General features: G+C 71.4%; 214 protein-coding genes, 3 tRNA genes, 2 pseudogenes and 1 riboswitch (2 of these 220 running past the window's edge). Of the genes and pseudogenes, 94 read left to right on the top strand and 125 right to left on the bottom strand.

Annotated elements, in window-relative coordinates:
• A protein-coding gene (locus IFT88_RS04120; protein WP_342212063.1) for a class F sortase crosses the window boundary here: on the top strand, nucleotides 1–55 show its end. Its footprint begins 593 nt before the window's first position; 55 of the gene's 648 nt are visible here — the last part of the coding sequence; its start codon lies off the left edge, out of view; it ends in the stop codon at nucleotides 53–55.
• 68 nt (nucleotides 56–123) lie between these two features.
• Here IFT88_RS04120 and IFT88_RS04115 read toward each other — a convergent pair whose 3' ends face one another.
• The 8 genes from IFT88_RS04115 to IFT88_RS04080 form a co-directional block, all read right to left on the bottom strand.
• Complete coding sequence (locus IFT88_RS04115) at nucleotides 124–1317, bottom strand: M28 family metallopeptidase (RefSeq protein ID WP_192119014.1); 1194 nt, start codon at nucleotides 1315–1317, stop codon at nucleotides 124–126.
• Nucleotides 1314–2624, bottom strand: a complete 1311-nt coding sequence (locus IFT88_RS04110) for a hypothetical protein (protein ID WP_192119012.1) — start codon at nucleotides 2622–2624, stop codon at nucleotides 1314–1316. The genes IFT88_RS04115 and IFT88_RS04110 overlap by 4 nt, the downstream gene beginning before the upstream one ends.
• Complete coding sequence (locus IFT88_RS04105; RefSeq protein ID WP_192119010.1) at nucleotides 2621–3319, bottom strand: TenA family protein; 699 nt, start codon at nucleotides 3317–3319, stop codon at nucleotides 2621–2623. Before IFT88_RS04105 ends, IFT88_RS04110 begins: the two co-directional genes overlap by 4 nt.
• The gene (locus tag IFT88_RS04100) at nucleotides 3301–4050 is read right to left on the bottom strand and encodes a glutamine amidotransferase (RefSeq protein ID WP_043593262.1); all 750 of its coding nucleotides are present in this window, start codon (nucleotides 4048–4050) and stop codon (nucleotides 3301–3303) included. Before IFT88_RS04100 ends, IFT88_RS04105 begins: the two co-directional genes overlap by 19 nt.
• Nucleotides 4051–4125: 75 nt before the next feature.
• Complete coding sequence (locus IFT88_RS04095; protein ID WP_192119008.1) at nucleotides 4126–5214, bottom strand: phosphotriesterase family protein; 1089 nt, start codon at nucleotides 5212–5214, stop codon at nucleotides 4126–4128.
• Nucleotides 5211–6266, bottom strand: a complete 1056-nt coding sequence (locus tag IFT88_RS04090) for an ABC transporter permease (RefSeq protein WP_052505095.1) — start codon at nucleotides 6264–6266, stop codon at nucleotides 5211–5213. The genes IFT88_RS04095 and IFT88_RS04090 overlap by 4 nt, the downstream gene beginning before the upstream one ends.
• On the bottom strand, nucleotides 6263–7018 hold the full coding sequence (locus tag IFT88_RS04085) for an ATP-binding cassette domain-containing protein (RefSeq protein WP_056043006.1): 756 nt from the start codon (nucleotides 7016–7018) through the stop codon (nucleotides 6263–6265). The genes IFT88_RS04090 and IFT88_RS04085 overlap by 4 nt, the downstream gene beginning before the upstream one ends.
• On the bottom strand, nucleotides 7018–8049 hold the full coding sequence (locus IFT88_RS04080) for a substrate-binding domain-containing protein (protein WP_056228933.1): 1032 nt from the start codon (nucleotides 8047–8049) through the stop codon (nucleotides 7018–7020). The genes IFT88_RS04085 and IFT88_RS04080 overlap by 1 nt, the downstream gene beginning before the upstream one ends.
• A gap of 255 nt (nucleotides 8050–8304) precedes the next feature.
• Between IFT88_RS04080 and IFT88_RS04075 the strand changes: the two genes are divergently transcribed.
• Nucleotides 8305–9330 (top strand): LacI family DNA-binding transcriptional regulator, encoded by a 1026-nt coding sequence (locus IFT88_RS04075; protein ID WP_056228930.1) that lies wholly within the window; start codon nucleotides 8305–8307, stop codon nucleotides 9328–9330.
• Nucleotides 9331–9420: 90 nt separating this feature from the next.
• Here the strand turns inward: IFT88_RS04075 and IFT88_RS04070 are convergent, their stop codons facing one another.
• The 4 genes from IFT88_RS04070 to IFT88_RS04055 are packed head-to-tail and all read right to left on the bottom strand — an operon-like array spanning nucleotide 9421 to nucleotide 16504.
• On the bottom strand, nucleotides 9421–10533 hold the full coding sequence (locus IFT88_RS04070; RefSeq protein ID WP_192119007.1) for a M20 family metallopeptidase: 1113 nt from the start codon (nucleotides 10531–10533) through the stop codon (nucleotides 9421–9423).
• A gap of 9 nt (nucleotides 10534–10542) precedes the next feature.
• Complete coding sequence (locus tag IFT88_RS04065; protein WP_192119005.1) at nucleotides 10543–11853, bottom strand: M1 family metallopeptidase; 1311 nt, start codon at nucleotides 11851–11853, stop codon at nucleotides 10543–10545.
• Nucleotides 11850–15842 carry a Pls/PosA family non-ribosomal peptide synthetase gene (locus tag IFT88_RS04060; RefSeq protein ID WP_192119003.1) on the bottom strand — a complete coding sequence of 1331 codons (3993 nt, stop codon included), beginning with the start codon at nucleotides 15840–15842 and terminating at the stop codon, nucleotides 11850–11852. Before IFT88_RS04060 ends, IFT88_RS04065 begins: the two co-directional genes overlap by 4 nt.
• Nucleotides 15839–16504, bottom strand: coding sequence for a 4'-phosphopantetheinyl transferase family protein (locus IFT88_RS04055; RefSeq protein WP_137848035.1), 666 nt, complete (start codon nucleotides 16502–16504; stop codon nucleotides 15839–15841). The genes IFT88_RS04060 and IFT88_RS04055 overlap by 4 nt, the downstream gene beginning before the upstream one ends.
• Nucleotides 16505–16656: 152 nt before the next feature.
• Between IFT88_RS04055 and IFT88_RS04050 the strand changes: the two genes are divergently transcribed.
• From IFT88_RS04050 to IFT88_RS04040, 3 genes are all read left to right on the top strand, one after another.
• Nucleotides 16657–16926 carry a hypothetical protein gene (locus IFT88_RS04050; RefSeq protein ID WP_056228919.1) on the top strand — a complete coding sequence of 90 codons (270 nt, stop codon included), beginning with the start codon at nucleotides 16657–16659 and terminating at the stop codon, nucleotides 16924–16926.
• Nucleotides 16927–16996: 70 nt separating this feature from the next.
• Nucleotides 16997–17458: a Rho termination factor N-terminal domain-containing protein gene (locus tag IFT88_RS17585; protein WP_056228916.1), complete on the top strand. Its 462-nt coding sequence runs from the start codon at nucleotides 16997–16999 to the stop codon at nucleotides 17456–17458.
• Between the two features lie 213 nt (nucleotides 17459–17671).
• Nucleotides 17672–18304, top strand: coding sequence for a Pr6Pr family membrane protein (locus IFT88_RS04040; protein WP_043593278.1), 633 nt, complete (start codon nucleotides 17672–17674; stop codon nucleotides 18302–18304).
• Between the two features lie 26 nt (nucleotides 18305–18330).
• On the opposite strand, the gene IFT88_RS04035 is transcribed toward IFT88_RS04040, so the two are convergent.
• Nucleotides 18331–18903, bottom strand: a complete 573-nt coding sequence (locus tag IFT88_RS04035; protein ID WP_043595401.1) for a YdeI/OmpD-associated family protein — start codon at nucleotides 18901–18903, stop codon at nucleotides 18331–18333.
• 128 nt (nucleotides 18904–19031) lie between these two features.
• Here IFT88_RS04035 and IFT88_RS04030 point away from each other — a divergent pair, with 128 nt between their 5' ends.
• A complete protein-coding gene (locus IFT88_RS04030; RefSeq protein ID WP_192119001.1) occupies nucleotides 19032–20495 on the top strand; it encodes a CDP-alcohol phosphatidyltransferase family protein in 1464 nt (487 codons plus the stop codon).
• Nucleotides 20496–20541: 46 nt separating this feature from the next.
• Here IFT88_RS04030 and IFT88_RS04025 read toward each other — a convergent pair whose 3' ends face one another.
• On the bottom strand, nucleotides 20542–21276 hold the full coding sequence (locus tag IFT88_RS04025; RefSeq protein WP_192118999.1) for a LysE/ArgO family amino acid transporter: 735 nt from the start codon (nucleotides 21274–21276) through the stop codon (nucleotides 20542–20544).
• Between the two features lie 68 nt (nucleotides 21277–21344).
• On the opposite strand from IFT88_RS04025, the gene IFT88_RS04020 reads away from it, so the two are divergent.
• Nucleotides 21345–22346, top strand: a complete 1002-nt coding sequence (locus IFT88_RS04020; protein ID WP_192118997.1) for a LysR family transcriptional regulator ArgP — start codon at nucleotides 21345–21347, stop codon at nucleotides 22344–22346.
• 210 nt (nucleotides 22347–22556) lie between these two features.
• Here IFT88_RS04020 and IFT88_RS04015 read toward each other — a convergent pair whose 3' ends face one another.
• Complete coding sequence (locus tag IFT88_RS04015) at nucleotides 22557–24767, bottom strand: NADP-dependent isocitrate dehydrogenase (RefSeq protein ID WP_192118995.1); 2211 nt, start codon at nucleotides 24765–24767, stop codon at nucleotides 22557–22559.
• A gap of 619 nt (nucleotides 24768–25386) precedes the next feature.
• Here IFT88_RS04015 and IFT88_RS04010 point away from each other — a divergent pair.
• Genes IFT88_RS04010 through IFT88_RS04000 form a run of 3 tightly spaced genes read left to right on the top strand, consistent with a single transcriptional unit; the run spans nucleotide 25387 to nucleotide 27382 of the window.
• Complete coding sequence (locus IFT88_RS04010) at nucleotides 25387–25647, top strand: hypothetical protein (RefSeq protein WP_137846708.1); 261 nt, start codon at nucleotides 25387–25389, stop codon at nucleotides 25645–25647.
• 5 nt (nucleotides 25648–25652) lie between these two features.
• Nucleotides 25653–26648, top strand: coding sequence for an ATP-binding cassette domain-containing protein (locus IFT88_RS04005; protein ID WP_192118993.1), 996 nt, complete (start codon nucleotides 25653–25655; stop codon nucleotides 26646–26648).
• The gene (locus IFT88_RS04000; protein WP_192118991.1) at nucleotides 26645–27382 is read left to right on the top strand and encodes a hypothetical protein; all 738 of its coding nucleotides are present in this window, start codon (nucleotides 26645–26647) and stop codon (nucleotides 27380–27382) included. Before IFT88_RS04005 ends, IFT88_RS04000 begins: the two co-directional genes overlap by 4 nt.
• Before the next feature lie 246 nt (nucleotides 27383–27628).
• Here IFT88_RS04000 and IFT88_RS03995 read toward each other — a convergent pair whose 3' ends face one another.
• A complete protein-coding gene (locus IFT88_RS03995; RefSeq protein ID WP_342212062.1) occupies nucleotides 27629–28318 on the bottom strand; it encodes a GNAT family N-acetyltransferase in 690 nt (229 codons plus the stop codon).
• 91 nt (nucleotides 28319–28409) lie between these two features.
• Here IFT88_RS03995 and IFT88_RS03990 point away from each other — a divergent pair, with 91 nt between their 5' ends.
• Together IFT88_RS03990 and IFT88_RS03985 are read left to right on the top strand one after the other, a co-directional pair.
• Nucleotides 28410–29072: a TetR family transcriptional regulator gene (locus IFT88_RS03990; protein WP_192118987.1), complete on the top strand. Its 663-nt coding sequence runs from the start codon at nucleotides 28410–28412 to the stop codon at nucleotides 29070–29072.
• A 61-nt stretch (nucleotides 29073–29133) separates the two neighbouring features.
• Nucleotides 29134–29631 carry a GNAT family N-acetyltransferase gene (locus IFT88_RS03985; protein ID WP_199858876.1) on the top strand — a complete coding sequence of 166 codons (498 nt, stop codon included), beginning with the start codon at nucleotides 29134–29136 and terminating at the stop codon, nucleotides 29629–29631.
• A 72-nt stretch (nucleotides 29632–29703) separates the two neighbouring features.
• On the opposite strand, the gene IFT88_RS03980 is transcribed toward IFT88_RS03985, so the two are convergent.
• The 3 genes from IFT88_RS03980 to IFT88_RS03970 all read right to left on the bottom strand — a co-directional run bounded on the left by IFT88_RS03980 (nucleotide 29704) and on the right by IFT88_RS03970 (nucleotide 33034).
• The gene (locus IFT88_RS03980) at nucleotides 29704–31032 is read right to left on the bottom strand and encodes an ABC transporter substrate-binding protein (RefSeq protein WP_192118985.1); all 1329 of its coding nucleotides are present in this window, start codon (nucleotides 31030–31032) and stop codon (nucleotides 29704–29706) included.
• A gap of 146 nt (nucleotides 31033–31178) precedes the next feature.
• Nucleotides 31179–32012, bottom strand: a complete 834-nt coding sequence (locus IFT88_RS03975; RefSeq protein WP_043596471.1) for a carbohydrate ABC transporter permease — start codon at nucleotides 32010–32012, stop codon at nucleotides 31179–31181.
• An 89-nt stretch (nucleotides 32013–32101) separates the two neighbouring features.
• Nucleotides 32102–33034 carry an ABC transporter permease subunit gene (locus IFT88_RS03970; RefSeq protein WP_192118983.1) on the bottom strand — a complete coding sequence of 311 codons (933 nt, stop codon included), beginning with the start codon at nucleotides 33032–33034 and terminating at the stop codon, nucleotides 32102–32104.
• Between the two features lie 272 nt (nucleotides 33035–33306).
• Between IFT88_RS03970 and IFT88_RS03965 the strand changes: the two genes are divergently transcribed.
• A complete protein-coding gene (locus IFT88_RS03965) occupies nucleotides 33307–34329 on the top strand; it encodes a LacI family DNA-binding transcriptional regulator (protein ID WP_043593549.1) in 1023 nt (340 codons plus the stop codon).
• A gap of 55 nt (nucleotides 34330–34384) precedes the next feature.
• Here IFT88_RS03965 and IFT88_RS03960 read toward each other — a convergent pair whose 3' ends face one another.
• On the bottom strand, nucleotides 34385–34825 hold the full coding sequence (locus IFT88_RS03960) for a MarR family winged helix-turn-helix transcriptional regulator (protein ID WP_192118981.1): 441 nt from the start codon (nucleotides 34823–34825) through the stop codon (nucleotides 34385–34387).
• Nucleotides 34826–34896: 71 nt separating this feature from the next.
• Here IFT88_RS03960 and IFT88_RS03955 point away from each other — a divergent pair, with 71 nt between their 5' ends.
• Together IFT88_RS03955 and IFT88_RS03950 are read left to right on the top strand one after the other, a co-directional pair.
• A complete protein-coding gene (locus tag IFT88_RS03955; RefSeq protein ID WP_192118979.1) occupies nucleotides 34897–35259 on the top strand; it encodes a VOC family protein in 363 nt (120 codons plus the stop codon).
• Between the two features lie 207 nt (nucleotides 35260–35466).
• Complete coding sequence (locus IFT88_RS03950) at nucleotides 35467–36012, top strand: heme-binding protein (protein ID WP_137846717.1); 546 nt, start codon at nucleotides 35467–35469, stop codon at nucleotides 36010–36012.
• 15 nt (nucleotides 36013–36027) lie between these two features.
• Here IFT88_RS03950 and IFT88_RS17580 read toward each other — a convergent pair whose 3' ends face one another.
• From IFT88_RS17580 to IFT88_RS03935, 3 genes are all read right to left on the bottom strand, one after another.
• A complete protein-coding gene (locus IFT88_RS17580; protein ID WP_192118977.1) occupies nucleotides 36028–36642 on the bottom strand; it encodes a response regulator in 615 nt (204 codons plus the stop codon).
• The gene (locus IFT88_RS17005; protein ID WP_192118975.1) at nucleotides 36639–37865 is read right to left on the bottom strand and encodes a sensor histidine kinase; all 1227 of its coding nucleotides are present in this window, start codon (nucleotides 37863–37865) and stop codon (nucleotides 36639–36641) included. The genes IFT88_RS17580 and IFT88_RS17005 overlap by 4 nt, the downstream gene beginning before the upstream one ends.
• Before the next feature lie 111 nt (nucleotides 37866–37976).
• On the bottom strand, nucleotides 37977–38783 hold the full coding sequence (locus IFT88_RS03935; protein ID WP_192118972.1) for a phosphatase PAP2 family protein: 807 nt from the start codon (nucleotides 38781–38783) through the stop codon (nucleotides 37977–37979).
• 148 nt (nucleotides 38784–38931) lie between these two features.
• On the opposite strand from IFT88_RS03935, the gene IFT88_RS03930 reads away from it, so the two are divergent.
• Nucleotides 38932–39108, top strand: coding sequence for a hypothetical protein (locus IFT88_RS03930; protein WP_156155457.1), 177 nt, complete (start codon nucleotides 38932–38934; stop codon nucleotides 39106–39108).
• Between the two features lie 265 nt (nucleotides 39109–39373).
• Here the strand turns inward: IFT88_RS03930 and IFT88_RS03925 are convergent.
• The 4 genes from IFT88_RS03925 to IFT88_RS03910 all read right to left on the bottom strand — a co-directional run bounded on the left by IFT88_RS03925 (nucleotide 39374) and on the right by IFT88_RS03910 (nucleotide 42253).
• Nucleotides 39374–39445 (bottom strand) — tRNA-Arg (locus tag IFT88_RS03925).
• Nucleotides 39446–39594: 149 nt separating this feature from the next.
• Complete coding sequence (locus IFT88_RS03920) at nucleotides 39595–40089, bottom strand: HNH endonuclease (RefSeq protein ID WP_192118970.1); 495 nt, start codon at nucleotides 40087–40089, stop codon at nucleotides 39595–39597.
• A 304-nt stretch (nucleotides 40090–40393) separates the two neighbouring features.
• On the bottom strand, nucleotides 40394–41224 hold the full coding sequence (locus tag IFT88_RS17345) for an NlpC/P60 family protein (RefSeq protein ID WP_199858875.1): 831 nt from the start codon (nucleotides 41222–41224) through the stop codon (nucleotides 40394–40396).
• Nucleotides 41225–41560: 336 nt separating this feature from the next.
• A complete protein-coding gene (locus IFT88_RS03910) occupies nucleotides 41561–42253 on the bottom strand; it encodes a metal-dependent transcriptional regulator (RefSeq protein WP_192118968.1) in 693 nt (230 codons plus the stop codon).
• A gap of 88 nt (nucleotides 42254–42341) precedes the next feature.
• Between IFT88_RS03910 and serC the strand changes: the two genes are divergently transcribed.
• A complete protein-coding gene (serC, locus tag IFT88_RS03905) occupies nucleotides 42342–43454 on the top strand; it encodes a phosphoserine transaminase (RefSeq protein WP_192118966.1) in 1113 nt (370 codons plus the stop codon).
• Nucleotides 43455–43550: 96 nt separating this feature from the next.
• On the opposite strand, the gene IFT88_RS03900 is transcribed toward serC, so the two are convergent.
• Nucleotides 43551–44159: a DUF3027 domain-containing protein gene (locus tag IFT88_RS03900; RefSeq protein ID WP_192118964.1), complete on the bottom strand. Its 609-nt coding sequence runs from the start codon at nucleotides 44157–44159 to the stop codon at nucleotides 43551–43553.
• Nucleotides 44152–44529, bottom strand: coding sequence for a cold-shock protein (locus IFT88_RS03895; protein ID WP_043593516.1), 378 nt, complete (start codon nucleotides 44527–44529; stop codon nucleotides 44152–44154). The genes IFT88_RS03900 and IFT88_RS03895 overlap by 8 nt, the downstream gene beginning before the upstream one ends.
• Before the next feature lie 91 nt (nucleotides 44530–44620).
• Here IFT88_RS03895 and IFT88_RS03890 point away from each other — a divergent pair, with 91 nt between their 5' ends.
• The 6 genes from IFT88_RS03890 (at nucleotide 44621) to IFT88_RS03865 (ending at nucleotide 51768) form a co-directional block, all read left to right on the top strand.
• A complete protein-coding gene (locus IFT88_RS03890) occupies nucleotides 44621–44899 on the top strand; it encodes a multidrug ABC transporter ATPase (protein ID WP_192118962.1) in 279 nt (92 codons plus the stop codon).
• 39 nt (nucleotides 44900–44938) lie between these two features.
• Nucleotides 44939–46798: a helicase-associated domain-containing protein gene (locus IFT88_RS03885; protein ID WP_192118960.1), complete on the top strand. Its 1860-nt coding sequence runs from the start codon at nucleotides 44939–44941 to the stop codon at nucleotides 46796–46798.
• A gap of 99 nt (nucleotides 46799–46897) precedes the next feature.
• A complete protein-coding gene (locus tag IFT88_RS03880; RefSeq protein WP_043593519.1) occupies nucleotides 46898–48532 on the top strand; it encodes a DNA repair helicase XPB in 1635 nt (544 codons plus the stop codon).
• Nucleotides 48529–49092 carry a hypothetical protein gene (locus IFT88_RS03875; RefSeq protein ID WP_192118958.1) on the top strand — a complete coding sequence of 188 codons (564 nt, stop codon included), beginning with the start codon at nucleotides 48529–48531 and terminating at the stop codon, nucleotides 49090–49092. The genes IFT88_RS03880 and IFT88_RS03875 overlap by 4 nt, the downstream gene beginning before the upstream one ends.
• 106 nt (nucleotides 49093–49198) lie before the next feature.
• The gene (locus IFT88_RS03870) at nucleotides 49199–49891 is read left to right on the top strand and encodes a response regulator transcription factor (RefSeq protein WP_043593521.1); all 693 of its coding nucleotides are present in this window, start codon (nucleotides 49199–49201) and stop codon (nucleotides 49889–49891) included.
• Nucleotides 49892–50007: 116 nt separating this feature from the next.
• Entirely contained in the window at nucleotides 50008–51768 is a 1761-nt protein-coding gene (locus tag IFT88_RS03865) for a sensor histidine kinase (RefSeq protein WP_056228856.1), read from the top strand.
• Nucleotides 51769–52058: 290 nt separating this feature from the next.
• Here the strand turns inward: IFT88_RS03865 and groL are convergent, their stop codons facing one another.
• From groL to IFT88_RS03840, 5 genes are all read right to left on the bottom strand, one after another.
• On the bottom strand, nucleotides 52059–53678 hold the full coding sequence (groL, locus tag IFT88_RS03860) for a chaperonin GroEL (RefSeq protein WP_043593524.1): 1620 nt from the start codon (nucleotides 53676–53678) through the stop codon (nucleotides 52059–52061).
• Nucleotides 53679–53876: 198 nt separating this feature from the next.
• Nucleotides 53877–54080: a cold-shock protein gene (locus IFT88_RS03855; RefSeq protein WP_043593527.1), complete on the bottom strand. Its 204-nt coding sequence runs from the start codon at nucleotides 54078–54080 to the stop codon at nucleotides 53877–53879.
• Nucleotides 54081–54386: 306 nt separating this feature from the next.
• Entirely contained in the window at nucleotides 54387–54959 is a 573-nt protein-coding gene (locus IFT88_RS03850) for a LytR C-terminal domain-containing protein (protein ID WP_056228853.1), read from the bottom strand.
• A gap of 17 nt (nucleotides 54960–54976) precedes the next feature.
• Nucleotides 54977–55264 (bottom strand): DUF3263 domain-containing protein, encoded by a 288-nt coding sequence (locus IFT88_RS03845; protein WP_043593530.1) that lies wholly within the window; start codon nucleotides 55262–55264, stop codon nucleotides 54977–54979.
• 142 nt (nucleotides 55265–55406) lie between these two features.
• Complete coding sequence (locus tag IFT88_RS03840) at nucleotides 55407–56378, bottom strand: DUF2332 family protein (protein ID WP_192118956.1); 972 nt, start codon at nucleotides 56376–56378, stop codon at nucleotides 55407–55409.
• Nucleotides 56379–56469: 91 nt separating this feature from the next.
• On the opposite strand from IFT88_RS03840, the gene msrB reads away from it, so the two are divergent.
• The gene (msrB, locus tag IFT88_RS03835; RefSeq protein ID WP_043593533.1) at nucleotides 56470–56871 is read left to right on the top strand and encodes a peptide-methionine (R)-S-oxide reductase MsrB; all 402 of its coding nucleotides are present in this window, start codon (nucleotides 56470–56472) and stop codon (nucleotides 56869–56871) included.
• The gene (locus tag IFT88_RS03830; protein ID WP_192118954.1) at nucleotides 56871–57416 is read left to right on the top strand and encodes a nitroreductase family protein; all 546 of its coding nucleotides are present in this window, start codon (nucleotides 56871–56873) and stop codon (nucleotides 57414–57416) included. Before msrB ends, IFT88_RS03830 begins: the two co-directional genes overlap by 1 nt.
• A 31-nt stretch (nucleotides 57417–57447) precedes the next feature.
• On the opposite strand, the gene IFT88_RS03825 is transcribed toward IFT88_RS03830, so the two are convergent.
• The gene (locus IFT88_RS03825) at nucleotides 57448–57630 is read right to left on the bottom strand and encodes a hypothetical protein (protein WP_043593536.1); all 183 of its coding nucleotides are present in this window, start codon (nucleotides 57628–57630) and stop codon (nucleotides 57448–57450) included.
• Nucleotides 57631–57775: 145 nt separating this feature from the next.
• Here IFT88_RS03825 and IFT88_RS03820 point away from each other — a divergent pair.
• Nucleotides 57776–57848 (top strand) — tRNA-Thr (locus tag IFT88_RS03820).
• A gap of 35 nt (nucleotides 57849–57883) precedes the next feature.
• On the opposite strand, the gene IFT88_RS03815 is transcribed toward IFT88_RS03820, so the two are convergent.
• A complete protein-coding gene (locus IFT88_RS03815; protein WP_192118952.1) occupies nucleotides 57884–58381 on the bottom strand; it encodes a MarR family winged helix-turn-helix transcriptional regulator in 498 nt (165 codons plus the stop codon).
• A gap of 203 nt (nucleotides 58382–58584) precedes the next feature.
• Between IFT88_RS03815 and IFT88_RS17340 the strand changes: the two genes are divergently transcribed.
• Nucleotides 58585–59562 carry an FUSC family protein gene (locus IFT88_RS17340; protein ID WP_192118950.1) on the top strand — a complete coding sequence of 326 codons (978 nt, stop codon included), beginning with the start codon at nucleotides 58585–58587 and terminating at the stop codon, nucleotides 59560–59562.
• A 24-nt stretch (nucleotides 59563–59586) separates the two neighbouring features.
• Here the strand turns inward: IFT88_RS17340 and IFT88_RS03805 are convergent, their stop codons facing one another.
• Nucleotides 59587–59832 (bottom strand): hypothetical protein, encoded by a 246-nt coding sequence (locus IFT88_RS03805; protein WP_043593542.1) that lies wholly within the window; start codon nucleotides 59830–59832, stop codon nucleotides 59587–59589.
• Nucleotides 59833–59896: 64 nt separating this feature from the next.
• Between IFT88_RS03805 and IFT88_RS03800 the strand changes: the two genes are divergently transcribed.
• From IFT88_RS03800 to IFT88_RS03780, 5 genes are all read left to right on the top strand, one after another.
• Entirely contained in the window at nucleotides 59897–60178 is a 282-nt protein-coding gene (locus IFT88_RS03800; protein WP_043593543.1) for a hypothetical protein, read from the top strand.
• A 183-nt stretch (nucleotides 60179–60361) separates the two neighbouring features.
• The gene (locus IFT88_RS03795) at nucleotides 60362–61384 is read left to right on the top strand and encodes a 3-oxoacyl-ACP synthase III (RefSeq protein ID WP_043593545.1); all 1023 of its coding nucleotides are present in this window, start codon (nucleotides 60362–60364) and stop codon (nucleotides 61382–61384) included.
• Nucleotides 61381–64125: an alpha/beta fold hydrolase gene (locus IFT88_RS03790; RefSeq protein ID WP_342212061.1), complete on the top strand. Its 2745-nt coding sequence runs from the start codon at nucleotides 61381–61383 to the stop codon at nucleotides 64123–64125. Before IFT88_RS03795 ends, IFT88_RS03790 begins: the two co-directional genes overlap by 4 nt.
• A gap of 109 nt (nucleotides 64126–64234) precedes the next feature.
• A complete protein-coding gene (locus tag IFT88_RS03785) occupies nucleotides 64235–65218 on the top strand; it encodes an NAD-dependent epimerase/dehydratase family protein (protein ID WP_192118948.1) in 984 nt (327 codons plus the stop codon).
• A gap of 232 nt (nucleotides 65219–65450) precedes the next feature.
• Complete coding sequence (locus IFT88_RS03780) at nucleotides 65451–66659, top strand: alcohol dehydrogenase catalytic domain-containing protein (protein ID WP_192118946.1); 1209 nt, start codon at nucleotides 65451–65453, stop codon at nucleotides 66657–66659.
• 120 nt (nucleotides 66660–66779) lie between these two features.
• Here IFT88_RS03780 and IFT88_RS03775 read toward each other — a convergent pair whose 3' ends face one another.
• Nucleotides 66780–70280, bottom strand: coding sequence for a proline dehydrogenase family protein (locus IFT88_RS03775; protein WP_192118944.1), 3501 nt, complete (start codon nucleotides 70278–70280; stop codon nucleotides 66780–66782).
• A gap of 205 nt (nucleotides 70281–70485) precedes the next feature.
• Here IFT88_RS03775 and IFT88_RS03770 point away from each other — a divergent pair, with 205 nt between their 5' ends.
• The gene (locus IFT88_RS03770) at nucleotides 70486–71535 is read left to right on the top strand and encodes a daunorubicin resistance protein DrrA family ABC transporter ATP-binding protein (RefSeq protein WP_043597174.1); all 1050 of its coding nucleotides are present in this window, start codon (nucleotides 70486–70488) and stop codon (nucleotides 71533–71535) included.
• On the top strand, nucleotides 71532–72386 hold the full coding sequence (locus tag IFT88_RS03765) for an ABC transporter permease (protein ID WP_043597176.1): 855 nt from the start codon (nucleotides 71532–71534) through the stop codon (nucleotides 72384–72386). The genes IFT88_RS03770 and IFT88_RS03765 overlap by 4 nt, the downstream gene beginning before the upstream one ends.
• An 83-nt stretch (nucleotides 72387–72469) precedes the next feature.
• On the opposite strand, the gene IFT88_RS03760 is transcribed toward IFT88_RS03765, so the two are convergent.
• Nucleotides 72470–73162: a TetR/AcrR family transcriptional regulator gene (locus IFT88_RS03760; RefSeq protein WP_052505440.1), complete on the bottom strand. Its 693-nt coding sequence runs from the start codon at nucleotides 73160–73162 to the stop codon at nucleotides 72470–72472.
• Nucleotides 73163–73249: 87 nt separating this feature from the next.
• Here IFT88_RS03760 and IFT88_RS03755 point away from each other — a divergent pair, with 87 nt between their 5' ends.
• Nucleotides 73250–74497 carry an MFS transporter gene (locus tag IFT88_RS03755; RefSeq protein WP_192118942.1) on the top strand — a complete coding sequence of 416 codons (1248 nt, stop codon included), beginning with the start codon at nucleotides 73250–73252 and terminating at the stop codon, nucleotides 74495–74497.
• On the opposite strand, the gene IFT88_RS03750 is transcribed toward IFT88_RS03755, so the two are convergent.
• The 5 genes from IFT88_RS03750 to IFT88_RS03730 form a co-directional block, all read right to left on the bottom strand.
• On the bottom strand, nucleotides 74490–74726 hold the full coding sequence (locus IFT88_RS03750) for a hypothetical protein (protein ID WP_192118940.1): 237 nt from the start codon (nucleotides 74724–74726) through the stop codon (nucleotides 74490–74492). The genes IFT88_RS03755 and IFT88_RS03750 overlap by 8 nt on opposite strands.
• A 49-nt stretch (nucleotides 74727–74775) precedes the next feature.
• Entirely contained in the window at nucleotides 74776–74985 is a 210-nt protein-coding gene (locus tag IFT88_RS03745) for a DUF2945 domain-containing protein (RefSeq protein WP_054146846.1), read from the bottom strand.
• 133 nt (nucleotides 74986–75118) lie between these two features.
• Entirely contained in the window at nucleotides 75119–75568 is a 450-nt protein-coding gene (locus IFT88_RS03740) for a YdeI/OmpD-associated family protein (RefSeq protein WP_043597183.1), read from the bottom strand.
• 48 nt (nucleotides 75569–75616) lie between these two features.
• A complete protein-coding gene (locus IFT88_RS03735) occupies nucleotides 75617–76399 on the bottom strand; it encodes an SDR family oxidoreductase (protein ID WP_249408740.1) in 783 nt (260 codons plus the stop codon).
• A 51-nt stretch (nucleotides 76400–76450) separates the two neighbouring features.
• A complete protein-coding gene (locus IFT88_RS03730; RefSeq protein ID WP_137846737.1) occupies nucleotides 76451–77176 on the bottom strand; it encodes a LysR substrate-binding domain-containing protein in 726 nt (241 codons plus the stop codon).
• 33 nt (nucleotides 77177–77209) lie between these two features.
• Here IFT88_RS03730 and IFT88_RS03725 point away from each other — a divergent pair, with 33 nt between their 5' ends.
• The 3 genes from IFT88_RS03725 to IFT88_RS03715 all read left to right on the top strand — a co-directional run bounded on the left by IFT88_RS03725 (nucleotide 77210) and on the right by IFT88_RS03715 (nucleotide 79753).
• Nucleotides 77210–77647: a DUF5997 family protein gene (locus IFT88_RS03725; RefSeq protein WP_043597192.1), complete on the top strand. Its 438-nt coding sequence runs from the start codon at nucleotides 77210–77212 to the stop codon at nucleotides 77645–77647.
• A gap of 27 nt (nucleotides 77648–77674) precedes the next feature.
• Nucleotides 77675–78577 (top strand): KPN_02809 family neutral zinc metallopeptidase, encoded by a 903-nt coding sequence (gene ypfJ / locus IFT88_RS03720; RefSeq protein ID WP_192118939.1) that lies wholly within the window; start codon nucleotides 77675–77677, stop codon nucleotides 78575–78577.
• Between the two features lie 168 nt (nucleotides 78578–78745).
• A complete protein-coding gene (locus IFT88_RS03715) occupies nucleotides 78746–79753 on the top strand; it encodes an NADP-dependent oxidoreductase (RefSeq protein ID WP_056043162.1) in 1008 nt (335 codons plus the stop codon).
• 51 nt (nucleotides 79754–79804) lie between these two features.
• Here the strand turns inward: IFT88_RS03715 and IFT88_RS03710 are convergent, their stop codons facing one another.
• A complete protein-coding gene (locus IFT88_RS03710; protein WP_192118937.1) occupies nucleotides 79805–80728 on the bottom strand; it encodes a PfkB family carbohydrate kinase in 924 nt (307 codons plus the stop codon).
• Between the two features lie 82 nt (nucleotides 80729–80810).
• Between IFT88_RS03710 and IFT88_RS03705 the strand changes: the two genes are divergently transcribed.
• Both IFT88_RS03705 and IFT88_RS03700 read left to right on the top strand, forming a co-directional pair.
• Nucleotides 80811–81752: an ROK family protein gene (locus IFT88_RS03705; RefSeq protein ID WP_043597201.1), complete on the top strand. Its 942-nt coding sequence runs from the start codon at nucleotides 80811–80813 to the stop codon at nucleotides 81750–81752.
• Between the two features lie 171 nt (nucleotides 81753–81923).
• A complete protein-coding gene (locus tag IFT88_RS03700) occupies nucleotides 81924–82967 on the top strand; it encodes an NAD(P)-dependent alcohol dehydrogenase (protein WP_192118933.1) in 1044 nt (347 codons plus the stop codon).
• A 175-nt stretch (nucleotides 82968–83142) separates the two neighbouring features.
• Here the strand turns inward: IFT88_RS03700 and IFT88_RS03695 are convergent, their stop codons facing one another.
• From IFT88_RS03695 to IFT88_RS03685, 3 genes are all read right to left on the bottom strand, one after another.
• On the bottom strand, nucleotides 83143–83691 hold the full coding sequence (locus IFT88_RS03695; protein ID WP_052505442.1) for a MarR family winged helix-turn-helix transcriptional regulator: 549 nt from the start codon (nucleotides 83689–83691) through the stop codon (nucleotides 83143–83145).
• Nucleotides 83672–85606, bottom strand: coding sequence for a DHA2 family efflux MFS transporter permease subunit (locus IFT88_RS03690; RefSeq protein WP_192118931.1), 1935 nt, complete (start codon nucleotides 85604–85606; stop codon nucleotides 83672–83674). The genes IFT88_RS03695 and IFT88_RS03690 overlap by 20 nt, the downstream gene beginning before the upstream one ends.
• Before the next feature lie 283 nt (nucleotides 85607–85889).
• Nucleotides 85890–87023 carry an AI-2E family transporter gene (locus tag IFT88_RS03685; protein WP_192118929.1) on the bottom strand — a complete coding sequence of 378 codons (1134 nt, stop codon included), beginning with the start codon at nucleotides 87021–87023 and terminating at the stop codon, nucleotides 85890–85892.
• A 191-nt stretch (nucleotides 87024–87214) separates the two neighbouring features.
• On the opposite strand from IFT88_RS03685, the gene IFT88_RS03680 reads away from it, so the two are divergent.
• A complete protein-coding gene (locus tag IFT88_RS03680; protein ID WP_192118927.1) occupies nucleotides 87215–87766 on the top strand; it encodes a metallophosphoesterase family protein in 552 nt (183 codons plus the stop codon).
• Here IFT88_RS03680 and IFT88_RS03675 read toward each other — a convergent pair.
• Nucleotides 87763–88710, bottom strand: a complete 948-nt coding sequence (locus IFT88_RS03675) for a DsbA family protein (RefSeq protein ID WP_043597205.1) — start codon at nucleotides 88708–88710, stop codon at nucleotides 87763–87765. The genes IFT88_RS03680 and IFT88_RS03675 overlap by 4 nt on opposite strands.
• A gap of 273 nt (nucleotides 88711–88983) precedes the next feature.
• Between IFT88_RS03675 and IFT88_RS03670 the strand changes: the two genes are divergently transcribed.
• Both IFT88_RS03670 and IFT88_RS03665 read left to right on the top strand, forming a co-directional pair.
• Nucleotides 88984–90084, top strand: a complete 1101-nt coding sequence (locus tag IFT88_RS03670; RefSeq protein ID WP_043597318.1) for an ABC transporter ATP-binding protein — start codon at nucleotides 88984–88986, stop codon at nucleotides 90082–90084.
• 142 nt (nucleotides 90085–90226) lie between these two features.
• Nucleotides 90227–91543 carry a DUF4032 domain-containing protein gene (locus IFT88_RS03665; protein WP_192118925.1) on the top strand — a complete coding sequence of 439 codons (1317 nt, stop codon included), beginning with the start codon at nucleotides 90227–90229 and terminating at the stop codon, nucleotides 91541–91543.
• Between the two features lie 73 nt (nucleotides 91544–91616).
• On the opposite strand, the gene rlmB is transcribed toward IFT88_RS03665, so the two are convergent.
• From rlmB to IFT88_RS03645, 4 genes are read right to left on the bottom strand one after another with little or no spacing between them, the layout of a single operon-like run.
• Nucleotides 91617–92663: a 23S rRNA (guanosine(2251)-2'-O)-methyltransferase RlmB gene (gene rlmB / locus IFT88_RS03660; protein WP_137846744.1), complete on the bottom strand. Its 1047-nt coding sequence runs from the start codon at nucleotides 92661–92663 to the stop codon at nucleotides 91617–91619.
• The gene (gene cysS / locus IFT88_RS03655) at nucleotides 92660–94078 is read right to left on the bottom strand and encodes a cysteine--tRNA ligase (RefSeq protein ID WP_137846745.1); all 1419 of its coding nucleotides are present in this window, start codon (nucleotides 94076–94078) and stop codon (nucleotides 92660–92662) included. The genes rlmB and cysS overlap by 4 nt, the downstream gene beginning before the upstream one ends.
• Nucleotides 94075–95385, bottom strand: coding sequence for a 2-C-methyl-D-erythritol 4-phosphate cytidylyltransferase (gene ispD / locus IFT88_RS03650; RefSeq protein WP_192118923.1), 1311 nt, complete (start codon nucleotides 95383–95385; stop codon nucleotides 94075–94077). Before ispD ends, cysS begins: the two co-directional genes overlap by 4 nt.
• Nucleotides 95375–95857, bottom strand: coding sequence for a CarD family transcriptional regulator (locus IFT88_RS03645; protein WP_043597211.1), 483 nt, complete (start codon nucleotides 95855–95857; stop codon nucleotides 95375–95377). Before IFT88_RS03645 ends, ispD begins: the two co-directional genes overlap by 11 nt.
• Nucleotides 95858–95993: 136 nt before the next feature.
• Here IFT88_RS03645 and IFT88_RS03640 point away from each other — a divergent pair, with 136 nt between their 5' ends.
• Entirely contained in the window at nucleotides 95994–96590 is a 597-nt protein-coding gene (locus tag IFT88_RS03640; RefSeq protein ID WP_192118921.1) for a hypothetical protein, read from the top strand.
• A gap of 128 nt (nucleotides 96591–96718) precedes the next feature.
• Here IFT88_RS03640 and IFT88_RS03635 read toward each other — a convergent pair whose 3' ends face one another.
• Both IFT88_RS03635 and IFT88_RS03630 read right to left on the bottom strand, forming a co-directional pair.
• The gene (locus IFT88_RS03635) at nucleotides 96719–97399 is read right to left on the bottom strand and encodes a response regulator transcription factor (protein WP_043597216.1); all 681 of its coding nucleotides are present in this window, start codon (nucleotides 97397–97399) and stop codon (nucleotides 96719–96721) included.
• Between the two features lie 13 nt (nucleotides 97400–97412).
• Nucleotides 97413–98606 (bottom strand): sensor histidine kinase, encoded by a 1194-nt coding sequence (locus IFT88_RS03630; protein WP_056229599.1) that lies wholly within the window; start codon nucleotides 98604–98606, stop codon nucleotides 97413–97415.
• A gap of 239 nt (nucleotides 98607–98845) precedes the next feature.
• Here IFT88_RS03630 and phoU point away from each other — a divergent pair, with 239 nt between their 5' ends.
• Together phoU and IFT88_RS03620 are read left to right on the top strand one after the other, a co-directional pair.
• Complete coding sequence (gene phoU / locus IFT88_RS03625; RefSeq protein ID WP_043597221.1) at nucleotides 98846–99499, top strand: phosphate signaling complex protein PhoU; 654 nt, start codon at nucleotides 98846–98848, stop codon at nucleotides 99497–99499.
• Between the two features lie 94 nt (nucleotides 99500–99593).
• Nucleotides 99594–100127 (top strand): AAA family ATPase, encoded by a 534-nt coding sequence (locus IFT88_RS03620; protein ID WP_052505444.1) that lies wholly within the window; start codon nucleotides 99594–99596, stop codon nucleotides 100125–100127.
• 95 nt (nucleotides 100128–100222) lie between these two features.
• Here IFT88_RS03620 and IFT88_RS03615 read toward each other — a convergent pair whose 3' ends face one another.
• Nucleotides 100223–100966 carry a phosphoglyceromutase gene (locus IFT88_RS03615; RefSeq protein ID WP_043597224.1) on the bottom strand — a complete coding sequence of 248 codons (744 nt, stop codon included), beginning with the start codon at nucleotides 100964–100966 and terminating at the stop codon, nucleotides 100223–100225.
• Between the two features lie 41 nt (nucleotides 100967–101007).
• Between IFT88_RS03615 and IFT88_RS03610 the strand changes: the two genes are divergently transcribed.
• Nucleotides 101008–101784: a methylase gene (locus IFT88_RS03610; protein ID WP_043597225.1), complete on the top strand. Its 777-nt coding sequence runs from the start codon at nucleotides 101008–101010 to the stop codon at nucleotides 101782–101784.
• 16 nt (nucleotides 101785–101800) lie between these two features.
• Here IFT88_RS03610 and IFT88_RS03605 read toward each other — a convergent pair whose 3' ends face one another.
• The 4 genes from IFT88_RS03605 to IFT88_RS03590 form a co-directional block, all read right to left on the bottom strand.
• Entirely contained in the window at nucleotides 101801–102916 is a 1116-nt protein-coding gene (locus IFT88_RS03605) for an FUSC family protein (protein ID WP_192118919.1), read from the bottom strand.
• A gap of 33 nt (nucleotides 102917–102949) precedes the next feature.
• Entirely contained in the window at nucleotides 102950–104194 is a 1245-nt protein-coding gene (ygfZ, locus tag IFT88_RS03600; RefSeq protein WP_199858873.1) for a CAF17-like 4Fe-4S cluster assembly/insertion protein YgfZ, read from the bottom strand.
• On the bottom strand, nucleotides 104187–104810 hold the full coding sequence (locus IFT88_RS03595; RefSeq protein ID WP_192118917.1) for an FABP family protein: 624 nt from the start codon (nucleotides 104808–104810) through the stop codon (nucleotides 104187–104189). Before IFT88_RS03595 ends, ygfZ begins: the two co-directional genes overlap by 8 nt.
• 202 nt (nucleotides 104811–105012) lie before the next feature.
• The gene (locus IFT88_RS03590) at nucleotides 105013–105303 is read right to left on the bottom strand and encodes a hypothetical protein (RefSeq protein WP_056228774.1); all 291 of its coding nucleotides are present in this window, start codon (nucleotides 105301–105303) and stop codon (nucleotides 105013–105015) included.
• Between the two features lie 113 nt (nucleotides 105304–105416).
• Between IFT88_RS03590 and IFT88_RS03585 the strand changes: the two genes are divergently transcribed.
• The 4 genes from IFT88_RS03585 to IFT88_RS03570 all read left to right on the top strand — a co-directional run bounded on the left by IFT88_RS03585 (nucleotide 105417) and on the right by IFT88_RS03570 (nucleotide 108881).
• Complete coding sequence (locus IFT88_RS03585; RefSeq protein ID WP_043597237.1) at nucleotides 105417–106097, top strand: winged helix-turn-helix domain-containing protein; 681 nt, start codon at nucleotides 105417–105419, stop codon at nucleotides 106095–106097.
• A gap of 13 nt (nucleotides 106098–106110) precedes the next feature.
• Nucleotides 106111–106941: a mycothiol synthase gene (gene mshD / locus IFT88_RS03580; RefSeq protein ID WP_192118915.1), complete on the top strand. Its 831-nt coding sequence runs from the start codon at nucleotides 106111–106113 to the stop codon at nucleotides 106939–106941.
• A gap of 97 nt (nucleotides 106942–107038) precedes the next feature.
• On the top strand, nucleotides 107039–108520 hold the full coding sequence (locus tag IFT88_RS03575) for a hypothetical protein (protein ID WP_192118913.1): 1482 nt from the start codon (nucleotides 107039–107041) through the stop codon (nucleotides 108518–108520).
• 142 nt (nucleotides 108521–108662) lie between these two features.
• Nucleotides 108663–108881, top strand: coding sequence for a hypothetical protein (locus IFT88_RS03570; RefSeq protein WP_043597243.1), 219 nt, complete (start codon nucleotides 108663–108665; stop codon nucleotides 108879–108881).
• Between the two features lie 89 nt (nucleotides 108882–108970).
• Here IFT88_RS03570 and IFT88_RS03565 read toward each other — a convergent pair whose 3' ends face one another.
• Nucleotides 108971–109720 (bottom strand): aspartate/glutamate racemase family protein, encoded by a 750-nt coding sequence (locus tag IFT88_RS03565; RefSeq protein ID WP_043597246.1) that lies wholly within the window; start codon nucleotides 109718–109720, stop codon nucleotides 108971–108973.
• Nucleotides 109717–111327, bottom strand: coding sequence for a cytosine permease (locus IFT88_RS03560; RefSeq protein ID WP_192118911.1), 1611 nt, complete (start codon nucleotides 111325–111327; stop codon nucleotides 109717–109719). Before IFT88_RS03560 ends, IFT88_RS03565 begins: the two co-directional genes overlap by 4 nt.
• Nucleotides 111328–111494: 167 nt before the next feature.
• Here IFT88_RS03560 and IFT88_RS03555 point away from each other — a divergent pair, with 167 nt between their 5' ends.
• The 7 genes from IFT88_RS03555 (at nucleotide 111495) to pstB (ending at nucleotide 119739) form a co-directional block, all read left to right on the top strand.
• Nucleotides 111495–112130 carry a helix-turn-helix domain-containing protein gene (locus IFT88_RS03555; protein ID WP_043597248.1) on the top strand — a complete coding sequence of 212 codons (636 nt, stop codon included), beginning with the start codon at nucleotides 111495–111497 and terminating at the stop codon, nucleotides 112128–112130.
• A gap of 115 nt (nucleotides 112131–112245) precedes the next feature.
• Entirely contained in the window at nucleotides 112246–114417 is a 2172-nt protein-coding gene (locus tag IFT88_RS03550) for an RNA degradosome polyphosphate kinase (RefSeq protein ID WP_056228765.1), read from the top strand.
• Nucleotides 114414–115355, top strand: a complete 942-nt coding sequence (locus IFT88_RS03545) for an NUDIX hydrolase (RefSeq protein WP_192118909.1) — start codon at nucleotides 114414–114416, stop codon at nucleotides 115353–115355. Before IFT88_RS03550 ends, IFT88_RS03545 begins: the two co-directional genes overlap by 4 nt.
• A 227-nt stretch (nucleotides 115356–115582) precedes the next feature.
• The gene (locus tag IFT88_RS03540) at nucleotides 115583–116683 is read left to right on the top strand and encodes a phosphate ABC transporter substrate-binding protein PstS (protein ID WP_446718815.1); all 1101 of its coding nucleotides are present in this window, start codon (nucleotides 115583–115585) and stop codon (nucleotides 116681–116683) included.
• Nucleotides 116684–116838: 155 nt separating this feature from the next.
• Nucleotides 116839–117801, top strand: a complete 963-nt coding sequence (gene pstC / locus IFT88_RS03535; protein WP_043597255.1) for a phosphate ABC transporter permease subunit PstC — start codon at nucleotides 116839–116841, stop codon at nucleotides 117799–117801.
• A complete protein-coding gene (gene pstA / locus IFT88_RS03530; protein WP_043597258.1) occupies nucleotides 117801–118895 on the top strand; it encodes a phosphate ABC transporter permease PstA in 1095 nt (364 codons plus the stop codon). The genes pstC and pstA overlap by 1 nt, the downstream gene beginning before the upstream one ends.
• A 64-nt stretch (nucleotides 118896–118959) precedes the next feature.
• Nucleotides 118960–119739: a phosphate ABC transporter ATP-binding protein PstB gene (pstB, locus tag IFT88_RS03525; RefSeq protein WP_043597259.1), complete on the top strand. Its 780-nt coding sequence runs from the start codon at nucleotides 118960–118962 to the stop codon at nucleotides 119737–119739.
• Nucleotides 119740–119896: 157 nt separating this feature from the next.
• On the opposite strand, the gene IFT88_RS03520 is transcribed toward pstB, so the two are convergent.
• The 3 genes from IFT88_RS03520 to IFT88_RS03510 form a co-directional block, all read right to left on the bottom strand.
• Nucleotides 119897–120838: an anti-sigma factor gene (locus tag IFT88_RS03520; RefSeq protein WP_052505446.1), complete on the bottom strand. Its 942-nt coding sequence runs from the start codon at nucleotides 120836–120838 to the stop codon at nucleotides 119897–119899.
• A complete protein-coding gene (locus IFT88_RS03515) occupies nucleotides 120835–121431 on the bottom strand; it encodes a sigma-70 family RNA polymerase sigma factor (protein WP_043597262.1) in 597 nt (198 codons plus the stop codon). Before IFT88_RS03515 ends, IFT88_RS03520 begins: the two co-directional genes overlap by 4 nt.
• Before the next feature lie 797 nt (nucleotides 121432–122228).
• Nucleotides 122229–122858: a DNA-directed RNA polymerase subunit beta gene (locus IFT88_RS03510; RefSeq protein ID WP_192118907.1), complete on the bottom strand. Its 630-nt coding sequence runs from the start codon at nucleotides 122856–122858 to the stop codon at nucleotides 122229–122231.
• Nucleotides 122859–123007: 149 nt separating this feature from the next.
• On the opposite strand from IFT88_RS03510, the gene IFT88_RS03505 reads away from it, so the two are divergent.
• Nucleotides 123008–123080: transfer RNA gene (locus tag IFT88_RS03505), tRNA-Lys, on the top strand.
• 482 nt (nucleotides 123081–123562) lie between these two features.
• Here the strand turns inward: IFT88_RS03505 and IFT88_RS03500 are convergent.
• A complete protein-coding gene (locus IFT88_RS03500) occupies nucleotides 123563–124504 on the bottom strand; it encodes an aldose 1-epimerase family protein (protein WP_043597265.1) in 942 nt (313 codons plus the stop codon).
• Nucleotides 124505–124575: 71 nt separating this feature from the next.
• A complete protein-coding gene (locus tag IFT88_RS03495) occupies nucleotides 124576–125442 on the bottom strand; it encodes a DeoR/GlpR family DNA-binding transcription regulator (RefSeq protein ID WP_231567185.1) in 867 nt (288 codons plus the stop codon).
• A gap of 79 nt (nucleotides 125443–125521) precedes the next feature.
• Between IFT88_RS03495 and galT the strand changes: the two genes are divergently transcribed.
• A complete protein-coding gene (gene galT, locus IFT88_RS03490; protein ID WP_137847485.1) occupies nucleotides 125522–126625 on the top strand; it encodes a galactose-1-phosphate uridylyltransferase in 1104 nt (367 codons plus the stop codon).
• Nucleotides 126622–127827: a galactokinase gene (gene galK / locus IFT88_RS03485; RefSeq protein WP_056228742.1), complete on the top strand. Its 1206-nt coding sequence runs from the start codon at nucleotides 126622–126624 to the stop codon at nucleotides 127825–127827. The genes galT and galK overlap by 4 nt, the downstream gene beginning before the upstream one ends.
• A gap of 666 nt (nucleotides 127828–128493) precedes the next feature.
• Here galK and IFT88_RS03480 read toward each other — a convergent pair.
• Nucleotides 128494–129411, bottom strand: a complete 918-nt coding sequence (locus IFT88_RS03480; RefSeq protein ID WP_192119436.1) for a bifunctional methylenetetrahydrofolate dehydrogenase/methenyltetrahydrofolate cyclohydrolase — start codon at nucleotides 129409–129411, stop codon at nucleotides 128494–128496.
• Nucleotides 129412–129473: 62 nt separating this feature from the next.
• On the bottom strand, nucleotides 129474–130790 hold the full coding sequence (glyA, locus tag IFT88_RS03475; RefSeq protein ID WP_082060207.1) for a serine hydroxymethyltransferase: 1317 nt from the start codon (nucleotides 130788–130790) through the stop codon (nucleotides 129474–129476).
• 44 nt (nucleotides 130791–130834) lie between these two features.
• Nucleotides 130835–130918: riboswitch (ZMP/ZTP riboswitch) on the bottom strand.
• A gap of 60 nt (nucleotides 130919–130978) precedes the next feature.
• Here glyA and clpS point away from each other — a divergent pair.
• Entirely contained in the window at nucleotides 130979–131284 is a 306-nt protein-coding gene (clpS, locus tag IFT88_RS03470) for an ATP-dependent Clp protease adapter ClpS (RefSeq protein ID WP_082060201.1), read from the top strand.
• Complete coding sequence (locus IFT88_RS03465) at nucleotides 131281–131757, top strand: DUF2017 domain-containing protein (protein WP_052505447.1); 477 nt, start codon at nucleotides 131281–131283, stop codon at nucleotides 131755–131757. Before clpS ends, IFT88_RS03465 begins: the two co-directional genes overlap by 4 nt.
• A gap of 51 nt (nucleotides 131758–131808) precedes the next feature.
• Here IFT88_RS03465 and IFT88_RS03460 read toward each other — a convergent pair whose 3' ends face one another.
• A complete protein-coding gene (locus IFT88_RS03460; protein WP_056229584.1) occupies nucleotides 131809–131994 on the bottom strand; it encodes a PspC domain-containing protein in 186 nt (61 codons plus the stop codon).
• A gap of 79 nt (nucleotides 131995–132073) precedes the next feature.
• Here IFT88_RS03460 and IFT88_RS03455 point away from each other — a divergent pair, with 79 nt between their 5' ends.
• On the top strand, nucleotides 132074–133765 hold the full coding sequence (locus IFT88_RS03455; protein ID WP_192118905.1) for an ABC-F family ATP-binding cassette domain-containing protein: 1692 nt from the start codon (nucleotides 132074–132076) through the stop codon (nucleotides 133763–133765).
• A 58-nt stretch (nucleotides 133766–133823) separates the two neighbouring features.
• Entirely contained in the window at nucleotides 133824–134993 is a 1170-nt protein-coding gene (locus IFT88_RS03450; RefSeq protein WP_192118903.1) for an SGNH/GDSL hydrolase family protein, read from the top strand.
• 132 nt (nucleotides 134994–135125) lie between these two features.
• Here IFT88_RS03450 and IFT88_RS03445 read toward each other — a convergent pair whose 3' ends face one another.
• Together IFT88_RS03445 and IFT88_RS03440 are read right to left on the bottom strand one after the other, a co-directional pair.
• Complete coding sequence (locus tag IFT88_RS03445) at nucleotides 135126–135746, bottom strand: hypothetical protein (protein WP_192118901.1); 621 nt, start codon at nucleotides 135744–135746, stop codon at nucleotides 135126–135128.
• A 252-nt stretch (nucleotides 135747–135998) separates the two neighbouring features.
• On the bottom strand, nucleotides 135999–137567 hold the full coding sequence (locus IFT88_RS03440) for a cryptochrome/photolyase family protein (RefSeq protein ID WP_192118899.1): 1569 nt from the start codon (nucleotides 137565–137567) through the stop codon (nucleotides 135999–136001).
• Nucleotides 137568–137732: 165 nt separating this feature from the next.
• Between IFT88_RS03440 and IFT88_RS03435 the strand changes: the two genes are divergently transcribed.
• Complete coding sequence (locus IFT88_RS03435; protein WP_052505448.1) at nucleotides 137733–138212, top strand: Asp23/Gls24 family envelope stress response protein; 480 nt, start codon at nucleotides 137733–137735, stop codon at nucleotides 138210–138212.
• 130 nt (nucleotides 138213–138342) lie between these two features.
• On the top strand, nucleotides 138343–138468 hold the full coding sequence (locus IFT88_RS17335) for a hypothetical protein (RefSeq protein ID WP_255349713.1): 126 nt from the start codon (nucleotides 138343–138345) through the stop codon (nucleotides 138466–138468).
• A 28-nt stretch (nucleotides 138469–138496) separates the two neighbouring features.
• Here IFT88_RS17335 and IFT88_RS03430 read toward each other — a convergent pair whose 3' ends face one another.
• Entirely contained in the window at nucleotides 138497–139792 is a 1296-nt protein-coding gene (locus IFT88_RS03430) for an MFS transporter (RefSeq protein ID WP_192118897.1), read from the bottom strand.
• A 520-nt stretch (nucleotides 139793–140312) separates the two neighbouring features.
• Between IFT88_RS03430 and IFT88_RS03425 the strand changes: the two genes are divergently transcribed.
• A complete protein-coding gene (locus IFT88_RS03425; RefSeq protein ID WP_192118895.1) occupies nucleotides 140313–140702 on the top strand; it encodes a DUF2256 and DUF3253 domain-containing protein in 390 nt (129 codons plus the stop codon).
• A gap of 62 nt (nucleotides 140703–140764) precedes the next feature.
• Here the strand turns inward: IFT88_RS03425 and IFT88_RS03420 are convergent, their stop codons facing one another.
• From IFT88_RS03420 to IFT88_RS03405, 4 genes are all read right to left on the bottom strand, one after another.
• Nucleotides 140765–141310, bottom strand: coding sequence for an MOSC domain-containing protein (locus tag IFT88_RS03420; protein ID WP_192118893.1), 546 nt, complete (start codon nucleotides 141308–141310; stop codon nucleotides 140765–140767).
• 186 nt (nucleotides 141311–141496) lie between these two features.
• Nucleotides 141497–142000 (bottom strand): hypothetical protein, encoded by a 504-nt coding sequence (locus IFT88_RS03415; protein WP_192118892.1) that lies wholly within the window; start codon nucleotides 141998–142000, stop codon nucleotides 141497–141499.
• A 65-nt stretch (nucleotides 142001–142065) separates the two neighbouring features.
• Nucleotides 142066–142209 carry a hypothetical protein gene (locus tag IFT88_RS03410; protein ID WP_199858872.1) on the bottom strand — a complete coding sequence of 48 codons (144 nt, stop codon included), beginning with the start codon at nucleotides 142207–142209 and terminating at the stop codon, nucleotides 142066–142068.
• Nucleotides 142210–142392: 183 nt separating this feature from the next.
• Nucleotides 142393–143202: a hypothetical protein gene (locus tag IFT88_RS03405; protein WP_192118890.1), complete on the bottom strand. Its 810-nt coding sequence runs from the start codon at nucleotides 143200–143202 to the stop codon at nucleotides 142393–142395.
• Between the two features lie 771 nt (nucleotides 143203–143973).
• On the opposite strand from IFT88_RS03405, the gene IFT88_RS03400 reads away from it, so the two are divergent.
• The 3 genes from IFT88_RS03400 to IFT88_RS03390 are packed head-to-tail and all read left to right on the top strand — an operon-like array spanning nucleotide 143974 to nucleotide 147746.
• Nucleotides 143974–145968, top strand: a complete 1995-nt coding sequence (locus IFT88_RS03400) for an AAA family ATPase (protein WP_192118888.1) — start codon at nucleotides 143974–143976, stop codon at nucleotides 145966–145968.
• Entirely contained in the window at nucleotides 145961–146710 is a 750-nt protein-coding gene (locus IFT88_RS03395) for a hypothetical protein (protein ID WP_192118886.1), read from the top strand. The genes IFT88_RS03400 and IFT88_RS03395 overlap by 8 nt, the downstream gene beginning before the upstream one ends.
• A gap of 10 nt (nucleotides 146711–146720) precedes the next feature.
• Entirely contained in the window at nucleotides 146721–147746 is a 1026-nt protein-coding gene (locus IFT88_RS03390) for a hypothetical protein (protein ID WP_192118885.1), read from the top strand.
• Between the two features lie 15 nt (nucleotides 147747–147761).
• Here IFT88_RS03390 and IFT88_RS03385 read toward each other — a convergent pair whose 3' ends face one another.
• Together IFT88_RS03385 and IFT88_RS03380 are read right to left on the bottom strand one after the other, a co-directional pair.
• Nucleotides 147762–148865, bottom strand: a complete 1104-nt coding sequence (locus tag IFT88_RS03385) for a hypothetical protein (protein ID WP_199858871.1) — start codon at nucleotides 148863–148865, stop codon at nucleotides 147762–147764.
• Nucleotides 148866–149398: 533 nt separating this feature from the next.
• Nucleotides 149399–149917, bottom strand: coding sequence for a DinB family protein (locus tag IFT88_RS03380; protein WP_192118883.1), 519 nt, complete (start codon nucleotides 149915–149917; stop codon nucleotides 149399–149401).
• A 286-nt stretch (nucleotides 149918–150203) separates the two neighbouring features.
• Here IFT88_RS03380 and IFT88_RS03375 point away from each other — a divergent pair, with 286 nt between their 5' ends.
• Nucleotides 150204–151175 carry a hypothetical protein gene (locus IFT88_RS03375; RefSeq protein WP_192118881.1) on the top strand — a complete coding sequence of 324 codons (972 nt, stop codon included), beginning with the start codon at nucleotides 150204–150206 and terminating at the stop codon, nucleotides 151173–151175.
• A gap of 18 nt (nucleotides 151176–151193) precedes the next feature.
• Here the strand turns inward: IFT88_RS03375 and IFT88_RS03370 are convergent, their stop codons facing one another.
• Nucleotides 151194–151886, bottom strand: coding sequence for a nucleotidyltransferase family protein (locus IFT88_RS03370; RefSeq protein WP_192118879.1), 693 nt, complete (start codon nucleotides 151884–151886; stop codon nucleotides 151194–151196).
• Nucleotides 151887–152033: 147 nt separating this feature from the next.
• On the opposite strand from IFT88_RS03370, the gene IFT88_RS03365 reads away from it, so the two are divergent.
• Nucleotides 152034–153008: an XdhC family protein gene (locus tag IFT88_RS03365; protein ID WP_056043310.1), complete on the top strand. Its 975-nt coding sequence runs from the start codon at nucleotides 152034–152036 to the stop codon at nucleotides 153006–153008.
• A 75-nt stretch (nucleotides 153009–153083) separates the two neighbouring features.
• Here the strand turns inward: IFT88_RS03365 and IFT88_RS03360 are convergent, their stop codons facing one another.
• From IFT88_RS03360 to IFT88_RS03325, 8 genes are all read right to left on the bottom strand, one after another.
• The gene (locus tag IFT88_RS03360) at nucleotides 153084–153329 is read right to left on the bottom strand and encodes a hypothetical protein (RefSeq protein ID WP_192119492.1); all 246 of its coding nucleotides are present in this window, start codon (nucleotides 153327–153329) and stop codon (nucleotides 153084–153086) included.
• A 115-nt stretch (nucleotides 153330–153444) separates the two neighbouring features.
• Nucleotides 153445–155541: a hypothetical protein gene (locus IFT88_RS03355; protein ID WP_192118877.1), complete on the bottom strand. Its 2097-nt coding sequence runs from the start codon at nucleotides 155539–155541 to the stop codon at nucleotides 153445–153447.
• Between the two features lie 70 nt (nucleotides 155542–155611).
• Entirely contained in the window at nucleotides 155612–156667 is a 1056-nt protein-coding gene (locus IFT88_RS03350; RefSeq protein WP_192118875.1) for a glycoside hydrolase family 130 protein, read from the bottom strand.
• A 181-nt stretch (nucleotides 156668–156848) separates the two neighbouring features.
• Nucleotides 156849–157760 (bottom strand): ABC transporter permease subunit, encoded by a 912-nt coding sequence (locus IFT88_RS03345; protein ID WP_192118873.1) that lies wholly within the window; start codon nucleotides 157758–157760, stop codon nucleotides 156849–156851.
• Nucleotides 157757–158770, bottom strand: a complete 1014-nt coding sequence (locus IFT88_RS03340) for a carbohydrate ABC transporter permease (RefSeq protein ID WP_056229575.1) — start codon at nucleotides 158768–158770, stop codon at nucleotides 157757–157759. Before IFT88_RS03340 ends, IFT88_RS03345 begins: the two co-directional genes overlap by 4 nt.
• Nucleotides 158771–158781: 11 nt before the next feature.
• Nucleotides 158782–160083 (bottom strand): ABC transporter substrate-binding protein, encoded by a 1302-nt coding sequence (locus IFT88_RS03335; RefSeq protein WP_369794350.1) that lies wholly within the window; start codon nucleotides 160081–160083, stop codon nucleotides 158782–158784.
• A gap of 37 nt (nucleotides 160084–160120) precedes the next feature.
• Complete coding sequence (locus tag IFT88_RS03330; protein WP_192118871.1) at nucleotides 160121–161392, bottom strand: hypothetical protein; 1272 nt, start codon at nucleotides 161390–161392, stop codon at nucleotides 160121–160123.
• Between the two features lie 198 nt (nucleotides 161393–161590).
• Nucleotides 161591–162619, bottom strand: coding sequence for a substrate-binding domain-containing protein (locus IFT88_RS03325; protein WP_192118870.1), 1029 nt, complete (start codon nucleotides 162617–162619; stop codon nucleotides 161591–161593).
• 120 nt (nucleotides 162620–162739) lie between these two features.
• Between IFT88_RS03325 and IFT88_RS03320 the strand changes: the two genes are divergently transcribed.
• The 4 genes from IFT88_RS03320 (at nucleotide 162740) to IFT88_RS03305 (ending at nucleotide 165941) form a co-directional block, all read left to right on the top strand.
• A complete protein-coding gene (locus tag IFT88_RS03320; RefSeq protein WP_043596585.1) occupies nucleotides 162740–163156 on the top strand; it encodes a DUF1304 domain-containing protein in 417 nt (138 codons plus the stop codon).
• A gap of 145 nt (nucleotides 163157–163301) precedes the next feature.
• Nucleotides 163302–164132 (top strand): formyltetrahydrofolate deformylase, encoded by an 831-nt coding sequence (gene purU, locus IFT88_RS03315; protein ID WP_055977478.1) that lies wholly within the window; start codon nucleotides 163302–163304, stop codon nucleotides 164130–164132.
• Between the two features lie 34 nt (nucleotides 164133–164166).
• A complete protein-coding gene (locus IFT88_RS03310) occupies nucleotides 164167–164562 on the top strand; it encodes a DUF2568 domain-containing protein (RefSeq protein ID WP_192118868.1) in 396 nt (131 codons plus the stop codon).
• The gene (locus tag IFT88_RS03305; RefSeq protein ID WP_342212060.1) at nucleotides 164559–165941 is read left to right on the top strand and encodes an N-acetylglucosamine-6-phosphate deacetylase; all 1383 of its coding nucleotides are present in this window, start codon (nucleotides 164559–164561) and stop codon (nucleotides 165939–165941) included. The genes IFT88_RS03310 and IFT88_RS03305 overlap by 4 nt, the downstream gene beginning before the upstream one ends.
• A gap of 149 nt (nucleotides 165942–166090) precedes the next feature.
• Here IFT88_RS03305 and IFT88_RS03300 read toward each other — a convergent pair whose 3' ends face one another.
• The gene (locus IFT88_RS03300) at nucleotides 166091–167881 is read right to left on the bottom strand and encodes an AMP-binding protein (protein WP_192118866.1); all 1791 of its coding nucleotides are present in this window, start codon (nucleotides 167879–167881) and stop codon (nucleotides 166091–166093) included.
• 69 nt (nucleotides 167882–167950) lie between these two features.
• On the opposite strand from IFT88_RS03300, the gene IFT88_RS03295 reads away from it, so the two are divergent.
• Complete coding sequence (locus IFT88_RS03295; RefSeq protein ID WP_192118864.1) at nucleotides 167951–168838, top strand: copper homeostasis protein CutC; 888 nt, start codon at nucleotides 167951–167953, stop codon at nucleotides 168836–168838.
• 48 nt (nucleotides 168839–168886) lie between these two features.
• Nucleotides 168887–169867 carry an NAD-dependent epimerase/dehydratase family protein gene (locus IFT88_RS03290; RefSeq protein WP_043593424.1) on the top strand — a complete coding sequence of 327 codons (981 nt, stop codon included), beginning with the start codon at nucleotides 168887–168889 and terminating at the stop codon, nucleotides 169865–169867.
• A 70-nt stretch (nucleotides 169868–169937) separates the two neighbouring features.
• On the opposite strand, the gene IFT88_RS03285 is transcribed toward IFT88_RS03290, so the two are convergent.
• The 3 genes from IFT88_RS03285 to IFT88_RS03275 are packed head-to-tail and all read right to left on the bottom strand — an operon-like array spanning nucleotide 169938 to nucleotide 172880.
• The gene (locus IFT88_RS03285; RefSeq protein ID WP_192118862.1) at nucleotides 169938–171638 is read right to left on the bottom strand and encodes an ATP-binding protein; all 1701 of its coding nucleotides are present in this window, start codon (nucleotides 171636–171638) and stop codon (nucleotides 169938–169940) included.
• A complete protein-coding gene (locus IFT88_RS03280; protein WP_043593422.1) occupies nucleotides 171635–172303 on the bottom strand; it encodes a response regulator transcription factor in 669 nt (222 codons plus the stop codon). Before IFT88_RS03280 ends, IFT88_RS03285 begins: the two co-directional genes overlap by 4 nt.
• Nucleotides 172304–172337: 34 nt before the next feature.
• Nucleotides 172338–172880 carry an SRPBCC family protein gene (locus IFT88_RS03275; protein WP_192118860.1) on the bottom strand — a complete coding sequence of 181 codons (543 nt, stop codon included), beginning with the start codon at nucleotides 172878–172880 and terminating at the stop codon, nucleotides 172338–172340.
• Nucleotides 172881–173020: 140 nt separating this feature from the next.
• Between IFT88_RS03275 and IFT88_RS03270 the strand changes: the two genes are divergently transcribed.
• Entirely contained in the window at nucleotides 173021–173275 is a 255-nt protein-coding gene (locus IFT88_RS03270) for a hypothetical protein (RefSeq protein ID WP_192118858.1), read from the top strand.
• Here the strand turns inward: IFT88_RS03270 and IFT88_RS03265 are convergent.
• Nucleotides 173272–173781 (bottom strand): TetR-like C-terminal domain-containing protein, encoded by a 510-nt coding sequence (locus IFT88_RS03265; protein WP_192118856.1) that lies wholly within the window; start codon nucleotides 173779–173781, stop codon nucleotides 173272–173274. The genes IFT88_RS03270 and IFT88_RS03265 overlap by 4 nt on opposite strands.
• On the opposite strand from IFT88_RS03265, the gene IFT88_RS03260 reads away from it, so the two are divergent.
• The 3 genes and pseudogenes from IFT88_RS03260 to IFT88_RS16985 all read left to right on the top strand — a co-directional run.
• A complete protein-coding gene (locus IFT88_RS03260; RefSeq protein WP_192118854.1) occupies nucleotides 173725–174354 on the top strand; it encodes a TetR/AcrR family transcriptional regulator in 630 nt (209 codons plus the stop codon). The genes IFT88_RS03265 and IFT88_RS03260 overlap by 57 nt on opposite strands.
• Before the next feature lie 85 nt (nucleotides 174355–174439).
• Nucleotides 174440–174532 (top strand): annotated as a pseudogene (locus tag IFT88_RS17330) (DivIVA domain-containing protein); the annotation flags it as partial.
• A gap of 48 nt (nucleotides 174533–174580) precedes the next feature.
• Nucleotides 174581–174694, top strand: a pseudogene (locus IFT88_RS16985) (DivIVA domain-containing protein); the annotation flags it as partial.
• 76 nt (nucleotides 174695–174770) lie between these two features.
• On the opposite strand, the gene IFT88_RS03250 reads toward IFT88_RS16985, so the two are convergent.
• Nucleotides 174771–175025, bottom strand: coding sequence for a DUF4287 domain-containing protein (locus IFT88_RS03250; protein ID WP_192118852.1), 255 nt, complete (start codon nucleotides 175023–175025; stop codon nucleotides 174771–174773).
• A gap of 62 nt (nucleotides 175026–175087) precedes the next feature.
• Here IFT88_RS03250 and IFT88_RS03245 point away from each other — a divergent pair, with 62 nt between their 5' ends.
• From IFT88_RS03245 to IFT88_RS03235, 3 genes are all read left to right on the top strand, one after another.
• Entirely contained in the window at nucleotides 175088–176284 is a 1197-nt protein-coding gene (locus tag IFT88_RS03245; RefSeq protein WP_192118850.1) for a hypothetical protein, read from the top strand.
• Between the two features lie 102 nt (nucleotides 176285–176386).
• Complete coding sequence (locus tag IFT88_RS03240) at nucleotides 176387–177277, top strand: hypothetical protein (protein ID WP_192118848.1); 891 nt, start codon at nucleotides 176387–176389, stop codon at nucleotides 177275–177277.
• A 55-nt stretch (nucleotides 177278–177332) separates the two neighbouring features.
• Complete coding sequence (locus IFT88_RS03235; protein ID WP_192118846.1) at nucleotides 177333–177563, top strand: hypothetical protein; 231 nt, start codon at nucleotides 177333–177335, stop codon at nucleotides 177561–177563.
• Here IFT88_RS03235 and IFT88_RS03230 read toward each other — a convergent pair.
• Nucleotides 177550–179061: an alanine racemase gene (locus IFT88_RS03230; protein WP_192118844.1), complete on the bottom strand. Its 1512-nt coding sequence runs from the start codon at nucleotides 179059–179061 to the stop codon at nucleotides 177550–177552. The two genes, IFT88_RS03235 and IFT88_RS03230, sit on opposite strands and share 14 nt — an antisense overlap.
• Before the next feature lie 138 nt (nucleotides 179062–179199).
• Between IFT88_RS03230 and IFT88_RS03225 the strand changes: the two genes are divergently transcribed.
• Nucleotides 179200–179604 (top strand): RidA family protein, encoded by a 405-nt coding sequence (locus IFT88_RS03225; protein WP_055974838.1) that lies wholly within the window; start codon nucleotides 179200–179202, stop codon nucleotides 179602–179604.
• A gap of 184 nt (nucleotides 179605–179788) precedes the next feature.
• Here the strand turns inward: IFT88_RS03225 and IFT88_RS03220 are convergent, their stop codons facing one another.
• From IFT88_RS03220 to IFT88_RS03185, 8 genes are all read right to left on the bottom strand, one after another.
• Complete coding sequence (locus IFT88_RS03220) at nucleotides 179789–180415, bottom strand: NAD(P)-dependent oxidoreductase (protein WP_192118842.1); 627 nt, start codon at nucleotides 180413–180415, stop codon at nucleotides 179789–179791.
• A gap of 309 nt (nucleotides 180416–180724) precedes the next feature.
• Nucleotides 180725–182383, bottom strand: a complete 1659-nt coding sequence (locus tag IFT88_RS03215) for an amidohydrolase family protein (RefSeq protein WP_192118840.1) — start codon at nucleotides 182381–182383, stop codon at nucleotides 180725–180727.
• A gap of 73 nt (nucleotides 182384–182456) precedes the next feature.
• Nucleotides 182457–183242: a glucosamine-6-phosphate deaminase gene (nagB, locus tag IFT88_RS03210; RefSeq protein ID WP_192118838.1), complete on the bottom strand. Its 786-nt coding sequence runs from the start codon at nucleotides 183240–183242 to the stop codon at nucleotides 182457–182459.
• A gap of 23 nt (nucleotides 183243–183265) precedes the next feature.
• Nucleotides 183266–184987 (bottom strand): family 20 glycosylhydrolase, encoded by a 1722-nt coding sequence (locus IFT88_RS03205; protein WP_199858870.1) that lies wholly within the window; start codon nucleotides 184985–184987, stop codon nucleotides 183266–183268.
• Nucleotides 184988–184991: 4 nt separating this feature from the next.
• Nucleotides 184992–185945 carry an ABC transporter permease subunit gene (locus IFT88_RS03200; protein WP_199858869.1) on the bottom strand — a complete coding sequence of 318 codons (954 nt, stop codon included), beginning with the start codon at nucleotides 185943–185945 and terminating at the stop codon, nucleotides 184992–184994.
• Nucleotides 185942–186946: an ABC transporter permease subunit gene (locus IFT88_RS16980; RefSeq protein WP_199858868.1), complete on the bottom strand. Its 1005-nt coding sequence runs from the start codon at nucleotides 186944–186946 to the stop codon at nucleotides 185942–185944. The genes IFT88_RS03200 and IFT88_RS16980 overlap by 4 nt, the downstream gene beginning before the upstream one ends.
• A 106-nt stretch (nucleotides 186947–187052) precedes the next feature.
• Nucleotides 187053–188375, bottom strand: coding sequence for a sugar ABC transporter substrate-binding protein (locus IFT88_RS03190; RefSeq protein ID WP_192118836.1), 1323 nt, complete (start codon nucleotides 188373–188375; stop codon nucleotides 187053–187055).
• A 178-nt stretch (nucleotides 188376–188553) separates the two neighbouring features.
• Nucleotides 188554–189741 carry an ROK family protein gene (locus IFT88_RS03185; protein WP_199858867.1) on the bottom strand — a complete coding sequence of 396 codons (1188 nt, stop codon included), beginning with the start codon at nucleotides 189739–189741 and terminating at the stop codon, nucleotides 188554–188556.
• Between the two features lie 339 nt (nucleotides 189742–190080).
• Here IFT88_RS03185 and IFT88_RS03180 point away from each other — a divergent pair, with 339 nt between their 5' ends.
• Nucleotides 190081–191007 (top strand): ROK family protein, encoded by a 927-nt coding sequence (locus IFT88_RS03180; RefSeq protein WP_192118832.1) that lies wholly within the window; start codon nucleotides 190081–190083, stop codon nucleotides 191005–191007.
• A 170-nt stretch (nucleotides 191008–191177) separates the two neighbouring features.
• Here the strand turns inward: IFT88_RS03180 and IFT88_RS03175 are convergent, their stop codons facing one another.
• The 5 genes from IFT88_RS03175 to IFT88_RS03155 form a co-directional block, all read right to left on the bottom strand.
• Nucleotides 191178–194252: an alpha-mannosidase gene (locus tag IFT88_RS03175; RefSeq protein ID WP_192118830.1), complete on the bottom strand. Its 3075-nt coding sequence runs from the start codon at nucleotides 194250–194252 to the stop codon at nucleotides 191178–191180.
• 94 nt (nucleotides 194253–194346) lie between these two features.
• Nucleotides 194347–195183 (bottom strand): carbohydrate ABC transporter permease, encoded by an 837-nt coding sequence (locus IFT88_RS03170; protein ID WP_043594260.1) that lies wholly within the window; start codon nucleotides 195181–195183, stop codon nucleotides 194347–194349.
• A 2-nt stretch (nucleotides 195184–195185) separates the two neighbouring features.
• Nucleotides 195186–196172, bottom strand: a complete 987-nt coding sequence (locus IFT88_RS03165) for a carbohydrate ABC transporter permease (protein WP_043594261.1) — start codon at nucleotides 196170–196172, stop codon at nucleotides 195186–195188.
• A gap of 4 nt (nucleotides 196173–196176) precedes the next feature.
• Nucleotides 196177–197565, bottom strand: a complete 1389-nt coding sequence (locus IFT88_RS03160; protein ID WP_192118828.1) for an extracellular solute-binding protein — start codon at nucleotides 197563–197565, stop codon at nucleotides 196177–196179.
• A 194-nt stretch (nucleotides 197566–197759) separates the two neighbouring features.
• A complete protein-coding gene (locus tag IFT88_RS03155) occupies nucleotides 197760–199034 on the bottom strand; it encodes an ROK family transcriptional regulator (protein ID WP_192118820.1) in 1275 nt (424 codons plus the stop codon).
• 98 nt (nucleotides 199035–199132) lie between these two features.
• Between IFT88_RS03155 and IFT88_RS03150 the strand changes: the two genes are divergently transcribed.
• Together IFT88_RS03150 and IFT88_RS03145 are read left to right on the top strand one after the other, a co-directional pair.
• Nucleotides 199133–199600 (top strand): GNAT family N-acetyltransferase, encoded by a 468-nt coding sequence (locus tag IFT88_RS03150; protein WP_192118818.1) that lies wholly within the window; start codon nucleotides 199133–199135, stop codon nucleotides 199598–199600.
• A 25-nt stretch (nucleotides 199601–199625) separates the two neighbouring features.
• Complete coding sequence (locus tag IFT88_RS03145) at nucleotides 199626–200006, top strand: MGMT family protein (protein ID WP_082059889.1); 381 nt, start codon at nucleotides 199626–199628, stop codon at nucleotides 200004–200006.
• Nucleotides 200007–200131: 125 nt separating this feature from the next.
• Here the strand turns inward: IFT88_RS03145 and IFT88_RS03140 are convergent, their stop codons facing one another.
• The 8 genes from IFT88_RS03140 to sucC form a co-directional block, all read right to left on the bottom strand.
• A complete protein-coding gene (locus IFT88_RS03140; RefSeq protein WP_192118816.1) occupies nucleotides 200132–200920 on the bottom strand; it encodes a GNAT family N-acetyltransferase in 789 nt (262 codons plus the stop codon).
• A 57-nt stretch (nucleotides 200921–200977) separates the two neighbouring features.
• On the bottom strand, nucleotides 200978–202903 hold the full coding sequence (locus IFT88_RS03135) for an ABC transporter ATP-binding protein (RefSeq protein ID WP_192118814.1): 1926 nt from the start codon (nucleotides 202901–202903) through the stop codon (nucleotides 200978–200980).
• Nucleotides 202900–204735 (bottom strand): ABC transporter ATP-binding protein, encoded by a 1836-nt coding sequence (locus IFT88_RS03130; protein WP_056228642.1) that lies wholly within the window; start codon nucleotides 204733–204735, stop codon nucleotides 202900–202902. Before IFT88_RS03130 ends, IFT88_RS03135 begins: the two co-directional genes overlap by 4 nt.
• Nucleotides 204736–205163: 428 nt before the next feature.
• On the bottom strand, nucleotides 205164–206828 hold the full coding sequence (gene purH / locus IFT88_RS03125) for a bifunctional phosphoribosylaminoimidazolecarboxamide formyltransferase/IMP cyclohydrolase (protein ID WP_192118812.1): 1665 nt from the start codon (nucleotides 206826–206828) through the stop codon (nucleotides 205164–205166).
• Nucleotides 206825–207418: a phosphoribosylglycinamide formyltransferase gene (gene purN / locus IFT88_RS03120; RefSeq protein ID WP_192118810.1), complete on the bottom strand. Its 594-nt coding sequence runs from the start codon at nucleotides 207416–207418 to the stop codon at nucleotides 206825–206827. Before purN ends, purH begins: the two co-directional genes overlap by 4 nt.
• Before the next feature lie 67 nt (nucleotides 207419–207485).
• A complete protein-coding gene (locus IFT88_RS03115) occupies nucleotides 207486–208859 on the bottom strand; it encodes a cell division protein PerM (RefSeq protein WP_249408737.1) in 1374 nt (457 codons plus the stop codon).
• Between the two features lie 204 nt (nucleotides 208860–209063).
• Nucleotides 209064–209951: a succinate--CoA ligase subunit alpha gene (gene sucD, locus IFT88_RS03110; protein WP_192118808.1), complete on the bottom strand. Its 888-nt coding sequence runs from the start codon at nucleotides 209949–209951 to the stop codon at nucleotides 209064–209066.
• Between the two features lie 15 nt (nucleotides 209952–209966).
• The gene (gene sucC, locus IFT88_RS03105; protein ID WP_043594277.1) at nucleotides 209967–211130 is read right to left on the bottom strand and encodes an ADP-forming succinate--CoA ligase subunit beta; all 1164 of its coding nucleotides are present in this window, start codon (nucleotides 211128–211130) and stop codon (nucleotides 209967–209969) included.
• 212 nt (nucleotides 211131–211342) lie between these two features.
• On the opposite strand from sucC, the gene IFT88_RS03100 reads away from it, so the two are divergent.
• The 3 genes from IFT88_RS03100 to IFT88_RS03090 all read left to right on the top strand — a co-directional run bounded on the left by IFT88_RS03100 (nucleotide 211343) and on the right by IFT88_RS03090 (nucleotide 214126).
• Nucleotides 211343–211753: an ester cyclase gene (locus IFT88_RS03100; protein ID WP_043594279.1), complete on the top strand. Its 411-nt coding sequence runs from the start codon at nucleotides 211343–211345 to the stop codon at nucleotides 211751–211753.
• 43 nt (nucleotides 211754–211796) lie between these two features.
• Nucleotides 211797–212030 (top strand): hypothetical protein, encoded by a 234-nt coding sequence (locus IFT88_RS03095; protein ID WP_192118806.1) that lies wholly within the window; start codon nucleotides 211797–211799, stop codon nucleotides 212028–212030.
• 155 nt (nucleotides 212031–212185) lie between these two features.
• Nucleotides 212186–214126, top strand: coding sequence for a thioester domain-containing protein (locus IFT88_RS03090; RefSeq protein WP_192118804.1), 1941 nt, complete (start codon nucleotides 212186–212188; stop codon nucleotides 214124–214126).
• A 35-nt stretch (nucleotides 214127–214161) separates the two neighbouring features.
• Here IFT88_RS03090 and IFT88_RS03085 read toward each other — a convergent pair whose 3' ends face one another.
• The 8 genes from IFT88_RS03085 to IFT88_RS03050 form a co-directional block, all read right to left on the bottom strand.
• Nucleotides 214162–218595, bottom strand: a complete 4434-nt coding sequence (locus IFT88_RS03085; protein WP_192118802.1) for an FtsK/SpoIIIE domain-containing protein — start codon at nucleotides 218593–218595, stop codon at nucleotides 214162–214164.
• Nucleotides 218592–219194 (bottom strand): hypothetical protein, encoded by a 603-nt coding sequence (locus IFT88_RS03080; RefSeq protein WP_056228627.1) that lies wholly within the window; start codon nucleotides 219192–219194, stop codon nucleotides 218592–218594. Before IFT88_RS03080 ends, IFT88_RS03085 begins: the two co-directional genes overlap by 4 nt.
• A gap of 34 nt (nucleotides 219195–219228) precedes the next feature.
• Nucleotides 219229–219972, bottom strand: a complete 744-nt coding sequence (locus IFT88_RS03075) for a hypothetical protein (protein WP_137847421.1) — start codon at nucleotides 219970–219972, stop codon at nucleotides 219229–219231.
• A gap of 583 nt (nucleotides 219973–220555) precedes the next feature.
• Nucleotides 220556–221263: a hypothetical protein gene (locus IFT88_RS03070; protein ID WP_192118800.1), complete on the bottom strand. Its 708-nt coding sequence runs from the start codon at nucleotides 221261–221263 to the stop codon at nucleotides 220556–220558.
• A 281-nt stretch (nucleotides 221264–221544) separates the two neighbouring features.
• Nucleotides 221545–222054 (bottom strand): hypothetical protein, encoded by a 510-nt coding sequence (locus IFT88_RS03065; RefSeq protein ID WP_192118798.1) that lies wholly within the window; start codon nucleotides 222052–222054, stop codon nucleotides 221545–221547.
• A 101-nt stretch (nucleotides 222055–222155) separates the two neighbouring features.
• Nucleotides 222156–223415, bottom strand: coding sequence for a putative T7SS-secreted protein (locus IFT88_RS03060; protein ID WP_192118796.1), 1260 nt, complete (start codon nucleotides 223413–223415; stop codon nucleotides 222156–222158).
• Entirely contained in the window at nucleotides 223412–223708 is a 297-nt protein-coding gene (locus IFT88_RS03055) for a hypothetical protein (protein ID WP_052505176.1), read from the bottom strand. The genes IFT88_RS03060 and IFT88_RS03055 overlap by 4 nt, the downstream gene beginning before the upstream one ends.
• Before the next feature lie 81 nt (nucleotides 223709–223789).
• Entirely contained in the window at nucleotides 223790–224083 is a 294-nt protein-coding gene (locus tag IFT88_RS03050) for a WXG100 family type VII secretion target (RefSeq protein WP_043594286.1), read from the bottom strand.
• A 513-nt stretch (nucleotides 224084–224596) separates the two neighbouring features.
• On the opposite strand from IFT88_RS03050, the gene IFT88_RS17575 reads away from it, so the two are divergent.
• On the top strand, nucleotides 224597–225058 hold the full coding sequence (locus IFT88_RS17575; protein WP_207110889.1) for an FHA domain-containing protein: 462 nt from the start codon (nucleotides 224597–224599) through the stop codon (nucleotides 225056–225058).
• On the opposite strand, the gene IFT88_RS03040 is transcribed toward IFT88_RS17575, so the two are convergent.
• Nucleotides 225055–225555: the 3' portion of an ATP-dependent helicase gene (locus IFT88_RS03040; protein ID WP_056228617.1), read on the bottom strand. It continues 1920 nt past the right edge of the window; only the last 501 of its 2421 coding nucleotides appear in the window; its start codon lies beyond the right edge, outside the window; its stop codon occupies nucleotides 225055–225057. The two genes, IFT88_RS17575 and IFT88_RS03040, sit on opposite strands and share 4 nt — an antisense overlap.

The raw sequence follows: 225555 nt of genomic DNA, 5'->3' as shown, positions 1-225555 counted from the left end.
TGGCTCGGGCCACTACGACCAGAACCGGGTCGTGTTCGCCGAACCGGTGGCCTGAGCCCGGCCCGGCCGGCCCGTCCGGCATGCGGCACCCGCCGCCCGGCACCCGGCCGGCCCGCCCGGGGCCTACAACACCCCGGGAGGCGCGGCCCGCGTCGGTCGCGTCAGGCTCGCCACGAGGTGCTCGACGAGCGGCACGGTCCACGCGACGTTCGCCGCGATGCCGCGGTTCGGCTCGTCGTCGGGCTGGTGCAGGCGGTGCAGGTCGTTGAAGGTGAGGAACGCGCTGGGCACGCCCGCGCGGTAGAACGACGCGTCGTCGGTGCCGGTCGTCGGCGGGAACCGGGTGACCAGCTCGAGGTCGGGCCGGGTGACCGCGGCGTGCTGCAGCAGCGCCCCGCGGAACGCCGTCGAGAACGCCTCGGGTGCCCCGAACGCCTCGACGAACGACCCGCGACCGAGCCCGTCGACGTTGAGCACGTAGTCGAGGGCATCGAGTTCGTCGGGCGAGGCGCTGTCGACGAAGTGCCGGGACCCGCCCAGGTGCCACTCCTCGGCGGTGAAGAAGACGAGGCGAACCGACGCGACCGGCGGGGCCGTCGCCCACCGCTCGGCCAGCTGCAGCAGGGCGATCGTCCCGCTGCCGTTGTCGTACGCGCCGACCGTGTTGAAGAACGTGTCGTAGTGCGCACAGAGCAACACGGACCCGTCGCCCGTGCCGGGCACGTCGACGATCAGGTTGTCGCTCGTCGCGGCGTCGACCGGGCCACCGTCGGCCTCGACCTCGAGCTCGACGGGCTTGCCGTCGGCGATCCACTCGGTCAGCTGCAGACCGTCGACGCGGCCGATCGCGAGGTGGGCCACGTCGTGGTCCGACCCGGAGGGCAGCGGCTGCGGGGCCGCGGGTCCGTCGTCGCGGGCGTGCAGGTAGGCCACCACGTCGCCGTCGTCACTCCGGACGACGAACTTCTGCCAGACCATCGAGTCGCCCCAGAGTCCCTGCGGGCCGACGGCCTCGACCGTGCCCCGGCGCGGGCCGCCGGTCGACCCGCTCCAGAGCATCGGCCAGGCGGGCAGCTCGCGGGCGATCGGCTGCTGCACCGCGACCCGGTGCACGCTGCCCGGCTGCCAGCCGGGCAGCGTCACGGGCTGCCGGGCGACCGGCCACCCGACCGCGGTCAGCCGCTGCTCGAGCCAGTCGCCGGCGGCCGCGATGCCTGCGGTGCCGTGGAACCGGGGGCCGTGCTGCACCAGGGCGACGAGGTCGTCGTAGGCGCGGTCCGCGCGCTGCGCCGCGGCCGGGTCGATGTCGTGGGTCATGTCGTTCCTCTCGGGGACGGCTCGGGGGTGGGTGACGGGGACGGGCCCGACGGGGCGGTCGGCGACGTGGCCGGGAAGGCGTCGGCCGACGCGGCCGACGGACCGAGGAGGCGCGGCGCGGCGCCCCGGGCGGCCCGCGCCGCCGTCGGGGCGGGCACCCCGAGCAGGTGCTGGGCCACGCGGGCGACGTCGTCCGTCCTCCCCCGGAACCACCAGCTGGCGAACCGGTCGGTGACCGCCTCGGGACGCGGGCCGAGGACGGGCGTGCCCCGGGCCTCGATCTCGGCGAACCCGCCGAGCCCGCCGTCGTCGTCGTACAGGTGCAGCGAGTCGCCCCGGACTCCCGGGGACGGGTCGGGCTCCTCGGAGTACTCGGCCGACGGGTCGCTGTGGCTGCCGCGCACGAAGAGCACGGCACGGTCGTCGGCCGGGCCGCCGACCGCGCGCACGTACCCGACGCGTCCGGTGACGTGCGGTGCCGCAAAACCGATCTTGAAGCGGTCGGCACCGGTCAGCGACACGGCGACGCCGCCGGGCACCTCGGCGAGCAGCTCGCCGACCGGCTCGTAGTAGTCCGTCACCTGGGTGTCGGGCACGGCCGCGACGAACGCCGTGCCGCCGGCCCGCACCTGGTCGAGCATCCACGACTCGGCCTCGTGCGCGCCGTCCGAGGTGATGCCGAGCCGCACCTCCGTCACGTAGCCGCCGTACTCGACGGCGTCGACGAGCGGTGCGCCGCCGGGGCCCCCGGCCGACGCCCCGCGCAGGTGTCGCAGCGGGTGGGCCGCCGGACGCACGACGAGCGTCAGGTCGGCGCGCACGAGCCCCGTCGGCTCCGTGAACGCCTCGAGCTCGGCGACCCGCGACAGCGTCACGCGGTCGCCCGTGCGGCCGAGGTCGTGGCAGCCGGGGTCGAGCGACGGCGGCATCTCGTAGCTGCCCCAGTAGTCGCTGCGGTCGCGGATCATGTAGGCGATCTCGGGGCCGATCCAGACCCGGTCGCCGCCGACGTTCCAGTCGCCCGAGTCGACCAGCGCACCGAAGGCGTCGTCGTCGGCGAACGCGTCGGGCAGCCAGTTCTCGGCCTCGCCCTCGGCGAAGAAGGGGCCGTAGACGCGGCCGCCGTACGACGAGACGACCACGACGGCGTCGGGTCCGACGGCCACCCGTTCGGAGGCGATGCCGGCCGCGGCGAGACGGGCCTCGACGGCGCGCAGGTCGACGACGGCCGGGCCGACCGGGCGGTCGGTCGGCCCGACGGCCGGGCCGACCGGGCTGTCGGTCGGCCCGTCGACCGGGCCGGTCATGCGGCCACCTCGACGAGGGCACTCGCGTGGAACGCGTCCTCGGCGCGCAGCATGCCCACGAACCAGGCGTCCAGTCGGGCGTCGGTCACGTCGGCGGGCAGCTCGTCGACCAGCTGGTGCAGGAAGTCCACCTGGGCGCGGAAGCCGTCGGTGACGTGCAGCTCGATCCACCGTTGAACGTCGTCCGGTCGGGGCACCGGCCGCTCGGCCGCCCGCGTGCACCACCGCAGGTAGAGCGTCTCGGCCGCGGCGAGGCTGGTGACGACGCCGGCGTAACCGCCCTCGGCGAGGGCCGCCGTCACCGCCCCCTCGAGGACGGAGGCGCGGCGCAGCAGGTCGCTCGAGGTCGCGTCGTCGACCGGTCGCGTCGAGAGCAACCGCTCGAAGTACCGGCTCTGCGGACCCACGAGGTCGGCGACGGCCTCGGCGTGGCGCTCGGCGCGGGACCACTCCGGCTGCTGCCAGAGGCAGTAGCCCGCGAGACGGGCCGCCGTCCGGACGAACGCCTGCTCGATCATGAGGTAGCGACCGAAGGCGGGGTCGTCGAGCGTGCCGTCGGCCATCCGGGCGAGCAGCGGCACCGACGCCGAGGCGTCGAGCTCGGCCGAGCAGCGGTCGACGAGCGCCCCCGCCCGGCCCGCGCCGGCACCCTCGGGCCGGGTCGTGCCCGCCACCGTCAGCGGCCGGTCAGCCACGACACGATGCCGTTGAACACCCGGGCGTAGCCGTCCCACTCCTCGCAGAACGCCGGCGGCGCCCAGTGCGGCGAGCAGTCGCTCGTGAACACCGCGGTGCGTCCCGCGCCGGCCTCGCCGACGACGACGAGCGGGTCGCCGTCGAGACGGGCGAGCTCGACCGCGCCCGGCTTCACGACGGTGCGGTTGTAGCCGAGCAGCAGCGGCCACTCGGTGCCCGCGCCGCCGAGGGCGGGGTGCTCGGCGTCGAGGACGGTGGCGACGACGCCGGCCGGGCGCTCGACGCGGTCGTCGCCGATCAGCATCTCGACCGGCAGCACGTCGGCGATCTCGGTGCGGGCGTAGCCCGCGCGGCCCTGCCAGCCCGAGAACGACAGGTAGCCGCCGATCATCAGCAGCGCGCCTCCGGCCTCGACCCAGCGGGCGAGTTCGCGGACGCGGTCCCGACCCGGGATGCTCTTCTCGAAGACGGCGGGCGCGAGCTGCAGCGAGTTGACGCCGATGTCGGACAGCACCACGACGTCGTAGGCGTCCAGCGCCTCCTGCGTCTCGGGGAAGTCGGTGGCGACGAGGTGGGCGGGCAGGTGGACGACCTCGTGACCGCCGGCCTGCAGGGCCGTGCGCAGCTGCGCGACGCCCTCGGTGTACGAGTGGGCGGTGAACTCGTCGACGCCCTTGGTGTGGGTGGTCGCGGTGATCCAGCTCTCGCCGGCGATGAGGATGCGGGACATGGTGGTGCCTTCCGGTGGTGACGGGACGGTTCGGGACGAGGAGGCGCGCGCGGCTCGGTGCCGCGACGTCGCCCCTCAGCGGGTCAGGGCGGCGCCCTCGAAGAGGTCGCGGACGTTGCGGGTGCCGACGCCGTGCACGATCTCGGCGTCGACGCCGAGGTCGGTCAGCCGGTCGAGGAACACCGCGGGGACGTACGAGAGGCCGTTGCCCCCGTGCTTGCGCAACATGCTCTTCAGGAAGAGGTCGTGGCTGAACAGCAGACGGCGGCCGAACCCGGCCGAGGCCAGGCGGGCGATCGCCGTGGCCGTCTCGACCGGCGAGGGCGACTGCCCCTCACCCGGCAGGGAGAAGCGGTACGGCATGCCGATCATGTCGAACTCGAGCCAGACCCCGCGCTCGGCGAGGCTGCGTTGGTAGTCGGGGTCGCTGCCGGACGGGTCCATGTGGCAGAGGACGACCGCGGTGGGGTCGACGCCCTCGTCGCGCAGCACGACGTCGAGCACGCGGCCGCCGTGCCGGACGAAGCCGGGCAGGTGCACGAACATCGGCAGGCCGGTCTCGCGTTGCAGGCGGCAGGCCGCGCGCAACGAGCGCTCCTCGCGCTCGGTGAAGCCGGGCGAGACGCCGATCTCGCCGATCACGCCCGACCGGGGCACCCCGGTCTCGGCCGGGTCGGCCCGGTACTGCGCGACCAGACGCGAGGTCAGGTCGTCGACGGTGTCGCGGCCCGTGGCCTCGGGGTGGAACCGCTCGAGGTACCAGCCGCCACCGGTGACGACGGTGACCCCGCTGCGACGCGAGATCTCGGCGAGACGGCGGGGGTCGCGCCCCTGTCCGTCCGAGGTCAGCTCGACGACCGTGCTGCCGCCGAGCTCGCGGAAGGCCACGAGCTCGTCGACCGCGTCGTCGTCGCCGTCGAGCACGCAGTTGTCGCGGCAGGCGAGCGGACGGTCGCGCAGCAACCAGGCGATCTCGGGAGTGACCGGGGCGTCGAACAGCTCGGGGAAGTCGGGGTCGGGTTCGAGCCCGCCCTCCTCGATGCTGTTGATCAGGTGCTCGTGCGGCAGCGTGTAGCCGAGGCGGTCGCTCGGCACGGGGCCGGTGACCGTCTGCACGTCGACGACGGTGGTCGTCTCGGCGCCGAAGCCTCCGACGCGGCTCATCGGGTCACCCGCTTGCGGACCAGGTCGGTGAACGAGCCGCCCCGCAGGTTGATCCAGATGACGATGATCAGGAGGCTGCCGGTCACGATGGGCACGATGTAGGGGCTCAGGCCGAGCAGCGTGAGGCCGTTGGTGATGACGCCGGTGAGGATGGCCCCGATCGCCGTGCCGATGACGCTGCCCTTGCCGCCGAGCAGGTTCGTGCCGCCGATCACGACGGCGGTGATCACCGTCATGGCGAAGTCGACGCCCGAGTTGGCGTCGCCCGACCCCAGTCGGGCTGCGGTGATGATGCCGGCCGCGCCGGCCGCCGTGCCGCTGAGCACGAGGGCCATCATCTTGACGAAGCGGGTGTCGACGCCCGCCCGGCGGACCGACTCCTCGTTCGAGCCGATGCCGGTGATGTACTGGCCGAACCGCATGCGCTGCAGCCCCACGATGCCGACGCCGACGATGATCAGCGCGAGCCAGGCCGGGTACCCGAGCCCGAACAGCCGGCCCTGCCCGACCTGGGCGAAGATCAGCCCCGAGCCGATGGCGATCGAGTAGCCCTTCGTGATCAGCAGGGCGACGCCCCGCACGATCGACATGGTGGCCAACGTGACGATGAACGACGGGATGCCCTGGTAACTCGAGAACCAGCCGTTGACCAACCCGCAGAAGGCGCCGACGGCCAGGCAGATGACGATCACCAGGACCGACTCGAGACCGGCCCGCAGCAGGACCGCCCCGATCACCGACACCAGCGCGAGCGTCGACCCGACCGAGAGGTCGATCATGCCCGCCGTGATGACGAAGGTCATCGCGACGGCCACGATCGCCGCAGGGGCGACCTGCACGGCGACGTTCCGCAGGTTCGTGCCGGTGAGGAAGGTCGGGGTCGCCACCGAGAAGACGACGATGACGACGAGCGTCACGACGAGCATCAGCAGGGTGGACTTGTTGACGCGTTGCAGGGCTTCCCAGCGGCGCTCGCGCACGTCGGTGGAGCCGTGTCCGCGACCCGGCTCGGGGCCGTCGGTGCGGGTGGGGTCAGAGGTCGTCGCGGTCATGCGGCAGCGCTCCCTTCACGGGTGATCATGTCGACGAGCGACTCGATGGTGAGGTCGTCGATGCGGGCGTCGTCGACGCTGCGCCCCTCGTACATCACGGTGATGCGGTCGCAGACCCGGAAGAGGTCCTGCAGCCGGTGGGTGATCAGGATGACGCCGACCCCTCGGGCCGCGACCTCCTTGATGAGGCGCAGCACCGACTCGACCTCGGTGACGGCGAGGGCGGCGGTCGGCTCGTCGAGGATCAGGACGTCGGGGTCGACCGACGCGGCGCGCGCGATGGCGACCGATTGGCGCTGACCACCCGACAGCTGCGAGATCAGCTGGTGCGTGGACGTCACGCGGACGCCGAACTCCTTGAGCACGGCCGTGGCCTCGGCGTGCATCGCCCCGACCTTGAGGAAGGGCCCGACCCGCGGCTCGCGGCCGAGGAACAGGTTGGCGGCGACGTTGAGGCTGTCGCAGAGGGCGAGGTCCTGGTAGACGATGCCGATGTCCTCGGCCTGGGCGTCGCTCGGGGACTGGAACCGCACCTCCTTGCCCTTGATGCTGATGCGGCCGCCGTCGTGCTGGACCGAACCGGCGAGCACCTTCATCAACGTGGACTTGCCGGCGCCGTTGTCGCCGACCAGGCCGAGCACCTCGCCGCGCGCGAGGCGCAGGTCGACGCCGCGCAGGACGTCGACGGCGCCGTACGACTTGCGGATGCCCTCGAGTTCGACGAGCAGGTCGCCGGTGGTGACGTCGGTCATCAGCCCTCCAGGTAGTACGAGAAGTCGGCCAGGTTGTCGGGCGTGACGATCGTGATCGGCACGTCGACGGTCGCCGGCACCTCGGCGGTGCCGCAGGCCAGGTTGATCGCGGCCTTAGCGGCCTCGTAGCCGAAGCCGAAGGTGTCCTGCTGGATGACGGCCTCGACGTAGCCGTCCTGCAGACCCTCGACGGCCGAGGGCGAGAGGTCCCAGCCGACGATCGTGACGCGATCCTGGGCGCCCTGGCTCTTGACCGCCGCGATGGCACCGTTCAGCGCGGGCTCGCCCGTGGCGTAGATGTACTCGAGGTCGGGGTTGCCGGTCAGCAGGTTCTCGGCCGCGGCCTGGGCGTCCTCGTTCACGTTCTGACCGTCGACGATCGTGCCGATGGTCATGCCCCCGGCCTCGACGGCGTCGGTGAAGCCGTTCTGGCGTTGGATCTGGATGGCGCTGTTCAGCGCGCCGACGACGCCGACCTCGCCCTCGCCCCCCGTGATGTCGAGGAAGGCCTTCCCGAGCTGGGCGCCGCCGTCCTCGTTCGCCGTGCCGACGTACGAGTCGATCGCCGAGGCGTCCTCGACCGAACCGTCGGCCGCGACGACCGGGATGCCCGCGGCCTTCGCCGCGGTGAGCGCCGGGATCAACGCGGTCGCGTCGACCGGGTCGACGATGAGCGCGTCGACGCCCGAGGCGACGAGGTTCTCGACGCCCGAGACCTGGGTGGCGCTGTCGTTGTCGCCGCTGACGATCTGCAGGTCGGCCCCGGCCTCGTCGGCGACGTCCTGCACGCCCTCGTTCATCTGGGTGAAGAAGGCGGTCTGCTCGTTGATGTCGACCATGCCGAGCTGCAGGGTGCCGCCGCCGTCGGGTGAACACGCCTGGGGGACGTCGGTGGGTGCCGGGCGGGTCGAGGTCGAGCCGCCGGACGCGGAACCGGAGGCGGTGGTCGAGGACGAGTCGCAGCCGGCGAGGGTGCCGATGGCGATGGCGCCCACGGCGAATGCGGCGAGGACGGTACGGGTCGTGGGCATGAGGAGCCTTCCTGGGGAGGACGAGGTGGAGCATGCGGGACTGGCGAGGGGGCGATCTCGGAGGGGTCGAGATCGATGGGCAATCGATTTCCGTCGGGAACTGCGTCAAGAGTGACGCCTTCGTGTTTCGAGTGTCAACACCTTTGTGTTTCCGACGTGTAAAAGAGATCTCGGGCGGGCAATCGTTTTCCCGCGAGGGGACGATACGATGTCGGCATCACCCGTCGCCGCCGGCGGCCGCGCCCTGAGGAGCCCATGAACGCCGTCACCATCTCGGACGTCGCCCGCCGGGCGGGCGTCTCCCCGGCGACGGTCTCCCGCGTCATGTCGGCGTCCCGCCCGGTCGGCCGCGAGGTCGAGGCCCGGGTGCGGCTCGCGGCCGACGAGCTGGGCTACTCGGGCAACGGCATCGCCCGTGCCCTGCGCACCCGCCGCACCGACACGGTCGGCATGGTCGTGCCGAGCATCCTCAACCCGTTCTTCACGACCCTGGTCGACAGCCTCGAGAGCGCGCTGCACGGAGAAGGCAAGCAGTTGTTCCTCTGCGACTCGCGACAGGACCCCGCCGTCGAGGCCGACCACCTGCGGTCGCTGATCGAACGACACGTCGACGGCATCGTGGTCAGCCCGGTGCACGACACCGAGAGCGCGGCGGCCGTCGCCGCGTCCGCCCGGGCCGTCCCGTTGGTGCAGCTCGACCGCCGGGTCGACGTCGCCGGCACCGACTGGATCGGCCTCGACGACGCCGAGGCGATGAAGCTCGTCCTGACGCACCTCGCCGAGACCGGTGCCCGCTCGGCCGCGTTCGTGACCTCCGAGCTGACGAACTCGTCGACGACCCTGCGCCTCCGGGGCTTCCGGCACTGGGCGGCCGAACTCGGCATCCGCGAGGTGCGCGACGGGGTCGTGCTCGGCGACTACTCGGTCGACAGCGGCGACGCGGCGGCCCGCCGGCTGCTCGCCTCCGACGATCGCCCGGACGCCATCGTCTGCGCGGACGACCTGATCGCCATGGGTGTGTTGCGGGCGGCCCGCGAGCTCGGGGTGTCGGTGCCCGACGAGCTGCAGGTCACCGGCTTCGACGACATCGTCTTCGCCTCGTACGTGACCCCGGCCCTGACGACGCTCGCCCAGCCCACCGACCGCATGGCCGGCGAGGCGCTCAGGCTGCTCTCGCTGCGCGGGTCCGACGACGGCGGACGAGGAGGCGCGCGCGTCTCGTTCGCGCCCCGACTGGTCCGACGACAGAGCACGCGCTCGACGGCTCCCGCGCCCGCCTGAGCCGCGCCCGCCGGACCCGCGTCCGCGCCCGCCCGAGCCGCGCCCGCCGGACCCGTGTCCGCCCGAGCCGTCGGGACCGACGACCGTCGGTCAGTGCTTGGCCGCCCACCGTTCGCCGACGCGACCGAACTGCTCGACCGCCCTCAGCACCGCGTCGACCGACACGGACTCGTCCACCGTGTGCACGACGGTCGGGTCGCCCGGGCCCCAGACCACGACGGGCACGCCGTCGTCGAGCGACCGCACGAGCACCGAGGCGTCCGTGAAGTACGAGGCGGGCGCCTCCGAGACCGGGGCCTCGAGCCCGGCGAGCCAGGGATGGTCGCGTGGGGTCCACACGGCGGCCAGGTCGAGGTCGACGCGGACGTCGGTCACCTCGGGCTGACCACGCCACCAGGCGACGAGCTCGCCGACGTCGTCGCGGACGACCCGCAGGTCGATGCGCGCCTCGCAGACGTCCGGCACGATGTTCGGCACGCTGCCACCCGAGACGACGCCCACGTTGACCGTCTCGCGCCCGAGGTCGGCGTGGGCCGAGAGCGGCAGGTCGTCCAGACGCCCGAGCACCGCCACCAGGTCGAGGATCGCGTTGTGGCCCCGTTCGGGCGTGCTGCCGTGCGCGGCGACGCCCGAGGTGCGCACCGTCAACCAGAGGGCACCGCGGTGGCCGAGGACGACCCGCCCGTCGGTCGACTCGGGGATCACGACGGCTCCGACCCGGCGGCCGGCGAGCAGGTCGACGACCGCGGGGGCACCGAGGCAGCCGACCTCCTCGCCCGTCGAGACGGCGAGCGCGACGGGTGCGCCCTGGCGAAGGAGGTCGCGCACGGCGACGATCGAGGCCGCGAGACCGGACTTCATGTCCGAGGCTCCCCGTCCGTGCAGGCGGTCGCCGACGACGGTCGAGGCGAAGGGGTCGTGGGTCCAGGCCGAGGCGTCGGTCACCGGCACGACGTCGGCGTGCGACGCGAAGACGAGCAGCGGCCTGTCGGAGGCGACGGACGTCGGCGAGACCAGGAGGGCCGCGGGCTCACCGTCGACCCCGGGGGCGAAGGCGACCCGCGCCTCCTGCACACCCTCGAACTCGAACGCCACACGGCGGAGGACGGCCGCCTCGCCGGGCGTGCCGCTCGTCGAGTCGATGGCGACGAGGTCGCGCAGCAGGGCGATCACGGGCACCTCGGACGGCGTCGGGGCGGTCATGCCGTCACGCTATCGCCACGACAGGGGCGGCAGGGCACGCTCGTCGAGCCAGGGGCGCAGCAGGGGCCCGACCGGGTGGCCCGAGACGCGCGTCGCGAGGGCGACGAAGTCGGCCGAGGTCGCCACGTGATGCCGGTACTCGGCGGTCCAGGCGCGCATCACGTCGAAGAACGCGTCGTCGCCGACCGCCGAGCGAAGCGCCTGCACCGCGAGCGCCCCGCGCTTGTAGACGCGATCGTCGAACATCAGGTCGGGGCCGGGGTCGCCGACGACGATGTCCTGCGGAGCCTCGAGCAGTCGGGCGTGTGCCCGGGCGGCGAGCGACGCGGCCGGCGGACCGCCCGAGGCCTCGGACCAGATCCACTCGGCGTAGCAGGCGAAGCCCTCGTTCAGCCAGATGTCGCGCCAGGTCGTCAGGCCCACGCTGTTGCCGAACCACTGGTGCGCCAGTTCGTGCGCGATCAGCCGACGCGACCCGCCCGCCCCGTCGGCGTGGTTCGCCCCGAAGATGGCGAGGCCCTGGGCCTCGAGCGGGATCTCGAGGTCGTCGTCGGTGACCACCACCGAGTACGACGCGAACGGATACGGGCCGAACCGCTCGACGAAGCAGGCCATCATGTCGGCCACCTCGCCGAAGTCACGACCGATCCGCGACCGCATCGCGGGCACCCCGGCGAAGACGCCGGGCACTCCTGCGAGCACGACCGGCACCAACTCGTAGCGGCCGATCTGCACCGTCGCGAGATACGACGCCGTGGGCTCGGGCTGTTCGTAGACCCACGTCGTGCGGCCGGACCGCGTGTGCCGGTCGGTCAGCTCACCGTGGGCGACGACGGCGTAGGGCTGCTCGGTCGTGACCTGCACCCGGTAGGTCGCCTTGTCGGCCGGGTCGTCGTTGCAGGGGAACCAGGTCGGTGCCCCGTTCGGTTGCGAGGCGACGAGGGCGCCGTCGGTCAACTCCTCCCAGCCGAGGGTGCCCCAGCGGGTGCGACGGGGAGCGGGAGGACCCGAGTACTCGACGACGACCTCGACGGGCTCACCCGGCACGGTCACGTCCGGCAGCGTCACCGTCAGCTTCGTCGCCGACTGGGCGTGCCGCGCCTTGTGCCCGTCGACCCGCACCTTCGCGGCACGCAGGCGCAGCAGGTCGAACACGAGCGTGCTCCGGGCCTCGGTCGGCACGACCGTGATGGTCGCGACGCCGTCCAACCGGTTCGTCGCGACGCGGTACCCGATCTCGAGGTCGTACGAGCGCACGCCGTAGCCGTCGTTGCCGCTCTCGGGTGTGTAGCCGTCCGTGGTCGCCGCCGAACCGGTCACCGGGTGACGGCGTGGTAGTCCGCGAACGTGACGTCCCGCCAGGGCCCGATGGGGTTGCCGCTCCACCGGCTGCCGACGGGCACGACCTCGCCGCGCATCACGAGCGAGGCGGGGCCGACGGTGGCGTGCTCGCCGAGACGGGCCGCGGGCAGCACGACGCTGTGGGGGCCGAGGGTCGAGCCGGCGGCCAGGGTGACGGTGTCCATGCTCATGATTCGATCATGGAACAGGTGCGTCTGCACGACGCATCCTCGATTCACCGTCGACGCGTCGTCGAGTCGCACCAGGTCGGCCTCGGGCAACCAGTAGCTGTCGGTCCACACGCCGCGACCGATCGAGGCCCCGAGCGAGCGAAGCCACCAGACGAGGGCCGGGGTGCCGGCCGCCGCGTGGGCGAACCAGGGGGCGGCGCACATCTCGGTGAAGGTGTCGGACACCTCGCTGCGCCAGACGAACGACGACCAGAGCGGGTGCTCGCCGGCCCGGATGCGCCCGACGAGCGCCCACTTGGCGAGTGTCGTGACACCGGCGGCCGCCGCACCGACGGCGAGCATCACGACGCCGCTGACCGCGGCCGTCGCGCCGACCCCGATCGCGTCGACCAGCGCCCACAGCCCGACGACCAGCCCCAGGCCGATGCCGCAGGTGACGACGACGGGCACGATGCGGCTGAGCTCCCACGCGATGCGGGCCACCCGGAGGTGCGTGGCCGGGCGGAAGGTGCGGGTCTCGTCGGCGACGGCGACCGTGCGGCGCAGGCGCACCGCGGGTGAACCGAGCCACGACGACCCCGCCTTGGACTTGCGAGGAGCCGACGAGAGCACGGCCACCAGACCGTCCTTCGGCACCTTGTGGCCCGGGGCGGTCATGCCCGAGTTGCCCAGGAACGCCCGCCGACCGATCTCGGCCCGCGCCACGCGCAGCCAGCCGCCGCCGAGCTCGTACGACGCGACGAGCGTGTCGTCCGCCAGGAACGCCCCGTCCCGGACGGTCGTCATCGACGGCAGCAGCAGGACGGTCGACGCCTCGACGTCACGCCCGATCTCGGCACCGAGCAGGCGCAGCCAGACCGGCGTGAACAGGCTCGAGTAGAGCGGGAACAGCAGGGTGCGCGAGAGATCGAGCAGGCGCTCGGTGCTCCAGACCTGCCAGCCGACCCTCGACCGCACCGCGAAGGTGCCCTCGGTCACCCCCAGGGCCCAGAGTCGGGTGAGCGCGACGACCAGCACGGCGGCCACCAGCCCGGCCACGAGCGTGCCCGGCACCAGGAGGGCGAGGGCGCGCCACCACGCGTCCGTCAGCGAACCCGCACCCCGCACACCGAGCGCGACGACCGCGCCTCCTGCACTCACCGAGACCACCGGCAGCAAGGCGACGACGATCGCCGACGCCCCGTAGGCGACGAACCAGCGGGTCGGCGAGGGCGGCCGATCCTCCGGCCACCAGGCGCGGGTGCGGCCGATGCGCTCGGCCGGCGAACCGGCCCAGTGCTGACCCGAGGGCACCCGTCCGAAGACAGCCGACCCGGGCGCGATCGAGGCGTTCTTGCCGATGCGGGTGCCCGGCAGCAAGGTGCTGCGCATGCCGATCGTGCTGCCCGCCCCGATGCGGATCGCCCCGATGCGCACGACGTCGCCGTCGATCCAGTGGCCGGCCAGGTCGACCTCGGGCTCGATCGACGCCCCGCGACCGATGCGCAGCATGCCGGTGACGGGTGGCAGGGCGTGCAGGTCGACGTCGGGCGCGATCCGGGCGCCGAGGGCACGCGCGTAGTAGCTGATCCACGGGGCGCCGGCGAGTCCGACCGCCCCGATCTGGTGGGCGACCTGCTCGGCCAGCCAGAGCCGGAGGTGCACGCTGCCGCCGCGCGGATGATCGCCCGCCTCCACCCCCCGGAGGAGGAGGCGCGAGGCCAGCACCGAGATCGCCATGCGTCCCGGCGGGGTCACGAACACGACGATCGCGACGACGAGCAGCCGGCCGTCGACCGCGGGCAGGGCGTCGAAGCCGCTCCACCAGCGCAGCACCGTGCTCGCGGTCAGGGCGTAGGTCAGCCAGCGCGCGCCCGACAGCACGAGGAGGGGCACCCCGAGCAGGGTCTGCAGCCACTGCGTGCGTCGGGGTGTCGGCACCGACCGGTGGAAGTCGGCGGGCGAGGCCTCGTCGTCGACGTCCGCCACGGACAGGGCCTCGGCCAGGGCACCGAGCCGGGGGTGCGAGTAGATCTCGGCGACGGTGAACTCGGGGTCGAGTTCCCGCAGCCGGGCCACGAGCTGCGCCGCGGCCAGCGATCCCCCGCCGAGGTCGAAGAAGTTCGCGTCGGCGTCGGGGACGGGCACGCCGAGCACCTCGCGCCAGCGTTCGGCCACGAGCTGCTCGACCGGGGTCATCGAACCGGCACCGACGGGCCCGCCACCGGCACCGTCGCCACCGGACGTCGCGTCGACCAACGGCCACGGGAGCGCGTCGCGGTCGATCTTGCCCGACGTCTTCGTCGGCAGGTCGCCGGTGACCAGCGCCAGCAGCGGCACCAGGGCGGCCGGGAGTTCGTCCCGGAGGCGCACGAGGGCGGCCCCCCGATCGATCGCCTCGGCCGACGCGACGGCCAGGTAGCCGACGAGCACCTGGTTGCCGGCGGCCGTGGTCCGCACCGCCGCGGCGGCGCCGCCCACCCCGGGCAGGGCCTGCAGCGCGGTCTCGATCTCACCGAGCTCGATGCGGCGCCCGCCGACCTTGACCTGGTCGTCGGCCCGCCCCTGGAACACGAGCCCGGCCCGGTCGAACCGCACCAGGTCACCGCTGCGATAGGCGCGCTCCCAGCCGAGCTGCTCGTGCGGCGCGTACTTCTCGGCGTCCTTGGCAGGGTCGAGGTAGCGGGCCAGGCCGACGCCGCCGATGATCAGCTCACCGATCTCGCCCTCGGCCACGGGCTCGCCGGCCGCGTCGACGACCGCGACGTCCCAGCCGTCGAGCGGCAACCCGATGCGCACGGTCTCGCCTGCCCGGACCAGCGATCCCGTGGCGACGACCGTCGACTCGGTCGGCCCGTAGGTGTTCCACACCTCGCGGTCGTCGCCGACCACCCGGTCGACGATCTCGGGCGGCAGCGCCTCACCGCCGAAGATCAGCAGCCGCACGCTCTCGAGGGCCTCGTCGGGCCAGAGGGCGGCGAGCGTCGGGACGGTCGACACGACGGTGATCCCGTGCGTGACGAGCCACGGACCGAGGTCGGCCCCGGACCGCACGAGGCTGCGCGGGGCCGGCACCAGGCAGGCGCCGCTGCGCCAGGCCAGCCACATCTCCTCGCACGAGGCGTCGAACGCGACCGAGAGCCCGGCCAGCACCCGGTCGCCCGGCCCGAGGGGCTCGACGCCCGGCGACGACAGGAACATCCGCGCCTCGGCGTCGGCCAGGGCGGCCGCCGAACGGTGACTCGCGGCGACGCCCTTCGGCGTGCCGGTCGAGCCCGAGGTGAAGATCACCCAGGCGTCGTCGGCCGGGGTGGGCAGCCGGTCGGCGTCGGCGAGCGCCGCGCCCCGTCCGCTGACGTGGGCGGCCGGCGCCGCGAGCACGAGGCTCGCGGGTCGATCGGCGTCGCGCGGGGTGAAGCGGCCACCCGCCGAGACGATGCCCACGACGCCTGCCTCGCCGAAGACCAGCTCGGCTCGCTCGTCCGGGTCGTCGGCGTCGACCGGCACGTAGGCGGCTCCGGCGGCCAGGACGGCCAGGATCGTCAGGTAGAGCGAGGAGTCACCCGACGGCATGCGCACGCCCACGCGGTCCCCGCGTCCGACCCCGGCGTCGGCGAGCGCGCGCGAGGCGGCCTCGACCCGGACGACGAGCTCGGCGTAGCTCAGGGCACCCCGCTCGTCCTCGAGCGCCGAGGCGTCGGGGTGGGCGAGCGCGGTCGCCCACAGCACGTCGACGAGGGTGCGGGCCACGGGGGCATCGGGCGAGCCGGCGATCACGCCGGGCGGGGTCTGACTCACGGCCGCACGCTAAGGACGTCAGGTGACGCGTCGGTGAACACGGGGCGGGACAGCCCGTCGCCCGCGACCGCGAGGACGACGTCGGCGACCGATTCGAGGTCGTGGACCGTCCCCCGACGGCCGTCCGTCCTCGTGCCGTCGGGCCGCCGTGACAGCCGGATCGTCGACATCGCGGTGGTCAGCCCCTCCCCCGTCGACTTGAGCAGCGCCTCCTTCCGCACCCAGGCGCGCAGCACGTCCACGTCGACGTCCTCGGGACTCACGTCGGGCCGGAGGTGCTCGAGCGCACCGGCCGGCCGGGCCCGCTCGACGTCGACGCCGACGGCGGCCCCGGTCCGGAGCGCCACGGCCGCCCAGCGTCCGCTCCGGCTCAGGCTCACGTGCAGGTCGTCCGCCGTCCGCAGCACCGGGCGACCGTGTCGACCACCGCAGCCCCGGCACGGCTCCCGGTCGAAGACGAGGCTCGCAGCGTCGCGGCCGGTGCAGGACGAGACGAGGAGGCGCAGCGCACGATGGGCCGCCAGGTACCGTCGGGCGTCGGTCGCGTCCGCGAAGGCCGCCGCACGGGCCCGTTCGTGCTCGTCGCCGACCTCCGGTGCCGTCGGCCCCCCGGCGTCCGGATCGCGGTCGAGGTCGAGCAGCCACACCCGAGCGCTCGTCATGGCAGGCGAGCCTAGCCCGCGCCGATCCCGCACCCAGGGGCCGTTCACCTGCCGTTCGCCTGGTCGGGCAACGATCGGGCCCGCGTCCGCGACCGTCCCGACCGGCCCGCGACGGCCCGCCACCCGTTCCCTCACCCGAGAGGCCCCCGACCATGGCCAAGAAGATCCCGACAGCCCTCGCCGACCTCGTCGACGCCCTCGAGCACCACGCCGAGGTCGTCACGGCGAAGTCCTCGTCGTCCAAACGACTCGGTCGCGCCACCGCGAAGGTCCGCCGCGCCGCCGCCACGTACACCGACGTGGTCGCCGCACGGACGGGTCAGCCGAACCCGTTCGTGGACTTCCTCGACCCCGAGACGATCGAGTCGCTGCGCGCCGAACGGGACCGCATGGCGAACGACAAGTCGTCACAGGTCGACTGACAACCGTCCCAGGTGGCCGTGCCACGCTCTGGTGCACGATTTCCGCACGTTCGAGAGAGGGGCCTCACCCGTGGCCGACCAGAAGAAGCTCAAGAAATCCGCCGCCAAGGCCTACGACAAGGCCGAGGACGCCGTCACCGACGCCCGGGCGGCCGTCGCCGAGGCCAAGCGCCGGGCGAAGAAGCTCGCCAAGAAGGCCCGCCCCTCGGTGAAGCCGCTCGAGAACGCGCTCGACGACGCCGCGAGCGGCCTGAAGAACGCCAAGAAGACGGCGAAGGGCGCCGGGCAGGCCTCGAAGACTTCCTCGTCGACCCCGTCGTCCACCGCCCCGGCCGAGCCGCGCTCGATCTACACCCCGCCCCTGCCCGAGGTCGACGAGACGACCGTGCAGCTGCCCGACGGCCACGACGCCCACGTCGACCTGCACGCGCAGACGCTCGTCGCGCTGCGCGCCCTCGCCCGGACGAAGGGCATCACGAACGTGTCGCGGTACCCCAAGGCCACCCTGATCGAGAAGATCGAGCAGGCCTGACCCGCGCGTCGGCGTCCGACCCCGGCCGGGCGCCTGTCCGCCTGCCCGCCTGCCCGCCTGCCCGCCTGCCCGACGTTCGCCTCCGGTCGCACCGCCGACTGAACGTCGCACCGCCGATGTGCGCGGTGCGACGTCCAGACGGCGGTGCCATCGGCGGCAGGTGGGCGAGGGCAGGAGGGCCGTCGCATCCGCCGCGCTCACTAGGGTGAGGACATGACGCGCGCTCAGCTCATGGTCCCGTACCGGTTCGCCTTCGCCGCGCTCGCCCTCGTGGCCGTCGCCGCCCAGTTCGCGGACACCCTCGAGAACGACTACAGCGTCGTCAACTTCTTCTCGTTCTTCACGAACCTCAGCAACCTGTTCGCCGTCGTGGTCTTCGTCGTCGGCGGCGTCCGCACCCTGCGTCGTCGCCCCGGCAGCCGAGCCTGGGACGTCGTCCGGCTCGTCTCGGTGGTGAACATGGTGTTCGTCGGCCTCGTCTTCAACGTGTTGTTGACCGAGGTGGCCGGGGGCGTCCTGCCCTGGGTCAACGTCGTCGTGCACATGGTGATGCCCGTCGCCGTGCTGGTCGACTGGCTCGTGCTGCCCGCCGGTCGCCGCCTGCCCTGGTCCGCGGCGGCGACGGGGCTCGTCGTGCCCGTGCTCTACAGCGTGTACTCGCTCGTCCGTGGGGCCGTCACGTCGTTCTACCCGTACCCCTTCTACGACCCGGAGGCGCTGGGCGGCTACGGTCCCGTGGCGCTCTACATGGTCGTGCTGCTCGTCGCACTCGCCGTGCTGTCGGTGGCCCTGGTCGGTCTGGCGCGCCTTGCCGGCCGCTTCTGGAAGCAGCGCTCGCGCCGCTGACGCGACCCGCGCCTCCTGCGCTCGGCTCAGCGGTAGTGCTGCTCGCCGCGGGCCGCCGCCGCGACCACGTCGCGGATGCGCGCCGCACGGGTCTCGGGCCGCTTGAGCGAGGCCAGCCGGAAGTACACCCGGAACCGCTCGGTCTTCGTCAGCGACGCGAAGTGGGCGGCCGCCGCCGGGTCGGCGTCGAGAGCGGCCTGCAGGTCGTCCGGAGGCGCGGCGTCCTTCTGTCGATAGGCGGCGTCCCAGCGCCCGTCGGCCTTCGCCCGGTCGACCTCGGCCTGCCCCGCCGGGGTCATGAGCCCCTCGGCGACGAGGCGGGCGACGTGCTCGCGGTTCACCTGGGACCACGGGCTGTCCTTCCGCCGCGGTTGGAAGGCGGTGAGCGTGAAGTCGTCGTCGAGCCGACTGGTCTGACCGTCGATCCAGCCGTGGCAGAGGGCGACGTCGAGCGCCTCGGACCAGGTCATGCCCGGCCTCGTCGACCGCACCTTGCGGAGCGTCAGCCGCACCCCGCCCACGTCGGGGTCGCCCTCGAGGTACTCGCGCCACTGCTCGACCGTCACGTCCAGCACGGGCTTGTCCGCGAAGCTGACCATGCCGCGACCCTACCGACTCGGACCGACCCGCATCCGCCCCGCGGCCGACACCGTCCCGTCCCCCGGACGACCACGCCCCCGTCCCCCGGTCGACGCGCCCCTCAGCGCCCCTCCCCTAGCCTGGCGGGATGGACCTCATCGGGTGGATCACCGACGTCGGCTCGTCGTTGCCGACCCCGCTCGTCTGGGCCCTGGGCGCCCTGTTCTCGTTCACCGAGTCGGGGCTCGGCCTCGGCGTCTTCGTGCCGGGCGAGACGATCGTGCTGCTGCTCGCCGCGACCTTCGACAGCCCCTGGCCGGCGGTCGCGTTCTTCGTCTCCGTGGCGATCGGCGGCTCGCTCGGCGACCACGTCGGCTACCTGCTCGGTCGCCGCTTCGGCACGGGGTTCCGCGACACGCGCATCATCCGCCGGATCGGCGTCGACAGCTGGGACCGTGCCGTCGCCGTCCTCGAGCGGCGAGGGGCGGCCGCGGTGTTCCTCACCCGCCTCGTGCCGGTGGCCCGCACCCTGACGCCGGCGGCCGCCGGCGTCGCGAAGGTGCCCTACCGGTCGTTCCTGCCCGCGTCGCTCGGCGGGGCGCTGACCTGGGCCGCCGTCTACGTCGGCATCGGGTTCCTGCTGCGGTCCTCGCTCGAGGCGGCGCAGGAGTACCTCGGGCAGTTCTCGTCGTGGGCCCTGATCGGCGCCGCGCTGATCGTCGCGATCGTGTTCGTCGTGCGGCTCGTGCGCCGGCGTCGGGCGGCACCCGCCGACGACGCGGACGGCACCGTCGACGAGACGGTCGCCGCCGACGACGCGGAGGCCCGCGACGCCGAGGCCCGCGACGACGCTGAGACCCCCGACGACGCAGCGGACGCGGAGGCCCGGGTCGACGACCGCGGGCCCGTCGCGTCCGCCGTCCACGCGGCCGGGCACGCCGTGGCCGATCCCGTCGTCGCGGGGGCGTCCGCCTCGGGCGAGTTCGTCGCGGAGCACCTGTCGTCCCGTCGGCTCGGCGCCCTGCGCCACCGCCTCTTCGAGGTGGACGACTGGCGGACCGTGCCCAACGCGATCACGGCTGCGCGCCTCCTGCTGTTGCCGGTCTTCGCCGGCCTGCTGATCGCCGAGCTCTGGTGGCCGGCCCTCGTCGTGATCGCGGTCGTGTTCGCGACCGACTGGCTCGACGGGTTCCTGGCCCGGCGCACCGACTCCGTCTCGGTGCTCGGGTCGTGGCTCGACCCCGTGGCCGACCGGTTGACCGTGGTCGTCGTCGCCGTGGCGTTCGCGACGGCCGACGTCTTCGGCTGGCAGGAGGCCGTGCTGCTGATGGTGCCCGACGTGCTGCTCGCGATCGGCGCCGTGCTCGCGTTCCGCGGCGACCCCGCGTTGCCGGTCTGGTGGGCCGGGCGGCTGCGCACCGGGCTGTGCTTCGTCGGCCTCGCGGTGCTGCTGCTCGGGGTGGCGCTCGACGGCCCCGAGTGGACGGCCGTGATCGGCGTCGGGTACCTGGTCTTCCTGGTCGGGCTGGTGTTCCACTACGTGTCGGCGGTGCACTACGCACGGGTGATGCTCGTCCGGTGGCAGCGAGCCATCGCCGAGCGTCCGGTCTGACGTCGGGCCGGCTCGACATCGGACCGGGTCGACCGACCTGGCACCGTCAGAGTCCGAACAGCAGCCGCAGTCCGAGGGCCACCATGACGACGGCGATCACCGCGTCGAGCGCCCGCCAGGCGACCGGCTTCGCGAACAGGGGACGCAGGAGGCGCGCGCCGAACCCCAGCGCCGAGAACCACACGAGACTCCCCGCGATCGCTCCGGCTGCGAACCACCAGCGCAGGTCGGGCGGCTGGTGGTTCGCGACCGAGCCGAGGAAGACGATCGTGTCGAGGTAGGTGTGGGGGTTGAGCCAGGTGAAGGCGAGGGCACCGAGGACGGCCGGGACGACCCGGGCGGGCGAGTCGGCGCGCCCGGCAGCCGGTGGGCGGGGGCCCTGCGCGACGGGTGGGGCTCCGTCGGCCGGCACCGCGCCTCCTGCGGTGACGCCGACTCGAGCCGACTCCGGCGCGACGTCGACCGTCAGCGCGCCGACCGGGCGGATCGCCCGCTTCGCGGCGAAGGCGCCGTAGACCAGCAGGAACCCGGCCCCGACGAGCTGGACGACGACCACCGCCTGCGGTGCCGCCTCGACGAGCGCCCCGACCCCGGCCACCCCGGCGCTGATCAGCACGGCGTCGCTCACGGCGCAGACCACGACGACCGGCACCACGACACGGGTCACGGCCTGGAGCCCGACGCGGAGCACGTAGGCGTTCTGGGCACCGATCGCGACGATCAGGGCGAGGCTCGTGCCGAAGCCGAACAGGACGGCGGGAAGCACGGTCGCGAAGGTCATGCCGCCACGCTAGGGCCGCCCCGAGCATCGCGCCAACTCATGTTCGCAATGGTGCATAAGCTCTGCTCATGGCCCGTTTCGCACTCGACCAGCTGGACACCCTGCGCACGATCGTCGACGAAGGCACCTTCGAGGCGGCCGCGCGACGCCTGCACGTGACGCAGTCCGCCGTGTCGCAGCGCATCAAGCAGCTCGAGCGTGCGGCGGGGCAGGTGCTGCTGCGGCGCACCACGCCGGTCACCACGACCGACGCCGGTGACGTGTTGCTGCGTCACGCCCGCCAGGTCGACCTGCTCACCTCGGACGCGCTCGCGCGGCTCGGCGGGGGTGGGCTCGAAGGAGGCGACGGCGCCGACCGCGCCTCCGACGATCCCGTCCCCACGACCCTGCCGATCGCCGTCAACGCCGACTCGACGGCGACCTGGTTCCTCGATGCGTTGGCCGCCGTTCCGCCGACCGTGCCGGTGGTGTTCGACCTGCGCCGAGCCGACCAGCAGCACACGGCCGAGCTGCTGCGCTCGGGGGACGTGCTCGCCGCCGTCACCGCGACCCGGGAGCCCGTGCAGGGCTGCAGCTCGGAGCCGCTCGGCGTCATGCGGTACCGAGCCGTCGCGAGCCCCGGGTTCGTCGAGCGGTGGCTGGGCGGCGGGCCGGACGGTCTCGGGCGCACGGGCGCGACGAGCTCGGGCGCCACGTCGGGTGCGGGCAGCACGCCGGACGCCTCCGACCACGGGAAGCTCGACCGCGCCCCGATGGTGGTCTTCGACCGCACGGACGACCTGCAGCACGACTTCGTGCGACGCCTCACGGGCCGTGAGCCGCTCGCGCCCCGGCACCACGTGCCCGCGTCGGCCGACTTCGCCCGGGCCGTCGTGCTCGGCCTCGGCTGGGGCATGCTCCCCGAGGCCCAGGCTGGCCCCGAACTCGACGCCGGGCGCCTGGTCGAGCTGGCCGCCGCCGACCCGGTCGACGTGCCGCTCTTCTGGCAGCGCTGGACCCTCGCCTCACCCCTCCTCGACGCCGTCACCGACGCCGTCCGCGCCACCGCCCGACACGCCCTGCACCCCTGACGTCGGCCCGCCTGACGCCCTGCCCCGCCCGACGCCCTGCCTCGCCGGTCGAGTGGTCGCGAATCGTCCTTCGCGCGCCCCCGAAGGACGATTCGCGACCAGTCGACGACCGACCAGTCGACGACCCGACCCGACGGACGACGGGAGGCGCGGTGCCGACCGGCACCGCGCCTCCTGTTCTCGAGCGACCTGCGCCCGGCGACCGACGACCTACAGCGTCGCGAGCGCCTCGTTCAGCGTGCGCGACGGGCGCATCACGGCCTCGGTCTTGGCGGCGTCGGGGTGGTAGTAGCCCCCGATGTCGACGGCCGTGCCCTGGGGTGCGATCAGCTCGGCGACGATCGCCTCTTCGGACCCGCCGAGGGTGGCGGCCAGCCCGGCGAAGGCAGCGGCCAGTTCGGCGTCGTCGGTCTGGGCGGCGAGCTCGTCGGCCCAGTACTTGGCCAGGTAGAAGTGGCTGCCGCGGTTGTCGATCGAGCCGAGCTTGCGGCCGGGCGACTTGTTCTCGTCGAGGAAGGTGCCCGTGGCGCGGTCGAGCGTGTCGGCGAGGATCTGTGCCCGCGCGTTGTCGGTCGACGTCGCGAGGTGCTCGAAGCTGACGGCGAGGGCGAGGAACTCGCCCAGGCTGTCCCAGCGCAGGTAGTCCTGCTCGACGAGCTGCGAGACGTGCTTCGGAGCCGAGCCGCCGGCACCCGTCTCGAACAGGCCGCCGCCGTTGATCAGCGGCACGACCGAGAGCATCTTGGCCGAGGTGCCGAGCTCCATGATGGGGAACAGGTCGGTCAGGTAGTCGCGCAGCACGTTGCCGGTGACCGAGATGGTGTCGTCGCCGCGGCGGATGCGCTCGAGCGAGAACGCCATCGCGTCGACGGGCGAGAGGATCTCGATCTGCAGGCCCTCGGTGTCGTGCTCGGCGAGGTAGGTGCGGACGAGCCCGATCAGGGTGGCGTCGTGGGCACGGGTCTCGTCGAGCCAGAACACGGCGGGCGTCTGGCTGGCGCGCGCACGGGAGACCGCGAGCTTGACCCAGTCGCGGATCGGGACGTCCTTCGTCTGGCAGGCGCGCCAGATGTCGCCCGTGGCGACCTCGTGCTCGATCAGCGTCTCGCCCGCCTGGTTCACGACGCGGACGGTGCCGTCGCCGGGCACCTCGAAGGTCTTGTCGTGCGAGCCGTACTCTTCGGCGGCCTGGGCCATGAGGCCGACGTTCGGCACCGAGCCCATGGTGGCGGGGTCGAAGGCGCCGTTCGCGCGGCAGTCGTCGAGCACGGCCTGGTAGATGCCGGCGTAGCTCGAGTCGGGGATGACCGCGAGGGTGTCGTGCTCGCCGCCGTCGGGGCCCCACATGTGACCCGAGGTACGGATCATGGCGGGCATCGACGCGTCGACGATGACGTCGCTCGGCACGTGCAGGTTCGTGACGCCCTTGTCGGAGTCGACCATGGCCAGGTCGGGCCCGTCGGCGATGCCCTGGTCGAAGGCGGCCTTGATCTCGTCGCCGTTCGGCAGCGCCGCGAGGCCCTGCAGGATGCCGTTGAGGCCGTTCGCGGGGTCGAGCCCGGCAGCCTTCAGGTCGGCGCCGAACTGCTCGAACACCCGCGGGAAGAACGCGCGGATCACGTGACCGAAGAGGATCGGGTCGCTGATCTTCATCATCGTGGCCTTGAGGTGCACCGAGAACAGGACGCCCTCGGCCTCGGCCCGGGCGATCTGGGCGGCGAGGAACTCGTGCAGCGCGGCGACGTGCAGCACGGTGCCGTCGACGACCTCGCCGGCCAGCACGGGGATCGACTCGCGCAGCACGCGGGTCTCGCCGTCGGCGCCGACGAACTCGATGCGCAGGGTGTCGTCGGCCGGGATGACGACGGTCTTCTCGTTCGAACGGAAGTCGTCGACGCCCATGGTCGCGACGTTCGTCTTCGAGTCGGCCGTCCAGGCGCCCATGCGGTGCGGGTGCTTGCGGGCGTAGTTCTTGACCGACAGGGGGGCGCGGCGGTCGCTGTTGCCCTCGCGCAGCACGGGGTTGACCGCGCTGCCCTTGACCTTGTCGTAGCGGGCCTTGACGTCGCGCTCGGCATCGGTCGACGGCGAGTCGGGGTAGTCGGGGAGGTCGTAGCCCTGCGACCGGAGTTCTGCCACCGCGGCCTTGAGCTGCGGCATCGAGGCCGAGATGTTCGGCAGCTTGATGATGTTGGCCTCGGGCGTCTTCGCCAGGGCCCCCAGCTCGGCGAGGGCGTCGCCCTGGCGCTGCTCGTCGGTGAGGCGCTCGGGGAACTGGCTGATGATGCGGGCCGCCAGCGAGATGTCGCGGGTCTCGACGTCGACCCCCGCGGTCTTGGCGTAGGCCTGGATGATGGGCAGGAACGAGTAGGTCGCCAGCATCGGCGCCTCGTCGGTCAGCGTGTAGATGATCTTCGCCATGCGGCAGGTGCTCCCTCGTTGTCGGGCATGCGTGTGCTCGGTGGTGCTGCCTCTACGCTACCGCGCAGAAGTCTCTCGACATGAAGATACATGCCTCATCTGGACGGCTCCCGCAGGCCGCACCCTGGGGACGAGTCGTCGAGATGTCACGACGTGCCCGCAGGGCAGGAGGTGCGGATCGGCCCGGCAGCCGGGCGTCGCGTTCGTCGAGCGCAGGCCACCCAGGGATGCAGGCAGCACGGCACCGCAGCTCCGACCGCCATGAGAAGACATCCAACCCCCCTTGCTGCGCCTTCCGAGCTGATGCAGCACCAGCCCACGCAACCTGAGCCCGCCGACTTCGATCCCGACGCGCCCGCCGGGGCGAGACCCGAGGCCGCGCACGTCGATACCACTCGGACGGTGACACGGCCCGAAGTTTCCACAGGTGCATCTTTGCCCTTGCATCCGCAATGACAGAGGAGACATATTGGTGACGCGGGCGAGCACGAGGCCCGGCGCGATCGCGAATCTGCTGACGGCTTGGGAACTCTGGAATTACTTCCACTGATCCGTTACGGGGGCGGGGCCCTCAGGGCCCCGCCCCCGTAACCTCACATCACGAAGGGAAGAAGTCCTGTTGTCTGCCCCGCACGAGTCCGCCCATGCCACCCGCGCCCGGATCACCGCCTTGTCCGGCCTGGCCGTTTCGCTCTCCCTCCTGACCTGCTTCGCGATGATGGAGCACTGGCCCGCGCCATTCATCCCGTTGGCCGGCGGCGTCTGGTTTCTCAGCCTGGCGACTCGACGATCGCCCAGAGGACCGCAACCGATCGCGGCGTTCTTCCTCGTGTCCGCGTGCGCTGTGACGTCCATCCTCATCCTCGCCGCTCGCGCGTGAACGTCGTGGTCCGCGAAAGCGCGGCAGTCGCGGTCCGCAACCTGACCAAGACCTACGGGCGACGGGTCGTCGTCGCCGACGTGAGCTTCGAAGCCGGAGCGGGCCGGGTGACGGCTTTGCTCGGGCCGAACGGGGCAGGCAAGTCGACGACGCTGCGGGCAATGCTCGGGCTGGTCCGCCCGACGAGCGGCACCGCGCTCTTCGATGGCCTGCCCTTCGCTGAGATCGAGCGGCCGGGTCGCGTCGTCGGTGTCCTGCTCGACGCGAGCGCGGGCCACGGTGGACGCACCGTCTACGAGACAGCTCGCCTCGCAGCACTGGCGATCGGCGTCTCGTCGCATCGTGTCGAAGCGTGTCTCGGTCTCGTCGGCTTGTCGAGTGTGGGCGACCGCCGGGTTGGTTCGCTGAGTCTCGGCATGCGTCAGCGTCTCGGCCTCGCCGTCGCCTTGCTGGGCGAGCCGACGACGCTGATCCTCGATGAGCCGGGCAACGGCCTCGACCCCGAGGGGCTCCGCTGGTTGAACGACTTCGTCGTCGCTTTCGCCCGGGGCGGTGGCGGCGTCCTGCTGTCGAGCCACCACCTCGGGGACATCGAGACGATCGCCGACGACGTCGTCATCCTCGACCGCGGCCGCGTCGTCCACGCCGGGCCGGCGCGAGCCGCCGGCCTGACGAACGTCGCCTTCGCCAGCACGGATGACGACCGGCTAGTTCGAGCCCTCGTCGACGACGAGGTGACGGTCGGCCGAGGGCGGGATGCCACGACGCGCCTCACCGCCGCGACCACGGCCGATCACGTCGGACGCCTCTCGGTGACCCTTGGCATCCCGCTGACCCATCTGTCCGAGTCGCGTCAGTCACTCGAGTCGTTCTTTCTCGACCAGACCTCGGGCGAACATGCAGCCCGCCCGTCCACGGCACAGGGGCTCCTGAGGGGGACGTCACCGCTCGTGCCCGTTCACGCGCCCACGGCCACGTCCACTCCGAAAGCGACCTCATGACCCCGTGGCCCGTCCTCTTGCTCATCGAGGTCATGAAGGCGACTGATACCCGGGCTGCCCGAGGGCTCTTCGCCGCCATCGCACTTCTCGGCGTCGGCGCGGTCGCTCTGTCCCAGGCCTCCGACGCGTCGCTCGAAACCTTCGTGAGCAGCGTCGGCATCCCACTCACGGTCCTTCTTCCCGTCGTCGCCGTGCTCGCGGTGACGGGCGACTGGAACGGGCGGTCCGCCCTCGCGACGTTCACTCAGACGCCGCGGCGACTCCTCGTCCTCACAGCACGCCTCGTCGCCATCGTCGGACTCGTCCTCGGCGTCGCCCTCGTCACGGCCGCCGCTGCGGCACTCGCGTTCGTGGTTCTGCACCCCGACCTGCTGGCGACCACCGACTGGTGGGCGGTGACGACGGCCGCCGGCGGAGTCGTCGCCCTCGCAGTAGCAGCGGCCCTGACCGGCACGGCCGTCGGATCGCTGCTGCTGAACACACCCCTGGCCATCGTCGTCACCATGCTGCTGCCGCTCACCTTCGACATCACGGCTGCGCTCCTCGTCCCGACCGCGGCCCCGTGGATCTCGACGCTCGCCTTCGCGGCCTGGCTCGCCCAACCACACCCGGGCTGGGCGGACGGCCCCGGCGACATCCCCGGCGCCGGGCAGGCCCTCACCTCCCTGCTGCTCTGGGTGGTGCTGCCGCTCGGGCTCGGCTGGTGGCGCCAGCTGCGGCGCGACGTCTCGTGAGGCCCGCCGAGATGTCACGACATGCCGCTCACGTGCAAAGCCGAGCGGCATGTCGTGACATCTCGACCAACGACTCAGGCACAGGTGACGAGAAAGGCGGCGATGCAGCGCACGGCCTCGACCAGCACCCCGGGGTCGCACGCGAGCCCCAAAAGGGCGTGACCCGCGCCTCCCGGGCGGGAGGCGAGAGCCGGAGGCGAGGGCCGGAGGCGAGGGCCGCGTCGAGTGCGACGCGAGCCACGGCGATCAGGACGACGTCGGAGCCGTCACCGAGCCCGACCGGTCGGAGGTCGAGCCACGCGAGCTCGTCGCCGGGCGCCACATCGCGGCGGGCGTCGCACCCGGCAGCCCGCGGATCGGCCCCAGCTCGACGAAGCCCATGCGCCGGTAGAGCGCCCGGTTCCGCTCGGTGGACGACTCGAGGTAGGCGGCCTCACCGCGCTCGTCGACGGTCGCGAGGCGGTGTTCGATCAGCGAGGTGCCGACGCCGAGCCCTCGGGCCGCGTCGCCGACCGCGATCTCACCGAGGTACCAGTGGGGCAGCCGCGGGCGGGGCGCCGCCAGGGTCGCTTGGTGCCGGACAGCCGGCACGAGCCCGCCGAGCCCGAGCGCCCGCAGGTACCGCGGCAGCTGCCCGAGCTGCGCCGACGACACCGGCAGGCGCAGCGGCGACGACGGTCGGGCGAGCGGCGCCTCCCAGACGGCCGCCCCCACGACGTCCCCGTCGTCGTCCGTGACGGCGATGTCGACCGCGCGACGGCCCGCCGGGATCGAGCGCATCATCGCCGCGAAGAGGTCGACCAGGCGGGCATGACGCCGCCGCCCGCGCGGGACGAACCCGAGCATCACGGGATCGTCGCGAAACCCCTCGGCGAGCACGGCGGCGGCCGCGTCCAGCTGATCCGGGCGGGCGGCGGTGATGGTCACGTCGGGCACGATGCTCCTCGAATGATTCGTCAAAACTGATGAATTCATCAGTCGTGACAGAATGTAGCCAGACATCCCGCCAGACACGTGAGAGGCCCCTGTGAAACCGGACGACGAGGAGGCGCGGGTCGACCCCTCGAGGACGTTCCGCCGCACGCGCGAGACGCGTCGCAAGCTGGTCGAGGCCGGCGTCGCCCTGCTCCGACGGGCCGACTACGCCGCCGTCCCCGTCGCCGAGATCACGCAGCTGGCGGACGTCGGCCTCGGCACCTTCTACAACCACTTCGCGGGCAAGGACGAGCTCTTCGACGAGGCCGTGCAGAGCGTGCTGAACGCGCAGACCGAACGGATGGCAGCATTCGCACACGCGGACGACTCCCCCGTGACGACGGCGGCGATCGCGATGCACGTGGTGCTCGGCCTGGCGCAGAGCGACCCGGCCGTGGCCGTGGTCGTCGCGCGCAACGGGTTGCGTCTGCTCGACGCCGAGGCGGCGCTGGTGCCGCAGGCGCGGGCGCTCGTGCACGCCGGGCAGGCCGCGGGGTCGTTCGCCGAGCTGGACGTCGACCTGGCACTGTCCCTGGTCGGCGGCAGCCTCCTCGGCGGGCTGCACACCTGGTGGTCGAGCCCTCAGCTCGTCACCCCCGAGTGGACGGTCGAGCTGGTCGCCCGCGTGCTCGTCGCCCTGGGGTGCGACCTCGGGGACGCGCACCGCGCCTCCTCGTCCGGTCTCGACCGGGTGACCGGGCGCGACGCGGGCTGACGCACCGAGCCGAGCCGCGCCGGGCCGCGCCCGACGTCCGGCCATCGGCGAAGATGGTCCGGTGACCACTCCGGCGCCCGCGACGAGCATCGAACCCCGCCCCTACGACCACCCCGACGTGCAGCAGCTCGTCGAGGGACTGCAAGAGCTGTACGTCGAGATCTACGGCGGGCGCGACGACAGCCCGATCGACCGTTCCGAGTTCGAGCTGCCGAGGGGCACGTTCGCCGTGGCCTACGAGGCCGGCGAGCCCGTGGCCCTCGGAGCCTGGCGCCTGCTGCCCGACGGACGGGCCGAGCTGAAGCGGATGTACGTGCGGCCCGACCGACGCGGGCACGGCCTGTCCCGGCTCGTGCTGCACTGGCTCGAACGGTCGGCCGCACACGCCGGCGTCACCGAGATGGTGATCGAGACCAACGTGGCCCACGACACCGCGATCCGCCTCTACGAGTCGGCGGGCTACCGGCCGATCGCGCCCTACGGCCACTACGCGGGCGACGAGGGCACGGTGTCGCTCGGCCGCACCCTGGTGGACGAGACCGCGGGGGGCACCGCGTGACGAGCGCCCCCGTCCGGACGCAGAGGAGGCGCGGTGCCGGGATCACCGACGCCGCGCCTCCTCGGATCATCGCTACTCGACGGTGATCGACTGGGCCTTCATCGCGGCCACGGTCTTCTCCTGGCCCGATTTCAAGGCGTCGAGGAGGGTGCCGTCACCCGAGGCGGCCGCCCCGAAGCCGTCCGAGATGTCGCTGTAGGTCTGCGTCATCGTCGGGCCCCACGTGAAGGGCTGGATGTTCTCGGCGGCCTTCGCGAAGTCCTCGTAGATGGCCTGGTCGCCGTAGAACTCGACGCCCGAGGTCAGGGCCGGCAGGTCGGCACCGGTCGTGGAGGCCGGGTAGAGGTTGGCCTCCTTGTTCAGCGCCTCGAGCGACTCGGTCGAGGTGTTCAGCCACACGAGGAACTTCGACGCCTCGGCGGGGTGCTCGCTGCCCTTGAAGACGACGTTCGACGATCCGCCCCAGGCGGCCGACGCGGACTCGCCGTCCTTCCACTGCGGCATGGGCGCGACGGCCCACTTGCCCGACGTGTCGGGGGCGCCGCTCGAGATGGTGTTGGCACCCCAGACGGCCGAGACCCAGGTCCAGTCCTGGTCGGTGTTGTACGCGTTGTTCCACTCGTCGGTGAAGCTCGGCAGGGTCGTGACGAGGTCCTTCGAGATGAGGTCCTGCCAGTAGTCGGCGACCTTGGTCGACGCCTCGTCGCCCATGTCGACCTTCCAGGTGCCGTCCGCGGTGTCGAACCACTGGCCACCGGCCTGCGAGACCAGACCGGCGAACTGGTTCACGTCGCCCTTGGCGAAGTTGGTGATGCTGCCGCCCAGTTCTTTGATCTTCACGGCGTCCTCGGCGTACTGCTCCCACGTGGTGGGGACGTCGAGGCCGGCCTGCTCGAAGAGGTCCTTGCGGTAGTACAGAGCCATGGGGCCGGAGTCCTGCGGGATCGCGTAGACGGAGTCGTCCTCGCCGAAGGTGACCTGGTTCCAGAGGCCGTCGGAGTAGTCGGCCTTCGCGGCGGAGACGCCGTCGCACGAGGCGATGTTCGCCAGGCCGTCCTGCACGCGGAAGGCGGGCAGGGTGTCGTACTCGACCTGGCCGATGTCGGGGGCGTTGCCGGCCTGCAGCTGGTTGAAGAAGTTCTGGTAGGTGCCGCTGTTGCCGTTCGGCACGATCGAGACCTTGACCTGGATGTCGGGGTTCTCCTCGTTCCAGAGGGCGACGACCTTGTCCATGTTCGGCACCCAGGTCGTGAAGTTCAGCGTGACCTTGCCGGAGGACGCCTCGCACGAGGCGGAGTCGCGGGAGGCGCCGTCCGAGCCGCTGCCGGAGCTGCAACCGGCGAGGGCCATGGTCGAGACCACGGCGGCCGCCGCGATCGTGAGTACTCGGGATGTCTTCATCTGGTGTCCAATCGGGGTGCGGAGCCGGAGGGGCCGGCCACGGGAGGGAACGACGTCGTTGCCTTGCGGAGAGGAGGTCGAGGAGGTGCGGGTCGGTGGATCAGGACGGGAGCGGCGGAACGGAACGGCCGGGGCCGCGGGTTCGGCTACTTGAGGCCGCCGGACCCCAGGCCGCTGCGCCAGAAGCGCTGCAGGCTGAGGAAGGCGACGAGCAGGGGGACGATCGAGACCAGCGCGCCGACGAGCACGAGAGTGCGCAGTTCGGGGTACTGGCTCACGTTGGAGTTCCAGGTGTAGAGGCCGAGGGTCACCGGGAAGAGCTCCTGGGACCGCAGCATCACGAGCGGCAGGAAGAAGTTGTTCCAGATCGCCACGAACTGGAACAGGAACACCGTCACGAGGGCGGGCGACATCAGCCGGATCGCCACGGTGAAGAACGTGCGCAGTTCGCTCGAGCCGTCGATGCGGGCGGCCTCGACGATCTCGTCGGGGACGCTCGACGCCGCGTAGATGCGGCTGAGGTACACGCCGAACGGGCTCACGATGCTGGGCAGGAAGACCGCCCAGAAGGTGTCCGTCAGTTCGACCTTGCTGAAGATCAGGAACAGCGGCAGAGCCAGGGCCGTCGCCGGCACGAGCACGCCACCCAGGAAGATGTTGAACAGCGCCTCACGACCCCAGAAGCGGTACTTCGCCAGGGCGTAGCCGCACATCGCCGACAGGATCGTGCCGAGCGCGCCGGCGACCGTCGCGTAGACGATGCTGTTGAGCATCCACCGCGGGAAGATGCCGTCGTTGTACGTGAACAGCCGGCCGACGTTGCCGACGAAGTCCTGCGCCGACGTCGGCGAGAACCACAGGGCGGCGCTCGAGTTGAAGTTGTCGAGCGTCTTGGTCGACGACACCAGCAGCCAGAAGATCGGCACGAGGAAGTACAGCGTGAAGGCGCCCATGATGACCATGGCGGCCGTTCGCGACATCACGCTCTCGCGGGGGCCCCCGCCGCGTCGACGAGCAGGGGTCGTCGCGTCGTCGAACGACTGGGCGGGACGGATGGGGGCGTCGACGGTCACTGGTCGGCCTTCCGCTGGGTCAACCGGAGGAACCCGATCGAGAGGATGAACGTGGCGACCGCGAGGACGACGCTGAAGGCCGCCGCGAGGTTGAAGTTGGGCACCGAGGACGTCGAGTAGACGAGCATGTTCGGCGTGAAGGTCGACGAGATGGTCGACGTGAACTGGCGGAAGACCAGCGGTTCGGTCAACAGCTGCAGGGTGCCGATGACCGAGAAGACGGCGGTCAGCACGATCGCCGGGACGACCAGGGGGATCTTGATCGCGACGGCGATGCGCCACTGCGAGGCCCCGTCGAGGCGGGCCGCCTCGTAGATCTCGGTGGGGATCGCGAGGAGCGACGAGTAGATGATCAGCATGTTGTAGCCGACGAACACCCAGGTGACGACGTTGGCCACCGCCCAGAGCACCGTGCCGCCGTCGAGGAGGCCCGCTCGCGACGTGACGGCGGAGAACGGCGAGAGGCTCGGTGAGTAGAGGTAGCCCCACATGATCGCCGCGATGACGCCCGGCACGGCGTAGGGCGCGAAGAACGCGAGACGGAAGAAGCGCTTGCCGCGCAGCAGGGGCGAGTCGAGCAGCAGGGCGAAGAGCAGCGCGAGCAGGAGCATCACCGGGACCTGGACGACGCCGAAGAGCAGCACGCGGCCGATGGACGACCAGAACTCGGTGTTCTGGAAGACCAACGCGTACTGCGAGAGGCCGCCGAAGACCTGCGTCGGGGCACCGAAGGTGCCCTCCCGTTCGACCTTCTGCAGCGACTGGAAGACGGCGTAGAGGATGGGCGTCAGGTAGAACGCCGCGAAGAGCGCCGCGAAGGGGACGATGAAGATCGCGATCGCCTTGCGGTACCGGAACGGCTTCCGCGGTTTCGTCGGACGCGGGGACGGCGGGGCGACGACGGCGGGCTCGGCAGCAGTCTGGGTCACACGGGGCCTCGGCTTCTTCGGCGGGTGTCCTTCACGAACGGCCGGAGGCCCTTCGACGGCGAAGGTTCACAGGGTTTCTGTGATCGTTCCCAGACGATGGCCCGAAGGATCGGGTGGCACTTTCTGGGAACGTTCACAGAGCTAAGCCCACGGCCGCCGGTTTGTCAAAGCGGAGGGGCCGACCGTGATCGTACGGTTACCCGACCGGCCGTCCCTCCGTCACCTCTCCGGGAACGATCCCGAGCGTCCCGGGCTCCGCTAGGGTGACCGACATGCCCGGTCCGAGATCTCCGCGTCGGCGTGCCACGATCCACGACGTGGCCGCCGAGGCCGGCATCTCGCGGGGCACCGTGTCGCGCGTGCTGAACAACGAGCCCTACGTCTCGCACCAGGCGCGCGAGGCCGTCGAGGCCGCCGTGGCCAAGGTGGGTTACGTCCGCAACGCGGCCGCGCGCAACCTCGTCACCCAGCGGTCGCGCGCGATCGCGCTGATCGTCCACGAGCCCCATTCGGTCGTGCTCGACGACCCGAACATCGGCAACATCCTGATCGGCACCAACGCCGTCCTGTCGCAGGCCGACCACCAACTCGTCACGCTGATGATCGACTCCCAGCGCGACAGCGACCGCGTGGTCGAGTACCTGCGCGGGGGCTTCGTCGACGGGGCCATCATCCTGTCCGCCCGGACCGGCGACCCCATCTCGCAGGCCGTCGCCGAGCTCGGGCTGGCGGCCTCGTTCGTCGGCCACCCGAGCGACGCTCCCGACATCCCGTTCATCGGCATCGACAACCAGGCCGCCGCCGAGGCGATCGTGCGCCGACTCGTGTCGACGGGGCGCACCCGGGTGGGCATGCTCGCCTCGGGACTCGACCGCGACTCGGGCGAAGACCGCCTCGCCGGCTTCCGCGCCGCGCTAGGCGACCTCTACGACCCGGACCTCGTGGTGCGCAACCCCTTCTACAGCTACTCGGCCGGCGTCGACGGCATGACCGAGCTGCTCGAACGGGACCCTCGGGTCGACGGGGTCTTCGCGGCGTCGGACGCCGTCGCCGCCGGGGCCCTCGACGTCCTCCACCGGCGCGGGATCTCGGTGCCCGGCGACCTCGGCATCGTCGGATTCGACGACAGCTCGTGGGCGCTGCGCTGCACGCCACCCCTCTCGACCGTGCGCCAGCCCGCCGAGGAGTTGGGCCGGCGGGCCGCCCGCCAGGTCCTCGACCAGCTCGGCGGCACCGACGAGACGCACACCGCCCTCTTGCTGCCGACCGAGATCATGTGGCGCGAGAGCGCCTGACCGGCCCCCGGCGCCACACGGGGAGGCACGACTCGACCAGCCCGGACCACGTCCGTCAGCGCAACGCGGCCGCGAATGCCCGCAGCGCCGTGACCACCTGACGCCGCGCCTCCTGGTCGAGGCCCTGCGTCATCGTGTCCTCGACGCCCCGCACGGCGGCACTCGCCGTCGCCAGTTGCCGGCGGCCCGCCGCCGTCAACTCGGTCGGCAACGCCCGCCCCGACGGCGCCCGGTCGGCCCGCCGCACGAGCCCGTCGCGCTCGAGCGACTGCAGCAGCACGTTCATGGACTGCCGCGTGACGAAGGCGCCTCGGGCGAGCTCGGAGTTGGACAGCCCGGGGCGCTGGGCCAGCAGTTCGAAGCACGAGTAGTGCGTGATGGTCATGCCGAGCGGACGCAGCTCGGCCTCCATGGCGGCACGCAGGGCGCTCGAGGCCTCCTTCAGCAGGTAGCCCACCGAGGTCTCGAGGTCGATGGTCGACGCAGCTTGACTCATGTCAGTATTCTGACATAGGTCTGCTGTGTCAGTCAACTGACATCATCCGCCACGACACGAGAGCAGGCACCATGACCGCCACCGGCCCCGACTTCATCTCCCTCCAGGTCCGCGACGTCGAGCGCTCGGCCGCGTTCTACGAAGAGCACCTCGGCCTCACCCGTCAGGACGGCCCGCCGCACGCGGTCGTCTTCGCCACGACGCCGATCGCGTTCGCCGTGCGCGGCCCGCTGCCCGGCGTCGACCTCGACGCGGCCCCGCTCGGTCGCGGAGTCGGCCTCTGGCTGCTCGCCCCCGACGCACAGGCCATCCACGACGCCCTGGTCGCCGCCGACGTCGAGATCGCCACCCCGCCGGTCGACGGCCCCTTCGGCCGCACCTTCACCTTCGTCGACCCCGACGGCTACCAGGTCACCCTGCACGACCGCGCGTGACGCCCGGTGCCTCCGGCCGAGGCCCCGGACGAGGAGGCGCGGCGCACGGCCGCCTCGGAGGTCACGTCGGCCGGTCAGGTCGGTCGGACGGGCCGTCCGTTCGGGTCGTCCGTTCGGACCCGATCCGCGGACCGGACGGTCGATGTGCCGGGAGGGGCGGTCGCGAGACGCTGGAACCGTCCCCGCACCGAACACGAAGGAACTCGCATGCGCCTCCCCCGCACCACTCTCGTCACCCTCGCCGCCCTCGCCGTCGCCGTCACGGCCGGCTGCACCTCGACGTCCTCGCCGAGCCCGGACTCCACGACCGCCCGACTCGCCTCGACGGTCACCGAGGGTTCCGTCGTCCAGGCGCAGAGGCTGAGCTCGTCCGAGGCGATGAAGGCCGCGTCCGCCGCTCTCGCCGCCGCCGAAGCGGACGGAACGGGTTTCGTCAGCGTCTCGGTCGTCGACCGGAACGGCCAGCTCCAGGCCTTCGTCCGGGGCGAGAACGCCGCGGCCCACACCCTCGACGCCTCTCGCGAGAAGGCCTACACGGCCGCCGCGTTCGGTGCCGCCACGTCCGAGCTCGCCGAGCGGGCCAGCGGCGACGGTGTCGGGCTGCGCGACCTCGACGGCACCCTCTTCCTCGCAGGAGGCGTCCCGGTCAAGGCCGGCGAGTCCTCGATCGGGGGCATCGGCGTCGGCGGCGCCCCCTCGGGCGACAAGGACCAGGAGTACGCCCAGGCTGGGCTCGACGCGATCGCCGAATGAGGCGCGAGGCCCCGCTCAGGTGAGCTCGATGACGCCGCGGCGGGTCGCTTCCGCGACCGCCGCGGCGCGGCCGTCCACGCCGAGCTTGGCGAAGACGCGGACCAGGTGGGTCTTGACCGTCGACTCGCTGAGGTAGAGCCGTTCGGCGATGGCTCGGTTCGTCAGTCCGGCGCCGAGGAGTTCGAGCACCTCCCCCTCGCGCGGCGTCAGCGTCTCGTCGGGACGCTGCACCCGGTCGAGCATCCGACCGGCGACGGCGTGGGAGAACACCGCCGTCCCGGCGGCGACCGACCGCACGGCCGCCGCGAGCTCGTCCGACGACGCGTCCTTGAGCAGGTATCCGGTGGCACCGGCGGCCAGGGCCCGCGTGATCGCCAGATCGGTGCCCGAGGCCGTGAAGACCAGGACCCGCGTGGAGCCGACGAGGTCGGGGATGACTTCCCCGCCGTCGCGCTGACCGAGACCCAGGTCGAGCAGCACGACGTCGGGAGCGGCGTCCTGGACGAGCCGCGTGACCGAGACGGGGCTGCCGGTGGTGCCGACGACGTCGATGTCCTCGTACGACGCGAGGACCGCCGCGACTCCGGCCCGGAGGACCGGGTGGTCGTCGACGATCACGACGCGGATCACGACTCCACCCACGGCACGACCACCTCGACGACCGTGCCGCGCGCATCGGACCTGATCGTGAGCGCACCGCCCACCGCCGCGAGGCGTCGCCGCATGATCGAGAGCCCGTGCCCACCGTCGGGCCCGCCGGGTCGCATGGCGTGGGGATCGAAGCCGACTCCGTCGTCGCTGACCCGCAGCACGACCCCGTGCTCGTCGTACCGGAGCTCGAGCGCGATGCAGGTGGCCCTCGCATGTCGCTCGGCGTTGCCGAGTGCCCCCTGGGCCGCCCTCAGCACCGTGAGGGACGACGCGGCAGGAAGCGCTCGCGGCTCTCCGATCACCTCGCAGGTGGCCCCCACCCGAGCGGCCGCCTCGGCGAGCTCGCCCTCGAACCCGGCCGCCGCCTCCTGACCCGACCCCGACTCGAGTTCGTGGACGAGCGCCCGGGTGTCCGAGACCGCGACCCGGAGCGCCCGGCGCGCGTCCTCCGCGTGCCTCCCCTCGCCCGTGCGTTCGGCGGCGTCGGCGAGGAAGAGGGCACCAGCGACGGACTGCACCACCGTGTCGTGCAGCTCGGCGGCGAGATGACGTCGGGCCTCGAGCCGGTCGGCACGTCGCTCGGCCGCCGAGACCAGGGCGCGCGCGGCCGTCAGCTCGCGGACCGTGCGGGCACGGGCGTCGAGCGCGGACCGGGCGAGTGCCACCGCGAGCAGGAAGACGAGGCCTGCGAGCGCACAGCCCAGCACGAGCCCGACGTCGTCGCGCGAGCCTGCCAGGCGCGGTACCGACACGACGACGGCCGAGACCGCCGCGCCTCCGGAGATCGTCGCGACGACGACGGGAGTCGTCACCTGGAGGAGGACGACCAGCGGGACGACGCTCCAGGCCGTGCTGGGCGCGAACAGGACGAGAGCGACCGTGCCGAGCGCGAGGCCGGCCAGGGCCGGTGGCGGGCACGGCTTCCGCGCGGGGGTCAGGGTGAGCGCCGCCGCCGTGACGGCCAGGAGCGCCCCCAGGACCACGACGACGAGGTGGTCCGCATCGGCGGCGTGACGGTCGTGGTAGCGGACCGTGCCGACGGCGGTGGTAACGGAGAACGCCGCCGCGGCCGGCACGATCGGGCGTCTCTCGAGGCGACGTCTCGTCCGGGCGACCAGGTCGCCCGCCGGGTGGGGCGTGGACTCTGCCCGCCCGTCCCGAACCGCCGTCGGGAGTTGACGCAGGATGGGACGGTTCGTCATCCGGACAGCATCGACGCCGTGGGATGAGAGGGCGCTGTGAATGCGACATGTGACGTTCTCGTGGATGCCGCGCATCGACGTCGCCCTGGTGACGAGCCGTCTGTCGCCGCGTCACTCGTGGACGTCGTCGTCGTCCTGGGTGCTGAGGTAGAGGCGGTGGCTCGTGACGATCAGCGAGAGCCAGCCGATGCCGCTGACCCAGCCGACGGCCACGTCGGTGAACCAGTGGGCCCCGAGCAACACGCGGGACAGCCCCACGACGCCGGCGGTGCCGGCCGCGGCCCCGACGAGGGCGACCTGCGGCAACTGCTTCTCCTGCCGGAGAGCCAGGAGGTAGGCGAGCACCCCGAGGATCGTGGTCGTGTTCAGGGTGTGGCCCGACGGGAACGACGGGGACTTCTCGAACGGCGGGATGGCCTCGTGCCGGTCGGGCCGGTTGCGCTTGATGAGCCTCTTGCCGACGACCGTCATGGCGAGCGACCCCGCCCCGGCCGCCACGACGAGGACGACGGGGCTGGGTTGGCGGTCCCGGAAGCCGAAGGCGGCGGCGGCTCCGACGGTGACGGCAGGCAGGACGACGGGGCCGAAGACGTGGGCGATGGCGGCGGCCGCGCCGTTCGTCGCCGGGCTCCGGAGCCTCTTTGCGCGCTCGAGCGCCGGTCGGTCGAGGCTCTCGATGCCGTCTCGACCCGTGACACCGTCGTAGATGTAGGCCGCCCCGGCGGTCGCCGCGAGGGCGATGCCTCCGCCGACGGCGAGCGTCGCGACCAGGGCGCGACGGGCGCCGACCTTCTGCGCGACGGCCTTGTGTCGCGACGCGAGGCGCCGGCCCGGCCTCGAGCGCCACTCGGTGAGGTCGCGACGGCCGATCTGCCGGTCGTAGCGGGTCGTGCGGGCGGTCTCAGCGGCGGTCGGCATGACCCCACCCTGGCCCCTCGGCGATCCGGGCCTCCAGGTAGCGTTGTCCCCGGCCGCCTGAGCGCATGGGCATGGTGGCGGGCGCCAGCGACTCCCCCACGCAGGCTCGGCGGCGTCAGCACCGTTCCCATCAACCGGAAGGCTCCTCATGGTGTTCTCGATCACCCTCCTCGTCCTCGGGCTCGTCGGCATCGTCGGCGGAGTCCTGATCGTCCGTCAACGGGACGGCGGCAGCCCCCTGCCGGGCGTGGCGATCACTGCGCTGGGGGCGGTGGCGGCCGCACTCGGCATCGCACTCCTGGCCCTGCCCGAGCTGCCCGCGTAGCCGATCGGCACGCGCGAGGAATGCCCCCGGACGGGCGCGCGCACCGCGGGGCCCCGGGGGTTCGAGTCCATCCAGGGGCATCGTCGCGAAGCGACGTCAGGTGCCCCTGAAGGGGACGGCGCGCCAGCGCTGTCGGGCCGCGCGGGTTCGAGTCCCGGAAGGGGTGCGACGAGCGCCAGCGAGGAGTGCCCCAGGACGGGCGCGCGCAGCGCGGGGCCGCGCGGGTTCGAGGCCCGCAAGGGGCTCGACGAGCGCAAGCGAGGAGTGCCCCTGGAGGGACTCGAACCCCCAACCCTTTCCTTAGGACGGAACTGCTCTTCCATTGAGCTACAGAGGCTGACCGTCCGAGTCTACCGAAGCCGCGCCTCCTGCTGTCCGGCCCACCATGAACCCGGTTTCGAACGATGCACCCGGAGGCAACCGGGTGCTTCGTTCGAAACCGGGTTCATCGGCAGGCGGACGAGCTGCCAGCGGAGGGCGCCACCCTCACGCGGCCGCGAGGTACTCGTCCCAGTCCGCCTGCGTCCGCTCCATGCCGCGCACGACCCAGTCGACCCCGTGCGGCGGCTTCGGCGTGAAGAGCAGCACCCAGCCCATCTCGTGCGGGGTGCGGTCGCTCTTGAGGTTGTTGCACCGGAGGCAGCACGCGACGAGGTTCTCCCAGCTGTCCGCCCCACCTCGCGACCGCGGCTGCACGTGGTCGATCGTCGTCGCGGCCCGCCCGCAGTAGGCGCACCGGTGCGAGTCACGCCGCATGACGCCGCGCCTCGAGACGGGGATCTGACGGGTGTGCGGGATGCGTACGTACCGCGTCAGCACGATGACCGACGGGCGGTCCCACGACGTCACCGCCCCGAGCACGGGGTGCTCCGCATCGGCGGCGACGACGGTCGCCTTCTGGCTCATGACGAGGACGAGGGCCCGCCGGTCGGAGACCACGGCGAGGGGCTCGTAACCGGCGTTCAGGACGAGAGTGCGCATGCTTTCCCTTTCGAAGCACCCTGGACGGCTTCCAGGGATTCGATCTCTCGGGGTGGCGCAGGCCCAGCAGGCCCGCCGATACGAAAAAAGCACCGTCACGGGGACGGTGCTCTGTCACATGGCGGGGTGTCGTATGTGCTCGTGCGACAGCGCACCCATGGTGCGGGTGGCGGTCGAACGAGGCATCTGACGCTCCTGGTCTCAGCGGAACTCCGAGATCGCCAGGCTAAGCCCCGAAGAGCCGCTCTGCCAAGGGGCAGGGCGGCTCTTCACAGGGTGTTCAGGCGCAGGAGGCGCGGGTCGCCTACGCCCCGTAGCGCACGTAGTGCACCGCGGAGGTCCACAGCGGTCGCACGCTTACCGACCCACCGGGTTTCGGCGCGTCGAGGATCATGCCGTTGCCGGCGTAGAACCCGTCGTGCGACCCGTCGTTGAAGATCACGACGTCGCCGGGCTGCGCCTCGGCGGCCGAGATCGGCGTGCCCATGGCACCCTGGCGCGTGACCGAGTGCGGCAGAGAGATGCCGTACTGCGAGTAGACGTACATGACGAAGCCCGAGCAGTCGAAGCCGGCCGGGGTCGCTCCACCGAAGACGTAGGGCGTGCCGACGTACTGCAAGGCCGTCGCGTAGACGGCACTCAGGCTGAACGCTCCGGGCGTCGCGACCGTACCCGTCGCCGAGCTCGTCGCGGCGGCCACGTTCTGGGCAGCCGTCGGGCCCGTGTAGCTGGCGTAGCTCGCGGCCAGGGCGGCACGCTCGGCCTCGCGCTGGGTGGCCAGTGCCGCCGCGTTGAGGTCGGCCTGCGACGTCGCCGTGTACCCGTCCCGGGTGGCGTCGGCGAGGGCGACGTCGTCGCCGACCGCGACGCTCTGCGCGTGACTGGTCGACGTGGTCGTCGACGCGGCGCCGACGCTCGGGCCGTTGGTCGCCGCCGGGTTCGACGCGAACGCCGGCAGGGCCATCGTGCCGATCAGGCCGGCGGTCAGGGTCATCACGGTCACCGAGACCACGCTGCGCTTGACCGAAGGTCGGCCCGAGCGGGTCACGGGCGCGGCGGCCTGGGCTCGACGCAACGACGAGCGGGTCGGCAGATCGGCGGGGGTGCGGGTGGCGACGGTGCGGTTCGGGCGCACGTCGGGGGTGTGGTCTGAGCCGGGGAGGGTCAAGAGGGTGGGTCTCCTGCGTCTCGACAGCTTTCGGGAAGCTGTCCCGTCCGTTCGTTCGTATCGCGACGACACACGGCAGGAGACGGGCGTGAGAGACGTCCTGCCACGGGTCCGGCGGCCGGTTCAGCAGCCTGGGGACTCAGCGACTGTAGCCCAGCGACCCCTGCGAGATCATCCTCGAGAGGGATATTTGTAACGAATCGGTAAACGACTGCGTGATCCGGCGCAGAACGCAGGAGGCGCGGCGCACGGACGCAAGAATCCCGCGTGGCTCGTCGGGCCGGTCGGAGCCGGGTGGTCGGGTCAGAGCCCGACGTAGATGTGCTGCGCGACCTCGGTCGGCAACTCGAGGCCCTCGTCGTGGCCCTCGACCTTGACGAAGACGTACGACCCCGCCGAGCGGAGGGTCGCGACGCCGCCCGGCAGCACGCCGGCGCCCTGCAACTGCTGAAGCAGCTCGGGCTCGAACTGGACGGGCTCGGCCAGGCGACGGATCGGACGGGTGACGCCCTCGGGGTGCTCGGCGAGCACGGCCACGAGGTTGACCACGCCGTCGAGGAAGCGCCCCGCGGGAGAGTCGCCGAGCTCGTCGAGCCCGGGGATGGGGTTGCCGTAGGGCGACTCGGTCGGGTGGTCGAGCATGTCGAGCAGGCGTCGTTCGACCTGCTCGCTCATGACGTGCTCCCACCGGCAGGCCTCGTCGTGGACGTACGCCCAGTCGAGGCCGATGACGTCGGCGAGCAGGCGCTCGGCGAGGCGGTGCTTGCGCATGACGTGCGTCGCCTTGGTCCGCCCGTCGTGCGTGAGCTCGAGGTGGCGGTCGCCGGAGACGACGACAAGACCGTCGCGTTCCATGCGGGCGATGGTCTGCGACACGGTCGGACCGGAGTGGCCGAGACGCTCGGAGATGCGCGCACGCAGCGGCACGATGTTCTCTTCTTCGAGGTCGAGGATCGTGCGCAGGTACATCTCTGTGGTGTCGACGAGATCGGTCAACAGGGGCCTCCCGGTGGAACACGTGGACTACCCCACAAGCCTACCGGCTGCACGCTGGGCACCGCGCCGCGTCAGTAGGATCGAGCGCATGGCGGACATCCGGATTCCCACTGACCTCTTGCCCACCGACGGCCGCTTCGGCTGCGGCCCCTCGAAGGTGCGGGCCGCCCAGCTCGAGCACCTCGTCACCGCCGGGGCGACGATCCTCGGCACCTCGCACCGCCAGGCGCCCGTGAAGGACCTGGTCGGCCGCGTCCGCGCCGAGCTGGGCGAGCTGTTCCGCCTCCCCGACGGCTACGAGATCGTGCTGGGCAACGGCGGCTCGACCGCCTTCTGGGACGCCGCGGCGTTCGGCCTCGTCGAGAAGCGTGCCGAGAACCTCTCCTTCGGCGAGTTCGGTTCAAAGTTCGCCAAGGCGAACGCGGCCCCCTGGCTCGAGGCCCCCCACGTGATCACCGCCGAGGGCGGCTCGCTGGCCGAGGTCGAGGTGCTCGAGGGCGTCGACGTCTACGCCTGGCCGCACAACGAGACCTCGACCGGCGTCATGGCGCCGGTCACCCGGGTCGCCGGCGACCCCGGCGCCCTCACCGTCGTCGACGCGACGAGCGCGGCGGGCGGCATCGACTTCGACGCCTCGCAGGCCGACGTCTACTACTTCGCCCCGCAGAAGAACTTCGCGAGCGACGGCGGCCTCTGGTTCGCGCTCTTCTCCCCCGCGGCGATCGAGCGCGTCGAGCGGATCGCCGCCGGCGGCCGGTACGTCCCCGAGTTCCTGAGCCTCAAGAACGCCGTCGACAACTCGCGGCTCGACCAGACGCTCAACACGCCCGCCCTGACGACCCTGCTGCTGCTCGAGGACCAGACCCGCTGGATGCTCGAGAACGGCGGCCTCGCCTGGGCCGACGCCCGCACGCGCGAGTCGTCGTCGGCGCTGTACGACTGGGCCACGGCATCCGAGTACGCCACCCCGTTCGTCGTCGACCCGTCGCACCGCTCGCAGGTCGTCGCGACCATCGACTTCGCCGAGTCGATCGACGCGGCCGCCATCGCCAAGGTGCTCCGCGCCAACGGCATCGTCGACACCGAGCCCTACCGCAAGCTCGGTCGCAACCAGTTGCGCGTCGCGACCTTCACGGCCATCGAGCCCGACGACGTCCGCCAGCTGATCCGGTCGATCGAGTTCGTCGTCGACGCCCTCTGACCGGTCGCCCGCACGACGAAGGCCCCGACACGATCGTGTCGGGGCCTTCGTCGTGATCCGACCCGGGCGCAGGAGGCGCGGGTCGGGTTCGAGGGACTACTTGCGTCGCCTGCTCAGCGGGTCCTCGTCCTCGCCGTCCCAGTCGTCGTCGTGCGACTCGTCGTCGAGGTCGGCCTCGGGGTGCGCGGCGGGGACGACGGGTGCGTCCACCGACGTGGCGTCACCGTCAGCGTCGGAGTCGTCGACGAGGTCGTCGATGTCGACCCCGTCCACGTCGCCGCCGTGCACGATCGACCCGTGCTCGTCGTCGGACTCGTCCTCGTCCTCGTCGTCCGAATCGTCGTCCGAGTCCTCGTCGTCGTCTTCGGACTCGTCGTCGTCCTCGTCGCCGTCGTGCGCCTCCTGGGCCTTCATCTCGGCGAGACGGTCGGCCCACGGCACCCAGTCCGGGGCGAGCAGGGCACCGTCGCCGGGCATCAGCTCGGCCTCGAGCACCGAAGGCTCCTCACCGTCGAGGTGGGCGACGCTGACCGTCCAGTGCCAGCCCGGGTACCCGGGAAGGAGGGTGGCGAAGCGCACCGAGGTGACGCCGGGCTCGTCGTCGACCGGGTCGGCCTCGGCGCCGATGGTCTCGTCGGGCGTGATCTCGGTCAGGGCCCGGCGGGCGAGCTCGGACCAGGGCGTGCGCGGGGCGGCCTCAGGCATCGAACGAGTCCGCGACGGTGCGCAGCAGCACGGCGATGCGGGCGCCGTTCTGCGGGTAGCGGCCGTGGCGCAGGTCGCCGCCGGCCTTGTCGAGCACCTTGACCAGGTCCTCGACGATGACGGCCATGTCGTCGGCGGAGCGTCGGTTCATCTTGGCGAGGCTCGGGGCGGCTTCGAGCACGCGGACCGACAGGGCCTGCGCGCCGCGCTTGCCGTCGGCGATGCCGTACTCGAGGCGGGTTCCCGCCTTGACACCCACGGTGCCGGCGGGCAGGGCCGACGCGTGGAGGAAGACCTCTTGGCCGTCATCGCTGCTGATGAAGCCGAAGCCCTTCTCGTCGTCGTAGAACTTGACCTTGCCGGTGGGCATGACTGGACCTCTCGTGAAGACGGGTGACCCTGGGGGTGGGTCGCCCCAGCTTAGATCGCCGGGTAGGGCCGCACCGCACTATCGTTGACCCGTGGCCAAGAAGATCGAGACGAGTGCGCCCTCTGCCGTCAATCGTACAGAGCGCGTCCTCCTCTTCATGATCCTCGCCGTCGTCGTCGTCTCGGTCCTCGCGTTCTTCACGAGGTTCGTCGGCGCGGCGACGGGTGTCACCGACTTCACCGCGGGCGTCTGGCCCGCTCTCACGATCCTGCCCCTCATCGGGCTCCCGATCGCCTTCGCGATGCTCCTCGCATTCGTGGTGGCGAGCGCCGTGCGTCGCAGCCGCGACTCACGGGGCACCAGACGGTAACCGCAGACCCGGGCTGCACGACGGCTGGAGGCCTCGACCATGGCTAGTGCACTCGACCTCGCGGGCGTCCTGCGCGCCATCGGCGACGACGACCTGCTGCGCCGACTCGCGCGGCGGCAGGTCCGGGCGTCGAGCGTCCACGACGCCTTCGACCTGGCCGACGTCCTGCTCGAGCCGGCCAGCGTGCGGGACGCACTGGCCCACCTCGACCGCGTCTCACTGATCGTGCTGCAGGTCCTCCGCGTGCCGGGCGACGTGGACGCGGTCCACGACCGCATCGACGCCGCCTTCGAGGTCGACCGCGAGACGGTGTCCGCCGCGCTCGACCGCGTCGACGAGGCGTTCCTCGTCGTCCGCCGCGGCGACTCCGTCGCGACCCTCGACGCCGTGGCCGAGCGCCTCGACGACGACCCCGCCCTGGCCCTCGACGTCCTGACCTCCGCGCGACCCCCGGTGGTGCTCGAGACCGTCCTCGACCAGGCTCGCGACGACGCCGACGCGCGCTCGGCCGAGCGGCTGTACGCCGTGGTCATCGAGGTGGCCGAGATCCTCCGAGCCCTCGAGCAGTCGCCGGCCCGAGAGCTCGCGAAGGGCGGCCTGGCGCTGCCCGAGACGAGGCGGCTCGCCGAGGCCGCCCGCATCGACGTCGACGACGTGGCGACCGTGCTCGCCATCGCCGTGCGGGCCGGCTTGGCCGCACCGAGCCCGGACGGCTGGGTCGTGGCCGCCGACGCGACCGACTGGCTCCGCGCCTCCTGGCCCGACCGGTGGCAGACGCTGACGCGGGCCTGGCTGGGCTCGCTGCCGGCCGAGATCCTCACGGTGCTCGAGCAACGCGTCGACACCTCGTGGGGGCTGCCGCTGCGCGAGTTCTCCGACTGGTCCTACCCGGCCGGGGGCAGCTGGATCACCGATCGCATCGCCGCCTTCTCGCGCAGCGCCGAGGTGCTGGGCCTGACCTCGGACGACACGCCCACCTCGGCGGCCGTCGCCCTGTTCCGCGAGGGTCCCGCCGCGGCCCGCGCCCGGGTGGCCGCCCTGCTGCCGGACGCGGTCGAGCAGGTCTACCTGCAGCACGACCTCAGCGTCGTGTCGCCCGGGCCCCTGTCGCCGGCCATCGACTCCCGGCTCCGCGTCATCGCGGCCGTCGAGAGCGCGGGCCTGGCGGCCACTTACCGCATCACCGAGGGCGGACTGCAACGTGCCCTGAGCGAGGGCGAGACGGCCGAGACCCTGCGCGAGTTCCTCGGCGGCATCTCGTCGACGGGCATCCCCCAGCCGCTCGACTACCTGATCCAGCAGAGCGCCGAACGGCACGGGCGTTACCGCGTGCGGGCGATCGCGCCGGGCAGCGCACCCGAGGGCGTGCCGGGCGACGCGCTGTCGCTCGTGGTCGCCGACGACCGTGCGAGCCTCGACACGCTCGAGGTCGACCAGTCGCTCTCCCCCCTCGCCCTCACGCGCGTCGACGCGACGACCGTCGCGAGCCGGTTCGAGCGCGACACCGTCTTCTGGTCGTTGAGCGACGAGCGCTACCCCGTCGTCGTCGTCGACGAGGGCGGCGCCGAGGTCGCTCCGCCGTCCCGCCGTCGACCCCGGCGGCCGACCCCGGTCGAGACGCGCGACCCGCTGCGTGAACTCGTCCAGCGCCTGCACACCGACCCCGGCTCCGGTGACGAGTCGACCGACCGTGCCTGGATCGCCCGCCAGCTCGACGCTGCCGTGAAGGGCCGACTGACGGTCACCGTGACCGTCGCGATGCCCGACGGCAGCACGACCACGCTCGACATGGAACCCACCGGCATCGGCGGCGGACGCGTCCGCGGGCGCGACAAGAAGTCGGACGTCGAGCGCACGCTGCCGCTCAAGAACGTGGTGGCGGTCGCGAGTCGCGACTGAGGCGGGTGGCCCTCGCCGGCCGCCCCGCGCCTCCTCGTCCGTCGGCGGCCCCGCCCCGGCTGTGAGAGGCGGCAGGAGGCGCGCCTAGACTCGTCCCTCATGACCGGACCCCTGATCGTGCAGAGCGATCGCACCGTCCTGCTCGAGGTCGCGCACGAGCAGGCGGAGGACGCGCGGCACGACCTCAGCGTCTTCGCCGAGCTCGAGCGCGCCCCCGAGCACGTGCACACCTACCGCATCACCCGACTCGGGTTGTGGAACGCACGGGCGGCCGGGCACAGCGCCGACGACATGCTCGGCACGCTCGAGAAGTACAGCAAGTTCCCCGTGCCGCAGAGCGTCAGCGTCGACATCGCCGAGACCGTCGCGCGCTACGGCCGCATCGTCATCGAGCGCGACGGCGACCAGTTGCTGCTGCGCGGCACCGACAGCTCGGTGCTGAGCGAGGTGACCCGGGCCAAGAAGATCGGCGAGCTGCTCGGCGTCAAGCGGGCGGACGACCTGTGGGAGCTCCTGCCCTGGGCCCGTGGCGAGGTGAAGCAGCAGCTCGTCAAACTCGGCTGGCCCGCCGAGGACCACGCCGGCTACACGCCCGGCACCCCGCACGCCATCGACCTCGACGAGAGCGACTGGCACCTGCGCGGCTACCAGCAGAAGGCGATCGACAACTTCTTCGAGGGCGGCTCGGGCGTCGTCGTGCTCCCCTGCGGCGCCGGCAAGACCCTCGTGGGCGCCGGGGCCATGGCGGCCGCCGGCACCACCACGCTGATCCTCGTGACGAACACCGTCTCGGCACGGCAGTGGCGAGACGAACTGCTCAAGCGCACGTCGCTGACCGAGGACGAGATCGGCGAGTACTCCGGCTCGGTGAAAGAGGTCAAGCCGGTCACCATCGCCACCTACCAGATCCTCACGGCCCGCCGCGGGGGCAAGTACACGCACCTCTCGCTGCTGGACGCTCTCGACTGGGGCCTCGTGGTCTACGACGAGGTGCACCTGCTGCCCGCGCCGGTCTTCAAGCTGACCGCCGAGCTGCAGGCCCGCAGGCGCCTCGGCCTCACCGCGACGCTCGTGCGCGAGGACGGTCGCGAGAGCGACGTCTTCAGCCTGATCGGCCCCAAGCGCTTCGACGCCCCATGGAAAGAGATCGAGGCCCAGGGCTTCATCTCGCCGGCCTCGTGCTACGAGGTGCGGGTGGACCTCCCCCAGGAGGCGCGGCTCGAGTACGCGGCGTCCCCCGACGACGAGCGCTACCGGCTGGCCGCGACGGCCCCGGCCAAGCTCGACGTGGTCAAGCACCTCGTGGCCCGTCACGACGGCGAGCAGATCCTCGTCATCGGCCAGTACCTCGACCAGCTCGACGAGCTCGCCGCGGTGCTCGACGCCCCCACGCTGACCGGCAGCACGCCCGTCGACGAACGCGAGCGCCTCTACCAGCGCTTCCGCGACGGCGACCTCAAGGTGCTCGTCGTCTCGAAGGTGGCCAACTTCTCGGTCGACCTGCCCGAGGCGACCGTGGCGATCCAGGTCAGCGGCTCGTACGGGTCCCGGCAAGAAGAGGCGCAGCGACTCGGCCGCCTGCTGCGGCCGAAGAAGTCGGGCCTGCCGGCCTCGTTCTACACGCTCGTCAGCCGCGACACGGTCGACCAGGACTTCGCACAGAACCGCCAGCGCTTCCTGGCCGAGCAGGGCTACAGCTACACGATCCTCGACTCGCCGGTGGTCGCCGCGTGACCGACGAGCAGGGCGCCGACCTGCCCCTGGGCGACGACGATCTCTGGCGCGACAGCCTCCGCCGGGTGTTCGCCGCCGACCAGGCCCCGTTCGCGACCTTCGGACCCCTGGTCGCCTCCCTCGACCACGACGCCATGGAGTTCCGCGGCCAGGTCGCCCGGTTCGCCGAGTGGGACCCGTCGGTCGTCGTGTCGGTCGCCCGCACCTACGAGGTGCAGGGCGGACTCCACGCGGGGGCGACCCTCAGCATCGTGACCTGGAGCCCCGACCCCGAGGTGATCGAACGCAGCGACCTGCTCGCCGGCTCGCCCGTCAAGGACCACCTGTTCGCCGGGCTCACCGCGATCGGCGCGACCGACGACGCCTCCGAGGCCCAGGTCGTCGCCGCCTCCGTCGAGGAGTTCCCGGGGTGGCAGATCACGCGGGCCTCGGGCTACACGGCGGTGCTCGAGCGGCGTGAGGGCGTGGACTTCACCCTGGCCGTGCCCGACGAGCTGCTCGAGCTCACCACGCGCGTCGCCCTGGTACCCAACGTCGAGTGGTCCGGCCCGGACGACTGAGCGACCTGCCGTCTCGGCCGCCTGAGGGCTGCCGCTCCGCCCACGTGCGGGTGACGCTCCTCCGGCTCACAGGAAACACCGAGGAGGCGCGCAGATACTTGGGCGCATGAGTGACGGCCCCAAGATCCTGATCGTCGACGACGAACCGAACATCCGCGACCTGTTGACCACCAGCCTGCGGTTCGCGGGCTTCGCCGTCCGTGCGGTCGGCAACGGTGCGCAGGCGATCTCGGCGGTCCTCGAAGAAGAACCCGACCTGATCATCCTCGACGTGATGCTGCCCGACATGAACGGGTTCGGCGTCACCAAGCGCCTCCGCTCGTCGGGTTACACCTCGCCGATCCTCTTCCTCACGGCGAAGGACGACACCGAGGACAAGATCACGGGCCTCACGGTCGGCGGCGACGACTACGTCACCAAGCCGTTCAGCCTCGACGAGATCGTCGCGCGCATCAAGGCGATCCTGCGTCGCACGATGAACGAGGACGAGGACGCCATCATCCGCGCCGGCGAGCTGACGATGGACCAGGACACCCACGAGGTCACCATCGGTGAGACGGCCATCGAGCTCAGCCCCACCGAGTTCAAGCTGCTCCGTTACCTCATGCTCAACCCGAACCGCGTGCTGTCCAAGGCCCAGATCCTCGACCACGTGTGGGAGTACGACTTCAACGGCGACGCCGGCATCGTCGAGAGCTACATCTCGTACCTGCGTCGCAAGCTCGACCAGTTCTCGACGGAGCCCATCATCCAGACCAAGCGGGGCTTCGGCTACATGCTCAAGGCCACGAAGGCCTGATCACCAGCCCTGGTGCGTGAACACGACGACGCCCGACCGCCCCGAGCGGTCGGGCGTCGTCGTCCGTGCTCCGACGGGCGGGGTGTGCCCAGCCGGTTCCGCTAGCGTCTGTCCTCATGCACGCTCGCCTCTCGCAGTGGTGGAACGAGATCTCCATCCGCACCAAGATCACCGGCATCACGGTGACCCTGGTCACCCTCGGCCTCGTCGTGGCCGGCCTCGGCACGATGACCGTCCTGAGCACCTATCTGATGGGACAGGTCGACACGTCCCTGCGCAACTCGGCGACCAACTTCACCAGCGCCTCGTTCGACCAGGCGGACTCCCGCTCGTGCACCGTGAACTTCGCGGGCCTGACCAGCAGCTACGTCGCGATCCTCGACGACGAGGGCGACCTGATCTGCGACACCCGTTCGCAGCTGTCGAGTGCCACCGACGCCCCCGACCTCACGGGCGTCGGCGTCGCCGGCGCTCCCCTCGACGAGGCCTTCAACCGGTACAACTCGAGCCGCGACAACGAGTGGCGCCTCTTCGCCCACGCGGCCGCCCTGCGCTCGACCGACGCCCAGGGCAGCGTGACGACCGTGCCCGCCGTCATCGTGGCCGGAACCAACCTGGCGGGCACCAATGCGACGATCGGGCGCTTCGGCGGCATCTTCCTGGGGTTCGGCCTCTCGGTCGTCGTTCTCGGTGCCGCCCTCACCCGCCTGCTCGTCACGTCGACCTTCGCGCCGCTGCGCGACGTCGAGGCGACCGCGGCCCGCTTCGCCGACGGCGACTTCACCCAGCGACTCGACTCGACGACGCCGAACACCGAGGTCGGACGACTGAACCGGTCCCTCAACACGATGCTCAACCGGATCGACAGCGCCTTCGACGACCGCGCCAGGACGATCGACCAGATGCGCCGCTTCGTCGGCGACGCGAGCCACGAACTCCGGACGCCGCTCGTCTCCCTCCGCGGCTACGCCGAGCTGTACCGCATGGGTGCGCTGACCAAGCCCGAGGACGTCGCCCAGGCCATGGACCGCATCGAGAAGGAGGCCATCCGCATGGGCGTGCTGGTGCAGGACCTCCTCGCCCTCGCCCGTCTCGACGAGTCCAAACCGCTCGAGCTCGGTCCCGTCGACCTCGTGCAGCTGGCCCGCGATTCGGCCCTCGACACCATGGCGTCGAACCCGGATCGAGACATCGACGTGATCGTGCTCGAGCCCGTCCTCGCCGCGGTGCCGGCCCTGACCGACGGCGACGAGACACCGGCCGACGGACGCTCCCCCGAGGCCGCACCACCGGCCGCGAGCACCCCGACCGCAGGCACTTCACCCACGGATGCCTCACCCGGCGCGACGGGTGCGATCTCGTTCGCGGGCGCGACCCTCGCCCGCCTCCGCAGCCTGAGGGCTCGCGCCGTCCGCAACGGCGACACGGCCACCGCCGCCCAGCTCCAGGGCGAAGTGCAGAGGTTCGAGGCCCCGGCCATCGTGCACGGCGAAGAGAACAAGATCCGCCAGGTGATCACCAACCTGATGGGCAACGCCATGCGGTTCACCGAGGCGGACAGCCCGATCGAGCTCGTGGTGCAGTCCGACCCCGGGCGTGGTGTGGCCACCGTCGCCATCGTCGACCACGGCGAGGGCATCCCGCCGCAGATCCGCGAGAAGATCTTCCAGCGGTTCTGGCGGGCCGACTCGTCGCGTACCCGAGACACGGGCGGCAGCGGTCTCGGCCTGGCCATCGTGTCCGGCATCGTCGCGGCCCACGGCGGCTCGGTGGACGTCGACGACACCCCCGGGGGTGGAGCCACGTTCCGGGTCGCCCTCCCGCTGATGCCCGCCGACGCTCTCACCCCGGCCGAGCCCTCCGTCGCGACCGCGTAGCCCGACCGACCCCGGCCCGCACCGGACGCCGGACGCCCCGCGACCCGTGCAACCGGCCCACGACGCCAGGAAGTGGACACCGCACCACGTCTTCTCGTGGCGCCGTGTCCACAACGTGGTGTCGTGTCCACACCGTGGTGTCGTGTGCACTTCTGGCGCCGTCCGGAGCCGGTGCCGAAGCCCGGCCGAACCGCGCCTCACGTCCCTCCCCCCGGCAACGCCGAAGGGCGGCTCCCCCGGAGGGGAACCGCCCTTGAGCGTGTGCGCGGTGTGAGCCGCGCGGCTGCGGACTAGAAGTCCATGCCACCCGAGGGGTCGCCGGCCGGGGCCGGGTTCTTCTCGGGCTTGTCGGCGACGACGGCCTCGGTCGTGAGGAACAGACCGGCGATCGACGCGGCGTTCTGCAGAGCCGAACGCGTGACCTTGGCGGGGTCGATGATGCCGGCGGCCAGCATGTCGACGTACTCGCCGGTCGCGGCGTTGAGGCCCCAACCGATGTCGAGCCCGCGGACCTTGTCGGCCACGACGCCGGGCTCCATGCCGGCGTTGAAGGCGATCTGCTTCAGGGGAGCGTCGATCGCGACACGGACGATGTTCGCACCCGTCGCCTCGTCGCCCTCGAGCTGCAGGTTCGCCAGCGCGGTCTTGCCGGCCTGGATGAGGGCGACGCCACCACCGGCGACGATGCCCTCTTCGACGGCGGCCTTCGCGTTGCGCACGGCGTCCTCGATGCGGTGCTTGCGCTCTTTCAGCTCGACCTCGGTCGCGGCACCCGCCTTGATGACGGCGACGCCACCGGCGAGCTTCGCGAGGCGCTCCTGGAGCTTCTCGCGGTCGTAGTCGCTGTCGGTCGCCTCGATCTCGCTGCGGATCTGACGGACGCGGCCGGCGATCTGCTCGTCGTCACCAGCACCCTCGACGATGGTCGTCTCGTCCTTGGTGATGATGACCTTGCGGGCACGACCGAGCAGGTCGAGCGTGGCGTTCTCGAGCTTGAGACCGACCTCTTCGGCGATGACCTGACCACCGGTGAGGATCGCGATGTCCTGCAGCTGCGCCTTGCGACGGTCGCCGAAGCCGGGGGCCTTGACGGCGACCGACTTGAAGATGCCACGGATCTTGTTCACGACGAGCGTGGCCAGGGCCTCGCCGTCGACGTCTTCCGCGATGATGAGCAGCTGCTTGCCCGACTGGATGACCTTGTCGACGATCGGCAGCAGGTCTTTGATGTTCGAGATCTTCGAGTTGACGATGAGCACGTAGGCGTCTTCGAAGACGGCTTCCTGGCGCTCGGGGTCGGTGACGAAGTACTGCGACAGGTAGCCCTTGTCGAAGCGCATGCCCTCGGTGAGCTCGAGCTCGGTGCCGAAGGTGTTGCTCTCCTCGACGGTGACGACGCCCTCTTTGCCGACCTTGTCGATCGCTTCGGCGATGAGCGCACCGATGGTGGGGTCGGCGGCCGAGATCGAGGCCGTGGCAGCGATCTGCTCTTTGGTCTCGATGTCCTTCGCGTCGGCCAGCAGCTGGTCGGAGACGGCCTGGGCGGCCTTCTCGATGCCGCGCTTCAGCGAGATGGGGTCGGCACCGGCCGCGACGTTGCGCAGACCTTCGCGGACGAGGGCCTGGGCCAGCACCGTCGCGGTGGTCGTGCCGTCGCCGGCGACGTCGTCGGTCTTCTTCGCGACCTCTTTGACGAGCTCGGCACCGATCTTCTCGAAGGGGTCGTCGAGCTCGATCTCTTTGGCGATGGAGACGCCGTCGTTCGTGATGGTGGGGGCGCCCCACTTCTTCTCGAGCACGACGTTGCGACCACGCGGGCCGAGCGTGACCTTCACCGCGTCGGCCAGGATGTTCAGGCCACGCTCGAGGCCACGACGGGCCTCTTCGTCAAAAGCAATGATCTTAGCCATGTGTGTTTTTCGTCCCTCCCGGACGTCATGAAGCAGAAGCATTGGCACTCACGTGTCGCGAGTGCCAGCAACGATTCTGGCACTCGCCCGATGAGAGTGCAAGTGACGTGGCGGGGCCCGGACGCACGAGCACGCCGCCACGGCGGACCGTGACGGCGTGCGGCGAGGCGTCGGTGCGTCGAGGCGCACCGGTGGGCGTCAGGCGAGCCGGACGGACTCCGCCTGCGGCCCCTTGTCGCCCGTGCCGACCTCGAACACGACGGCCTGGCCCTCTTCGAGGACCTTGTACCCGCTCATGTCGATGGCCGAGTAGTGCACGAAGACGTCCTGGCCGTCTCCCTCGACGGTGATGAAGCCGAAGCCCTTCTCCGCGTTGAACCATTTCACGGTCCCGTTTGCCATGGTGTCGCTCCCCTTGCTGTGGTGGTACGGCGCGTGCGGTGCTGCAGAGCCGGGTCGTCGACGCAGTCATCTGCGAGCCCGGACGGGACAGCGTCACTCGTGCAGAACACCAGGTCGGCGAGCCGTGGGAGGCGACCAATTCCAGATGCTAGCCACGGGAAAAGCGGAAGAACACACCTCGAACGAGAAACACCCGCAGAAAACGAGGATTTCACCGGTAATTAAACGCGGGCGTAACACGGGAGGCGCGGTGAGGGCCCGACGGGACCCGCGCCTCCTCGGTCCGGGCCGTCGGTGAGGGCCCGGTCAGGAGCTGTAGTCGGCCCCGAGGACGATCGTGACGGCGGCCCCCGGGAAGGCCGCGCTCGCCTCGACGTCGGTGATGCCGAGCTGCTGGGCGAGCCCGAGCGCCGCGGCCTCGTCGTCGGCCGCCGAGTAGTAGACGGTGGAGGTCGCGACGCGCTCGCTGGCGTTGCCCTGCGTGCCGACGACCCAGCCGGCGGTCTCGAGCCGCTCGGAGGCCGAACCGGCGAGCCCGGCGGTGGCCGTGCCGTTCAGCACGGTGATCGTGGTGACCGCGGGGTCGACCTGCGAGGGGTCCGTCAGCGGGGCCACCGTCGGCGTGGCCGAAGGGGTCGCCGTCTCGGTGTCGGGCGCCTGGGCCTCGGCGGTGCCGGACGCCGACGGGTTGACGAACTGGAAGCTGTTGTTCGCGACCCCGAGGTACACGACGCCGGCACCGACCAGCACGCCGACGGCGAGGGCCGCCCAGGCGAAGCCGATCCAGCCGCTGCCGGGGCGCTTCTCGGCCCGGTGGGCCCCGACGCGGTCGAGGTCGGCGGGGACGTCGTCGAACCGGTCTCGGTCGAATTTCGGCATGCGTGGTCTCTCGTGGATCAGCGGGTCGGACCGAACGAACGGGTCGATCGGGCGTCGTGGCGGGCGACTCGCAGGCGCTGCAGGCGGCCGACGAGCATGGGTGCGTAGGCCAGTGCAGCGGGTCGGTCTATGAGCGAGTTGAGCAACTGCTGGTAACGGACGACCCCGAGGCCGAACTCCCGACGGATCGCGGCCTCCCGGGCACCGGCCGAGGCGGGGGCACGCTGTTCGAAGTCCAGGACGGCGCGGTCACGTTCGGACAGCACGCTCGAGCGCACGTCGTCACCTGTCGCGTTCTCGTCCATCGTGGCGGCCCTCCCCTGGGTTCCGGGTCATCCTATGGGCGGCGCCCCGACCGATCGCGGAGGCCGGGGGCGTGGTCCGACAACGCGTCCAGCCGCCCGAGGCGCCGCCGGTCGCCTCGTGCCGTGACCCGTCGACCCGCGGTCAGGCCGTGAGGTGCAGCCGCGTGCCGTGGGCGTCCCCCACGCCCAGCACCCGGCCGTCGAGGGCGAGGGCCGCGAACGCGTCGTCGGCGGACACCCCCGGCGGCACCTCGGCGACCACGTCCGTCAGCAGGTCGCGGCGCTCGTACGAGATCCACCGTGCACCCAGCCGGCCGACCTCGTCGACGAAGGCCTGGCGCCGCCGCCCCGGCAGGTAGACGAGCGTGCCCGTCGAGACCACGACCGGCGTGGCGTCCGTCGGGGCCTCGTCCACGAGGGCGGCGAGACCGTCGACGGCGTCCGCCGCGACGAGCCGAGGAGGCGCGGTGCGGGCGAGCGCGACGGCCCGCCGCAGCAGGTCCCGTCGATCACCGCGCTCGGGCGGCAGCAGGGTCTCGAGCCAGGCCACCCGCTCGGGGTCGCGGACGTCGACCGGGTCGAGGTCGATCCCCGCCCGCCAGACGACCTCGGGCAGCCGTCCCGTCGGCAGCTCCGCCCGGCAACGGGTCGCGCCCGCGACGACGTCGATCCCGAGCTGCACCGTGCTCGACGCGTCACCCCAGGCCCGGTCGCCCGAGCGGTAGCCGTAGCGGTCGACACCGAGGCAGAGCCCGGCCGAGGCGCCGACCTCGATGAGGGCGATCGGGCCGGGCACGCGGGCCAACGCGATCGACAGCGGGGCGCAGCGGCGCACGTCGTTGGTCTGGGTGAGTCGCCTGCCGAGCTCGGCCACGACGTCGTCGGAGCGGGCGAGCAGCCAGGGCCTCAGCGCCGACCACGACCCGTGCGGAGCACCCAGCCACCGGCAGACCGCGAGGACGAGGACGGGCTGGCCCCGCGCCTCCTCGGCCCGGTCGACGACGGCGAGCGCCGTCGGATCGCCCGCGATGCCCCGCGCGAGCTCGGCCTGCGACGGCGACCCCTCACGGTCGAAGGCGAGGGCCGCGGCCAGGAAGCGGTCGGAGGTGCTCACGACCAGGAGTCTGACAGCCCGGTGGGGGCCGGGGAATCGTGCACCGGTCGACCGTGTTGAATGAGGAGTCCCGACAAGCAAGGAGATCATCGTGGCGTACAAGATCGAGAAGACCGACGAGCAGTGGCGCGAAGAGCTCGACGCCGAGCAGTACTCCGTCCTGCGGGAGGCCGCCACCGAGCGCCCCTGGACCGGTGAACTGCTCGACGAGAGCCGTGCCGGCGTCTACGCCTGTGCGGCGTGCAGCGCCGAACTGTTCAAGAGCGGCACCAAGTTCGACAGCGGCTGCGGCTGGCCGAGCTTCTACGAGTCGGTGAACCCGGACGCGGTGCAGTTGATCGAGGACAACTCGCTCGGCATGACCCGCACCGAGGTCCGGTGCGCGAACTGCGGCTCGCACCTCGGCCACGTGTTCCCCGACGGTTTCGGCACGCCGACCGGTGACCGTTACTGCATGAACAGCATCTCGCTCGACTTCAAGGCCGCCGAGTAGTGAGCGCCGTCGCCGACGCCGCCCGGCGTCGACGGTCACGGTCCAAGGTCACCGACGCCGCCCCGACGCACGAGCAGCTGCTCGACGCCGTGCGGTCGGCGGCGACGGTGGCGGACCACTCCGAGTTGCGCCCGTGGCGGTTGATCGAGTTCCGCGGAGACGACCGGCTCGTCGTGGGCCGGTCGCTGGCCGACGCGGGTGGGGCCGAGGGCCACGCCCGCGACAAGCTGACGCAGAAGGCGCTGCGGGCACCGCTGATCGTCGCGGTGGTCGTCTCGCCGCGCGAGAGCCGCAAGGTGCCCTACTGGGAGCAAGAATCGGTCGCCTCGGGTGTGGCGCACCTGCTGTCGCTCGTGCTCGACGACGAGGGGTGGGGCGTGTTCTGGCGGACCGGCGTCCTGACCCGGGCCCCCGAGGTGGCGACGGCGCACGGCCTGCGCGACGGCGAGCAGTTGCTGGGTTGGCTCTACGTGGGCGGGCGCGACGGTGACGACGCGAAGCCGCGGAAGCTGCTCGACCCCGAGCAGTTCGTCAGCACGCCCTAGTCGGTCGATGCCCCTGCGGGCACCGACCCGGTCACCAGGTCTTGTGGCTGTTGCCGATCACCGTGATGGGCAGCCAGAACGAGCCGGTCATCAGGACGATGCCCCCGAAGAAGACGAAGGCGTTGGGCTCGCCCGAGCCGAACGAGTAGGCGAACAGGGCGAAAGCGACGAAGAGCATGGCGAGCGAACCGAGCGCGGTCAAGATCGTGGACAAGGGGGCTCCTCAGGTCGGTGCGTCCGGCGGGCGCGGTGCGCTGCGTCTACTTCACCACTTCTCGGCCTCGGAACGCCAATCCTGCACCGACCGCATCCTCCAGGCCGAGTGAGGAGGCGCGGGCTGGGTAAGATGGGCACGCTCCGCCGGCCTGGCGCAATTGGTAGCGCATCCGACTTGTAATCGGAAGGTTACGGGTTCAAGTCCCGTGGCCGGCTCTCTTCTCTCGTCGTCCCGACAGGACGCGTGCGGCTCAGCCCTCGAGGGCGACGAGCAGGTGACGCAGGCCGTCCGCGACGGCCGCGCGCGCCTCCTCGGGCAGTGCGGCGAGGATCGCCCTCTCGTCGGCGAGCTGCACCTCGAGCACGCGGTCGATCAGGCGGCGCCCGGCAACGGTCGGCGCGACGAAGTAGCCGCGGTGGTCGGCGGGATTGGCCGTGCGATCGACGAGGCCTGCCGCGAGCAGGCCCTTGACGCGTTTCGTAACGGCCGGCGGCGACAGGAGCGTCTCGTCGGCCAGTTGCGTCGGACTCGTCGGTGCGTCGCGTCGGGTCAGGGCCGCGAGCAGGTCGAAGTCCGCCCGCCCCAGGCCGAACTCGGCGAGCAGATCGTCGCTGCGCCGCTGCACGATGCGCGCGAGCCGGTTGACGCGGCCGATGACGGGGATGGCCGAGACGTCGAGGTCGGGCCGCAGCTCACGCCACCGGTCGTGGACGTCGTCCATCGCGTCGCGGGGCTCGGCGTCGGTCATGCCCTTGAGCCTACCGATGGTTCACGAGTAAAGTAGCCCTCAGATCATTCACCCGTGAAGCAGTTCGACGACGAGCGCCCACGCCGCGTCGACCAGAGGACCGCCCCATCACGACCACGACCCCCACCCACCGCCTGCTGCCGCACCCACGCGACCTGGTCCGCTTCGGCCCACACGACGGCGCCCACCGTCCGGCCGCCCGCGTGGCCGTCTCGGTGCTCGTACCCATGGTCGTCCTGGCCCTGATCGGGCACGTCGAGTGGGCGCCCTATGCGGTCTTCGGCGCCTTCGCCTCGGCGTTCGGCCGAGGGCTCCCCCGCCTCCAGCGGCTCGAGATGCAGCTCGAGGCCGGGCTCTCCCTCGTCGCCTGCGTGGTCCTGGGCACCGCGCTGGCCGCCTCGGCGGCCCCGGTCTGGGTGCTGGTCGTCACGATCGGTCTCGTCGCCGGCGTCACGTCGGCCGTCTCCGACCTGCGCCGGTGGAGCCCGCCCGGCCCGCTCTTCTTCGTCTTCGGCCTCGGCGTCTCGGCGTTCGTGCCCGCGACCGCGTCGACCGTCGCGGTGGCCGCGGTCGTCGCCCCGGCGAGTCTCGCGCTCGCCCTGCTCGCCTCGCTCGCAGGCGTGCTGCTGCCCGCCGGTCGCCGCGCGCTCGCCACCGTCGACGGACGCCGATGGAGGCGCGGCCCGCGCCCCCTGGACGGCCGACGGACGATCGTCCACGCTTCGGTCTGCCTGGTGTCCTCGATCGTGGCCGGGCTGATCAGCCTCGGTCTCGGCGTGCAGAGCCCGTACTGGGCGATGGTGTCGGCCGTGGTGCCCGTGGTGGGGACCGCGACGGCGGGCCAACTCGTGCGGGCCGGCCACCGCCTCCTCGGCACCCTCGTCGGGGTCGGCCTCGCCGCCCTGCTGCTGGCCTGGCACCCCGGGGTCGCCGCCCTGATCGTCGCCTTCGGCGTGCTGCAGTTCGCGACCGAGCTGCTCATCGTCCGCAACTACGGGCTCGCGCTCGTGTTCATCACGCCCATGGCGCTCGGCATGCGGGCACTCGGCGGCGCACCCGTCGACGTGGGCGCCCTCGTGGCGGCCCGGACGGCCGACACCGCCATCGGGGTGGGCGTCGTGGTCGTCGTGCTGCTCGCGACGCACCGACTGCGGCGGCCGCGCCCGGAGGCGAGCGCCTAGGCCCGGGCAGGCCCCGGTCGGTGGTCAGACCTGGCGCGCCCTCGCCCGGCGGCCGTCCTTGCTCCACCACACCAGGTCGGCCACGCCCTGGGCCACCAGCAGCACGGCCACGATCAGGATGATGACGGTCAGCGCCTGGACCGGCACCCCCGAGGCGATGTTGAGCACCTGGACGACGAGGCCGAACAGGCCGATCAGCACCTCGAAGACGGCGGGCACCACGGCGCCCGTCTTCGTCAGGGTGAACCAGGGTCGCCGCAGGTCGCTCATGCACCCGAGGGTACAAGGTGCGCGGGCTACGATCGCCGGGACCCCGATCCGCCGAGGAGGCACCGTGCGACGACGCGACGTCCACGTCGACCCCGACGTGCCGAACTGGCTGCTCACCAAACGCGGCGGCCTCGCCCTGCCCCTCGTCACGTCGTTCTGCGCGCTCGTCGTGATCGCGAGCATCGTCGCCGCCCTGACGGTCGGCGGCGGCCACGTCACCGTCGTCACCGTGATCGTCGTGGCCGCCGGTCTGGGTGCCGTCACCTGGGCCGTGGCGGACCTCGTCTGGTGGACGCGCGACGACCGACGCCGCGTCGTCCGGCTGCCCCGCGACCCCGAGGCCTGACGCCGGAACCCCCGGTCACATGCCGTTCAGGGCATGGACGTGCCCCGTCAACCTGGCAACCACCCAGCGTCCGTCGCCGTAAACTGACGGATGCACCGGACCGGTGCCCACGACGTTCGGCTCCGCTCGCGACCCCGCGCGCGCGTGCAGCCCCACCCCGCCACAACTCGACAGGGAGTTCCGTTGAACGGAAACGCTACGACCCGGCACAGCAACGTCGCGTTGCTGTCGGTCACCAGCACCATGGCCGACCGGGTCACCACCTCCGAGAGCATCGACGAGAAGCTCGCCCCCGTGCTCAAGCGCCTCAAGCTGCCCACGGGCCTGCTGCAGCGGGTCGCCGGCGTGTACGAGCGCCGCAACTGGAGCACCGAGCAGAGCTTCGACTCGGCGGCGATCGACGCGGGCAAGCGCGCGATGGCCGAAGCGGGCATCCGCCCCGACCAGGTCGGCCTGCTGATAAACACGTCGGTCACGCGCCCCCACCTCGAGCCCTCGGTCGCGGTCCGCCTGCACCACGGCCTCGGCCTGCCCTCGTCGGCGACGAACTTCGACATCGCCAACGCCTGCCTCGGCTTCGTCAACGGCATGACCCTCGCCGCCCAGCTGATCGACGCCGGCCAGATCGACTACGCCGTCATCATCGACGGCGAGGACGCGGACGACGTCCAGGTCAACACGATCGACCGTCTGCTGACCAAGGGCTACGGCCGCGACGACTTCATGAGCGAGTTCGCCAGCCTCACCCTGGGCTCCGGGGCCGCCGCCGCCGTCATCGGCCGCGCCGACCTCCACCCCGAGGGCCACCGCATCGTCGGCGGCGTCACCCGCGCCGCCACCGAGAACTACGACCTCTGCGTCGGCAGCGTCGACGGCATGTTCACCGATGCCAAGGCCCTGCTCAAGCGCGGCATGGAACTCGTCGTCTCGGCCTGGAAAGAGGCCAAGCGCGACTGGAACTGGCAGCGCATGGACCGCTACATCATGCATCAGGTCAGCGACGTGCACACCGGCGCGTTCGTCAAGGCCGCCGGCATCGACAAGAAGCTCGTCCCGCTGACCTACCCGAACCTCGGCAACGTCGGCCCGGCGTCGATCCCGATCACGCTGGTCGAAGAGAGCAAGACCCTCAGCAAAGGCGACCGCGTCCTGCTGATGGGAGTGGGCTCGGGCATCAACACCGCGATGATGGAACTCGCCTGGTGAGTCGGCTCCCGCGGTCCGCCTCCGCCACGGCGCCGGCGTCACGTCCCCCCGCGGGTCTCGACGGGCTCGACCCGTCGTGGTCGCGTCTCGTCGACGTGCCGTACGGGCTCGGCGCACACCGCGCCTCCCGCACCTGGCACATTCTCGACAACGCCGAGGCGCTGGCCGAGGTCGGCGCCGAACCGGTCGGCACCATCCTCTGCGTGCACGGCAACCCGACCTGGTCGTACCTCTGGCGCCGCCTCGTCGCCCGCACGGTCGAGACGGCCGCAGCCGGGGGGCCCGCCTGGCGCGTCGTCGCGGTCGACCAGCTCGACATGGGCTTCTCCGAGCGCACGGGCTCGCCGCAGACCCTGGCCCGCCGCGTCGCCGACCTGGGCGACCTGACCGAGGCCCTCGAGGTCACCGGGCCCGTCGTCACCCTCGGCCACGACTGGGGCGGCGTCGTCTCGATGGGCTGGGCAGTCGACCACCCCGACCAGCTCGCCGGGCTCATGCTGCTCAACACCGCGATCCACCAGCCCGAGGGCGAGAAGATCCCCGCTCCCCTGCGCCTCACCCTGGCCCGCGGTGTGCTGGGCCGGGCGACCGTCGGCACCACCGGGTTCCTCGACGTGACCCTCGGTCTCGCCCACCCGCCGCTGTCGGCCGAGGTGAAGGACGGCTTCCGGGCTCCGTACCGCCAGGCCGACCGCCGCGGTGGCATCGGCGGCTTCGTGGCCGACATCCCGGTCGACGACGGGCACGTCAGCAGCCCCGAGCTCGACCGCATCGCCGAGGGGCTGCGCGACCTCACCGTGCCGGCCCTGATGCTGTGGGGCCCGCGCGACCCGATCTTCTCCGACCGGTACCTCGACGACCTGGTCGACCGTCTGCCGCACGCCGATGTGCACCGCTTCGAGGGAGCGGGCCACCTCGTCGCCGAGGACGTCGACTACGCCGGGGCCGTGCTCACCTGGCTGGGCGACCGCCTGCCCGACGGCGCCGCCGCGGTCGCCGACGCCGCCGTCGCAGCCGAGGAGGCGCGGGTCGCCTCCGCGCAGGACCGCCCGCTCTGGTCGTACCTCGACTCCCTGGCCGACAGCCCGGCCACCGCGCTCGTCGAGATGGCCCCCGCGGGTGCCGACGGCCCCCGCTCGGTCAGCTGGAGCCTGCTCGCCCGTCGCGTCCACGAGATCGCCCTCGGTCTCCGCGCGCACGGCGTGCGCCCCGGTGACCGCGTCTCGCTGCTCGTGCAGCCCGGCGCCGACCTGACCGCCGTGCTCTACGCCTGCGTCCGCCTCGGCGCCGTCGTGGTCGTGGCCGACGCCGGTCTCGGCGTGCGCGGCCTGACCCGCGCCGTCCGGGGCGCCTGGCCCGACCACGTGATCGGCCAGCTCCCGGGGCTCACGGCGGCGACCGCCCTCGGCTGGCCGGGCCGCAAGATCTCGACGACGACGTTGTCGCCCGTCGCTGCCCGGGCGCTCGGCGTCGAGGCGTCGCTACCCGAGATCGCCGCCCTCGGCCGCCGCGCCCACGACGCCCTCGCCGAGCTGCCCGACGCGCCCACGGCCGACGCCGAGGCCGCGATCCTGTTCACCTCGGGCTCGACCGGCCCCGCGAAGGGCGTCGTCTACCGGCACGGCCAGCTGACCGCCCTGCGCGACGCGCTGGCCGAGCAGTACGGCGTCGGACCGGGCACCGGCCTGGTGGCCGGCTTCGCCCCGTTCGCCCTGCTCGGCCCCGCCCTCGGGGCGACGAGCGTCACGCCCGACATGGACGTCACGAAGCCGCGCACCCTGACCGCCCGCGCCGTCGCCGCCGCCACGGCGGCGGTGGACGCCACCGTGGTGTTCCTCTCTCCCGCCGCACTGACGAACGTCGTCGCGACGTCGGACGAGCTCGACGACGCCGACCACCGCGCCCTCGCCGGAGTCGAGACGTTCCTGTCGGCGGGTGCGCCCGTCTCCGAGACCCTGTTGGCCGCCGCAGGCGACCTCATGCCGAACGCGACGCCCCACACGCCCTACGGCATGACCGAGGGCCTGTTGATGACCGACGTCACCCTCGAGGGCGTGCGCTCCGCGACGGCCGACCGCGCGGCCGCCGTCGCCGCGGGCGCGCCCGACGCCGGCGGTGTCTGCGTCGGGCTGCCCGGCGCGACCACGATGGTGCGGATCGCTCCGCTCGACGACGCGGGCCGCGCCTCCTCGACGTTCACGGACGACGCCGGCGTGACCGGCGAGATCGTCGTCTCGGCGCCCCACGTCGAGGACCACTACGACCGTCTCTGGCTGACGCACCGCATCAGCCGCCTGGGCTCGACCGCCGAGACCCGCTGGCACCGCACCGGCGACGTCGGGCACCTCGACGCGCAGGAGCGACTCTGGGTCGAGGGCCGCCTGCCCCACGTGATCACGACGGCGACGGGCGTGCTGACGCCGGTGGCATCCGAACAGGCCGTGGAGGCGCGAGCCGGCATCGCCCGCGCCGCCGTCGTGGGCGTCGGCCCGGCGGGCACGCAGCAGGTCGTCGTCGTGGCCGAGACCGTCCCCCCGGCTCGTCGCGCGGGGCTGGCGTCCGCGGCCCTGGCGGCCTCGGTCCGCTCGGCCGTCGGGTCGGCGTCGGGTCGACCCGTGGCCGCGGTGCTCGTCGTGCCGCAGCTGCCGACCGACGTGCGACACAACAGCAAGATCGACCGCACCGGCCTCGCCGCGTGGGCGACGTCCGTGCTGTCCGGCGGCCGGATGCGCCGCCCGTGAGGGTGCCGGTCGGTGGCGCTGCCCGAACCCGGGCGGGTTCGTCCGACACGGGCGCACACGGACGCCCGTCTTCGGCGAACACGCCCGTCTGCCGACGCGGGGTGCGCCCGTGAGGGTGCTGGTCACCGGCGCGAGCGGCCTGCTCGGCGGCGCCGTCGCCCGAGCCGTCGTCGACGCCGGACACGAGGTCACGACCTTCCAGCGCCGGGCCTCGGGCGTGCCGGGCGCCCGCGACGTGCTCGGATCGATGACGAACCCGCGGGCCGTGGCCGCCGCCGTCCGCGACCAGGACGCCGTCGTCCACCTCGCCGCGAAGGTGTCGCTCACGGGTGACGCCGCCGAGTTCGAGGCCGTCAACGTCGGGGGCACGCGCTCCCTCGTCGAGGCGATGCGCGCCTCCTCGGTCCCGCGGCTGGTCTTCGTCTCGTCGCCGTCCGTCGCGCACGCCGGATCGTCGATCGTCGGCGACGACGCCCTGCCCGCCTCGCCCGGACACGCTCGAGGCGACTACGCCCGCACCAAGGCCGCGGCCGAGCGGGTGGCCCTCGGGGCCGCCGACGCCGACCTGCGCGTGGTGGCCGTCCGCCCGCACCTCGTTTGGGGCCCGGGCGACACGCAGCTCGTCGAGCGCATCGTCGACCGTGCGCGCTCCGGCCGCCTGCCGCTGCTCGACCACGGCGCCGCCCTGATCGACTCCACCTACGTCGACAACGCGGCGTCCGGCATCGCCGCCGCGCTCGCACGCGTCGACGAGGTCAGCGGCGAGTCGTACGTGATCAGCAACGGCGAACCCCGCACCGTCGCCGACCTGATGGCCGGGATCTGCGCGGCCGCCGGTGTGCCCGCGCCTCGCCTGCGGGTGCCGGCCGGGATCGCCCGCGCCGCGGGGTCGTTGGTCGAGCGCGTCTGGGCCGTGCGGCCGGGCACCGACGAACCACCCATGACGCGGTTCCTCGCCGAGCAGCTGTCCACGGCGCATTGGTTCGACCAGCGACGAACCCAGCGCGACCTGCGGTGGACACCGGCCGTGAGCGTCGACGAGGGCCTGAGTCGTCTCGCCGCCTGGTACGCCGCCGGGCAGCCCTCCGTCTGAGACCCGCCGCCTGGCCACACTCGGGTCGGCGGGTTCCCGTCGTGCCCGGCGGGCCGCGATGACCGGCCAGAGGTGACGGGAGCCCGCCGACTCCCCGGGCGGAGGGAACCAGGGCGAGGCGGCGTCCCCCGTTCTCTGTGTGAGGGCACACGTCGCTCCGGCGTCGTGCCGCCTACCGTCGCACGGGTACCGGGCAGCTCCGGTGCCCAGGGCTCAACGGAAGGACCATCCCATGAAGGCAGTCGTCTGGCACGGCATCGGCGACATCCGACTCGACGAGGTCGCCGACCCCACGGTCGTCGACCCGACCGACGCGGTCGTCCGCATCACCCGGAGTGCCATCTGCGGCACCGACCTGCACTTCGTGCGCGGCACGATGGCGCCCATGGCCGAGGGCACGATCCTCGGTCACGAGGCGGTGGGCGTCGTCACCGCGGTCGGCGACGACGTGCGCGGCTTCAGTGCCGGCGACCGGGTCGTCATCAACTCGACGGTGTCGTGTGGCACCTGCCGCTACTGCCGCCAAGGCCAGACCGCTCAGTGCGACGTGGCGAACCCCAACGGCCCCGACGCCGGTACCTGCTTCTTCGGCGGTCCGGCCTCGACCGGCCCGGTGAACGGCCTGCAGGCCGAGCAGGTGCGCGTCCCGTTCGCGCAGAACACCATGCACCGCCTGCCCGACACGGTCAGCGACGAGCAGGCCATCCTGTTGAGCGACATCTTCCCCACCGGCTGGTTCGGTGCCGAACTCGCCGGGGTCACCCGCGGCGACGTGGTCGCCGTCTTCGGTGCGGGGGTGGTGGGCCAGTTCGCGATCGCCTCGGCCTTCAAGCAGGGCGCGAGCCGCGTGATCGTGGTCGACCGTGAGGAGACCCGTCTGGCGCAGGCGCTCGCCCAGAACGCCGAGATCGTGAACTTCGACGAGGAGGACCCGGTCGAGACGATCGAGCGCCTCACCGGCGGTGCGGGCGTGGACGCCGTCATCGACGCGGTCGGCGTGGACGCACAGCACGCGAGCCACGGTCCCGCCGCCCCCGACCCCGACACGGCCGCCGAGTTCGCCGCCGAGGTCGCGCAGGTGGCCCCCGACGCGAACCCGCAGGGCGACCAGTGGGTGCCCGGCAACGCGCCGACCCAGGCCCTGCGCTGGGCCGTCGAGGTCGTGGCGAAGTACGGCCGCATCGGCGTCATCGGCGTCTACTCGCCGACCGTGACGTCGTTCCCCTTCGGCGAGGCGATGCTGAAGAACCTCACCATCCGCATGGGCAACTGCGACCACCACTCGGTGACCCCGCCGCTGATCGACCTGGTCGCGTCCGGCCAGTTCGACCCCACGGCGTTCATCACCGAGCACGAGGGCATCGGCTCGGCCATCGAGGCCTACGAGGCGTTCGACCGCCGCGAGCCCGGCTGGACCAAGGTCGAGGTCGTCCCCGGCTAGGGGCTCGGGTCGGCGGGTTCCCGTCGCTCCCGGCGGGCCGGCGCCGGCCCCATGGACGGCACGAACCCGCCGACTCCCGAGGGGGTCGGCGGGTTCGGGCGTCTGCGTGCGCCGGCAGGGTCAGATGACCGAGGCGCTCCAGTCGTCGGGATTGCCGAAGCGGTGGGCCGTGATGGCGACGGCCTGCTCGCGCAGGAACGGCAGCAGCTCGAGGCGCCCGGTCGGCGTGACGGCTGCCGCGAACACGGCCACCGCCGGGTCGCCGCCCAGGGCGTCCGCCAGAGCCGAGGAGGCGCGGGTCGCGTCATCGGCACCGGTCACCAACCGCACGCGCTCGGTCGACAGGCGACCCGCACGCATCCGGTCGTGCCACGTGGCGTCGTCCTCGTGCACGACGTCGGAGGCCGTAAGGCCGAGCGCGCGGACGAGGGCGCCCGGCAGCTCGACCGACGACGACACCGTGAGCGGCGCGCCCGAGCGCCGTCCGGCGAGCAACACGCGGACCACGTCGGCCGGCGCCGCGCCGTCGGCGGCGCGGATCGTGACGGGCAGGGGACGGTAGCGCAGCAGGTCGCGCTCGAGGCCGAGGTCGCTCACGTCGCGGGCGACGCCGAACTCGGTGGCCCAGAAGTGCTCGTCGCTGGCGGCGGCGGCCCGCAGGTCGTCGGAGGCCGACGCACCCGACGCCCCGAGCAGCGGCGACGCGGCCTCGAGGGCGGCCAGGGCCTCGCGACCCGGGCGCGCCTCCTGCGGTTCGGTCAGCGTCGTCGGCTGCCAGGACCCCAGGTGCACGAGGTAGTTCGGTCCACCCGCCTTCGCACCGGCGCCGACCGAGGACTTCTTCCAGCCGCCGAACGGCTGGCGCCGCACGATCGCCCCGGTGATGCCGCGGTTGACGTAGAGGTTGCCCGCCTCGACGCGGTCGAGCCAGGTCGAGAGCTCGGCGGGGTCGAGGGTGTGCAGGCCCGCGGTCAGGCCGTAGTCGGTCGCGTTCTGCAGCTCGATCGCCTCGTCGAGGGTCTTCGCGGTCATGATGCCGAGCACCGGGCCGAAGTACTCGGTGAGGTGGAACTCGCTGCCCGCGGCGACGCCTGCACGGACGCCGGGTGACCAGAGCCGCCCGGTGTCGTCGAGTCGCTTCGGCTCGACCAGCCAGGTCTCGCCCGCGCCGAGCGTGGTGAGCGCACGTTCGAGCTTGCCGTGGGCCGGCTCGACGATCGGGCCCATCTGCGTCGTGGGGTCGGAGGGCAGTCCGACGCGCATCGTCGACGCGGCGTCGACGAGCTGACGGCGGAAGCGCTCCGAGGTGGCGACCGAGCCGACCAGGATCACCAGGCTCGCCGCCGAGCACTTCTGGCCCGCGTGACCGAACGCCGACTTGATGACGTCGGACGCGGCCAGGTCGAGGTCGGCACTCGGAGTGACGATGATGGCGTTCTTGCCGCTCGTCTCGGCGAGCAGGGGCAGGTCGGTGCGCCAGCTGGTGAACAGCGCGGCCGTCTCGAAGGCGCCCGTGAGGATGACACGGTCGACCGACGGGTGCGAGACGAGGTGGCGACCGAGGTCGCCCTCGTCGACGTCGACCAGCTTGAGCACCTCGCGGGGCACGCCGGCGTCCCAGAGGGCCTGCACCATGACGGCCCCGCTGCGCTTGGCCTGACCGGCCGGCTTGACGACGACGCTGCTGCCCGCGGCGAGCGCGGCGAGGGTCGAGCCGGCCGGGATCGCCAGCGGGAAGTTCCAGGGCGGCGTGATGAGGGTGAGCCGCTCGGGGACGAACGTCGCGCCGTCGACCCGGTCGAGTTCTTCGGCGAGGTGGGCGTACCAGTTCGCGAAGTCGATCGCCTCGCTGACCTCGACGTCGCCCTCGGCGACGGTCTTGCCGGTCTCGCTCGCGGCGACCTCCATCAGGTCGGCGCGGCGGGCCGACAGCGTCGCCGCGGCCTCGCGCAGGACCGCGGCCCGACCCGCGCCTCCGCGGGCAGCCCAGTCGGCGGACGCGGCGACGGCGTCGGCGACGATCGCGTCGAGGGTGGCCTCGTCGGTCACCCGGGCGGACTCGATCAGCTCGACGCCCAGGCGCGAGTCGGCCGAGCGGGCGGCGATCTCGCGGCCCCAGGCGCGGTTGTCGGCCAGGGCGGGGTCGGTGTCGGGCTCGTTGTCGAAGCCGCTGCCGGCCTCGCGGGGCTGCAACGCCTGGGCCGCGTCGAGGCGGCTCTGCACGCGGTGCGGCGCCGGGGTGTCGCCGTCGACCTCGGCGAGCGAGGCGAGGAACCGGCCCTTCTCGCGCTCGAACATGGCCTCGTTCGAGGCGAGCTCGAAGACGGCCGACATGAAGTTCTCGCTCGAGGCGTTCTCTTCGAGGCGGCGGATCAGGTAGCTGATGGCGACGTCGAACTCACGAGGGTGCACGACGGGCGTGTAGAGCAGGAGACCCCCGACGTCGGCCTTGACCAGCTCGGCCTGCCCCTCGGCCATGCCGAGCAGCATCTCGAACTCGACCCGGTCGCCGACGCCACGGGCCTCGGCCAGCAGGTGGGCGAAGGCGATGTCGAACAGGTTGTGCCCGGCCACGCCGACCCGTACGGCGCGGGTGCGCTCGGGCGTGAAGGCCCACGTCAGCACGCGCTTGTAGTTGGTGTCGCTGTCCTGCTTGGTGCCGTAGGTCGCGAGCGGCCACTCGTGCACGGTGGCGTCGACGGTCTCCATCGCGAGGTTCGCACCCTTGACGATGCGCACCTTGATGGCGGCCCCGCCGGCGTCGACCCGCTCGGTCGCCCAGGTGGTGAGGTGCTGCAGGGCGCCCAGGGCGTCGGGCAGGTAGGTCTGCAGGACGATGCCGGCCTCGAGGCCCTTCAGCTGCGGCTGGTCGAGGAGGCGCGTGAAGACCGCGATCGTCAGGTCGAGGTCGCGGTACTCCTCCATGTCGAGGTTGATGAACTTCGGCTTCGGCGACCGGGCGGCGAGTTCGTACAGCGGGGTGAGCTTCTCGACGACGCGCTCGACGGTCTCGTCGAAGGCCCACATCGAGAGCTGGCTGACGATCGACGAGACCTTGATCGACACGTAGTCGACGTCGTCTCGGGCGAGCAGCGCCCGGGTGCCGGCGAGGCGGTGCTCGGCCTCGGCGTCGCCCAGGACGGCCTCGCCGAGCAGGTTGAGGTTCAGCCGCGTCTTGTCTTTCTTGATGTTCGCGATGGCCGCACCGAGCTTGGCGGGGCGGGCATCGGCGATGAGGTGGCCGACCATGCCGCGCAGGACTCGACGGGCGATCGGCACGACCACGCCCGGCAACACGGGCGCCATGACGCCGCCGAGGCGCACGGCCGAGCGCATGTGCCACGGCAGGAAGGCCGGTGCCTGCTTCGCCAGGGTCGACAGGTTGCGGGCGGCGACGCCGAGGTCTTCCGGACGGACGACGCGGTCGACGAAGCCGATCGTGAAGGCGAGTCCCGACTCGTCCTTCAGGACCTGGGCGAGCAGGTGGGCCGAGCCGGTGCTCGGGGCGCCCGACGCGTCGTGCGCCCAGCGGCGGGCGAGGGCGACGGCGTCGTCGCCGATGCCGACGGGCAGGAGCTGTTCAGCGGTGGACGGCCCCGCCGTCTCGTCGATGGTGGTCATGGGATGAATGTAGGGCGGAACTTGCCACCTGGCAAGGTTTGACACGAGACCGTAACGTGCGCCGCGCCTCCTTCTCCACAGGGGGGCGATCGGCACTGGCGGCGGGGACCGGACAGCGCTACCTTGGGCGCGTTCAGGCGGTGCACAGCCGCCGCCAAGACCGACCCGTCTGCGGATGGACGGGCCCCACGCACCGGGAGCACCCATGGCGATGATCGAGGCCCGCGGCCTCACGAAGACCTACCGGTCCAAGTCCGGCCCGGTCCACGCACTGACCGGCCTCGACCTGATCGTGCCCGAAGGGACCGTCAAGGCGCTGCTCGGTCCGAACGGCGCGGGCAAGACCACGGGCGTCAAGATGCTCACCACCCTCGAGCGTCCGGACGCCGGCACGGCCACGATCGCCGGGCTCGACGTCGTCGCCGACGCCCAGGCCGTGCGCCGCTCGATCGGCGTCTCGGGGCAGTACGCCGCGGTCGACGAGAACCTCACCGGATTCGAGAACCTCGACATGATCGGGCGGCTGTACCACCTGGGCAGCCGCGTGAGTCGGGACCGCGCCCGCGAGCTGATCGAGGTTTTCGACCTCGCCGCCGCGGGCGACCGGCCGGTCAAGGGCTTCTCGGGCGGCATGCGCCGACGGATCGACCTCGCCGGGGCGCTCGTGACGAATCCGCGGGTGCTCTTCCTCGACGAGCCGACGACGGGGCTCGATCCCCGCAGCCGACTCGCCCTGTGGGACATCATCACCGGGCTGGTCGACGGGGGCACGACGGTCTTGCTGACCACGCAGTACCTCGAGGAGGCCGACCGCCTGGCCGACGACATCTCGGTGATCGACGGCGGGGCCGTCATCGCCGAGGGCACGGCCGACCAGCTCAAGGCCCAGGTCGGCGGCCACCGCCTCGTCGTCGCCCTCGTCGACGAGGCGCGGGCGGATCAGGCGGTCGAGGTGCTCCGTCGGCACGGCGACTCCGATCCGACCGTCGGGGCCGACGGCCGCCAGCTCGAGGTCGCGGTCACCGACGGCCCGACCGCCCTGCAGCGGACGCTCGCCGACCTCGGGGCGGCCGGCATCGAGCTGCACGACGCCGGCATGCGACGTCCGACCCTCGACGACGTGTTCCTCCAGCTCACCGGCCACCGCGCGGCCGACGACGACGCGGGCGACGACCACGGCTCCCCCGACGACGACCCGGCCGGTGGTCGAGGTCGCGGTCGACGCGGTGCGAAGAAGAGAGAGGCACGGGCATGACCACCACCGGAACCACCGCCGCCCTGGCGCAGACGCTCGTCCCGTCGAGCGACACGGGCCTCGGTACCTGGGCCTCGGACGGCTGGACGGTCACCAAGCGCAACCTGATCAAGGTGAAGCGCTCGCCCGACATGCTGATCTTCGCCGTGCTGCAGCCGATCATGTTCGTCCTGCTCTTCAGCCAGGTCTACGGCGGGGCCATCGCCGTCCAGGGCACCGACTACACGCAGTTCCTCATGGCGGGCATCTTCGCGCAGACCGTGGTCTTCGGCTCGACCTTCTCGGGTGCCGCGATGGCCCAAGACCTGAAAGAGGGCATCATCGACCGGTTCCGCACCCTGCCCATGAGCCCGTCGGCCGTGCTGATCGGTCGCACGAACAGCGACCTCGCGCTCAACACGATCTCGATGGTCATCATGATGCTCACCGGACTCGCGGTCGGCTGGCGGGTGAACGCCTCGCCCGCCTCGTTCGTCGGCGGGGTCGCCCTCCTGCTGCTGTTCAGCTACTCGTTCAGCTGGGTGATGGCCCTGCTCGGCATGAGCGTCAAGACACCCGAGACCATCAACAACGCGTCGTTCATGATCCTGTTCCCGTTGACCTTCGTCTCGAACGCGTTCGTGCCGAGCGACACCCTGCCGACCGTGCTGAGGGTCTTCGCCGAGTGGAACCCGGTGTCGTCACTGGTGCAGGCCGCCCGCACCTCGTTCGGCAACCTGGGCGCCACCCCGGTGCCCGACATCTGGACGATGCAGCACCCCTACGCGACCGTCCTGCTCGGCATCACCGTGATGCTGGTGGTCTTCGTGCCGCTGTGCATCCGCAAGTTCCAGCGCATCAGCGCGAAGTAGCGAACGCCGCGGCCGCCGGCCGCGAGCCGCCGGCCGCGAGCCGCCGCCCGCGGACCGTCGCGCGTCCGCCGAGGAGGCGCGGGTCAGCCCGCGAGCCCGGCCGCCTCGCGCACGGCGGCGTCGAGTTCGCTCGTCGGCACCGTGAGGACGCTCCCGATCACGAGGCGCATCAGGGCGGGGACGTCCACGGCGTCCCGCTCGTACAACCACTGCAGCTGCAACCCGTCCTGGACGGCGAGCACGACGCGGGCGGCCGACTCGGCCGTGTAGCCGTCGCGCAACCACCCCCGAGCCTGGGCGAGCCCGAGGTAGGCCGAGGTCGACGAGACGATGCGTTCGTAGTAGTCGGCGTAGTACTGGTGTGCCGGGTGGTCGGGTGAGGTGGCCTCGGCCGACGCCGTGATGAACAGCGAGATGACGACGGGCACGTCGACGTTGTACTCGGCGAGCGCGACGAGCTCGTCGACCCTCATGCCCCCGTCGTCGTCGAAGTGGCGTCGCAGTCGTTCGTCGCGCCGACGGAGCACGGCCATGAGCAGCTCGTCCTTCGTCGGGAAGTAGTGCATGAGCGACTGGTGAGAGACGCCGCACCGCCGCGCGATCTCGCGCAGGGTGGCGCCGTGGAACCCGACCTTGCCGAACACCGGCAGGGCAGCGTCGAGGATCGCCTCGCGCTTGGCGATGCCCTTGCGGTAGCGACCGGGTTCGCGCACCGCACCGACCGGGGGGACGTCGGTGACGTCGGCACGGGTCGGGTCGGGCTCGGGGGCGTCCATCGGGGTCAGCCTAGGTCGTTCCCCGAGCAGATGACGACGCCCGGGGACGAGGCGTCCGCACACGGTGCGTCGGCATAGAGTTCAGCGGTGCCGTGGTCGCTGCTGAGAACGCCTGCCTTCCGGGCCCTCTGGGTCGGACGCCTGTTCTCGTGGGTGGGCAGCGGCTTCGCGCCCCTGGCCATCGTCTTCGCGGCGATCGACCTGGGGGCCGACGCCGTCGATCTCGGGCTCGTGGTCGTCGCCCGGTCCGTGCCCAACATCGCCCTGGTGCTGGTGGGCGGGGCCCTCGCGGACCGCTTCTCGAAGCGCACCGTCGCGATCGCCTCGTCGTGGCTGTCGGCGGCGTCGCTCGTCGTCGCGGCCACCCTGATGCTGACGCAGACCGAGACGTTGCCCACCCTCGCGGCGGTGGGGGCGGTGAACGGTGCCGCGGCCGCCTTCTTCGGCCCCGCGACGAGCGCCCTGCTGCGCGAGACCGTGCCCGACGAACGCCTCCGGGACGCGACGGTGCTCAGCCGCGTCGGCATGAACGTCGGATTGGTGATCGGCACGGCGGTGGGCGGCGCCGTGGTCGCGACCGCCGGGTCGGGCGTGGCCCTGGCCGTCGGGGCGGCCGTCTTCGTGGCCGCGGCCGTCGTGTTCGTGGGGCTGCCTCGGGACGGTGCCCGCGCCTCCGGAGGGACGTCGGTGCTCGAGGACCTCGGCAGCGGGCTGGGCTTCGTCTGGCGCACGCGCTGGCTCGTCGCCACCGCGGCGCTGGCCTTCACGTTCCAGTTCGCCTTCGCCGGCGGGGTGCAGGTGGTGGGCCCGCTCGTGGCCGACCAGTCGTTCGGACGGCTGCTCTGGGGGTTCGCGGGTGCCCTGCAGACCCTCGGCCTGATCGTCGGGGCGTACTGGGCCGGTGCCCTGCGAGGACGGCTGCGCCTCTGGGCGGCCTGCCTCGGAGCCGCGGCACTCGCCCTGCCGCTCGTCTTGCTCTCGTTCGCCTACGGCACGGATCCGGTCGTGTTCGACCCGCTGCACTGGTTCTTCTGGATCAGCCTCGGCCTCTTCGCCGCCAGCGTGGGGCTCGAGGTCTTCACGGTGCCGCTGGACGTGGTCGTGCAACGTCAGGTCCCGGGGGCCTACTTGGGTCGCGTCTTCTCGTGCCTGACGCTGGCCTCGTTGGCCGGCGTGCCGGTCGGCGAGGTCGTCGTCGGACCGCTCACCGAACTCATCGGCACGCCGGCGACGCTCGCCGCCCTGGCCGGCCTCGTGGTCGCCGTCGCGGTGGCCGTGGCGCTCAGCTCACGGGTGCGACGGGTCGACGCCGGCCAGGAGGCGCGGGTCAGCTGAAGTCGCCGCGCTCGATCGCCTCGGCGTACTTGCGGACGTCCGGGCCGGGCTCGTAGTCGATGAAGCGGTCCTTGACGGCGTCGTTGATCGCCTTGAAGGACTCCTCCCACGACTCGCCCGCGTGGGCGGCGGCGGCGTCGCGGACCGCGTCGCGCAGCACGTTGTCGGCGTCGGTCAGGATCTTGTCGCGGGCTTCGTCGTTCCAGCGCACGTCGTTCAGGTCGGCCATGGTGTTCTCCTCGTGGGGTGGGGCGGTGGTGGGTGGGGTGCGGCTGGTGCTACTTCTTCTTCGGGCTCAACGACGAGCCCTTGTGGGCGGCCTTCGCCCCGCTCTTGTCGCTCTCGACGACGAAGTAGGGCTCGTCGTCCGAGGCCTTGAACTTCTGCCCGTCGAGCTGGAACTCCTTCACGCGCTTCTCCACGACCGTGCCGTGGGTCTCGCCCTGGGGGGTGTTCCAGGTGACGTGGTCTCCCTTGCTGAACGACATCGCGCCTCCTTGGTGTGTCGATCCGTCCGTCGGCGTCCGGTGCCGCTCGGTGGTGGCGTGGACGGTACCCCGCTCGCGCCGACCCACCACCCAGCGTGGCGGGGTACAGGTCGGACGCCGCGACCCGTCGGGCTCAGCCGGTGAGGACGGCGAGCGCCGCGGCGAGCCGACGAGCCCTGGTCTCGGAGGTCTTCGCCGCTCCGATCGGTTCGACCAGGGCGCGCTGCCGGCTGAAGGACAGGGACTCGTAGGAGGCGCGGGCCGCGTCGTCCGCGTCGAGTGCCTCGCGCAGGTCCGCCGGCACCTCGACGACCCGCGGCTCGGTGTCGAGGGCCAGTGTGACCTCGACGTCCTGCCCGCCGACGACGCCCGACCCCGCCCGGTGCTCGGCACTGACGGGGATCAGGAACCGCCCGCCCATGCTCGCGACCGTGCTGCGGTACGTGTATCCCCGGAGCGTGACGACCACTGCGGGCTTCTTCCCGGCCGCCAGGGAGTCGACGACCTCCGGCGGCACGACGATCCCGGTCGCGTTCGTCCGGGCCTCGGCTATCGTGGTGCGGAACGTCACGGGTTCGGTCATGTCCGGATGCTAACGAGCCGCCACCGCCGGCACCACCACCGGCGCCGCTCAGACCGAGAAGCCGCCGTCGGCCTTGAGCAGCTGACCCGAGATCCAGCGACCCTCGGACGACAGCAGGAAGCGCACGACCCGTCCGATGTCGGCGGGCGTGCCGAGGCGCCCGGTCGGCTGACGCTCGATGCCGCTGGCGCGGATGGCGTCGTCCATCCACCCCGTGTCGATCGGGCCGGGGTTCAGCACGTTCGACGAGACGCCCAGGTGCCCGAGCTCGCGCGCCGCCGCGACGACGAGCCGGTCGAGGGCGCCCTTGCTCGACCCGTAGGGCAGGTTGTGCACGACGTGGTCGCTCGTCAGGGCGACGATGCGGGCGCCGTCGTCGAGCCGGTCGACCGGGGGCAACTGCTCGGCGAACGCCTTGATCGCGAGCCATGCCGCCCGCACGTTGACCGCGTAGTGCGCGTCCCAGCTCTCGAGCGTCGTGTCGAGGATCGACGAGTCGACGCTGTGCGAGTGCGACAGCACGAGTGCCGTCACCGGCCCCAGGTCGTCGGCCACCGCCCCGAGGAGGCGCGCGGGAGTCCCCGGGTCCCCCAGATCCGCGGGGTACACGGCCACGCGCGCACCCGCGGCCTCGAGCTCGCCGACGAGCGACCCCACGTCGACGGCCTTGAGGCCCCAGGGCATGGCGGCGTCGTAACCGTCCCAGGTGGTCAGGGCGAGGTCCCACCCGTCGGCGGCGAGCTCGTGGGCGATGCCGTTCGCGATCGAGTTCGTGCGGCCGGCACCGGTGAGCAGACAGATCTTCTTCGACATGTAGGTCTCCTTCGACATCCGCTCAGCTTGTCAGACCCGTCGGCGCCGGAGGGGTCGGCGCGAGAGGGGTCAGCGCCCTCGGCGCGGTCGACTGCGGCCCGTGCCGCGCTGCGGCCCACGGCCCTTCGGCGGCGTGCGCTTCGGCTTCGCCCCGCGCGGGTCGGGAGCCGACCCCTTGCGGGCCGTGGCGGCCTGCTCGGGTTCGTCGCGCCTCCTCGATCGCGAGCTGCGGGCCGTCCGACCCCGCACGACCCCGATGAAGTCGTCGAGGTCGTCGGTGAGCTCGCCCTCGGGCCAGACCAGCGCGATCGTGGTCGGCGGCAGGTCGGCGACGTAGCGGTAGGTCACCTCTTTGCGGGCGTGCAGCCGGGCGAGGGACTGCGGCATGACCGCGACGCCGGCCCCGGTCGCGACGACCGCGACGGCATCGGCGAGCGAGAGGGACGGGTCGAGGTCGTGCCGGTGCTCGTCGGCGAACGCGGCGGCCTCGACCTCGTCCTCGGCGCCGGCCGCGGTGACGGCGTGGTCCTTCGGCACGACGACGACGGCCCGCTCGTCGTAGAGCCGGATGACCGACAGCCCCTCGACCTCGATCGGCAGGCGGGCCAGGGCCATGTCGACCCGGTCGTCGCCCCGGGCGTCGTCGAGGGCGGGCACCGCGTCCGCGTCGGCGAGCGGCACGAAGGCCAGCGGGGTCTCGGGACGGCGTTCCTCCCAGAGCCTCGACCACTTGGACAGGGTGACGCCGGGCACGACCCCGATGCGGAACGGGGTGCGGGTCGGCTCGGTCGTCATGGGTCGAGGGTATCGGCCCGGTACCCTGGGCAGATGACCTCCGACGCGCCGTCCGGCAAGCAGCCGCAGACCCTCAAGCCCTTCACGGCCGCCAAGAAGCTCGGGGTGTACCTGCCGGCCACGCCCGCCGAGTTCCAGGCCGCCCCCGTCACGCGCGAGGCCTTCGCCGAGCTCAGCACGAACCCGCCCGAGTGGCTGTCCGAGCTGCGCCGCACCGGTCCCCACCCGCGACCCGTCGTCGCCCAGAAGCTCGGCATCTCGACCTCCGGCCTCGCCCGGGCCGGCGTCGACGACGTCATGACCACCGACGAGATCCACGCCCTGCTCGACGAGATGCCCGACTGGCTCCGCACCGAACGCGGCATCCACGCCGACGTGCGCGAAGAAGAACTGCGCGTGAAAGAGCGCAACGCCGGCCGCGAGGTGCTCCGCAAAGAGCGCGAGGCGAAAGAAGCCGCCGAAGGGCACTGACCCCCGCCCTGCGCTACCGTCGGCGACATGTCCTTCAACGACGACGCGCGCCTCGACGGCAGCAAGGTCAAGCGACGCGGTCGCGGTCGCACGGTGGGTGTCGCCGGCGGCGGCATCGGCATCGTCGGCCTGATCGCCGTCTTCCTCATCAGTCAGGTCACCGGCGTCGACGTGTCGGGGTTGCTCGGCGGCGGAACGGCCGGCGGAGGCGCCCAGCCGGTCAGCGAGGGCGACCTGTCGTCCGAGTGCACCACCGGCGCGCAGGCCAACGACAGCGTGGACTGCCGCATGGTCGGCGCGGCCGACTCGCTCGACGCGTACTGGGCCGCCGAGGCCCCGGCACTCGGTGTCACCGACTACCGCACCCCCGACTTCTTCCTCTTCAGCGGCTCGACCGACACCGGCTGCGGTGGGGCGACGAGCGCCACCGGCCCGTTCTACTGCCCACCCGACGAGGCCCTCTTCGTCGACACCGACTTCTTCGAGCAGCTCCGGTCGCAGTTCGGCGCCAGCGGCGGCCCCCTCGCTCAGATGTACGTCGTCGGCCACGAGTGGGGCCACCACGTCCAGCAGTTGACCGGGGCCTTCGACCGCGCCGACCGCAGCGGTACCGGCCCGGGCTCCGACACCATCCGGCTCGAGGTCCAGGCCGACTGCTACGCCGGGGCCTGGGTCGGCGCGGCGTCCACCGTTCAGGACGCGAACGGCACCACGTTCCTCGAGCCCGTGACCGACCAGCAGGTCGCCGACGCGCTCGACGCGGCGGCCGCGGTGGGCGACGACCGCATCCAGTCCGCCGGCGGCGGCCAGGTCGATCCCGACACCTGGACGCACGGCTCGGCCGAGCAGCGCCAGAAGTGGTTCGAGACCGGGCGCAGCCAGGGCGCGACGGCCTGCGACACCTTCTCGGTGCCGACCGACCAGCTCTGACGACGAGGCCGACCCGCGCCTCCTGACGGTCGACGCCGCCACCGCGGCACGGTGCGTCCAGGCAACTCGAAGCGCGCCTTCCGGGCGACGGCAGCCCGGAGGGCGCACACTTCACTCACCCTCGCGACGGCACAGGCGCCGCCGCGACGACAGCAGTGGAGGCGCGTCATGGCACGACCGGGCAAGGCCATCGAGTTCGACGGGTACGGGGACGTCTCGCAGCTCCACTTCGTCGAGCAGCCGTTGCCGACACCGGCCGACGACGAGGTCGTCGTCGAGGTGATCTGCGCGGGCCTCAACCACATCGAGAACTTCATCCGGCAGGGAGACTTCGTCGACCGGCTGCCCCTCGACTTCCCGGCCCGTGAGGGCTCGTGCTTCGCGGGCATCGTGAAGAAGCGCGGCGCCGCGGTGCGCAACTTCTCGGTCGGTGCCGAGGTGATCGGCCACGCGGTCGGGGGCGGTGCGCACGCCACCTACATCGCCGTGCCGGCGAGCGCCGTCGTGCCCAAGCCGCAGCACGTCCCGTGGGAGGTCGCCGGAGGGCTCTACCTGGCGGGAGCCACCGCGTACGACACCGTCCGCAGTCTGCACCTCGGGCCGGACGACGTCGTCGTGATCACGGCCGCGGCGGGTGGCGTGGGCCACATCGAGTGCCAGCTCGCCCTGCAGCTCGGCGCCAAGGTGATCGGCACCTGCAGCCCGGGCAACCACGACTACCTGCGCTCGATCGGCGTCGTGCCCGTCGACTACGGCGAGGGCCTGCGCGAGCGCATCGACAAGGCCGCGGGCACCGACCGCCACGTGACGGCGTTCATCGACAACTTCGGCGGGGACAACCCGGCCCTCAGCGCCGACCTCGGCGTCCTGCCGGCGCGGTTCAGTTCGAGCGAGGACCGCCTCGAGCGCGAGATCCGCTTCATCGGCGCCGAGCGCGACGACACCGAACCCGCGATGATCCTCTCGGCCCTCGCGAAGCTCATCGCCGAGAACAAACTGCGCGTGCTCGTCTCGGGCTTCTACCCGTTCGACTACATCGCCCAGGCGTTCGAGGACCTCGCCGAGCAGCACTCGCGCGGCAAGGTCGTCGTGGGCATGCAGCCGGTCGAGACCGGTGCACGCTCGCACTGGTACCTGTCGGGCAAGGCGCGGGCGGTCGCCGAGTCGCTCGGCTGACCCGCCCGCCGGAAGAGCGCAGGAGGCGCGGGTCGGCAGACCCCACGGGCGTCAGCGGGGCAGCCGCAACAACGCCCCCGGAGCCCTGACCGTCGCCGCCGCCACGTCCATGGCCCCCTCGAGGGCAGCCGGCCAGTCGACCGAGCCGGGTTCGCGCCGCTCGGCGAGCAGCGAGGCGACGATCGACGCGAAGGTCGCGTCGCCCGCACCCATCGTGTCGACGACCTCACCCTCGGCCGACGAGATGCCCCGCGTGAGGGCGGTGCCGTCCGTCCCGTCCGCCGACGCTCCGAGCGCCAGGCTCGCCCCGGCCGAGCCGCGGGTCGCGAGCACTCCCCCGGTGCCCGCCGCGAGCAGCGCCTCCTGCCAGTCGTCGAGCGAGCGCCCGGCGACGAGTTCGGCGTCGTCGTCACCGATCTTCACGAGCAGGGCCGAGGCCGCGACCCGCTCGAAGCCGGCGGCGAAGTCGGCGATCTGGGCCGCCCCACCGGGCAGGAACCCCGGCCGCGGGTTCGGGTCGACGACGAGTCGCACGGGGTCGGTGCCGACCACGCGCAGCAAGCGATCGGTCAGCGGGGCGTCGTCGAACGGGTACGAGCTGACGGCGACCACGGGGGCGGCGTCGAGCACGGCGAGCTGCTCGGGCGAGAAGTCGAGACCGCGGGCGACGGCCGCGTCGGTGAAGACGTAGCTCGGTTCGCCGTCGACCCGCAGCGAGACCGCCCGGCCGGTCCCGAGGGGGTTGATCGTCGCGACGAGCTCGACGCCGTGCTCGGCGAGGAAGGCGCGGATCGACTCGCCGTCGCCGTCGTCGCCGATCGAGGCGAGCAGCGTCGTGGGGACGCCGAGGCGGCTGAGCCCCACGGCGACGTTGAGGCCGGCCCCGCCGACGTGGTCGGTCGAGCCGGAATCGGTGCGGAGCTCGTCGATGAGGGCGTCGCCGAGAACGGCGACCCGACCGTCGGTGGTGTCCATGGGGGTGCCTTTCGTCAGCGTGCCGGCAGCCACCCTATTGCGGCACGCGGTCGGGTCGCACTCCCCCGCTACGCTGGCCGACGTGACCGATTACGCACTGGCCGTCGACGTGGGCGGAACGAAGGTCGAGGCGGCGCTCGTCGCCTCCGACGGAACCCTGCTCGACGGCAGTCGCGACCGACGCCCCACCGGCGCCGGGTCGACGTCCGACGAACTCGCCGAGGCGGTCCGCGCGGTCGTCGCGCACGCCCTCGACGCCCTGCCCGACGGTGACGCCCTCGTCGGGGCGGGCATCGGCAGCGCCGGACCGGTCGACCTCGTGCACGGCACGGTGTCGCCGATCAACCTGCACGCCTGGCGCGGCTACCCGCTGCGCGAGCAGGTCGCGGCCCTCGCGGCCTCGACCCTGCCCGACGCCGCCCCCGTCACCCTGCGGCTCGACGGCGTCAGCCTCGCCCTCGCCGAGCACTGGGTCGGTGCCACCCAGGGCGCCGACAACGCCCTGGCCATCACCGTCTCGACCGGCGTCGGTGGCGGCCTCATCGTCAACGGCCGCCTGCTCTCGGGCGGCACGGGCAACGCCGGCCACATCGGCCAGATCCAGATCGCCGACCGCCCCGCGGGCGAGAACGCCTGGGCGGCCACCCTCGAGGTCATCGCCTCGGGCCCGAACGTCGTCGCCTGGGCCCGCGAGCAGGGCTGGCAGGGCGAGCGCGGCGAAGACCTGGCGGCCGGCTACGTCGCGGGCGACGAGATCGCCGTCGCGGCCGTCCGCCGTTCGGCCAACGCCGTCGGCGAGGCCGTCTCGTCGGTCACCACGCTGCTCGACCTCGACGTCGTCGCGATCGGCGGCGGGTTCTCGCGCGTCAGCGACGACTACCTCGACCTGGTCCGGGCCACGGTCCAGGAGGCGCCGGTCAACGAGTACGCCCGTCGCGTCCGCGTCGTCCGCTCGGGCCTGAGCGACGAGAGCCCCTTGGTCGGGGCCGCCGCGCTCGTGTGGCGGGCCGAGCTGCTCGGCTGAGCCGCGCCTCCTGCGGTCGGTGACCCGCGCCTCCCGGGGTCGGTCGCTTCTCTGGGAACGGTCGTCGGCGGCCCGGCCTAGGCTGGGTTGCATCCCACAACGTCGTCGGAGTCCGTCGCGCCCTCGGGGCGCGCACCCCCACCGCACCACCACTCGCAGAGAGGTCATCTCATGCCCACCACCGTCCCCGTCCTGCTCACGCCGTCCGCCGGCGCACCCTTCGAGCACTCCACCGTCGAACTGCGCGACGTCGGCCCGAACGACGTCCAGATCGACATCGCGTTCGCCGGCATCTGCCACAGCGACATCCACCAGGCCCGCGAAGAGTGGGGCAAGGCCATCTTCCCGATGGTGCCCGGCCACGAGATCGCCGGCATCGTCACCGAGGTCGGCTCCGAGGTCACCAAGCACCAGGTCGGCGACCGCGTCGGCATCGGCTGCTTCGTCGACAGCTGCCGTGAGTGCGAGAACTGCCTCGCGGGCGAGCAGCAGTTCTGCGTCAAGGGCAACGTCGCGACCTACAACGGCCGCCAGTACTCGGGCGAGCCCACCTACGGCGGCTACGCCAAGCAGATCGTCGCCGACGAGAACTACGTGCTGTCGATCCCCGAGGGCATCGCACTCGACGAGGCCGCGCCGCTGCTCTGCGCCGGCATCACGACCTACTCGCCCCTCAAGCACTGGGGTGCCGGCCCCGGCAAGAAGGTCGCCGTCGTCGGCATGGGCGGGCTCGGCCACATGGCCGTCAAGATCGCGCACGCCATGGGCGCCGAGGTCACCGTCATCAGCCAGACGCTGTCCAAGCAGGAGGACGGCCTGAAGCTCGGCGCCGACCACTACTACGCCTCGAGCGACCCCGAGACCTTCGGAAAGCTCAAGAACTCGTTCGACCTGATCATCAACACGATCTCGGCCGACATGGACATCGACGCCTACGCCCGCACCCTGCGCCTCAACGGCACCATGGTCTTCGTCGGCCTGCCCGAGAACCCGCAGTCGTTCCGCGCCGGGTCGCTGATCGGCGGCCGTCGCAGCCTCGCCGGCTCGAACATCGGCGGCATCCCCGAGACGCAAGAAATGCTGGACTTCTGCGCCGAGCACCACATCGGCGCCGAGATCGAGACGATCGGCGCCGACGAGGTCGACGAGGCCTACGAGCGCGTCGTCGCCAGCAAGGTCCGCTACCGCTTCGTGATCGACACCGCGACCATCTAGCACCCGCCGCAGGCACGAAGGCCCCCTCCCGTCACGGGAGGGGGCCTTCGTCGATGCCGAGGGCGGACGGGTACGACCACGGGCGACCCCGGGGACGGCGGGCGACCACGGCAGCCCCCCCCTCCGACGAACTCGCCCGTCAGGGGTCGGCACCAGCAGACGTCAGCCGGCTCCGCTACCCGGCGGGGGTGTTGAACCGACGAAGCCAACCGGCGAACTCGGCGAGCTCGTCGTCGGACCAGCCCTCGACGTGGTTGCGGAACACGGCGCGGTTCTCGTGCCGCACCTCGAGCATGCGGCTCTCGGCGCGCTCGGTGCTGCGCAGGGTCATGACACGACCGTCGGCCGCGTCGGGCACCACGTCGACGAACCCGGCCTCGCGCAGCAGCGTGACCTGCCTGCTGACCGCGCTCTTGTCCATCGCCATCGCCTTGACGATGTCGCCGGCGCTGCACGGCTGGTGCTTCATCACGTACCGCAGCACGTAGAAGGCCGTGGGGGGCACGTCCGGGTCGAAGCGCGACGCCGCCGCGGCGATCGTGCGTTTGGCCTCGACCATCATCGAGCCGATCTCGTCGACCACGCCGGCCATGAGGCCCTCGCGGCCGTCGTCGTCAGGACCCGGGAGGCGCGGTGCGGCCTGGTCGGGAGCCTCGGCCCCCGCAGGGCGCGGCACGTCGAGCACCGCGCCCTCGGGCTGGCCGTCAACGGTCGGCTGCGACATCTTTCTCCTCGACCAGGGACGAGAACACCGGGCTCTCGGCCAGTTCGTCGGCGGGTACCGGGTGACCCGCCACCTCGGCGGCGCCCGTCGCGATGATCGTGTCGATGGTACCGGTGGCGGTCGACGTGTGGCTGTGGTGACGGCGCTGCGCGGCGACGCCGTCCCCTCCGTCGACGGGTGAGACGGGCGCGGGCGAACCCGACAGGCCCGAGGTCGGGTCGGACGCCGTGACGGGCGTGGAGGCCGTCGCCGGGACGCTCGACACCGCGGGGGCCAGGCCGGCCGTGGCCGCGACTCCCTTGGCGGCCGGGGACGCGGCGTTCGCGTCGACCGGGGCCGCGCCTCCGTCGCTGTCGTCCGAGGCCGTGGCCGCCGACGAGTCGGCCGCCGGGCCGTCCGTCTTCGCCGCCGCACGCTGGAGACCGGTCTTGGTGCCGAGCTCGACGTTCGGGAGCAGGCAGACGAACACGATGGTGATGATCGCCAGCGGAGCCGCGATGAGGAACACGTCGGCGACGCCCTGACCGTAGGCCGATTCGATGATCGTCCGGATCGGGCCGGGCACGGTGCTGAGGTCGGGGATGCTCGTCGAGCCGCCGCTGCCGAGCGCGCTGGGGTCGACCCCGGCGTCGGTGAGGCCGTCGGTGATGTAGCCCGAGACCTTGGTGCCGAGGACGGCGCCCATGACCGAGACGCCGATCGTGCCGCCGAGGCTGCGGAAGAACGCGACGCTCGACGAGGCGGCACCGACGACGCTGACGTCGACCGAGTTCTGCACGACGAGGACGAGGTTCTGCATCACCATGCCGATGCCGAGCCCCATCATGGCCATGAAGACGGAGACGATGGCGAAGTTGGTGTCGTACTCGATGGTCGACATGAGGAAGAGACCGGCGGCGAGCAGGATCGACCCGACGATCATGTAGGGCTTCCACTTGCCGTACTTCGAGATGAGCGCACCGGCGACCATCGACGAGATCAGCAGTCCGAGCACCATCGGCAGGGTCAGGATGCCCGCCATCGTCGGCGACTGGCCGCGCGCGAGCTGCATGTACTGGCCGAGGAACACGCTGGTGCCGAACATGGCGACGCCGACGCTGAGCGAGGCGATCACGGCGAAGGTGAACGTGCGGTTCGTGAACAGGGTGAGCGGGATGATCGGCTCCTTCGAGCGGAACTCCACGACGACGGCGAGCGCGAGCAGGACGGCAGCACCGACGCCCATCAACCAGCTGGTGGTCGAGTTCCAGTCGAACTGCTTGCCGCCGAGGGACACCCAGACGAGCAGCAGCGAGACGCCACCGGCGATGAGGCCCGCGCCCCAGTAGTCGACGACGACGGCCTTCTTGGGCTTCGGGGGCAGGTGCAGGGTGCGCTGGATGACGATGAGGGCGGCGACGCCGACGGGCACGCCGACGAAGAAGTTCCAGCGCCAGCCGATCGAGTCGGTGAGCACGCCGCCGAGCAGCGGCCCGCCGATGGTGCCGACGCTCATCACGGCGCCGAGGTAGCCCATGTACCGGCCGCGCTCACGCGGGCTGATGATGTCGCTCATGACGACCTGCACCAGAGCGGTGAGGCCACCGGCACCGAGCCCCTGGAACACGCGGAAGGTGATGAGCGTCGCGGTGTTCTGCGAGAAACCCGCGGCGACGGAGGCGAGCACGAACAGGACGAGGGCGACTTGCAGCAGCACCTTGCGGTTCGTCAGGTCGCTGAACTTGCCCCACAGCGGCGTGCTGACGGTGGTGGCCAGCAGGGTCGCGGTGATGACCCAGGTGTACGAGGTCTGGCTGCCGTTCAGGTCGCTGACGATGCGCGGCAGCGAGGTCGACACGACGGTCGACGAGAGGATCGCCACGAGCATGCCCATCAACAGGCCCGACAGGGCCGTGAGGACTTCACGATGGCTCATGCCGGGCGCTTCGCCCGGCTCGTGGGGTGCCGCGGGCTTGGTGCCCGTGGCGGTCGTGGTCTGCGACAAGGTGCGCTCCGGTGGTTCGAGATGGTGAGGGACCGATCGCCGTTGGCCGTGTCCGTTGGTTGCAGAACGTCAACCATACGCTTTCGTTGACGATCCGCAACCATTTCGCTGCAGTTGCTGCAGTTTTTCTCTTTACAGCGACCTCCCGGTCGCGGGAACGCAGGAGGCGCGGTGCGAGCACTGCCCGCACCGCGCCTCCTCGGGGCCTCCGGGGTCAGCGGACCTCTTCGGGCCTCTTCTGTCGGAACATCTCGGCGGGCTCGTGCTCGCCGTTCCAGACCTGGGTGATGCCCCAGACGACGGCCATGAGCGGCACGGCGATGACGGCACCCACGACGCCGCCGAGGATCGTGCCGGCGGTCAGCGCGACCAGGATGACCAGGCCGTGCAGCTGCAGCGTGCGGCCCATGAGCACCGGCTGCAGCAGGTTGCCCTCGAGCTGGTTCACGACGACGACGACGGCCACGACGGCCAGGGCCGTGCCCGGCCCGTTGGCGACGAGTGCCACGAGGGCGGCGAGGATGCCCGCGGCGGTGGCACCGACCAGCGGGATGAACGCGGTCAGGAACACGACGACGGCCAACGGCAGCGCCAGGGGCACGCCGAGGGCGAAGAGGCCGATGCCGATGCCGACGGCGTCGACCGCGGCGACCGTCGCCGTCCCGCGCACGTAACCACCGAGGGTGGAGACCGTCTTGTCACCGATGCGACGGGCACGGGCGTAGTGCTCACCCCGGAACGGGCGCAGCAAGAACTCCCAGATCGCGGGGCCGTCCTTGAGGAAGAAGAACAGGACCACGATCATCAGCACGAGACCGGTCGCGAAGCTGCCGACCGCCGAGGCGCCGGCCAGGGCGCCCGAGCCGAACTGCGAGCTCGTGACGAAGTCGACGGCCGCGTTGCGGGCGTCCTCGATCTGCTGGTCGCTGATCGAGAAGGGCAGGGTCGTGATCCAGTCCTGCAGCTTGTTGAAGCCCGAGGTGGCCGAGTCGACCAGCGAGCTCGCCTGGTTCTCGACCGCCCAGACGATCAGCCAGGCGACGAGGCCGAGGATGATCAGCACAGCGAACAGGGCGATCAGCGTCGCCAGCACCGAAGGCACCTTGTGACGTCGCAGGAACGCCACGACGGGCAGCATGGCCGAGGCGAAGATGAGCGCGAGCAGCACCGGAAGGGTGACGAGGCTGAGGCTCAAGAACACGTAGATGACGCCGATCGCCACGATCAGCACGGCGATGATCTGCACGGCGCGCGTCGCGAGGGTGCCGAAGGCGTCGGCCCAGAGGGAGTGCCGGACGGCGGCGTCCTCTCGGGCGGTCTCGGATTCTTGGCTGCGGAAGAGTCCCACGGTGTCGTCCTCGTTTCTGGTGGTGCGGGGGTCGAGATGGTGCCGGGCGAGGCGCGGTCGAGTGCGGCCGGGTGCCGGTGGGCTGGCAGAAGCGTCGGAGGTGATCGCCCCGACTAGGACAGCAAACCCCGCCACGACGATATCGGGCCGATCGATGCCCCGCGGCTCGACGCGCGCCTAGCGTGGAGGGCATGCCGACCACCGTCCTCGTCGTGTCCGACACCCACGTCCCGCAGAAGGCGAAGGCCGTGCCGGGGGTCGTGTGGGCCGCGGTCGAAGGCGCCGACGTCGTCGTGCACGCGGGCGACTGGACCGGCGCACCGACGCTCGACGAGTTCGAGGCCCGTGCGCGCCTCCTGGTCGGGGTGTGGGGCAACAACGACGGCGACGCGTTGCGCGCCCGACTGCCCGAGGTGGCGCGCCACACGGTCGACGGCGTGCGCCTGGTCGTGGTGCACGAGACCGGAGCCAAGGAGGGGCGCGAGGCCCGCATGGACCGCGCCTTCCCCGAGACGGACCTGCTGCTCTTCGGGCACAGCCACATCCCGTGGGACACCACGACCCCGGCGGGCCTGCGCCTGCTGAACCCGGGGTCGCCCACGGACCGGCGGCGCCAGCCGCACGCCACCTACCTGACGCTGACCCTCGACGCCGGCCAGGTGCGCGACGTGGTGCTGCACGAGCTGCCGGTCGCCGCACGGGACCGCACGGGGGTGCTTCCGCACCCCCGCATGACGACCTAGCCGGCGGGCGTCTCGGCGGGGGCCGACTCGGTCGGGGTCGGCGACGGGCTGGCCGTGCCCGACTCGGTGTAGCTGTTGCCGGCCGCGGTGACGACGAAGCTGCGGAACTCCTGCACGGTGAACGGACGGCTGCCGTCGTACTTCTGGCCGTTGACCAGGACCGTCGGGGTGCCCGTCAGGGCGTCGAGGTCGCTGTTCGGCAGGGGCCCGTCGATGGCCCGTTGCGTCGACGCCGTCACCCACGAGCCGAACTCGTCGTCGTCGATGCACCTCGTGATGTCGCTCGCCTTCGTCACCCCGTCGACGCCGGTCGCGATGTCGGCGAGCTGGGAGTCGTCGAGACCGCGGGTGCCCTCTTCGGGTTGCTGCTCGAACATGGCGGTGTTGAAGTCGAAGAACGAGTTCGGCGAGTAGTTCGCCACGCAGGCCGCCGCGTTGGCCGCCCGGTTGCTGTACTTCGTGCCGAGGGACTGGTTCGTGAGGATGGCGACCGGGTGGTACTCGACCGTCGCCGCCCCCGACTCGACGAGACCGCTGATGTAGTCGTTGTTGGCCTGCTCGAACTCGCCGCAGATGGGGCAGAGGTAGTCGAGGTAGACCACGATGTCGACCGTGTCGCTCGACGCCGTGGACGCGGACGCCGTGGGCTCGTCGTCGGGGCCCAGGGCCCCCGTCTGCACGGCCTCGAAGCCCTGACCGATCTTGATGCCGTCGCTTGCCATGTTGGCGGGGCCGGGCCCGGCCGGACGGATGCTGTTCGTGATGACCAGGACGACGCCGACGACGATGGCGATCACCACGAGGGCGAGGCCGCCCTGCAGCGCCCACTTGCCCGCGCGCTGGCGCCGCTTCTGCTTCTGGCGGGCGAGCTGGGCCTTCTGGCGGGCCGCCGCGCGCCGCTGGTTCTTGGTCAACGACGAGTCGTCGGGATTCAGGTCAGTCATGGGGCTCCGGTGCGCGACGGCCTCGCATGGTCGCGTCGAGCGGGTGGTGGGGACGGTCGCCACGAGTCGTGGCCACGAAACATGGTACGAGGCGAGCCTGGCAGAAGTCCGCCAGGCGCGGGCGAGAGAGGGTGGAGAAGAGGCGCTCCCGTGGCGATCCGAGAGATTTTCATGGCATGCTGATCGGTGGTGGTCACCGCAGACCTCTGAGGTTGATCACCGTCCATTCACAACGGATCGTCCGGCACGTACCTGCCGGTGAAGGAGAAGATCATGGCGTCAGTCACGTTCAGCAAGGCAACTCGTCTCTACCCCGGCAGCACTCGCGCCGCGGTCGACGGCATCGACCTCGAGGTCGCCGACGGCGAGTTCCTCGTCCTCGTCGGCCCCTCCGGCTGCGGCAAGTCGACCACCCTGCGCATGCTCGCGGGCCTCGAAGAGGTCAACTCGGGTGACATCTACATCGGCGACCGCAACGTCACCGACGTCCCGCCGAAGGACCGCGACATCGCGATGGTCTTCCAGAACTACGCGCTCTACCCGCACATGACGGTCGCCGAGAACATGGGCTTCGCCCTGAAGATCGCCGGCGTCGGCAAAGAAGAGCGCGCCACCCGCGTCCTCGAGGCCGCCAAGCTGCTCGACCTCGAGCCCTACCTCTCGCGCAAGCCCAAGGCCCTCTCGGGTGGTCAGCGTCAGCGCGTCGCCATGGGCCGCGCGATCGTCCGTCAGCCCCAGGTGTTCCTCATGGACGAGCCGCTGTCGAACCTCGACGCCAAGCTGCGCGTGCAGACCCGCACCCAGATCGCGTCGCTGCAGCGCCGCCTGGGCGTCACCACGGTCTACGTCACGCACGACCAGACCGAGGCCCTCACCATGGGTGACCGTATCGCGGTGCTCAAGGACGGCGTCCTGCAGCAGGTCGGCACGCCGCGCGACCTGTACGAGAAGCCGCAGAACGTCTTCGTCGCCGGCTTCATCGGTTCGCCCGCCATGAACCTGCTGCCCGCCGACGTCGTCGACGGTGGCATCCAGTTCGGCACGGCCGTCACCGCGGTCGACCGCGACACCGTCGGCCAGGCCAACGGCAAGAGCGTCACCGTGGGCGTCCGTCCCGAGGACGTCGTGGTCAACACGACCGGCGAGGGCCTCGCGGTCACCGTCGACGTCGTCGAAGAGCTCGGCGCCGACGGCTACCTCTACGGTCACACCGAGGTCGACGGCAACCGCGTCGACGTCGTCGTCCGCGTCGACGGTCGCAACCACCCGAAGCTCGGCGAGACGATCTACGTCACCCCGCAGGCGCACCACGTGCACGTCTTCGACACCGAGAGCGGCGAGCGTCTCGGCGACAAGGCCGTCGTCAGCGCCTAGCACCCCGTCGGGTCGGCCCGTCGAGTCCGGTCGGAGCATCCCTCCGATCGACCCGGCGGGCCGTCCCGCGTTCCGGCCCCGCGCCTCCTGACCTCCCCCGCCGCCTCGCCTCAGGCGGCGCTCCCCCGCACGAGAGGCCCTCATGCCCGACTCCCTCAACATCACCTCGGCCACGGCCGACCCGGCGCTGCTCGACCTGCCCTGGGCCCTGCCGCTCGAGGAATGGCCCGACGAGGCCATCGCGACCCTGCCCAAGGGCATCTCGCGGCACCTGGTGCGCTTCGCGCACCTCAGCGGCTTCGTCATCGCGATCAAGGAGACGTCGGGCGAGATGGCCCGCGGCGAGTACGAGATGCTGCGCACGCTGCAGCGCATGGACATCCCGTGCGTCGATCCGCTCGCCGTCATCACCAACCGCCAGGACGCCGACGGGTCGCCGCTCAACCCGGTGCTCGTGACGCGGCACCTCAAGTTCTCGCTGCCGTACCGGGCGCTGTACTCGCAGACGTTGCGACCCGACACGGCCCGTCGCCTCGTCGACGCGCTGGCCCTGCTGCTCGTCCGGCTGCACATCATCGGCTTCTACTGGGGCGACGTGTCGCTGTCGAACACGCTGTTCCGCCGCGACGCGGGCGCGTTCGCCGCGTACCTCGTCGACGCCGAGACCGGCAAGCTCTACCCGGGCGGCCTCTCGAACGGCCAGCGCGAGAACGACCTCGAGGTCGCCCGCGTCAACATCGCCGGCGAGCTGCTCGACCTCGAGGCCGGCGGGCGCCTCGACGACAACCTCGACCCGGTCGACGTCAGCAACGGCATCGTCGCCGCGTACCGCAGCCTCTGGACCGAGCTGACCGGTGCCGAGACCTTCGACAGCTCCGAACGTTGGCGCATCAACGACCGCGTCGAGCGCCTGAACGACCTGGGCTTCGACATCGAAGAACTGGCGATCAAGACGGCCGAGGGCGGCAGCCAGGTCAAGATCCAGCCCAAGGTCGTCGACGCGGGGCACCACTCCCGCCGCCTGCTGCGACTCACCGGCCTCGACGTGGAGGAGAACCAGGCCCGTCGCCTGCTGAACGACCTCGACGCCTACCGCATGCGCACCGACCAGTCGGACTCGGACGAAGAGATGATCGCCCACGAGTGGGCCTCGCGCGTCTTCGAACCCGTCGTGCGGTCGATCCCCCGTGACCTGCGCGGACGGCTCGAACCGGCCGAGGTGTTCCACCAGCTGCTCGAGCACCGCTGGTACCAGTCGCAGGCCGAGAACCGCGACGTGCCCATCGCCGAGGCCCTCACCTCGTACATCAACGACGTGTTGCGACACCGTCGCGACGAGCAGATGGTGATCGAGCCGGCGACCGAGTCGATCACGCTGCCCGAGGCCGCCCAGCTCGAGGCCGCCCAGCTCGAGGCCGACGAGGCCGACGCCGACGAGGACTGGCGCAGCAAGGTCTGAGGACGCAGGAGGCGCGGGCCAGCACCCAGCCGACCCGCGCCTCGTCGAGACCCCGCGTCTCGCGGGTGCCCGCCTACTTCTTCTTGCGCTCGGCGCGCAGCTTCGAGATCTCGTACAGCGTGACCGAGGCCGCGATGCCAGCGTTCAGCGACTCGACGGCACCGGTGATCGGCACCGACACGATCGCGTCGCAGGTCTCGGCGACGATGCGCGACAGGCCTTTGCCCTCGCTGCCGACGACGACCACGATCGGGCGATCGGCGAGCTCGAGGCCGGGCAGCATGACGTCGCCGTCACCGTCGAGGCCCACGACGAACACGCCCTGCTCTTTGAACGACTTGAGGGTCTGCGTCAGGTTCGACGCCATCGCGACGGGGATGCGCGCGGCCGCACCGGCCGAGGTCTTCCAGGCCGATGCCGTCAGGCCGACCGAACGACGCTGCGGGACGATGACGCCCTGCCCGCCGAACGCGGCGACCGATCGGATGATCGCCCCGAGGTTGCGCGGGTCGGTGATGCCGTCGAGTGCGACGAAGAGCGGCTTCTGCTGACGCTTGACCGCGGCCTCGAGCATGTCGACGGGGTGTGCGTACTCGTACGGCGGCACCTTGAGCGCGACGCCCTGGTGCACGGAGTCGTGCCCGGTGATGCGGTCGAGCTCGGGGCGCATGACCTCGAGGATCGGCAGGCCGCGACGGGTGGCGAGCTGCAGGATCTCTTTCGTGCGCTCGTCCATCTCGATGCGGGCGGCGATGTAGAGGGTCGTCGCCGGGATGCGCGTCCGGAGGGCCTCGACGACCGAATTGCGACCGGTGACCATCTCGTGGTCGTCGGCCGACTTCGGGCGACGTCGGGGGGCATCGGGCCCGCCGCGACCGGCGATCGGCGTCCCGGCACGGGGCCCGGCTCCGCCACGACCGCGAGCCGCCTCGAGCCGGTCGCGCGCCGCCTTGGCCTTGCCCGCGGGGTGGTACGGGCGGTCCTCGGCCGCCGGAGTGGGCTTCTTGCCCTCGAGCGCCTGGCGCCCCTGTCCGCCGCTGCCGACCTGCTTGCCCTTGCTGCCCTGACGCACGGCACTGCTGCCGGGACGGCCCTTGCGTGCTCCGCTGGTGTTCTTCACTGTTCGAGGCTCCAATGCGACCCGCTGGGGGTGTCTTCGATGGTGATGCCGGCGCCCGTCAGGACGCCTCTGATCTCGTCGGCCCGCGAGAAGTCGCGATCGGCCCGGGCTTGCTGGCGTTCGGCCAAGAGTACGTCGACGAGCGCGCCGAGCGCACGGTGCGCGTCGACCTCGTCACCGGCACGCCACTCGGGCGCGGTCGGGTCGATGCCGAGCACGGCCACCATGGCGGCCACGTGCTGCCAGGAGCGCGCGGCGGTGTCGAGGTCGCCGTCGTCGAGGGCCACGTTGCCGGCCCGCACCGTGTCGTGCAGCACGGCCACGGCCTGGGGGACGTTGAGGTCGTCGTCCATCGCCTCGCCGAACTCGTCGGGCACGACGCGGGCACCGACCCCGGCGAAGCGCGTGTCGGCGAGACGGCGCTGAGCCCGCTCGAGGAACGTCTCGACGCGGTCGAGGGCTGCCTCGGCCTCGAGCAGGGCGCCCTCGTGGTAGTCGATGGTGGACCGGTAGTGCGCGGCGCTGAAGAAGTAGCGGACGACCACGGGCCGGGCCTGCGCCAGGAAGTCGGCGGCGAAGATCGAGTTGCCGAGGGACTTCGACATCTTCTGGCCCTCGACGGCGACGAGGCCGTTGTGCATCCAGTACGAGGCGAAGCCCATGCCGGCCGCGGTCGACTGCGCCAGCTCGTTCTCGTGGTGAGGGAACCGGAGGTCGAGCCCGCCGCCGTGGATGTCGAACGCCTCGCCGAGGTAGCGGGCCGACATCGCCGAGCACTCGATGTGCCAGCCGGGTCTTCCCTCGCCCCAGGGCGAGGCCCACGAGGCGGACTCGGGCTCGTCGGCCTTGTGGCCCTTCCACAGCGCGAAGTCGCGGGAGTCGCGCTTGCCCCGCGGGTCGGCGTCGGCCGCGGGTGCCATGTCGTCGATCGACTGGTTGGTCAGGGCACCGTAGGTCGGCCAGGCGGCGGTGTCGAAGTAGACGTCGCCCGAGCCGTCGGGGGCGACGTAGGCGTGCCCCTTCTCGAGCAGCGTCGTGACGATCTGCTGCATCTCGCTGACGCTGGCGGTCGCCCGGGGCTCGTAGGTCGGCGGCAGGATGCCGAGCGCCTGGTAGCCGGCGGTGAACTCGAGTTCGTAGCGGTAGGCGCGCGCCCACCACTCTTCGGTCGTGTCGGCGGCCAACGCGAGGATCTTGTCGTCGATGTCGGTGACGTTGCGCACGAGGGTGACGTCGAGGCCACGGTAGGTGAACCAGCGCCGCCAGAGGTCGTAGACCAGAGCCGAGCGCAGGTGCCCGATGTGGGGCGACGACTGGACGGTGGGTCCGCAGACGTACAGCCCCACCTGGCCGGGCACGAGCGGGACGAAGTCGACGAGCGTCTGCTGACGGGAGTCGTAGAGCCTGATGGTCACGTGATCAGCCTATTTGACACGGCTTCTGCCGCGTCGCCGGTGGACGACCCCTCGCGCGTGACGAGCGCCGTCGCGATCACGGCCACGCCCTCGCCGCGGCCGGTGAAGCCGAGCCCGTCGGTCGTCGTGGCCGACACGCTGACCGGGGCACCCACCACGCGGGTCAGCCCGTCCTGCATCTCGACGCGACGGGACGACAGCCGGGGGCGGTTGCCGATCACCTGGACGGCGACGTTGACCGGTGCGGCCCCCGCCGCCGCGAGCAGCTCGAGGGTGGCCGTGAGGAAGACGTCGCCGGACGCCCCGGCGAACCGGGGGTCGTCGGTGCCGAAGCTCGACCCGATGTCGCCGAGACCCGCGGCCGAGAGCAGGGCGTCGACGATCGCGTGGGCGACCGCGTCGCCGTCGCTGTGGCCCGCGAGGCCCGCCTCGCCCGGGAAGTGCAGCAGCCCGAGGTGCATCGGCTGGGCCGCGTCGAACGCGTGGACGTCGGTGCCGACCCCGGTCAGGAGGCGCGGGCCGGGTCGATCGGTCGTCTCGCGCCCCGGCCCGCTCGCGTCGCTCTCGGCGACGATCGTCTCGGCCCGACGGAGGTCCCACGGGGTGGTGATCTTGAAGGCCACCGGGTCGCCCGCCACGATGCGGACGCGGTGGCCGGCGGCGGCGAAGAGCGCCGCGTCGTCCGTGTGCTCGACGGACGCCGCCGCGTAGGCGTCGTCGAGGGCGCCTCGGGGGAAACCCTGCGGCGTCTGCATGGCGACGAGTTCGCTGCGGTCGACGGTGTCGACGACGAAGGCGGCGTCACCGTCGACGCGTTTGATCGTGTCGGTGACCGGCAGGCCCGGCACGACGCCGTCGCCGGTCGCCTCGACGGTCGTGGCGACCAGGTCGAACTGGGCGGTGGGGGTGAACGGCCGGGCGCAGTCGTGGACCAGCACCGTCTCGACGTCGGGTCCCAGGGCCGTCAGACCGGCCGCGACGGACTGCTGTCGCGTGACACCGCCCACGACGACGGAGGCGTAGCCGCGGGCCGGGCCGGCGACGGCGTCGACGAGGGCGCGGGACTCGGCGACGAGAGCCTCGGGCACGACGACGACGACCTGCGTCGGGACGACCGACGCGAAGACGGCGTCGAGAGAGCGTTCGAGGATGCTGCGTCCGGCCACCTCGACGAAGGCCTTGGGCCTGCCGAGGGCGAGGCGCGTGCCACTGCCGGCCGCAACGACGACGACCGCCCGACCGACTCCGGACGGGGTGTGGACCCCACCGTCGTCGACCGAGCGGTCGTCGGGAGTGCTAGGACGCAAGGACCTCGTCGAGGACGCTCGACGCCTTCTCTTCGTCGGTCTTCTCGGCGAGCGCGAGCTCGCTGATCAGGATCTGACGAGCCTTGGCGAGCATGCGCTTCTCGCCGGCCGAGAGGCCACGGTCCTGATCGCGACGCCAGAGGTCGCGGACGACCTCGGACACCTTGATGACGTCACCGCTGGCGAGCTTCTCGAGGTTCGCCTTGTAGCGGCGCGACCAGTTGGTCGGCTCTTCGGTGAAGGGGGCGCGGAGCACGTCGAAGACGCGGTCCAGACCTTCTTTGCCGATGACGTCTCGCACGCCGACCAGGTCGACGTTGTCTGCGGGTACTTCGATGGTCAGATCACCCTGGGTGACGCGAAGCTTGAGGTACAGCTTCTCTTCGCCCTTGATGATCCGCTTCTTGACTTCTGAAATTGTCGCTGCCCCGTGATGCGGGTATACGACGGTCTCGCCGACCTCGAACTGCATGAATCAGGCTCCATTCTGCGACACCCAGGATACCATAAGCAGTCGTTGGTAAGGCTGCCCTAAGGAACCGACCCCCGTGGGCGCGGATAAGCTGGACCACGTACGTTTGTCGTGACGCTGATCCTGGAGGACACCTGTGCGAGCCCCAACCCTGAAGTCGCGCGGCTTGACGACGCGGCTCGTCTCGGCCGCCGCCGTCGGTGCCGTGGTCGTCCTGACCGCCGCCGGGTGCAACTTCATCAGCCCGCAGGCCACCACCAAGCAGTACGACGCGAGCGACGGCACGAGCGTCAACGTCGGCGACATCCAGGTGCGCAACGCGATCGCCCTCACCGCCAGCGAGGGCGACGGCGGCACCGCCAGCCTCAGCATGGTCGTGCTCAACACGAGCGACGAGGCCGCCGAGGTCTCGTTCGAGTACCCCACGACCTCGGGCAAGAAGACCCAGACCGTCGAGGTCGACGGCTCGTCGCAGGTCTCGCTCGGCACCGAGCCCGGTCAGGACCAGTTCCTCATGGAGTCCCTCGACTCCGACCCGGGTGCCCTCGTGACGATCTTCGTCCAGTACGGCACCGAGACCGGCAAGTCGTTCGTCGTGCCCGTGCTCACCGGTGCACTGGGCGAGTACGCCACCCTGCTGCCGTCGCCCACGCCGTCCCGCGACGCCGCGCCGTCGTCGACGCCCCTGCCCGAGGCGACCGAGCAGGCGCCGTCCTCGTCGCCGACGCCGTAGCGTCCCTCCCCCGTCAGCCGAGAGGCCCGGCCCGCCGTGTGCGGTGCCGGGCCTCTCGCGTCCGACGCGCACCGCGCCTCCTGGGCTCTCGACGTGGTCGGAGCGGGCCGTCGGCCCGTGCCCCGGGGTCAGGCCTCGATGCGGTAGCCGAGGCCGCGCACGGTGACGAGTGCCTTCGGCTCGGACGGTACGGCCTCGATCTTCGAGCGGATGCGCTTGATGTGCACGTCGAGGGTCTTCGTGTCGCCGAAGTAGTCCGACCCCCAGACCCGGTCGATCAACTGACCACGCGTGAGCACGCGCCCGGCGTTGCGCATGAGCAGTTCGAGCAGCTCGAACTCCTTGAGGGGCATGGCGACGTCGTCGCCGCGGACCGTCACGACGTGACGCTCGACGTCCATGCGGATGTCGCCTGCCTCGAGCATCGAGTCGGACAGGTCGTCGGGGTCGACGCGGCGGCGCAGCACGGCCCGGATGCGGGCGAGCAGCTCTCGGGTCGAGTACGGCTTCGTGACGTAGTCGTCGGCACCCAGCTCGAGGCCGACCACGATGTCCACCTCGCTGTCCTTGGCGGTGAGCATGACGATCGGCACCTGGGACTTGGTGCGGATCACGCGGCAGACCTCGGTGCCCGGGATGCCGGGGAGCATGAGGTCGAGCAGCACGAGGTCTGCTCCGGTCTTGTCGAACGCGGTGACGGCGGCGGGGCCGTCCTCGGCGACGCTCACCTGGTAGCCCTCGCGCTGCAGGATGTAGGCGAGGGGCTCGCTGAGGGACTCTTCGTCCTCGACGATCAAGATGTGGGTCATCGGGTCTCCATGGTCATCGTGTCTCCTGGTGCTCTGATGCCGAGGCGGCGGTGGTGGGGATCGAGCGGGTGACGGGGTCGACATCCGCGGCCGGGAGGCGCAGGGTGAAGGTCGAGCCCTTGCCGACCTGCGACCAGACCCGCACGTCACCGCCGTGGTTCTGCACCACGTGCTTGACGATGGCGAGCCCGAGACCCGTGCCGCCGGTCCGTCGAGACCGGGCCGGGTCGACCCGGTAGAACCGCTCGAAGACCCGGTCGAGCTCGTCGTCGGGGATGCCGTAGCCCTGGTCGGTCACGGAGACCTCGACGACCCCGCCCGTGTCGACCGTGGCCCCGATGCCGACCCGCGACCCGTCGGGCGAGTAGTTGATGGCGTTCGCGACGAGGTTGTCGACGGCCGTGACGAGCATCGCCTGGTCGCCGATCACGTGCGCGTGCTTGCCGCCCCGGACGACGAGGTCGATGCCCCGCGCCTCGGCACCCACGCGGTTGCGGTCGACGGCGGTGTCGACCACGGTGCGGACGTCGACCGAGTCGCTGGTCTCGAGGGCGTCGGTCGCCTGAAGACGCGACAACTCGATGATGTCCTGGGTGAGGCGACCGAGCCGGCCGGCCTCACGGGTCAGGCGGGCCGCGAAGTGACGCACCTGCTCGGGATCGGCCGACGCGGACTCGAGCGCCTCGGCGAGCAGGCCGACGGCGCCGATGGGCGTCTTGAGTTCGTGGCTGATGTTGGCGACGAAGTCACGGCGCATGTCGTCGAGCCGACGCCCCTCGGTGCGGTCCTCGGCGAGCACCAGCACGAATCGCCCACCGAGTGCCGCGGCCCGCACGTGCACGGCGATGGTGGCCTCGCTGCCGGGCAGGCGCGGCAGCGTGAGTTCTTCGACCACGGGGTCGCCGTGCCGTCGCACCGCGTCGACGATCGTCTCGACCTCGGGGTGGACGAGGTGCTGCTGGGCCGAGACCAGTCCGAGCTGGCGCGCCGCGGCCGAGGCCTTGAGCACGTTGCCCGACGGGTCGACCACGAGGCCCGCCGACTCGAGCGCGTCGAGCACGGCGTCGATGCCGTCGGGCAGGGCGACGTCGACGAGTGCCGCGGCGCGAACGGCTCGTCGGTGGGCCGAGACGACGACCACCACGATCGCGGCGCCGACGACGACCCCGAAGGCCAGCGACAACGGCACCAGCCAGGCGGATTCCATGTCGTTCACAGTAGTGACCCCCCGGTGGGTGCATGAACGGGAGGTCGTCCCATCCGCTGTACTTTGGTCAGAGTTCAGGCGGTGATCACCGGTCGTTAACCTTCACCGGAGAGCATCGTCGGGACTGTGCGGGCGACTCTGCCCCCACGTCACGAGCCGAGCGTGCGTCCCGCACGTCGCTCACAGCCACCGTGCTCCCAGGGCCACCGAGCCCCCACGACGAGAGGGTCGAACACGACATGCGCGAGGTATTCCAGCAGGAACTCCTGGAGGTGCAGGAGCGTCTCGTCGAGATCGCCGGCCTCGTCGCCGTCTCGATCGCGAACGCGACCACGGCCTTCAACGAGTCGAACGTCTCGTTGGCCGAACAGGTCATCGCCGACGACGACAAGATCGACGAGCGCGCCATCGCCCTCGACGAGCTGGCCATCGACATCCTGGCCCGCCAGAACCCGGTCGCCCGCGACCTCCGCATCGTGGTCAGTGCGCTGCGCATCAGCGCCTCGCTCGAGCGCATGGGCGACATGGCCGAGCACATCGCCCAGCTCGCCCGCTACCGGTTCCCCGAGAAGGTCGTGCCGAAGTCGTTGCGCCCGACCTTCAAAGAGCTCGGCGAGCTCGACGTCGCCATCGCGAACAAGCTCACCGAACTGCTCACGACCGAGGACGTCCGCCTGGCGGAAGAGATCCGCAACGACGACGACCGCATCGACGAGCTGCACCTCAGCGTCTTCGACAAGGTGCTCGGCGAGACCTGGAAGGGCGCGGCCGTCGACACGGTCGACTCCACCCTCGCGTCGCGCTACCACGAGCGCTTCGCCGACCACGCGGTCTCGATCGCCAAGAAGGTCCAGTACCTCGCGACCGGCGACTGGGTCGCACCCGAGGTCTGATCGACGGCCGACCTGCAGGAGGCGCGGTGCCCGTTCGACGGGCACCGCGCCTCCTGCGTTCGGTCGGCCCTGCGCCGTCCGCGAGGATGGAGGCATGGCTTCAGTCGCGATCCTCGTCAACGGTCTGCCCGGATCGGGCAAGACCACCCTCTCGGCCACGCTCGCGGGGGTGCTCGGGTGCCCGCTGCTCGCGAAGGACCCGATCACGGAGGCGCTGGTCGACCTCGCGGGGCCCATGATCGCCCCCGAGGCCCTCGGCGGCATCGCGATGGACACCGTCTGGGCGATGGCGGGCGAGGTCGAGGCGGGCGTGGTGGTCGACGCGTCGTGGCAGCGGGAGCGCGACCTCGAGTCCGCCCGGGCCGGCGTCGAGCGCGCCGGGTCGCCGCGCACCGTCGAGGTGTGGTGCGACGTCGACCCCGAGGTGGCCCTGCAGCGCGTGGTCGACCGGCTCGCGGCCGGCGGCCGCCACCCGGCGCACGGCACCGTCGAATCGGCCCGTGCCGCCTGGCCGACCCGCGTGGCCGGTGCCGAGCCCCTCGGACTGTGGCCGGTCATCCGCGTCGACACGAGTGCGCCCGTCGACATGGACGACCTGGTCGTGCAGATCAGCGCCCGGTTCGTCTGACGACCGCCCCGAACCTTGGGGTGCCGGGGCGCCGGACGCCGAAGCGCCCCACGCCCCCGAGGACGGGGCGCGGGGCGCGGGACCTTCGGGAGGCGCTATTTCTTGCCCTGGTTCGCGACCGCGGCGGCACCGGCGGCGGCGGCCTCGGGGTCGAGGTAGCGAGCCGGGCCGGTCGGTACGAAGTCGTCGTCGAGCTCATAGACGAGCGGGATGCCCGTGGGGATGTTCAGCTCGGCGATCTCGTCGTCGCTGATGCCGTCGAGGTGCTTGACCAGCGCACGCAGCGAGTTGCCGTGGGCGACGACGAGGGTGACGTCGCCGGCGGCCAGGCTCTCGGTGATGTCGCTGTGCCAGTAGGGCAGCATGCGCTCGATGACGAGGGCGAGCGACTCGGTGCGCGGGGCGTCGATGCCGAGTTCGGCGTAGCGCTTGTCGTGCGCCTGCGAGAACTCGCTGTCGTCGTCGAGCGGGGGCGGCGGCACGTCGAACGAGCGACGCCAGGTCTGGAACTGCTCGGGGCCGTACTGCTCGAGCGTCTGCGCCTTGTCCTTGCCCTGGAGCGCACCGTAGTGGCGCTCGTTGAGACGCCACGAGCGCTTCACGTCGATCCAGAGGCGGTCGGCCTCTTCGAGGGCGATGTCGGCGGTCTGGATCGCCCGGGTCAGGCGCGACGTGTAGAGGATGTCGGGCAGCAGGTCGGCCTCGCGCAGCAGCTCGCCGGCACGCTTGGCCTCTCGGCGCCCCTGCTCGGTGAGCCGCACGTCGACCCATCCGGTGAAGAGGTTCTTCGCGTTCCATTCGCTGTTGCCGTGACGCAGGAGGATGAGGGTCGAAGTCATGCCGCCAGCGTATCGCGACGGCCCGATGGCAGACTTGGCGCATGCCCATCGGTTCCGTCACGCGCGGCACGACCGGCACCAACCGCCTGCGTCGCGTCGATCGCTGGATCGCCGCGCACCCGTCGTTCCGGCGGGCGGACGACCCGCTCGTCGTGGACCTGGGGTACGGGGCGAGCGCGACGACTCCCCTCGAACTGCACCAGCGCCTCCTGAAGGTGCGCGACGACGTCGAGGTCGTGGGCATCGAGATCGAGCCCGAACGCGTACGACTCGCCGGCCTGTCGGCGCGGCCCGGTGTGAGCTTCCGGCGGGGCGGCTTCGAGGTGCCGCTCGACGGCGACCGGCGGCCCGCGGTGATCCGTGCGTTCAACGTGCTGCGGCAGTACGACGAGTCGCAGGTCGCCGATGCCTGGGCGCTCATGACGGCTCGGCTGCAGCCCGGCGGCGTCCTCGTCGAGGGCACCTGCAACGAGGTGGGGCGCGTGGCGAGCTGGATCGACGTGACGCCCGCGGGGCCCACGACCTTCACGATCTCGCTGCGGCTCGCCGGGCTCGAGCTGCCCTCGATCGTGGCCGAACGGCTGCCCAAGGCGTTGATCCACCGCAACGTCCGGGGCGAGCGCGTCCACGACCTGCTCGTCGACCTCGACCGGCAGTGGGCGGTGGCGGCACCGCTCTCGGTCTACGGGCCGGTGCAGCGGTGGCTCGCGACGGTGCAGGGGCTGCGCGACGCGGGCTGGCCGGTGCAGGGCGGACGGTCGCGGTGGCGGCTCGGCGAGCTCTCGCTGCCCTGGGCCGCGGTCGCGCCACGGGACTGACCCTGGGCGGGTCTCCTCAGACGCGGGCGAGCCGGGCGCGGGCCTCGTCGTGGTCCAGGCCCGTGGCCATGAGCAGGTCGACGAGCAGCGGGCGCAGCATCAGCACGACCATCGCCTCGGTCACGGGCGCTCCGGGCAGCACCGCCGTCGGGTCGAGTCGTCGGGCGACGGCCGACAGGGCCTCGCGGGCGACGGGACGCTGCTCGACGTCGTGCACCGACCGGCCGAGCACGGCGACCGCGCGCGAGGTCGACTCGAGCAGGTCGGCCAGGGCCGACCGGTCGACACCGTCGCCGAGTTGCGTGTCGAGCCGCCGTGCGACCACCCGCAGGTTGCGCACGGCGAGGTCGACGTAGCGCCGCACCGTCGCCTGCTGCCGCAGGTCGGGCAGCCGAGAACGCAGGAACGGCGACAGCCGGGCGATGGACTCGGCCGACTCGAGGGTGGACGACCAGTCGTCGAGGACGGGCTGCGTCGACCGCAGCCGCTCGAGGGCGTCGTCGGCCCGTGGGGCGTCGTCGGTGCGGAGGGCGCCGACGAGCGCCGCGAAGGCCCGATCGACCTCGTCGAACAGGCGCCGGGCGTCGTGGCGGGCCAGGCCGACGGGGTCGCGGGGCACGATCGCCGTGACGAGCAACGCCACCGCTCCGCCGACGGCGCCGTCGATGCTGCGGACGAACGCACCTCCGTCGGGGTCGGGCAGCAGCATGACGAGCATCGACTGGGTCGCGGCGGCCGCGGCGAAGGCGCTGCTCGACGAGAAGAACCGCGCGACCAGCAGCGTCACGAACAACACGAGGGCGATCTGCCACAGCCCCTTGCCCACCACCATGAGCAGGACCTCGCTGAGCGCGATGCCGATCAGCACGCCGACGGCGTTCTCGAGCACCCGTCGCGGGCGGGCGTCGCGGGCCAGACCGAGCGACGAGATCGTGACGGTCACCGCCAGCAGGGGGATCGCGTGCCCCAGTCCGTAGTGCGTGATCGCGTAGGCCCCGGCCACGGCGAGCACGATCTGGACGATCGCCGGGCCGGACGCGATCGTGCGCGCCGTCGCGTCGCGCACGTCGAAGGACGAGGAGGCGCGGTGCCAGCCGCGTCGCAGACCGCCGCCGCGCGTCGGCCCGGTCACGACCGGGCCCGGCTGCACTGCCTCACCGGGCCGTCAGCGGCGGACGGCGCCGAGGCGCGGCAACCGGGGAACACCCGCGGCGGCACCGGCCGAAGCGGGTACGACGATCTCTTGAGCGGCCGCGATCATCAGGCCGTCGACGACGACGGCGAGCGGGGCGGACTCGTCGGTGCCGCGCTTGACGAGCGCGAGGGCGACCGGGCCGAGCTCGTGGTGCAGGGCGACGCTCGTGACGTGACCGACCGATCTGGGTGCGCCGGTCTCGGGGTCTGGCCCTGCGCCTCCTGCGGTGTCGGCCTCGTCGGGGACGCTGCCCGCGACCGGGGCCAGCACGACCTCGGCACCGCGCTCGGGCAGCACGCCGTCGCTGCCGTCCAGGTGGAGCATGACGAGCCGCCGCGGCGGGTGGCCGATGTTGTGCACCTTGGCGACGGTCTCTTGGCCGCGGTAGCACCCCTTGGTGAGGTGCACCGCGCTGCGCATCCAGTCGAGCTCGTGCGGGATGGTGCGCTCGTCGACCTCGGTCGAGAGGCGGGGACGCCAGGCCTCGATGCGCAGGGCCTCGAGGGCGAGGGTGCCCGCCACGGCGAGCCGCTCGGCCGGGAGGGCCGCGAGCGCGTCGAGGTCGGATCGTCGGACCAGGCTCTCGCGGTAGGTCCAGTCGTGACCGGGGTGACGGTCGGGGTCGGCGTAGCTGTGGCCGCCGACGGCCACCTCGTGCCAGGGATCGACCCAGACGAGCGCCGTGTCGTGCGACGTCAGGACCGGGACGAGCGGGACGGTGCCGTCGCCGTCGCGGTCGTCGTCGAGCAGGTCGTGCATGGAGCCGATCGTCGCGACGTCGCCCGTGCGGTCGGCGACCTCGACGCGCAGCATGAAGCGCATGCGGTCGAGCCAGGTGCCGAGGGGGGCGACCTCGGAGCGGTCGACGAGCAGCCAGGCGGTCTCGCCGTCGTCGAGGACGCGGGCCGCGTGCTCGAGACGTCCGTTGGCGTCGAGCAGCAGGGTCTCGGTCGAGACTCCCGGCGCGAGACCGACGAGGGCCTGGCTCGTCAGCGAGTTGAGCCAGCTGAGCCGATCGGGCCCCGTCACGGTCAGCACGCCGCGGTCGGACAGGTCGACGACCGCCGCCCCCCGGGCGAGTTGACGCTGTTCGCCGAGCGGGTTGCCGTAGTGCGCCGCCACGCCCGAACCGTCGTCGACGAAGCCGTCACGCGTCGAGAAGGGCGAGACCACGGGGCCCGTGGCCTCGGGGGTCGGGCCGCCGGCGTCAGTCAACGCGTGCCAGCTGCCCGGACGCGTGAGAACGCAGCTCTTGGCCGAGGGCCGCGATGTCCCACGCCCAGAAGAGCTTGCCCTCGACGAGGCCGTACATGCGGGTGGCGGCCGAGTACTCTTTCGCGTTGCTCGACCGGACGACGGCATCGGTGGCGAGGTCGATCCGCGGCCCCTTGACCCGACCGAGGTAGAGCTCGTTGACGCCGGTCGGATGGGCGATCTGCACCTCGAGGCCGAAGCCGTCGTCGGGCGTCCGGAGGATCTCGACCGCCCGGGCCGACGTGAAGGGCTGGACGCCGACACCGGGCAGCATGCCGGGGCCGCGGTCACCCGGCTCGGCCGGGCGTTCGAGCCGCCAGTAGCCGGTCTCGCTCGTCAGCGGCGTGTGCTCGTCGTCGAGCAGCCAGGTGAACGAGCTGTAGTTCAGGAAGGGCAGGCCGTCGTGGCTGAAGCTGATGCGCTGCCCGAACTGGTGGGTGCGCCGTTCGGTGCCCGGTTCGGAGTCGGGGTCGCCCTCGCCGATCTTGTAGTCGACGACGCCGGTGCCCTGCCAGACGCCGATCAACCACGAGAGGGGGACGAGCTCGGACGGCAGGTCGGTGGGGATGTCGATCATGGAGCGGTCAGCGCTGACCCTTGAACAACTTGAGCAGGACGACGACCGAGACGAAGCCGATGGCGAGGGTGGCGAGGCCGAGGAGCCCGATGTAGAACACCTCGAGTGCGAGCAGGGAATCCATGACGTCGAGCCTACCCGGCGACCACCGACGTGCCCAGTCCTTCGGGGCGACCGTTCAGACGATCCGAGCGGCGGGCGGTCAGACGAGCGCGAAGACGCCCGTCACGACGGCCAGGATCACCAGGCTGCCGCAGGTGCTGAGCATCGTGCGCGAGACCAGGCCGTCCTTCTGACTCGTGGCGAGCTGCAGCACGAAGGTGAGCACGATGGCCCCGCCGAGGGCGAGGACGACGTGGTCCCAGTATTCGGAGGCGGGCGACCGCAGGCCGATCAGCACGGCCACGACGAGCGTGGCGACCCAGACCGGGACGACCGTGATCGGCTTGAGCCGTGCCGTCGTCGCGTCGACGTCTCGTTCGCCTGCCTGCACCGTTCGTCCCTCGTTCGTGTCCGCCGTTCTGCCGACCTGCCCTAGCATCGGATGGTCGGAGTGGCGGGGTCTCATGTTTTAGACTGCTCGACAGTACATTCACTGGAGGTCGTGTGGCGCAGCTCTTGGTACTGACCTCTGCGGGCGGCCCCGACGTCCTGCCGTCGCTCGCCTTGCTCAGCCACCGTACCCGGCAGATCCCGGCCGAACCCGCGCAACTGGTGAACGCGCCCTCGAGCGACCTGATCTTCGTCGACGCCCGCGCCGACCTCGCCAGCGCCAAGTCGCTGTGCAAGATCCTCCGCACCACCGGCGTCACGGTGCCGCTCGTCCTGGTGCTCACCGAGGGCGGGCTGACCGCCGTCAACAGCGAGTGGGGCGTCGACGACGTCATCCTCGAGACCGCCGGTCCCGCCGAGATCGACGCCCGCATCCGCCTGGTCACGGGTCGCCTCGCGCAGTCGCAGAACGGCTCGAAGATCCACGCCTCGGGCGTCGTCATCGACGAGGCCAGCTACTCGGCGAAGGTGCACGGCCGCCCCCTCGACCTCACCTTCAAAGAGTTCGAGCTGCTCCGCTTCTTCGCCACGCATCCGTCCCGCGTCTTCACCCGCGAGCAGCTGCTCAGCGAGGTCTGGGGCTACGACTACTTCGGCGGCACGCGCACGGTCGACGTGCACGTCCGGCGCCTCCGGGCCAAGCTCGGCGACCTCGAGTCGCTGATCGGCACCGTGCGCAACGTGGGTTACCGGTTCAACGTCTACGACGACGACGCCCAGGCGGTCGTCTCGTGAGCACGGTGGCGTCGTGACGGGCGCGGCCGACGCGACCCGCGCCTCCTTCGTGCCCGCTCTCGCCCGCGCGGCCATCGAGGCCGACGGCAGCCCGCCGTTCTCCGACCAGACGCTGGTCGACGTCCGGTCGGGCGCGGCGACCGTGGTCGGCGATGCGCACGCCGCGGCGGTGCTGCGCGACGGCGAGGCCGAACTGGTCGTGCATCCCGACGACCGCCGACAGGGACGCGGCGCCGAGCTGCTGCAGCGACTCGTCGACGAGACCGAGGGTCCGCTGCTGCTCTGGGCCCACGGCGACCACCCGGGCTCGCGCGTGCTCGCCGCGCGCTTCGGCCTCGCCGAGACGCGTCGCTTGGTGCAACAGCGTGCCGACGTCCCCGCCGGGCCCCCCGCGCCCCGCCTGCGTGACGGCGACCGGGTCGCCTCGTTCCGACCGGGCGTCGACGACCAGGCCTGGCTCGACCTCAACGCCCGGGCGTTCGCCGACCACCCCGAGCAGGGCTCGCTGGTCCAGGCCGACCTCGACGCGCGGAAGGCCGAGCCGTGGTTCGACGCGGGCGACTTCGTCCTGCTCTGGCGCGGCGACGAACTGCTCGCCTTCTGCTGGCTGAAGCTCGACGAGAATCAGCCCGGGGAGTTCTACGCGGTCGGCGTCTCGCCCGACCACCAGGGCGAAGGCCTCGGAGGCGCGGTGGTCGACGCCGGGTTCGCCCGCCTCGCCGAGCGCGGGGCCGGCACCGCGGGACTGTACGTCGAGGGCGACAACACCGCTGCCCTCCGGCTCTACGCGGCTCGCCGGTTCACGGACCACGCGGTCGACGTGCAGTACACGCTCACGCGCTGAACGCTCCCGGCAGGCGTGCCGTTCTCGATCGGGGGGTGCGCGTCGATCCGGTCCACCGATATGCTGCGGTTCGGATGACAGCGATCGAGGGGGCATCATGACCGATCAGACCAGACCGAGCGGCGACGACCAGGGGCACGACGGGCCGCCGGCCGAGGGGCAGCACCCCGAAGGGCAGCAGCCTCAGGGGCAGCACCCCGAGGGGCAGGGGCACGAACCGACCACAGCGCCCGCCGCGTTCCCCTACCAGGACCTGCCGTACGGACAACAGCCCGACGGTCAGGCGCCGCGGCCGACCGGCCACGGACACCAGCTCTACGGTTCCGCGCCGCGGCCGAGCGACCACGAGCAGCAGCAGGGTGCGTACGGACAGCCCCAGGGTGCTTACGAGCAGCCACAGGGCGCTTACGAGCAGCCACAGGGCGCTTACGAGCAGCCGTACGGCGTCGCCGGCCACGCGCAGGAGGCACCCGGGCAGGATGCCTACGGCCAGCCGACCCAGCAGTTCGCGTACGCGCAGGCTCCCACTCCCCCGGCACCGAGCACGCCCGAGCAGGCCGCACGGCGTCGGCGACTGCTGATCGGCCTCATCGGCGGAGCAGCCCTGCTGCTCGTGTTGGTCGTGGCGGGTGCCGTGACGTTCGCCACGATGAGCGCCTCCCACCGGCCCGAGGCCACCGTCCGCGACTACCTGGGCGCGGTCCAAGCCGGCGAGGTCGAACGCGCCCTGGCCCTGGACGGCACCGAGGTCGCCGACGGCGACGTCCTGCTGACCGACGACGCCTACGCCGCAGCCGATGACCAGGTCGACGGGTTCCAGCTGGGCGCCGTCTCGACCGACGGAGACGACGCGCAGGTCGAGGCCGTCGTGCACCGTGCCGACGGGTCGACCCATGCGCAGGACTTCACGCTCGTCCGCGACGGGCGCGATCTGCTGTTCTTCGACCGCTGGGCGCTCCAGCCGGTCGACCTCGGCACGGTCTCGGTGCAGGTCGCCGGCCCGGCGTCGGCCGAGATCGCCGTCGACGGAACGCCCGTCACCCGGGGGTCCGACGGCTCGGTGAGCCTCAAGGCCTTCCCCGGCAGCTACGAGGTCGCCCTCGCCGCCGAGAACGAGTCGTACTCCGCCACCGCCGCGACGGCCGTGGTCGAGGGTGCCGTCGTCACCGCCCAGCCGACCCTGCTCACGACCACCCTCACGCCGGCGGGAACCACGGCGGCGACCGCGGCCGTCGACGCCTGGGTCGCGGGCTGCATCGCCTCGACCGATCTGCGTCCGGAGGGCTGCAGCTTCGGCCTGTACGACACGGAGTCGGGCCGGTACACGCTGTCCGGGCAGAAATGGACGCTCGAGTCGGCGCCGCAGTTCATCGTCGGCGACTGGCAGGACGGCGGTTGGGCGGTCAGCACGACGACCCCGGGCTCGGCCTCCTTCACCGCCCAGGGGGTCGACGCCGCGGGCAACAGCGGCGTGTACGGGTCGCTCGCACCGGTGCCGGTGCGGGTGGGCGGCCTGATCAGCGACGTGACCGCCGACGGCGCCACGTTCACCTCGAGCGTCGCCACGCCGCTCACCTGACGCGAGGGGTACAACCGGGGTACACCAACGGCTCGGCGAGGCCTACTCCAGGGGGCCGGGCGGAGCTGCCATCGCGCTCCCAGCACCGAGGAGTGGATTGAGGCACCGCGCACGGTACGCATCCCATCGTCAGGAGAACACCATGAACCCCGTCAAGTTCCTTTCCGATCTCGGCCTCCAGAGCAAGCACGCCTACTGGGGAGGCTTCGCCTCCATCGTGATCGCCCTCGTGGCCTGGATCGCCTCACAGGGGAAGGACTCGTCCGACAAGGCGCAGTCCGACCGCTGGGGCATCTTCATCGGTCACTGGGCGCCGACCTTCTTCGCCCTGGGCATCGCGCTGAAGAACGAAGAGAAGTAGGCACGACACCACCAGTACGACGACGCCCCCGCCGAACCGGCGGGGGCGTCGTCGTCCGCGGGGTGCGGCGGCGGTCGGCCGAGGGCACCTCAGAGCAGGGCCGGCGCACCGCCCAGGGCGAACGGTGACAGCAGGCCGGTGATCTCCTTGAGCGGCGGTCGCGCGTACTCGCCGCGCTTGCCGGTGACGAGCCCCAGACGCACGAGGGACTCGGCGAACACCGTCGCGGCGGCGACCCCGTCGACGACGGGGGCGCCGATCTCGTCCGAGATCGACCGACAGAGGTCGGTCATCCCGGCACAGCCGAGCAGGACCGCGTCGGCCCCCGACGCCAGGACCTCGTGACACTCGTCGACGATCAGGGCTCGCGCGTCCGACGAGGGGTCGTCGAGTCCCAGCACCGACACCTCGCACGCGCGGACCTCGACGCAGCGGTCGGCGAAGCCGTACCGCTGCACCAGCTCGCGGGACCGCCCGACGGTGCGCCCGAGCGTGGTCACGATGCCGAAGCCGCGCCCGACCATCGAGGCCGCGTGCATGCCGGCCTCGGCGATGCCCAGCACGGGGCCGGTCGCCAGCTCGCGGGCGGCGTCCAACCCCGGGTCGCCGAAGCAGGCGAGCACGTGGGCGTCGACACCGTCGCGTTCTCCGTCGCGGACCAACTCGAGGACACCGGGTACCGCCAGCGCCTCCTCGTAGTGGCTCTCGATCGACGCGGGACCCATCGACGGGCCGAGCGCCTCGACGCGGGTGCCCGGCCCGACGACGGCGGCCGCGGTGCGGCCGATCGCGGCGGTCATGGCCTGTGTCGTGTTGGGGTTGATCAGGCGGAGCCTCATGCGGTCCGGCCCTCGGTCGGTCGGTCGACGGTCCCGTCGTCGACCGTGGGGTCGTCGGCGTCGAGTCGGGGCATGCGGGGCCGACGCTTCTCGAGGGCCCAGAACAGCACGAGACCGAGGCCGCAGCCGACGAACCAGCTGTAGTTGCCGATCCAGGTGAGCGAGGGGCCACCGGCGTCCACGACCCAACCGGGCACGAGTGCCGACGCGACCGAGACGGCGCCCGCGAGCACGAGGGTCCAGACGGCGTTGGGGTTGAACCCGCCGCGGTACCAGTAGCGACCCGACGGCGACATCGTGAACATGTCCTCGACGGCGACGCGCTGACGGGCGACGAGGTAGTAGCCGGCGATCAGCATGCCGAACAGCGGCCCGATCAGCGCCCCCAGCACGCCGAGCGTGTACTGGATCGCCTCGGCGTTGCCGTACCAGTTCCAGGGGGTGAGCAGCACGGAACCGACGGCGGCGATCATGCCGCCGAGCCGCCAGCTGATCTTCCGCGGCGCGACGTTCGAGAAGTCGAAGGCCGGTGCGATGAAGTTGGCGACGATGTTGATGCCGACGGTCGCGGTGACGAAGGTGAGACCGCCGAGCAGGACCACGAAGGGCGTGCCGATGGCGTCCACGGTCTCGATCGGGTCGGTGATGAGTCGACCGAACACCGGCACCGTCGCCGAGGCGCACAGCACGGTGAGGATCGAGAAGAAGAGGAAGTTCACCGGCAGCCCGAGGAAGTTGCCTCGCTTCACCGCCGCGAAGCTCTTGCCGTACCGGGAGAAATCACCGAAGTTCAGGACGGGCCCCGAGAAGTAGCTGACGACGATGGCGACGGCCGACGCCATGACCGGCAACGACGCGGCGAACGACAGGGGCTCGCCCACCGAGAGGTCGAGGTCGATCGCGCTCCAGCCCGCCTGCGAGACGAGGTAGACCGCGAGGGCGATCATCAGCACGTAGACGGCGGGACCGGCGAAGTCGATGAACCGACGGATGGTCTCCATGCCGCGCCAGAACAGGGCCGCCTGGGCGAACCACAGGATGCCGTACGAGATCCACCCCAGGGCGCTGAGGCCGAGGAAGGACGGCTCGAGCAGCGCGGCCGTCGACGGGACGAACTTGAGGAAGACGATGTTAAGCGATTCCGCGGCCAGGTAGGTCTGCACGCCGTACCAGGCCGTCGCGATGAGGCCCCGGATGATCGCCGGCACGTTGGCCCCGAGCACGCCGAAGACGGCGCGGTTGATGACCGGGTAGGGAACGCCCGTGCGCTGGCTGGGCTTGGCGACGAGGTTCGCGAAGACGTTGACGATCACGATGCCGACCACGAGCGACACGAGCACCTGCCAGCTCGCGATGCCGAGGGCGAAGAGGCTGCCGGCGGTCACGTAGCCGCCGACCGAGTGCACGTCCGACATCCAGAAGGCGAAGATGTTGTAGCTCGACCAGGACTGTCTCTTCAGCGGTGCGAGGTCGTCGTTCGTCAGCCGGGGGTCCCGGGCACCCTCGATCCGAGCGGCCGCGACGGACGTGAGCGGGGCGGGTGGGCCGGCGGCTCCGACGGCGGACGGGGCCGGGTCGGCCGGGGGTCGGGCGATGTCTGTGGTCACGGCGTGCCTCCAGGCGGCGTTGTAGTCTGACGATCGGCGGGACGGGTCGACCGTGAATCTATGGCTTCACGGATTCGGCCTCATGTCGGCCGTGTTACGTGTTCGTGACAGCGGTTGCTTCACGAGAGCGCGCCAGCCCGACCACCCGTCCCCGCACCAGGAGGGTCATGCCCGACGACCCCGACGCGTCCCCGTCGGCGATCGGCGATCTCGACGCCGCCGCCCTCGGCGCCCGCCTGCGCCACCTCCGCGCGGCGGCGGGTCTCTCGCTCAGCGCCCTCGCCCGGGCCCTCGACATCTCACCCAGTGCCGTGTCGCAGATCGAGCGCGGCGTCCGGCGCCCCTCGGTCAGCCGGCTGATCGCCATCGTCCAGGTGCTCGGGGTGCCGCTCGCCGACGTCTTCGACGACCGGGCCGAGCCCGCCACCCGTCGCACGGCCCCGTCCGACCGCGGCGACGCCGCCACGGGCGGCTACGTCCTGGCCCGAGGAGGCGCGGCGCAGCCGGTCGTGCTCCGCGGCGGAGTGGTCTTCCGCCGCCTCTCGCCCGCCCATCTCTCGGGCGTCGACTTCTTCGAGTCGACCTACCCGCCCGGAGCCCTCGCCACCGAGGTCGCCGCCCTCGTCACCCACGAGGGCTACGAGGTCGGCACCGTCACCTCGGGAGAGCTGACCATCGACTTCCCCGACGAGACCGTCACGATGCGGGCCGGCGACTCGATCACCTTCCCGTGCGACCTGCCGCACCGGTTGAGCAACGTCGGCGGGGTCGACGCGGTCGCCACGTGGCTGATCGTGCACTGAACCGGCGCGACCGGGCCCGCCCGCGCCTCCTCCCCCGGCCGTCGGGTGTCCACACGTCATCTCGCGTTTACCCGGGACGACGCTGAGAGGCGGTCGGGGGTGGCACGATGGTGCGATGGACAGCAGCGAACCCCGCGTCGACGGCGCCGGCGTCACCCCCGACTTCCTCGACGACTTCGACGAGATCGTCAGCTTCGAGGACGGCACCCTGCCCGCCGAGCGCTACCTCGACCGCGAGCTGAGCTGGCTTGCGTTCAACCAGCGCGTGCTCGAGCTCGCAGAGGACCCGACGACGCCGCTGCTCGAACGGGCCAACTTCCTGGCGATCTTCGCGAGCAACCTCGACGAGTTCTTCATGGTGCGCGTCGCCGGCCTGAAGCGCCGCATCGCGACGGGCCTCGCCGTGCCGACCAACGTGGGGCGCGGGCCGAACGAGGTGTTGGCCGACATCAACAAGAAGGCCCACGAGCTGCAAGAGCGCCATGCCCGGGCGTTCCTCGACCTGGTCAAGCCCGACCTCGACGACGCAGGCATCCACATCGAGAACTGGTCCGACCTCGAAGAGGCCGACCGGGTGCGCATGCGCGAGATCTTCGCCGAGCAGATCTTCCCGGTGCTCATGCCGCTCGCGGTCGACCCGGCCCACCCCTTCCCCTACATCTCGGGGCTGTCGCTGAACCTGTCCATCCGCGTCCGCAACCCGAAGACGATGCGTCAGGAGTTCGCCCGCCTCAAGGTGCCGCAGATGCTGCCGCGCTTCGTGCAGCTGCCCGACAACGACAGCGGCCGCGTGCGGTTCATCCCCCTCGAGGACCTCATCGCCAACCACCTGCAAGACCTCTTCCCCGGCATGGAGGTCGTCGAGCACCACGTGTTCCGCGTCACCCGCAACGAAGACGTCGAGGTCGACGAGGACGAGTCCGAGAACCTCATCCAGGCCCTCGAGCGCGAGCTGCTGCGCCGCCGGTTCGGTCCGCCGATCCGCCTCGAGATCACCGACGACATGGACCCGGTCACCCTCGAGCTGCTCGTCCGCGAACTCGACGTGACCGACCAAGAGGTCTACAAGCTGCCGGCCCCGCTCGACCTGGCCGGCCTGTTCGAGATCACCAAGATGCCGCGGGCCGACCTCAAGTACCCCAAGCACCTGCCGACCACGGCGGTCCAGCTGCAGCAGACCGAGCCGAACATGAAGCCAGACATGTTCGCCAGCATCGCGCGTCAGGACATCCTCGTGCACCACCCGTACGAGTCGTTCGCGACCAGCGTGCAGGCGTTCCTCGAACAGGCCGCGGCCGACCCCAACGTGCTGGCCATCAAGCAGACGCTCTACCGCACGAGCGGCGACAGCCCGATCATCGAGGCCCTCATCGACGCCGCCGAAGCGGGCAAGCAGGTGCTCGCGCTCGTCGAGGTCAAGGCGCGGTTCGACGAACAGAACAACATCACCTGGGCCCGCAAGCTCGAGAAGGCCGGCGTGCACGTCGTCTACGGCCTCGTCGGGCTCAAGACCCACTGCAAGCTCGCCCTGGTCATCCGCCAGGAGAAGGGCACGCTCAAGCACTACACGCACATCGGCACGGGCAACTACAACCCGAAGACCAGCCGCATCTACGAAGACATGGGTCTGTTCACCGCCGACGACCAGGTCGGCAAAGACCTGACGCGCCTCTTCAACGAGCTGTCGGGCTACGCGATCGAGAAGAAGTTCAAGCGACTGCTCGTGGCTCCTCGTTACCTCCGTCGCGGTCTGCTCAAACAGATCCAGAACGAGATCGAGAACGCGCAGGCCGGGCGCCCCGCGGGCATCCGCATCAAGATCAACTCGATCGTCGACGAGCAGATCATCGACGCGCTCTACAAGGCGAGCCAGGCCGGGGTCCCCGTCGACGTCTGGGTGCGCGGCATCTGCACGATCAAGCCGGGTGAGCCGGGGCTCAGCGACAACATCCGGGTTCGGTCGATCCTCGGGCGGTACCTCGAGCACAGCCGTCTGTTCTGGTTCGCCGCCGACGGCGACCCGCAGGTCTTCATCGGAAGCGCCGACATGATGCACCGCAACCTCGACCGTCGCGTCGAGGCCCTGGTGCGCCTGACGCAGGCCGACCACCTCACCGAGGTCGCCGACCTGTTCGAGCAGGCCATGTCGGACGAGACCGCCTCCTGGTGGCTCGAGTCCGACGGCACCTGGACCCGCCACGCACGTGACGCCGAGGGCCGGTCGCTGACCGATCTGCAGAACGCCCAGATGAAGGCGATCACGCAGCGGAAGCGCTCCAAGCGATGACCATCACCTCGACGACCGTCGTCGCCGCAGGCGCCGTCTGCTGGCGGCTGGTCGAGGGCAAGGTCCGGGTGCTGCTCATCCACCGCGACCACCACGGCGACGTCTCGCTGCCCAAGGGCAAGGTCGACCCGGGCGAGGCGACGCCCCAGACGGCCGTTCGGGAGATCCGCGAAGAGACCGGTTACCGCGTCACGCTGGGCGCCCCGCTCGGCACGGCCGAGTACCTGCTGCCCGGCGGTCGCGACAAGGTCGTGCACTACTGGTCCGCCGAGGTGACCGACGAGTCCGTGGCCGAGGCCGGGACGTTCACGCCGAACCACGAGGTCGCCGCCATCGAGTGGGTCGGCATCGACAAGGCGAAGGCGATGCTGACCTACGCCCGCGACGCCGACGTGCTCCAGCGCTTCGCCGACCGGGCGACGACGGGCAGGGCTCGCACCTTCCCGATCGTGGCCCTCCGTCACGCGAAGACCACCTCGCCGTCCGACTGGCACGGCTCGGACGCCACACGCCCGCTGCTGCCCCAGGGCCGCCGCCAGGCGAAGTCGGTCGCACCGGTCATCGCGGCCTGGGCCCCGACGCGCATCGTCAGCAGCACGGCGGCGCGGTGCCTGGCCACGCTCGAGCCCCTGTCCGAGCTGACCCGGGTCGGCGTCCGACAGACCGACGCGATCAGCCAGGACGCCTTCGAACAGGGCACGGACGACGTCGCCGGGGTGGTCAAGAAGCGACTGAAGAAGAAGGTCGCGGCCGTCATCTGCAGCCACGGCCCCGTGCTGCCCGAGGTCATCCGGCAGATCTCGCTGGGGACCAAGGGGGGCGACCGCATCGACCTGCGCCGTGCCTCGTCGCTCGGCACGGCCGAGTTCACCGTGCTGCACGTCTCGGTCGACGACACGGCGCTCGTCGCGATCGAGACGCACGGCCCGGCCGCCTGACCCGCGCCTCCTCGGCTCCCCTACGTCATCGAGACGGTCGGCCCCCGCCTGCGACGGGCGGGGGCCGACCTCTGTCGGGACGCGCTTGTCCCGGCCGATGTTCCCCCCTCGTTCACCTTCCGTTCACCGGGGCAGGCGACCGTGGTTAACCCGTCGCCGTAGCGTCTCGCACGGGTCGGCACCTGGCCCACAGCACCCAGCCATCACATCCCGAAAAGGACCCCCCTGTGAACTTCAAGCGCACCGGCAGCATCGTCGCGATCGCCGCGGTCGGAACCATGCTCCTCGCGTCCTGCGCCAGCAACGAAGGCGGCGCCTCGCCCTCGGGCGACGCATCGGCCAGCGACCTCTCCGGCTCCATCTCGGGCATCGGCGCCTCGTCGCAGCAGGCCGCGCAAGAAGCCTGGGTCGCGGGCTTCCAGACCGCCAACCCCGACGTCACCATCAACTACGACCCGCAGGGTTCGGGTGGCGGCCGTGAGAGCTTCATCTCGGGCGCCGCGGACTTCGCCGGCTCCGACCGTGCCTTCAAGACCGACGAGATCTCGTCGAGCACCTTCGCCGGCTGCACGCCCGACACCGGCATCGTCGAGCTGCCCGCCTACGTCTCGCCCATCGCGGTCGTCTTCAACCTCGACGGCGTCGACGAGCTCAACCTGACCCCCGCCACTATCGCCGGCATCTTCAGCGGCAAGATCACCACCTGGGACGCCGCCGAGATCAAGGCCGACAACCCCGACGCCGACCTGCCCAGCACGGGCATCACCGCCGTCCACCGCTCGGACGACTCGGGCACCACCGAGAACTTCACGGACTACCTGCACGAGACCGCGGGCGACACCTGGACCGAAGAGGCCGACGGCACGTGGCCGACCGCGTTCGGCGGCGAGGGCGCCTCGGGCACCACCGGCGTGATCGACGCCGTCACCAACGGCACCGGCACCATCGGCTACGCCGACGCCTCGCGCGCCGGTGACCTCGGTGTCGCCAAGGTCAAGGTCGGCGACGACTTCGTCGGTTACTCGGCCGAGGCCGCTGCCGCCATCGTCGACGAGTCGCCCGAAGAAGAGGGTCGCACCGACGGTGACATCGCCATCGCGCTCGACCGCACCTCGACCGCCGCGGGCGTCTACCCGATCGTCCTGGTCAGCTACCTGATCGCGTGCGAGTCCTACGAGGACGCCGCCAAGGGCGAGCTCGTCAAGGCGTACCTCTCGTACGTCACCAGCGAAGACGGCCAGAAGGTCGCGGCCGACGCCGCCGGCTCGGCCCCGATCTCGAGCACCCTCTCGGGCCAGGTCGCCGACGCCATCGCACTGATCAAGTAACACGGCACCACCCCGGGGGCCCGGGAACGCACCGCGTGCGTTCCCGGGCCATCGGCCTGACAGGCACCACGCACGACGCACGACGCACGACGCACGACCATCAGCACCACGCACAACCCCCGAACCCCACCCGAGCCTCCGGAGGACCCCGTCCGATGACCGCCCCCGCCACGACCTCGGCCCCCGCCGTCGTCCCGAAGCCCAAGCGACGTCCTGCCGACCGGATCTTCTCGGGCAGCACGGTCGTCGCCGGCGGCCTCATCCTCGCGATCCTCGCGGCCGTCGCGCTCTTCCTCATCGTGCAGAGCATCCCGGCCCTCACCGCGGCTCCCGAGGACGTCTCGCTCTCGGGCTACCCCGGATCGTTCTGGCAGTACGTCGGACCGCTGGCATTCGGCACGGTCTACGCCGCCGCCCTCGCCCTCCTGATGGCCCTCCCCGTCGCCATCGGCATCGCCCTCTTCATCTCGCACTACGCGCCGCGCAAGCTCGCCCAGGGACTCGGCTACGTGATCGACCTCCTGGCCGCCGTGCCGTCGGTCGTCTTCGGCCTGTGGGGCAGCATCGTGCTCGCCCCCGCGATCCAGCCCTTCTACGACTGGCTGGTCAGCACGTTCGGCTGGTTCCCGCTCTTCGCCGGCCCCGTCTCGGGCACGGGTCGTACCCTCCTGACCGCCTCGATCGTGCTCGCCGTGATGATCCTGCCGATCATCACCGCCCTGAGCCGCGAGGTCTTCCTCCAGACGCCGGTGCTGCACGAAGAGGCCGCCCTGGCCCTCGGGGCCACCCGCTGGGAGATGATCCAGATCGCCGTGCTGCCGTTCGGCCGCCCCGGCGTCATCTCGTCCGCGATGCTGGGCCTCGGGCGTGCTCTCGGCGAGACCATGGCTGTGGCCCTCGTGCTCTCGCCGGCGCTCGTCATCAACCCCGCGATCCTGACCTCGACGAACTCCTCGACCATCGCGGCGAACATCGCCCTGCGGTTCCCCGAGGCGCACGACATCGGCATCAACACCCTGATCGCGACCGGCCTCGTGCTGTTCGTCATCACCCTGATCGTGAACTCGATCGCCCGCTACGTCATCAACCGCCGCAAGGCCTTCTCGGGAGCGAACTGATGGCCACCACCACCGCCGGCGTGCGCCGGTCCAGCCCCTCGGTCAACGCCCTCACGACGGGCCGTCTGCCCAAGGCCGCCCCGCTGGTCATCCTGCTCGGCAGCTGGGTCGTCATGGGAGTCGTCTTCGCGCTGCTGAACGCGGCCGGCGTCACCGAGTCGTTCAACTGGGTCGGTGCGATCATCCTCGGCACCGTGCTCTACGCCGTGCTCGTCTTCGTCGTCGCGATGCAGATCGAGGGCATCCGCCGCGCGAAGGACCGCGTCGTCACCACCGCCGTCAGTGCCGCGTTCATCATCGCGTTGGTCCCGCTGGTCTCGCTCCTCTTCACGGTCGTGACCTCGGGGACCAACCGGTTCGACGCGGACTTCTTCGCGATGTCAATGCGCAACGTCGTCGGAGCCGGCGGCGGTGGCCTGCACGCCATCACCGGCACCCTGCTCATCACGGCGCTGGCCGCGGTCATCTCGGTGCCGATCGGCCTGCTGACCGCAATCTACCTCGTCGAGTACGGCCAGGGCCGTCTGGCTCGCGCGATCACGTTCTTCGTCGACGTCATGACGGGCATCCCGTCGATCGTCGCCGGCCTGTTCGCCTACGCCCTCTTCGTGATCTTCTTCGGCGAAGGCGTCCGCATGGGCGCCGCGGGCTCCGTGGCACTCGCCGTCCTGATGATCCCGGTCGTCGTGCGCAGCACGGAAGAGATGCTGAAGCTCGTGCCGAACGAGTTGCGCGAGGCCGCCTACGCCCTCGGCGTGCCGAAGTGGTTGACCATCGTCAAGGTGGTCATCCCCACCTCGGTCGCCGGCATCACGACCGGCGTCATGCTGGCCATCGCGCGCATCATCGGTGAGACCGCGCCGCTGCTGATCACGGCGGGGTTCACCGCCAGCATGAACTACAACCTCTTCGACGGTCGCATGCAGTCGCTGCCGGTGTTCGCCTACAGCTCGTACGTGAGCCAGGGCACCGACGCGGCGGCCTTCATCGACCGGGCCTGGACCTCCGCCCTCACCCTGATCCTCATGGTGATGGCCCTGAACCTGCTGGCCCGCCTGATCGCCCGCGTCTTCGCCCCCAAGCTCGGCCGCTGACCCGGCCGCCCCGACCCACACCCCGTCCCGGCTCCCACCCGGCTCCCACCCCGAAGGAATCACCGTGTCCAAGCGCATCGAGGTCAACGACCTCAACGTCTACTACAGCAAGTTCAAGGCTGTCGAAGACGTCAACATCACCATCGAGCCCCGCACGGTCACCGCGTTCATCGGCCCGTCCGGCTGTGGCAAGTCGACATTCCTGCGCACGCTCAACCGCATGCACGAGGTCATCCCCGGTGCCTACGTCGAGGGCGAGGTGCTGATCGACGGCAACGACCTCTACAGCCCCGGCGTCGACCCCGTCCTGGTCCGTCGTCAGGTCGGCATGGTGTTCCAGCGCCCCAACCCGTTCCCGACGATGAGCATCCGCGACAACGTGCTCGCGGGCGTCAAGCTCAACAACCGTCGCATGTCGAAGAGCGACCAGGACGGCCTCGTCGAGTCGTCGCTGCAGGGTGCGAACCTCTGGAACGAGGTCAAGGACCGCCTCGACAAGCCCGGCTCCGGCCTCTCGGGCGGTCAGCAGCAGCGCCTCTGCATCGCACGGGCCATCGCGGTCTCCCCCGACGTCGTGCTGATGGACGAGCCCTGCTCGGCCCTCGACCCGATCTCGACGCTCGCCATCGAGGACCTCATCGAGGAGCTCAAGCAGCAGTACACGATCGTCATCGTGACCCACAACATGCAGCAGGCCAGCCGCGTCAGCGACAAGACCGCGTTCTTCAACATCGCGGGCACCGGCAAGCCCGGCAAGCTGATCGAGTACGACGACACCGCGAAGATGTTCTCGAACCCGAGCGTGCAGGCCACGGAAGACTACGTGTCGGGACGCTTCGGCTGATCCGACACCGCGCCTCCTCGGGGTGAGGCGCATCTGCACGTCGCGTGTCCGCGAGGTGCACACGAGAAGAGGCGGTCCACCGGGTGGTGGACCGCCTCTTCTCGTGGCTGCCGGGTCAGGCGTGCCGGACCAGGCGTGCCGGGTCAGGCGTGCCGGGTCAGGCGCTGGGGATGGCGACGACCGGGTCGCTGGTCGGCGACGACGATCCACCCGCGGGCTCGACCGTGATGCCGACCGTGTCGCCTGCGTTCATCTCGCCCTTGAGCACGTGGGTGGCCGGGGCGTTCGACGAGGCGTCGAAGGTACCCGCGGGCACGGCACCGTCGTCGTTGATGTACCAGAGCTCGTAGGTCTGGTCGCCGGGCAGCGAGGTCATCCCGTCGACGACGACGGCCGAGCGACCGAGTTCGTTCGACCAGATGAGCGTCGCCTTGCCACCGGTGCTGACGTCGGCCACCGAGCGCTGGAAGTCGCTCGCGGCGTAGATCTCGTCGATGCCGGAGGCCTGCTGCTCTTGCTGCTGGCCGGACTGACCGAGGCCCTCGACGAGGGCTCCACCGCCGAAGAAGAGCGCGGCAGCCGCGGCGGCCGCACCGAGGACGGCGACGGGACGCGTGAACCAGCGACGGTGCGCGGCCCCGGTCGGCGTGAGGACGCGGGCACCCTCGGACTCGCTCGGCTCCATCTCGGGGGCCGGGGCACGCTCGACGCGACGTTCGTGGTCGTCGTCACCCGCGCCTCCTGCGGTCGTCGCGATGTCGTGGTCTGCCGTGGGGCTCGTCGGGGTCGTCGCGGTGAGCGGAGCCCGCTGCGGCGTCGACGCGATGAGGTCGAGCACGCTGGCGCGGAGCCCCGCCGACGGGGTGACGGGCCGGGCCGCGTGGGCGAGCAGCAATGCGGTCTCTCTCAATTCGGCCACCTCCGTCCTGGTGTCGTCGTGCTGGTCTGATGTGTCGTCGAGGAGTGCCTCGAACGCGTCTCGTTCGTCGTCGCTCAGTGCGTTGAGCACGTAGGCGCCGGACAGGTGGTCGGTGTCGGTTCTCGTGGTGCCCGCGTCGTCCGCGTGGCGGCCGTGCGTGGGCTCGTCGTGGTCGGTCACGAAGCCACCCCCATCTCGTCGCGCAGACGGATCATGCCGTCGCGCAGTCTGGTCTTGACCGTGCCGATCGGCACGTCCAACAGTTTCGCGACCTCGCTGTGGCTGAGGCCGCCGTAGTAGGCGAGCTTCACCGCCTGCCGTTGCAGTTCGGTGAGGCGCCCGAGGGCCCGCTCGACCCGCTCGTGCTCGATGCGGATCTCGACGGACTCGGTGACCGAGTCGTAGTCGGTCTCGAGGTCGCGCACACCGATCTTGAGGTCGCGGTCGCGCCCTGCCTGGGAAGCGCGGATGCGGTCGACGGCGCGGCGGTGCGCCATCGTGAGCATCCAGCTGGCGGCGCTGCCCCGGGCGGAGTCGAAGCGCGTGGCGTTCTGCCAGATCTCGAGGAAGACCTCTTGGGTCACCTCTTCGGACTGGGCATGGTCTTTCAGGAGGCGCTTGATCAGACCCAGCACACGGGGTGCCGTCTGGTCGTACAGCTCGGCGAAAGCGGCCTGGTCACCCTGCGCGACCCGCGGCAACAACATGTCGGGGGTCGACGGAGCGGGCCCGCTCTCGGGTGTCTCTGTCTCTCGGGTCACGAGTTCGAGCATGTCAGGGTTCACCTCCGGTCGCACTGTTCGTCGGTTCGTGGGTCACGATCCGGGGCGGATCGTGATGTGGGGCTGGTGGTGCTTCGTGGTGCTTCGTGGTGCGGTGTTCGTGGTGCTTCGTGGTGCGGTGTTCGTGGTGCCGTGTTCTTGATGCGGACGGGACCCCCTGCGATGCGGCCGTCTGGGATGGCGTTCAGGCCCGGTGCATCGCAGGGAGACCAGCCCGCCGACGCCCGAAGCTTAGGGAGGACGGGTGTCGGCGGGGGATCGTGGATCCCTCACGTCAATGGTTCGGTACGGGGAGCCAGGCGGATTGGGCGAACATCCGGACGCGCTCGTGTCGCTTGGTCGGCACTCCGGGCCGAATCCGACCCACAGCGGACCGGAAGGCGTGCCGAACCCGACCGACAAGCCCCGACGCGCCGCTCATTTTTCTTCTGCAGCTGCCGGACGCTGTCCAGTTGTCGCGAATTGCACGCTGACGCGGGGACGAGGAGGCGCGGGCACGTCACGAGGAGGATGGCGGTCGATCATCGCACCGGGTCTCGACCGAGATCTCGTCTCGGGAGGAAGAGGTGCCGGACCGCAGAAACGCCTCTCGGCGCGAGGCCGCTCGAAGCGGCTAAATTTGGAGCCCGGGGTTACTGCGGCCCGACCACAGATACATTACCCGCCTCGAGCCTGGTGGTCCGACGAGTTCGCGTCGTGCGAACGCCGCACGGGTCCGCGCGTGTCGGGCCCGGCCCGCCCGATGGGATGCGGCCCGGCTCTGAACTCGGACGCTCGCGGGGCGTCGCTCAGTCGAGGCTGTCGTCGCGCCACAGGTGGGCGCAGGCGACGAGGTCGACCCCGAGTTCGCTGAAGCGCAGCGCGCGGCGCGTGAGTTCGCTGGCGCGATCGGACCCGGCGGCGTCCTGGTCGTCGGCGACCGAGGTGGCTCCGGCGGCGGCGAGGCGGCAGAACGCGGCACCTCGCTCGAGCGCGATGGCGAAGTCCCCGACGAAGACACCGCGGAGGATCAGGTCGGCGAGTTCGAGGATCTCTTCCGGGCTGGCCGGGGCCGGGGCGCCCGCGACCACCGGGTCGATCGTGGTGGCGACCTCGACCCCCCGCTCGAAGAGCTGGGTGACCTCGACGGGGTTCTGCCGGATGACGGCCCGTACCAGGTAGATGCGCCAGAGAGCACCGGGCAGGCTGTGCGGGCTGGCCCGGGCCCACAACTCGGCGACCGCGTCGATGCCGTGCTGGTCGGTGAACGTGACGAGCCGGTCGAGGATCTCGGGGCTCGGGTCGTGCTTGACGCGGGCGACGAGGGCCGAGGCCGACTCGTGGGCGACGCGGTTCATCGTCGCGGGGTCGTCTCCGCCCTGGAAGGCTTCGAACTCGGACCCCGAGAACTGGGTCGGGCGGTGGAATGGTCTCGGCACCGGACCCACGATAGGCGCGACCACCGACACCGAGCCGAGCGTTCGCCCACGGCATCACGGTCGACACGACGTCGGTGCCGACTCCGCCGAGGAGGCACGGGTCGGCCTGGCGAGCAGGAGGCGCGGCATCCCGTAAAGTGGACGCGCACGGGCCTCTAGCTCAGTTGGTAGAGCATCGGACTTTTAATCCGCGGGTCGTGGGTTCGAGCCCCACGGGGCCCACCTGTATCCGTCGCAGTCCCTGCGATGCTCGACGTCGTCCGGCCTCCGAGCCCGCGTCCAGTGACTCGGCCTCCGAGCCCGCGTTCCGGTGACTTCAGAGGCCGCACCCTGCCGCCGGGGAAGGCGGGGCCGACGTCGCACCCGAATGCGGCGGCCCCACCACGAGAGACCGAACCCGAATCCTGTCCCCCGATTTCAGGTGGGTCCCACCCACCTGGCATGCGCAGAACATACGCCCTGAAGACGTCACGTGTCGGCTTTTCTGTCGAGGACGAGAGAAAGCGCCCCTCCGGTTCGGGCCGGGAGGGGCGCTCGGCCTCCTCGCGACAGGTGTCGGACAAGCCGACGGTGTCGTTACGGGGTACGCCAGGGTTACGGGACCCTGGGGAGACAGCAGTGGACGCTACGCTGACCGGAACCGGCCGGTCCCAGGTTCGCGCAATCCGGACAGTGCGCTCGCCACCCCTCGTCGGTGAGGGCCACTAGACGCCGACCGCCCGGTACCTCACACCCCAGCTGCCCGTCCACGTCTCGCCCGGGTCGAGCCACCGCAGCCCCTCCCCCGAGGCCAGTGCGTTGGCCGGTGCCGTCATCGGCTCGGCGGCCACGGCCAACCCCTTCACCCCGTCGCGGGGGAAGTTGCGGGGCGTGAACACCTGCACGTACTCGAACGACGGGTCTTGCCAGAGCTCGGTCGCCGAACCGTCGGGGGCCGTGAACGTCGTGGTGCGGATGCCGTCGGCGTCGGGCTCGACGTCGCGGTAGCCCGTGTCGAGGTCGAGGTCGCCCAGGCGCGGCCCCTGCGACAGGTCGAACTCGGTGCCGGCCACGGGTGACGTGCCGACCGGGATGCTCGCCTCGTCCGTCTCGTACCGCGTCGCCGCCGCGAGCGTGACGGTCAACGTCGCCGGATCGTGGTCGCCCACCCGGAAGAACGGGTGCGACCCGACGGCGAACGGGGCCCGGTCGGGGCCGACGTTCGTGATCGTGTGCGTGACGACCATGCCGTCGACGACGAGTTCGTGCCTCACCGTCGTGTCGAGCTGGAACGGGTACCCGTGCTGCGGGAACACCGTCGCCCCGAGCGTCACGGCGTGGGGCTCGCGCTCGACCACCCGGTAGGCCGTGTAGCGCAGCAGCCCGTGGCTGGCGTTGCCCTTGGCCGGCTCGGTGAGGTCGAGCTGCTGCTCGCGCCCGTCGAGCGTCCAGCGTCCGCCGGCGACGCGGTTCGGCCAGGGCACGAGGGTGATGCCACAGGCCGAGGGCGGCGCCTCGTCGGCGCCGAACGTCTCGGTCAGGGCGACGCCGTCGACGGCCAGCGCGCGGATGCCCGCCGCCACCTGCGTGACGACACCCGTGACGCGGTGCCCGTCGTGCTCGAGGGTGAGGTCGTACTGCTCTCCGGTCGGGTTGCTCGTCGTCATCGTTCCAGTCTCGCTCTCGGGTGTCGGTGGCGTCCGGGATCTCGCGCGGCCCCTGACGAGGGACCACGGACTCAGGGACGCGAGGAGGCCGGGTCGTGAGGAGGCGCGTCGACCTCGCCCGCGCCTCCTGCGGTCACGACGGCGAGGCCGGCCCGACGCAGCTCGGCGACGGCGGCGGCGTCGGCACCCGCCGTGACGAGCCCCTCGAAGGTGTCGAGCGGCCCGATGACGCCCAAGTGGGCCTCGCCGAGCTTGCTGCCGTCGGCCACGATGTACGACCGTCGGGCGGTCTGGGTCATGAGGCGCTTGAGATCGGTCTCAGGCAGGTTGACGTTGGTCACGCCGTGGGTCGCGTGGACGCCGGTGCAGCCGATGAACGCCAGGTCGGCCGTCACGCTCGCGAACACGCTCGTCGCCAGCGGGTTGACCAGCGAGTGCTGCAGCGGTCGCAAGGTGCCGCCCGACACGATCACCGTGAAGCGCGGCACCGCCTGCTCGAGCGCCAGCGCGATGGTGAGGCCGTTCGTCACGACCACGACCCCCTCGAGGTCGTGCCGCTCGAGCAGGGCCAGCGCGATCTGCGTGGTCGTCGTGCCGACGTCGAGCACGACGCAGTCGCCCGAGCGCACGAGCGAGGCGGCCTCGACCCCGATGGCCCTCTTGGCCTCGGTCGAGACCGAGCTCTCTTCTTCGAACGGCCGCTCGGCCGGCCGGTCGACCGACAGCGCCCCGCCGTGGACCCGCGAGAGCAGGCCCTCGGCCGCCAGACTCTCGAGGTCGGTGCGGATCGTCACCTCGGACAACCGGAACTCGCGCGCCAGCTCGGCCGTGCGCACGAACCCGCGACGCCCGACGAGGTCGGCGATGCGGTCACGACGTCGCTCGCCCGGCAGCGGTTCGGGCCTCGGCACCGGGGGCGGGATCGAGTTGCCGTTCACCCGGCCAGTTTCGTATGCTTTCACGTACTTTCGCAACTGCAAGTCGTGGTCGCGAGTGCCCCGAACTGAAGGAGGCGCGATGTCGTCCATCACGAAACGCGCGACGGTCCTGTCCGACGGTCGCGAACTCATCTACTTCGACGACGCCGACACCACGCTCACGGCCGAGCGACGCGTCGACGCCCGCACGCTCGACCCGCGTCCCGACACGGCGACCATGCGTCAGGACGTCCTCACCGGCGAGTGGGTCTCGATCGCCGCCTCACGGCAGAACCGCGTGTTCCTGCCCCCGGCCGAGCTCGACCCGCTCGCGCCGGCCAGCGAGACGAACCCGTCCGAGATCCCCGACGTCTACGACGTCGCGGTGTTCGAGAACCGCTCGCCGTCGTTCGGGCCGCTGCTCGAGAGCGACGACGCCCCCGAGGGCCTCGACGACCTGACCCGCATCGGCCTCGAACGCACCCTGCGCAGCGTCGGCCGGTGCGAGGTCGTCTGCTTCAGCCCCGAGACCCACGGGTCGTTCGCCGACCTGAGCGAGTCCCGCGCCCGCACGGTGGTCGAGGCCTGGGCCGACCGCACGGCCGCCCTGTCGGCCCTGCCCGGCATCCAGCAGGTGTTCCCGTTCGAGAACCGCGGCCAGGCCATCGGCGTCACCCTGCACCACCCGCACGGCCAGATCTACGCCTACCCCTACGTCACGCCGCGCACCACGCGGCTGCTCGACAGCATCGAGACCTACGGGCCGACCCTGTTCGCCGACCTGCTCGACCGCGAACGCTCCGGCCCGCGCGTCGTCCTCGCGGGCGAGCACTTCACGGCCTTCGTGCCGTTCGCCGCGCGCTGGCCGGTCGAGATCCACCTGCTGCCGCACCGCCACGCCCCCGACTTCGCGGCGCTGACCGACGACGAACGCGACGAGCTCGCGGTCATGTACCGGCGCCTCCTGCGTGGTGTCGACGGCCTGTACGACGACCCGACGCCCTACATCGCCGCATGGCACCAGGCCCCCGTCGGCGTCGGCCGCGACACCGTACGCCTGATGCTGCAGATCACCTCGCCTCGTCGGGCCGAGAGCAAGTTGAAGTTCCTGGCAGGCTCCGAGGCGGCGATGGGAGCCTGGGTGGGCGACCTCGTCCCCGAGGTGCAGGCCGACCGAATCCGAGAGGCGATCGAGCGATCATGACCGACACCACCACTCCCCAGGGCTTCCGCGAGGTCTTCGACACCGAGGTCGCCGGCCGCTGGTCCGCACCGGGCCGCGTGAACCTCATCGGCGAGCACACCGACTACAACGACGGGTTCGTGCTGCCCTTCGCCATCGACCGCCGCACCACCGTCACCGTCGGGCGCCGCGACGACCGCCTGCTGCGCGTGGCGTCGTCGTTCGAGGGCGGCGTGCACGAGGTGTCGCTCGACGACCTCGACCCGGCCTCGATGTCGGGTTGGTCGGCGTACGCCCTCGGCATCGCCTGGGCACTGTCGGTCGCACACGACCGCGCCGACTCACCCTCGTTCTCGGCCGCCGGCGGCGACCTCTCGACCGTCGACCTGTCGGGCGTGCCGGGCCTCGACCTGTTCGTCGAGTCCGAGGTGCCGGTCGGCGCCGGGCTCTCGTCGTCCGCCGCACTCGAGTGCTCGGTGGCCGTGGCCCTCGCCGAGCTCTGGTCGCTCGACGTCAACCGCTCGGCCCTGGCCGCCGTCGGACAACTCGCCGAGAACGAGGTCGTCGGCGCCCCGACGGGCATCATGGACCAGTCCGCGTCACTGCTCGGCAAGGCCGACTCGGGGGTGTTCCTGGACTGCCGCAGCCTCGACGCCGACGTCGTCGACCTCGGCTTCGCCACCGCCGGCCTCGAGGTGCTCGTCGTCGACACCCATGTCGAGCACGCCCACGCCACCGGCGGCTACGTCGAGCGCCGCGCGTCGTGCGAGAAGGGCGCCGCCGCCCTCGGCGTCGACTCCCTGCGCGACCTCGACGCCGACGACCTGGCTCGGGCCGAAGAACTGCTCGACGACGAGACCTTCCGTCGCGTCCGTCACGTCGTCACCGAGAACCAGCGCGTGCTCGACACCGTCCGCACGCTGCGAACCGACGGCCCGCGCGCGATCGGCCACCTGCTCGACGCCTCGCACGTGTCGATGCGCGACGACTTCGAGATCTCGGTGCCCGAGCTCGACCTCGCCGTCGCCACCGCTCAGGCCACCGGTGCCGTCGGCGCCCGCATGACGGGTGGCGGTTTCGGCGGATCGGCCATCGCGCTCGTCCCCTCCGAGGCTCGTGCCGACGTCGAGGCCGCGATCATCGCCGCCTTCGCCGAGGCCGGCCACACGGCCCCGACCGTGTTCACGGTGCACGCCGCCGAGGGCGCCCGCCGCGACGCCTGACGCCTGCCGCCTGCCGCCTGCGGCCGGGCTGCCGGGCTGCCTCACCCCGTGGCCGGCCGCGTCGGACGGAGCACCACGAGATGGGCACAGCACCAAGAGAAAGCCTGGCGTTGTGCCCATCTTCTGGCGTGGTGGGTGCAGCGGCATCACACCCCGCCACGAGATAAACACACCGCCACGTCATTGCGTGGCGGGTTGTGTACCTCGTGGCGGGATGAGGGCGCGACCCCGGCACAGCATCACGACACGGGCACAGCACCACGAGACGGGCACAGCACCAGGAGATGGGCACAGCACCAGAGGAAAACCCGGCGCTGTGCCCATCTTCTGGCGTGGTGGGTGCAGCGGCATCACACCCCGCCACGAGATAAACACGCCGCCACGTCATTGCGTGGCGGGTTGTGTACCTCGTGGCGGGATGAGGGCGCGACCCCGGCACAGCATCACGGCACGGGCACAGCACCACGAGACGGGCACAGCACCAGGAGAAAGCCTGGCGTTGTGTCCATCTTCTGGCGTGGTGGGTGCAGCGGCAGCACACCCCGCCACGAAGTAAACACACCGCCATGCGATTGCGTGGCGGCGTGTTTACTTCGTGGCGGAATGAGGGTGCGACCCCGGCACAGCACCACGGGATGGGCACAGCACCACGAGTGACGCGGGGCGTCAGGGGCGCTCGGCGGCCTCGACCACGTTCTTCAGCAGCATGGCCCGGGTCATCGGGCCGACCCCTCCCGGCACGGGCGACTGGAAGCCCGCGACCGCGGCGACCGCGGGGTCGACGTCTCCGCGGAGCTTGTACTTGCCCGTCTCCTCGTTGAGCACACGGGTGATGCCGACGTCGATCACGGCGGCCCCGGGCTTCACCCAGTCCGGCTTGACCAGCCCCGCGACTCCCGCGGCGGCCACGACGATGTCGGCCCGACGTACCTCGGCGGCCACGTCGACCGTCCGGGAGTGCGTCAGCGTCGCCGTCGCCTCGAGGCGGGTCAGCAGCAGCCCGAGCGGCCGCCCGACCGTCAGCCCCTGCCCGATGATCGTGACGTGCGTCCCCGCGATCGGGATGTCGTAGGCGTGCAGCATCTCGACGATGCCGCGCGGCGTGCACGGCAGGGGCGTGTCGATCGAGCCCTTGCCACCCGGCACCGCCAGCACGAGCTCGCCGAGGTTGACCGGGTGCAGGCCGTCGGCGTCCTTGGCCGGGTCCATCAGTTCGAGCATCGCCGTGGGGTCGATGCCGGCGGGCAACGGCAGCTGGATGATGAACGCCGTGACCGCGGGGTCGGCGTTCATCGTCTCGACGGCCCGTCGGATCTCGGCCTCGGTCGCCGTGTCGGGCAGGTCGATGCGGATGGACTCGATGCCGACCTCGGCGCAGTCACGGTGCTTGCCCGCGACGTACGACAACGAGCCGGGGTTCGCCCCGACCAGGATCGTGCCGAGCCCCGGCGCGATTCCACGGGCCTTGAGGGCGTCCACCCGGAGACGCAGGTCGTCCTTGACGGCGGCGGCCAGAGCCGCCCCGTCGATCTTCACCGCGGACGAGTCGTCACCGGCGACGAAACGGGTGCGCTGGACGCCCACCGTGCCGTGTGACGGGTCCTCGACCCCGACGCCCGCCGGAGCCCCGGCCGCGACGTCAGCGCTCACGCGTAGAGCGGGAACGCGTCGGTCAGCGCCTTGACGCGGGCCGCAAGGGCCTCGACGTCGGGCGACGGCATCAGCGTGAGCGCGATGATGTCGGCGACCTCGGCGAACTCGTCGTCCGAGAAGCCGCGGGTGGCGAGCGCCGACGTGCCGATGCGCACGCCCGAGGTGACCATCGGCGGGCGAGGGTCCCACGGCACCGAGTTGCGGTTCACCGTGATGCCGACGTCGTGCAGCAGGTTCTCGGCCTGCTTGCCGTCGACCTCGCTGGCCCGCAGGTCGACGAGCACGAGGTGCACGTCGGTGCCACCGGTCAGCACGTCCACCCCGGCGGCCTTGGCGTCGTCGGCGGTCAGACGGGCGGCAAGGGCCTGGGCGCCCCGGATGGTGCGCTCTTGGCGGTCCTTGAACTCGGGCTCGGCGGCGAGCTTGAACGCCGTCGCCTTGGCCGCGATGACGTGCATCAGCGGGCCGCCCTGCTGGCCGGGGAACACGGCCGAGTTGAGCTTCTTGAACAGCGGCTCGTGGTTCGAGAGGATCACGCCCGAGCGGGGACCCGCGAGGGTCTTGTGCACCGTCGACGAGACGACGTGCGCGTGCGGCAGCGGCGACGGGTGCAGGCCCGCGGCGACGAGGCCGGCGAAGTGCGCCATGTCGACCCAGAGGTAGGCGCCCACCTCGTCGGCGATGGCGCGGAAGGCCGCGAAGTCGAGCTGGCGGGGGTAGGCCGACCAGCCGGCGATGATGACCTTGGGCTGGTGCTCGATCGCCTGGCGACGGACGACGTCCATGTCGATCAGGTAGGTCTCGGGGTCGACCTCGTAGGCCACGGCCTTGTACATCTTGCCCGAGAAGTTGAGCTTCATGCCGTGGGTCAGGTGGCCGCCGTGCGACAGCTCGAGGCCGAGGATCGTGTCGCCGATGTCGGCGATCGCGGCGAGCACGGCAGCGTTCGCCTGGGCGCCCGAGTGGGGCTGCACGTTGGCGAACTCGGCGCCGAACAGCGACTTGGCACGCTCGATCGCGAGGTTCTCGGCGACGTCGACGAACTCGCAGCCGCCGTAGTAGCGGCGACCCGGGTAGCCCTCGGCGTACTTGTTCGTCAGCACGGAGCCCTGCGACTCGAGCACGGCGCGCGGCACGAAGTTCTCGGACGCGATCATCTCGAGGTAGTCGCGCTGGCGCCCGAGCTCTTGCTCGAGGACGGCGGCGATCTCGGGGTCGACGACCGAGAGCGGCTGGTTGAAGGTCGACGGCTGGCGGTCGGTCGACTCGGCGGACGTGGCACCGGTCTGGGCGGCGGTCTGGTCGGAGATGGTCACGGAGGACTCCTTGGCACACGGGACGGACGGAGGTCGGATGTCGTGGCCCAGGCGTACGGCCACGCACGTGTGTCAGTCGCTCCCCGATGGTGACCATCTGAACGCCAGTCGCGACCCGCTCAGCATAACAAGCCGACCCCTGACGGGGAACCCGCTCGGCGACCGTGTGACACCCTGGACGGGTGAGCCCCACCCTCGACGACACCCGCACGGGAACGGAGGCCGACCCGCGCCTCCTGACCTCGCCCGACACCCCCTGGGTGACGCTCGTCTGGGACGACCCGGTCAACCTGATGACCTACGTCACACACGTCTTCGAGACCTACTTCGGCTTCGGCCGCGCCGAGGCGAAACGCCTGATGATGCGTGTGCACACCGAGGGTCGTGCAGTCGTCGCCACGGGCAACCGCGAAGAGATGGAGCGGCACGTCGAGGCGATGCACGATTACGGCCTCTGGGCGACCCTCGCGAAGCAGGACGAGGCGTGACGCTCGTGCCGTTCGTCCGCCCGCGGGGCGGCGACGAGATCCGCGTGCGGCTCGACGCCGACGAGCGGGGCCTGCTCAGCGACCTGGTCGGTCAACTGGTGTCGCTGCTCGAGAACGGCGACGAGGGCGATCCGGCCCTGGCGCGCCTCCTGCCGGCGGCGTACCGCGACGATGCCGAGGCGGCGGCCGAGTTCCGCCGGTTCACGGCCGACGACCTGACCCGGCGCAAGCTCGAGAACGGCCGCGCAGTGCTGTCGGTGCTCGGCGAACCGGGTTCGACGCTCGACCGCGCCGCGCAGCAGTCGTGGCTGCGCACCCTGAACGACCTGCGCCTGACCCTCGGCGAGCGCCTCGGGGTCACGGGCGACGGCGTCCCCGCGGGCGACGACGGACAGCTGCAGGCGATGGGCCACGTCTTCGACTGGCTGGGCTACCTGCAGGAGGCGCTGCTGCGGTCCCTGCCCAAGGCCTGACCCGGCGCCACGCGCCCAGGGCCCAGCACAAGTGCCCCGCGGGGCGAAGGCCTAGCGGTTCTCCTTCGGGAACACGACCCAGAGCACGAGGTACACGAGCACCTGGGGCCCGGGGAGGACGATCGAGAGCACGAAGATCAGCCGCACCAGGAACGCGCTGATGCCGAAGCGGTTCGCGAGGGCGGCGCAGACTCCGGCGATGATCTTGCCGCGGCGGGGACGAGTGAGAGAGGCCATGCCCCCGAGCATGCCAGCCCCGCCTGGAGGGCGCCAGGGCCGCCGCGCGGGCCGGCGCCCGGTACGCGAGAATGGCCGGATGAGCGCTTCACTCGTGGCCAAGGGCCTGGCCGGCGGCCACGGGCACCGCACCCTCTTCGACGATCTCGACCTGACCGTCGCCCCGGGCGACGTCGTGGGCGTGGTGGGCGTGAACGGGGCCGGCAAGTCGACGTTGCTGCGCCTCCTGGCGGGGGTCGACGAGCCGCAGGCCGGCACGATCACCCTCAACCCCGGCGACGCCTTCGTCGGCTGGCTGCCGCAGGAGCACGAGCGCGTGCCCGGCGAGACGGTCGCCGACTACATCGGCCGCCGCACGGGCAGCACGCAGGCCACCGCCGAGATGGACGCCGCCGCGGCAGCCCTCGGCGACCCCGATCCGACCCCGCGCCCCGACGGGCTCGAGCCGGCCGACGTCTACTCGACCGCCCTCGACCGGTGGCTCGCCAGCGGCGCCGCCGACCTCGACGACCGTCTGCCCCAGGTGCTCGCCGACCTCGGCCTCGACCGTGACGGCGACGGAGCCGTCGGCCCCGACAGCCCCATGACCGGCCTCAGCGGGGGCCAGGCCGCCCGCGTCGGCCTCGCCGCCCTGCTGCTCAGCCGCTTCGACGTCGCACTGCTCGACGAGCCCACCAACGACCTCGACCTCGATGGCCTCGAACGACTCGAGCGCTTCGTGCAGGGGCAGCGAGGGGGCGTCGTCCTCGTCAGCCACGACCGCGAGTTCCTCGCCCGGTGCGTCACGAAGGTGCTCGAGCTCGACCTCGCGCAGTCGTCGAACCGGGTCTTCGGCGGTGGCTACGACGCCTACCTCGACGAGCGCGAGACGGCCCGCCGTCACGCCCGCGAGGCCTACGACGAGTTCGCCGAGAAGAAGGCCGACCTCGTCGGTCGTGCCCGGACGCAGCGAGAGTGGTCGAGCCAGGGCGTCCGCAACGCGATGAAGAAGGCGCCCGACAACGACAAGATCCGCCGCAAGGCCTCGGCCGAGTCGAGCGAGAAGCAGGCCCAGAAGGTCCGGCAGATGGAGAGCCGCATCGCCCGCCTCGACGAGGTCGACGAGCCCCGAAAAGAGTGGCAGCTCGAGTTCACGATCGGCGCGGCGCCCCGGTCGAGCTCGGTCGTCTCGACCCTCAGCGGGGCCGTGTTCCGCCAGGGCGACCCCGCGACGGGCGAGTTCGTGCTCGGTCCGGTGTCGCTGCAGGTGGACGGCGGCGACCGCATCGGCATCACCGGCCCGAACGGCGCCGGCAAGTCGACCCTGCTGCGCGGCCTGCTCGGCCGCCAGGCCCCGAGCGAAGGAGGCGCGAGTCGCGGAGCCAGCATCGCCGTCGGAGAGATCGACCAGGCCCGCGCGCTCCTGGCCGGCGACGTGCCGTTGGCCGACGCGTTCGAGGCGCTCGTGCCGGACTGGCCCCAGGCCGAGGTGCGGACGCTGCTCGCCAAGTTCGGGCTGAAGGCCGACCACGTGTCTCGCCCGGTCGACGAGCTCTCGCCCGGCGAGCGCACCCGCGCCGGTCTCGCCCTGCTGCAGGCCCGCGGCGTCAACGTGCTCGTGCTCGACGAACCCACGAACCACCTCGACCTCGCCGCCATCGAGCAGCTCGAGCAGGCCCTCGAGTCGTACGACGGCACGCTGCTGCTCGTCACGCACGACCGGCGCATGCTCGAGACGGTCCGGCTCGATCGGCACTGGAGGGTCGAGGGCGGCACCGTCACCGAGTCGTGAGGGCGCCGACGACGTCGTCGGTCGACGACTCCCGCGCCCCTCGACTACCGTCGTCGTCATGACCCGAACCACCCGACTGGTCGCGGTCGCCGCTGCACTCGCCCTGCTCACGGGCTGCTCGACGAACCCGACCGACCCCAGCGAGCCCACGGGCGGAGCCTCCGCGGACGGGACCTCGTCGGCCCTGCCGACCCGCGCCTCCTCGGAGCTCGCCGACTGGGCGACCGCCCTCGACGACCGCGACGACTACTCCGCCCGCTGGGTCGCCGTCGGCGACTCGATCTCGGAGGGCATGGGCGCCTCGACCGTGGACTCCCGCTGGATCGACCTGACCCTCGACGGCCTGCGCGAGCGCTACCCGACCGACGACGTGCCGGGCGGTGTCGGCTACCGGCCGGCCGCCTTCGCCGTCGCTCCCCCCGCGTCGACCTGGGCGCGCTGGGCCTCGACCAGCGAGGGGTCGGTGTCGGCCTCGTCCCGCACCGCCGACCTCGGCTACCGCGCGGTCACGCTCGGGGCCGGCGCGACCACCACGTACCCGTTCACGGGTACCGACCTCGACCTCTGGTGGTCGAGCGGACGCGGCACCTTCGACTACACCGTCGACGACGGCGAGGCGATCGAGGTCGACACCCGCGACTCCATGGCCACCAGCGGGATCACGTCGGTGACCGGACTCGACACGGGCGCGCACACCGTGACGATCCACGCCCACACGCCCGTCGACCTCGAGGGCCTGACCGCGTTCGACGGGGATCGCGACCGCGGCATCACGCTCTTCGACTCGTCCCGCTCGGGTGCCACGGCTCGCACCTTCACGGCCGATCTGCCCGGGTTCCTCGACTCGATCGCCGCGACCAAGCCCGACCTGGTCACGATCACGCTCGGTGCCAACGACGCGTTCAGCCGCACGCCGGACCAGTTCGAGGACGACTACCGCACCCTGATCGACGGCCTGCAGAGCCTCGACGACCCGCCGTCGGTCATGCTCATGGGCGAGTTCGTGCCGGGCACGAACCTCACCGAGGGGCTGGCCGGGGACGCCGACGACTACGACGCCGTCGTGCAGCGCCTCGCGGCCGAGACCGGCAGCGCCTACGTCGACCTCGCCGACGCCCTGCCCGCCGACGGGATCACCTCGCTGCTCTCGGCCGACGGGGTGCACCCGAACGACGCCGGCCAGCGCGTCATCGCCGACTACGTGCTCGGGCAGCTCAGCGTCGGCTGAGCGACCCGTCGAGTGGTCCCGAACCGTGGTTCGGCCCGCGGGCGAGGACGTTTCGGGACCACTCGACCGACGTGTCGAGTAGGACGAGGAGGCGCGGGCACGTCACGAGGACGACGCCCGCCCCGGCGGGGCTCAGTCGAAGAGGCCGTAGGCGGCGTCGAGGGTCTCGTCGGTGCTGAGCGGGGCGGCGTCGCCCGCCCCCGTCGCGGTGACGGCGATCAGGCCGTGCGGAGAGAGGATCGTGCTGGCCGAGGCCGTGATGCCCTGCTGCGTCACCGTCTGCGAGAACGCCTGGCCGCCGAACGCCCCGACGCGCGAGTCGTCGACGCTCTCGACGCCTTGGGTGCCCTCGATCTGGGAGGTCTGGGCGCTGATGTCGTCGGCGCTGAACTCCTGGCGCTGGGCGAGGACGACGATCGCCGTCACGTCGGCCGCGTCGGTGGCCTCGGTCGTCGGGGTCGCCCACTGGCAGTTCGCCTGGTCGCCCGAGAACGTGCTGTCGTCGCGCAGCTCGAGGCCGTCCACGACGCCGCCGAGCGCCGAGCCGACGTCGTCGCAGCTGGCGAGGTCGTCGAAGGTGCCCTCGTCGGACGCGGTCGACCCCGAGCCGCTCGAGCCGGCCGACGACCCGCCGGAACCGGCGTCGTCACCGCCACCCGCGCCTCCTGAGGTGCAGCCGCTGAGCAACAGGCCGAGGGCGAGCACGCCCGTGGTGGTGGCCGTCACGGCCGTTCTGCGCATGGTCGTGGCCATCGGGGGCTCCCTCGTGATCTGCCTCGGACTCCCTACGCCCGGTGCTGTCGTCACCCTAACGAGGGGCACCTCCGAGTACCCCGACGGGGCCGTCTCGACCGCCGCCGCCATCACCGCCAGCGCCACACCACCGATGTGCCGTCGAACCACACATGTGCGTGGTTCGACGGCACATCGTTGGTTCCACTCCGACCGGTGCTCGCGAGGGGAGGCGATGGCCGGGCCACGGCCCCGACGCCACCGCGCCGCGCGTCACCAGGTCGTGCGGGTGCGCTCCTGCTCGACGACGGCCTCGCGGTCGGCCAACCCGCGCAACCCGGCGAACTGCTGACCCATGCGCGGGTTGCCCGAGAGCACCGGCTCGACGCGGTCGAGGAACGCCCAGTAGCCGGCGGTCACCGGGCAGGCGTCCTCGCCGAGCCGCTTCTTCGGATCGAAGCGGCACGAGCCGCAGTGGTCGGTCATCCGGTTGATGTACGCGCCACCCGAGGTGTACGGCTTGGTCGCGACGATGCCGCCATCGGCGTGCTGCGACATGCCCACGACGTTGGCGGGCATCACCCAGGGGGTGCCGTCGACGTACATGTCGACGAACCACTGGTTGAGCGCCGCCGGGTCGACACCGCGCTGCAGGGCCCAGTTGCCGAGGATCATCAGACGCTGGATGTGGTGGTTCCAGCCGTGCCGCCGCAGCCCGTCGAGCGTGTCGCCGAGGCACTCGGCCTCGACGGCCTCGACGTCGAGCCCCGCGAAGACCTCGGGCAGGGGTTGCGTCGCCCCGAGCGCGTTGCTCGTCGTCGCGAAGTCCTCGCCGAGGTGCCAGTAGAGGTGCCAGACCCAGTCGCGCCAGCCGACGATCTGCCGGGTGAACCCCTCGACGCTGCGCAGGGGGGCGTCGCCGGCCTGGTACGACGCGACGGCCGCCTCGACGACCTCGCGCGGGTCGAGCAGGCCGAGGTTCATCGGGGCGCTGAGCAGCGAGTGCGCCATCGTCCAGTCGCCCGACAGGGTGGCGTCCTCGAACGGGCCGAAGTCGGGCAGCCGCACCTCGACGAAGTCCGCCAGGGCGGCCGTCGCCTCGGCCCGGGTCGCGGCGAACCGTCGGGGCGCGTCGTCGCCGACGAGCCGGACGACCCCCTCGCGCTCCCAGCGCTCGAGGTCGGCCCGCACCTCGGCGTCGATGTCGTCCTCGACGGGCCACTCCTGCGGAGGCAGGCCGAGCGTCGCAGCACCCTTCGGCGGCTTCTCGCGGTTGTCGTGGTCGTAGTTCCACTGGCCCCCGACGGGCTGCGGGCCCTCCATCAGCAGGCCGGTGCGCTGGCGCACGGCCCGGTACCAGTCCTCCATCAGGAGGCGCGGTGCCGGTCGACCGACGGACGCGCCGGTCGGTCGACCCGCGCCTCCCCGACGGGCGTCGTCGGCGTCCGCCGTCGCCCCTCCGGACCGGCCCGAGCCGCGACCGCCCTGGCGACCGGCGGCCCACTCGGCGAACTCGGCCTCGCTCGAGACGAAGCCACGACTCGGCAGCACCTCGGCACCGACCGACCGCACGAGGCGGCGCGCCCGGTACGAGGTGGGGTCGACGACCTGCAGGTCGTCCCGCCCCTCGAAGGCCTCGGAGTAGTGGTCGACCTGCCGGAAGTCGACGCGGTCGCCCAGTTCGGCCGCCCGGTGCCGGATGGCGGACAGGATCAGCTGCAGCTTCGCGCGATGCAGGGTGCGGCCCTGCCACGACGAACGGCTCTCGATCAGCAGCATCGGGTCGCCGTCGTCGAAGTGCGGGCCGAGCTGGTCGAGGAAGATCCACCGGGTGCGCTGCATGCCCCGACCGTAGACGCGGGCACTCAGCGGGTTGCCAGGATGTTCACCGTGACGAACGGGACGGGCACGGCGTCTCATTGACGTGCAGCCCGGGTCACGGCCCGGCAGCACGACGACCACAGCACGACCATCCGCACGATTCCCCCAGCCGAAAGAGGACCCGAGATGTCGAACACCGCCACCCCCACCCCCGCCACCACGTCGCGCGTCGACGGCGTCGCCCGCGTCGACGGTGCCTCGACCGTGTCGTCCGACGCCGCGGGCACCACGCAGATCGCCGACGGCGTCGTCGCCAAGGTCGCGGGCATCGCCGCCCGCCAGGTGCCCGGCGTCCACTCGATCGGTGGCGGCGCCTCGCGTGCCGTGGGTGCGCTGCGCAACGCCGTCGGCCAGCAGGACCACGGCCAGGGCGTCAAGGTCGAGGTCGGCGAGACCCAGGCCGCGGCCGACCTCAGCATCGTCGTCGACTACCCGTTGTCGGTGCAGAAGGTCGCGGACGACGTCCGCCAGGCCGTCGCCGACGCCATCACGCAGCTCGTCGGGCTCGAGGTCGTCGAGATCAACATCGAGGTCAGCGACATCTTCATCGCCGGCCAGGACGACGACGACAAGGGCGACAAGGCCGACGCACAGCGGGTTCAGTAGTCAGCGAGTTGACTGGTGGTCGCGGCGGTCGTCCCGACGCGATCGTCCCCCGCAGCACCGCGGGCCGCACCCCACCGAGCCGACCGGCTCGACCGCACGACCCGTGCACCATCGCCCCAGGAGGCACCCCATGGCATCACTGCTCCGACGCTTCGCCCCGCTCATCGTGGGCTTCGTCATCAAGAAGATCATGAACAAGCGCGGCGGCGGCAACGGCCAGGCCGGCGGCTACCAGCAGCCCGGTCGGCGCCGCTGACCCACCGCACGCNTCCCGGGTCCGGGGATCAGGCGGCGGGGCGGGCCGACCGCCGGGCGAGCAGGCGGTCGCTCGCGAGCACGGCGACCAGCACCACCGCGGCCACCACGATGTAGAGCACGGGCAGCGAGTCGAGCCCGGACCCGTCGAGCACGAGGGCGCCGATCAGGGCGCCCCCGCCGATGCCGGCGTTGAAGCCCGTCGTGTAGAACGCGCTCGCCAGGTCGCGCATCCGTTCGGGGGCGACCTGCAGCATGCGCGTCTGGAACAGCGGCGGGAGCGCCCCGAACGTCACGCCCCACAGCACGAACGCCACGAGCGACGGCACGAGCATGCCCTCGAACAGCAACATGCCCGTCACGGCGAGCCCGACCACGGCCACGCCGATGGGGATGCTCACCCGCGGCCGCGCCCCGAGGAACCAGCCGACCATGCCGAGCCCCACGGCCCCGGCGATGCCGAACGCGAAGAGCCACGCGGCCAGACCCTGCTCGGGCACCCCGGTCGAGCGCACGAGGTACGGCGTGATGTAGGTGAAGAACGAGTAGTGCCCGATCATGAAGACCGCCGTGATGACGCAGCTCAGGACGACGCCGAGCACGCTCGGCTTCGGCAGCGCGCGACGACGAACCGCAGCACCTGCAGGAGGCGCGGTGCCGTCGACCAGCGTCGGGACCGCGTCGGTCACCGGCTCCGGCGTCGACTCGTGCGCCGTGCCCCGACCCACCGGCGGCAGGAACTTGTAGACGAAGACCGCACCGAGCGCCATGAGCCCGGCGAGGATGCCGAACGCCTCACGCCAGCCGAGGGCCTGGCCGAGCGCGGTGCCGAGCGGGACGCCCAGCACGAACGCGAGGGTGCCGCCGCTCATGGCGACGGCGAGCGCGCGGCCGACCTGTGCCCGGGGCACGAGGTGACCGGCGTAGGCGCCGCCGATGGCCCAGAACATGCCGTGGGCGAGGCCGCCGAGCACGCGGCTGGCGAGCACGAGCTCGTAGGTCGGTGCGATCGCGGTGAGCCCGGCGCTGATCGCCAGCACGACGATCAGGCCGACCACGATCAGGTGGCGGGGCAGGCGACGGGTGAGGTGGGTGAGGCCGGTGCTGGTGAGCACGACCGTGAAGGCGAAGACGCTGACGAGCAGGCCGATGCTCGACTCGGTGACGCCGAGGTCGGCGCTCATCTCGGGTAGCAGGCCAGTCGGCAGCATCTCACCCGAGATGGAGAGGAACGTGGCGACGGCGATGGCGATCAGGCCGGCCCACGGGAAGCGGGCGGACGGGGTGGACGGGGGCGCGGTGGGGCGCGGGGGTGCGAGTGTCATGGAACCTGGGGTGGTCGGCGGGCGCCGTTCTCTCGACCCGATGGTGGCCACGGGCCGGCCGATCGTGACGATCTGCCGGCGGCACGGCCTTCGCGGCAGGTGCCGTTCGTGACCGTGGGTGACTCGGGGAGGATGGTGATCCCGACTGCGCGCTGTCGTGCACGCCCGGGGCCGGGAGTACCGCCCGACCGAGGTCGATCCTACCCGCTCGTGCCCGGCCTGGCCAGGGGCCCGGTGTGCGGCGGCCGCGTTTCGTGCACAGCACCGCGATTAGTCGCGGTGCGGTACACGAAACGCGGTGTGGTGGTGTCAGGAGGCGCGGTGCGGGTCGGGCCGCGGAGGCTCGGTCCCGGCGCCCTCGACCGTGCCGGTCGCGCGCGGGGTCGGGGTTGCGGTCGCGCGCGGGGTCGCACGAAAGGCGGTGCCACGAGGTCAGGAGGCGCGGGTGCTGTCCGCAGGGGAGGGACGGACGGATGCCTCCCCGGGAACGCACACCGCGCCTCCCGCGTTGACTGTCAGCATGAGCGCCGCGACCCCCGACCCCAAGACCTGCCGATCGTGCGGGCGCACCATCGAGTGGCGCAAGAAGTGGGCCTCGAACTGGGACGAGGTCGCGTACTGCAGCGACGCGTGCCGCAAGCGCAAGGTGACGGCGCAGGACCGCGAGCTCGAGCAGCGCATCCGCGACCTCCTGGCGGCCCGGGCGGCCACCTCGACGATCTGCCCCTCGGACGTCGCGCGGTCGCTGCACCCCGACGACGAGGACGCCTGGCGCGACTTGATGGAGCCCGTCCGTCGCGCGGCCCGACGACTGGTCGCCGCGGGCGAGGTCGACATCACGCAGGGCGGGTCCGTGGTCGACCCGTCCACGGCGAAGGGCCCGATCCGCATCCGTCGGCACCGGTCCTGAGCCGGGCGTCGACACGACGCGTGGGGCGAGCAGGACGCTGAGGACTCTCGAGACGCTCGGGGTCAGACGGGTTGCAAGGCCGACCAGGGCTCGACGGGCAGGTCGACTCCGACCGCGTCGCCGGGTCGCACCTCTCCCCCGGCGAGCACGACGCCCATGACGCCCGCCTTGCGGACGAGCTCGCCGGCCTCGTCGCGTCCGACGACCGCCTTCAGCAGGCCCGACTCGAATCGGTCGATCTGCAGGCACGGATTGCGGAGTCCGGTGATCTCGACCCGCGCCTCCTGACCGAGGGTGAGCACGGTGCCGACGGGCAGACCGAGCAGGTCGACCCCGTGGGTGGTGACGTTCTCGCCGAGGTCGCCCGGCCCGACGTCGTAGCCGTGGTCGGCCAGCTCGGCGAAGAGCTCGGCGTGCATCAGGTGCACCTGCCGCAGGTTGGGCTGACTCGGGTCGCGCGCCACGCGGGAGCGGTGCTGCACCGTGCGCCCGAGGTGCGCGTCACCCTCGACGCCGAGCCCGGCGAGCAGGGTGACCCGCTCCACGGGCGGCTTGCTGAAGCGGTGGACGTCGTCGACGTTGACCGAGAGGACGGAGGCGCGCGTCATGCCGTCAGTCTGCCCGCGTCGGCCGCCGGGGTCGAGGGTGGGGCGGGGTCGAGGGCGGGCTCGGGCTCGGGCTCGGGCTCGGGCGGGGTCGCACCGCAGAATGAACATCGCACCGTCGAAGTAGGCGGTGCGATGTTCAGTCAGCGGTGCGACCAGGGCTTGGAGTGCGGGGTGCGGCCAGAGACCTCAGCGCGACGGGCGGGCGGTGCAGGGGGCGGGCCGCTCACGTCTCGACGGCGTGAAGCGTCTGCCCGAGAGCGGGGCGTAGGCGTACCAGCCACCACCCGGGTGGCTCGCGGCGATCGCACGCTCCTCGGCCTCGACCTCCTCGGCCAGGGCGTTCAGCGCCCGAGCGGCCCGAGGATTCGTCGGTGGGTCCGACGTCCGGCGGACCTCGCGACCGTCGAAGACGAGGTGCACCTCGAACCCGACGCCGAGCTCGTCCGCCACTCGATCGGCGAGGGCGGCACCAGTCCGCGCGAAGGTGCGGTCGTCGGCGTCGGAGGGTGTCCCGAGGTCAGGGTCGAGTCGTGACCGGTTGAAAGCGTCCCACCCGTCCAGGTCGGTTACGAGCCCGGGCGACAGATGGACGTCCGAGTGGTCGACCGCATCACCGAGCCACAAGACGCTGCCCGTGAACCCCGCGAACATCCGCACGATGACGCGACCTTCTTCGGACCGGACGGGCATGGCAGGAGCCTAACCGCGCCTGCTCGGGTCGTCGAGCCTCCGTGGCCTGCCGGCCGGGACACCGGTCAGCGGCGGACGTCGTGCAGGTGGTGCACGGGGTCGTGCACGAAGTAGCGGGCGAGCGAGTCGACCGTGAAGGCCGAGCCGTCGCTGCGCAGGCCGGTGCGACCGAGGTGGTCGTCGGGCACCGCCTCGAACGCATCGGCCACTACTTTCCGCTGAAAATTTGAGCGAGTACAGAGATTCGATACGGACGGAGCTCGTGCATGCGGGCTGCTGTTAACATCGGGCGGGGCCGGTTTGGGGCCGGTGCTGCCGGTTTCACCCCTCACGGCTAGCACCGAAATGATCGCCTCCGCACTCAACGTGCACGACGGTCGGTCAGCTGTTTCTCACAGGTCGCTAGCGCGGCGGAGGGCGTCAAGAAGTTTTCCATTGTCTGCCGGCAAGTTCCACCGCGCGACGACAAGGCGAAGCTCAGTTTCTTCCTCCGCGGAGAAAGGGGACTCGAATCGGGACACCAACACGAGAGGGATAGCCCCGATTTCCCTACGTTGCTGAGCGGCGCTTCGCGCCCGAGCACGAACGACCATTGGAGTACGTGCGAACGATATCTCAACTGCTACTGGCCGACCAGATACCTCCGCGACTGCGTCCGTGCGGGAATTGCTGATTGGCGGTTCCCGAAAGACACGAATGTCCGCGCTCAGGGCAGAAAGCGCTGCCAACACCTTCCCCTCGTACATCGCAGCCGCGACCCGCGGCTCATAAACCGCTGCCTCGGCCCTTGCTGACGCGGCGGCAGTACCCCCGCTCGCTTCGACGTAGGACACCAGTGCTTCAACTGCTGCCGAAGAATCGCGGCGAGCTTCGGTTGCCGACTCGTTGACGTCTTCATCTACAACGGGCAGTACCTGCGCAGACAACACATCAATTACGCCCGAGCAAGCAGCCTCTTGAACCTTGGTTGTTGCCTCATTAACCAACCTCTCCAAGGTCCTTATAGTGACCGAGTGTGGCAACGGTATGTCGCGTTCACCGGACGGTAGGGCGCGACTTGAGGCCCACTCGAACGTCCTCCACCAGGCCAACTGCTTGGCATCTTGCCGTTGATGGTCGAGCGTGGACTGCGATACCTGCACCTGTTTGCGGAGACCGAGGAAGGCGATCAGAGCTGCGGCGAGCGCGGCGAAAGCGGCCATGCCCGGACTCATTGCGAATTGTCGAAGCCACGGGCCCCAGTTCTCAAGCTGCGCGGTCGCGAGGGTCAGCGCTCCATAGGCGCCTGCCGCGGCGCTGACAACACACGACGCTCCGACGGCGAGCCCCCGACGCCAATGGCAAAGAGGCCGCTTGTTCTCTCTCACGCCATCAGGCTATCGATGACCGGTCAAGAACGGTTTCGGCACGGTGGGCGGACGACGGGATGGCATGCACGCCAGACGCCGTTCCGCTCTACGCAGGAGCAGGGTGGACGCTGGCCTCTATCCCCGATGTACATCAGGGCAGACGGCTAGGCAGCAGTCGCACATGTAATGTGCGCCAGACCTGGCATCCGCGTCGTTCAAGCACACACTCCTAGCACTAACAACGAGTGCCGCGCGTAGGAGGTCCAGTTCGATGCGCCGACCATCGCTGACTTCAGACGCCAAAACCACGGCGTACTCGATCCCTTCGAGCACCATCACGAGGTCTAGCTCTTGACGATACAAACTCTGCCGGGATAGCGCCCCGCCATCCGGACAACTGCTGACGGGTCTGTGCGCAGACAGAGCGGCGTGCTGCGATCGGCGATCGCTATAACCGGTCGCCGTCGATGCCCCCAGGGAGCGGATGCAAAGTCTTCGGATCGATATGATCACCCCGATCAATCGACGCCGCGTTTACCGCCTAGCTTTAGGGAACGCGGCGACCATTGACGCACGCCAGAGCAATAGGCTGGCACTCGTCTGAGTACTGACGAAGGAGACAAAGTGAGCCACGACCGACGGATACGTCTACCCAAGCTTGATGCTGTCTCCTTTGAGTCATTCAGTCTGTACCGCCTACGACCCACGGGGACCGTCGACATCGATCGGAACGTGTTCTGCCTCGCCGGCGCGAACGGGCTTGGGAAGTCCACGTTCATTGCCGCTATTAATTACGCACTCACAGGCGGAGTAACGCCTACCAAACCCAAGATCGACCAGCTTCCTCGCTACTATCGCGACGCGGCGGCGTACGGAGACGCCTACTTTTCCGGTCGCATCCGCGAACTTGATCGCGACGTTGCCAGTGTCAGTTTGACCTTTTCGATCGGCGAATCGACCTACCATATCCGTCGCCGATTCTTCCGCCCTTTCGAACTAGATGAGTTCTCCATAACGAGCGCGTCATCGCAGACCTCAGTTATCGACGATCCAACGCAAGGCGCCGAGGAGCGACAAAAGGCGTACGAAGATCGCATCGTGCAAGACACGGGCCTGCAAACGTATGCTCAGTTCGTCTTCTTGCAGCACTTCGTCTTCTCCTTCGACGAGAACCGGCACCTCCTGTTCTGGAATGCGCGGGCCACGGAGCTTGTCCTTTACCTAGCGTTTGGGCTCGACCCCTCTATGGCACGGCGAGTGGACGAGCTACGCAAAGCGGAGTCTGTCGAAGGCTCAGGAGCCCGGAACGCGCAGTATCAAGCAACCCTGGCCCGAAATGAACTGAAGCAAGTCCTTGCGCAGCTTTCTCCCGAACATTCCATCGACGCCGCAGCGCTGGCGATGTACGGAGAATTACAGAGCGAACGAGATCGCCTCACAGCGGCACGGGACGCGGTCCGTACAGAGCTTGCCGACGCTCGTCTCGAACTCGCCGAAGCGAGCGCAAACCTCATGCGCACACGTGACGCATACGAACGTGCATTTGCGGGTCACATGCGGGGCAACCGCGCCACTTCGGGGCACCCACACGCGCTCATTGCAAAACTTCTTGCGGAAAAGGTTTGTGCAGTATGCGGAGCAGAACACGCGGCAATTCCGTCACGGGTACAGGCAGCAATCGAGGCCGGAATCTGTCCGATGTGCGACGCAGAGGTCACCTCCAAAGCGTCCCCGCGCAGCGAGATTAGTCGCGACGAGCTAGCGAATCTCGATAGACAGTTGGCGGACCTGAGTAGGCGATCAAAGGCTGCTGCAGCGACCGCCAAAAGGCTCGATACTGAGTTGCGAGGGAGCCAGCAAGCCCTGGCGTCGGCCATTGCGAAGATGAGTGGCTTGGATGAAAGCCATGGATTTACACTAACTACCGCTGCGAGTCACCCCGATACCGAGGGGCTTCAAGCGCATGCATTACAGCTCCAAGGAGCCGTAGAGGTGGCGCTTGGCAGGAAAGAGGAACACCTGCAGCGTCGCAAGGAAATCATCGCCGAATATCAGCCCATCCAGTCCGCGCTCAAGAATGCCTGGGCGGACGCGGAGATGGAATTCGTGCCGCGATTCAGGGCCATCGCGGAAGACTTCATCGGGCTCCCTCTGGAAGTTTCGCTCGTGATCGGAGAAGGCATCAGCGGCACGGCGCATCTCGTGTTGTCAGTGGACAGTTCCCACCGGAGGCGTTCCGAGCAGCTATCCGAGAGCCAGCGCTTCTTTCTGGACATTGCCCTTCGGATGAGTCTCGCGCAACACATGACCGGGGGAGGCAGTTGCCTACTGATAGACACTCCCGAGGGCGCGCTCGACATTGCCTACGAAGCACGAGCGGGCGACATGTTCGCTACATTCGCCTCGGGTAGTGATCAGATTGTAATGACCGCAAATGTCAATACCTCTCAACTCCTCTTGCGACTGGCCGAGCGTTGCGGTCACGAAGGAATGCAGCTAGCGCGGATGACCGACTGGACATCGTTGTCAGATGTGCAGGTCCGCGAGGAAAAGCTCTTCGAGCGCGCGTTCGATGCGGTCGACGCTGCTCTCACGACGGGTAGCCTGACGCATGGCTAGCGACGCAGGGGTGCCCGACCCCGAGACCCAATCGCTAGATGCTGATGAGCTTGCCTTCAGTGACGAAGGTATTGAAGCGACGCTCTCCCCTGCAGACCCGGAGTCCGACATCGCCGCGATCTTCGACGCGCTATTCTTGATTTCCCGGCTCGCCCAGCATAATTTCCCTGCGCGGATCGACATTCACACATTCGCGTATTTGGCGTGTCTTATGTCGATCTACAGCGGCCAGCCGGCTAACGAATGGGGATACTCTTTCAGCGCAGTGCCCCCAACGCTGCCTTACAGTCCGACGCTCGATGGGGCGATCGACAGGCTAGTCGAGACGGACTATTTGAAGACAAGCAAATCGACTGACGTCACAAATCTTGCCGAATTTGAGCTGACGCCCGAGGGTGAGCGTGAGTTGGGGTTCTTTTCTACCCTGAGCCTGCTTAGCCGTCGGCTTCAATTCTTGGACGCTTCTACTTCAGCCGCAGTCTTCACGTCGTCAGCCGCCGTGGTGAACTCACTCGCGAACGAGCCACAGCTTGCGGCCGCCACTCATCTCAATAGCTCGCGGCAATTGCTCACTGAGTCGTCCACGGCCCGACTGTACGACGAGTTTGAGGCGCTTTCACAAGCCATCGGCAAGACGGACGTAAACCTGATCCTGCCCGCGTCGATGTACGTGAGCTACCTGCAGTCCGTCATGAGGGCGACTGCGGAGGAGGCGACCGGCGAGGCGGTGGAGAATGCCTAAGGAGCTAGACATGGCGAGCGCGTTTCGCCTCATCGGCGCTGGAAGCTACCAAGTCGCCGCCTACAGCGCGCACGGCGACTTGGGCCTCGAGGCAGTCGTAAGAGTTCTGGACACTGCGCGAACTCTACTTAGCCATGTGCCGTACGAGATGCTGACTACAGGCGTAGAAATCGTCACAAGTGTCGACGTCAGCGTTCCACTGTCTGTGACGGGTGGGGCGGAGCATCGACGTTTCGACATGCTTGAAGGCAAAGCTCTAAGCGCGATCACTGTGGCAATCATGGGTGCTGGAAGCCATCGAGTATGGGACAGCCTCAATGCCCCCGTCTCAAGCACTAGCCCGACCATCATTTACCGATACATCCACCACGATCGTGAAGTTGTGGAGATAGACGGGTCCGAGTGGAACGTCAACGACAGCCCATGGCCATGCGCGATGGGGACACCTACGTTCTCAAACCTCGAAGAGGCGCTAGACCGATACACGAAGCTGAACCGCATTCCGCTTCAGTGTGCACACCTCGTAAGCTCTTGGCGGGACGATGAGCGTCTCGCTTTCGCACCAAAGCCTGAGCACCTCATGCGCCGCTCCCTGATTCTCGCTCTCCAGTATGCGCTCGAGGGCGCAACAGTCCGGCCCGAGCAGAACCAAAGCGAAACCCGGCCTGTAGATATAGAGGTGACTTGGTGGGACTCCCGCAGAGCGGCGATCATTGAAATTAAGTGGCTTGGCGCGTCAGGCCCCACCGATCGCTCCAAATTCACCAGCACTCACCCGGAGAAGCGCGCACTCGACGGGTTGAAGCAACTAGCTGACTATCTTGACCTGCGCGACGGAACGACATCGGAGATACCCGTAATGGGGTACTTATATGTTTTCGATGCGCGTCGGTTAGGCTTGACTGCCTCGCAGACCGCTATTTCTCGGGAAGATGGGCTGCATTTTCAGTTTTCCGACCCTCCTTACCCCGCAGACCTGCTGGCGCGGGCGGATATGGGCTCTCCTTATCGCTGCTTTCTTGAGCCAGTAATCTAACGAGTTTGGGTGGACTCAATCCGGTTTTTGGAGAACAATCAGCGTCTCGAGAAGCTCGGCCCGACCACCTTGCTGTGGCGAGGCCCGCATCGATCGGAATGGCCTCACCTCTGCAGCGGTCAGTCCGAGATTGGGAGCGAGCTCTACCAGAATATCGGCGACACGAATGTCGACCGTCGAGTACCGGCTATCCCCAACTACCATCCAGATCTGGCCCCCGCTGGCTAGTTGATCGTTTGACCGCGATACGACATCCCACAGATCTGCAAAGTACCCGGCTACCATTTCGGGCAGCTTCGAATTCCACAGTTCGTCGCGTTTACCGCGCATGAGGCCAATAGTCGAATTGAGCGTAGGTGACCCAGCGGGAGCCGACGCGAATTCCCGAGAAATCTGAACGTGGGAAGCCAGAGTGCTTGTACGCAAGTCACCATTGTCGACCCAGTCCCGAAGATATCCCAGCATCCACAACTCGATGTTGTAGACGTCGGTGTAGTCGAAGGAGTTCGGGTACGGCGGCGAGAACACCACTAAGTCCGCCTCCACCCCGCTTAGATCGACCTCACGACTGTCTCCCACACGCAAATCGAAATCCAGATGCGCGCGTCGACCCAATGTTGCAACCTCACGGATCATGAGTTTCGAGTGGTCAACAAAAGCGCCACGAAGTCCCTCCGCGGTGTATTTCAGTTTTTGCCAGTTCCCTCGGTATCGCCTACCTTTTCCGTTCACACGTGCATTGCAGAAGTCGAGCAACACCCCGCTGAGCGCGACTCGAAAGAACCGAGCCACCGCGACATCGCCAACCTCAGAGATAGCGCTGTTCAAAGCATTGACCTCGCCTGCCACCTCTGCTGCGAAAAGATACCGACCTTTCACACCGGGTTCCACGAACGTGGCTGGAAGTAAACGTGCCGCCGACGAGGAATGCTGCCTGGCCCGAACCAGTAGGGCATCTAGGCGACGGACTAACTCTGAGGCCTCGTAGGTCGTGAGCTTGGCAGCAATCAGGTCAGCTAAGTAAGGATTGACCTCGACAGTAACTGGGTGAACACCCAAGAACTGCGCTGCGAGCGCCGAAGTACCGGAGCCACCGAAGGGATCGAAGAGACGCTTCACCGGGATGCGACTCTGCGTGACAGCTTCGCGCACTAGCTCCGGGGCAAACGCTTCCTTAAACCGCTTCCAACTCTGAAACGGGATGAGACTCGAACCCGCGTTCGTACCGATTGCGGCCACGCTTCGGCCCCCGGTCCAGTCATCAAAGGTAGCCAATGGCGGCGCGACGAGCGGGCCTAGTTCGTCAGACACATCTGACACGAGCAGGCTCGGCATCGCTTGTAGGTCCATCCGTTGTTGGGTCTGAGCTTGCTTAGCCTACCTAGATGGGCTGACTCTTCCTTTGAACGAGATAGGCAAGACTACGGTGGGCCGATCTCGGGCCAGGATCTCGACTGCAGCTGCCGGAGATCACCCGCCGCCAACGAGCACCACTCCCGCGGAAACATCCAGCATCGGGCACTCCTGAGCAACCGTTAACCCCACACCTTTATCTGGAAATCGCGTTGTCGAAATGCGTAGTGCGACGTTCAGTCGGCGGTGCAACCGCGTAGGGGCGGGCGCCGGACGACGTCGAGCGAGCGGTGGGCTGGTCAGCGGCGGACGTCGTGGAGGTGGTGCACGGGGTCGTGCACGAAGTAGCGCGCGAGCGAGTCGACCGTGAAGGCCGAGCCGTCGCTGCGGAGGCCGGTGCGACCGAGCCGGTCGTCGGGCACCGCCTCGAACGCGTCGGCGACGACGGCCGCGGCGGCCACGAGTTCGTCGGCCACCACCGCAGGTTGCTGGGACGCGTAGTCGTCGTCGAGCGCGGTGGCGTCCTGGTCCCAGTTCGCGAAGGTCGGCGCGTCCTCGGCGAGCATCAGCCGGAGGCGCGTGTCGAAGACCTGGAACACGTCGCGCACGTGCGCCCCGTACTCGAGCGGCGACCACGTGGCGTCGTCGGGCCGGGTGCGGGCGTCGGGCCGGGCGAGCTCGGCGGGCCAGGCGGCGGCGTTCTCGCGGACGAGGCGCGGCACGTCGCGGAACGCGACCTCGGCGGGGTCGAAGCCGCAGTCGTCGCAGGGGCGTTCGAGCACCCAGGTCCAGTTCTTCGTGTCGGGCGTGATCGGCATGGGACCGACGCTAGGACGCGCGACCCGGCACCCGCCATCGAGATCCTGCCGACGTCGGTGCCCCCGGCGCCAACCGCGACCACGCGAGGAACCCGGTTTCGAACCGTGCACCCGGTTGCTACCGGGTGCACGGTTCGAAACCGGGTTCATGGCGGGGCGAGGCGCGGCGGGAGCGCCGGGACAGGGCGGGACGGGGCGGGACGGGGGCTCGGGCTACCGGCGTCGCCCGGCCGACATCCGCCTCCGGGATGACGTCGGCCCCGCGACCCGCCGCTACCGTCGACCCATGACGAACACTCAGCACGAGGGCCGGCTCGCGGGGGCGGCGGCGAGCCTGCGACGGCGGGTCGACCGCCGCGAGGTGGCGTGGGTCGTCGGCACCACCGCGGCCCTGTTCGTCGCCGGCGCGGCGCTCGTCGGCCTGACGGCCTCGGCCGGGCGGGTGGTCGCGTCGCTGCTCGAGTTGCCGGGCGCGCTCGCGCAGACCGCGCTCGTGCCGTTCGTGGTGTGGGCCGTCCTCGTCGTCCTCGTCGCGTGGCGGTGGTCCGAGGCGCGGGCGTCACGCCGGGCCTGGCTCTACGTCGCCGCGGCGGCCGTGGCCCGGGCCGGCGTCGAGCTCACCGTCGGGTCGGGCGTCACGTCGGGCCTCCGGGCGGGCTTCTCCCTGTACACGTTGCCCACCGTCGTCTTCGTCAGCCTGCCGTTCGTCGCGACCGTCGGCCTGGCGTCGTTCGTCGTCCTCGCCGCACGATCGGGTCGGGGCGGCCGCGACACCTCGGCGCACGACGGATCACATCCGGCCGAGCACGCACCCGTCGACGTCCCCGTCGACGCCCCCGCGGCCCGGGCGGACCGGGCGCCCCGCCCGCCCCGTCACCTCGTGCACCGCGTCGCCGTGATCGTCGAGGCGCTCGCCCTCGCGGCGGGCGTCCTGCTCACGCTCTCGCTGGCCGGGCAGTGGTTCTCGGCCGAGTTCAGCCTCTTCGGCACCCCCGTGATTGTCAGCCAGGAGGCCGCGGACAGCTGGCTCCGGACCCTCGTCGCCTGCCTCGCGTGCCTCGTCGTGACGCTGTTCGCCGCGATCACCGCCGGGCATCGAGGTGTCGTCGTGGCGGCCGTCGTCGTCGCCGGGCTGGTCGTGATCGGTGCCGTCGGCGCACCCGTCCCCGGGGACCGGTGGGAGTCCCCCACCCCCCGTCAGGAACCCCTGCCCGCGAACTACACCCCGTGCTTCAGTGGCAGCGGGAAATGCAACTGATCCCCCGGTGCAGCCGGGTCAGGCGGGCGCGTCGACGTCGGCGCCGTCCCAGAGGTCGGAGCAGTCGACCGGCTCGGCGGCGTGCGCCCTGAGGTAGGGGCCCGCCCCGCGATCCCCGGTGAGGGACGCCGCGAGGGCCGACCAGTGGGACCGACCGACCACGACGGGGTGACCCGGGCGTCCGTGGAAGACGGACTGCCGCAGCGCAGCCGGGCCCAGGGGCACGTCGGCGGCCGGGGACGACAGCAGCCGCGCCACCGCGGACGGCGGCAGACCCGGGTAGTCCACCAGCGTGATGAGGGCGAGCCGCGCCTCCTCGGGGTCGAGGGCGGCGAGCGCCTCCAGCCCGACGCGCAGTGACGTCGCGAGGCCGTCGGCCCAGTCGTCCGCGACGACGACCGCCACCCTCGCCCGACCGTCGACCGGCGGGAGGCGCGGGTCGGCGTGCGGCGCGTCCGTCGCCCCGCCCGGCACCGGTGTCTCGACCGTCAGGAGGCGCGGGTCGGCCGCCAGCAGCGCTCGCGCCTCGGTCGCGCCCGCCCCGAGCACGACGACGACGCTGCCACAGCCCCCGTCGAGCAGCGTCGTCACGGCGCGGGTCAGCCACGGCCCGCGCTCGTCGACCACGAGCGCCTTGGGACGGCCCATGCGCGTCCCGGCGCCGGCCGCGAGCAGCAGGCCGACGGGCGTCGAGGAGTCGTCACCGGGCATGGTGTCAGGCTAGCCAGCCCCGGAGAGCACCTCGCGCCGGCCGGCGACGTCCGACGTCGCGGTAGGTCGCGGGGCCGAGGCCGTGACACCATCGAGACCTGGCACCACCAGAGACCACCCGCTCGCCCGTCGCACCCGAGGAGCCCCGTGTTCGAGATCGCCGACCGCCTGCTGGCGCGACTCGACGCCGGCGAGCGCCTCGCCGTCGCGACGGCCGTGTCGGTCGTGGGCAGTGCACCCCGGACGGTCGGCACGTCGATGGCCGTCACCGTCGACGGCACCGTGATCGGCAGCATCTCGGGCGGCTGCGTCGAGGGCGCGGTCTACGAGATCTGCACGCAGGTGCTCGACGACGGCACGCCGCAGCTCGAGACGTTCGGGTTCAGCGACGAGACGGCGTTCGAGGTCGGGCTCAGCTGCGGCGGGCGCATCGAGGTGCTCGCCCGGCTCGTCACCCCGGACGACGCCGAGACGATCGCCGCCCTCCGCGATGCCGCCGCCGGGCGTGAGGCGTCGGCGCATGTCGTGCTCGGCCCGGTCCGCACCGGCGAGGTCGTGCCGACCGTCGACGACTGCGAGGGTCTGCGGGTCTTCAGCGAGCGCTCGGTGCCGCCGCCGCGCCTCCTCGTCTTCGGGGCGGTCGAGTTCGCCGTCGCCCTGTGCAACGCCGGGGCGGTGCTGGGCTACCGCGTGACGGTGTGCGACCCGCGTCCGGTCTTCCTGACCCGCGAGCGTTTCCCGTCGGCCGACGAGGTCGTCGTCGAGTGGCCGCCGAACTACTTGGCGCGCACCGGGGTCGACGAGCGCACCGTGATCGCGGTGCTGTCGCACGACGAGCGGTTCGACGCCGACCTGGTCGAGGCGGCGCTGGCGTCCCCGGCGGCGTACGTCGGGGCCATGGGATCACGGGTCACGCACGACCGACGCGTCTCCGCCCTGGCCGATCGCGGAGTCGGGCCGGCGGCGCTCGGCCGACTGCACTCCCCCATCGGGCTCGACCTCGGGGCGAGCACGCCCGAGGAGACGGCCGTGTCGATCCTGGCCGAGGTGCTCGCCGTGCGGTCGGGCGCCTCGCGGGCTCCGCTGCGCGACCGTGACGGCAGCATCCACCTGATCAGCTGAGGCGCGGACCCCCAGGGTTCCGCCGAAGCGCCCGCGCGCGCAGGTGGGTCTCGGCGAGCCCCTGGTGCGTCGGCGTCAGCCGGCCCCGCCCGGGCGGACCTTGGGGGTGTCGGCGACGTCGATGCGGGTGACGCCGTCGCCGCGGTCCTCGGTCGTGATGCGCGGAGCGGCGTCCGACTCGTCCGACTTCGGGGCACGGGTGAGCTGGTCGTGCCGCTTCTCGTCGTCGGTCATGCCGGTCGGGTCGTGGTCGACCTCGTGCCCCGGGCTCGTGTCGCGGCCGGCGTCGCCGGGACCGGGGGTCTGCGTGTCGTCGCTCATGCGCTCGACCGTACCCGCGCCTCCTCGGGTCCCGGCGCACGAGACCCCAGGAACCTGCCGAGACCCTCGCGCGCGGCGTGGGGTCTGAGCGGGTTCCTGGGGTCTCGAGGCCGCCCTACCGGGTGAGGACGGCGAAGCCGCCGGGCTTGACCAGCACGAGGCTGCGGCCCTGCACGTCGCGCTGCTGCACGAGGCGGCCCTGCGCGTCGTACGACGACACCGACGACCGGGTGCCGCGCACGCCGACCGACGCCGGCAGCGGCAGCCGCGAGGTCGACGACAGCAGCTCGGTCGTCGTCGGGCGACCGTCGGCCGCCGTCCCGGCGAGCACGAGCCGCTGGACGAGCGGCCGCACGATCAGGCCGTCGACCACGGTCGCGTTCCGGCCGGCGGTCACGGTGATCGTCGTCGCTCCGGCACCGATCGGCACCGGCAGCGTCTGGGGCAGCAACGCCCCGGAGGCGGCGGTCACGCCCTGCGCTCCGGCCTGCGTCGTCAGCGTCCCGAGCGGCACGCGTCCCGCCTTCCAGACCGACGTCGACCGCACTCCCTCGGCGGCGAGCAGCACCGGCTCGACGTGCCGCAACCCGGAGCCCGCGGGCACCGTGATCGTCGCGCTCTGCCCGGGCTCGAGCCGCAGCGCCGAGCCTCCGCCGTACTGCGACTCGCCCGTCCACGCCGAGTCGGGCGTGACGACCGTGCCCGTCGTGGGCGACGCCGTCTCGGCCTCGACCACCGTCAGGCCGTCACGCGACGTGACGCTCGTCAGCCCCTGCGCCTCGGCCGAGACGTCGGGAGCACCGTCGAGGGCGATCATCGACAGCAGGCCGTGGATCGTGCTCTCGGCACCGCTGTTGCGGTTCACCGTGCCGTCGGCCTGTACGCCGTCGAAGGTCACTCCGGTGGCCGGGTCGTACACGGGGGTGCCCGAGCGGTTCGTGCCGAAGTACCAGCTCGCGGCGACGGCCGCGATCCGCTTCAGGCCCGGCGCACCCGCACCGGCGCCGGCCACGGCGAGCGCCGACTGCAGCCTCGAGTCGGCCCCGTAGGCGATCTGCGTCTGGTCGACGGGCGTCGGGTACCAGGCGTTGTCGGGCCCGCTCGCGGTGAGCAGCGTCGTCGTGAACGAGGTCTGGTCGAGCACGGCCGGCTTCAGCAGGTCGGGTCGGGCGAGCGTGGTCGACGCTCGGGCCAGGGCGACGGGCATCTGCGACGACCAGGCGTGCCACATCGCCCGGGACTTCGCCCAGGGCAGCACGGCTCCGTACGGCCAGGTCTGCCCGTCGCCGGACGACATCGCGGCGACCCCCTCGGCGAGCTGCGTCAGCGCGGTGCGCGAGGCCGCGTCACCCGGCACGACGGCCGAGTAGGCGCTCAGCCCGAGCACGGCCTCGGCCGACGCGTCGGCGCCGGAGCCGATCAGCCACGCGGGCACCTTGGCCCCGTCGGCCACGTCGTACTGCCCGTAGCGGGCGAGCGTCTCGCGGTTCAGCGCCGTCACGCCGAGCTGCAGCCGCTGCTGGAGGAACGCGGCGAACTCGGGGTCGTCGTCCGCGAACGCGGCGTACCCCTCGCCGAACGCCCAGATGCTGCGGGCGAGCCAGTAGCTGTTGCCGCTGTCGGACGGGTCGGGCAGCTCGACCGGCACCGGGCTCCGGTTGAAGGTGCCGTCGGGCTGCATCCAGAGGACGACGTTGCCGGCATCCTCACCGGTGGTCGTCTGGAAGTACGCGGTCGCGCGCAGCAACTCGTAGGCCTTGTCCCGGCTCGACTCCGAGCCGGTCTGCTGCCAGTCGCGCAGGTAGACGACGGCCGTCCGCGAGACGTCGTCGCTGTTGTAGGCGCCCTGCCCCCAGTACCCGGTCGCGGGGTCGAGCGGTCCACCGCCCACCCGGGCGAAGGTGCCGCCGTCGCGGGCGTCGGCGTAGGTCCACGGCAGGGTGAGCGTCGGCTCCGTGCTCTGACGGTAGGTCGAGTGGCCGGCCTCGGGCGCGGGCGTCGTCCGGTCGAGCAGGAAGTCCAGATGCGCCAGGTTCGTCAGCGGCGCCACGGCCGGTGCGGCCGCCGGCGCGGTCGGAGCGGCCGACCCGGGCGGCGCGGACGCCGGAGCAGGAGGCGCGGCGGCAGCCGGCAGCGCCCCCGTCACCCCCAGCACGGTCGCCAGGGCCGCGGCGAGCGCTGCGCCCGTCCATCGTGAGTTGCGTGCGATCATCGTCGACCGCCTCCTTCTTGTCGTGGTCTGCTGTCGTCGGGCCGTGCTCGACGTCGATCTCTGGTGGAGCTCAGGCCCGGTCGAGGCGGGCGACGCCGATCTTCGAGTCGGCCATGCCGTAGAACACGTACGGGACGCCGTCGACCTCCTCGATCGCGGTCGGGAACACCACGTTCGGCACGATGCCGTCGCGTTCGTCGGCGGTCTCGGCCTCGAGCAGCGGCACCTCCGACCGGGTGACCACGCGGGACGGGTCGTCGGCGTCGAGGATCATCCCGCCCGCCGCGTAGTTGACGTTCTGCTGCTGGGCGAACGCGTCGTCGATCACGCCCGTGACGCCGTGGTGCAGCAGCAGCCAGCCCTCGTCGACGCGCAGCGGGGGCGGGCCGCCGCCGATCTTCAGCTCCTCGAACGGGAACTCGGGGCCGGCGACGAATCGGTGCTGCCCCCACCGCGCCAACGCCCGCGGGTCGGCGGCGACCGCCTCGACCGGCACGTAGCTGATCCAGATCGAGTGCCGCCCGTCGGTGACGCCGGCCGGCAGCGGGCTGCCCTCGCCCGGAACCGTCGCCCCGATGTGCCACATCGGTCGGTGCAGGACGGCGAAGCTGCGCACGCCGTCCGGCGCGGTGACCGGCGACGGGAAGAACACGTTGTCCTTGTTGTGGAACAGCCCGAGGTCGGTGTCGAGCTCGTCGACGTACTCGAAGGTCGCGGGGCCGAGTCGGCGCCAGTCGCGCAGGTCGTCGCTCACGGCGACGGCGGTGCGCGGCCCGAGCGGCCCGTAGGCGACGTAGGTCATCACGTGCAGCCCGAGCTCCTCGATCCAGGTGACGCGCGGGTCCTCGACGCCGGCGTGGGTCGCGCCGCGTTCCCACCCGCGGTCGGGCGCGAGCACGACGCCCTCGCGGGTCACGCCCACGGGCACGCCGTCCTCGACGACCACCCGGGCCAGGCCGACCCGCGACACGTTGCCCGTGGCCACGAGCCGCGGCAGCAGGTAGAGCTCGCCGTCCGGCCCGCGACCTGAGCCGGGGTTGAGCACCCCTTCGGCCTCGTCGGGCGAGTCGGGGTCGGGGGTCATCACGACGCCCAGGCGGGTCAGTCGGTACGGGAAGTCAGCCATGGGAGGCCCTTTCGAGAGGCGAGAGGCGAGAGGCGACGGAGGCGCGATGCGAGGGGGGATCGCACCGCGCCTCCTGCGGTGGGGGCCGTCGGCACGACGACCCGGTCTGGGGGTGGGGAGCCGAGGAGGCGCGGGGCGCGCCGGTCGCGCACCGCGCCTCCTCGGGTCGGGAGGCGGTCGGTCAGCCCTTCACGCTCGAGCCGACGTCGGTCGAGATGAAGTAGCGCTGGAACACGATGAACAGCAGCACGACCGGAGCGGCCAGCACGACGGCGCCCGCGAGGGTCGCGCCGAACGGGTTCGCCGCGGTCGCCGCCACGTTGCTGATGTAGTTCGCCAGCGACACGGCGAGCGGCTGCATCGACGCCTCCTTGGTGATGAGGAACGGCCAGAGGAACTCGTTCCACGGACCGATGAAGGTCAGCAGCAGGGCCGTGACCAGCGCCGGGCGCACGAGCGGCAACGCGATGTTCCACAGCAGCCGGAATTCGCCGGTGCCGTCGATGCGCGCGGCCTCGAAGAGCTCCTTCGGCAGCTGCAGGAAGTACTGCCGGAAGATGATCACCGCCGTCGAGTTGATCGCGAACGGCAGGATCATGCCCAGGTAGTTGTCGCTCAGCCCGTAGTTGCGCGCGATGAGCACGTACAGCGGGATGATCAGCAGCTGGAAGGGCACCACCTGCACGAGCAGCGCCAGCGCGAAGGTGACCCCGCGACCGCGCCACTGCAGCACGGCCAGCGCGTAGCCGACCAGCACCCCGAACACGAGGGTGCAGGCGAGTACGCCGATCGTGAAGATGCCCGAGTTGAGCAGGCCGCTCAGCAGCCCGATGCGGCTGTCGATCGCGGCGTAGTTCTCGACCGTCAGGTTCGACGGGTGCGGGAACGCCCCGGCCACGGTCGGGTCGGGCTTGGTCTGCAGCGAGCCGATCACCATGTAGTAGAACGGGAAGAGGAACGCCAGGGCGCCGATCGCCAGTACGACGCCGCGCAGCGTGGTCTGGGCCCGGGTCAGAGGCGGCTTCTTCACCACCCGCGGGGTGCGGGCGGGGCTCGCCTCGGGGGTCGAGGCGCGTTCGTCGGCGGTCGTCATCGTTCGTCCTTTCCGCCGGCGAACCGGTTCTGCAGCAGGGCGATGACCAGCACGAGGATCACGAGCACGACGCCGATCGCGGCGGCCTGGTCGGGGTTCCCCTGCTCGATGCCCTTCTGGTACATCAGCAGCACGGGCGAGGTCGACGCACCGTTCGGCCCGCCTCCCCCGGTCAACAGGTACGGCTCGGTGAAGAGGTTCGCCCCCGTGACGGTCGAGACGAGCAGCACGAGCACGGTGGCCGGCCGCACGCCCGGCACGGTGACGGTGAAGAACGACCGGATCGGGCCGGCGCCGTCGCTCGAGGCCGCCTCGTACAGCTCCTTCGGCACGTTCTGCAGCGCCGCGAGGTACAGCAGGATGTAGAACCCGAGCTGCTTCCAGGTGACGAACAGCGCGATCGAGGGCATGGCCCACGCCGAGTTGATCAGCCACGAGGGCGTCGGGGCCAGCGGTCCGAGCACGTTGTTCACGAGACCGTCGCCGTTGAAGAGGAACAGCCAGACCGCGACGACGGCGACGCTCGCCGTCAGGTACGGCACGTAGAACGCCACCCGCAGGAACCCCCGGAAGTGCGCGACCTTGTCGAGCGCCGTGGCGAGCACCATGCTCAGCACGACGGTCAGCGGCACGTTGATCACCAGGAAGACGCCGACGTTGCCGAACGAGCGGATCACCGCCGGGTCGGTGAACGCGGTGACGAAGTTGTCGAGGCCGACGAAGGGCCGCGCGACGACGGCACCGGGCGCCGTGAAGAAGTAGTCGTGGAACGCGATGTAGACCGCGTAGACCAACGGGTACGCGAACACCGCCAGCACGAACACCAGGTAGGGCGCGCTGAACAGCAGGCCGAGCGGGTGCTTGCCGAGCGGGCCGCCCCGCCGACGCCCGCGCGGGTCGTCGTCGCGGCGACGACCCGCCCGGTGCCCGGAGCCGGGACCCCCCGAGGAGGCGCGGTGCGCCTCCTCGGCTCGTCCGGCGGTCGGCGACGCTGCCGCCGCCTCGTGCACGGTAGACACGATCAGCCCTGCGCCGCGAGCTCGTCGATCTTGTCCGCGGCGTCCTTCAGCGACGAGTCGACGTCACCCTTGCCGAAGATCACGCTGCTCGACCACGCGTCGCGGAAGGCCTGCAGTTCGGCGACGGTGTTCGGGCCGGCCGGCACCTCGACGGTCCGGGCCGCCTGGTCGCCGAAGAGCGCGTACGAGGGGTTCGCGTCGAAGTAGTCGGAGTAGGTCGAGGCCAGGTCGGTGCGGATCGGCATCTGGCCCGTGGTCTCGAGCAGGGCGCGGTCCTGGTCGCTGCTGGTGGAGAACTTCAGGAAGTCCCATGCGGTGCCCTGGTTCTCACAGGCCGTGTACATGCCGACGTTCTTCGCGTCGCTGAACGTGTAGGTCTCGTCGGCGCTCGTGCCGTCCTTGGTCGGGACGGGCACGGCACCCCAGTTGACGTCCTCGTAGACCGACACGGCCCACGGCCCGACGATCGACATCGCGGCCTCGCCGTCGGCGAACGAGTCGCCCGTGTACTGCTCCTGGCCGGCCAGCCCCTGCTCGTAGAGCGAGCGCCAGAAGGTCGCGACGTCCTCGCCGGCGGTGTCGGCGAAGGTCGCCTTGCCGTCCTCGACCAGGCCGGTGCCGCCCGTCTCGGCCGCGTAGAGCGGCATGAAGTCGAACTGCGACTGGAAGAACTCGCTCGTCGGCGCCGGGTGGATGGCGTACTTCGAGACGCCGGCGTCGACCAGGGTCTTCGACGTCGCGAGGAAGTCGTCGTAGGTCGACAGGTCGGGGTTCTCGGCGTCGAGGCCGGCCTTCGTGAAGAGGTCCTTGTTGTAGAAGATCATCACCGGGTTCGACTTCCAGGGCAGCTGGTAGTACTTGCCGTCGGCGTCCTGGTACTGCTTCGCCAGGTCGCCGCTGCGCTCCTCGATGTAGCTCGCGCCGTCGTCGAAGCTCGACAGGTCGACCAGGCCGCCCTGCTTCTGGAACTGCCCGACCGCGCTGGGGGCCGTGTTGTAGACGAGGCAGGGGGCGTTGCCGGCCGTGATGGCGGCACCGATGACCTCTTCGCTCGACTTGCCGGCGGGGATCTCCTGACCCTTGACCTGCTCGTCGGGGTGGTCGGCGTTCCAGGCCTCGACCATGGCCTTGCCCCAGGTGACCTCCTGCTCGTTGTTCGAGTACCAGATCGTGATGGGGCCCTTGGCGGTGAGGGCGTCGCTCGAGGCGCCGCCGCCGCCGGAGCAGGCGGTCAGGCCGAGGGCGGCGACCAGGACGGTCGCGCCGAGGGTGGCGCGGCGGGTGAAGCGTGTGCGTCGTTGCACGGTGTTCTCCTTGGGTGGGGTGGTGCTGCGGGTGTGACTAGGGGGTCGTGTGAGGTGCGGGGGTGTGCGGGTCGGCGCGGTAGAAGGAGAGCTCGCGGTGGCCGGCGGGGGCGTCCCAGCCCTGGGCGAAGGTCCAGCGGCCGCCGATCTTCTGCAGGCCGCCCCAGCTGAGGGAGCCGCCGGGCGTCAGGGCGAGTTGGTCGACCGGACGATCGACGTCGTAGAGCGCCTGGCTCGCCGCGAAGACGCCGTCGACGTCGTGGAAGACGTCCAGCACGAGTCGGCCGTCGCCGGTGACGATCGCGGCGGCGACCTCGTGCAGGTGGCCGCCGACGCCCGTCAGGTCGAGGTACGGCACGGGCTCGAAGGTCCAGTGGCGCAGGTCGTCCGAGCGGCCGACGTGCAGCACGCCGTCGAAGCCCTCGCTGACGAACATGAGGTAGTCCCCGTCGTCGCGGCGGCCGTTGCCGTTGCCGTTGCCGCTGCCGCCGAGGCGGACGGCGTTCCCGTGCTCGTCGCGCGGGATCACGGCGCCCTTGGCCCACAGGCGCGTCTGCTCGTGGTCCGCGATCGGCCCGAGCTTCTGCCAGGTCACGAGGTCGTCACTGACGGCGACCAGGATGTCGATGCCGACCGCCTGGACGGGGTACCCGGGGCTCGGGTGCGCGACCCGCGCCTCCTCGGTGATCGGGAAGACGCCGTTGTAGAAGAGCCAGAAACGCCCCTCGGCGCGGTAGACCTTGGGGTCCTCGGTGCCGAGCAGTTCGTCGTCGAGGGTGGGACGGACGACCGGGTTGGCCGGGTCGTCGACCCATGTGGCGCCGGGTGCGGGTTCGCCGTCGGGGGTGAGGGCGAGGGTGGCGTGGCCGATGCGGCTGCCGAGGCTCTCCTTGCGGGGCGAGGCCCGGTAGAAGAGGTGCAGGGTGCCGTCGTGCTCGATCAGGCTGGGGTTGTAGAGCGACTCGCTCGTCCAGCCGAGCCCGTCGGGGTCGGGCCACTGGCCGTCGAGCGTGAAGGTGAACGCCGGGTCGACGGCGAAGGGGCCGACCGCCCAGTCGGGCCGGGCCGGCTCGTAGGCGGCGGGGCTCGAGAAGGTCAGCTGCGAGAGGGCACCGGTCAGCTCGTTGCGGTGGACGAGGGCCTCGTCGAGGACCGTCCGGAGGCGCTCCCGGGTCAGCGGGACGAGGTACGGCTTCGAGGCGGCGCCGGCCGCGTCGGCCGCGCCGGCGTCGGGCGCGGTGTCGGCGGTCGTCGCGTCGGCGGCGCTGCTCGTCGCCTGGGCGCTGGCCGCGTCGGCTGTCGTCGTCATCGGGGCTCCCACGTCGTCGTGTGCGGTCTCGCTCGTCTACCGAAACGTTTCGGTAGATCGAGAAGCTAGCACGGTGACGGCCCGACCGGAACCCCTTGCGGCCTCACCCTCCTGTCGCACCGCCGACTGGACGTCGCACCGCGCACTTCCACGGTGCGACGGTCGGTCGGCGGTGCGATCCCCGCGCCTGGCCCGGGGTCAGCGGGCGGCGGGGCCCGTCGACGCGCGGACCAGCAGCCGGGCGGGCTCGATCTCGGCGTCGGTGACGGTCTCGCCCTCGACCGACGAGAGCAGGAGGCGCGCCGCCTCGGCCCCGATCAGCCGCGGAGCCGTCGTCAGCGTGGTCAGCCCGGGGCGCACGTACGACCCGAGCTCGATGCCGTCGAACCCGGCCACGCTGACGTCGTCGGGGACGCGGACCCCGAGCCGGTCGAGCTCGGTCATGAACCCGATCGCGGCCAGGTCGTTGGCGCAGAAGACGGCGGTGGGGCGGTCGTCGACCGGTGCGTCCGGGCCGAACAGGCGAGCGGCGGCCCGGGCTCCCCCGTCGTAGGTGAAGTCGGCCTCGACGACGGCCCCCGGGTCGCGCCCGGCCGCGACGACGGCGTCCCGCCACGCGGCTCCGCGACGCCGCGAGTGCACGAAGCGGCCGGGCCCGGCGACGTGCGCGAACCGCCGGTGACCGAGCGACACGAGGTGGTCGATGAGCTCGCCGATGCCGGCCGAGTCGTCCTGGCGCACGGCGGGCAGGGGGAAGTCTCCGGCCGGGTTGACCCCGACGGCGGGCAGGTCGAGCTCGCGGACCAGGTCGACCCGCGGGTCGTCCACCGTCAGCTCGTTCAGGACGACGCCGTCGACCCGGCGCCCGGCCGCGAGCCGGCGATAGCGGTCGAGCGGCTCGTCGGCGGCCGACCCCATCTGCAGGATGAGCGCGTACCCGCGGGGGTCGAGCACCGATTCGAGCCCGCCGATGAAGCTGCCGAAGAACGGGTCGGACTCGAGCACGAACGGGTCGCGGTGCACCACGAGCCCGATGGTGAACGCTCGCTTGGCGCTGAGGCTGCGCCCGCGGACGCTCGGCACGAAGCCGAGGTCGTCGGCGGCCTGGCGGATGCGCGCGCGGGTCTGCTCCGAGACGCCGGGGCGACCGTTGAGGGCGCTGCTGACCGAACTGATCGCGACGCCGGCCCGGGCCGCGACCTCGACGATGGTGACCCGCTCTGCCACGCCGCGCCTCCTCGTCCTCGCCGGGGCCGATGCCCGTGTGCGCCCGCCGCGCCCCCACGATGCTACTGACCCGCCGCAGCCGCCACCCTCGCGTGGCCCACCCGGCCCTAGGGTCGGGGCATGCTCATCGTCTCGCTCGTCGCGGCCTCGCTCGCCGCCCTGCTGCACCTCTACATCTTCGTGATGGAGTCCTTCCTCTGGACCACCCCCCGCGTCCGCGCGACCTTCGGCATCACCGACGACGTCCAGGCCGAGCACACGAAGCCGCTCGCCTACAACCAAGGCTTCTACAACCTGTTCCTCGCGATCGTCACGATCGTGGGCGTCGTGCTGATCGCCGCCGGAGGGGCAGGAGGCGCGGGCAGCGCCTTCGAGGCATCCGCCGCGGGCACCGCCCTGCTGGTCGCGGGCACGGGGTCGATGCTGGCCGCCGCGCTCGTCCTGCTGCTCTCGGACCGCACGAAGACGCGCGCTGCCGTCACGCAGGGGTTCTTCCCGCTCGTCGCCCTCGTCACGCTGCTGATCTCGTCGTCCTGACCTGCCCGTCCGGCCCCGTCGGCCGCACTACCCTGGGCGGGTGACCGACGTGACCGACGCCACCCGCGCCTCCTCCGCTCCCGACGCCGCGGCTGCCGACGCCGCTCGGGCCGCTGCCCCCGCCGCCCCGACGACCCACTGGACGCTGACGCTCGTCTGCCAGGACCGGCCCGGCATCGTCCACGCCATCAGCGGCGCCGTCGTGCAGGCCGGCGGCAACATCACCGAGTCGGCGCAGTTCTCGAGCCACGACACCGGCACGTTCTTCATGCGCCTGCAGGTCGAGGCCCCCGGCGAGCGCGACGCGTTCGAGGCGGCACTGGCGCCCGTGCTCGCGCACTACGACGTGCAGGCGAAGCTCGACGTCGTCGGGCGCCCGACCCGCACGCTCGTGTTGGCGAGCAAGGCGGCGCACTGCGTCAACGACCTGCTGTTCCGGCAGCGCGCCGGGCAGCTGCCGATCGAGGTGCCGCTGATCCTGGCGAACCACGACGACCTGTCCGGGCTGGCCGAGTTCTACGGCAAGCGGTTCGAGCACCACCCGGTCACCGACCCCGAGTCGAAGGCGGCCTTCGAGGCCCGCGTGCTGCAGGTCGTCGACCGGTACGACGTCGAGCTCGTCGTGCTCGCCCGCTACATGCAGATCCTCAGCCCCGAGCTCTGCGCGGCGCTCGAGGGGCGGGCGATCAACATCCACCACTCGTTCCTGCCCGGGTTCAAGGGTGCGAACCCGTACCGCCAGGCCCACGCCCGCGGCGTGAAGCTGATCGGCGCGACGGCGCACTTCGTCACGAGCGACCTCGACGAGGGGCCGATCATCGAGCAGAACGTCGTCCGCGTCGACCACACCCGCAGCGCCCCCGAGCTGATGGCGATCGGCCAGGACGAGGAGAGCCGCACCCTGACCCAGGCCGTCCGCTGGTTCGCGGAAGACCGCGTGCTGCTCGACGGCGCCCGCACCATCGTCTTCCGCTAGCCCCGCGCGGGCACACCGGCCGTACGCTGGACGCGTGACTCCGACCGACCCCGTACCCTCCCCCGTCCCGGCCCGCGGCGGCCCGGTCGGCGCGCTCGACGTGGTGCGCTTCGTCACGCTGATCCTCGCCTTCCTGAGCCTCGGGTTCTGGGGCTACCTCGCCTGGCCGTTCCCGTTCCCGTCGCTGGCGTTCATGATCGGCGCGCCCCTGTTCGCGATCGTCGTGTGGGGCCTGTTCCGCTCACCGCGCGCCCCGATCCCGACCGACGCCGTCGGCAAGGCCCTGGTCGAGATCGCGATCATGGGTGCCGTGGTCGCCGCCTGGGCCATGCTCGGCTACCCGGTCGTCGCCCTGGCGTTCGCCGTCCTGGCCGGCGTCACGGGCGTCCTGGCCTTCCGTCGCGAGAACCGCCGGGGGGCCCGCCGGTGACCACCACCCTGTTCTCCGACGCCCGCAAGGTCGACGCGGACGGCGAGGTCGCCGGCTTCTGGATGCTCGTCGACGGCGACGTGATCGTCGCCACCGGCACCACGGTGCCGGGGTCGCGCGCGGCGGCCGAGGTGACGAGCGGGGTCGACGCGACCCGCGCCTCCTCGGCGACGTCGGGTGCACCCGACGGCCCGACCGCAGGAGGCGCGGTCCCACCCCCGGCGGACGTCACGGTCGACCTCGCGGGCGCCACGCTCACCCCGGGGCTGATCGACCTGCACACGCACGGCGGCGGCGGGCACGCCTTCGACGGCGGGCCCGACGACCTCGACGCCGGTCTCGCGCTGCACCGCCGACACGGGACGACGCGCTCGCTGATCAGCCTGGTGGCGAACCCGGTGCCGGTGCTGTCCCGGTCGCTCGGACTGATCGGTGACCTGATGCGGCGTGATCCGCTCGTGCTCGGGGCACACCTCGAGGGGCCGTTCCTGGCTCCCGACCGCCGGGGAGCCCATGCCCCGCACTTCCTGCTCGAACCCGACGCCGCCACGGTCGAGAGCCTGCTCGAGGCCGGCGACGGCATCGTCCGTCAGGTCACCCTCGCCCCCGAGCTGCCCGGCGGGCTCGACGCGATCGACCGGCTCGTCAGCTCGGGCGTCGTCGCCGCCGTCGGGCACACCGAGGCCGACTTCGACCTCGCCCGCGCGGCGTTCGACCGGGGCTCGAGCCTCGTGACCCACGCGTTCAACGCCATGGCCGGCATCCACCACCGCGACCCGGGGCCGCTCGTCGCGGCGGTCGGCGACGAACGCGTGACGATCGAGTTGATCCTCGACGGCGTGCACGTGCACCCGGCCGTGGCGGACCTCGTGCTGCGCTCGGCGCCCCGGCGGGTCGCCCTCATCACCGACGCGATGGCCGCGGCCGGAGCCGCCGACGGCGACTACCGCATCGGCGAACTCGCGGTGACGGTCGAGCACGGCGTCGCCACGCTCACGGGCACGTCGACCATCGCGGGCTCGACCCTCACCCAGGACGCCGCCCTGCGCATCGCGATCCTGCAGACCGGGCTCTCGGCCGTCGACGCCGTCGCGGCACTGACCCTCGTGCCGGCCCACGTGCTCGGCGTCGACGCCGGGGGCAGGCGAGCGGGCACGCCCGCCGCGCAGGCCGGCGTCGCGCGCACGGCGCAGGGCCCGGCGCTGGGCATCGCGCCGGCCGGTGCCGCACGCACGGCGCAGGGTGCGGCGCAGGCCGCCGCGGCCGGGCCGCCGCTCGGCCGGCTGGCCCCCGGGCACGCCGCCGACGCCGTCGCGTGGCACGACGACTGGACGGTCGCCCGGGTCTGGGCCGCCGGCCGCGAACTGCCCGTCGGCTGATCTCCGGCACCGCCCCGCCCAGCCCCGCCCCGCCCCTGACGACACTGCACCGCGATTCGTGCACGACACCGCGACTAGTCGCGGTGCCGTGCACGAAACGCGGTGCAGTGAGTCGGTGCCGTCGGCCGTCGGGCTCGCCGAGCCGCGCCCTACCCCTTCAGGTCGGGGAAGTCCGCGTCGCGCCACTCGGCCGCAGCCCGCTCGCCCGACCGGGCCAGCGCCTCCTCGCGGTCGCGCAGTTCGACGCGGCGGATCTTGCCCGAGATCGTCTTCGGCAGCTCGGCGAACTCGACCCGCCTCACCCGCTCGTAGGCGGGCAGCGAGACCCGGGCGTGCGCCAGCACGGCCCGGGCGGTCTCGGCGTCCGGGGCCCACCCCTCGGCCAGGGTCACGTACGCCTTGACGATGTTCAGCCGGGTGTCGTCGGGGGCCGGCACGACGGCGGACTCGGCGACGGCCGGGTGCTCGATCAGCATGCTCTCGACCTCGAACGGCGAGACCTTGTAGTCCGACGACTTGAAGACGTCGTCGGTGCGGCCGACGAACGTGATCATGCCCTCGGCGTCGCGCACGGCCACGTCGCCGGTGTGGAACAACCCGTCACGCATCGACGACTCGGTGCGGGCGGCGTCGCCGAGGTAGCCGGTCATCAGGTTGACGGGTCGCGTGGTGAGGTCGAGGCAGACCTCGCCCTCGTCGCCGACGACGCCCGTGACGGGGTCGACCAGCACGACCTCGACGCCGGGCAGGGCGCGCCCCATCGAGCCGGCCTTGATCGTGCCGCCCGGCGCGTTCGCGACGATGGCGGTGGTCTCGGTCTGCCCGTACCCGTCGCGGATGTCCAGGCCCCAGCCCTGCTGCACCCGCCCGATCACCTCGGGGTTGAGCGGTTCGCCGGCCGACAGCGCCTCGCGGAGGGCGCTCGGCCGCGATCCCAGCGACGACTGGATCAGCATGCGCCACACGGTCGGCGGCGCACAGAACGAGGTCACCCGGGCCCGCTCGAGCTGGTCCCTGAGCTCGGCCGGCCGGAAGCGTCCGTAGTTGTAGACGAACACGGTGGCCTCGGCGGTCCACGGCGCGAAGAAGCAGCTCCAGGCGTGCTTGCCCCAGCCCGGCGACGAGATCGTCATGTGCACGTCGCCCGGCTGCACGCCGAGCCAGTAGGTCGTGGTCAGGTGCCCGACGGGGTACGAGGCGTGCGAGTGCACGACCATCTTCGGCTTGCTCGTCGTGCCCGACGTGAAGTAGACGAGGCAGGCGTCCTCGGTCGCCGTCTCGACGTCGGGACGAGTCCAGGAGGCGCGGTGCGAGTCCCCGAAGGACGTCCAGCCTGCGGGGGCCTCGTCGCCCTCGGGGACGACGGCGATGCGCGTGACGGCCTCGACCCCCTCCACCCCGGCGAACGCGGGGGCGTCGGACGCGTTGGCGATCACGTGCCGGACGAGCCCCCGGTCGATGCGGTCGGCGAGGTCGGCGCTGCCGAGCACGGTCGACGTCGGCAGGATGACCGCGCCCACCTTCATCACGGCGAGCATGGCCTCCCACAGTTCGACCTGGTTGCCGAGCATCAGCATGACGTGGTCGCCCGTCGCGACGCCGAGGTCGTGCAGCCAGGCGGCGACCTGGTCGCTGCGTCGACGCATGGCGTCGAACGACACCCTCTGCTCGGAGCCGTCCTCCTCGACGATCCACAACGCCGTGCGCTCGTTGTCGCGGGCGATCACGTCGAACCAGTCGGTCGCCCAGTTGAACCGGTCGCCGACGTCCGGCCAGCGGAACTCGTCGCTCGCGCGGTCGAGGTCGTGCCCGAGCCCCAGCAGGTGGTCGCGGGCCGCCCGGTAGGCGACGGTGGCCGGCCCCTCGGCGGGTGCGGATGCGCCGGCTGATGCGTCGGCGGATGCAGCGGGCGTGTCGGCGGGTGCGGGTGCGTCGGACATCCCGCCATCATGCACCCCCACCCATGCCGGGCCCGGCATGCGGGAGGGCCGCTCGCCTAGGGTCGTGACATGACGAACGACGCGACCCGCGCCTCCTCATCCGCAGCCAGGTCCGCCCGCTCGCGGCCCGCCCTCGAGATCGCGGTGACGAGCGCCGCCGGAGCCGTCACGGCGCGCGACGGCGGAGCCGACCGCGTCGAACTGTGCAGCGCCCTCGAGCTCGGGGGCGTCACCCCGTCGCAGGGGTTGGTCGAGGCGACCGTCGCGACGGGCGTGCCCGTGCACGCGCTGGTGCGGTGCCGGCCCGGCGGCTTCGTGTACGACACGGACGAGCTGGACGTGATGGTGCGCGAGATCCGGGCGCTGGTGCGGTCGGGTGTGGCCGGCGTCGTCGTGGGCGCGCTGCGCGAGGACGGCTCGCTCGACGTCGACGCCCTCCGCTGGTTCGTCGAGGCCGCGCTCGATGCCGCCGCCCCGCGCCCGGGCACGACACCCCAGGAACCCGCCGAGACCCCAGCTCGCGCCCTGGGGTCTCGGCGGGTTCCTGGGGTCTCACCGCTCGAGATCACCGTGCACCGGGCCGTGGATCGGGCGTCGGACCCGGTCGTGGCGGTGGCGGCCCTGGTGGGGCTGGGCGTCACGCGCGTGCTGACGTCGGGCGGGGCGTCCACGGCCGGGGCGGGTCTGGCGTCGGGGGTGCTGCCGCGCCTGGTCGAGGTCGCGGGCGACGTGCAGGTGATGGCCGGGGGCGGGGTGCAGCTCGGCGACGTCCCGGCGCTCGTGGCCGCGGGGGTCGATGCCGTGCACCTGTCGGCGAAGCGGGCGCGGGCCGTGCGCGCCTCCTCGTCCCGGTCGGGGACGACCGTGTCGCTCGGCACCGAGGCGTCGACGGACTCGTGGTTCGAGACCGACCCCGAGCTGGTCCGCGCCGCCCGTCACGCCCTCGACCAGGCCTGAGGCCCACCGCGGCGACCGCCCCCGGTCGCAGGGGTGCACAGTGGAGCGATGACATCGACGTCCCTCCTCGTGATCGGCGGCACCGGGCAGATCAGCGCCTCGGTCGTGCGGCAGGCCCTGCGCGACGGCCTGGCCGTGACCGTGCTGAACCGCGGCAGCACCACGATCCGGCCCGTGCCCGCGGGCGTCGAGCAGCTCGTCGCCGACGTCCGGGACGAGGAGGCGCTGGTCGCCGCCCTGGACGGACGTCGCTTCGACTCGGTGGCCGACTTCCTGACCTTCACGCCCGACCAGCTCGCCTCGATGCTGCGGGTGGTGGCGCCGCTGACCGATCAGTACGTGTTCATCGGCTCGGCCTCGGCGTACCAGAAGCCGCCGGTGTCGTTGCCGATCACCGAGGCGACGCCGCTGTTCAACCCGTGGTGGTCGTACTCTCGCGACAAGATCGCCTGCGAGCGCCTGCTGCGCGACGAGCACCTCGCCGGGCGGGTGCAGGCGACGGTCGTGCGCCCCTCGCACACCTACGACGAGACGGCCGTGCCGTTGCTCGGCGGCTGGACCACGATCGAGCGCATGCGACGCGGCGACCCGGTCGTGCTGCACGGCGACGGCACCTCGCTCTGGGCGCTGACGCACTCGGCCGACTTCGCTCGCGCCTTCGTGGGGTTGCTCGGGCACCCCGGCGCCCTGGGCGAGGCGTTCCACATCATGTCGCCCGAGCTGCTCACCTGGAACATGATCGCCCGCGACCTCGCCGACGCCGCGGGGGCGTCGCTGCACGTCGTCCACCGCACGACGCAGGTGCTGACCGACGAGGTGCCCGAGTGGACGGCCGACCTCTGCGGCGACCGCAGCCACCCGGCCGTGTTCGACACGTCGAAGATCCGCGCGTTGGTGCCCGGTTGGGAGGCGCGGGTCCCCTTCGCCGAGGGAGCCCGCCAGATCGTCGCCTGGCACGACGCCGACGCCTCGCGTCGCACGGTCGACCCCTGGGTCGACGACGCCTACGAGCGGCTCGTCGCCCTCTAGGCCGGGCCCCGGTCCGGGCCCGCGGGAGCTTCGGTTCGACGTCGCACCGCCGATGTGGGCGGTGCGACGTTCAGTCGGCGGTGCGACGCAGCGCAGGCGCGGGCGTAGGGGCACCAGCAGCCGCAGCCGCCTCCGATCCGGCCCGCACCGCACTCTCGGCGACGGGCAGAGTCAGCCGGAAGACCGCGCCGGGTCGGCCGACCCCGGGCGGCTCGCAGACCAGGTCGCCGCCGTGGGCGCGCGCCAGGCCGCGGGCGATGGGCAGCCCCAGGCCCGCGCCTCCGTCCCCGGACCGTCGGGCCTCGTCGAGCCGCACCAGCCGGTCGAACACCCGCTCGCGATCGGCGTCGGGCACGCCCGGGCCGTCGTCGGACACGAGCACGGCGACCTCGTCGGCCCTCGACGCGTCGAGCCAGAGCGTCACCTGACCCGTGCCCCCCGTCGCCCGGGCGGCGTTGTCGACCAGGTTGCCGACGATCTGCGAGACGCGCCCCGCGTCGGCCGCGACCACGACGGGCCCGTCGGGCAGCACGACGCGCAGGTCGAGCGACGGCCGTCGTAGCCGCTGACGCTCGACGTCGGCGAGCATCGACGCCCCGAGGTCGACGGGGGCGACGTCGAGCGAGATCCCCTGGTCGACGCGGGCCATCAGCAGCATGTCGTCGATCAACCGGGAGGCGCGTTCGGCCTCGCGCACCACGTGCGTCGCCAGCCGCTCGCGTTCGTCGGCCGTGCCGGGCGACCGCACGAGGGTGTCGGCCGCGGCGCGCATGCCGGCGACGGGGGTGCGCAGTTCGTGGGCGGCGTCGGACACGAACGCCCGCACCCGCGTCTCGGCGTCGAGTGCGGCCCGCTCGGCCCCCTCGACGCCGTCGAGCATCTCGTCGAAGGCGACGGCGACCCGGCCGATCTCGGTGTCGCGTCGGGCCGGCCGCAGGCGTCGGCCCCGGTCGCCGTGAGCGATCGACCGGGCGACGCCGGTCATCCGGTCGAGCGGCCGCAGGGTGGCCCGCACGACGAGGGCGAGGCCGATCGCCGCGATCAGCAGGAACGCCGCGGAGGCGCCGATCATCACCCAGCGCAGCTGCACCAGGGTCTCGCCCACCGACCGCGAGTCCGTGGTCAGCGTGATCGTCGACCCGTCGCTGAGCTGCGAGACGAGCGTGGTCACCTCGTCGTCGCTCCGCACCTCGGACGAGGTGACCGTGACCGCGTCGGACGAGGAGGCGCTGCCCACGTCCCCGGAGTCGGTGCCGGTCGAGCCCGTGTCCGAGCCGGTCCCGCCGGTGTCGGTGCCCTCCTGGGCGTCGGTGCCCGCGCCTCCTGGTCCGTCGTCGAGGCCCGAGGCCGGGCCGCCGCGACCGGGGCCGCCCTCGCCGAGCGAGGGCGGACCGTCGCGCAGCTGGTCGGGGCTCGGGCCGGCGACGATGGCGTCGCCGTTCGCGTCGCGGATGACGACCGAGAGCCCCTGGGCCGAGAGCCGGTCGGCGAGTTCGTCGCCGTCGACCGTGCCGACCAGGGCGGCAGCGGCCGCGGCGCGGTCGGACAGCCGGTCGACGACCTGGGCGCGGAGCCGCTGGCCGAGCGTGAGCTCGACCGTCACGGCGAGCGCCGCCAGCAGGACGGCCAGCAGCAGGAGCACGGCGACGACCGTGCGGGCGCGCAACGAACCGGTGCGCAGCCCGGGGGCGGCGGTGTCGGGGGCCGACGCCGCGCCTCCTCGGGGGTGGTGTCCCGTCGAGAGCGCGGCGGCACGGCGGGGGCGCGTCACGCGCTCATCCGGTAGCCGAGGCCGCGGACGGTGTGGATGAGGCGGGGGCCGCGGGTCTCCATCTTGCGGCGCAGGGCGCTGAGGTGCACCTCGACGAGGTTGGGGTCGTAGTCGTCGTAGCCCCAGACCTGGGTGAGGATCTGGGTCTTCGAGACGGTGCGTCCGCGGCTCTCGGCGAGGAAGCCGAGCAGGCGGAACTCGGTCGCCGTGAGGTCGAGCGGTTCGCCGCCGCGCGTGATGCGGGCCGCCTCGGGGTCGACGACGAGGTCGCCGATCTCGATCACCGAGGGGATGCGGCCGCGGCGTCGGAGCACGGCCGTGACCCGGGCGATCAGTTCGGCGACGGCGAACGGCTTGACCACGTAGTCGTCGACGCCCTCGGCGAAGCCGCGCAGTCGGTCGTCGACCTCGTCGCGGGCGGTCAGCATGACGACGGCGGCGTCGGACGAAGTGCGGATGGTGCTCGCCAGGCGGATGCCGCTCGCCCCGGGCAGCATCCAGTCGAGCACGACGAGGTCGGGCACGAAAGCCTTCAACTGCTCGGGCAGGTCTGCGCCGTCGGCCAGACCGTGCACGGCGAAGCCCTCGGCGCCGAGCGCGGTGACGACGGCGGTGCGGATGGTCTCGTCGTCGTCGATCACGAGGACGCGGGCGGGGCTGAGCATCCTCCGCACGGTAGGGGCCCTCGGTGGGTGGAAGCTATGGACGGGCTGGAGGCGCGGTGTGGGTCGGGTCGTCGGTGACGTCGAGGTCGGGGTCGAGGTGGGGGTCGAGGTGGGCGAGGACGAACGGGTCGACGCAGCCCCGGGCGAAACCGCGGATGCGTCGGTCGATGTCGCGCTGGAGGAGGACGGCGCCGATGCGCTCGGCCACGGGCGCCAGCCACGCCGGCTTGCACGAGAAGTTGTAGCGCCAGACGGCCTCGGTCGAGCTCGGGTCGCCGTCGACCTCGCTGAACCGCCATCCCCCGCCCATGCGCGCGAAGAACCACGAGCCCTTCGTCATCTTCATGCCGACGTTCGTCGGCGGGTTGTACGAGACGTACTCGCTCTCCATCCGGAACCCGAACCGCTGCACGGTGAACGTCCTGACCCCCTTGGCGGCCCGTGTCGCTCCGCCGACGAGGTGCTGCCGACGGATGAAGGGGTCCCACCGCTTGCGCGCCTCCCCCTGGGTCTGCGACACCGCGAAGGCGACGCGCACGTCGACGGGGACGACACACCGGGACTCGACGACAGGCATGGACTCATCGTCGCACCTCGGGGCGTCCGGGCGACGGCTCGCGACTGGTCAGTGGTCGAGAGCGCGTCGACGATCGTTCGAGTCGTAGTGTTCTCCCCACACGGGGGTGCAGTCGTACCGCCCGGAAGAAGGGGGACTCCATGTCGGACATCATCTCGGTCGCGGAGCACAAGAAACGCGTCCGGTTCAGGCTCCGCCTCCAGTTCGTCGCCTTCGGCGCGGCCCTGGTCGGCCTGATCTGCTTCGGGATCGTCCTGCAGGCGAACGTGCAGAGCGCGGTCCTCGGCGGCATCGGTCTCGCCGGTCTCGGCGTCGCGATCATCTTCTACGTGTGGTCCCTGATCTACGGCTTCATGATCGCCGCGAAGCGACCCACGCCCCCGAACTTCCGCTAGCGACGTCGGTCGCCGCCGAGACCCGCAGGCGCGATCTTCTCCACCAGGAGGTCGATGCGCGCCTCCTGGAGGTCGGGCCGCAACCGGTCACCGCGCTGCAGCACGACGAGGCCGTGCAGGCCGGCCCAGAACGTCTCCGTCAGCAGCTCGACGTCGTCGTGCCCGGCTCGCGGTTCGAGGACGGCCCTGAGTTCGGCGAAGGCGGACGAGGGTGCCGGGGCGGAGCCGTTTCCGAAACGCAGGCGTGTCGCTCTGCCGAACATCGCCTCGTAGACGGCGGGGGCGTCGGTCGCGAAGGCGGCGTAGCGGCGGGCGACGGCGGTGGGCGCATCACCCGGCGCGACCGTCGTGCGCGCCTCGTGGAGACCGGCCGCGAGTTCGGCGAAGCCCTCGAGGGCGACGGCGTCGGCGATCTCGTCGAGCGAGGCGAAGTGCTTGTAGATGACCGGTTGGCTGTACTCGATCTCGGCCGACAGGCGGCTCGCCCGGGGCGCCCCGTCGACCATTCGCTCGACGACACCGTCCTGGCCACGACGCTGGACCTCATCGCGGAGAACCCGCTCGAAGGCGTCACCCTCGATGCCGTCGCCGCTCGGACCCGGAGAGCCAAGACGACGCTGTACCGTCGTTGGGCCTCGAAGGACGACCTGGTCGTGGCGGCGGTCCGCTCGATGGGCCGCCCACCCGAGGCGGAGCACCTCCCGCGCCGAGGCTCCCTCCGCGCGGACATGCTGGCGGTCGTCGACTCGCCCTGGCTCGGTGGGACGGCGAGGCGCCTCGCACTCTTCGCCGGCCTCGCGACGACGGCGAGCCACGTGGCGGGTCTCGATGCGACCATCCGGACCGAGGTCACCGAGCCCTACGTCGACATCTATCGGCGGCTCCTGACCCGGGCGATCGACGAGGACGAGGCACCCGAAGAGCTCCGGAGTCGGGTCGACACCCTCGCGGCCGTCATCCCCGCGATGAGCAGCCTCCGGTTCGGGCTCGACCACACGACCACGGGACGCGATTTCTTCGTCGCCGTCGTGGACGACGTCGTCCTCGCAGCCGTCCGCGGTACACGAGCCACCGCCTAGCCGCCTACCGGCACGACGGACCGCCGCGGCGTGGAAGGATCAGGACCGACCTGTCGACCCCGATCCCCGAACCCCGAGGAGCACCGTGCTCGCACGCGACGTGACCGAGAAGAGATTCACCCCGACCCGCTTCCGCGAGGGTTACGCAATGGACGACGTGGACGCGTTCCTCGAGCGCATCCACGCGACCCTCACGGCCTACGAGCAGGGGACCGCCGTCGATGTCCTGGCGGACGTCGACGTCGTGAACGCACGATTCCAGCCGACGAAGTTCCGGGAGGGGTACAGCCAGGACGAGGTCGACGATTTCCTGGACGAGGTCGTCGCCGAGCTGAGGCGCCGCGAATCGGCCGGGGGCCGCTGACCGCGTCCGGCTTTCGCGTCAGCCGCGCCGTCGCGTCAGCCGCGCTGTCGCGTCAGCCGCGGGCGTGGCGCACGTACGCGACGATCGCGTTGGCGTGACCGTGACCCAGGCCGTGCTCGGACTTCAGCCACGACACCACCTGCATGTGCGTGTGCTCGTCCTCGTCGAGGCGTTCGGCGGTCAGGTCGAGCCACTCCTGGATCGACCGGCCGTAGGTGCGCTCGATGCTCGGGAAGTACGACGCCGGGCCCGTGACCTTCTGGCCGTCGGCCGGCGGCTCGGGTGCCAGGACTCGTCGCTCGGACATGCGGTGACGGTAGCAGCCGAGGGCGCCGTGTCGACATCCTTCGTGTGCCCTAGGGTCGCCTCATGTCGAGGGAACGTCGGAGGCGTCAACTCGTCGCCGGTGGCGTGACGGCGACCGTCTCCCTCGTGGCGTTCGCCGCAGGCGGCCTGGTGACGGCTGCCTGGCCGCCAGCAGCGGGACCCGTAGGGGCCGTCAGCTTCGGGGCGTTCCTGGTCTCGCTCTGGTTCTTCCTCACGGTCATCGCCGAGCGGGATGGCCCGCCGTCGACGCCCTCCGCGGCCGTGACAAGCACGGTGCTGCCGCCGATCCCTGCGACCGACCCGGTCTGGCGCATCCGGGAGGAGCGGTTCGTGCCGATCTTGCGACGCGTCGGTGCCGACGAGACCCTCGACCTGCTGCTCGCCCACGATCGTGGTGAGAACGCACGCGGCGACGAGCGCCAGATCGTCGTCGCGCTCTCCGCCCGAGATCTCGTCACGATGTCGAGTGCCCTGCGCGCCGTCGTCGTGGACCCCCACCTGGTCGACACCGACAGAGTCATCGGCGTGTCGTCACGGGAAGCCCTCGCCTGGGCGCGTCGAGCGGATCGAGCCGCCCGTGACGCGCCCGCACCGGGACCTCTCGGCGTCGAGTCGGTGGGGGTCCGCCGCATCGGCTGGACAGCCTGGGCCCTCGAGCAAGATCACCCGGTCGGGGTCGGAGAAGCTCCGGACGCCTGGTTCGTCATTCCGGTCGACCAGCTCGAGTTCGTCACGAATGCGGTCCGGCACGCGGCCCGCACGGCATCGCCCGCCGGTTCGCCAGGAGTCGACGTGCCGGAACTCGACGAGGGGATCGTCAACGAGGTGGCGTGGCGTCTCACCCGCGTCCTCCGAGATGCGCGGGAATCCGACCCGCGCCCCGTTCCCGCGCTTCCCGTCGGCCGGCGCGTGTCACCCCGGCCCATCCGGGCCGACGTCACGTGGATGCTCGATGCGACCGACGTCCAGACTCGCCTGATGCCGGGCTGGAGCTATCGCCCGCTGGTCTGGCTCGGCTCCGGCCGGCCCGACTTCGATGCCGGCGAGGCGACCCTCGACGGAGTGCTCGTGGGGGCCGTCTGCTCGTGGGTCGACGGCGACGACAGCAAGGACCGGGTCGAGCTACGGTTCTGGGCCGAGGTCGACCTAGGCGACCTGGTCACGCGGGGCAGTCCGGTGATGCTGCTCGAGGGGCAGCGCACCGTGGCCCGAGGAGTCGTGGCCGACGACGCGACTTAAGCCCCGCTTCAGATTCGGTTCCGAGAGTGGTGTGCGCCGGCGGGAACGCCCCGACCGCCAGCCGCCCAGCGGCTCGCCCGGCACCCGACATCTGGAGACACCATGGCAAAGGACACCACCCCCGACGGCCGCGACGACCGTCGCGACGAGAACACCCCCTCGCAGGACGACGCGTGGGCCGAACGGCTGCGCCGCGAGGACGAAGACCAGGACGCCCGCGCCACCACCGAGCTGTCAGCCGCGACGCCCGGGCAGCCGACGGCCCCGACCACGCCGATCGTCGCCGACGACCAACGCACCCGAGAGCTGCCCGCGGACGGCAGTGCGTTCCGGACCGCGTCGTCGGCGGAGGCCGCCGGGACGACCACCCGTCGCCGCCCTACCAAGCGCCTGCTCGTCGGCATCGGCATCGCGGCGGCCGGGCTCGCCCTGGTCGGCACCAGCACCGCCGTCGCCGTGTCGAACGCCGGCAGCTCGACCAGCGCCTCGTCGACCGCGACTCCGGGCCAGGACGACGCGGCGAACCAGGGCGACGGCTCACGACAGGAGCCCGGAGGACGAGGCTCCGACGACGGCGCCACCGGGGCACCCACGGACGCGCCGACCCCGCCGTCCGCGGGCGACGACTCGGACGGGAGCGCTCCTGCCGAGGGCACCGGCCCCGACGGGAAGGCCCTGCCGACCCCGGGCACCGGCCCCGACGGTGAGGCCCTGCCGACCCCCGGCACCGGCCCCGACGGTGAGGCTCTGCCGACCCCAGGCACCGGCCCCGACGGCAAGGCCCTGCCCGAGGCCCCCGAGGGCGGGCCTGCGGCTGGCGGGCCGAAGGGTGGCCCGGGCCACGGCCCCGGCGAGAAGGGCGGCCCGAAGACGGACTCCGGCGACACCGAGGACGACTCCGACCGCCCCACCCCGCCGACCGACGCACCCACCCCTCCCGCGGACGCGCCCACGTCGAGTGACTCACCCGCCGAATCCGGCTCGGGTAGCTGACTCGACGACCCGTCGAGCAACACCGACCCGAGCGGTCCTGGCCTAACCTCGTGACATGAGCGGTGCCCGGTCGAGACCCACACGGTTCCTGACGATCGCGATCTGTTGCGTCGCAGCCCTCGTCGCGGGTGTCGTGGTGGTCCGCACGGGCCTCACCCTGGTCGACGAGTGGATGCCCGCCGGCCCGCAGGCCGAATGGTCGTACCTGCTCGTCGCGCTGCACGGACTCTCGGTGTGGCTCGGCTGTTCGGCCCTGGCGATCGTGGCCGCACTCAGAACCGAGTGACGATGCCGCCCTCGACCACGGGTGGCACACCGCGTCGGTCGGCCGAGCCCCGCACCGTGGCGATCTCGTTCCACTTGTCGATCGTGGTGCAGGGGTGCGAGACGCCGAGCCGCACCAGGTCGCCGACCTGCAACCCCGACGACGGCTCGAGCCGCAGGAAGGCGTGCTGGTCGTTCAGCGCCGACACGTGCGACCCGTCGAGCACCCCCGGGAGGCGCCGGTCGGCCGCCTGCGGACGCCACGCCTCGAGCGGCACCGGGAACCCCTCGTCGTCCGACGTGTCGCGGCGCCCGACGTTGAGCAGGGCGAGCCCGGGCTCGGGGCGGGACACCACGGACGCCCACAACTCGAGGGCCGGCAGGAACGACGGCTCGGTCGACGCCTCGCCAGCGGGCCCGGTTCGGGGCGAGACGGTGGGCTCGGCCGAGGGCCCCGCGGGCCGCTCGGCCCCGAACCCCTCGGCCGCTCCGTCGACCCCGGTCAACTCGCCGTCGGTCGGCCCGCCCATCTCGCGATCGGCCTGCGACCCTGCGGAACCGTCGCCGACGACCACCGTGACGTCCGCGTCGACGCCACCCGCACCTCCTGCGGTCGACGGCATGGTCTCACGGGCGAACGGCGTCAACCGGCGGTAGAGGTCGTGGTCGTGGGCGACGTACGAACCCGACCGCAGCACGACGCGTGTGCGCGGCCCCTGCAGCCCCGACGGGTCGTGCCGGTCACCGAGCACGGCGACGACGCGGTCGAAGTACACGCTGCCGCCGGCGGTCAGCACCACGTCGTGACCGGACGACAGCCACGGGTCGAAGGCCGGGGCACCGATGCCGTCGAGCACCTCGAGGAGTCCTCGCAGGTAGTCGTCGACCACGGCGATGCCAGCCGTGTCGACGTCGTGCGTGAGGGCGCCCTCGTACCCGGCCACCCCGGCCAGCACGAGGTGCGACGCGGTGGAGACGGCCTCGGCGACGAGCAGGGCCTCGCGCACCGAACGGGCACCCGTCCGACCGAGCGGCGACCCGAACTCGACCAGCACGGCGAGCGGACGCTCGGCCTCGGCCCGCGCCAGGGCGGCGTCGACGAGCCGCACGGTCTCGACCGAGTCGACCCACATGAGCACGTCCGTGCCGGGTGCGGCGAGCGCCGCCAGGGTCGCGGGCGCGAACGCGGTGCCGGCCAGGACGACGGTCGGCACCAAGGCCTCGCGGGCGACGGCGACCTGGAACGCCGTCGCGAGCGTGATGCCCCAGGCCCCGGCGTCGAGCTGCCGCCGCCAGATCTCGGGCGCCATGGTCGTCTTGCCGTGCGGCGCCAGGTCGACCCCGGCCTTTCGGCACCAGGCGGCCATGGTCACGACGTTGTGCTCGAGGGCGTCGAGGTCGATCGTGAGCAGCGGGGTCGCGAGGTCGATCAGCGGGACGGGCCGGTGTTCGCGGCCGAAGCCGACCTTGGTGATCGACGTGACGGCGGGGGCGGACGGGGTCGAGGGTGACGTGGTCATGGTGCCTTCCGACGGGGCGGGTGGGGTGGTGCTGCGGTCAGGCCGTGTGTCGGTGCCTGACGGTAGTTTTGCAGTCACCCCCGACACACGACACATCACGTCGGGTCCACAGACCATCGATCAGAGAAGAGCAGACCTGTGAGCGAGAAGACCGAAGTCCGCACCGGCGGCGCACCCACCCCCATCTCGACCTTCTCGCAGGGCGTGCTGAAGAACGGCTTCCTCAGCGTGTCGGGCCAGGGGCCGCAAGACCCCGCCACGAGCGAGTACCTGCACCCCGGCGACCTGACGTCACAGACCGTCCGCACGCTGGACAACGTCAAGGCGATCGTCGAGGGCGCCGGCGGCACGTTCGACGACGTCGTCTCGCTGCGCGTGTTCCTCACCACGCGCGACGACTTCGCCGAGATGAACGCCGCGTACGAGACCTACCTGCTGCAGAACGTCCCGAGCGGCGTGTTCCCCACCCGCACGACGGTGTTCGTCGAGCTGCCGCACGAGGCCATGCTCGTCGAGATCGACGCGCTCGCGATCCTCAGCTGACGCGCTGCGGCACTGCCGCACGGCCGCAAGGCCGCACGGCCGCACCGCCGACCCGGCGACCTGCCGCTCGTCGAATGCGGGCGAGTTCGTACGTTCCGGGCCGGCACGATCGCCCGCCCACCCCGAACACGCCCGTGTTCGGGGTGCTGCGGCGTCCCGGCGGCACCCCGGCCGGAGGCGCGGGTCAGCCGGCCGCGCCCGTCACGACCACGGTCTTCCGTGACCACGTCGCATCGGTCAGCTGGGCCAGCATGAAGCGCGCCACGTCGGCCCGGGTCACGTGGATGCCCGCCCCCGGGGGCAGCCGCTCCCCCGTGGCGAGCGACCCGGTCGCCGGGTCGTCGGTGAGGCGCGTGGGGTAGACGAGCGTCCAGTCGAGGCCGCTCTCGCGCACCTCGGCGTCGGCGACCTCCTTGGCGGCGTAGACCTTGCCGAGGACGGTGTGGAAGAACATCTTCTGCAGGGTGTTCGCGTCGGCCTGGCTGTCGCCGACGCCGAAGGCCGAACAGACGACGAGGCGGTCGACCGCGGCGTCACGCATCGCCGGCAGCAGGGCGCGGCCGACCTCGACCTCGACCGGGTGCCGCATGTTCCGCGAGCCGACCGCGTTGAGCACGGCGTCCTGGCCGGCGACCGCGGCGCGGACGTCCTCGGCCGAAGTCGCGTCCCCGGTGAGCACCCGGACGCCGTCGGTCACGTCGAGGGTGGACGCGTCCCGGACGAGCACCGTCACCTCGTGCCCCGCCGACAGGGCGACCCGCAGGACGTGGGAGCCCGTGCCCCCGGTCGCTCCCAGCACCAGAACCTTCATCGCGCCTCCTGTCGTTCAGGAAAGCGAACACCGCCCGGCCAAGAGCGGGCCGAGAGCGGGCCGAGAGCTCCACCGCCGAACCTTCACCCGATCGAACCCGACTTCCGGACACCCCGGATGCGCGCCGAATCCGACCTCCGGGCACCCGGGATGTGTGCAAATCCCGACATCTGCCGGCCGGCACGCCGCTCATCTTCCCCCCGAGGCGGCATGTCGCCCGTCGACTGTCGCGATGTGCACACGTCGGCGGCGACCCTGGGGTTCGGGGCGGGGCGGGGGCGAGGGCGGGGGCGGGGGCGGGGGCGAAGGTCAGCGGAGGCGGCGGCCGGCGGCCCAGAGGCCGATCAGCCCCGAGGGGCCGAGGCGCGGCGTCGCGTAGGTGGCCCGGTCGGCGTAGGCGGCGGGATCGATCAGCTGCAGGTCGGCGACGGCCCCGGGGGCGATGCCGAGCGCGCCTCCTGCCCCGCCGACGCCGACCGTGCGACCGCCGGCCGAGCCGCCACCGCCCAGCCCAAACCTCGAGGAGGCGCGGGTCGACATGCGCGCGATCGCCTCGCCCCGGGACAGCACGGCCCGCGGCCCCCACCCGGCGTACTCGTCGAGCACGCGCGAGAACGTGCCGTACAGCCGCGGGTGCACGGTGCCGGTCTCGCGCGGCAGACCGTCCGACCCGACCAGGGTGTGCGGCCAGGCCAGGGCCGTCCGCATGCCCTCGAGGTCGGTGTGGAACACGATGACGGTCAGGGCGCCCCGCTCGGCGAGGACGAGGTCGGCGAGCACCTCGCGCGGGTCGGCCCCGACCGACGCGGCGATGTCGGACAACGACCACCCCTCGAAGCCCGCGTGCTCGGGTCGCGTGAACCCCGCCAGCGAGATCCGTGCGGGGCCGATCGCCGCGTACTGGTTCTCGAGCGTCGAGTCCGCCCAGGGCTCGAGCAGCCCGCCGAGCACATCCCTCCGCGAGCGCGTGCCGGGTCGGAGCGCCTCGAGCAGGCTCTCGACCCCGCGGTCGGCCGTGGCCGGCGGGAACAGCGACGCGACCGTCGTGCTGCCCGCGTCGTAGGGGTAGACGTCCGCGCTGACGTCGACGCCGTCGTCCCGCAGGGCGTCGAGGTGGTCGACGATCGCGGGCATGCCGCCGACGTTCCGCGGCCCGGTCACCTTGAGGTGGCTGACGTGGACGGCGGCCCCGGTCTCGCGCCCCAGCGAGGCCAGCTCGTCGATCGAGTCGCGGAGCCCGTCGGCCTCGTTGCGGACGTGGGCGACCAGCAGCGTGCCCCGCACCGCGCACTCCCTGGCCAGGGCGACGAGCTCGGGCCGGTCGGCGGCGTCGCCGGGTGCGTACATGAGGCCGAGCGAGACGCCGAGGGCCCCGGCGTCGAGCGCGTCACCCACCGACGCCGCGATGAGCGACCGCTCGGCGGCGTCGGCCGGACGTCGCTCGAAGCCGAGCACGCCCGCCCGCAGCGGTGCGTGCGGCACGAGGGTCGCCGCGTGCAGGCCGAACCGCCCGTCGGCGTCGCCGTCGGCCAGCGTCCGCACGTAGTCGGCGAACGTCGCCCATCGTCGCGCAGGGAACCCGCCGAGCACCGGCCGCGAGTAGTCCTCGAGCGAACGGTCGTCGGGATCGGTCGGCGACGGTGCGACGCCCTGGCCGCAGTTGCCGACGATCGTGGTCGTCACGCCCTGCCCGGTCTTGGGCGCGACCCCTCCCGGGCGGAAGAGCGCCACGTCGTCGTGCGCGTGCACGTCGACGAACCCCGGCAGCACGTCGAGCCCGCTCGCGTCGACCACCTCGACGCCGTCCGACACCCCGGACGAGGAGGCGCGGTGCCCGTCGCCGACGGACGTCACCGCCCCGACCCCCACCGCGGTGACCACCCCGTCGCGCACGACGACGTCCGCGACGCGACCCGCGCCTCCGGACCCGTCCCAGACCGTCCCGCCCGCGAGCACCAGCGTCGTCACGAGGACACCGCCGTCGTCACGAGGGCGCCGCCGCCGTCACGGGAGCACCACGGTCGTCGAGAGGAGGGCCGAGCTACTCGAAGCGCTGCCACACGGGCTTGTTCGCGTAGGTGTAGCGGTAGTAGTCCGCCAGCTGCAGCAACGACGCCGCGGCTTCGTCGACGACGATCGTGGCGTGCCGGTGCATTTGCAACGCGCTGCCCGGGCACATCGCGCCGAGCGGCCCCTCGACCATGCCCGCGACGGCCGACGCCTTGGCCGACCCCTGCGCCACGAGCACGACCTCGTGCGCGTCGAGGATCGTGCCGAGCCCCTGAGTCAGGCAGTGTGTGGGCACCTGCGACGGGTCGTCGAAGAAGCGCGCGTTGTCGGCTCGGGTCTGCGGCGCGAGCGTCTTGATGCGGGTGCGCGAGGCGAAGGACGAGGTGGGCTCGTTGAAGCCGATGTGCCCGTTCGCGCCGATGCCGAGGATCTGGATGTCGATGCCGCCCGCGTCGGCGATGGCCTGCTCGTAGTCGACGACCGCGGCCTCGATGTCGCTCGCTCGCCCGTCAGGCACGCGCACCTTCGACGCGTCCATGCCCAGGGGCACGACGACGTCGCGCTCGATCACCGACGCGTAGCTCTCGGGGTGCTCGAGCGGGATGCCGACGTACTCGTCGAGCGCGAACCCGGAGGCGCGGGAGAAGTCGAGCTCGCCCGCCGCGACCCGGGCCGCGAGCGAGGCGTAGATGCCGGTGGGCGACGACCCGGTCGCGAGCCCCAGCACGGCCTCGGGGTCGCGCTGGACGACGGACGCGATCTTGAGGGCGGCGACGCGGCCGACCTCGTCGGCGTCGCGGACGATGACGATCTCCATGGGGGCTCCTTGCTGACGCGGCGTCAGGTGATGTTCGCCACGACCGACGCGATGTACGCCTCGCGTTCTTCCCGCGAGGCCGGCCGTCCGGGCACGCCCGGACGCTGCTGCCACGGTAGCGGCCCCGACTCGTGCCGGTACTCGACGCCGATCACGTCGAGGCGTCCGAGGTGCACGGCGAGGCGTGTGGAGAAGTCGTCGAAGTCGCGGGGCTCGGTCGTCCACAGGGCCTCGGCGACGGCACACAACCGCGGGAAGGCGAAGAAGTCGACGGTGCGGGGCGAGTCCATGTGCTCGGTCCAGATGTTGGCCTGGCCGCCGAGCACGTGTCGGGCCTCGGCCTCGTCGAGGACGGCCGGCACCGGCTCGAACGCGTACACGTCGGCGAGGGTCAACGGGATCGACACCGGGATCGGCTCGTCCGGGCCGTCGGACTGCCGGTAGTCGAGGTAGACCTGGTCGTCCGGGCAGGCGACGACGTCGTACCCGCGTCGCGCGGCCGTGACGGCCCCGGTCATGCCCCGCCACGACGCGACCGTGGCGCCGGGCGACATCGTCGAGTTCCCCTCGAGGATCTCGTCCCAGCCGAAGGTGCGTCGCCCGGCGGCCGTGAGATGCGCGTCGAGCCGACCGATGAACCACGCCTGCAGCTCTTCCTCGTCGGCGAGGCCGCGTTCGCGCATGAGCTCCTGCGTGCGCGGGTCGGCCCGCCACTGGGCCTTGGGGCACTCGTCGCCGCCGATGCCGATCCAGGTGCCCGGGAAGAGCTCCATCACCTCGTCGAGCACGTCGGTGTAGAAGTCGACCGTCGACTGCTCGGTGTTGAGGACGTCCTCGAAGATGCCCCACTCGGTGCCGACGGCGATCCGTCGCGGCTCCGCGACGGGCCTGCCGCCGACCTCGACGGCGCCGACGCCCAGGTGCGGGTACGCCGTGATCGCCGCCATCGAGTGGCCCGGCACGTCGACCTCGGGCACGACCGTGATGTGGCGGGCCGCGGCGTAGGCCACGACCTCGCGGATGTCGTCCTGCGTGTAGAAGCCGCCGTGTGGTCGGCCGTCCTGGGTCGCGTCCGGCCCGGCCCCCACCTGGGACGACTCCCGCCAGGCACCGACCGAGGTGAGGCGCGGGTACTTCGTGATCTCGATGCGCCAGCCCTGGTCCTCGGTGAGGTGCCAGTGCAGCGTGTTCAGCCGGTGCAGCGCCATCAGGTCGACGAAGCGCAGGACGTCGTGCTTGGGCAGGAAGTGGCGGGCGACGTCGAGGTGAGTCCCCCGCCAGCCGAAGCGCGGCCGGTCCTCGACGTCGACGGCGGGCACGACCCAGTCGACCCCGGGCACGAGAGCCGAACGGTACGCGGCCGCGGGCAGCAGCTGACGCAGCACCTGCGCCCCGTGGAACGCGCCGGCCGCGTCGCCGCCGGTGATGCGCACCCCGGCGGGTCGCGCCTCCAGCCGGTAGGCCTCCGCCCCGAGCGAGGCGTCGAGGTCGAACGAGATGCCGGTGCCGTCGGCGCTGCCCTCGCGCAGTGGCAACCCGGTCGCCGGGCGCAGCGCCTGCTGCAGCCAGGCGACGACGCCCGCCAGCTCGTCGGGCGCCGAGACGCGCGTCGCCGAGTCGAGCCGGAACGCCCCGGAGGCGCGGGTCAGCCTCGCCGGGCGGGGCACGATCGCGACCGGTGCGGTCTCGGGCGTCCCGGTGTCGGCCGGCGCGGGGGTCGAGGGGGTCGAGGGTGCGTTCGTCACGGGGTCAGCCCTTCACGGCGCCGGCGGACATGCCGGTCACCAGGTTGCGTTGGATGATCATGAAGAAGACGACGACCGGCAGCGAGAACAGCACCGAGGCCGCCATCTGCCCGCCGAAGTCGGTGCCGCTGGTCGGCGTGCTGAACGAGGCCAGCCAGACCGGAAGCGTGTACATCGACTGGTCCTTCATGAACGTGTAGGCCACGAGGTAGTCGTTCCACGCCGCGATGAAGGCGAAGATGCTGGTCGCGATCATGCCGGGCAGCACGAGCGGGAACATGATGCGCGTCAGCACCTGCCAGGTGCTCGCGCCGTCGAGCTGCGCGGCCTCTTCGACCTCGACCGGGATCGCCAGGAAGAACCCGCGCATCACCCAGATCGAGAACGGCAACGTCGACGCGACGTACGCCAGGATGAGCCCGCCGTAGGTGCCGAGCAGCCCGAGGCTGTTGAAGATCAGGAACTGCGGGATCAGCAGGGCCGTCGCCGGCAGCATCTGCACGATCAGGATGAACACCATGATCGTGCGCCGCCCGCGGAACCGGAACCGCGACAGGGCGGCCGAGGCGAACAGGCCGAGAACGATCGAGAAGACGACGGCGCCGACCACGACGATCACGCTGTTGCGCAGGTTCGTGAAGAAGTCGGACTGCGTGACCGCGACGACGAAGTTGTCGAGGGTCGGGTTCTGCGGCCAGAACAGCGGGGTCGCCGTCATCACCTCGGGGCGCGGCTTGAACGCCGTGTTGACCATCCAGTAGACGGGGAACAGCCAGACGAGGCTGAAGACGATCGCGATCGCGTTGCTGACCCAGCGGGGCTTCCGGCGGCGACGGGTCGGGCGGGCGGGCGACGGGCGGCCGGTGCCGTGGCCCGCGCGCGCCTCCTTGGTTCTCTCGTCGCGCGCGACGGTCTCGGTCGTCGTGGTGCCGACGCCGGCGGGTGCGGTCGTGGTCACAGGTCTTCTCCGGATCGGACGAGGTTGCGGACGTAGAACGCCGTCAACACGACGAGCAGCAGGGTGGTGACCACCGAGATGGCGGCGCCCTGCCCGATGTCGAAGCCGACGAACGCGGTGACGTAGGTGAAGACGCCGAGGGTCGAGGTGGCGTCGTCGGGGCCGCCGGCCGAGACGAGCCAGATCTGGTTGAAGACGTTGAAGTCCCAGATGATCGACAGGATCGTGATGAGCAGCAGCGTCGGCTTGAGGAAGACCAGGGTGACGGTCCGGTACACGCGCCACTCGCTCGCACCGTCGAGCCGCGCGGCCTCTTTGTACTCGAGCGGGATCTGCGTCTCGGCGGCGTACATGGTCAGCGCGATGAACGGCACGGCCTGCCACACGATCAGCAGCCAGATGCTCGTGTAGGCGAGGGCTGCGTCGTTCGACCAGTCGACGTTGGTCATGTCGCCGACCAGGCCGGTCTGGGTGAGCAGCCAGTTGACGACGCCGTAGCCGGGCTGGAACAGCCACTTCCAGACGATCGACGACGCCACGTTCGGCATCGCCCAGGCGAGGATCAGCACGACGGTCACCGTGTAGCGCATCGGCGTGCCGAGCCGGGTCAGCAGGTGCGAGACGCCCGTGCCGATCAGGACGCTGCCGCCGACCATCGCGGCCGTGAAGACCAGGGTGCGGACGAGCGACCACCAGAAGTCGGTGTCGGCCAGCAGGGTCGCGTACTGCTGCACGCCGACCGAGTCGTAGGCGCCGGTGAAGAGCGAGCGCTGGTCGTAGTCGGTGAACGAGGTGAAGACCAGGAACACGATGGGTGCGACGGTCACGGCGAGCAGGACGATGCCCGCGGGCGACAGCAGCCAGAGCGGGGCGAGCTGGCGCTTCCCACCCGGCCGCACCGGAGCCTTCCGCTCGCTCTTCGGGCGCCGGCCGCCGCCCTTCTGGTCGGGCGCCGCGCCGGGCGGGGTCTCGGTGAGACCGGGGGCGATCGAGAGGGCCACGGTTCCTCTTTCGGTTCGAGTCCAGGAGGTGCGGGTCGAGGGGGCGGGAGCGTCGCGCGATCAGGTGGTCGCGCGACGCCCCCGGGGTGCTGCCGAGGGCTCGGCGCTACTCGTTCAGCGCCTCGTCGGTGGCCTCGTCAAAGGACTTCGCGGCCGCCTCGGGCGACTTCGAGCCCGAGACCACCGAGGAGAAGAGCTGGTTGATGCTCTTGTCGCCCTCGAGGGCCGCCCAGTTCGCGCTGGCCGGCGTGGCCTTCGAGTTGAGCGCGGCGTCGAAGAAGCCCTTCTGGATCGGCGTCACCACGCTGCCGGCCGCCTCGATGCCCTCTTCGCTGTTCGGGATCCAGCCGTCGTTGCCCACGACCCACTCGTTCTGGATGTCGGGGCTCGTGGCGATCTTCGTCCACTGCAGGGCCAGGTCGGAATTCTGGCTCTTCGCCGCGATGCCCCAGTCCGAGCCGCCCAGCATGACCGGCTGCGTCTCACCCGACTTGCCCGGCATCGGGAAGGTGCCGAAGTCGTCGTCGGTCAGGGCGGGGTTGGCCTTCTGGATCAGGTCGATCGAGCCGTTGGTGTGCAGGATCGTGGCCGTCTTGCCGTCGGCGAAGACCTGCGTCTGGTCGGGGGCGTCGGTGTCGAGGGTCTGCGACGCGGGCGTCGAGTAAGCGTTCTGGAACTCGGTGAAGTCCTCGAGGCCCTGCTGCGCCTCCTTGCTCTCGAGACCGGCCGTCCAGGTGCCGTCGCTCGACGTGGCGATGTCGCCGCCGGCGTCCCAGACGAACTGCATGCCCGCGTACCAGTACTGGCCGGGCAGGTAGAACGCCGAGAAGTCCGAGGCCGTGTTGGCGGCCTTCACCTTGTCGAGGTCGGCCGTGAGCTCGTCGTAGGTGGTGGGGGCCTCGGTGACGCCCGCCTCGGCCCACATCGTCTTGTTGTAGATGACGGCGCGGGCACCGGCGAAGCCGGGCACGGCGTAGAGCGAGTCGTCGACGGTCGCGGGCTCCTCGAGCCCGGTCAACCAGGTCTGCCCCTGCTTCAGGTCGTCCCGGTACGGCGTCAGGTCGAGGAGCGCGCCGTTGGCGGCGTAGCTGGCGACCTGCGTGTTGCCGAGGTCGAGCACGTCCGGCGGCGTGCTGGTGGCGAGCGCCGTGCTGATCTTGGTGGTGATGCCGTCCCACTGCTGGATCTGGACGTCGACGTCGGCGCCCGTCTGCTCGGTGAACTCGGCGTTGACGGCATCGATGGTCTCGGGTGTGTAGTCGCCCGTCATCACCCAGACCGTCAGGGTCTTGCCGTCGCCCTTGGTGGTGGGCACGGCTTGGGGCTCGTCGGACGAGCTGCCGCCCGTGCCCGAGCTCGAGCAGGCGGTCAAGGCGAGTGCCGCGGCCAGGCCCAGGGCCCCGACCGCCGTGTAGCGTTGGATTCGCAATTTCATCTCCTCGTCGTCGAAGCGGGGATGCCGCATCGCTGTGGTCCCGGCCCGCGCTCGCACAAGCGTCGGGTCGGGAATGCGGCACGGGCCGGGGCCCTCGCCGCCTCCGGGGGTGGGCCCCCGAGGTCTGTGGTGGGGCGTTCGCCCCGGGCGGCCGACGAGCCGCTCGCCGGGGTCACGTCAACCCCAGTTCGGCCTGCAGCACGAACGACGCCGCACCCCGCAGGGCGAGGTCGGTGCCGCTGCCCGCGATGCTCATGGTCAGGCCGTTGCTCACGGCCGACAGCGTGCGCTGCCGCACGGTGTCGCGGGCGGCCCGCAGCAGGGCGCCCTCGACCAGGTCGGCGGGGCCCGACAGCACGACCTCGTCGATGTTGAGCGCACTGATGATGGGGGCGAGCACGAGGCCGAGCGCACGGCCGGCGTCGTGCAGCACCGCCCCGCGCGATCCTTCGTCGTGCTGCAGGAGGCGCGCCCTCAGCTGTGGGGCGGCCAGCACCTCCTCGAGGCAGCCGCGTCGACCGCACGCGCACACGTCGCCGTTCTCGTCGACCGTCACGTGCCCGATCTCACCGGCCGAGAACTGGTCGCCCTCGACGAGCGAGCCGGCCACGACCAGCCCGACGCCGACACCGTGGTCGATGGTCACGACCATGAGACTCTGCCCGGCCGGGGCCCGCCCGCTCGCGCCCTGACCGGCCGCGGTCTGCCCGGCCGCGGTCTGCCCGGCCGCGGTCTGCCCGGCCGTCTCGCCGAAGGTGCGGATGCCCACGGCCGCGGCGTTGGAGTCGTTGCCGACGTGGACCGGCAACCCGACATGGTCGGCGAGCCGGGACCGAAGGGGCAGGTCGTACCAGCCGAGGTGGACGGCCGTGCGCACGATGCCGTCGTGGTCGACGATGCCGGGGGTCGCGACCCCGACACCGAGCAGCGGGCGGGTCGTGCGCGAGCGGAGGTCGTCGACGAGCCGCTCGACCAGGGACACGGCGGCCTCACCGACGGCACCCTCGAGCTCGACGCCGGCACGCTCGACGACTCCGCCCCGCAGGTCGACGACGGCCCCCACGAAACGGTCGGCGCTCGACAGGTCGACCGTGACGATGTGGAAGGCGTCCGACTCGATGCCGACGAGCGTCGCCGGTTTGCCGACCCGGGCGTCGTCGCGGACGCCGAGCTCGCGAGCGATGCCGTCGTCGATCAGTTCGGCGACGAGCGCGGAGACGGTGGGTCGCGTCAGGCCCGAGCGGCGAGCCAGGTCGGCCCGACTCATCGAGCCGTCGCGGTAGAGCGCCTCGAGGACGAGCGAGCGGTTGTGCGCGCGGACGGGCGGTTGCTGCTGCCGGGTGATCGTCGTGGTGGTCACGGGCGCGTCCTCTCGTCTCGGCATCGTCGCCGACCTCGGACCCGGTGAGAGGGCCCGTCGGCAGCGGTGCCGGGTGGCGTCGCCGTGGTGGCGTGCCGTTAGTAAAAGGGCCTTACAAACACGTGTCAAGGTGCGTGGCGGCGAGTTTACGCACACGAAACACCGGCGGTCAACACCCGAAACATCGCGCTCCTCCCGTGCGATCCCCTTGCCGAGACCTGGTTCGTAAGCTTTACTAACAAACATGTCCACGCCCGCCACCGTGTCCGTCGCCGCGCCTCACGGCGCCTTCGGCGGTGCGCCGACGGGACCGTCCGCAGCCGGGTCGACGGAGTGGCCGTGAGGGTCGGCCTCGACATCGGCGGCACCAAGATCGACGCGGTCGTCGTCGACGGGTCCGGAGCCCCCGTCCATCGCCTCCGCCTGCCCACGGGGTTCGGCCCTGACTCCGTGTTGGCCAACGCGGTCGCGGCGGTCACCTCGTCGGCGGATCGCGTCGGTGTCGCCGTCGGGGCCTTCGAGTCGGTCGGCATCGGCATCCCCGGTCTGGTCGACGGCACCACGGGGCGCGTACGGCACGCCGTGAACATCGGCTTCGACGACGTCGCCGTGGGGCCCACGCTGAGCGCCCGGCTCGGGGTCCCGGTCCGGGTCGAGAACGACGTCAACGCGGCCGCCCTGGGCGCCTACCTCGCCATGTCGCTGTCGGGTTCGGTCGGCTACCTCAACCTCGGCACCGGCCTCGCCGCGGGCCTCGTCGTGGACGGCGAACTCTGGCGCGGCTCGCGAGGCGTCTCGGGCGAGATCGGTCACGTCCCCGTCGACCCCGGGGGCGAGCTCTGCCCGTGCGGGCAGCGTGGCTGCCTCGAGACCGTCGCTGCCGGTGCCGCGGTGTCACGCCACTGGCCGACCGAGGGGGCGTACCCGGCCGTGGCGCTGTTCGCGGCGGCCGACGCCGGCGACCCCGAGGCCGTCCGCGTGCGTGCCGACCTCGCGGCGGGGGTGGCGGCCGCGGTGCGCCTCCTCGTCCTGACGACCGACGTGGACTCCGTCGTGATCGGCGGCGGGCTCAGCAACCTGGGCCGCCCTCTGCTCGACGACGTCGCCGGGGTGCTCGACGGGTGGGCGGCGGGGTCGCCGTTCCTCGCCTCGCTCGAGCTGTCGTCGCGCATCGAGCTGCTGCCGCCGGGCTTTCCCGTGGCGGCCGTCGGCGCGGCGACGGTCGGAGCCCGCGGGACGGCCACGGCGACCGCAGCCGCCGTCTGACCGCCCCCACACCGCTGTGCCCCCACACCGCTGTGCTGCCAGACCGCCGTGCTGCCACACCGCCGTGCTGCCACACCGCCGTGCTGCCACACCGCCATGAAATGGTCACAGCACCAGGAGTAAACCTGGCGCTGTGACCATCTCGTGGCGCAGTGCCGACAGGTGCGGCGCTACGCCCGGGCCACCCGCAGCGTCACGATCTCGAACGGGCGCAGCGTCAGCTCGACGGCCGAACCCGCGATCCATCGACCCGCCCCGGCGGTGCCCGGCTCGAGCTCGCGCTCGATCAGGTCGGTGCGCCACGCCTCGCCGAACCCGCTGTCGGCGTCGACCGTGATCGTGGTCGCCGCCCGCGCACCGCGTGCCTCGTACAGCCGCACGATCAGGTCACCCGAGCGGTCCTCGGCCAGCTTGACCGCCTCGACCAGCACCGCGGCCGACGACGACGTGACGAGCGGTGCCACGGCCGCTCCGGACGACCCGCCGACCCGCCGGACGGGCAGGTTGAGTCGGTAGCCAGCGGTCGCCGCGTCCAGCACGTCGGGCGCGACCCGCACCGACGAGCGGAGGACGTGCCGCCCCTGGTCGGCGTGGGGGTCGGGGAAGGTCGGTGCCCGCAGCAGCGACTGCCGCACGAGCGTCGTCGTGCCGCCGTCGCCGCCCTCGGCCGTGTCGCGGGTGCTCCGCGTGATGTCGTGGCCGTAGGTGGCGTCGTTCGCCACGGCGACGCCGAAGCCGGGCTCGGCGACGTGCACCCAGCGGTGCGCGACGGTCTCGAACCGGGCGAAGTCCCACGACGTGTTCTGGTGGGTCGGGCGCTGCACGTGACCGAACTGCACCTCGGAGGCGGCCCGGTCGGCGTGCACGTCGAGCGGGAACGCCAGCTTGAGCAGCTTCTGCCGCTCGTGCCAGTCCACCTCGGTCTGCACGTGCAGTTCGGCCTCGCCGTCGTCGAGCCACCAGCGCTGCACGATGGTCGAGTCGCCGACACGACGCGTCACGACGAGCGCCCCGCCGTCGGCGACGACCGACTCGGCCTCGACCAGGTCGGTGCGGACGTTCTTGTAGGCCTGGTCGACGTCCCACGCGTCCCACTGGTTGGGGGTGTCGCGGAAGAGCTGCAGCAACCCGAGCCGCGAGCCGGGGGCGACGAGGTCGCGCCCCGACGTGGCGTCGACCAGGGAGGCGACCAGGCCGTCCCCGTCGAACACGGCGCGCACGAGCCCGTTGTCGAGCACCCACCCGCCGTCGGAGGCGACCGGCGTGACCGACCCGATCCCCGCCTCCTGCGCCTGACCCGCTGCCGAGCCGGCCGACGCGTCGACCCCCGCGGCCGGAACAGGACCGGCGTTGAAGGTGGTCGTCGCCGACCCCGACCCTGCGAGCGCCCGCTGGGCCGAGCCGATGATCGCCTCGAGCTGCTCGGCGACCCGCGCGTAGTGCCGCTCGGCCTCGTGGTGCACCCAGGCGATCGACGACCCGGGCAGGATGTCGTGGAACTGCTGCAACAACACGACGTGCCAGATCTCTTCGAGCTCGTCGTAGGGGTAGTCGAGCAGGCCGCGTGCGGTCGCCGTGGCGCTCCACAGCTCGGCCTCGCGCAGCAGGTGCTCGCTGCGCCGGTTGCCCTGCTTGGTGCGGGCCTGCGACGTGTACGTCCCGCGGTGGAACTCGAGGTACATCTCGCCCGACCACACGGCCGGGTCCGCGAGCTCTGCCCGTGCCTGCGCGAAGAAGGAGGCGGGGGTGCCGACGGTCACGCGTGGCGAGCCCTCGAGGTCGCCGGCCCGTCGCGCGGCCGCCATCATCTCGCGGGTCGGGCCGCCGCCGCCGTCGCCCCAGCCGAAGGGGACGATCGAGACGTTCGAGTACCCCTTCTCGGCGTAGCCGCGCTCGGCGTGGGCGAGCTCGGCCGGCGAGAGGTCGGAGTTGTAGGTGTCCACGGGCGGGAAGTGCGTGAACACCCGGCTGCCGTCGATGCCCTCCCACAGGAAGGTGTGGTGCGGCATGCGGTTCGTCTCGTTCCAGGACTCCTTCTGGGTGAAGAACGAGCTGGCGCCGGCCGCGCGGGCGATCTGCGGCATGGCGCCCGTGTAGCCGAACGAGTCGGGCAGCCAGACCTCGTCGGCGTCGACGCCGAACTCGCGGAGGAAGAACCCCTTGCCCGCGACGAACTGACGGGCGAGCGCCTCGCCACCGGGCATGTTGGTGTCGGACTCGACCCACATGCCGCCGACGGGCACGAAGCGGCCCTCGGCGACCTTCTGCTTCACCCGTTCGAACAGCTCGGGGTAGCGCTCCTTCAACCAGGCGTACTGCTGCGCGCTCGAGGCGGCGAACACGACGTCGGGGTCGTCGTCCATCAGGGCGACCACGTTCGAGAAGGTGCGCGCGACCTTGCGCTGCGTCTCGCGGACCGGCCAGAGCCAGGCCGAGTCGATGTGGGCGTGGCCCGTCGCGACGACCCGGTGGGCGCTCGCGTTCGCCGGCGCGGCGAGCACGTGGGCGAGCGCGGCCCGACCGGCCGGCGCCGACCCCGCGACGTCGGCGTGGTCGACGACGTCGCACATCCGGTCGAGGGCCCGCAGGATCTCGTGCCGTCGCGGCGAGGTCAGCTCGAGGGTGCGCATCAGCCCGACGAGCGTCCAGACGTCTCGGTCGAGTTCGGCGACGACCTCGTCGCGTTCGGCGAGCACGATGCTGCGCAGGGCGTAGATCGGGGCGTCGCCCGCGGTCTCGGGGTCGCCCAGCGGCGTCTCGCCGTGGAAGTCGTCGCCGCCGATGTCCGGGTTCGACGCCGCCTCGACGTAGACGTCGATCGTGCTGCCCGGGGTCACGCCCGCACCGATCGCCGTCAGCGGCACGTAGCCGTTGTACGGCTCGATCGCCTTGACGATCGTGCCGTCGGGCCGCCAGACGAGGCCCTCGGCCTGGAACCCGGGCTGGCGGATGCTGAAGCCGAGGTCGACGACGAGTTCGAGGGCGGTCGCCGGATCGGTGCCGAAGCCGTCGGGCACCGTCCCCGTGACGTGGAACCACGTGGTGCCCCACGGTCGGCTCCACGGCGAGCCGACGGCGAACGGCTCGTACGTCTGCGAGACGGCCTCGGCGAAGGGGACCGGCTCGCCCGGCGCCTCCCAGGCCGTGATCGTCAGCGGGACGGCCCGACGGTAGACCGCCGGGGTGATGCGGTCGCGGACGAAGCGGTCGATTCGGGCCTCGACGAGGACGGTGTTGTCGTGCATGGGATCAGTCTCCTGACGGGCGCGCCGAGGCGCACGGTGGGGCGGGTCGTTCTGTGGATCGAGAGGGCGACGGGGGCACTGGTGAGGAGGCGCGTCACCCCTTCACGGCGCCGGCCAGCGCGTTCGAGCCGCCGAGGGTCCGCGAGACGAGCACGTACAACGCGATGACGGGCACCGAGTAGACGATCGAGAACGCCGCGAGCTGGCCGTAGGCCACCGAGCCGTACTGGCCGAAGAAGTTGAAGATGCTGACCGCTGCGGGCTGCTTGTCGGGGCTGAGCAGCAGCACGAACGGCACGAAGAAGTTCCCCCACGCCTGGATGAACACGAAGATGAACACCACGGCGATGCCCGGCCGCATGAGCGGCACGACGATGCGCGTCAGGGTCGAGAACATCGAGGCCCCGTCGGTCCACGCGGCTTCCTCGAGCGAGATCGGCACCGAGTCCATGAAGTTCTTCGCCATCCAGATCGCCATCGGCAGGCTGGTCGCGGCCAGGAAGAACACCGTGCCGCCGATCGAGTCGATCAGGTTCAGCGAGACGAACAGGCTGTAGACCGGCACCATCATCGCGGTGATGGGCAGGCCGGTGCCGAACAGGATGCCGTAGAGGAACGGCTTGTTGATGCGCATCCGGTAGCGCGAGAGCGGGTATGCCGCGAGGATCGCGACGACGACGGTCACGAGGGCGCAGCCGCCCGACACGATGAGGCTGTTGGCGAGCGGGACGAACGAGATCTCGGGCGTCAGCACGGCGGTGAAGTTGTCGAGCGTGAACTGCGACGGCACCTTCGCCGACAGCGTGGCCGACGGGTCGAACGATGCCAGCAGCAGCCAGGCGAGCGGGACGGCGAAGCAGATCGCGATGACGATCAGCACGGCGTTCGAGACGGCCTTCATGCTGCGGCCGCTGGGTGAGGTCATGGCCATGGTCAGTCGACCTCCGGTTTCAGGGCCCTGATGTAGATGATCGAGAAGACGGCGCCGACGAGCAGCATGATCGTGGCGATGGCCGTGCCGAAGCCCAGCTGCGAGAACTGGAAGGCCTCTTGGTAGGCCAGGATCGGCAGGGTCGTGCTGTTCACGCCGGGCCCGCCGCCGGTCATCACGTAGATCAGGGTGAAGACCGAGAGCGTCTGCAACGTGGTCAGCATGAGGTTGGTCGAGATGCTGCGTCGGATCACCGGCAGCGTGATGTAGACCAGGCGTTGCCAGCCGGTGGCGCCGTCGACCTCCGCCGACTCGGTGATCTCGGGGGGCACCTCCTGCACCGCCGCCGAGTAGACGAGCATCGAGAACGCGGCGCCGCGCCAGATGTTGGCGAGGATCACCGAGAGCATCGGCATCGCGTAGAGCCAGTTGGCGCCCGTGATGCCGAACCACGACAGGACCGTGTTGAGCGTGCCCGCGTCGTTGAAGAACGCGTACGCCGCGAAGGCGGCGACGATCTCGGGCAGCACCCACGCGGCGATCACGAACGTGCCGACGATCGAGCGCACGACCTTGTGGCCGTTCCGCATCAGCAGCGCGAGCCCCAGGCCGACGACGTTCTGGCCCACCACGGCCGAGAAGAAGACGAAGGCGAGCGTCAGCAGCACCGACTTCGGGAAGTCCGGGTCGGCGAACAGCTCGGTGTAGTTGCGGAACCCGATGAACTCCGAGCCGCCGGCGGCGTAGCCGGTCAGCGAGGCGTCGGTGAACGAGCCGTAGAAGCTCGAGATGACGGGCCCCAGCAGGAACAGGGCCAGCAGGACGAAGGCCGGGACGAGCGGCAGGGTGCGGGCGCCGGTGCGCAGGGCGCGCGCCTTCGAGGCCCCCGCCCGGCGACCCGGCTTCTCGCCGTGGGGCCCGGGGCCGGGCCCGGAGGCCCCCGGTCGGCCGCTCTCACGGCCGACCGGGGTGGGGGCGATGGTCGCCATGTGGCTAATCCCCCGCCTTCTGCGTCTGGTCCTCACCGACGATGCCGACCAGTTGGTCGTCGAACGCGGCCGCCGCCTCCTCGGGCGTCTGCTGCCCGGTCATGACCGCCTCCATCGCGACCGTGATCTCGTTCGAGATGCGGCTGTAGTCGGTGGTCGCCGGACGGAAGTGCGTCACCGGCACGATCGACGAGAAGAACTCGAAGGTCGGGTTGCTGCCGACGTACTCGGGGTCCTCCGCGACGTCGCTGCGCACCGCGATCTGGCTGGCGGCGATGTCGTAGCTCTGCGAACCGTCCTTGTCGAGGGCGTCGGCGATGAACTCGAACGCCTTGTCGGGGTTCTTGGTCTTCGAGCCCACGGCCAGCGTCCAGCCGCCCGACATGCTCGTCGCACCCGGCTTCGCGCCGTCCTGGGTGGGCATGGGCGCCTGGCCCATCACATCGTTCCACTCGGGCCACGGGTTGGTGCCGGTCTCGAGCCAGGTGCCGCTCATCCACGATCCGTCGAGGGCGATCGCGAGCTTGCCCTGCGGGAGCCATTCCCCACCGACGATGGTGGCGATGTTGGTGTCCAGCGCCTCCTCGGGTTTCGGTCCGATGCCGCCCTGGTACACGTCCTGGACGAAGCCGAGCGAGTCGACGAAGCCCTGCGAGTCGGTGAGCCACTTGCCGGTCTCGTCGTCGTAGAGGGTGCCGGTCGGCGTGCCGTAGAGCAGCATCTCGAAGCCCTGCATCGTCGCGCCCTCACCCTGCGGCTTGCCCGAGTAGACGTTCAGCGGGACCACGTCGGGCACCTTCGCCTTGACCGTCTCGGCCGCGTCGAGCACGTCCTGCCAGGTCTTCGGCTCCCACGGCACGGGCAGGCCGGCCTGCGCGAAGAGGTCCTTGTTGTACCAGAGCGCCCGGGTGTCGGTGCCCATCGGGATGCCGTAGGTCTTGCCGTCCTCGCCGACGCCGGCCTCCTTGGCGTTGTCGTAGAACGCGTCCCAGTCCTCCCACGCGTCGGTGTACTCGTCGAGCGGCAGCAAGTAGCCGGCGGCCGCGTCGCTCTTGACCTTGAAGGTGTCCTCGTACATGACGTCGGGCGCGGTGGCCGCCGACCGGTTCATCAGCGCGAGCTTGGTGAAGTAGTCGTCGTTCTGCGCCGCGATGGGCACGAACTCGACCTTCATGCCGGGGTTGGCCGCCTCGAAGGTCTTCGCGGTCTCCTTCATGTGGGCGTCCATCTGGGTGAACGTCCCGAACTTCTGGTACGCGACCTTGATCGTGTCGGAGTCGCCGCTGCCGGCACCCCCCGAGCAACCCGAGGCCAGCAGGGCCGTGGCGACAGCCGCGGCGGCGACGGCCAGTGCGCGCTTGCGCCCCCGGGCCGAGGTGAACGTGCGTGACATGGTGCTCCTTTGCTCCAGTCGCGTCGGCGTCGGGCTGCTCTGCCCGACCGCGATTCGATTACTACATCGTATGGAGTAACTCGTGTCAAGACGCCCGACGGCATCGGTCCGGTAACGGCGGCCGAGCCGAGGAGGCGCGGGTCGCGACCGCAGGAGGCGCGGGTCGGCCCCCGAGGAGGCGCGGGTCGGCCCCGTCAGGCGCGGATCAGCAGGGCGGACGGTCGCGGCGAGAACGTCTGGTCGAGCACCAGGCAGGCGGCTCCGACAGCCGCGACGTCGATGCCGATCGACGACTCGACGAGCCGGATCGGGTGCTTCGGGATCAGCGCCGGGTCGTCGCGGAGCGCGGCCGGCAGCACCGCGAGGACGTGCCGCGACAGCGGCGCCCAGAACGGGCCGCCGAAGACGACCTCGTCGAGGTCGAGCAGGTTGACGATGGTCACGAGGGCCCGCGCGAGGTGCCGGCCCGCGCCGTGCAGCACCCCGAGGGCGCCGGCGTCACCCAGGTCGGCCTTGCCGACCAGGGCGCCGAACGCCTCGTCGATGCGGCGCATGTCGACGTCGTCCCCGCTGCGCGCCGCCTCGGCGAGCGCCTCGTCCGAGACGTCCCCCTCGGCCAGCACGCCCGCGTCGACGGCCTCGCGCACGAGGGCGTGCGGCGTGATCAGTTCGCCCACGCAGCCGATGCGCCCGCAGGTGCAGCGGTGACCGCGGTCGTCGACCATCACGTGCCCCGAGTCCCCCGCGTTCGCACTGGCCCCGCGCAGCACGTCGCCGCCCAGCACGAGTCCGGTGCCGTAACCGGTGCCGTAGTAGACGAAGGCGAAGTCGCTGCGCTCACCCGCGCCTCCGTCGCTGAGCCACAGCTCGGCGACCGCGCAGGCCGTGACGTCCTTCTCGAGCAGCACCGGCAGACCGGTCGCCTCGCTGAGCGCCCGACGCAGCGGCACGTGCCGCCAGAGCGGCATCATCGGTGGATCGAGCACGAGGCCGGGCCCGATGTCGACCGGGCCCGGCGACGCGATGCCGACCCCGAGCAGCAGCTCGCGGTCGACGCCGCTCGTGACGACCAGCCCGTCGATGGCCCGCGCCATCAAGGCCACCACCTCGTCGGGTTCGCTGGCGGACGGGGTCAGCTCGCGTGCGTGGGCGACGACCGTGCCGACGAGGTCGAGCAGCACGAACGTCAACACGGCGGGGTCGACGTGCACGCCGATCGCGAAGCGCCCCCGGGACTCGAGCTGCAGCATGGTGCGCGGCTTGCCGGGACCGCTGATCACGGTGCCGCTCTCGCGGATGAGGCCCGCCTCGATCAGCCGGCGCGAGACGTTCGTCACCGCCTGGGGGCTGAGTCCGGTGCGCCCGGCGATCTCGGTCCGGCTGAGGCCCGCGGCCTCCCGCCGGATGGCGTCGAGCACCACCGACCGGTTGTAGCCGCCGATCGCCGGCAGGTTCGTCCCGCGGTTCATTCTCGTCATCATCCACGACGTCGGGGGTCGCGCGCGCACCGCAGCCCGTCATCCGCCCGGCGGTGGTGCCCGTCGGGACGCCCCGTTACCCTGAACCCATGTCTGGACTGCGCCTCGAAGAACTGTCCGCCGCCACCGTCGTCGCGGCCAACAACCTCACGCTCAAGCCGGGTCAAGAGCAGTTCGTCGCACCCGTCTCGCACTCGATCGCCGAGGCCTACGTCAACCCGACCACCGCCTGGCCCCGCGTCGTCGTGGACGACGACACGGTCGTCGGCTTCATCATGGGCAACTTCGACGCCGAGGCCGACGACGAGGCGCTGCGCAGCTGCATCTGGCGCATCAACGTCGAGGCCGACGCCCAGGGCCGGGGCATCGGACGGTTCGCCGTGCACGCCCTCGCCGACGAGGCCCGCAGCCGCGGCTTCGACCGGGTCACCGTCATCTACGAGCCGGGCGACGACGGGCCCGAGGACTTCTTCCACCACATCGGCTTCGAGGTCATCGGCGAGACGCCCTACGGCGAGCACGTCGCGGGGCTGACGCTGGCGTCGTCGCAGGTCTGAGTCGGCACCACGTGAGGCCGAGGTCGTGACGCCGGACGCGTCCACCCCCGGCGATGTCCCCGCGGCCGGTGACGACCCCGCGCCCGGGCTCGACTCCGGGCCCCACCCCGACGACTTCGCCTCGCGGGTGATCGCCGTGGTCGAGTCGATCCCGCCGGGCCAGGTGATGACCTACGGATCGGTCGCGGCTGCCCTGGGATCGCGGGCCTCCCGTGCCGTCGGCCAGGTGATGGCGTACGCCGGGGCCGACCTGCCCTGGTGGCGCGTGATCCGCGCCTCGGGCCATGCCCCGCGCGACCACGAGCAGCGGGCCCTCGAACAGTACCGCGTCGAGGGCACGCCTCTGCTGTGGAGCCGGTCGGGTGGCTTCCGCGTCGATCTGGAGCGCGCCTCCCACCGTCCCTGATCGGGTGCTGCCCGGGCCGAGCCACGCCAGGCCGACGGCTCGTGGCCGGAACGGGCGAGTTCGTCGGAGACGGTCGGCCACGACCGCCCGACTTCCCCGGACTCGCCCGCCGTGGCTCGGTGGCCTCAGCGCGTCCGGTCGTACGGGGTCGTCGTCGACACGGCGACCAGGCCCGACCGTTCGAGGATCGGACGCGAGTCGTCGGTCGAGTCGCTGTGCACGAGGGCCTTGCCCTGCGCGAGGGCGGAGCGCGCCCGTGCGGCGGTCAGCGCCCGGTAGATGCCCCGGTGACGGTACGCCTCGAGGGTGGCGCCGCCCCAGATGCCGACGAAGTCCGTGCCGGGGACGGGTTCGAGTCGACCACCGCAGACCATCCGGCCGTCGACCTCGGCGACCCAGAGCTCCATGCCGTCGCCGCGGGCAAGTCGCGAGAGCAGCGCGTCGGCCATCCGCGCGTCGACCGCTTCGCCGAACGCCTCGTCGACCATCGCGCTCATCGCCCGCACGTCCGCCTCGGTGGTGACCCGACGGACCGTCACTCCCTCGGGCGCGTCACCGAGCCCCGCCAACGCCGTGAGCGGCCCGATCATGATCGACTCGGGCTCGCCGGGCTCGAAGCCCGAGGCCACGAGCGCGTCGTGCAACCCGGGCGCCCGGTCGTGCCCCCGCGTCTTCCATTCGACCCGGGTGATCTCGGCGTCGGCGTCGAAGTGCTCGACGGCGGCGGCCACGAGCGCGCGCACCGCCTCGGCGTCCGCTCCGCCGAGGTCACGGTAGGTGACGAACCCGCGGCCACCGGCGAAGGTGACGAGCCGCAGCGGACCGTGCCGGGTCACGGCGAGCGCGCTCGGCGTCTCGGCGTCGGTGCGGAGTTGCTCGTCGTAGGCCTGCAGGTAGCTCGTCGCGTCGGTCATCGGGGCCACGCTAGCCGAGCCCGGACGGCGGGCGGGGCCTGCCGTCCGGGCTCCGCCTCACACGAGCGAGTCACGCCACGCGGCGTGCAGCTGCGCGAAGCGGCCGGTGCCCGCGATCAGGTCGTCGGGGGTGCCGTCCTCGACGATCCTGCCGTGCTCCATGACGAGGACCCGGTCGGCGATCGCGACCGTCGACAGGCGGTGCGCGATGATGACCGCGGTGCGGTCGGCGAGCAGGGTCTGCAACGCCTCCTGCACCATGCGCTCGGACGGGATGTCGAGCGACGCCGTCGCCTCGTCCAGGATCAGCACGCTCGGGTCCGCGATGAACGCCCGGGCGAACGAGAGCAACTGGCGTTGCCCGGCCGACACCCGGCCGCCGCGCTTGTTCACGTCGGTGTCGTATCCGTCGGGCAGGGCCTCGATGAACTCGTGCGCCCCGACCGCCTTCGCCGCCCGCACGATCTCGTCGCGCGTCGCGTCGGGCTTGCCGAGCGAGATGTTGTCGGCCACCGAACCCGAGAAGAGGTACGCCTCCTGCGTCACCATGACGATGGCGCGGCGGAGGTCCTTCGGGTGCAGGTCGCGCAGGTCGACGCCGTCGAGCGTCACCGCACCGCGCGTCGGGTCGTAGAAGCGCGAGATGAGCTTCGCCAACGTCGACTTGCCGGCCCCCGTCGACCCGACGAGGGCGATGGTCTGCCCCGCGGGCACGTGGAGGTCGAAGCCGGGCAACACGACCGTGTCGGCGTTGTAGGCGAACTCGACGTCGTCGAAGTGCACCTGCCCCTTGGCGTCCCACAGGTCGACCGGGCGCGTCGGGTCGGGCACGCTGGGCTGCTCCTCGAGCACGCCCGAGATCTTCTCGAGCGCGGCGGACGCCGACTGGTAGCCGTTGTAGAACATGGCCATCTCTTCGGCCGGGTCGAAGAACCGCTTCGCGTAGAGCGCCACCGCCAGCAGGGCGCCGATCTCGAGCGAGCCGTCGATCACCCGGAAGCCGCCGAACAGCACGACCGCCGCGAGGGTCGCGTTGCCGATGAGCACCAGGCCCGGGTCGAAGGTGCCGAACAGCGTGAACACCTTCGAGTTGGCCTGCCGGTAGTCCTCGACGTGACCGGCGTACTCCTTCTCGTTGCGGGCCTCCTTGCGGAACGCCTGCACCGCGCGCATGCCCGTCATCGTCTCGACGAAGTGCACGATGACGCGGGCGCTCGTGACGCGGGTGGCCCGGAACAGCTTCTGCGAACGCACCTGGAACCACCGGGTCAACGCCACGAGCGGCACGAGGGCCACGGCGAGGACGAGGCCGCTCTGCGGGTCGAGCGCGACCAGGGCGACGGCGGTGAAGACCATGTACAGCAGGCCCGACACGAGCTGGTTGATGCCCGAGTCGAGCAGCTCGCGGATCGAGTCCAGGTCGCTCGTCTGGCGCGAGATGATGCGGCCCGACGTGTACGTCTCGTGGAACTCGAGGCTGAGCCGCTGCGTGTGCAGGAACAGCCGCTTGCGCAGGTCGAACAGGATCGCCTGGCTGATGCGCGCCGACAGCACCGTGTACTGCGCCATCAGCACCGCACCGATCACGCCGGTCACCAGGTAGGCGACCACGACGAGGATCGCCGGTGCCCAGTCCTGGTCGTCCATCAGGGCCGGCAGGGCGGTGTCGATGCCGATCGCGATCAGGGCCGGCCCCGCGACCTGCGAGGCCGTGCTGATCACGACGACGACACCCATCAGGGCGAGACGCCACCGCAGCGGGTGAACGAGCGAGCCGAGGAGGCGCAGCGAACGACGGCGCAGCCTCTTGCTCTCGTCCTTGGTGAAGTTCTCGCGCTCCTCGCCGCGGACGCCTTGCGTCGTCGAGCCCTGCTCGGCGCGCTTCTCGGCGGGGGTTCGTCCGTCGAGCGCCTCGCGCTCGACGGGGCCGTCGGCGACTGCCGGACGGTCGGGACGGTCGTCCTCGAGTGTCGTGTCGGTCATGCGAGCACCTCCTCTCGGCTGGTGGTGGAGTCGTCGTCGAGCGACGAGATGACGTAGCGGTAGTGCTCGTTGCTCGCGATGAGGTCGGAGTGCCGACCCACCGCGGTGACCGTGCCGTTCTCGAGCAGCGCGACCCGGTCGGCCAGGGTGACCGTCGACGGTCGGTGGGCGACGATCAGGGACGTCGTCGACGCGAGCACGCGTCTCAGTCCGGCCTCGACGCGGGCCTCGGTGTCGACGTCCAAGGCCGACAACGGGTCGTCGAGCACCAGAACGGCCGGGCGGGCCGCGATGGCCCGCGCCAGGGCGAGACGCTGGCGTTGTCCGCCGGACAGGCTGAGCCCCTCTTCGCCCACCCGGGTGTCGACGCCCTCGGGCAGCCGCTCGACGAAGTCGGCCTGGGCGATCTCGAGGGCCTCGCGCATCACCCGGTCGGCCTCGTCGGGGTCGTCGGCGAGGTCGGGGCGGCCGAGCAGCACGTTGTCACGCACGGACGCGCTGAACAGCGTCGCGTCCTCGAACGCCATGCCGATGTGACGGCGGAGCTCTTCGCGGCTGAGGTCACGGACGTCGACGCCGTCGATCAGGACCTGCCCACCGGTCACGTCGTAGAGCCGCGACACGAGAGACAGGAGCGTGGTCTTGCCCGAGCCGGTGAGGCCGACCAGGGCCATCGTCTCGCCGGGCTCGACGACCAGGTCGACCCCGTTGACGAGGTCGGAGAACTGGGCCGGCGAGTCCTGGTAGCGGAAGTGCGTTCCCTTGAACTCGAGACGACCGTGGGGCTCGGCGATCGTCGACGGGTTCTCGGGGTCGGTCACCGTGTTCTCGCTGTCCATCACCTCGAAGTAGCGGTCGACGGCCGTGCGGGTGTCGAAGGTCATCGAGAGCAGGAAGCCGATCGACTCGACCGGCCAACGCAGCACGGTCGCGGTCGCGAAGAAGGCGAACAGCTGACCGACGGTCAGCTGACCGTCGGCGGCGAGCCAGACGCCGCCCAGCAGACACAGCGCGAAGGCCACGTCGGGGACGAGCAGCAGCCAGAGCCACAGCTTCGAGATGGCCTTGGCTTTCTCGATCTCGGTCCCGCGGAGGTCTTCGGCCTGCTTGGCGAACTCGCGCAACGAGTGCTTGCCACGACCGAAGGCCTTGAGGACCCGGATGCCGTGCACGCTCTCCTCCACGCTGGTCGCCAGGTCGCCGACCTGGTCCTGGGACCGACGGGCGACGATCGAGTACCGCTTCTCGAAGGCGAAACTGACGAAGAACACGGGCAGCGACGCGACGAGGAAGACGAGGCCGAGCACCCAGCTGTACCAGAACAGCACGACGAATCCGACGACGATGGTGAGCACGTTGACCACGAGCAGCACGACGCCGAACGCGAGCCAGCGACGGATGAGGCTCAGGTCGCTGACCGACCGGCTGAGCAGCTGACCGCTCTGCCACCGGTCGTGGAACGCCACCGGCAGGTCTTGGAGCTTGGCGTACAGGGCGTTCCGCATGGTCGCCTCGACGTGCGTGCTCGGTGTGAGCACCAGCCGGCGGCGAGCACCGATCATGATCGCCTCGGCGACGCCGAGACCCAGCACGACGGCGAAGGCGGGCCACACCTGCGACCGGTCGCCACTCGACAGGGGGCCGTCGACGAGCAGCTGTAGGACGAGGGGGATCAGCAGGGCGACGACGGCGGCGAGCAGGGCCGCGACCATGCCCAGCACGATGCGGGGCAGGGCCGGCTTGACGTAGGGGTACAGCCGGGTGAGCGACTGCACCGTCGAGGGACGCTTCGCGGTGTCGGGCGGACGGGCGGACGAGGACTTCTGAGACATGGGTGATCCAAGTGTCGTGATCTGGCACAGGCGACAACGCAGAGCGGTGACCCGTTGTGGAGAAAGGTGGTGCGGCGACCGTCCGGGAGGACGCATGGTCGCGCGGTCGCGCCCGGGACGTCGCCGGGCGGAGGTGTCGGAGTGGTGCCGGTGGGCGGCGGGCCGTCTCGTCTAGCTGATCGGCGCCGGGCTCGGAGACGCCGAGGAGGCGCGACCCACGCGAGCACCGTCGGTGGCCGTGCCCACCGTGGTCAGTGTCGTCGTCGTCATCATGTCCTCCTGAGTGTCGTCGTCCGTCCGTGCGGTCGTGTCCGACCGGCTGTGAGCAGCCTTACAGGATATGCGTGCCGTCGACTCCGCCGCAAGACGGAATCGTTCGGAATCATGGACGACGCGACCCGCGCCTCCGGGACCTCGTCGACGACGACCTAGTGGAAGAAGTGGCGCTCGCCCGTGAAGTACATGGTCACGCCGGCGGCCTTCGCCGCGGCGACGACCTCGTCGTCGCGGATCGACCCGCCGGGCTGCACCACCGCGGCCACGCCGGCGTCGAGCAGCACCTGCAGGCCGTCGGCGAACGGGAAGAACGCGTCGGACGCGGCGACCGACCCGGTGGCGCGGGCACCGGCGCGGTCGACGGCCAGGTGGCACGAGTCGACGCGGTTGACCTGGCCCATGCCGACACCGACCGAGGCTCCGCCCGAGGCGAGCAGGATGGCGTTCGACTTGACGGCGCGCGAGGCCTTCCAGGCGAACTCGAGGTCGGCCCGCGTCGCGGCGTCGGCCTCGTCGCCGGCGACGAGCGTCCAGCCGTCGGACGTGAACCCGTCGAACCGGTCGGCGTCCTGGACCAGCAGGCCGCCCGAGATCTGCTTGACCTCGCGGACGTCGCGGGTGAAGTCGGAAGGCAGGGTCAGCAGGCGGATGTTCTTCTTCGCGCTGAGGATCTCGACGGCCTCGGGGTCGAACGCGGGGGCGATGACGACCTCGGTGAAGATGTCCGCGACGGTCTCGGCCATGGCGCGGGTCACCGGGCGGTTGGCCGCGATGACGCCGCCGAAGGCGGAGACGGGGTCGCAGGCGTGCGCCCGCTGGTGCGCGTCGGCGATGGCGTCGACGGCGTCGGGCGAGGCGACGGCGATGCCGCACGGGTTCGCGTGCTTGATGATCGCGACGGCGGGCTCGTCGAAGTCGTACGCGGCACGCAGGGCCGCGTCCGCGTCGACGTAGTTGTTGTACGACATCTCTTTGCCGTGCAGCTGCGTCGCCTGCGCGATGCCGTGCGCCCCGGGCGTCGCGTAGATCGCGGCGGCCTGGTGGGAGTTCTCGCCGTAGCGGAGGGTGTGCTGCAAGTCGGCCGAGACGGTTGCCGTGGGCTCGAAGCCGGCCCGCGCCTCCTGCTCGTCGACGACGGACAAGGAGGCGCGGGTCGCCGCGGCGGACGCGTCGGCCTCGGCGCGCACACCCACGTGTGCGGCGAAGTACGCCGCGACTGCCGTGTCGTACGCCGCCGTGTGGGCGAAGGCCTCGCCGGCCAGGCGCTGACGTTGGGCCAGGGTCGTGCCACCGAGCGTGAGCGCCTTCACGACCTGCGGGTAGTTCGTCGGCGAGACCACGATGGCGACGTTGGCGTGGTTCTTCGCGGCGGCCCGCACCATGGCGGGCCCGCCGATGTCGACGTTCTCGATGACGGTCGGCACGTCGGCACCCGAGGCGACGGTCTCGACGAACGGGTAGAGGTTGACGACGACGAGCTCGAACGCGGCGATGTCGAGCTCGGCCAGCTGCGCCTCGTGCGACTCGAGCCGCAGGTCGGCGAGGATGCCGGCGTGCACCGCGGGGTGCAGGGTCTTCACGCGGCCGTCGAGCGACTCGGGGAAGCCGGTGACGCTGCTGACGTCGGTGACGGCGTGGCCGGCGTCGCGGATGGTCTGGGCGGTCGAGCCGGTCGACACGATCTCGACGCCGGAGGCCGACAGGGCGGCGGCCAGGTCGAGCAGGCCCGTCTTGTCGCTGACGCTGATCAGCGCCCGTCGCACGGGCACGGCGTCACGGTCGCGGTAGAGGCTGGGGTCGATGGCGTGGCCGCTCATGCGGTGGGCTCCTGTTCGAGGGTGGTCGTTCCGTTGGCGATGTCGAGCACGGTCTGGACGAGCAGTTCGCGCTCGACGACCTTGATGCGGTCGTGCAGCGACGACTCGTCGTCGCCGGGCAGCACCGGGATGCGGCGTTGCGCGAGGATCGGGCCGCTGTCGACGCCCTCGTCGACGACGATCACGCTGGCGCCGGTCTGGTCGACCCCGGCCGCGAGGGCGTCGCGGACGCCGTGCGCCCCGGGGTACTCGGGCAGGTAGGCGGGGTGCGTGTTGATCAGGTTCGGGGCGAGGGCAGCGACGACCCGCGGCGGCACGAGCCGCATGAACCCGCTGAGCACCACGAGGTCGGGCTGCCACTGCTCGATCCGGGCCAGCAGCTCGTCACCCCAGGCGGCACGGTCGGCGAAGTTCGAGAAGGCGACCGAGAAGGTCGGCACCCCGAAGTGCTCGGCGTGCTCGAAGCCGTCGGCCTCGCGGTCGGCACCGACGGCGACCACCCGGGCCGGGTACTCGGCGTCGCTCGCGGCCTCGAGCAGCGCCCGGAGGTTCGAGCCGCCACCGGAGATGAGCACCACGAGCTTCAGCACCCGGCAAGCCTAGCGGGCCGGGCGCGCGCGCCGGGGGCGGTGGGGGGCGGCCCGTCGGACGACGGCGTCAGCGCGTGATGCCCTCGATGCGCTCGGTGTCGTCGCCGTCGCGCCGCAGGGTGGTCACGGGCACAGGGCCCGTCGGCGCGGTGTCGTCGACGACCGGGTCGTCGTGCCGCTTCGCATCGGAGCCGTCCCTGGTCGTCACGGCCCGATCACCCGCGAACCTCGGCGGGCTCACGACCATCGCCAGCACGCCGGCGACGGCGAACTCGAGCGCCGCGAACCCGCCGACCAGCAGCGGGTCGGGTCCGACGTCGGTCAGGCGTCCGGGCCCGGCCGAGCCCGAGGCCGCCCAGGCGAGCAGGCCGAGCAGCGCTCCCCCGACGAGCCCGCCGACGACCGCGACGACGAGGCGACGGACCAGGTCGTCGACCCCGTGCCCGGCGAGCATGCGCTGCAGCCGCGGCCTCAGCAACGTCGCGCAGACGTACGCGGCGACGACCGGGACCAGCAGCCCCACGAAGCCGAACGTCAGGTCTGCCGTGGGCAGGGCGCCGAGGAAGGGGATCGCGGGCATCGGGCCGACGGCGGTGCCCAGGGGCGAGATCGACGACCCGGTGCCGATGGCGAAGCCGGGGCCGACCAGCCACGACGCCGCCCAGACGACGACGTCGGGGAGCAGGGCGAGCTGCCCGATCGTCAGCGCGAGCCCGCCGAGGAACCCGCCGTGCGCGCCTTCGTACAGGGTGATGATCTCGGCGTAGTTCGCCACGATCAGCACCGAGACGATCACGGACGACGCGGCGAGCACGGTCGACGCGGCCACGGCGCCGAGACGCAACCCGGCGGCCGCGATGCCGGTCACCTGACCGGGCAGTCGTGACAGCAGACCGATGACGGCACCGGTGACCGGGTCGGCGGACTCGCCCCGACGACGACGCGTCACCTCGGCCATGGCCACGACGGGCACGGCGTAGACGAGCGCGGGCAGCAGCGTGCCCTGCCACAACGACGGGCGTGCGAACTCGTGCTGCGCGGAGGCCGCCAGGGCGAGGGACAATAGGGCGAAGGTGCCGATGGTGACGAGCACGCCGGTCACACGGTGGGCCGTCTCGGCGGCGGCGCGGCCGGCACGGATGCCCATGAGCACCGTGAGGAGGGCGAAGCCGAGCGCGGCCAGCGAGACGACGATGGGGGCGTCCGCCCCGGGGATGCCGGTCGCCGCGGCCGCGTCCGCGCTGAGCTGGACGGTCAGGTCGGCGCCGTGCCCGACGAGCCACGAATCGACGGCTGCCCGCCAGAAGACGACCCAGTCGATCTGCAGGCCGTACTGGAACGCCCAGAGCGAGGTCAGCACGACGAGGGGGATGCCCACGCCGATGGCCACGACGAGCAGGGCTTCGAGCGCGGAGAAGAGAGCGGTGACTGGGCGGTTCATCGCGAGCGACTGTACCGGTGCCGACCGGGGCCGGCCTGCTGCCCCGCCGCCCGCGACGACGACGCCGCTCGGCACCGGCACCGCTCCCCCCGCACGCACGCACGCAGGGGCGCGCGCACGACGACGGGCGTGTCCGTCGTGACCGGGCGTCCGAGGACGACCGGCCGTGACGAACACGCCCGTCGAGGAGGCGTGGGTCGGCTCTTACAGGGAGGCGTAGACCTCGCGGAGCAGCGCCGCGGTCTCGCTCGGCGTCTTGCCGACCTTGACGCCGGCGGCCTCGAGCGCCTCTTTCTTGGCCTGCGCGGTGCCGGCCGAGCCGGACACGATCGCTCCGGCGTGGCCCATCGTCTTGCCCTCGGGGGCGGTGAAGCCCGCGACGTAGCCGACGACGGGCTTGGTGACGTGTGCCTTGATGTAGTCGGCGGCACGCTCTTCGGCGTCGCCGCCGATCTCGCCGATCATGACGATCGCCTTGGTGTCGGGGTCGGCCTCGAACGCCTCGAGGGCGTCGATGTGGGTCGTGCCGATGACCCGGTCGCCGCCGATGCCGATGGCGGTCGAGAAGCCGAGGTCGCGCAGCTCGAACATCATCTGGTACGTCAGGGTGCCCGACTTCGAGACGAGCCCGATGGGGCCCGAGCCCGAGATCGAGGCGGGCGTGATGCCGACCAGCGACTCGCCGGGCGTGATGATGCCGGGGCAGTTCGGGCCGATGATGCGGGTCGTTCCGCCCTTGGCCTTGGCGAGCGCCCAGAACTCGGCGCTGTCCTGCACCGGGATGCCCTCGGTGATGACGACGACGAGCGGCACCTCGGCCTCGATGGCCTCGACGACGGCGTCCTTGGCGAACGCCGGCGGCACGAAGACGATCGAGACGTCCGCGCCGGTCTCGGCGACGGCCTCGGTCACGGTGCCGAAGACGGGCAGCTCGACGTCACCGTGGGTGACGGTCGTACCGGCCTTGCGGGCGTTGACGCCACCCACGACCTGCGTGCCGGCCTTGAGCATGAGGGCCGTGTGCTTGGTGCCCTCGCCGCCGGTGATGCCCTGGACGATGACCTTGCTGTCCTTGTTGAGGAAGATCGACATTGTTCTGTGCAGTCCTTACTTCGAAGCCAGCTCGGCGGCCTTGTCGGCAGCCTCGTCCATGGTCGCGACGACGGTGACCAGCGGGTGCGCCGCCTCCGCCAGGATGCGTCGACCCTCGTCGACGTTGTTGCCGTCGAGGCGCACGACGAGCGGCTTGGTGGCCGCGTCGCCGAGGATGCCCAGCGCGGCGACGATGCCGTTGGCGACGGCGTCGCAGGCGGTGATGCCGCCGAAGACGTTGACGAAGACGCTCTTGACCTGGGCGTCGCCCAGGATCACGTCGAGCCCCGCCGCCATGACCTCGGCGCTCGCTCCGCCGCCGATGTCGAGGAAGTTGGCGGGCTTCACGCCGCCGTGCGCCTCGCCGGCGTAGGCGACGACGTCGAGCGTCGACATGACGAGCCCTGCACCGTTGCCGATGATGCCGACCTCGCCGTCGAGCTTCACGTAGTTGAGGCCGGCGGCCTTGGCCTTCGCCTCGAGCGGGTCCGCCGCGTCGGCGTCCTCGAGCTCGGCGTGACCGGGGTGACGGAACTCGGCGTTCTCGTCGATCGAGACCTTGCCGTCGAGGGCGACGATGTCGCCCTGCTCGGTGAGCACGAGCGGGTTGACCTCGACGAGCGTCGCGTCCTCGCCCTCGTAGACGGCGTAGAGCTTCACCAGCACGGGGGCGACCTTGTCGATCAGCTCGTCGGGGAACCCGCCGGCCTTCGCGATCTCGGTGGCCTTCGCCAGGTCGATGCCCGCGCGGGGGTCGACCTCGATGCGGGCGAGCGCGTCGGGCTTCTCCACGGCGAGCTGCTCGATCTCCATGCCGCCCTCGACGCTGCAGAGCGAGAGGTACGAGCGGTTGGCACGGTCGAGCAGCACCGAGAAGTAGAACTCACGGGCGATCTGGGCGCCGCCCGCGATCATCACGCGCTTGACGACGTGGCCCTTGATGTCGAGCCCGAGGATGTCCTTCGCCGCGGCCTCGGCGTCGTCGGGGGTCTTCGCCACCTTGACGCCGCCGGCCTTGCCGCGACCGCCGACCTTGACCTGGGCCTTCACGACGGTGACGCCACCCAGCTTCTCGGACGCCGCTCGCGCCTCCTCGGGGGTGTCGGCCACGATGCCCGGCAACACGGGCACGCCGTACTGCTCGAACAGGTCTCTGGCCTGGTACTCGAAAAGATCCACGCTGTTCTTCCAATCCGCATCGCTGCGTCGTCTCACCATGATCCGTCTCGACATCGAGCCATCTCGACATGAAGACATATGGGCCGCGGTCAGCCTAGCGGGCGACCCCAGGGGTACGCCGAGCGTCGCGTCTGCTGTGAGCATCGGGGGCCTGCCGTCGCCTGGGGAGTAGACGAGAGACACCCCGACAGAACGAGAAGACGGAGACACGCATGTCGAAAGAGAAGAACCTCGCCACGCAGGAACGCCTCGGCGAGATCCTGACCGCCCGCGAGATCGACCGCCTCGGCGAGGGCTTCCACGCCGACGTCGTCGATCACGACCCGGCCCCCGACGCTCCCGCCGGCCTCGCGGGCATCCAGGCCTTCTGGACCGACTTCTTCGCGGCCTTCCCCGACGCCGACCTCGCGGTCGAGACCCTCGTCGCCGACGACGAGAACGTCACCGCCGTCTTCACGATCTCGGGCACGCACACCGGCACGTTCCAGGGTGCTGAGCCCACGGGCAAGACGTTCACCGTGCGCGGCATCCAGGTCGGCCGGTTCGACGAGGACGGCCTGCTCGTCGAGCGCTGGGGCGCCACCGACGAGGCCGGCATGAAGCAACAGCTCGGCCTGGCCTGAACCGCTCCCCCACCACCCCGCACCACTCTCGAGAGGACGCATCATGAGCGACACCAACACCCCCGCAGCATCGGGTGACCAGCCCTACGACCAGGCCGACGAGTTCGCCGAGTCCGAGCAGATCGCGACCAACGACGCCGTCGCCGGCGAGACGGTCTTCCCCGGCGTCGGAGAGGGCAACGACGGCCCGACCGGCGGTGCGCCCCGCGAGGGTTCGCCCGAGTACGCCCCGAACGACCTCGAAGGCGACGAGATCGACCTCGACGAGACCGAGTGACCTCGGTCACCCCCGTCTGACGACGCCCCCGCCGCAGCTCGCGGCGGGGGCGTCGTCGTGTCACGGCTCCTCCCCCGGCCCGCGTCGGCGGGAGCCGTGCACAGGAGGCGCGGTGCCGGCCTCGGCAGCCGGGGCCGCTGCCCGATCGTCGGTGCATGACCTCATCAACGAAGGCCCTCGGGCCCCCCAGACGGCGCCTCGCGCTCGCCCTCGCCCTGTTGTTCTCCGTCGCCGTCGGGCTGCTCGGCCACGCCCCGGCCGCCGCCGTCACCGGCACGGGACTCGGCCCGGGCCACCTCTGGCGCGGCGACAACGCCTCGTGGCTCGGCACGTACCGACTCGACGACGGCACCCAGGCGTTCTGCCTCGAAGCCGGCAAGAGATCGCCCGTCGGCAACCACTACGACACGACCACGGGTGGCGACGTGATCGGCGTCTCGACCGACGACCACGCGCGCCTCGCGTACATCGCCCGCACCTGGGGCGGCACGACCGACGCCGACACGGCCGCCGCAGGACAACTCGCGGTCTGGACCATCACCGGCCTGAACGGCCACACGCAGCGGTACTACGCCGGCCGGGCCAACGAGCGCTGGCCGATCGTGCTCGAACGCGCGAACCAGATGCTCGCCGAGGCCTCGTCCGCCGCGTCGAAGTCGGTCGCCGCATCGATCACCGTCGAGCTCTCGGACGACGGCACGGGGCTCATCCGCCCCGACCTCACGGTCGACCGCGTGACGGGTGGGCCGACGACCCTCGAGCCCACGCATGCGGGCACGGTCACCCTGGACGGAGCCGTGTTCGCGGACGGTTCGACCACGGCCCTCGTCCGCAACGGCGAGAGCGTGCCCGTCGCCGCCACCGGTGACGCCGCCCAGCTCACCGTGACCGCCTCGGTCGAGTTCGTCGACCTGCCGTACGGACGGGTGACCACAGTGGGGAACAGCCCCGCCGGCTCGCAGATGATCCTCTTCTCGGGCGGGGTCGCGGCCTCCGCTTCCGAAGCCGCGAGTGTCGAGCAGCTGTCACCGCTGCCGTTCCAGCCGACGGTGTCGACGATCACCAGCGACACCGTGGCCGAGGCCGGCACGATCGTCACCGACCAGGTGACGCTCGGCGTGCGGCCCGGTGACGGGCTCCTGTCCGAGTGGGGACGATACGACGACGCCGGCACCTGGCGCCCCGTCCCGGTCACGGTGCGCAGCCGGCTGCTGGGCCCCTTCCTTGCCCCCGTGACGACGGCGGACGAGTGGCCGGACGACGCTCCGTCGGTCTGCGAGGTCGCCCTCGACGTGCTCGACGGCCCGGGAACCTACTCGACGCCGGGCTGCGAACTGCCCGGTGGCGGGTACTACACCTGGGTCGAGAGCATCGATCCCACGGACACGCCGGTCGAGGCCGGGCGTGACCGCGTGGGTTCCTGGCGGTCACCGTTCGGGGTGGCGACCGAGACGACCTTCGTGCCCTGGACGCCGACCATCTCGACCGTGGTGTCCGACGCCGAGATCGACCCGGGTGCCTGCGTCAGCGACGAGCTCACCGTCGTCGACCTGCACCCCGACGTGCCGGCTGGGGTCGACGTCGAGTCGGTGCTCGTCGGACCGTTCGCCGAGGCCCCGGTCGTGGGAAGCGACCTCGGTCCGATCGACCGTCTCGACCCGGACCTCGTCGTGGCTCGCGAGACGGTGACCATCGGCGAGGACGGCACGTACGCCACACCGTGCATCGCCCTCGAGCGACCCGGCACGTACGTCTTCCTGTTCTCGTCGGAGGGGTCGGCTGTCGTCGATGACGGAAGCCAGGTCGTGCCGGCCTTCGCCGACACGACCGTCTACCGGAGCGAGATGGCGACGGTACGGCAGCCGGCCCCGTCCGAGGCTCCGGCTCCCCCGGCAGGGCTGGCCTTCACCGGTTCGGAGGGTGGCGGGCAGGCGTTCCTCGTCGCCCTCGGAATCGTCGGGACCGGCTTCGTGCTCGTGGCCGCGGCGAGTGCCTTCCACGTGCGGAGGCGCCGCCTCGCCGAGGGCTCGGATGCAGCCTCCCTCGCGGTCGATGCCGAGGCACTGTCGTCCTTCGGGCTGGGCGAGGCGCGATGAACCCCCGGGTGCGGGTGCCGCGAGTCGGTCCGGGCTCATCCGGCCCGATCGAACGGCACCTGCACCCGGACGGCTCGACCGCTGCCGTCGTCCACGAGGGCGAACCCTGGCGTCGGCCGGTCGGCGAGATCGGACTTCGTCAGCCGGAGCCCCACCTGGTCACCTTCGTTGGGCAGCTGTGGACTGAGCACGGCGCCGCACCGGTTGTTCCTCACGTCGACCTGCCAGCCGGCCCACCCCGCCAAGACCTCGCCGGTCGTCCCGGCCACGACGAGCGCTCGACCGGTGTCGGGGCACGACCGGAGGAACTCCGCGAGCCACTCGGCCGCGGGGCAGTCCTTGAGGTGTTCGCCGTCGTCGATGACGAGCACGCGAGGGCCGTCGACGTCTGCGAAGAAGGGCGCGAGGAGGGCCTCCTCGACGGTCCGGGTGGTGATCACCGCGACCACGCCGGGCAACCCCTCGAGCGCCCGCAGCGGCGATCGCCGTGGGGCGACGACGACCACTCCGATGCTCTGGGCCGCGAGCGACCGGACGACAGCTGCCAGGACGGTGCTGCGCCCGCTCTTCGGGGGGCCCGTCACAACGTAGCTGCCGGGGCCGTCGGCGAGGTCGGGACCCCACGGCACGAGGTCGTCGCCACCGACGCCGATCAAGGCGAAGACGCTCGCCGGATCAGCCGCTCCCCGGCGGGACCAGGCATCGTCGAACGAGATGGGGCCCGCCAGTTCGTCGACGCGGAAGGGCCGACGGGCGGCAGGAACGTGACGGTCTCGGTGAACCGCCTCGGCCCCACGTCGCCGCAGGGCCTCGGCCTGCGCCTGCCCCGTCGCCTCGGCATCGATCAAGGCGACCTGCGTCTCGATCGAGGTCTCGGCGGTGAAGCCCCGCCCCGGGGGCAGGACGTCGGGAAGTGCTCGTGCGTTCAGTCCGGCGAGGGCGTAGTCGGCCCGGTCGGTCAGACGCAGGAGCAGCTTGTCGTCGACCAGGGCCGCGAGCCGGCCGGCGACGAGTTGACGGTCACCCGTGACGAGCACGTGGACACCGGCTGCGGCGCCCTCACGCAGCAGCAACCCCACCTGGTCGACGAGCTTGCCGTGCTCGATCTCGGCGAAGGTGCCGGTGAACCCTTCCCACCGGTCGATCATGACGACGAGGTGCGGCAGCCGTTCGATCTCGGGAGCCGTTCGCCGCTGCTCGACCACCCCCGCGTGGCCTCCTGCCGCGAGCACCTGCTGCCGCCGGTAGATCTCGTCGACGAGCTTCGTCAGCAGGCGTCGGACCCGGTCGAGCTGGGTCCGCTGGACGACGGCTCCGACGTGCGGAAGGCTCTCGAGCGGCAGCAGGGCACCACTGCCGCAGTCGATGCCGAAGAGGTGGACGTCGGCGCAGCTCGTGCGGTCGGCGAGGGAGGCCGCGACGGTGCGCAGCACCTGCGAGCGTCCCGTGCGGGGGGCGCCGACGACGAAGAGATGACCCAAGGTCTGCAGGTCGAGCGCGGCCGGGGCCTGATGCTGCTCGGCCGGGAAGTCCTGCCTGCCGAAGGCCAGCAAGGGCACGTCTCCCTCGACGCATGCGTCGGCGTCGCGGCCTCCCGGGGGTTCTGCGAGGTCGTCGAGGACGAGCCTGTCCGGCAAGGCGTCGAGCCAGGGACGGTGCGGGCGAGGGATACCGAGACGAGCGGAGGCGGAGGCGAGCGCGTCGACGAGCTCGACCAGGTCGGTACGCCCGACGGACTCGGTCGACGCTCGTGGCGGCGGCTCGGCCACGACCCGCCCGAGTTCGTGCCAGCCGAGCGAACTCGACCACACCTCGGGCACGACGTCGGCGACCACCCCCGGACGTCGGCCACCGACACGGCCGGCCTGGAACGGGACGAGCGCGCTCGCACCCAGTCGGACGAAGGCGCGGCCCGGTGTGGACTTGGAGATGCCGGCCGCGTCACCCGCGTCGATCACGTCGCTGCTCTCGCCTGCATCGGTCACGCGCAGGGCGATCCTCAGGTTCGTGTTCGCCCGGATGTCGCCCGTGACGACGCCCGTGGGACGTTGCGTCGCGAGCACGAGGTGGATTCCGAGAGAACGCCCGCGCTGGGCGATGTTGACGAGGCCGGTCACGAAGTCCGGCAGCTCTCGGACCATGCTCGCGAACTCGTCGATGACGATCAGGAGGCGCGGCAACGGAGGCCTTTCGGCGTCGCCGACCGCGCCCTCCACGTAGTCCTCGAGGTCCTTCGCCCCGACATCGGCGAGGAGGTGCTCGCGGCGTCGGAGCTCGGCCCCGAGCGAGTGCAACGCCCGTTCCACGAGGTGCGTGTCGAGGTCGGTGACCATTCCGACGGTGTGGGGCAGTGGCGCGAAGTCCCGGAACGCGGCACCGCCCTTGTAGTCGACGAGGACGAAGGTCATCGACTCGGGGGTGTTGGCGGCGGCGAGCGCCGCGACCATGCTCTGGAGCAACTCGGACTTGCCGGACCCGGTCGTGCCGGCCACGAGACCGTGGGGGCCGTCCCGGCGGAGGTCGAACGAGAACGGCCCGTCGAGGCTCTCTCCGATGACGACCTCGGTCGTGGGGCCCGTGCGAGCCCACCGGTCGAGCACGGCCTCGGGAGTGGGCGGTTCGAGCTGCAGCACGTCGAGCAGTCGCGATCGGGCCGGGAGTCCGCCCGTTCCGCCACCGTCGTCGACGTCGACCAGCGGGGCGACGGCCCGTGCGACGGCCTCGAACCAGCCGGCGGGCACCAGGTCGGCCTTGACCTCGCGCACGTCGGCGGTGCGGTGGACGTCGAGGGAGTGCCGCGTGGGGCCGCAGGTGACGACGGCGACGCATTCCTCGGGAAGGGACCGTCGTTCGAGGTCGACGCACACCGCGTACACGCCGACGGAGGGCCCTTCGCGCAGGACGCGGACGAGCCCGGGCAGTGCCCGCAGCCGCCGCGCACCGTCGACGACGAGCACGATGTCGGTCGCCGCACGGAGCGTCCCCCGCGATTCCCGCACCGCCCGCTGGCGGGCGTCGATCTCGGCCCCCAGCTCGGCGATCCGACGCGCGACGGTCTCGGCGTCGTTCCCCACCCAGACGGTGGCCGGCCGACCGTTCTCCGGACGGGCATGGGGGACGTGGGCCAGCCACGACCAGTCGTCGCCCGCAGCGTGTTCGGTCAGGACGACGAACCGCACGTCGCGGGGGCTCTGGGCGACGGCGAGCTGAGCCAGCATCCACGCGACGAGAGGTCTCGCGTGTTCGGATCGGCCTGCCACCCCGACGACCCCGTGCTCGGCCAGATCGACGGTGACGGGCACGTCGACGGCAGGGCGGGCGACGGTCCGACGGTGCTCGAGTTCGGCCGGGTCCTCGATGGTGACACTCGACGGCAGATCCGCGGTACCGATCCTGACGCGCAGGTGGTCCGGATCGTCACGACGGCGTTCCCACAACCGCGAACGACGCCGGGCGGCGATGTCGAGCACGGTCGCGGCGTCGGGGCTGAGGTGTCGCAACTCGCGCTGCAGCTGCCGCACGGCGCTCTCGGCATCCGCCGCCACCGCCTCCTTCGTGGCCTGGTGGTCGGCGAGCCGCTGCCGGTGCGAGACCTTGCCGTTGCGCTTGTCGTAGAGGTAGTTGCCCATCATGACCACCGGCGACATGAGCCCGAAGGCGAGGAAGGCGACGTTCCCGAACACGGTGACCATGACGACGGCCATCAGCATCGGAGCGAGCGCCGCGACGATCGGCAGGGGCCGTTTCGTCCCCTGTTGGGGTTCGGCGGGGAACCGGAACGTCGTGGTCGGCGGCTCCGGCAGGAGGCGCGGGGGGCGTGCGTGGTCGAGGGTGCCTCCGCCTTCGCTCACGGTGATCGCGGCGGACGGGTGCCCGGCCGGCGCGACGGCGAGGAGGGTGTCGCCGATGGTGATGACGCAGTGTTCGTCCACGGCGGCCGTACCTCGGACCGGAACGCGGTCGACGAGCACGAGTGGCCCGCGAGCCTCGTCGTCGGATTCGGGGAAAGCGTCGGCCGTGGGGGTCAGCGCGAAGCGCCCGGCGCCGTCGAGTTCGATCGTCGCGACGATCGGGGGCACCCGCGCGTCGTCCAGTCTCACGCCCGCGTCCGGACCGCTGCCGAGGTGCACGAGCCCGACGTCGACGACGTGGATCGTCCCGGCACCGCGGCCTCCGATGATGCGGATGGTGGGCAGGTCGTCGGGAAGGTGGAGGTGCACGGCGGGGCCGCCGAGGCCGAGGACGGCACCGTCGAGCAGGACGCCCGAGCTGAGGCGTGCGGTCGGATCGACCGGGACACCGTCGACGGTGATGCTCGCGGGCTCGTCGGTCAGGGCGTGCCGCGCGTGACCGAGTGACGACGCGAGGTGCCGCGCCACGGCGTCGACGGTGGTGTCCGGATCGACGAGTAGCGAGCGGTCGGCCCGCTGGCCCGTCGGGACGTGCAGGACGGTGACGCACAGCCTCACGCGGCGGGCACCACGCTGATGCCGTCCACGAACACGTCGACTTCGTCGATCATGCCGAGGACGCCATCCGGCCCGCCGACCTGGCAGGTGACGCGGAGGTCGTACGGCTCGGCCCGGAAGGCGTAGACGAGCGTGGCGTGGAGGTCGGCGTCGCCCTCGACGGCCGCGTACCGCACGCCTCGGAGCCCCTGCCCGAGACCACTCGCCTCGACCTGCTCGACGACGGGAGGCTCGACCGCGGCCACGTCGCTGTCGAAGACCATGGCCCGGAGGGCGACATCACGATCACCCTCGACGAACCCGTACTGGACGCGCAGCAGCGACGGAGGGGTCGCGATGTCCGGCAGGTACAGGTACCGGCGTTCGTCCTCGGGCGACCAGCGCGCGAGGGCCGAGAGCACCTCCGTGAGCCAGGACCGGGAGGCGCGGGTCGACACCTCGGACCGCTCGGCCACGGTGCGCACGGTCGCCTTGATCCACGATCGCGGCGCGCGGTGGCCGTCATGCGGCCAGGAGGTCGGGAGGGCCACCCAGGTCTCGGGGTCGTGCCCGATGAGGATGTCGAAATCGGTGGTGGCGTCACTGTCGGTCTGGGTCATGGTGCAGGTCGCTTTCTGTGGCAGTCGAGGGGGTTCAGGCGAGGGGCCGGTCGGTGACGAGGCGTCCCTCGGCGTCACGCCAGCGGAAGGTGCTGAGCATGGCGTCGAAGACGTCGGTGAGGGCATCGACGATGCGGGCGCGCGCGTCGGCGTCCGGTTCTGTTTCTGTCGCGGACTCGCCCGAGGCGGTGGCACCCGCCTGCGCGGACCCGATGGTGAGGACGAGGGTGAGCAGTCGGTCGTCGTGGCCGGCGACGCGTGCCAGGACGGTCCGACGGCGGAGCGGTGTCAGGTCGGCGGCCTCGTCGGGTGCGGCAAGGGAGCCCTGTGGCGGGGCCTCTGCTGCGGGGTCGTCCCAGACGACGGCGGGATCGCCGGCGAGGACGATCGGAGCCGCGCCGTGGGTGGCGACCCGTCGCAGCAGCAGCCGGTCGAGGTCGGCGTGCTCGGAGCGGGTGACGGGCAAGGACGCGACGACGATCGAGCACACGATGTCGGTTCCGGGCAGCGGGCCCGCACTGAGGTACGAGTCGAGCACGCGGCCGTTCGCATCCGCAGCGAGCGCGCTCGCCAGCGCCGACCCGAACCGCAACCGCCAGTCGTCGACCGTCGCCTCGGTTCCGAGGTCAGGCTGCTCCCCCAGCTGTACGGCGACGAACGCCACTGCGTCCGGCGCATCCATCCCACCAGGAACCCGGACGAACCCCGGAGGCACGACGATCGAATACGACGCCGCCACCGTCCCGGCCGTCCGCCCCACGTACCCCGGGCCGCTCATGACTCGTCCCCGGGGTTCCTGCTGGCTGAACACGACTGCCGATTTTCGGCGAGGGGCGCCTCTGCACGAGCCCGTGTTTTCTCGCATCCGTCTTTTCTCTTCCGCTGCAGAAAGATGATTCCCAAACAGGTGAAGACGACGGACTCCGCGAGGAATAGACCGACGGCGAAAGCCGAATCGCGCGGCCAGTCTGCGGACCTTCTGAAGAGATCTCCGAAGACCCAGGCGTATCCAGCGCTGAGCCCGCACCAGAACGCCAAAACCCACGGATGCATGGTGTACGGGACATCGAAGCCACCTCGTCCTAGGAGATGGACAGCAACCAGAGCCAGCCCTATTGCCGAAACCCAGAAGGGAAAACTAGGCCAGGGAGCGGGGGGCCAATTCTGTCCCGCTTCGAAAAGTGATTTGCCTGCAGGGTTCACGCGGAGATTGCCGCCCTGCGGAATGGCGATGAGACCTAGGGTGAGGCGCATCACCTGTGAATAGACAGCCGGCGTGATTGCCAGGGCCCCAGCGATGACGGGCAGGAGCCCCTCTAGTCGCTGACGCGGCAACACCACTGCGACTCGTCGGCCCGCCATCAGAATTGAGCGCCCGGCGACATAAGCCATGTGCTCTGCGAGCCCTGGGGTTCCTGCATCCGCTTCATGCCCAGCTGCGTCGCGTCGCTCAACCCGCGCAAGTGGTCGAAGGTTTGTAACCCCCGCGCCAAGTTGAGGCGGACCATCACACGTGCGACTTCGGAAGCTTCGTCCCCCGAGGGAAGTCCAGCCCCGGCCGGACGAACCCTGTGCCAGCGCTTCCCATCCGTGCTCTCGGCGAACGTCGCCTGCTCATGCACACGTCGCTGATTCCGACGATGACGCCGACCACGAATGACCTCGACGACCACCCGGATGGCACAGATGATTTGGATGACACCAGCAATCGCAGAGTCCCGCGGCCAGGTGTTGAGGTCGCGGAACGGGAGAGCGAAGATGATGCCCCACACGCCTCCGACAAACCCCATGTAGGCCACAAGGGGGACGTCGAGCGAATGCAGGCCATCGACTTCCGGTGATCGAGACAGGATGATCATCGCCGCGACGAGGCAGGCAGCCGCGGCCCAAAAGGGCAGGGACGAACCAACGAACGGTGGCCAACGGTCTGTCGTGTAGAAGAGTGGCCCCCCATCGGGGTTCAACCGGCGCGCGGCGCCGCGTCCGCCACCCTGTACTTGCAGCGTGATCCGTGTTCCCAGGACGGTGCAGAACGGGACCATGGCTGCAAGCAGGAGGAGCGTGCTCAAAATGACGCCGAACGGTCCTCGCTCAGTCCTCCGTCGGCCCCCCGCGCGTCGTAGCGCGTTCAGGACGAACCCCTCGAACCGGCGGCTCTCCGCCAGACCCCGGACGCCAAGTCGACACGAAGCCAGACAGCGGGCCCTCTCCACCCGGCGTCCATAGCTCGCCACCGGGGACCGTGAATTCCGATCACGTGCTTTCGGACAAGAACCGTCCGACACCGCAGGGTCGCGCCACCACGTCGTTGATATTTCAGCATTGATTTGATCTCCAAGATGTACGACGCTCACGACTCGTCCCCGGACGCGCAGGCCATGTCGGCTTGGTGCGTTCTCGCGGCACCGCTATCGAGATGGAAATACTGACCGGGGGTGCCTGCAACGACAGTCGGTGCCGCGTGATCGGGTGCGAAGGCGGCACGGCCATGGAGGTGGTGCATAGCCAGCTTCACGAAAGCGACAACTAACGAGACGATGCTGCAGACGCCGAGACAGCAAGAGACGAAAAGCATTCCGTTGCCCGTCGGTGTCATGACGATGAACCCAACGCCATAGCCATATGTGTAGATGGCTCCTAGGCCCCATACGAAGCCGAGGAAAAACGGCCGGTGCTCACGAATTCTCGACCGTTCCTCGCGGACCATGCCGACGATCGCAACTGCAGCGAGAGCCACCGAAGGGATGAGGACCGTCCAGGGCAGGTAAAACGGTATTCCGCCTGGAGCATCGAATCGAGAGTCGAAGCCATCAGGGACCGGCCCGGGCTCGATTGTGAAGAGCGTGTTCAGGGAGTACAAGAGGTACGTGCCTTGCACCGCTAGCGCGGGAACAGGAGACAAGGCATAGGAGAGACTGCGGACGCTCTTGCCCCCCTCCAAAGAAGCACGGCGCCTACCCCTCACCATGAACTGCCCTGCGTCACCCGGATCGCACCATCCGGCTCGCCACGCATCCGATCGCTGATGATTCTCGTGCTCTCGATGCCGGCTGCCGTCTGATCGGCGGCGCTCAATGCGCGTGCCCCGTTCAGGCGAGCAGTAATCGCCGCGATGGTGTCAGCGTCATCCGCAAAGGCCCCCACCCTTGACGACCTGACGAAATGCATCATCTGCGCAATGGACTCATCTCCGAAAGCCTTGAGCAGGAAAGAATCACCCCTCGACGGGCGAGCCCGTTCCCAAACCCGATTCACGTAGCCCGAGGCAAATTTTCGACTCATGCCCGATCGGACGAGACCGTCGACTCTTGCGGCTTTGACTCCTTGCGTGAGCTTTGCCGCCCCAGACACCAGTTGTCCGCCGACTCCGAACGTGACGAGCGAAACGGTCGAGAGCCAAAATTCTGTCCACGTCGCCGTACCCGCCGCTGCGCGAGCGAAGGAGATCGCTGCGACGGCAACCATGGCGATCACCACGATGACATTGAGTCCAGGAATGAACATTGCGACGAGACCTAGCGCGAATCCGACGACGGACAAGACGTCCAGCAGCGTGCTGATCCACGAGTCGTTCTCCTCCATCCACTTCTGGAAGGCGGCGAAGCCGGCGTCCCACGCGCCCCCGAGGTCGTCCCAGAGGGTGTCGGCGAGGCCGTCGTCGGTGGCGTCGTCGATCCTGGCGATGGCAGCCGTCGCGGCGGTCTCGACGGACGTGTGCGCGTCGGTGAGGCGGCGCGCGTAGAGGGAGACCCGGCCCCGCGCCTCCTCGGCTTTCGTGCGTTGCGCGGCGGCCTGGTCGAGGTGCTCCTGCTTCGTCACCTCGTCGGTGGCCACGAGCGCGAAGTGCTCGTACCGCTCGACCAGCTTCTCGGCTGCGGCGAGGTCGTCCACGGCGTCGCGGTGGTTCGCCAGGGCCGGGGCGGCCGCCTCTTGGGCCAGCGACAATTCGGACGCGTACGCCTTGAGCGCGGACCCCGTCTCGCCGTATCGCCCCTCGGCTTTGCCGAGGCTCGCGGAGACCTCCTCGGCCTTGACCACGAACGCATCGAGGGCGTCGCTGGACGATGACCCCGTCTCGAGCGATCGCAGCTTCGCTGCCGCCCCTCGGATCGAGGCCGCCACGGACTCGTAGTGGCTCGCCATGGAGTTCAGCAGCACCGGGTCACCCGGTACCCCCACCAGGGAGTCGGCCGCCACCCCGGCGAGCGTGCCGGCCGTCACTCGTCGCCCCCGATCAGGACGCCTTCGAGTTCTCCGTCGACCTCGGTGAAGGTCTTGTCGATCGTCGACAACGCCTCGCCCAGCTCGGTGATCTGCTCGGCGAGCTTCGCCCGCCGGTCGTTCCAGTTCGTCGCGAACGACGTGACCTTCGCCGCCAGCCCGGCGTGACCGCAGGCCTCGGCCGTGGCCGACGCCGAGGAGTCGCCCGACTCGAACTCGGTCTTCACGGTGGTCAGGTCGGCGAGCAACGCCTCGAGACCCGCACCGTCGATTGTCAGGCTCGTTCGAGCCATGAGGTCCTCCCCTCGTTCCGGGAGACCGGAGCGCGTCGCGTCTCGTCGCGACCCGCCCCGGCCGTCCTACGGTGCGGTCGGTCAGCCCAGGCTGCTGGCGAGCTGCTGGTCGGCACCCTCGAGGGTGCTGGCCGCGTTCTCGAGGAACGTCGCCATGCTCTCGACCGCCGAGATCGTCTTCGAGGCCCCGGTCGTGAACTCGGTGTACGTCGCGTCGAACGCCTTCGACGACTTGTCGGTCACGTAGCCCGAGCCGACGAGGTTGTCGATCTGCGACTTCATCTGGCCCAGTTGGTCTTCGATCGCGCGCTGCCCGTTCCGCAGCTGGGTGGCCTGCGTACGCAGGTCGTCGTAGGTGACGGTGACATTGGCCATGAGGTGATCCCCTTCGTGTGAGATGCCGACCGGTCGGTCGGACCTGACCAATATGTCATGCCTGATAGTTTGCGTAACGGTTCTCCACAGATCGGAGTCGACATGCGTCGCAAGAAGGACAAGCCCAGGAGGCGCGAGCACCACCCGACGCCGCCGCCGGTGATCACCGCCGAGACGATTCGTGAGCAACGCGCCGCAGGGCTGCTCTCGCGCATCACCACCCTGCCCCTCCAGCCGCCCGCGCCGATCGTGACGTCCCCTCCCCCGCCGACCCGCGCCTCCTCGGGGTTCGTCGTCGAGGAGCATCGAAGCGGGTCGGCGCAGCACGCCCCCGTCATCCCGGAGAGCACGGCACCGTCCGCCGCCGCACCCCCCGCGCCCCTCGCACCCCCCGCACCCCCCGCGCCCCTCGCGTCCTTCGCGCCCCTCGCCGCCCCGATCCCTCACGCGCCGCGGTTTCCCGCCGCCACCCCGAGGCGGTCAGCCTCCGAACAGCCGGCCGGCGATGACGCGGTGCCATTCGTTCCCGATCTCGAGGCGACGACGCTGCGTCCTCGGCACTACGGCCTGCGGCTGCCGGACGAGAGCGTCGTCCCCGTCACACGGCGCGCGATCGTCGTCGGGCGTCGAACCGACCGCCCCCTGCCCCCGCCGCCCGACGCCGACGTCGTGGCCCTCGACGACGTCGGCCGTTCGCTGTCTCGCCACCACGTCTCGATCGTGATCGGTACCGACGCGGCCGTCTGGGTCACCGACCTCGGTTCGGGCAACGGCACGACCCTCGTGGCGACCACCGGCGAGGCCATCGAACTCGAGGCTCACACCCCGGCGCGCGCCCGGGTCGGATCGCTGCTGTCGATCGGCGACCACAGCGTGACGGTCGTCCGGCACCGACCCGAGAGCGACACGACCGACGCCTTCCTGCCTTCCAGGACACACGACACGACCTCTCGCGAGAACGCGGAAGGACGCTAGATCTTCTCGATCGGCGCGACCTTGATCAGCAGTTTCTTGCGGCCGGCGCCGTCGAAGAGCACCTCGGCGATGCGGCGGGCGCCGATGCCGGTGACGGCCATGACGCGACCCTCGCCGAAGTCGACGTGCGAGATGCGGTCGCCTGCCTCGAGCTCCATGTCGCCGTTGTCGCGGACGGTACCCGTGACCCGGTTGGCCCACTCGGTCTTCGGCTTGGTCTTCGCCGCCGCCGTGGCCCGGTCGTAGCTGCCCGAACCGTAACCGCCCGACGCCCGCGGTGTCGCACCGCGGTTGCCGTCGCCGCCCTCGCGACGGGCGTTGAGTGCCCGCGGCTGCGTGCCCCCACGGCTGGTGGCCATGCCGGGCGACTGCTTCCAGTCGATGAGCTCGACGGGGATCTCTTGCAGGTACCGCGACGGCATCGCCACGTTGACCTCGCCGAACTGCGCCCGCGTCATCGCGAGCGACAGGAACAGCCGCTGTCGCGCACGCGTGAT

The sequence above is a fragment of the Frigoribacterium sp. CFBP 8751 genome (assembly GCF_014841545.1).
GTDB lineage: Bacteria > Actinomycetota > Actinomycetes > Actinomycetales > Microbacteriaceae > Frigoribacterium.
Note: the sequence above shows the minus strand (reverse complement) of the source record. Positions and strands in the feature narration are given on the sequence as shown.

What these genes read in the sequence shown, in the direction of transcription:
- IFT88_RS03390 (WP_192118885.1), top strand. Translation starts at nt 146,721, where the DNA reads ATGGCGAGCGCGTTTCGCCTCATCGGCGCTGGAAGCTACCAAGTCGCC.
- IFT88_RS03375 (WP_192118881.1), top strand. Translation starts at nt 150,204, where the DNA reads ATGACGAACACTCAGCACGAGGGCCGGCTCGCGGGGGCGGCGGCGAGC.
- IFT88_RS03500 (WP_043597265.1), bottom strand. Translation starts at nt 124,504, where the DNA reads ATGACGACGAGCAACCCGACCGGAGAGCAGTACGACCTCACCCTCGAG.
- IFT88_RS03815 (WP_192118952.1), bottom strand. Translation starts at nt 58,381, where the DNA reads ATGACCGACGCCGAGCCCCGCGACGCGATGGACGACGTCCACGACCGG.
- IFT88_RS03175 (WP_192118830.1), bottom strand. Translation starts at nt 194,252, where the DNA reads ATGCACGACAACACCGTCCTCGTCGAGGCCCGAATCGACCGCTTCGTC.
- IFT88_RS03275 (WP_192118860.1), bottom strand. Translation starts at nt 172,880, where the DNA reads ATGCCTGTCGTCGAGTCCCGGTGTGTCGTCCCCGTCGACGTGCGCGTC.
- IFT88_RS03250 (WP_192118852.1), bottom strand. Translation starts at nt 175,025, where the DNA reads ATGTCCGAGCGACGAGTCCTGGCACCCGAGCCGCCGGCCGACGGCCAG.
- IFT88_RS03870 (WP_043593521.1), top strand. Translation starts at nt 49,199, where the DNA reads ATGAGTGACGGCCCCAAGATCCTGATCGTCGACGACGAACCGAACATC.
- IFT88_RS03345 (WP_192118873.1), bottom strand. Translation starts at nt 157,760, where the DNA reads ATGACGACCGCCGACGAACGCGCCTCGACCCCCGAGGCGAGCCCCGCC.
- galK (WP_056228742.1), top strand. Translation starts at nt 126,622, where the DNA reads ATGACCGACACCACCACTCCCCAGGGCTTCCGCGAGGTCTTCGACACC.
- IFT88_RS04050 (WP_056228919.1), top strand. Translation starts at nt 16,657, where the DNA reads ATGGCCAAGAAGATCCCGACAGCCCTCGCCGACCTCGTCGACGCCCTC.
- IFT88_RS03165 (WP_043594261.1), bottom strand. Translation starts at nt 196,172, where the DNA reads ATGGCGACCATCGCCCCCACCCCGGTCGGCCGTGAGAGCGGCCGACCG.
- sucD (WP_192118808.1), bottom strand. Translation starts at nt 209,951, where the DNA reads ATGTCGATCTTCCTCAACAAGGACAGCAAGGTCATCGTCCAGGGCATC.
- IFT88_RS03900 (WP_192118964.1), bottom strand. Translation starts at nt 44,159, where the DNA reads ATGCCTGAGGCCGCCCCGCGCACGCCCTGGTCCGAGCTCGCCCGCCGG.
- IFT88_RS03780 (WP_192118946.1), top strand. Translation starts at nt 65,451, where the DNA reads ATGAAGGCAGTCGTCTGGCACGGCATCGGCGACATCCGACTCGACGAG.
- IFT88_RS03850 (WP_056228853.1), bottom strand. Translation starts at nt 54,959, where the DNA reads ATGCCGAAATTCGACCGAGACCGGTTCGACGACGTCCCCGCCGACCTC.
- IFT88_RS03895 (WP_043593516.1), bottom strand. Translation starts at nt 44,529, where the DNA reads ATGCCCACCGGCAAGGTCAAGTTCTACGACGACGAGAAGGGCTTCGGC.
- phoU (WP_043597221.1), top strand. Translation starts at nt 98,846, where the DNA reads ATGCGCGAGGTATTCCAGCAGGAACTCCTGGAGGTGCAGGAGCGTCTC.
- IFT88_RS03370 (WP_192118879.1), bottom strand. Translation starts at nt 151,886, where the DNA reads ATGCCCGGTGACGACTCCTCGACGCCCGTCGGCCTGCTGCTCGCGGCC.
- IFT88_RS03675 (WP_043597205.1), bottom strand. Translation starts at nt 88,710, where the DNA reads ATGACTGACCTGAATCCCGACGACTCGTCGTTGACCAAGAACCAGCGG.
- IFT88_RS03670 (WP_043597318.1), top strand. Translation starts at nt 88,984, where the DNA reads ATGGCGTCAGTCACGTTCAGCAAGGCAACTCGTCTCTACCCCGGCAGC.
- IFT88_RS03880 (WP_043593519.1), top strand. Translation starts at nt 46,898, where the DNA reads ATGACCGGACCCCTGATCGTGCAGAGCGATCGCACCGTCCTGCTCGAG.
- IFT88_RS03735 (WP_249408740.1), bottom strand. Translation starts at nt 76,399, where the DNA reads ATGTCGAAGGAGACCTACATGTCGAAGAAGATCTGTCTGCTCACCGGT.
- IFT88_RS03395 (WP_192118886.1), top strand. Translation starts at nt 145,961, where the DNA reads ATGGCTAGCGACGCAGGGGTGCCCGACCCCGAGACCCAATCGCTAGAT.
- IFT88_RS04015 (WP_192118995.1), bottom strand. Translation starts at nt 24,767, where the DNA reads ATGGCGAAGATCATCTACACGCTGACCGACGAGGCGCCGATGCTGGCG.
- IFT88_RS04035 (WP_043595401.1), bottom strand. Translation starts at nt 18,903, where the DNA reads ATGGTCAGCTTCGCGGACAAGCCCGTGCTGGACGTGACGGTCGAGCAG.
- galT (WP_137847485.1), top strand. Translation starts at nt 125,522, where the DNA reads ATGTCGTCCATCACGAAACGCGCGACGGTCCTGTCCGACGGTCGCGAA.
- IFT88_RS03115 (WP_249408737.1), bottom strand. Translation starts at nt 208,859, where the DNA reads ATGAACCGCCCAGTCACCGCTCTCTTCTCCGCGCTCGAAGCCCTGCTC.
- IFT88_RS03080 (WP_056228627.1), bottom strand. Translation starts at nt 219,194, where the DNA reads ATGACCCAGACCGACAGTGACGCCACCACCGATTTCGACATCCTCATC.
- IFT88_RS03425 (WP_192118895.1), top strand. Translation starts at nt 140,313, where the DNA reads ATGAGCGCCGCGACCCCCGACCCCAAGACCTGCCGATCGTGCGGGCGC.
- IFT88_RS03170 (WP_043594260.1), bottom strand. Translation starts at nt 195,183, where the DNA reads ATGGCCATGACCTCACCCAGCGGCCGCAGCATGAAGGCCGTCTCGAAC.
- IFT88_RS03100 (WP_043594279.1), top strand. Translation starts at nt 211,343, where the DNA reads ATGTCGAAAGAGAAGAACCTCGCCACGCAGGAACGCCTCGGCGAGATC.
- IFT88_RS03235 (WP_192118846.1), top strand. Translation starts at nt 177,333, where the DNA reads ATGAGCGGTGCCCGGTCGAGACCCACACGGTTCCTGACGATCGCGATC.
- IFT88_RS03280 (WP_043593422.1), bottom strand. Translation starts at nt 172,303, where the DNA reads ATGCTCAGCCCCGCCCGCGTCCTCGTGATCGACGACGACGAGACCATC.
- IFT88_RS03150 (WP_192118818.1), top strand. Translation starts at nt 199,133, where the DNA reads ATGTCTGGACTGCGCCTCGAAGAACTGTCCGCCGCCACCGTCGTCGCG.
- IFT88_RS03360 (WP_192119492.1), bottom strand. Translation starts at nt 153,329, where the DNA reads ATGAGCGACGACACGCAGACCCCCGGTCCCGGCGACGCCGGCCGCGAC.
- IFT88_RS03515 (WP_043597262.1), bottom strand. Translation starts at nt 121,431, where the DNA reads ATGCTCGAACTCGTGACCCGAGAGACAGAGACACCCGAGAGCGGGCCC.
- IFT88_RS03630 (WP_056229599.1), bottom strand. Translation starts at nt 98,606, where the DNA reads ATGGAATCCGCCTGGCTGGTGCCGTTGTCGCTGGCCTTCGGGGTCGTC.
- IFT88_RS03545 (WP_192118909.1), top strand. Translation starts at nt 114,414, where the DNA reads ATGACCATCACCTCGACGACCGTCGTCGCCGCAGGCGCCGTCTGCTGG.
- pstC (WP_043597255.1), top strand. Translation starts at nt 116,839, where the DNA reads ATGACCGCCCCCGCCACGACCTCGGCCCCCGCCGTCGTCCCGAAGCCC.
- IFT88_RS03380 (WP_192118883.1), bottom strand. Translation starts at nt 149,917, where the DNA reads ATGCCGATCACGCCCGACACGAAGAACTGGACCTGGGTGCTCGAACGC.
- IFT88_RS04025 (WP_192118999.1), bottom strand. Translation starts at nt 21,276, where the DNA reads ATGACCTTCGCGACCGTGCTTCCCGCCGTCCTGTTCGGCTTCGGCACG.
- IFT88_RS03130 (WP_056228642.1), bottom strand. Translation starts at nt 204,735, where the DNA reads ATGTCTCAGAAGTCCTCGTCCGCCCGTCCGCCCGACACCGCGAAGCGT.
- IFT88_RS04095 (WP_192119008.1), bottom strand. Translation starts at nt 5,214, where the DNA reads ATGAGCCGCGTCGGAGGCTTCGGCGCCGAGACGACCACCGTCGTCGAC.
- IFT88_RS03975 (WP_043596471.1), bottom strand. Translation starts at nt 32,012, where the DNA reads ATGTCGCGAACGGCCGCCATGGTCATCATGGGCGCCTTCACGCTGTAC.
- IFT88_RS03230 (WP_192118844.1), bottom strand. Translation starts at nt 179,061, where the DNA reads ATGACCACGTCACCCTCGACCCCGTCCGCCCCCGCCGTCACGTCGATC.
- IFT88_RS03960 (WP_192118981.1), bottom strand. Translation starts at nt 34,825, where the DNA reads ATGAGTCAAGCTGCGTCGACCATCGACCTCGAGACCTCGGTGGGCTAC.
- IFT88_RS03270 (WP_192118858.1), top strand. Translation starts at nt 173,021, where the DNA reads ATGTCGGACATCATCTCGGTCGCGGAGCACAAGAAACGCGTCCGGTTC.
- IFT88_RS03240 (WP_192118848.1), top strand. Translation starts at nt 176,387, where the DNA reads ATGGCAAAGGACACCACCCCCGACGGCCGCGACGACCGTCGCGACGAG.
- IFT88_RS03435 (WP_052505448.1), top strand. Translation starts at nt 137,733, where the DNA reads ATGTCGAACACCGCCACCCCCACCCCCGCCACCACGTCGCGCGTCGAC.
- IFT88_RS04030 (WP_192119001.1), top strand. Translation starts at nt 19,032, where the DNA reads ATGGACCTCATCGGGTGGATCACCGACGTCGGCTCGTCGTTGCCGACC.
- IFT88_RS03950 (WP_137846717.1), top strand. Translation starts at nt 35,467, where the DNA reads ATGCGCCTCCCCCGCACCACTCTCGTCACCCTCGCCGCCCTCGCCGTC.
- IFT88_RS03955 (WP_192118979.1), top strand. Translation starts at nt 34,897, where the DNA reads ATGACCGCCACCGGCCCCGACTTCATCTCCCTCCAGGTCCGCGACGTC.
- groL (WP_043593524.1), bottom strand. Translation starts at nt 53,678, where the DNA reads ATGGCTAAGATCATTGCTTTTGACGAAGAGGCCCGTCGTGGCCTCGAG.
- IFT88_RS03615 (WP_043597224.1), bottom strand. Translation starts at nt 100,966, where the DNA reads ATGACTTCGACCCTCATCCTCCTGCGTCACGGCAACAGCGAATGGAAC.
- IFT88_RS03885 (WP_192118960.1), top strand. Translation starts at nt 44,939, where the DNA reads ATGGCTAGTGCACTCGACCTCGCGGGCGTCCTGCGCGCCATCGGCGAC.
- IFT88_RS03420 (WP_192118893.1), bottom strand. Translation starts at nt 141,310, where the DNA reads ATGACGCGCGCCTCCGTCCTCTCGGTCAACGTCGACGACGTCCACCGC.
- IFT88_RS03055 (WP_052505176.1), bottom strand. Translation starts at nt 223,708, where the DNA reads ATGGCTCGAACGAGCCTGACAATCGACGGTGCGGGTCTCGAGGCGTTG.
- IFT88_RS03980 (WP_192118985.1), bottom strand. Translation starts at nt 31,032, where the DNA reads ATGAAGACATCCCGAGTACTCACGATCGCGGCGGCCGCCGTGGTCTCG.
- IFT88_RS03440 (WP_192118899.1), bottom strand. Translation starts at nt 137,567, where the DNA reads ATGCAGCGCACCCGGTGGATCTTCCTCGACCAGCTCGGCCCGCACTTC.
- IFT88_RS03730 (WP_137846737.1), bottom strand. Translation starts at nt 77,176, where the DNA reads ATGACGACCGAGCCGACCCGCACCCCGTTCCGCATCGGGGTCGTGCCC.
- IFT88_RS03565 (WP_043597246.1), bottom strand. Translation starts at nt 109,720, where the DNA reads ATGAGGCTCCGCCTGATCAACCCCAACACGACACAGGCCATGACCGCC.
- IFT88_RS03220 (WP_192118842.1), bottom strand. Translation starts at nt 180,415, where the DNA reads ATGAAGGTTCTGGTGCTGGGAGCGACCGGGGGCACGGGCTCCCACGTC.
- IFT88_RS03075 (WP_137847421.1), bottom strand. Translation starts at nt 219,972, where the DNA reads ATGAGCGGCCCGGGGTACGTGGGGCGGACGGCCGGGACGGTGGCGGCG.
- IFT88_RS03845 (WP_043593530.1), bottom strand. Translation starts at nt 55,264, where the DNA reads ATGGACGAGAACGCGACAGGTGACGACGTGCGCTCGAGCGTGCTGTCC.
- IFT88_RS03290 (WP_043593424.1), top strand. Translation starts at nt 168,887, where the DNA reads ATGACATCGACGTCCCTCCTCGTGATCGGCGGCACCGGGCAGATCAGC.
- IFT88_RS03745 (WP_054146846.1), bottom strand. Translation starts at nt 74,985, where the DNA reads ATGTCGTTCAGCAAGGGAGACCACGTCACCTGGAACACCCCCCAGGGC.
- IFT88_RS03570 (WP_043597243.1), top strand. Translation starts at nt 108,663, where the DNA reads ATGAACCCCGTCAAGTTCCTTTCCGATCTCGGCCTCCAGAGCAAGCAC.
- IFT88_RS03680 (WP_192118927.1), top strand. Translation starts at nt 87,215, where the DNA reads ATGCCGACCACCGTCCTCGTCGTGTCCGACACCCACGTCCCGCAGAAG.
- IFT88_RS03090 (WP_192118804.1), top strand. Translation starts at nt 212,186, where the DNA reads ATGACCTCATCAACGAAGGCCCTCGGGCCCCCCAGACGGCGCCTCGCG.
- IFT88_RS03920 (WP_192118970.1), bottom strand. Translation starts at nt 40,089, where the DNA reads ATGCGCACTCTCGTCCTGAACGCCGGTTACGAGCCCCTCGCCGTGGTC.
- IFT88_RS03415 (WP_192118892.1), bottom strand. Translation starts at nt 142,000, where the DNA reads ATGCCCGTCCGGTCCGAAGAAGGTCGCGTCATCGTGCGGATGTTCGCG.
- IFT88_RS03935 (WP_192118972.1), bottom strand. Translation starts at nt 38,783, where the DNA reads ATGCCGACCGCCGCTGAGACCGCCCGCACGACCCGCTACGACCGGCAG.
- IFT88_RS03350 (WP_192118875.1), bottom strand. Translation starts at nt 156,667, where the DNA reads ATGGCTGACTTCCCGTACCGACTGACCCGCCTGGGCGTCGTGATGACC.
- IFT88_RS03445 (WP_192118901.1), bottom strand. Translation starts at nt 135,746, where the DNA reads ATGGCCACGACCATGCGCAGAACGGCCGTGACGGCCACCACCACGGGC.
- IFT88_RS03455 (WP_192118905.1), top strand. Translation starts at nt 132,074, where the DNA reads ATGAGCGCTTCACTCGTGGCCAAGGGCCTGGCCGGCGGCCACGGGCAC.
- IFT88_RS03765 (WP_043597176.1), top strand. Translation starts at nt 71,532, where the DNA reads ATGACCACCACCGGAACCACCGCCGCCCTGGCGCAGACGCTCGTCCCG.
- pstA (WP_043597258.1), top strand. Translation starts at nt 117,801, where the DNA reads ATGGCCACCACCACCGCCGGCGTGCGCCGGTCCAGCCCCTCGGTCAAC.
- IFT88_RS03855 (WP_043593527.1), bottom strand. Translation starts at nt 54,080, where the DNA reads ATGGCAAACGGGACCGTGAAATGGTTCAACGCGGAGAAGGGCTTCGGC.
- IFT88_RS03620 (WP_052505444.1), top strand. Translation starts at nt 99,594, where the DNA reads ATGGCTTCAGTCGCGATCCTCGTCAACGGTCTGCCCGGATCGGGCAAG.
- IFT88_RS03300 (WP_192118866.1), bottom strand. Translation starts at nt 167,881, where the DNA reads ATGTCCGACGCACCCGCACCCGCCGACACGCCCGCTGCATCCGCCGAC.
- IFT88_RS03610 (WP_043597225.1), top strand. Translation starts at nt 101,008, where the DNA reads ATGCCCATCGGTTCCGTCACGCGCGGCACGACCGGCACCAACCGCCTG.
- IFT88_RS03450 (WP_192118903.1), top strand. Translation starts at nt 133,824, where the DNA reads ATGACCCGAACCACCCGACTGGTCGCGGTCGCCGCTGCACTCGCCCTG.
- nagB (WP_192118838.1), bottom strand. Translation starts at nt 183,242, where the DNA reads ATGGAGATCGTCATCGTCCGCGACGCCGACGAGGTCGGCCGCGTCGCC.
- IFT88_RS17005 (WP_192118975.1), bottom strand. Translation starts at nt 37,865, where the DNA reads ATGACGAACCGTCCCATCCTGCGTCAACTCCCGACGGCGGTTCGGGAC.
- IFT88_RS03760 (WP_052505440.1), bottom strand. Translation starts at nt 73,162, where the DNA reads ATGGACGCCCCCGAGCCCGACCCGACCCGTGCCGACGTCACCGACGTC.
- IFT88_RS03050 (WP_043594286.1), bottom strand. Translation starts at nt 224,083, where the DNA reads ATGGCCAATGTCACCGTCACCTACGACGACCTGCGTACGCAGGCCACC.
- IFT88_RS03690 (WP_192118931.1), bottom strand. Translation starts at nt 85,606, where the DNA reads ATGAGCCATCGTGAAGTCCTCACGGCCCTGTCGGGCCTGTTGATGGGC.
- IFT88_RS03160 (WP_192118828.1), bottom strand. Translation starts at nt 197,565, where the DNA reads ATGTCACGCACGTTCACCTCGGCCCGGGGGCGCAAGCGCGCACTGGCC.
- IFT88_RS03750 (WP_192118940.1), bottom strand. Translation starts at nt 74,726, where the DNA reads ATGGCCGACCTGAACGACGTGCGCTGGAACGACGAAGCCCGCGACAAG.
- IFT88_RS03405 (WP_192118890.1), bottom strand. Translation starts at nt 143,202, where the DNA reads ATGGCCGCTTTCGCCGCGCTCGCCGCAGCTCTGATCGCCTTCCTCGGT.
- IFT88_RS03805 (WP_043593542.1), bottom strand. Translation starts at nt 59,832, where the DNA reads ATGAGCGACCTGCGGCGACCCTGGTTCACCCTGACGAAGACGGGCGCC.
- IFT88_RS03155 (WP_192118820.1), bottom strand. Translation starts at nt 199,034, where the DNA reads ATGAACCGCGGGACGAACCTGCCGGCGATCGGCGGCTACAACCGGTCG.
- IFT88_RS04090 (WP_052505095.1), bottom strand. Translation starts at nt 6,266, where the DNA reads ATGACCGCGACGACCTCTGACCCCACCCGCACCGACGGCCCCGAGCCG.
- serC (WP_192118966.1), top strand. Translation starts at nt 42,342, where the DNA reads ATGGCGGACATCCGGATTCCCACTGACCTCTTGCCCACCGACGGCCGC.
- IFT88_RS03595 (WP_192118917.1), bottom strand. Translation starts at nt 104,810, where the DNA reads ATGATCGACATCCCCACCGACCTGCCGTCCGAGCTCGTCCCCCTCTCG.
- IFT88_RS03095 (WP_192118806.1), top strand. Translation starts at nt 211,797, where the DNA reads ATGAGCGACACCAACACCCCCGCAGCATCGGGTGACCAGCCCTACGAC.
- IFT88_RS04110 (WP_192119012.1), bottom strand. Translation starts at nt 2,624, where the DNA reads ATGACCGGCCCGGTCGACGGGCCGACCGACAGCCCGGTCGGCCCGGCC.
- IFT88_RS03700 (WP_192118933.1), top strand. Translation starts at nt 81,924, where the DNA reads ATGCCCACCACCGTCCCCGTCCTGCTCACGCCGTCCGCCGGCGCACCC.
- IFT88_RS03635 (WP_043597216.1), bottom strand. Translation starts at nt 97,399, where the DNA reads ATGACCCACATCTTGATCGTCGAGGACGAAGAGTCCCTCAGCGAGCCC.
- IFT88_RS03725 (WP_043597192.1), top strand. Translation starts at nt 77,210, where the DNA reads ATGACCTCCGACGCGCCGTCCGGCAAGCAGCCGCAGACCCTCAAGCCC.
- IFT88_RS03965 (WP_043593549.1), top strand. Translation starts at nt 33,307, where the DNA reads ATGCCCGGTCCGAGATCTCCGCGTCGGCGTGCCACGATCCACGACGTG.
- IFT88_RS03245 (WP_192118850.1), top strand. Translation starts at nt 175,088, where the DNA reads ATGTCGAGGGAACGTCGGAGGCGTCAACTCGTCGCCGGTGGCGTGACG.
- IFT88_RS03140 (WP_192118816.1), bottom strand. Translation starts at nt 200,920, where the DNA reads ATGACCGACGCGACGAGCTACCTGCAGGCCTACGACGAGCAACTCCGC.
- IFT88_RS04080 (WP_056228933.1), bottom strand. Translation starts at nt 8,049, where the DNA reads ATGCCCACGACCCGTACCGTCCTCGCCGCATTCGCCGTGGGCGCCATC.
- IFT88_RS03330 (WP_192118871.1), bottom strand. Translation starts at nt 161,392, where the DNA reads ATGACGACGACAGCCGACGCGGCCAGCGCCCAGGCGACGAGCAGCGCC.
- IFT88_RS03695 (WP_052505442.1), bottom strand. Translation starts at nt 83,691, where the DNA reads ATGTCGCAGCCGACCGTTGACGGCCAGCCCGAGGGCGCGGTGCTCGAC.
- IFT88_RS03555 (WP_043597248.1), top strand. Translation starts at nt 111,495, where the DNA reads ATGCCCGACGACCCCGACGCGTCCCCGTCGGCGATCGGCGATCTCGAC.
- IFT88_RS03550 (WP_056228765.1), top strand. Translation starts at nt 112,246, where the DNA reads ATGGACAGCAGCGAACCCCGCGTCGACGGCGCCGGCGTCACCCCCGAC.
- IFT88_RS03460 (WP_056229584.1), bottom strand. Translation starts at nt 131,994, where the DNA reads ATGGCCTCTCTCACTCGTCCCCGCCGCGGCAAGATCATCGCCGGAGTC.
- IFT88_RS03645 (WP_043597211.1), bottom strand. Translation starts at nt 95,857, where the DNA reads ATGCAGTTCGAGGTCGGCGAGACCGTCGTATACCCGCATCACGGGGCA.
- IFT88_RS03265 (WP_192118856.1), bottom strand. Translation starts at nt 173,781, where the DNA reads ATGGTCGACGGGGCGCCCCGGGCGAGCCGCCTGTCGGCCGAGATCGAG.
- IFT88_RS03320 (WP_043596585.1), top strand. Translation starts at nt 162,740, where the DNA reads ATGCTCATCGTCTCGCTCGTCGCGGCCTCGCTCGCCGCCCTGCTGCAC.
- IFT88_RS04055 (WP_137848035.1), bottom strand. Translation starts at nt 16,504, where the DNA reads ATGACGAGCGCTCGGGTGTGGCTGCTCGACCTCGACCGCGATCCGGAC.
- IFT88_RS04020 (WP_192118997.1), top strand. Translation starts at nt 21,345, where the DNA reads ATGGCCCGTTTCGCACTCGACCAGCTGGACACCCTGCGCACGATCGTC.
- IFT88_RS03430 (WP_192118897.1), bottom strand. Translation starts at nt 139,792, where the DNA reads ATGACACTCGCACCCCCGCGCCCCACCGCGCCCCCGTCCACCCCGTCC.
- IFT88_RS03775 (WP_192118944.1), bottom strand. Translation starts at nt 70,280, where the DNA reads ATGACCACCATCGACGAGACGGCGGGGCCGTCCACCGCTGAACAGCTC.
- IFT88_RS03770 (WP_043597174.1), top strand. Translation starts at nt 70,486, where the DNA reads ATGGCGATGATCGAGGCCCGCGGCCTCACGAAGACCTACCGGTCCAAG.
- IFT88_RS04040 (WP_043593278.1), top strand. Translation starts at nt 17,672, where the DNA reads ATGACGCGCGCTCAGCTCATGGTCCCGTACCGGTTCGCCTTCGCCGCG.
- IFT88_RS03740 (WP_043597183.1), bottom strand. Translation starts at nt 75,568, where the DNA reads ATGACCGAACCCGTGACGTTCCGCACCACGATAGCCGAGGCCCGGACG.
- IFT88_RS04100 (WP_043593262.1), bottom strand. Translation starts at nt 4,050, where the DNA reads ATGTCCCGCATCCTCATCGCCGGCGAGAGCTGGATCACCGCGACCACC.
- IFT88_RS04000 (WP_192118991.1), top strand. Translation starts at nt 26,645, where the DNA reads ATGACCCCGTGGCCCGTCCTCTTGCTCATCGAGGTCATGAAGGCGACT.
- IFT88_RS17335 (WP_255349713.1), top strand. Translation starts at nt 138,343, where the DNA reads ATGGCATCACTGCTCCGACGCTTCGCCCCGCTCATCGTGGGCTTCGTC.
- IFT88_RS04085 (WP_056043006.1), bottom strand. Translation starts at nt 7,018, where the DNA reads ATGACCGACGTCACCACCGGCGACCTGCTCGTCGAACTCGAGGGCATC.
- IFT88_RS03710 (WP_192118937.1), bottom strand. Translation starts at nt 80,728, where the DNA reads ATGGACACCACCGACGGTCGGGTCGCCGTTCTCGGCGACGCCCTCATC.
- ypfJ (WP_192118939.1), top strand. Translation starts at nt 77,675, where the DNA reads ATGTCCTTCAACGACGACGCGCGCCTCGACGGCAGCAAGGTCAAGCGA.
- IFT88_RS03295 (WP_192118864.1), top strand. Translation starts at nt 167,951, where the DNA reads ATGACGAACGACGCGACCCGCGCCTCCTCATCCGCAGCCAGGTCCGCC.
- IFT88_RS03865 (WP_056228856.1), top strand. Translation starts at nt 50,008, where the DNA reads ATGCACGCTCGCCTCTCGCAGTGGTGGAACGAGATCTCCATCCGCACC.
- IFT88_RS04075 (WP_056228930.1), top strand. Translation starts at nt 8,305, where the DNA reads ATGAACGCCGTCACCATCTCGGACGTCGCCCGCCGGGCGGGCGTCTCC.
- IFT88_RS03135 (WP_192118814.1), bottom strand. Translation starts at nt 202,903, where the DNA reads ATGACCGACACGACACTCGAGGACGACCGTCCCGACCGTCCGGCAGTC.
- IFT88_RS03355 (WP_192118877.1), bottom strand. Translation starts at nt 155,541, where the DNA reads ATGATCGCACGCAACTCACGATGGACGGGCGCAGCGCTCGCCGCGGCC.
- IFT88_RS04070 (WP_192119007.1), bottom strand. Translation starts at nt 10,533, where the DNA reads ATGACCGCCCCGACGCCGTCCGAGGTGCCCGTGATCGCCCTGCTGCGC.
- IFT88_RS03575 (WP_192118913.1), top strand. Translation starts at nt 107,039, where the DNA reads ATGACCGATCAGACCAGACCGAGCGGCGACGACCAGGGGCACGACGGG.
- IFT88_RS03715 (WP_056043162.1), top strand. Translation starts at nt 78,746, where the DNA reads ATGGCACGACCGGGCAAGGCCATCGAGTTCGACGGGTACGGGGACGTC.
- IFT88_RS04115 (WP_192119014.1), bottom strand. Translation starts at nt 1,317, where the DNA reads ATGACCCACGACATCGACCCGGCCGCGGCGCAGCGCGCGGACCGCGCC.
- IFT88_RS03665 (WP_192118925.1), top strand. Translation starts at nt 90,227, where the DNA reads ATGCCCGACTCCCTCAACATCACCTCGGCCACGGCCGACCCGGCGCTG.
- IFT88_RS03930 (WP_156155457.1), top strand. Translation starts at nt 38,932, where the DNA reads ATGGTGTTCTCGATCACCCTCCTCGTCCTCGGGCTCGTCGGCATCGTC.
- purH (WP_192118812.1), bottom strand. Translation starts at nt 206,828, where the DNA reads ATGAGCGGCCACGCCATCGACCCCAGCCTCTACCGCGACCGTGACGCC.